We start from the raw sequence: 219,936 nt of genomic DNA, 5'->3' as shown, positions 1-219,936 counted from the left end.
CGGGTGAATGGGTCGGTGGGGTTCCTCCACGACGGCCGGGCCCGCAGCCTCGAGGAGGCGATCCTCTGGCACGGGGGGGAGGCCGCCGCCGCCCGGGAGCGCTTCAGGGCCCTGGCCCCGCAGCAGCGCCGCTGGCTGCTGGGCTGGCTGCAGCAGCTCTGAGCCTCAGAGGGCGAACAGAGCGTCGTAGCGGCCGTACTCCGGCTTGCGCAGTCCTTCGGTCGCCAGCATCCGCTGCAGCTGGATGATCTCGGCGCGTTGGGCCACGATCACGCCCCTGGCGAAGCGCCGGATGGTGGGATTGGTGCTCTTGGCCAGGGCGTCGTGGGCCATGATCAGCGCCCCGCCGTGGTGATGGAGCATCCCCTCCAGGAACCAGACGACGCGGTTGTCCGGGGTGGGTGGCTCGCCCATCATCCGCATCCCGTCGATCTGGGCCTGGCTCATGCGGGTGAGGCCACTGAGGCTGTTGGGATCGCCGCCTTTGGCCAGGGCCACCGGATACACGGGAGCCTGGGGATACCAGGCCTTGCGCCACAGCCCCATGGCCCGGATCTCGCTGGCCTGATCACGCCAGATCGTCTTGCCCAGGGCTCCCACCCCGGGCGACCCGATGCCGAAGACGAACTCGCTCATCCGCAGGGCACCGGTGTGGTGCTGCACCATCCCGTCGATGAAGCGCAGGTCGTAGGTGGAACCGGCGGGGCCCACGTCGTGGGCATGGCCGGCGTGGGCCGAGGCGGCTCCGGCCGGAGGGGCGCTGGTCGGCGCGGCGTGATGGTGCTGATGCTGGTGATGGTCGTGGTCCATGGCGCCCGGGGTGCTGCCGCCCGGCTCCTGCGCCAGGGCGGGATGGGTCAGCGCCAGGGCGCCGAGGATCCCGAGTGCGGCGGCGGGAAGGCGGCGGTGGGGCATGGGAACGCAGGGGGAGTCCCAACCGTATGGTCTCCCCCCGGCAGGAGAGTCAAGGTGCCGGCACGCCCCTTCTTCCGGGCCGGCGTCATGCCGCGGCCGCCGCGATGATCGCCCGGGTGGAGGCTTCCACCTCAGCGGCGACCGCTGCCAGGGAAGGATCGGCCGAGAGGCCCGCCAGCATCACCCCTGGGCGGAGCATGCCGATGCGGGTCAGGCCGGCTTCGGTGTACACCGAAATCCGGCAGGGCAGGGCCATGTTGAGCGCCATCGTGGTGGCGAGCACCGCAGCGGCCTGCTGGGGATTGCACACCTCGAAGATGCGGCATTCCTCAGGGAAGGCCAGGCCCTTGCTGCGCAGCGTCTGGCCCAGGTCATGCACGGCGAGCACACCGAAGCCGTGGTCCGGCACCGCCTGCTGCAGGGAGGCGCAGGCCTCCTCGAAGGATTTCGTGGAGTCGAGGATGAAGAACGGATCCATGGATGGGGCCTCGCGGGTTCAGGGCGTCCCGTACCAGCTCCGGTACCAGCCGGCCATCTGCTCGATCTCCTCGCTCTGGACCTTCACCATCGCCTGCTGCAGGGCCTGCAACTGGGGATGCTGGCTGCCGGTCTGGGCCATCGAGGCCATCATCACGCCCATGCGGTGGTGGGGAATCATCTGTTGGATGAAGGCGCGATCGAAGTCAGGGGCGTTCTTCAGCCAGGCGATATCGGTGCCCGTGCCCCCCATGCCCATCATTCCCATGCCTCCGCCATGGCCCATGCCCCCGCCATGGCCCATCGCTCCGCCCCATGCCGGCACGGAGCCGCCGAACCAGGCGCGGTACCAGGTCCGCATCTGGGCGTTCTCCTGGGTCTGGCTGGCCTTGATATTGACGGCCAGAGCCCTGATCTCCGGCCGCTTCGCCCGGCTCAGGGCCAGGTCCGCCATGGCGATGGCACCGTCATGGTGGGGAATCATCATCACGATGAAGTGCTGATCCATCGACGGACGGGCCCCCTGCCAGGGTCCGCCTGACGGAGGAGCGAGCGTGGCCGGGGGGGCGGAGAACGCCGGAGCCCCCAGGGCCAGGATCAACGCACCGAGTCCAGCGGCGGCGGCGCGGCGGGCCGCCGGCTGGGTGCGGCGGGATGGGGTGCGGGTAGGGTCCATCGGCGCGTTTCCATGTCTGGGTCCTGCCTTCAGCATGGGTAGGGAACGGGGCGCTGAAGCGACTCCGACCCAGGGCTTTACCGGCCAGCGGGCGGACGGCGCCGCCCCCGGCTCTCAGACGCGAAGGTTCGGGCAGATCACGTCGCTGTCCTTGGGCGGATGGCTCTGCCAGCCGGCCAGCAATCCCAGCAGTTCCGTCCTGAGCTGGCGCAGCTCCTGGATCTGGCCATCGATCCGTTCGATCTGGCGTTCCAGCTGCCTCTGGATGTCGCCGCAGGGCAGTTCACCGGCGTCGTGAACCGCCAGACAGCCCTGGATCTCCTCCAGGCTGAGCCCCAGGGTCTTGAGGCGGCGAATGAACTCCAGCCGCCGCAGGCTCTCCTCGGCGAACAGGCGGTAGCCGCCCTCGCTGCGGCCGATCGCCGGCAGCAGTCCCAGATCCTCGTAGTACCGCAGGGTCTTGACGGTCATGCCGCTGCGGCGGGCCAGCAGGCCGATCTTCATGCCGGTCTTCAAGCCGGCCTTCATGCCGATGGCCTGCATGGTTCCAACTCTCCATCCTGAGGGAGAGTCTAGGCGGGGCCGCCCCGCCCGGGGCCGCTCAGCCCTTGTCGTCGGCCAGTTTGGCGGCGGCATCGCTGACTTTCCTGGCCACCGCCTTGGCGCCCTCCTTGAGATCCTCGGCGACATTCATGGCCGAGGCCTGGACCTGTTTGGCCTTGCCCTTGATCTGGTGGCCGGTGTCGCCGGTCAGATCACCCAGTGCTGATTCAAGTCTGCCTTCGGCATCCTTGGCGGCGGCGTCGTTCTTGTTGGTCATGGTTCCTTTGGTGATGGGTCTCGATGCTGTGCAGATCGTCAGGGACAATCCCGAGGGATGGTGTCGATGTCTGTCCTCCTCGCACCCCTGGAAGCTGCCTCTCCAACCTAGGGATTCCTGCGGGTTCCGCGTGTCGAATGCTGCCCACCATCGCCTGCCGGAACGCCGGAAGAATCCAGCAGATGAGTGCTGGCAGGGAAGACCGGCTGGTCACGATCGATGATGCTCCTGATGCAGTCTGCAGCAATCATCTGCATCCTAACGGCTTCAATGCCTCAGCTAAATCTGCTAGTCATTCCTCCTGCCATGACGCTTACATTCCGTCTTTCTCAGCTGCTGCAGATCAGCAGCCTGATGGTGCACTACAGACGCGGTCGTCCTGTGAAAGAGTGATCTGAGCGGGACCTGAACCATGGCACAACTGTTGGTGCAACCCCTGGCAGAACCGTTGGTGCAAAAGGGGATGGTGGCCCTTCCCTGCTCGGATGGCGTGGCGTTCCGGGTCTGGGCACCACACGCCGCTCAGGTCTCCGTCGTCGGCACCTTCAACGACTGGGACGCCAGCGCCCATCCGATGCAATCAGAGCCGCGGGGTTACTGGTCTGCCTTCGTTGAGCGCGCCAGAATCGGCGACCCCTACAGCTACGAGATGTCCACCGATTGGGGCGTTCACCAGCAAGCCCCGCGCCGATCCGCTCAGCCAGTCGGGACCGTTCATGTCATCACGTCCAGGGAGGACGACCGCGGCCTCGTCCGCACGCTTCAGCGCTGACGTGGAGGCTGTTCCCGGCGACTGGGACAGACTCCCCTTCCACGCCGCGTGCAGCTTCGGCCCCTACAGCGCCCTGATCGATTCCCAGTGATCGGGGGCTCCCCGCTCCCGTGCCGGCCACGCCAGGCTGGTGGGGGAAAGGATCCCTGGCCCGAGGCCGTCACGTTGCAGTCCGAACGCCTCCTGGGGTCCGAAGATCCTCCGGTCTTCCGGATCGTCAACCCCGCCGGGCGCTCGGCGGTGCTGCTCACGGCCGACCACGGCGGCCGCGCCATTCCCCGGTGCCTGGGAGATCTGGGCCTGAGCGACCGGCAGCGCGCCAGCCACGGGGCCTGGGATCTGGGCGTGGACGGGCTGGGCCTGCTGCTGGCGGCGCGGCTCGACGCCTTTCTGATCCTGCACAACTATTCCCGGCTGGTGATCGACGCCAACCGGCCGCCCCGGGCGCCGGATTCGATCGTCAGCCATTGCGAGCAGAGTGCCATCGCCGCCAACCTGACCATCGACTCAGCCGGGCGTCAGCGACGGCTGGAGGAGCTCTTCCATCCCTACCACCGCCGCATCGCCGCCGAGCTGGAGGCGCGGCAGGCCCAGGCGCGAGCGAGCGTCCTGGTTACCCTGCACAGCTTCACGCCGGTGCTGGACGACGAGGTGCGTCCCTGGCACGTGGGGGTGCTGCATGGCCGTGATGCCCGACTGGCAAGCCGGGTGCGCCAGGGGCTCCAGCGCGAGCGGGGCCTGCGGGTGGGGGACAACCAGCCCTATGCCGTCAGCGACGCCAGCGACCACACCCTGGTGGTGCATGGGGAGGGACGCCGGATTCCCCATGTGGAGCTGGAGGTGCGCCAGGACCTGCTGGCCACCGAGGCCGGCCGGCGGGCCTGGGCGCAGCGACTGGCCGGGGTGCTGGAGGCCGCCCTGGCGGAGGGGTTACCGCCGCTTCCGGACGGTCCGGCCTCCGTAGGGTGACCCATGGACAGACCGCCTACCGCCCCGCCGCCGCCGACCCCGCCGACCCCGCCGACCCCGCCGATCGAGATCGCGGTGGGCTTCGACGTGGTGCTGCGCTTCCCAGCCCCGACGCCCCTGATCGTGACCCTGGGCGTGCACGAGAGCCGGGCCGCCGATCTTCGGGAGCCGGATCTGCTTCTGGTGGAGCCCCCGGTGACGCTGCATCCGTATGTGGACTCCTTCGGCAACCTCTGCCAGCGCCTGGTGGCACCGGCCGGCCCGCTGCGGCTGCATGGCCATGGGGTGGTGGCCGATTCCGGCCGTCCCGACCCGGTGCTGCCCGCTCTGGAGCAGCAGCCGGTGGAGGACCTGCCCGAAGACACCCTGCTGTTTCTGCTGGCCAGCCGCTTCTGCGAGTCCGACCTGCTCGCGCCCCTCGCCTGGTCCCGGTTCGAGGCGACCCCCGGCGGCTGGGGGCGGGTGCAGGCGATCTGCGACTTCGTCCACCAGCACGTGCGCTTCGACTACAACCGCTCCAGCCCGACGAAATCGGCCCTCCAGACCTTCGAGAGCCGTGAGGGGGTGTGCCGTGACTTCGCCCACCTGGCGATCGCCCTGTGCCGTTGCATGAACATCCCGGCGCGATACTGCACCGGTTACCTGAGCGATATCGAGGTGCCGCCGCCCCACACGGCCATGGACTTCCATGCCTGGTTCGAGGCCTACCTCGGCGACGGCTGGCACGTCTTCGACCCGCGCAACAACACCCCCCGCATCGGTCGGATCCTGATGGCCCGGGGCCGTGATGCGGCCGACGTCGCCCTCACCACCAGCTTCGGCCCGTCGGAGCTGGTGTCGTTCCAGGTGTGGACGGCATGACCTACTGCGTGGCGGTGCTGCTGGAGAGCGGCATGGTGTTCGCCTCCGATTCCCGCACCAATGCGGGGCTGGATGATTTCGCCAGTTTCTGCAAGATGACCGTCTTCGAGCGGCGCGGCGACCGGGTGCTCGTCCTGCTCAGTTCCGGCAGCCTGGCCGGGACCCAGGCGGTGATCGGTCTGCTGCGCCAGCAGGCCGAGGCCGGCGACGGCGAGACCTCGGTCTGGACGGCCCGGACGATGTTCGATGTGATGGTCCTGGTATCGGATGCGGTGCGGGCGATCGAGCAGCGCGACGGCCCCTATCTGAAGGCCTCCGGCTCCAGCTTCAATGCCTCTTTCCTGGTGGGCGGCCAGATCAGGGGTGAGGCGCCGCGGCTGTTCCGCATGTACGCGGAGGGCAACTTCATCGAGGCCGGCGAGGACACCCCCTTCCTGCAGACGGGTGAGGCGAAGTACGGCAAGCCGATCATCGACCGTGTCATCCATACCGACACGACGCTGGCGGAGGCCTCCAAGTGCGTGCTGGTCTCCTTCGACTCGACCATGCGCAGCAACCTGTCGGTGGGGATGCCCATCGACCTGCTCGTCTACGAGAAGGACCGCTTCGAGATCCTCCACCGTCGCCGCTTCAGTGACGGGGACGCCTACTTCAAGGACCTCAGCGCCGAGTGGAGCGTGGGGGTTCGCAAGGTGTTCCGGGAGCTGCCGGAACTGGTCTGGTAGGCGGCCCGGGCCCCGCGGCCGATCCCCCTCCGCTGGTGCTGATCCACGGGATGTGGGACACCCCCCGTCTGTTCGATCCCCTGCAGCGCCTGCTGGCGGGGCGTCGCGGCCCCCTGCTGATTCCCCATCTGCCCCACCGCTTCGGGCTCACGCCGATCGAGGAGCAGGCCGACCTGCTCGGCCTCCATATCGAAGCGGCCTTCGGAGCCCAGCAGCCCATCGATCTGCTGGGCTTTTCGATGGGCGGGGTGATCGCCCGGACCTGGATCCAGCTGCGGGGCGGCCACCGGCGCACGCGGCGGCTGATCAGCGTGGGCAGTCCCCAGCAGGGCACCCTCACCGCCGGTCCCTGGCCCAGCTGGCCGCTGGCCGGCATCGCCGACCTGAAGACGGGCAGCCCCCTGCTGGTGCGGCTCAACACCCAGCTGGCCACCCTGGAGCCCGTGGAGTGCTGCAGCTTCTACTGCCATCCGGACCTGATGGTGATGCCGGCCTGGCGCGCCGTGCTGCCGATCGGCCCGGGCCGCTGCCTGCCGGTGCGGTATCACCACCAGCTGATGACCCACCCGGCCGCCCTGGAACCGCTTATTCAGGAGCTGCTACGTCCCTAGCTTGGAAAGACAAGAGGGGTGCCGACCGTGGATCTGTTGGCCATCTCGCTGCTGGTGCGCTGGCTGCTCGGCTGGGCCCTGTGCCTGCGCATGCCCCGGCTTCCCGCCTCCAGGGTCCAGGGCCAGCCGACGGTGTCGGTGCTGATCCCGGCCCGCAACGAGGAACACACCCTGCCGAAACTGCTCGCCGCCCTGCGCCTCCAGAGCCTCACACCCCAGGAGGTGATCGTGATCGACGACCACTCCGATGACCGCACCGGGGCCATCGCCGCCGCCGCCGGCGTCACGGTGATGCGGCCGCCGCCGCTGGCCGAGGGCTGGTGCGGCAAGACCTGGGCCCTCCACCACGGCGTCCGCGCCAGCCGGGGGGAAACCCTGCTGTTCCTCGACGCCGACACCGAACCCCATCCCGAGTTCCTGCAGCGCCTCGTGGCGACCCAGCAGGAGCTGGGCGGCCTCGTTTCGGTGCAGCCCTTCCACCGCACCGAGAAGCCCTACGAGCTGCTCTCGGTGCTGTTCAACCTCGTGGGGCTGATGGCGGTGCCGATGGGCCGGGGCTGCGGGGTGGCCTTCGGGCCGGCCATGGCCACCAGCCGCAGCGATTACGACCGCATCGGCGGCCATGCGGCGGTCGCCGGCAAGGTGGTGGAGGACTGGTTCCTGGGCCACCTTTATGAGCAGGCGGGGCTGCCGGTGAGCGCCTACATCGGCCAGGGGCTGCTCGACTACCGCATGTATCCCGGAGGCTTCCAGGACATGGTGGTGGGCTTCGCCAAGAACTTCGCCACCGCCGCCGGGGAGGTGCGCTGGCTCTGGATGCTCGGCGTGATCCTGTGGATCTCCGGCCTGTTCTGGGCGGCCTGGTGCCTGCCCGCCTCCCTGCTGGGCTGGCGGATGGTGGGGGACACGGCCGTGCTGCCCAACCTGCTGCTCTACGTCGCTTTCGCCGTACAGCTGCTGGTGGTCACCCGCCGGATCGGTGACTTCGGCTGGATCTGCCTGATCTTTCCGATTCCCGTGCTCTTCTTTCTGGGGGTGTTCGTTCTGGCGATCCTGAATCTCGAGCGGGGCACGATCGAATGGAAGGGCAGGCGGTTTCCGACGCGCTAGCGGCCCTGGCCTGCGCCCTGGGCTGGCTGCTGTGGTCGCTGCTGGTCGGTTGGCTGGCCCACCGGCTGCCCCCGCAGGCGCTGGATCACGACAGCTGGCTGACGGGACGGCGCCCCTGGCCGGAGAGCCGCAGCGGCTTCGAGCAACGGCTCGCCATCCGCCGCTGGAAATCCCTGCTGCCCGATGCCGGCACCGCCTTCCCCGGGGGGGTGGCCAAGAACAGCCTGGTGGGCAGGGATCGCCCCACCCTGCAGCGCCTGCTGGCGGAAACCCGCCGGGCCGAGCTGGTGCATCTGGCGCTCTGGCCGTTCTGGATCGTCACGGCCCTGTGGCTGCCGCCGGCCGGGGTGCTGATCAACCTGCTGTTCGCGACCCTGTTCAACGTTCCCTGCCTCTGGCTGCAGCGCTACACCCACCTGCGGGTGGAGCGCGCCCTGCAGGCCGTGATCCGTCGCCCCGGCGAGGGCTGAGGGTTCGCTCAGGGCCCCACCATCCCGCTCTCCAGTTCGAGGTCCACGCCGATCCCGCCGTCCTCGGCATGGCGGGCCACCAGCAGCCGGTGGCGGCCGCCCTCCAGGACGAAGCCGTCGCGGGTCTCGTCGAACCAGGCGAGCCGGCGCAGCGGAATCCGGATCCGCTGCCGCTGGCTCCCGCCGGGCCCCAGGCTCACCCGAGCGAAGCCCACCAGGGTGCGCTGCGGCCGCTCCGCGGCCTCCCCGGGCGGCTCGACGTAGACCTGCACCACCTCGGCGGCCTCCACGGTGCCGGTGTTCGTCACCGTGACGGCCAGCTCCACCGCCGCCTCGACCCCCGCCGGGGTGGGGAACCACGCCACCGCCGGGTCGGTGTGGCGGAAGCGGCTGTAGGAGAGCCCGAAGCCGAAGGGAAAGGCCGCCGGCCGCCCGCTGCGGGCCAGCCGCCGGTAGCCGTGCCAGAGGTCGTAGGTGATCTGCCGGGCCCGGGGATCGAACGGCGGCAGGTGGCTGGCCTCGGTGGGCACCGAAAAGGGCATCCGCCCCGACGGGGAGATCCGTCCCAGCAGCACGTCGGCGAGGGCCGCGCCCCCCTGCTCGCCGGGGTACCAGAGCAGCAGCAGGCCCGGCACCCGCTGCCGCCACGCTTCGCACAGGATCGCCCCACCGCCCATCAGTACCACCACCGTGCGCGGATTGGCGGCGGCGACCGCCAGGATCAGGGCCTCCTGCGGCGGCGGCAGCTGCAGCACCGTGCGATCGCCGGAGGCGAAGGAGCCGCCGGCCCGGGCCGAACCGAAGCGCGTCACCCCGGCGACCATCGCCGCCGCCGCCGTCCATAGCGGCAGCAGCCGGCGGCGGCCGCAGAGGCGCAGCAGCCAGTCGGGGGGCGGCGCCTGGCACAGGATCGGCGCCAGATCGCCCGGGTGGATGTGTTCCCCCTCGTGGCGCCAGTCCAGGCCCACCACCAGCAGGGCCGCCTCACAGCGGGCCGCCAGGGCCGCCGCCCCGGCCGGATCGCTGCCGTCGTCGTGGTGCAGGCGCAGGTCCGGCGCTGCCGCCCGCAGTCCGGCCAGGGGCGTCACCACTGACCCCGGTGCCGGCCGGGTGTCGGAGGACCCCCGGTCCCCCAGGTTGGCGGTGTCCGCCAGCGGGCCGATCACCGCCAGAGAGCCGATGCCGTTCAGGGGCAGCACGTCGCCGACGTTCCTGAGCAGCACGATCGAGCCGGCGGCGGCGTCCCGCGCCAGCTGCCGGTGGGCGCGGCAGCCGCGCAGGGTCACCGGATAGGCGCCGGCGGGCACCGTGGCCTGGGCCAGCAGCATCCGCAGCACCGCAGCATCAATCAACGCCTCCGGCACCCGTCCCGCCGCCACCGCCGCCGGAAGCGTGGCCGCGAAGATCATCCGGAAGGGCATCTCCAGGTCCTGGCCGGCCTCGATGGCCGCCACGCCGTCGCGGAGGCCGAAGATGAAGTCGGTGAGCACGAAGCCGCGGAAACCCCAGCGTTCCTTGAGGATCTCCCGCAGCAGGTGGGGATGCTGGCCGCACCAGGCCCCGTTGACGCTGTTGTAGGCGCTCATCACCGCCAGGGCGCCGGCCTCCACGCCGTCGCGGAACTGGGGCAGGTAGAGCTCCTGCAGCACCCGCTCACTGGCCGTCACATCGACGCGGAAGCGGGCGCTGTCGATCGAGTTGAGGGCGAAATGCTTGAGGCAGGCGATGGCATGGCGCTGCACGCCGCGGGTCGCCGCGGCCCCCATGGCGCCCACGTGCACCGGGTCCTCTCCGTAGGTCTCCTGGGCCCGGCCCCAGCCCGGATGGCGCAGCAGATTCACGCAGATTCCGCCGAACAGGTTGGCCCCGAAGCTGCGCGCCTCCGCCCCCATGGCCTCGCCGATCCTCTCCTCCAGATCGACGTCCCAGCTGGCCCCGCGGCCGATGGGGGCCGGGAAGGTGGTGGCACCGCCCTCCAGCACCACCCCGCGGGGGCCATCGACGAAGTGCAGCCCGCCGATGCCCAGGCGCTCCACCACCCCGGCCGGCCAGGGGCGGCGGTGGGAGGCGTCGTGGAGGGCGATGGCCGCCAGGCCACCCCAGAACGGCGTGTCCCCATCGAGCATGGCCAGTTTCTCGGCCAGGCAGAGCCCCTGCAGCTGGGTCCGGGCCTGCGTCTCCAGGCGACTCCAGTCGTGGAAGGGGGGCACGGAATCAGCCTAGGGGCGGGGCTTGACTCTCCAGCCCAGGGGAGCCCATACGGTGAAGCCCAAGCTCCCGGCCCCGGTACGCCCGCGATGAGCATCACCACCCTGGGCTCGCCCTGCTGCGCCGCCGAACCGGCGGCCAGCTCCCCGACGGGGATGGAGAGGGAGCTGGCGCGGGAGCTCACCGTGCTGCGCCGCCGCCTGTCGGTGGCGGCCGTGCTCACCCTGCTGGTGATGGTGGCCACCCTGCCCCACATGTTGGGGATGCACCTGGATTGGCTGCCGGCCTGGTTCACCAGCCCCTGGACCCAGCTGCTGCTGAGTTCCCCGGTGCTGTTCTGGTGCGGGCGGGAGTTCTTCAGCGGTGCCTGGTCGTCCCTGCGCCGCCACAGCGCCGACATGAACACCCTGGTGGCCGCCGCCACCGGCATCGCCTGGCTGGCCTCCCTGGTGGCCACGGTGGCCCCGGAGGTGCTCACCGCCGAAGGTCTGCCGGCCGACGTCTACTACGAAACCGCCGCGGTGATCCTCACCCTGGTGCTGCTGGGCCGGCTGCTGGAGGCCAGGGCCCGCGGCCAGACCTCCGAGGCGATCCGGCGGCTGCTCCAGCTCCAGCCCCCCACGGCCCGGGTGCTGCGGGAGGGGATCGCCACGGAGGTCCCCGTGGCCACGGTGGCGGTGGGCGACCTGGTCCAGGTGCGGCCCGGGGAGAAGCTGCCCCTCGACGGGGTGGTGGTGGAGGGCAGCTCCTGGGTGGAGGAATCGATGCTCACCGGCGAGCCGACACCGGTGGCCAAGGGCCCCGGGGACGGGGTGATCGGCGCGGCGATGAACCGCAGCGGCAGCTTCACCTTCCGCGTCACCCGCGTCGGCGACGACACGACGCTGGCCCGCATCGTCGCGCTGGTGCGCCAGGCCCAGAGCTCCCGCACCCGGGTGCAGCGCCTGGCGGATCAGGTGGTGGGTTGGTTCGTGCCGGTGGTCATCGCCATCGCCATCGCCACCTTCGTGCTGTGGTTCCTGGTCAGCGGCAACCTGGTGCTGGCAACGCTGTTTCTCGTCAGCGTGCTGGTGATCGCCTGCCCCTGCGCCCTCGGTCTGGCCACCCCCACGGCGATCATGGTGGCCTCCGGCAAGGGGGCCGAGAACGGCCTGATCTTCCGCAGCGCCGAGGCGCTGGAAACGGCCGGTGGGTTGCGCACCATCGTGCTCGACAAGACCGGCACCCTCACCATGGGCCAGCCGGAGGTGACCGATTTCGAGCGGCTCCATGGCGGCCGGATGCCGGTCGGGACGCTCCTGGCCCTGGTGGCAGCCGTGGAGTCGCGCTCGGAGCATCCCCTGGCGGAGGCGATCGTGGCCTACGCCTCCAGCCGCTGCGGCCACGGTGACCTTCCCCCGCTCCAGAGCTTCGAGGCCATGACCGGGTCCGGTGTGCTGGCCAGCGTGGCCGGCCAGGAGGTGCGGGTGGGCAGCCCCCGCTGGCTGCGGAGTTCGGGCCTGGACACCACCACCCTGGATCCGGTGGTGGCGCGGCTGGAGCGGGCCGCCCGCAGCGTGGCCGCCGTGGCCGTGGAGGGGCGGATCGAGGCCTGCTTCGGCATCGCCGATCCGATCAAGCCCGAGGCCCATGCCGCCGTCGCCGCCCTGCGGCGGCTGGGGCTGGAGGTGGTGCTGCTCAGCGGCGATGCCCGCCGCACCAGCGAGGTGGTGGCGGCCGATGTGGGCATCGTGCGGGTGATCGCCGAGGTGCGCCCCGGCGACAAGGCGGCGGTGGTGCAGCAACTGCAGGAGCAGGGGCAGGGCCCGGTGGCGATGGTGGGGGACGGCATCAACGACGCCCCGGCCCTGGCCCGGGCCGATGTGGGCATCGCCATGGGCACGGGCACCGATGTGGCCATCGCCGCCAGTGACATCACCGTGCTCTCGGGCCATCTGGGTGGCGTGCCGGCGGCGATCGAGCTCAGCCGCCGCACCATGGCCACCATCCGCCAGAACCTGTTCTTCGCCTTCGCCTACAACGTGGCGGGGATCCCGATCGCCGCCGGGTTGCTGTTCCCGCTCACGGGCTGGCTGCTGAACCCGATGCTGGCGGGAGCCGCCATGGCCTTCAGTTCGGTGTCGGTGGTGAGCAATGCCCTGCGGCTGCGTCGCTTCCGGCCCCGCCTGCGTCCGTCGGGGGCCGGGACATGACGCCCCACGAGGTCGCGCCGCTGTGGCGCACGATCCCCCAGCCGCTGGCCCTGCAGGTGCTGGTGGCGGCGGCCGGGCTGGCCCTGATCGCGGCGGAGCTCTGGTGGTTCCTCGTCCCCCATGGCGCCGGCGTCGCAGCCGGCGAAGGGGAGCAGGGGATGCAGGAGATCACCATCACGGTGCAGGGCGGTTACGCCCCGGCCCGCGTCCGGGTGAAGGCGGGCCGGCCGGTGCGGCTGCTGTTTCACCGCACCGATCCCAGCGGCTGCGTGGCCCAGGTGATTTTCCCGGACTTCCAGCGCAGCCTCGACCTGCCCCTGGGGGCCACCACCAGCATTGAACTGCTTCCCGAGCGGCCGGGCTCCTACCCGTTCCACTGCGGCATGGCCATGGTGCGCGGCAGCCTGGAGGCGGAGTGATGGCGAGAGGCTGGGAAGAGGCTTTCGAGCTGGCTTGTGATCACCATCCAGCGTTGTGATCACCAACCTTGACAATTCTTCTGCTTGGTTGCTGCAGAACGCCAGATAAAAAGGGTTCGAAAGACCAATCCTGGTATCGTTGATTCCTGTGCTCGTGAACGTGTTCCAGGATTGATGAACAGATTTGTCACCGGATTCTTCAGCCAGGCCTCGCTGCTGTTGGTTGCCCTGGCCGTGGCGGCACCGGAGGCACGGGCCCAGGGCAATCCCTGGGGCGCCCCGAGCCAGCAGACGCCCGTGCAGACCACGCCCTGGGGCGGCGGCGGTGGATCCGGGGGCGCCGGTTACGGCCAGCCCGGCAACCGAACCCTGTCCTTTCCGGTGCAGGGGGTGATCTGCGACAGCTCCGTCAGCGTCTGCTTCAACGCCAGCGGGGCCGCCCTGGTCGAGACGGAGCAGGAATTCGGACGCCGGGCGCGCCGCACCCTGGAGAACAATCTGGTCAACAATCCGCTAGTCGACGTCACCTTCGCCGACGGCCGCTACTGCAACTTCAACCTGCGCGGCTGCTGGACGAACCGCCAGCGCACCAGCTTCGACCCACGGCTGAACCCCTGGGTGTTCGGCGCCGGTGCCGGATCCGGCATCCCGGGCGGCCAGGGCACGGTGATCGGCGGTGCCGGTTCCACCTGGGGGCCTGGCGGCGGTACGGCCACGGGCCAGCCCCCCTCCAACAGCTTCCAGGCGCCGTTCACCCGCACCCGCCAGAGCGGCACCTGCACCTGGACCAACGCCGGGATCTCCATCTACAACGGCACCTGCCGTTACGAGATCGTCCAGAACAACACCAACGGCTCCAAGACCCTGGCCTTCACCTTCGACAGGCTGCCGGCCTCGAACCAGCTGCGCACGCTCCGCTTCACCGCCCAGGGCAACGGTCCCTGGAGCATCCAGATGCCCAACGGCTCGGCGGCGGCTGTTCAGTCGAGGGTCAACGCCGACCAGTACCGCTCCGACATCCAGCTGGGCTGGGCCAGCGTCTTCAACCTGGGCTTCCGCAGCACGACGACGGCGACCACGGCCCAGCTCAACCAGGCCCTCCAGCCCGTGGATGCCAATGGCCAGGTGGTGCAGGGCAGCGACAGCGAAGCCCTGGGCCAGGCCCTGGGCGGGCTGCTGCAGCAGCTGTTCGGGGGTGGGCGTTGAGGGGGGGCGCTAAGGGGGCCTCGCTCAGCCCGCCACCGGCCCCAGACCCTCGCCGGCGTTGCTGAAGAAGCGGCGCAGGTTCACACCCGCCTCGTGGGCGGCGATGGTGACCTGCAGCTTCTGCTCGGCGTCGAGGCCATCCCAGAAGGCATGGAACAGGTCAAGGGAGGCCTTGGCCGTCCCGACCACCCCCACCAGGGCCATCGGCGCCGCCAGCCAGGGGAACACCAGCAGCACCACCGAGAGCACGGCCCCCACGGCCACGCCGGTGCGGGCCGACTCCAGGCTGGTGGCCAGCACCAGCCGCACCTGGGTCAGTCGGTCGATCTCGCCCCGCTTGCGCAGGGCCTCGGTGCGCAGGGCGCTCAGCAGGGCCTGGTAGGTCGCGTAGAGCAGCACGCCGCCGACGGTGGATTCCGAGACGAATTCACCGCCGCTGAAGGCGCCGCCGTTGCGGTTGAGATCCACCGAGGCCAGCCCCGCCAGGGGGGCGGCTTCCCAGCCGGCGCGGGGAATGCGGAAGGGATCGTGCTCGCGGGTCATGGCCATCGGGACGAATGGCTTCCAGCCTGCCGTCACAGGGGGGATGGGCGCAATGGCGGCTCACCCCGACAGCTGCGGCAGCTGGCCGGAGGTGGAGAACTGGTAGTTCCAGCTGCGGCTGGCATCGAAGGTCTGGTTGGTGAACAGGTCGGTATAGATGGCGTTCCAGTTGGAGATCCCCCCGTCGCCCATGCCGATCGCCAGCACGTTCACGTTGCTGGCGCCGGCCCTGGCGGCCACGGTGTCGAGGGTGTTGTTGAGGGAGGTCTGGGCCTGGCCCCAGATGTCGACGCCGGCGGCCGTCGGCACCCGGATCGGGGTGCCGCTGCTGGTGTAGCGCAGCCCCGAGCTGAGGATCGGATCGCCGTCGAGCCACGAGCTGGTGGGCAGGGGAACGTTGGTGCCGGTCCAGCCCTGGCCGAAGTCGGGCCGGTTGTCCCACCAGGGGCGCCGTTCGGGGCGGCCGTCGGTGATCATCGCCACCGACACGATCGTGTCGAGGGCGACGTTGGGCAGTTCCTTCACGAGCAGCCGGTCGAGGGCCACCAGGGCCCCGAGCATCTCGGTGCCGCTGTAGCGGTTGCCGTTGGTGCCGGGGGCGGTGTAGGCATCCAGGGAGTTGGGCGCCGGCAGACCGCGGGCGATCCAGTCGGGGCTGGTGGTGGCCCCGTAGGTGATGTCGGGGGTCTGGGTGAGCAGCACATCCCGGGCCAGCAGTTCGCCGAAGTTGGGATTGCTGCCGGTGAAGGTGACCTCGCTGTGGCTGACCAGATAGCCGAAATCGATGGTGTGGATCGTGATCGACCTGGCATTGGTGCTGCTGCCATCGGTGGGGTCGTCCACCAGTTCGTAGTTGAGGATGTCGGTGGCCAGGGTCTGGCTGCTGGTCAGATTGGTGTCATCGAGGAAGGGCTGGAAGGTGTTGCTGCCCTTGAGGGTGTAGCCGTAGCCGGCAGCGGCCAGGGCCGATTTCAAGGTCTCGAAGGCCAGACGGTTCTGGGCCTCGATCCGGGAGACGCCACTGGGGTCGCTGCCCTTCATCGAGGTGGAGCTGTCGAGCAGCAGGTAGAAGTCGACGTGCCTTGGTGCCGGCACCGGAGGGTTGGGCGAGATGGCCAGGTTGTCGTAATCGATGGTCACCGTGGCCGGGTTGCTGATCGCCCCCTGCAGGTCCCTGATCGTGTACTGGATCGGGGTGGGATCGCCGACGAACCCGCTGACTGGGGTGAAGCTGATCTCCTGGGTGGCGCTGTTGACGCTCCAGGTGCCTTCCCCGGCCACCAGCAGCGACTGGCCGGGCCCTGCACTGCCCACGATCGTGATCGAAGCGGGATCCAGGGGGGAATCGAGGTCGCTGTCGTTGTCGGTGACGTTGACCGACGCGGTGGTGCCGGCTGCGGGTCGGATCGGTCCGCCGAAGACGTCGTCGGTGGCCACCGGCGGATCGTTCACCGGCGTGACGGTGATCGAAAGGGTGGAGGCGTCGTTGGCCCCGGAGCCGTCGGTGACGGCGTAGGAGATCAGGGGGACAGGGCCGTTGTAGTTGGCGGCAGGCGTGAAGGAATAGGAGCCGTCGGCGGCGATGGTGAGGCTGCCGGCCCCGGCGATGGTGATGGGGCTGCCGAGGGGGAAGGGACCGCTCTGGCCGGCGATGGAGAAGGAAGCGATCGCGACCGGGCCATCGGGACTGGTGGTGCCGGCCAGGAGATTGCCCGTTGTGGTGCCGCTGTCCTCGGCGATGGAGAGAGTTTCGTTGGCGTCGCTGAAGTCGTCGTTGACCGGCGTGACGGTGATCGAAAGGGTGGAGGCGTCGTTGGCACCGGAACCGTCGGTGACGGCGTAGGTGACCAGCGGAACCGGGCCGTTGTAGTTGGCGGCCGGCGTGAAGGAATAGGAGCCGTTGGCGGCGATGGTGAGGCTGCCGACGCCGGCGATGGTGATGGGGCTGCCAAGGGTGAAGGGACCGCTCAGTCCGGCGACGGAGAAGGAAGCGATCGAAACCGGGCCATCGGGACTGGTGGTGCCGGCGAGGAGATTGCCGGTGGTGGTGCCGCTGTCCTCGGCGATGGAGAGGGTTTCGTTGACGTCGCTGAAGTCGTCGTTGACCGGCGTCACGGTGATGGCGACGGTGTCGGCGTCCGAGAGGGGTGTGGCGCCACTGTCGGTGGAGAGAACGGTGAGGGTATCGGCGCCGTTGAAGTTGGGGTTGGGCAGATAAGAGAGGGTGGCGAGAGCGGCATTGATCTGGGCCTGGCTGCCACTGAGGGTGAGGCTGCTGGTGCCATTGCCCCCATTGCTGATGGTGGCACCGTTGAGGGCGCCAATGGTCAGGATGCCGTTGGCAACCGTTAATCGCGTGCTGGCGAGATTGCCATCGACATCATTGACGGAAATGACATTCGCCCCGCTAAAGAAAAGGGAGGTCTCTTCATCGATGCTCTGGCCCGCCGGGACGGTGTTGACGGGCGGGTCGTTCGTCGGTGTGACCGTGATCGAAAGGGTGGAGGAATCGTTGAGGCCGGAACCGTCGGTGACGACGTAGGAGATCAGGGGAACCGGGCCGTTGTAGTTGCTGGCCGGCGTGAACGAATAGGAGCCGTTGGCGGCGATGGTGAGGCTGCCGACGCCAGCGATGGTGAAGGGGCTGCCGAGGGGGAAGGGACCGCTCTGGCCGGCGATGGAGAAGGAAGCGATCGAAACCGGGCCATCGGGACTGGAGGTGCCGGCGAGGAGATTGCCGGTGGTGGTGCCGCTGTCCTCGGCGATGGAGAGGGTTTCGTTGGCGTCGCTGAAATCGTCGTTGACCGGCGTGACGGTGATCGAAAGGGTGGAGGAGTCGTTGAGACCGGAGCCGTCGGTGACGACGTAGGAGATCAGGGGAACCGGGCCGTTGTAGTTGGCGGCTGGAGTGAAGGAATAGGAGCCGTTGGCGGCGATGGTGAGGCTGCCGACCCCGGCGATGGTGACGGGACTGCCGAGGGGGAAGGGCCCGCTCTGGCCGGCGATGGAAAAGGACGCGATCGAGACCGGGCCATCGGGACTGGTGGTGCCGGCGAGGAGATTGCCGGTGGTGGTGCCGCTGTCCTCGGCGATGGAGAGGGTTTCGCTGACGTCGCTGAAGTCGTCGTTGACCGGCGTGACGGTGATGGCGAGGGTGGAGGAATCGTTGGGCCCTGAGCCGTCGGTGACGACGTAGGAGATCAGGGGAACGGTGCCGTTGTAGTTGGCGGCCGGCGTGAACGAATAGGAGCCGTTGGCGGCGATGGTGAGGCTGCCGACCCCGGCGATGGTGACGGGACTGCCGAGGGGGAAGGGACCGCTCTGGCCGGCGATGGAGAAGGAAGCGATCGCGACCGGGCCATCGGGACTGGTGGTGCCGGAGAGGAGATTGCCCGTTGTGGTGCCGCTGTCCTCGGCGATGGAGAGAGTTTCGTTGGCGTCGCTGAAGTCGTTGTTGACCGGCGTGACGGTGATGGTGAGGGTGGAGGTGTCGTTGGCACCAGAGCCGTCGGTGACGGCGTAGGAGATCAGCGGAACCGGGCCGTTGTAGTTGGCGGCCGGCGTGAAGGCATAGGAGCCGTTGGCGGCGATGGTGAGGCTGCCGACGCCGGCGATGGTGACGGGACTGCCGAGGGGGAAGGGCCCGCTCTGGCCGGCGATGGAGAAGGAGGCGATCGAGACCGGACCATCGGGACTGGAGGTGCCGCTCAGGAGACTGCCGGTGGTGGTGCCGCTGCCCTCGGCGATGGAGCGGGTTTCGTTGGCGTCGGTGAAGTCGTCGTTGGCCGGCGTCACCGAGATCAGGAACGTCTGGATGGCACTGGTGTCGATGCCGCCGTTGGCGGTGCCGCCGCTGTCGCGAACGCGCACCGAAACGGTGGCCGTGCCGGTGGCATTGGCCGCCGGGGTGTAGGTGAGACGCCCGCTGGCGTCGATGGTGGGCTGGGCGCTGAACAGGGCGTTGTTGTTGTTGGTGACCAGAAAGCTGAGGGCCTGGCCGGCCTCGTCGGCACCACCGCCGCGGCTCAGGCCTGTCGCCCAGCCGGTCACGCTCTGGGCCCCGGCGTCCTCCAGCAGGGTCTGATCCGGCCCCCTGGTGAAGGCCGGCACGTCGTTGACGGGGGTGACGCTGGTGTTGAGGGAGGTGGGGTCGGAGTAGCGGCCGGTGGGACCGAGCAGGGGGGTGAGGTTGGTGGCGGCGCTGAAGGCCAGGGGGGTGTCGGCGACGCGGAGTCTGAGACCGCCCGGGGTGCCGTTGAAGTTGGGGCTGCTGGGGAGGAAGCGGAGCGAGGCGGAGGTGGGCAGCAGCAGGGCGGCGCTCTCGGAGGGGGAGGCGATGGTGACCCAGCCGGCTCCGGCGTTGAGGTTGTACTGCCAGACGCCCTGGGCGGCGGTGGCGGCGTTGCCGGTGATGGCGATGCCGCCGAGGGCGGAAGCGGCATTGGCGCCGCCGGTGACGCTGCGCTGGTCGTCGGCCGTATCCCTGAAGCCGAAACCGAGGGCGGCGATGGTGGCGCCGGGAGGGTTGGGGTTGTCCTCGGTGGTGGCGGCGAGGCTGGCGGCGCTGGCGGTGGGCCGGTCGTTGACGTTGGTGACGGTGGTGGCGATGGTGCGATTGACAGCACTCCACGCACCGGTGGCGGTGGTGCCGCCGGCGGTGGCCAGGTTGAAGGTGGTGGTGGGTGTGGTGCTGGTGGCGAGGGGAGCGCTGGCATCGGCGAGACGCACCAGCAGGCGGCCGGGGGTGCCGTGGAAGTTGGCGGCAGGCACAAACCGCACCCGGCTGGCGGCACTGAAGACGAGGGCGGCGGCGGTGGAGAGGCCGGCGCTGGGGAGGTTGATCCAGTCGGCGGGGACGGCGGGATTGGGCGTGGCGGAGGTGGAGATCTGCCAGACGCCCTGGGCGGCGGTGTAGCTCGTGGAGCCGACGACGGCAAGGAAGGAGAAGGGGGTGGCCGTGCTGCCGCCGCCGTTGGCGGTCTGGTTGTCGGTGGCGTCGGAATAGCCGAAGGCCAGGGAGCTGAGGGTGGCGCCGGCGATGGCGGCGGCGGCGACGTCTTCCGCGATGGCGGGGAGGACGACGTTGGTGGTGGCGACGGGCTGGTCGTTGAGGGGGGTCACCGTCAGGGCGACGCTCCTGACGGCCTGCCGGGCGCCGCCGCTGCCGGTGCTGCCCAGGTCATTGACGACCACGGTGAGCGTGGCGCTCCCGTGGAAGTTGGCGGTGGGGGTGTAGGTGAGCGAGGCCAGGGCCGCGTTGAGATTGGCCTCGGTGCCGGTCACGGTCAGGCTGGTGGTGCCGTAGTTGCCTCCTGTCACGGTCAGTCCCGTGCGGGTGACCAGGTTGATGGTTCCCCGGTTGACAGCGACGGTGAGCCGCTGGAGGGCGCCGAAGTCGTCGGGGTCGGAGAAGCTGATCAGGTTGGCGCCTGTGAAGGCGTTGGCGCCGCTGTCCTCCACCACGGTGCGGGTAACCGGCGCCGTCAGCACCGGGGCCTCGTTGGTGGAGGACACGTTGATGGTGAACGCGCCGGTGGCGGAGTTGTTTCCGATCACCCCCACGGCTTCGGCCCCGTTGTCGAAATCGAAGGCGGTGGCGGTGATCGTCACCACCCGATCCACGTTGGGGTTGGCCGGGGTGTAGCGGAGGGTGTTCAGGGCCGCCTGCACCTGGGTACGGGTGCCCCGCACCTGCACGCTGGCGGTGCCGTTGGTGGTGAGGGTGGCGCCGTTGGCGTTCTGGATCAGCAGGGTGCCGTAGGGGCTGCCGGCGTCGGTGGCACTGAGGGTCACCCGGATGTCATCGCTGGCCCCCTGGCTGGTGTCCCTCGTGTCCTGGATGGCGAAGCCGCTGCTGATGTTGAGGAAGGTGCCGCCGGCGATCACCGTGTTGGCGGGAACCGCCAGCACCGGCGCATCGTTGACCGGCGTGATGCGTACGCCGTTGTCGACGGACACCCGGTGGCCGGCGGGCACATTGGCGTGGCCGAAATCCGTGAGGCTGGTGCGCAGGAAAAGGCTGCCCAGGCCGCTGCCGGCGCCGTTGAAGTCGGGGGCCCCCTGGAAGCGCAGCAGATTGAGGGCGGTCTGCACCGCCGTCAGCGGGCCGGTGAGGGTGATCGTGTTGGTGCCGTCGCCTGTGGCGGCGCTCAGGCCGGCGATGGCGCCCAGCAGCAGCCGGCCTTCGGTGGCGGCATCGGCAAGGACCGTTCGCGCGGCATCGCGGAACAGCTGCACCTGCACGCTGACGTTGCGGCCGAAGCTGTCGGCGTCGGCCAGCACGAAGCCGCCCAGGCTGACGCTGGCGTCTTCGTTGACGCTGAACAGCGTGGGGTTGGTGATCGTGGGCAGATCGTTGAGGTTGGAGGCCGTCAGAGCGATGTCGCGGCTGATCCGGTTGTTGGCGGCGTCGATGGGCACCGGATTGCCGGCCCCATCGTTCTGGTTGACCGGGCCACCGTTGGCCCCCACCCCCAGCACGCCCGCGGCGCTGTAGAGGCGGTCGTCGACGCTGACGCGCAGCTTGAGGTTGCTGGCATCCAGGTCGGCGCCGAAGGCCACCGTGAGGCTGGCGAGCACCGCATTGATTTCGCTGCGGGTGCCCTGCACCACCAGGCTGTTGCTGCCCTTGCCGCTCAGGAAGGCCCGCGCTGAGCTGGGATTGGCTGAGGTGAAGGAGATCAGCCCGGAGGGCACCACCGCATTGGCCCCATCGAGCAGCTGGGCCTCGATCCGCAGCAGATCGGTTTCTCCGCTCCCGATCGTGTCCAGATCGCTGTCGGTGGCGCGCAGCAGCCCGCCGCTGGCCACGGCCACCGGGGTGGCGCCGCTGCCGAAGACGTCAAGGGAAGCCGGGGAACTCAGGCTGGGCAGGTCGTTGGCGGGCGTGACGGCGATGACAAAGGTGCCGGGAATTTCGTTGGTGGCACCGCTGATCGGGTTGTCGCCACCGCCGTCGCTCACCCGGAAGCTGAAGGCATCGCTGCTGGTCTCGGTCCCGTCGTGCAGGTAGGTGATCAGGTTGTTGTCGAGATCGGCCTGGGTGAACACGCTGTTCACACCCAGGGCACGGCCGTTGAGGAACAGCCGACCGTTGCTGGTGGGGGACGTGATCCGGTACTGGCGCTGGATCGGACTGTTGTCGGAATCGCCGTACGCCAGCCGGAGTGCCGTGCTGCTGCTGGCGCTTCCAGTGATCACACCGCGGGAACCTTCCGCCACGGTGAGGGGCGTGTTTTCGATCGCAGCCGGCGGGTCGTTCAGGGGCGCGATCGTCAGGGGCACCGTCACCGGGGTGCCGGGGGCGTCGAAGCGGTCGAGGGGGGTGAAGACGAAGCTGTCGGCCAGTTCCCCGGGCCCGTCGTTGCCGTTGTGGCGATAGCGCAGGCGGCCCGCCGACAGCTGGCTCTGGCTGATGCGGAGCGTGGCGCGATTGAGGCTGCCGCCGCTGCCATCGCCGATCACGGTCCAGGCGCCGCTGCCGGTGGCGTCGAACTCGAGCACGCCGTTGGCCGGCAGGGTGTCGATCCGCAGCCGTCGCTGGTCGGCTGTGTCGGCCTGGGAGAAGCTGCCCGGATCCCAGAGGGCATCGGCGCCGGGGTTGGGGTTGCCGGGAGCTCCGGCGAACACCTGCTGTCCCGAACCATCCACGTCGGCGATGGTGATGTCGCGGCGCTCCGCCGCCCCCAGCAGCGGTCCGGGGCTGGAACTGTTGAAGGTCAAGGTGCCCCCTTCCACCAGCAGGCTGGTGCTGCCACTGACGCTGGCGCTGGGGGCATCGTTGATCGGCGTGACCCGGATCGCGAAGCGGAAATCGCTGGCTCCGTTGCTGACGACGCTGCGGCCATCACTGATGTTGAAGCGGAAGCCGGAATCGAAGACTTCCCCTCCACCGTGCACGAAGGTGAGCCGCCCGTTGTTGATGTCGTCCTGGGTGAAGACGTCCAGGTTGTTGAGGACCACACCGTTGCGCTGCAGGCTGCCTCCCGCCGGCGCGGCGGTGAGCCGGTAGACCCGCTCGGCCGGGTTGCTGTCGCTGTCGCTGATGGCCAGATCCGTGGCCCGGATCGTCACCGTGGCAGCTTCGCTGGTGCGCAGCAGGTTGTTGGTGGCCAGGCTGGGGGCGGCATTGGCTGGCAGGGAGGTGGGCGCGTTGCCGCCACCGCTGCTGGGGGTGCCCAGGGAATTGAGGTAGGTGAGGCGGAAGCTGATCGGCGTCAGCGGATCCCCCGGCAGGGGCTGGGGCGTGCTGTTGGTGTGGATGCCGCCGTCGCGGGTCTGGGTGAAGCCGCCGGGAAGCAGGCCGATGGCGCCGTCCTCCACCGTGAACGTGAAGTCCGCCGTGGTGCCCGATGGGGTGCCGTTGACGAAGTTGAACCGCAGCCGACCGGTGTCGATGTCGTCCTGGCTGAAGCTGCCGCTGCTGAGCAGGCCCACCCAGGTGCCGCCACGGAACACCTGCAGCTGCCCCCGGGCCGGATCCGCTGCCGCCGTAAGGGTGTAGGTGAGGTTGGAGGACGGCGAATCCGCGTCGCTGACCCTCAGGGCGGCGGCCGTGATCGCCGTGCTGCCGGTGGGGGTGACGATCGGGTTGTTGGCGGTGAGGGTGGGGTCATCGTTGACCCGCTGCACCGCCAGGGTGATGACGGCGTTGCTGCTGAGCACCCCGCCGGTTCCCTGGCCGCCGCCGTCGTCGCTGACGCGGACGCCGAAGCTCTCGTTCGGGGGGAAGCCGCCATTGAGGTCGTTGCCGTCGTGGTCGTAGGTGAGGCCCGCCAGCGAAGGAAGGGTGAACGGTGCCGTGATCGGGGTGCCGTTGTAGCGGAGCGTGCCCCTTGAGGGCAACGACGTGATCACGACCGTGTGGGCCACGCCCGCGGCCTGGTCGGCATCACTGATGCTGAGGGTGACCGGCACCCCACGCTGGCCCTCGAAGACGGCAACCGAGCCACTCACGGCCGGTGCCTGGTTGACGGGGGTGAGGCTGATCGGAACGGTCGCCGAAGCGATCCGCCCACCGGCACCATCGTCGACGGAGACGGTGACGGCATCACTGTCGCTGCCGGCGATCACCCCGGGCAGCACCTGGGAGCCGTCATGGGTGTAGGTGAAACTTCCCCTGAAGCTGCTGGAGAAGCTGGAGCCCACCACCAGGGGATTGCCATTGAGCCTGATGGTTCCTTTGCCCGGCAGGGAGGTGATCCGGTAGATCACCTGCTCGGGCAGGTTGTCCACATCCGAGAGGGTGAAGTTCGCCAGCGTGAAGTTGGAAGTGCCGCCTTCCGCCACCACCAGGGGGCTGGTGACCAGGGTGGGGGCATCGTTGACCGGGGTGACCTGGATCGGCCCGGTGGTGAGGCTGATGGGGCCGTCGCCATTGGTGAGATCGGTGGCGGTCAGGGTGAGGCTGGGCGCCAGCGGAGTGTTGACGCTGTTGGCGTTGGCCGCCGGCGTGAACAGGAGGCTGGCGATCGCCGCATTGATGGCGGCCAGGCTGCCTTCCAGGGTGAGATCGGCGCTGCCGTTGCTGCCGCTGGTGATCAGGGCGGCGCTGGCCAGGGTGGCGGTGCCCCCCGTGGTGGTGATCCGCAGCCGCAGCGTGATGGGGCCCCCACCGTTGTCGCTGTCGGCCACGCTCAGGCCGGTGATGGCCAGGGGGGTGTCCTCGGCGGTGATGCGGGTGCCGACGAAGCTGTCGTTCAGCACCGGGGCGGCGGCGAACTCCGCGGCCAGCCAGCGGCCATCGATCAGGAGCTGGTGCTGGTCGTTGTCGGCCAGGATCGCCGCCCGCTGCGCCTCAACCAGGGGAGCACCGGTGACCAGGGCGGCGAACAGGGCGCCCTCATCCCCCCGGGCATCGAGGGGGCCGTTCAGCCACTGATCGATGGCGTGACCCACTTCCTCCAGCAGGACGCGCTGAATGGCCTCCACGGAGGTGGCCAGGGACAGCCAGTTGGCATTGATGTAGATCCTCTGCCGCCCATCAGGATCGCCGGGTGTGTAGGCACCGCTGGCGCCTGAGAGTTCCTCTCCGCTGCGCCGTTCGATCGCCAGCTGAAGGCCTGGCCCCCGCAACACCTGAGCGAGGGAAATCACCCGGGACTGGAACTGATCGGAATCGGTGCCGGCGGTGGCGAACGTGTCACTCAGCAGATCCTCATAGTCATCCCGCAGGGGTAGGTCTTCGAGGATTCTGTTGACATTCAGCAGGGCAGTCGCCCATCGCAGCTCCATGTCCTCCGTCAGGGCCAGATCGATCGTTTCCTCGGGGACGACCTGTCGGTGCAGGCTCTCGCTTCTGGGTGGACCGGCAAGGCTGGCTTGGCCCAAAAGTCCTGACAGGAGGTCAAGCCCGAGGAATTTCATGCCTGGATCTGGTCGATAGTTCGCGTGGTGCGGATCCTATGGCAACGACCTCTCTTGCCGATTCTGTGAACGTGACAGGGCCGCTCTCGAGATCGTCGCGCCCATCTAAAATCCACGTGTTAAGAACATTAAAGTTGCCCTAGAGGATCGTTATAGAGACCCAGGAATGGGCGTTTTTGGCCACGGCTGACGGTGCATATTGCTAGGAATTCCAAAACAAGAAAAAGTGTCCAAAATCTTGCTTCCGTTTCGACCTGCCCCTGATCGGCCGCTCTCGCCGCGCCCTGCATCCGCCCGTGCCGGGAGGGCCATCGCTGTTCGCCTCGCCCTGCTCCCGTCTTTTCTTTCGTTCTCGGAGCCGTGGTCGCGATCGGCCCGGCCCGGGCGGCGATCTGCCCCGATGGAACCGAGGCGGAGTTCTGCCTGCCTCCCGTCACCCCGCCGACACCGCCGACACCGCCGACACCGACGCCTTCACCGTCCACACCGGCGACGCCGGCCGCCGTCGTGCCGATCCGCCCCGTGCGGGTCGATGTCTACCGACTCGACGCCCGGTTGCTTCCCCTTGGCGCCGGGATGGGCTGGCGGAGCTTCAGCCGTGATCTGCTGGAGCCCCTGCCCCAGAAGGTGCGCGAGTCCTCTCCCCTCGCCGACCCGGAGCCGGAGGGGCCGTCCACCTCGGCCTTCCGCTTCAGTGTTCAGCCCGGGGGTTACTTCAGTGACCGAGACGGCTGGCGGCTTCGGGTGTTCGGCAATGGCTTCGGCGGTCCCCTGATCAGCGGTGTCGCTGGGGGTCCCTCCTCGGTGAGTGGGGCCCAGATGGGTCTGCGCCTCGACTACGCCATCGGCGATCTGTTGATCGGTGCCTTCGGCCGCTTCGGGTCACTCCAGGCACAGGGCGGCTCCGTCAATGATTTCGGGGTCCCTTTCAACGGCCAATCCGCCAATGGCAGCCTGGGTGGTGGCGGGGTGCTGGTGCAGTTCGCCAAGCCCGGTTGGTTCATCGGTGCGGCGCTGGGAGGCGATGCTCTGACGACCGATCAACCGTTCGGCATCAGCAGCTCCAACGCCATCGGTGCCCGCTACAGCAAGTCCTCGGTCGGCGGCAGCGCTTTCAATCTGGCCACCAGTTTCGGTGGCAGGATCCGGCTGTCCGATCGTCAGGTTCTCGAACCCAGCGCCCTCCTCACCCTGACCAGCCTCTCGCTGGGCGGTGCAACGGTCTTCGATGGGTTCACCAACCGCTTCTGGAGCGTGCCCGGCTCCAGCAGCACCGTCGGCACCGCCGACATCGGCATCACCTGGAGGGCTCCCCTGCACCAGGGCAGGAATCTGCTCACGCCCTCGGTGCGCCTCAGCTGGCTGGGGGCCGGCTTCCTCGGCCAGGCCCCGGCCAATGCGGTCACCGATGGCATCTCCCTGGCCACCACCCTGCCCGCCGGCTCCCTGACCCAGACCAGTGGACTGGGGCTGCAGGGAGGCCTGGCCTACACCCTGAGGGACAACACCACGTTCTACATCCGTGGCGGGGCGGGGTTCTATGGCGCCGGCACCGCCTGGGATGTCGGTGGCGGGGTGCAGTTCCGCTGGGGGGGAGCCCCACGGGCCACGGCAGCCAAGGCCAGTGGCGCCGATCCTTCCACCTCAAACCCCTGAGGGCTGGCCAGGTTCTGATCTGGAGCCGGTCAGGAAGGACGTTGGAGGGCCTTCAGGCCCCTTCCCCCATCAGTCCGAAGACGGAAGTCTCTTCCTTCTGCACGCTGCCGGCATCCCGGGAATCGATGCTGTCCTTCAGCAGGCCATCGACGATGCCGGCATCGAACGAGTAACGGCCTGGACCGACCAGAAGCAGGGCCAGGCTGCCGCCCAGGTACAGAACCACCAGCTCCAGCACGTAGATGTTGAAGCCGCTGGTGAGAATGTGGTGGTAGGCGGCCACGGCCATGGTGCCGGTGAGGGCCAGGGCCCCCAGGGGCGAGAGCAGGCCGAGGATCAGCAGCCAGCTGCCCAGGATTTCCGAGTAGCCCGCCACATGGGCAAGGAACAGGGGGAAAGGCAGGTGCAGGGGCACCACGTAGTTGGTCGCGAACGCCTGCGGATCGGCCAGCTTGTCCTGGCCGTGGTGGATCATCATCGCGCCGATCGCCAGCCTCAGGATCAGCAATCCGACGTTGGCAAGCCGCCCTTCCCGCAGGAGGTAGGACCTCAGGGCCTGGCGGACCGTTGCGGCAATCGCGGTGACGGAGGCAGGAGCGGGAGCGGGGGCGTCCACGCCCGTGGGCACGACAGCAGCGACCGTCGGCCGGTTGAGCGCCAGCATCCACAGGGCGATGAAGGCGGTGAAGAAGCCCGCGAAGATCTCGAGCAGGACAGTGGTGGTCATGGTCGGGGGAGAATTGTGAAGATTCTGGCGATTCAGGTAACGGAACGTGAAGCGTTCTCCGGACCCAGCCCCAGATCCAGGCACAGCTGACCCTCGGCCGCCCGCGATGACCGGCGACGGCCGCCGCCGCTCCTCCTGCCGGTGGGAGGAAGGCCCGAGCGGCGCGAGCCGTGCCGTTCCTGGATCGCGTCGGCGGCGGCGCCGAAGCCGCTCTGGCGCCGCAGGCCCCAGAGCCGTTCCCGGGCCTGGCGGGCGGCGGCGGCCACATCCACGATCGGGGCCGGATAGTCGGGGCCGATGCGGCAGCCGCTGGCGGCCTGGGTGGCCGGATCCATCCGCCACGGCTCGTGGCGCCAGATCGCTGGCACCCCGGCCAGCTCCGGCAGCCAGCGCCCCAGAAATGTCCCCTCCGGGTCGTGGTCGAGGCCCTGCTTGATCGGGTTGTAGATCCGGATCGTGTTGATGCCCGTGGTGCCGCTCTGCATCTGGCACTGGCTCCAATGGATGCCGGGCTCGTAGTCCACGAACTGGCGTGCCAGGTGCAGGCCGCTGTCGCGCCAGTCGATCCAGAGGTGATGGCTGGCGAACGACAGCAGCATCGCCCGCATGCGGAAGTTCATCCAGCCGCTGGCCCGCAGGGCGCGCATGCAGGCATCCACGAACGGCACCCCGGTGCGCCCCTCGCTCCAGGCCGCCAGCCGTTCGGGGTCGGAGATGCGCAGCCCCCGGGTGGCGGGGTGGAGCTCCAGGACCTCGATCGAGGGCTCGCTCTCCAGCTTCTGGATGAAGTGGCAGTGCCAGTGCAGCCGTGACAGGAAGGCGTCGAGGGCCCGGGGCCAGCCCGCGGCCGCCTCGGCAGGCAGGGTCGCCAGGGCCGCCCGCCGGGCCCGGGTGGTCTGGGTCACCTCCCCCATCGACAGGGTGCCCCAGGCCAGGTGGGGCGAGAGCCGCGAGCAGCCCTCGAAGGCGGTCAGGGGACTGGAGAGCCGCCGGTGGTAGCCGCGCCCCCGCTGGTGCAGGAAGCCGTCCAGCAGCTCCAGGCCGGCCCGCCGGCCACCCCGCTGCCGCTCCGGGCAGGGGTCCGACGCCAGGCCCAGGTCGGCGGCGGTGGGCAGGTCCCGGGGGGCGATTCCCTCCAGGGGGGGCAGGGCGACGGGAGCCTCCAGCAGCGGTTCGGCCATGCGCCGCTCCCAGTCCCGGGCCCAGCCGCGGCGATCCCGGCGTCCCCGGGTCACCCCGAAGCTGGCCACCTCCTGCCAGGGGATCCCCCGTTCGCGGGCCCAGGCGGCCACCCGCCGGTCCCGGGCGTAGGTCCAGAGGTTGCCGGTCTCCTGGTGGCTCCAGAGACCGGCGATGCCAAGGCGACGGTGGGCGGCCTCCAGCACGGTCACCACCTCGCCGACCCGCACCACCAGGGGCTGTCCCCGTTCGGCCAGCGCCTGCCCCAGCTCCTCCAGCGCCTCCCGGCAGAAGCTCCACTGGCGGCCCGAGCTGTCGGGTTGCCGCCACAGCTCCGGTTCGACCACGTAGAGGGGCAGCACCGGTCCCCGCCGGGCCGCTTCCACCAGGGGGCGGTGGTCGGCGAGGCGCAGATCGCGCTTGAACCAGACCACCTGAAGCGCCATCACCGCAGCCGAGGAATCCGCTTCAGCGCTTCGGCAGGTCGCTGGGTCGCAGCACCACGACCACCACGCCCACCACCACCATCACGATCAGCACCGCCGCCCCGGCCAGGGGCAGCACCGTTTCCGTCTCCATCCGCCCGCCCGCCGACTGTCCCCCCATCCTGGTGGGGCGAACGGGGCAGCGCGGGCAAAAAAAAGGACGGGTCAGCCAGACCCGCCCCCGAAGAACGTCTTAAGAAATGTAAACGCGGCGATGGTGCAACCGCGAGGGCCCCTCCGGATTCGCCCTCTGATGCGCTCGGAGGCCGTCCGCGGTCCCCGGAGACGCGCGCCATAGTCTTCATGTTCCGTTACATCAGCCATGACGGTCGGCGAGCTCTACCTCGAATCCCTGTCCACCGGCGTCATCACCCCCGCCGAGCTCTCCTGGCTCACCCACGGCCAGGACCGCTTCTCCCGTCTGGAGGAGGCCACCGCTCTGCGGCTCGGCCGCCTGCTCGACCAGGGGGACATCCAGCTGGGTTGCCGTCTGGCCCCCACGGGCGATCCCTCTTTCGCCCCCGCCTCACCGGCCCCGGCGCAGGCCGCTGGGGTGCTGGAGGAGTGGATCGAACCCCTGGGGCGTCGACGGCATCGTTGACGACAGTCACAACGCTTCACGATCGTTTACACTCCCTTCAAGTTTCGCAACGAACCCACCCATGTCTGACTCCACCACCCGCTTCGGCTTCGTCGCCTTCGCTGAAACCTGGAACGGCCGCCTGGCCATGCTCGGTTTCGTCATCGGTCTCGGCACCGAGATCCTGACCGGCCAGGGCATCCTTGCCCAGATCGGCCTCGGCTGATTTCGGCTCCTGCCTTCGCAGCATCGGCCCGGGTGGTTCTGCCATCCGGGCTTTGATGTCTGCGGCGTTCACCCCGCTCCCCCATGGCGCACGCTCTCGTCTTCGTACTGGCTCCCGAGGGAGGCCTTCCCAGCGATGGCGCGTCCTGGGAGGAGATCCTGGCGGCCCAGCGCCTGGGCGTCCGCAGCGGCATCGCCCTGCGCATGTTCCGCGTCCCCGCCGAGCAGCCCCCGAGCCTGGACGACCTGGTCAGCTCCGGCCAGGCCAACGTCAGTGGGGCCGACCCCTTCGAACCCCTGCGCACCAGCCCCTGCCCGGAGGAGCCATCCGCCGCTGTCTCCGCGGATCCGGGGCCGGCGCGGCGGCTGATCTGCGATGCGGTGGTGCCCCATCTCGAGCCACGGGCCCTCTGGCTCGGCGCCTACGAGCTCAGCGGCCCGGAACTGCAGCCGAGCGCCGGCCACCCGGCCGAACGCCTGGGGATCGAGACGGTCCGCTGCCTCGACCAGTTCTCCCTGCGCGAGGCCGACAACGAGACCTGCTGGTTCTATCCCACCGAGAACGGCCAGTATCTCTGCTGGGAGAACCAGCGCAGCCTCGAGCTGGCCCCCGGCTATCCGGCCGATTCCTGTCTGCAGGCGGGGCCGGTCTCCTACCAGCGCAGCGACCTGCAGCTCCTCTGGTCACTGATGGCCGACGACCAGGCCCTGACCTGTGTTGGGCTCACCTACCAGAAACGACGCATCGAATGGCCGGTCGCCGCCAGCGACCCGGAACCCTTCGCCACCTGGACCGCGTTCCGGGTCGATGCCATGGCCGATGACACCTACCGGGAAATGGCGAACATCACCGTTTTCCCGACCTGAGCGGCCGCCTCAGCCGGCCTGCTCGTACAGCTGCTCCAGCCGCTCGCGGCTGAGGTCGACGTAGAGAACTTCCTCACCGTGGGCGGGAGCTTCCGGGTGGCGCTGGCGCGGGGAGGGGGTAGAGGCGGCGCTGCGCAGGTTCTGGGTCATCAGGGCGAAGGCGCCGCCGGCGATCACCGCGAAGCTCACCCCGTAAACGATGGGGAACAGGACGTCCAGCATGGGTCGCTCGCTTTTGCCCAGGCTAATGTAACGATCTGTTAATCGTGGCTGCCGCGCCCCCGCAGTGCGCTATGGATTCAGCCACTCCTCCTTCCAGCTGTTGTCGGCCCGCCAGAGGCGGCGCCGGTGGGGGTGACCGCTCAGCTCCAGCAGCTCCACCCGTTGCAGCCCCACCCGCAGCAGCTCGAAGTGCTCCGGCCGCGGGACCTCCTCCCCCAGTTCCCGGGGGAACGGCCCTTCGCTCTGGAGGGGTTCCCCCGGCGCCGGCCAGCCCCACAGGGCCCGGCCCCGGGGGGTGAGGGCCTGCCAGTGGAACGTCAGGGCCCGTTGCTCCTCCTCGCCAGCCAGCGGCAGCCGCTGGCCCCGCAGCCGGAACTGGCTGCGCGCTCTGGGCAGCAGCCAGCAGAGTTCCACAGGGGCGGTGCCGGCGAGTTCGCCACTCTTGGCGCTGCGGCGGTCGGTGAGCAGATCGAGGCTGGCCGCTCCGGCCCAGCAGCGGAACACCAGGGTGCGCACCCGCGGGGTGCCGTCCGCCGCCACGCTGGCCAGCTGCAGCCAGCGGGCCTGGGGGGAGCGGCCCTGCCGCTCAAGGGCACCGCGCAGCAGCGGCCGCCAGGGGGGCAGGGGCTGCTCAGGGGGCGGCGTCGGGTGGGAGTCGGACATCGGCAGGACCTACGGCGTCGGTTTTTCCGCCACCACGGCGAAGAAGGGATCCCCCTGACCCCCCAGCCAGCCCATGGGACCCTCGGCCTTGGTCGGCTCGGCGATCAGCTGCGGCGCCGGCCAGCCCTGGGCCTGCAGCACCCGGCTGACGTAGGCCAGGTGATCCCGGTCGCTGCCGTCGGTCCAGATCTGGGGGGCCTTCTGAAAGAACATCCGGTTCGAGAAGGCCACGATCACCTGGCCGCCGGGGCGCACCACCCGCAGCAGTTCGGCCGCCACCGGCTCGGGCCGCTGCAGGTACTGCCAGCCCGCCACCATCAGGACCGCATCCACGCTGGCATCCGCCAGGGGCAGGCGCTGGTCCTGGTTGAGGTTCTGCAGCCAGTGCCGATCCAGTCGCGGGTTCGCCGCCAGTTCGGCCCCGTTGAGGCCATGGCCGATCACTTCTTCATAGGTGATGTCCTCCGGCAGGTGACTCACCCAGCTGCTCATCAGATCCAGCACCACCGCGCAGGGGGGGATCCGCTCCCGGTAGAGCGCCGTCAGCCGGCGGCGGAAGGCACCATCGAGGTGCTGCACGAAGCGGGGTTCGGCATAGAAGAGGGTGTCATCGGAGCTGTCCAGCTTGCGCCGCTCCGCCTCGTTCAGCACCAACACCGCCATGGCCACCGGGGATCCGTTCTGCTGCCATGGTGGCGAGCCACGGCTGCTTCCGTCATGACGCCCCCCGCCCCGGCGCCTCCCGTCCCGTCGTCCTTCCTGGTGCTGGCCGCCGATGACCCCGAGCGGCTGGCCGCCTTCTACGGCGCCCTGCTGGGGACGGACCCGCTGCAGGGATCCAGCCCCAGCCACTGGCGCCTGCTGGGGCCGGGAGATGGCCGTCTGGAGATCTACGCCCCCTCACGGCAGCGTCCCCGCCCCCGGGGCGAGGGCCGGCTGGCCCTGTGTTTCTCGCGCCCCGCGGGGGAGGCGCCCCCCCTGCAGGTGCTCCACGACTGGCTCGCCGTGGTGCTGGCCCTGGGGGCGGTGGCGGTGGAGCCGGCGCGACAGGAACCGTTCGGAGCCGAGGCCTGGCTGGCCGATCCGGAGGACAACCGTCTGCTGCTGCTGGTCAGCGGCGGCTGAACCGCAGCTGGCTGGCGTAGGGCCCGCGGCCATCGAGGCAGGCGGCGCCGCAGTGGGCGCCGAGGCTGATCGCCTGCCGCAGATCCCAGCCGGCGGCCAGGGCGGTGGTGACGCCGGCGGCGAAGCTGTCGCCGGCGCCGTAGGCATCCCGCACCGGCCCGGTCCGGCGGACGGCGGCATAGCGGCCGCCGGGAACCAGTGCCCCGCCCCGTTCGGCCTCGGTGCCGATGCGCAGCCGGGGCGGCGGGTCGAGATCCCCCGGCCGGTAGGCCTCGCCGGGATCGGCGGCGCTGCCGATCAGGGCGTCGAGGGTCACGCCCGCCTCCCGCAGGGCCGCCAGCCGGACCCTCGGGGTGGCGGCCAGCACCCGGGCCCGACGCGTCTTCCGCAGGCCGGCGGCATCGGTGGCGGTGACGAACACCCCGCTGCTCTGCTCCAGCCGCTGCCACGGCAGCCCATCGTCGGCGGTGGGCATCAGCCGCTCGCCGATCACCGTGATCGTGCGCTCGCCGCCGCCGTCGATGAAGGTGATCCCCCGCCGGGTCGGGGCTGCCCGCCAGGCGATGTGCAGCTCCAGCCCCAGCCCCTCGAGCTCTTCGGCGGCCCGGCGCCCGAGGGGGTCGTCGCCCAGGGCCGTGAAGAAGGGAACCCGCTCTCCGGTGAGACGGGCCATCTGCACGGCCACCACGGCGCCGCCGCCGGCGGGAAGCTCACAGAAGTCGTCGGCGTGGAGGATCTCTCCGGCCGCCGGCAGATGGTCCACGCCGACGAAGCTCACCATCTCCACGTGGCCCACCACCGCCAGGGACAGGGGGGGAAGCTCCGGCAGTTCCTCCAGAGGCAGGGGGACGAGGGGCTCCATTCAGCTGGAGGCGGAGGTGTAGAAGCGCAGGGCGAAGTTCCAGAACCAGCGGCTCGCCACCACCGAGCCGATCGCCACCGCGCCACCGGCCAGCAGCCAGGGGCCGGAGGCCCTCCCCAGGATCGCCTCGGCCGGCACGGTGGTGAGGAACGCCACCGGCACGATGAAGGTGAAGAAGGCCCGCAGGCCGGCCGGGAAGGCGCTCACCGGAAAGCGGCCCGCCACCAGCACGCTGCGCAGCACCTCGGTGGCGTTCCAGATCTTCACGAACCAGATGCTGCTGGCCGCCAGCACGAACCAGAGGCTGTACAGGATCATCAGGCTGGCCACCAGCATCAGGGCCGCCCCCAGCAGGGTGAGGGGCGCCGGGGTGGCGCCGGCCTTCCAGGCGGCGTAGCCGATCAGGCCGGCCCCCAGGGCGATGCCGGGCAGGCCCCAGGGGGAGAAGGTGCGGGCCGAGAGCCAGAACTGGCTGTCGATCGGCTTGAGCAGGACGAAATCGAGGCTGCCCGTGCGCACGTGGGCCACGATCGTGCTGAGGTTGGGCTGCAGCAGGGTGCTGGTGATCCCCTCCAGCAGGGTGTAGACCCCCAGCACCACCAGCGCCCCTTCCCAGCTCCAGCCCCCCAGGGACTGGCCGCGCCCGTAGAACAGCGACAGCACGAAGATGCTGCCCACCAGATTGCCGGCCGTGGCCACCAGCTCAATCAGGAAATTGGCCTGGTACTCCAGTTCGGCCGTCAGCGAGGCGATCCAGAACACCTTCAGGGTGGTGAGGTAACGGCCCATCACGCCCCCATGGCCGAATAGTGGCGCAGCCCCCGTCGCCACAGCAGCAGGTTGATCGGCAGCAGCAGGGCGGCCCAGGCGGCCATGGCCGCGAAGCTCTGGAGCACCGGCACGGTCTCCCCGGCCAGGATCCTGGCGGGCACATCGACCATGTAGGGGAAGGGGGTCCAGAAGGCGAAGGCCCGGACCCCCTCGGGATAGAGGGCCAGGGGGGCCACCAGGCCGGAGAGATAGAGATAGGGCAGATAGAGGAGGCGCTCCAGGGCGCTGGCTTTCTCGCTCCAGAAGCACACCATCGTCAGGGTGAACTGCATCAGGAAGCGCAGGGCGAAGGCGGCCAGGGTGGCCAGCACCGCCAGCAGCACCGACGGCAATGAGGGCCACCAGAAGGCGGCGGGATAGAGAAGGAAGAACAGCCCCACCAGCATCGCCACGAAGGGCAGCCGGGTGGCCTGCTCTGAAAGGTGGGCGGCCACGTAGCGCCACACCAGCGGCAGGGGCTGGAGCAGGTAGGGCGACAGGCGGCCGTTGAGGTTGTCCTCCTCGAAGGTGTACATCACCCAGACGATCGTGAACTGACGCACCACGAAGGCCGACAGGAAATAGCGGGCCAGCTGCAGGGAGCTCATCCCCAGGCCGCCGCCGGCATCGACGGCGCTCCACAGGCCCAGCATGATGAAGGGCAGCACCCCCGAGAGGGCCCAGAGCACGATCTCGGCCCGGTACTCGAGCATGTAGGCGTACTGGCTGGAGAGCAGCACGGCGGCGATGCGGCGGGCGTGGCCCAGCCGCTGGCGCAGGCCCCCCCTCATGCCAGGGCCCCCTGGTGGAACAGCCGGCCGATGATGTCCTCGATGGGCGGGTCGGACACCGACAGATCGACCACGGCCAGGTCGGCCAGCAGGCGTCCCACCTGCTCGGTGAGCCGCTCCCGCGGGATCAGCAGCCGCACCTCCCGGCCCTCGATGGCCTCCACCTCGCCGTAGCTGGCGAAGGCCTCGGCCCCCATGGGCGCATGCAGCTCCAGGCGCACCTCCCGGCAGGGCGCCAGCCGTTGGGTGAGCGTCTCGAGGCTGCCGTCGTAGAAGAGGCGGCCCTCGTGAATCAGCAGCACCCGCGGGCAGAGGGCAGTGATGTCGGCCATGTAGTGGCTGGTGAGCAGCACGGTGGCCCCGAAGCGGCGGTTGTAGTCGGCCAGGAAGCTGCGCACCCGGGCCTGGGCGTTCACATCCAGCCCCAGGGTCGGTTCATCGAGGAACAGCACCGCCGGACGGTGCAGCAGGGCCGCCAGCAGCTCCGCCTTCATCCGCTGGCCGAGGGAGAGCTTGCGCACCGGCCGGCGAAGTTCGTCCCCCAGTTCGAGCATCTCCGCCAGCTCGGCGATGCGGCGCCGGCTCTCCTCAGGGGGGATGCCGTAGACGGCGGCGTTGACCCGCAGGGAATCGAGCGGCGGCAGATCCCAGATCAGCTGCTGCTTCTGGCCCATCACCAGGGTGATCTGGCCGAGGAAATCCGCCTCCCGGCGCTGGGGCTGGCAGCCGGCCACCTCCACCGTGCCGCTGGTGGGGTGGATCAGCCCCGTGAGCATCTTGAGGGTGGTGGTCTTGCCGGCACCGTTGGCCCCCAGGAAGCCGACGAACTCGCCCGGCTCGATCGAGAAGCTCACGTCCTGCACCGCCGCGATCAGGCGCTCGCGGCGGTTCACGAAGTGACGCAGGGTGCCGGCCAGTCCGGGTTGCTTGTCGGCCACCCGGTAGGTCTTGCCGAGGCCCTGCGCGCGGACGATGGCCATGCGGTCGGGGGCGGGCAGGGCCCACCCTATCGAGAGCTCTGCCCCATCCGGAGCCTGTGCTCAGGCGGCCTCAGGACACCAGCCGGAGCTTCGCTGCAGCGGCTCCAGCCAGCTCGGACAGCGCTGGGTGAGATGGTCGCCGTGGCAGATCAGGGCCTGATGCCACTGGCAGCTCAGCAGGGGGATGCTGTCGGCATCAGCGTGGTGACGGAACCACTGACAGGTGAGGCAGACGTGCCGGCTGCGGCTGGGGAGCAGCTGTTCCGGCCCCAGATAGGGCCAAGCGTCGCAGGAGTCAGCGTGGTCTGGAGCGGGGTCTGGATCGAGGCCTGGAGAGGAGGGCATGGCTGCGGAAAGCGGTACACCTGTACTAGCAGGGATCACCCCTGGAGGCCAGCGCCACGACTCCGCGGCGCTGCCGCAGCACCGATGCAGCACCAGCGCAGCAGATGTCGGGCGCCGCCCGCACCGTTACGCTGCCGTCCCTATCCCGGCGGCGGCGCAGCGGGCCCGACCACCATCCGGGCCAGGGATCCCCATCACCGATGCCCGCCCCGGAACCCCGCCCGGGGGGCGACAATCGACCTTCGGGGCCGCTCCGTTCGCCATGCCTTCTCCATGCTGATCCGGCTCGGTTGCGAACTGACCCTCTCCTGCTGGGCGCCGACCCCGATGCTGGCCCTGGTCCATCCCCATGGCAGCCGCCTGGAGGACCGCCGCGGTCCCGAGCGGCTGCGGTTGAGTCCGGACCGGATCGCCGAGGTGCTCACGGATGCCGACGGCAACCGTGCCTGCCGCTTCCTGGCCTCCACGGGCAGCACCACCCTGGGATTCGAGGTGGTGGTGGCCGACCCCGGCCTTCCCGATCCAGTGGCGCCGGAGGTGGGGGAGTGCCCGGTGGAGGCGCTGCCGATCGTGACCTACCCCTACCTCAACCCCAGCCGCTACTGCGACACCGATCGCCTGGCCCAGGTCGCCTGGGGGCGCTTCGGCGGCGTCCGGCCCGGCTGGTCGCGGGTGCAGGCCATCTGCGACTGGGTGCACGAGCAGCTCCGCTTCGACTACGGCGCAGCCCGCAGCGACAAGACCGCCCACGACGCCCTGCGGGAAGGGCGTGGCGTCTGCCGCGACTTCGCCCACCTGGCCATCAGCCTCTGTCGCTGCCTCAACATCCCCGCCCGCTACTGCACCGGCTACCTGGGCTACACGGGCACCACGCCCCTGCCCGAGCCGATCGACTATTCGGCCTGGTTCGAGGCGTTTCTCGAGGATCGCTGGCATGTCTTCGACCCGCGCCACAATCGCCCCCGCATCGGCCGGGTGCTGATCGCCCGGGGCCGGGATGCGGCGGATGTGCCCTTCCTGCGCTCCTTCGGTGACCACCAGCTCACCGGCTTCCGCGTCATCACCGAGGAGCTGGCCACCCCCGGGTCCCCCTGCCTCTGACCACGGCGAAGTGTGGAGAATTCATGCGCTGGGCCAGCCTGCCGGGCCTGGGCGGCAGAATCCCCTGAGTTCAGGCACCATCGAGCCCGTCGAACGGTTCATGATCACAGACCCTGACGACCGTTGGCTGGGTCAGCTTCCTGACCCCCTGAGCCCATGGGGTCCCGACCATGGGACCGGGGTTTCGGGCCCGTCGTCAGCCTGACGTACGCAGCCGGGTTTTTTATTCCTGACTCACGCGGATCGACCAATGGGTTTACGGATCGATGAAGCCACGTTTCTGGAGCGAGCCCGGTCCCGATTCGGCGGCCGATACGATTATTCGCAGATCAACTACAAGAGCTTCCGCAGCCCAGTCAAGATTCGCTGTCTGGAGCATCCTGTCCGGGAGATTGTGATCACGCCGGAGCGGCATCTCCAGACCACCGGCGGTTGCAAGTACTGCCTGAGAACTTATCGCAACCAGACCCTCGAACGGGTCCTGAGGCTCGACTGCGAGCCCAGCGAGCGCCCCGCAACCCTGCCACCGCCACCCGTGGCAGTCCCCGAAAGTAAAGCTGTGTGAGGGATCCGGTCGGTTTCCCAAGGCCGGTTTTGGTCACGGTTATCTTTCCGGGTCATTCACCCTGAATCCCTCCATGGCCCTTCCTTTGCTCGCCGCCCGACCCTCGAGCCTCAATGCCAGGGTGCCGAGTTTCGCGATCGCCAGTGAGGAATCCCCCCGCCAGGCCGTCGCCACCCTGGAGACCCGCAAGGCCTCCGGAGACCGCCTCAGCCTCGACGTCCAGATTGAGCAGGCCTATCGCCAGATCTTCTTCCACGCCTTCAAGGTGGATCGTGAAACGGTGCTGGAATCCCAGTTGCGCAGCGGACAGATCACCATGAGGGATTTCATCCGTGGTCTATTGCTTTCCAGGCGATTCCGCGAGGGTTTCTATGATTGCAACAGCAACTATCGCCTGGCAGAACAACTGGTCGGCAGGGTTCTGGGGCGCCCGGTGTATGGGGAGCAGGAACGGATCCGCTACTCGATCCTGATCGCCCAGCACGGGCTCGTGGCCCTGGTGGACACCCTGCTCGACTCGGCTGAGTACCTCGAGGCGTTCGGTTACGACACCGTGCCCTACCAGCGTTCGCGTGTGCTGCCGGGCCGGTCCCAGGGAGAGCGCCCCTTCAACCAGCAGGCGCCCCGCTACGACGGCCGCTGGCGCGACGTGATCGCCAGCCGGGCTCCCCGTGGTTCCAGCCCCTGGTCCCCCGGCACGCCTCGTCCCGCCTGGCTCGGGGAGCAGCCCTCGCCCCTCGCCCGCCAGATCTGGCAGGGCCTGGTCACCGCCGGTGGCTTCGCCATCACCGGCCTGGTCCTGTGGACCGCGGCCGCCATGCTCAGCACCGGAGCGCCCTGAGCGCCGCCCCTCGGCGGGGATCGCCGGGAGGTCGTGATCCGCAGCACGGTGAGCTGGATCTGCCACCGAACTTGCTGTGCTGACGGACACGAAATCGTGCTTTTCTTGGTGTGAGGTGGTCGCAACGCCGTCGCCGCCACCGCCATGCATTAGGATTTGTAAAGATTTCTTGACCTTCCGGAGGTGCCTGTCATGTTCACGCTCGAAAAAGCGACCCAGATCTTTCCGGACACCCTTTCGGCCGACGTGGTGCCGGCCCTCACCGCCCGCTTCAGCCTCCTGAGCGCCGAGGACCAGCTGGCCCTGATCTGGTTCGCTTACCTCGAGATGGGCAAGACCATCACCATCGCCGCCCCCGGTGCGGCCCGCATGCAGTTCGCCGAGCCGGTGCTCAACCGGATCAAGGCGATGACCTTCGCCGACCAGAGCCAGGTGATGGTGGATCTGGCCAACCGCTCCGACACCGACATCTGCCGCACCTACGCGATCTGGTCGGTCAACATCAAGCTCGGCTTCTGGTATCGCCTGGGCGAGTGGATGGAGGAGGGCATCGTCGCCCCCATCCCCGAGGGCTACCAGCTCTCCGCCAACGCCGCTTCGGTGCTCTCCTCGCTGAAGGGCATCGATGCGGGGCAGCAGATCACCGTGCTGCGCAACTTCGTCGTCGACATGGGCTTCGACCCCAGCAAGGTGGACGGCAGCGAGCGCATCGCCGAGCCGATCGTGCTGCCGACGGCCCCTGAGCAGCGCACCAGGGTCTCGATCGCCGGCGTCGACAACGCCACGATCCTCTCCTACATGGATCTGCTCAATGCCAACGACTTCGACCAGCTGATCCAGCTGTTCCTGCCCGACGGCGCCCTGCAGCCTCCCTTCCAGCGGCCCATCGTCGGCACCGACGCCATCCTGCGCTTCTTCCGCGAGGACTGCCAGAACCTCAAGCTGCTGCCCGAAACCGGCGTGAGCGAGCCCTCCGATGGCGGTTTCACCCAGATCAAGGTGACCGGAAAGGTGCAGACCCCCTGGTTCGGAGCCGGTGTCGGCATGAACGTGGCCTGGCGTTTCCTGCTCGATCCCGACAACAAGATCTACTTCGTGGCGATCGATCTGCTGGCCTCCCCCGCCGAACTGCTCAAGTTCGCCCGCTGAGGAGTCCGTTCACCCTCCCCGCGCCTGCGGGTCCCTTGACCGGGGAGGCCTCGGCCTCTCCGGTCACAGTGGCTGGCGGAGACACGGGACTCCTGCTGGGAACGGGAATCTTCGGGGCCTGGCTGGCCACCCTGGTGCTGGCCCTGCTGGCTGAGCCTGCCGGCTGGACACCGGCGGCACTCGGGCTGGTGGTCGCCCTGCGCACGCTCCTGCAGACGGGCCTGTTCATCCTCGGCCACGATGCGATGCACCGCACCCTTGTGCCGGGTCGTCAGCGGCTCAACGACGGCCTGGGTCGGCTGGCCCTGCTCCTCTACGCCGGCCTTCCCTACGCCCGCTGCCGCCGCCACCACCTGCGCCATCACCGCTTCCCGGGCAGCCGCCTGGATCCGGACTTCCGTCGGGCCAGTGGTGACGGGGCCCTGCGCTGGTACGCCCGGTTCATGGGGAACTACCTCTCCCTGGGCCAGCTGGTCCTGCTTCTGGCCAGCTGGCTGGCCGTGGCGGGAGGCCTGATGCTGCTGGAGCCCCGGCAGGCGCTGGCCGTCCCCACCTTCTGGGTGCTGCCGCTGGTTCTCAGCTCGTTCCAGCTGTTTCTGTTCGGCACCTATCTTCCCCATCGCGGCGACGGATCCAGCCCCGCCGGCCGCCATGCGGTCAGAAGTCTGGGGTACCCCCACCTTCTCTCCCTGCTGGCTTGTTACCACTTCGGGTACCACCGGGAGCACCATGCCCACCCGGGGGTGCCCTGGTTCCGGCTGCCGCAGTTGCGGGGCCACGTTCCCCACCAGCACGGCCATGGTTACGGCCCCGCCGATGACTCGCGTCCGCTCAGGCCTGGGCGTTAACGTCCAAATTCAGCTGTTGAGACCCATGGTGAGTGCGGTATTGGAGTGGACGGATCAGGAGCAGCAGGTGGCACGCCGCGCCTTCGACAAGGCCCACTCCAGAGCCGCGATTGGCATCATCCGGGCCGTTCAGGCCCATGCGAGCCGCATGGACTCCGTGGAGGAATGCTGGAAACTGCATGACTTTCTCAGCATCCAGCGCCATGAAATCGAAGGACGTTTCGATTTCCGCCTCCCCGGCCTGCTGTTCGTCTTCGCCAGCCTGGTGAAGGATGGTCTGCTCCAGGTCGAGGAACTCGAAGGACTCGAGCGGGACAAGCTCAACAAGATCACGGCGATGTCGCGGATGTGAGGGGGACGCAGCAGATCTGCTGCACGGCTCCGCTGGGATCGCCTTTCACGCCTGCTGTTGGCCTCCGCAGACGCCGCCCGGGCGGTCTTCCCGACCCGCTACGCCTGGGGCCCCGGCCCGCGGGGGCTGTAGGGTAGGGAAGATTCCAAGATTTCTCTCCAGCGAGCTCATCACTTTCTAAAAGGGCTTTCGAAGGATCGGTTCATAGTTTTTTTCAGGTTCATGACCATTTACATCGGAAATCTTTCCTTCGACGCCGAAGTGGAAGACGTGAAGAACCTTTTTGCCCAGTACGGCGAACTGCGCCAGTGCACCCTTCCCCTCGATCGCGACACGGGTCGCAAGCGCGGTTTCGCGTTCGTCGAGATGACCAACGACGCCGACGAGACCAAGGCCATCGATGATCTTCAGGACGTCGAGTGGATGGGCCGCAGCATCCGTGTGAACAAGGCCGAACCCCGCACCGGCGGTGGCGGTGGCGGCGGTCGCTCCGGTGGCGGCGGCGGCGGCTACGGCGGCGGTGGCGGTGGGTACGGCGGCGGCGGTGGCCGCAGCCGCTACTGAGTCATTGCCGGATTTCCGGGCCCTGGCGGGTACCGGTTTCCTGATCAACCGCCCCTGGGTCTCCAGGGGCGTTTTTTTTGGTCGGTTCGTTTTCGTCCCGCCGGTGCCGCCGCGTGTGGGGAGTCCGGCACGGATCGAAAGACACTCTGCTGCTGTGGCCTGTTGGCGTGGCCGGGGAGCAGATTGGGCCCATGAGTGATCCCAGCCCTCGCGGCCGGTACCGGGTCCGACCCGCCGACCAGAACGAGACCACCGTGCCCAACGAGGTGACCGGTCCGACCTTCGACCACCGCGACGAGGCGGAGCGGTATGCCCACAGTCTGGTGCTCGCTCACCAGACCCCTGTGGTGGTGGAGAAGCTGGCGCCCGCCGGCTGCTGGCTTCAGCTCGGGATCATCGGCTGAGGCGGCGCCTCTAATCCCTCGATCTCGTCGGCGGCCTGCAGACGGATCAGGTAGGTCAGGCTGGAGCCCACGCCGGTGCCGCGGTAGCGGCCGCTTACCGGCGCCGCCAGATGGTGGTCGGGCGCGGCGGCCAGGACCAGGTGGCCATCGGCCACCGCCAGGCCCAGGCTGGGGTCGAATCCCCGCCAGCCGCCTCCGGGCAGATACACCTCCGCCCAGGCGTGCAGCTCGTGTTCGCTCACCTCGGGGGGATGGTGCATCGAGTAGCCGCTCACGAACCGCGCCGCCAGTCCCTGGCTGCGGCAGGCCACCACATAAAGCATGGCGGTGTCCCGGCAGGCCCCGGTGAGCGTGCGGAGGGTCTCGGCAGCATCCGTGGGCTCCCCCTCCAGCCGGCCGACATGGTGAAAGCCGTGGTGAATCTCATCGGCGAGGGCGCTGAGGAAGGCGGTGGCCGATCCGTCGACCCGGTCGGCGATGGCCTGGGCCCAGGCCCGCACCTCCGGATCGGCCCGATCCTGCAGACAGCCCGCCAGGGAGCGGGCCTCCGCCTCCGGGTAGCTCACTGGCAGGTGCTGGGCCTCCCGGTGGGTGACGATCCAGTCGTAGGGGTTGCTGCGCAGGGTTTCCACCAGCATGTCCACCGTGATCGTGAGCTGGTCCCGCTCCTGCTGGAACCAAGCCACCATCGCGTCGGTGCCATCGGGCTCCAGCACCCGGCTCAGCCCCGCCGGAGGCTCCTCCAGCCGCAGGTGGTGCTCGAGGATCCTCTGGCTGCCGTCCTGGCGGGGGGTGAGCCGCAGGGCCATCGGCTCGAGGAAGACGGGCCGGTCGTAGGTGTAGCTGAGGCGATGGTGGATGCGGAAGAACATCGCTCAGCCCATGGCCTCGCGCAGGACGTCCTGGAGGTCGTCATCGATGACGTAGGTGTGCAGCGGTGCCGTGTCCAGGTCTTCGACGAGGGGGAAGAAGCGGACGGAGAACCAGGCCTCGAAGAGTTCGAGGCTGCGGGGATGGGGCCAGCGGCTGCGGTCGCGGCACCAGAGGTCGAGCTCGGCGGCGAAGATCTGGCCGTAGCTGTCCAGCAGCCGGTCCTGGGCTTCCAGCTCGCTGTCGTAGGTGGGGATCAGATAGAGGCTGTGGTCCTCCCCCAGCCCTTCCATGTCCTCGCGGGTCCAGAACGGCCGGGTCCAGTCCACCATCGGCTGCCGGGGCGCCACCGCGATCGCGCAGCGGTTGAGAACGGCCATCGATGGAGTGTCTGTGGCTGGTTCAACGCTAGCGAGGCCGGGCCTGGGGGGCATGGGTGAAACCATGGATCCGCCCCGCCACAACAGCGACGACATCGCAGGCCGAGAGCCATGCTCGATCGCCACGGCCATTGCCGTCAGCCTCACGTTCATCGGCGCTGTCACCTGATCTCCATGGCCCAGGCCTCTGCCGCACTCGTCGGCCTCACCCTGTTCACGATCATGTTCGCCCTCGGCCTGGGGTTGCAGCTGGATGCGATCGCGCAGTTGCGCCACAGGCCCGCCCTGGTGATCCGGGTGCTGATCGGCTCATGTGTGCTGGTGCCCCTGGTGGCTTTGGTGCTGATGAAGCTGCCCCTGAGCTTCGCCCTCTCTCCAGCGGCCCGCTTCGGCATCGTCCTGATGGCGGCCTGCCCCAGCGCCCCGCTCACCTTGCGCAAGGCCGGCAAGACGGGCGGCGACCGCCAGCTGGCGGCACTGCTCCAGGCCTGCGCGGCCGTGGCCGCGATCGTTTCGATACCCCTGCTCGCTGATCTGTTCCGGGCCTCGTTCGGCATCGACGGCTGGGACATCGCCCCCCGGGACGTGGCCCTGCAGGTGGGCAAGGCCCAGGTGCTGCCGCTGCTGGCCGGCCTGCTGCTGCGGCGCTGGAAGCCCAATTGGGTGGCGTGGCTGGAGGGGCCGCTCGACAAGCTCGCCAACGGCCTGCTTCTGCTCCTGATCGTGCTCGTGCTGATCAAGGCCGGCCCTTTGCTGCTGCCGTTCGTGGCCTCCAACTGGCTGGCCCTGGGCTTCATGGCGGTGATGGTGGCCGCGGCCCTGGCCATCGGCTCCCTCACGGCTGGCCCGGAGCCTCGCGAGCGCATCACCGTGGCCCTGGTCACCTCGATGCGAAACCCGGGCCTGGCGTTGCTGTTCGCCACCACCCACGGCGCCGGGATGCCCGGCCTGAAGCTGGCCGTGCTGGCCTACCTGCTCGTCACCGTGCTTCTGTCGATTCCCTTCCTGCGCTGGCAGAAAGGTCTGCAGGGGGTGGCTTGAGCAGACGGTCCCTCACAGGTTCCCGGTCATCGGCGCTGTCGGATCTCCAGGCCCAACGCCTTTGATTACAACGATTTGCGCGTCAGCCCCGTCACCCAGATCCTTGCTGCCCACTCTGGAATCATCGCTGGCCATCGTGCAGCCGCCCCTTTCGTTCCTTTCCCCATGCCCCACCGCCGGATCAGCCTTCAGCCCTGCGGCCGCCACGATGGCGTGACCCGTTTCTGTCCCGCCCTTCTAGGTGGCGGAGTCCTGGCTGGCCTGACGGCCACGTTCCTGCTGGCCCCCCAGCCCGCTGCGGCTGCGAAGGCTGCTCCCACGGGGAAGGTGTTGTACACGCTCACTACCCAGTGCGCGCTCCAGGGGGCTGCTCCCGTGCCCTGCACGGTGGAAGCGGTGGACATGGGAGGGGCCACGCTCTACCGCCACCGCATCGGCACCGGGGTCGAAACGGTCCGCATCACCGCTGAACCAGTGACCATGGCGATCTGGGCGAACGACACCAAGCAATGGAGCCCGCTGCGCGGAGCTTCGGCCCGCTTCTCCACCAACACGGTCTGCTTCAACGGCAAGGACCTCTGCGTGGTCAACCCCAATTACCTCAACAGCGTCCGGGAGGATCGCACCAACACGCGCCTCCAGGGCCGTGATCTGGTGATGGTCCACTTCGGCTCCGACGGCCGGGTGGACGCCAGCTGTTACGACGACGCCTGCGCCCTGTTGCTGAAATGAAGAACCTGAGCGGACTCGCCCTGTTGGTGGCCGGTGTGATCGCCTCGCCGGTCGGGGCTGGCCTGGCCCTGGAGATCTCCTCCCCCCACGCCCCGGAGCTGATCGCCCGCGGCGGCGGTGGCGGGGCTCGGATGGGCGGTGGCGGCGGTGCCCGGATGGGCGGCGGTGGTGGCGGCGCCAGAGTCGGGGGTGGAGGCGGTGGTCTCGGCCGCGCCGGTGGTGGTGGTTCGCTGGGCCGCAGTGGCTTCCAGGGATCCGGCGGGGCCGGCGGTCTCAACCGGGGCGTCAACAGGCCCGCCGGGGGCTGGAGCAGCGGCGTTGCCGGTGGTGGCCTGGGGGGCCCCTCGTTGAATCGTCCTGCGGCGCGGCCCGGGGGGGTGGTCGGCACCCCTGGACTCAACAGGCCCGCCGGAGCCGGAACCATCAACCGCAACGCCAACCTCAACCGGAACGCCAACCTGAACCGGAACGTCAACGTCAACCGCAACCTCAACCGCAGCGTCAACGTCAACCGCAACTGGACCCGCGCCGCCAACGTCAACGCCTTCGGTGTCCGGCCCGGCTGGGCCCGTCCGGGCTGGGGCGTCGCCCGACCCTGGAACCATGGCTGGTACGGCGGCTGGGCCACCCCGTCATGGGGATGGTGGGGGGCCCGGGCCGCCACCTGGGGTGTGGCCACGCTGGCGACGGCTTCGATCATCAACAGTGCCGTTGACGCCGCGGTGGCCAGCAGCCAGACGGTGATCGTGGTGCCCAACACCGAGTACCAGCTGCTGTTCGGCACGGTCCAGCCGACCGGCACCTCGACGGTGGCCTTTGATGTCAGTGCCGACGGCAGCGTCTTTCAGCTCTCCGCCGACTGCCAGCAGGGTCTGCTGAACGGCCAGGAGCCGAGCAGTGCCCAGGAAGCGGAACTCCTCAATGCCGCCTGTCAGGTGGCCTTCGGGACCGCTTCCTGAGCCGGGGGCTCACCAGGGCAGGGGAGCCCGCTGGGCGCCGATGCTGCAGCCCATCTGCTGACCAAGCAGGGCCCCGAGCGGCACGGCCCAGGTGCGGCCGTCCTGGCGGGAGGCGGCGTAGCCCAGGCCACCGCCGATGATGCCGCCCACCAGTCGGCCGACGTTGCAGCGCTGGGCCGTCTGGGCCTGGATGTAGTCGGGAGCCACCGGCAGGTTGGCCCGGTAGCGGTCGACGTCGTAGTCGGCCCGGTAGCCGCCGCCGTAACCGTCGCCGTAGGACGAGGGGCTGGGCAGGGTCTGCACGGGGTAGGGAACACGGCGGCTGTCGACCTGGCGGGGTGCGCCGGACGGGCCCCAGGGACCGGCCAGGGCCTCCAGGGGGGCGGCGACCAGGGCCAGGACGCCGGTGGTGCCCAGCAGGCCCACGAGGCGGCGGGACCCCTGACGAAGGATGGTGTTCATGGTGTTCGCGTTGTGAGGAGCGACCCCTGAGGTGGGGCTGACATCAATCAAGCGAAGTCATGTGACCGATCCATGAACGGCTCCCGGCCGATGTCCGACAGGATGCGACTCCAGCAAACGGCGCGCCCTGCCCATGGCCTGCGTTGCCCTGTGCATCGCTTGCTGTCGGACCCCTGGTCGGATCGCGCCGCCGTTGCCAGCTTGAACGGGAGGGTGGGAGAACCCGATGAGCTGGAGCGAACTCGAGCGCCTTGTCGATGAGGCCGAGACGGATGCGGTGATCCGCTGCGGGCTGCGCCATTGCCGCTCCTCCCCGGAGCTGATCCTGGCCGCCCGCCGCCTGGGTTACCGCGTCACGCGGGTGGATCTGCAGCGGGCCTGGCAGCTGCACTGGCTGGCGAGGGAATCCCGTCCCGTTCCGGCAGGCCAGCGGCCGGCTCCAGGAGGCTGATCTCGGCGTGCACGCATTCAGCCGTGGGCCGGAGCCGGAAGCCCAGCTTCCGGCAGACGTGCTGCATGCCCCGGTTCTCGTGCAGGATCTCGGCGCAGATCCGCTCCAGTCCCTCCTGGCGCCCGATCTCCAGCAGCAGGCCCAGCAGGGCGGTGCCCAGCCCCTGCCGCTGCCAGGGATCGGCGATCAGCATGGCGAACTCGGCCGCGTTCTCGTCGTGGATCCGGCTGAGCCGCCCCACGCCCAGCACTTCGGCGGGGGCGCCGTTCTCCCCGGCCCGCTCCGCCACCAGGGCCATCTCCCGGTCGTAATCGGTGAAGCAGATCCGGGTGAGCCGCTCGTGGGCGATCCGGTGGCCCAGGGTCATCAGATGGAAGTACCGGAAGTAGACGCTCTGCTGCGAGAGGGTGCGGTGGAACGCCACCACCAGGGGTTCGTCCTCCGGCCGGATCGGCCGCAGGGTCACCGCTGAGCCGTCGGGCAGCCGCCAGTCGCGCACGTACGCGCTGGGGTAGGGACGGATCGCCGGCCTGGGGCTGAAGCAGGTGGCTCCGGAGGACGCCTGCAGCAGCACCCGGGCGTCGAGGGCCACCAGGGCGCCCTCCCCATCCCCCGGTGCCACCCGCAGCGGGTTGATGTCGAGTTCGAGGATGGCCGGGTGCTCCAGCACCAGCCGGCTGAGGCGCACCAGCAGCCGTTCGAGCGCTGCCAGATCCACCGGCGGCCGGCCCCGCACCCCCTGAAGCGCCGCGTAGATCCGGGTGCGCTCCATCAGCCGCCGGGCCAGGGTGGTGTTCAGCGGCGGCAGGGCCACGGCACTGTCGCGGAACACCTCCACCAGCAGGCCGCCGGTGCCGAACAGGATCACCGGCCCGAACTGGGGGTCGATGCTGCTGCCGACGATCAGTTCGTAGGTCCCTGTGAGTTCCAGCATCGGCTGGACGGTCACCCCGCCGAAGGCGCTCGCCCCGTGCAGGGCGACGATCGCGCTCTCCATGCTCCGGTAGGCCTGGGCCACCGCCTCGCCGTTGCCCAGGTTCAGCTGCACCCCGCCGACGTCTGTTTTGTGGGTGAGCTCGGCGGAGAGCAGCTTCACCACCACCGGGTAGCCCATGGCGTCGGCGGCGGCCGTGGCCGCCTCGGCGCTGAGGGCCATGTGGGTGGGGACCGTGGGAATGCCGTAGGCGGCCAGCACCTGCTTGGCTTCCCATTCGTTGAGCAGGGTGCGCCCCTCCGCGCGGACAGCGGCCAGCAGCTCCTCCACCCGCCCGCGGTCGGCGTGGGGCTCGTCGGCACCGGATGCCACCGCTGCCTCCGTTTCCGGCACCAGGGCCGGCGTCTCATAGAGGGCGCGCAGGTTGTCGCTGTAGCGCCACATGGCATCGAACAGCTGCACCGCCGCGTCCGGGTAGCGGTAGGTGGCGATGCCGGCGGCATTGAGCAGGCGCTCCCCCGCCTCCACGTCCCGGCCCCCCATCCAGCTGGCCAGCAGGGGCTTGGTGGTGCTCGCCGCCAGGGCCACCAGCCGTTCGGCCGTGCCGGTCGGGTCGGTCATGGCCTGGGGGGTGAGCACCACCAGCAGACCGTCGCTGTCGGGGTTCTCCAGGGCCAGGCGGATGGCCCGCTCGTAGCGCTCCGGATCGGCGTCCCCGAGGATGTCGATCGGGTTGGCCCGGCTCCAATGCTGCGGCAGCACGGCATCGAGGGCCGTCAGGGTCGCCTCCGGGAGCCTGGCCAGGGTGCCGCCGTGGCGCACCAGGGCGTCGGTGGCGAGCACGCCAGGGCCGCCGGCGTTGGTGAGGATCGTCAGCCGCGGGCCCATTGGCCGGCGTCTCTGCTTGGAAAGCACCTCGGCCAGGTCGAAGAGGTCGGCGATGCTGTCCACCCGCAGCACGCCGCAGCGCCGGAAGGCGGCATCGAGCACGGCGTCACTGCCAGTGAGGGCCCCGGTGTGGGAGGCCGCCGCCTGGGCCGCCTCGGCCGTGCGTCCCGCCTTGATCACCACGATCGGTTTGGTGAGGGCCACCTCCCGCGCCGCCGAGAGGAACGAACGGGGATCCCCGATCGACTCCATGTAGATGACGATGCTGTGGGTCTCCGGGTCGTCCCCCAGGTAGGTGATCAGATCCCCCCAGTCCACATCGAGCATTGAGCCCATCGAGACGAAGGCGCTGAAGCCCACGTTCTCCTGCAGGCTCCAGTCGAGGACGGCGGTGCAGATGGCCCCCGACTGGCTCAGGAAGCCCACGTGGCCGGGTCGGGCGAAGGTGCCGGCGAAGGTGGCGTTGAGGCCGGTGCGGGGATTCATCAGCCCCAGGCAGTTGGGCCCGACCAGCCGCATGCCGGAGCGGCGCAGGCCATCGCGGATGCGGGCCTCGAGGGCGATGCCGGCGGCGCCGATCTCCCGGAAGCCCGCCGAGAGCACGATCACCCCCTTCACCCCCGCCGCCGCGCAGGCCTCGATCAGCCCCGGCACCGTGGCGGCCGGGGTGGCGATCACCGCCAGATCCACGGGCTCGGGCAGCTCCGCCACCGTGGCGTAGGCCCGGATCCCCAGCACGCTGGCGCGCTTCGGATTGACGGGATAGACGGTGCCGCCGAAGGGATGGCTGATCAGGTTCCAGAGCACCCCCCGGCCGACGCTGCCCGGCCGGTCGGAGGCCCCGATCACCGCCACGCTGCGGGGGGAGAAGAGGGCCGCCAGCGGCTGGTGCTGGGAGCGCAGGATGTCGTAGGCCCGGTCGGAGGCGCCGTCGCCCCCACCGGAGGCGAGGGCACTCATCGGTAGACCAGGACCGGACAGGGGGACTGGACCAGCACCCGCTGGGTCTCGCTGCCGATCAGCATCCCCACCAGGCCGCGGCGGCCGTGGGAGGCCATCAGGATCAGATCGCAACCCAATCGGGTGGCGGCCTCGACGATGGCCTGGTGGGGCAGGTCGCTCATCACCTTCTCGCCATCGGCGCTGACGCCGGCCTGGCGGGCCACCGCCAGGGACTCCTCCAGGATGCGCTCCACGTCCTTGCGGCTGGCGCTCATCAGCGCCTCCATGGTGGTGGCATCGAGCATTTCGCCGAGCCCCACCACCTGCACCGGCACGCTGGCCTGGGCATGGAAGAAGGTGATGCGGGCCCCGAGGGCCGCGGCAAGGGCCACGGCATGGCGCACGGCCGCCATCGAGAGGTCGGAGCCGTCGCTGGGCACCAGAAGGTGGCTGTAGGGCATGGGAGCTGGGGGTCTCCCCTCTGTCTAGTCATGGCCCCTGATCCATGCAGGGGTCAGTGGAGTGGATCGCTGATCACCAGGACCGAGCAGCCCAGCCGCCGCAGCAGCCCGGTGGCCTGGTCGCTGGCGGGAATCGGCATCCCCTCCACCAGGCGCCGCAGGGAGCGCAGGATCACCAGATCGTGGCTCTCGCTGCTGCGCTCGATCGCGTCGGCCACGTTCGGGTCAGCCTGGAGGTCCACCGTCACCGGCACGGCCCCGCCGGCCCTGGCGGGGGACGGGACCCAGGCCTGGAGCCGGCGGGTCAGCCGCTCCCGCTCCGCCTGGGCCAGCCAGGGTTCGTGCACGTGCAGCAGGGTGATGGCGGCCCCCTCCCCGGGCGGGCTGGCGCGCAGCAGCCGCTCCGCCAGCTGGAACTGTTCCAGGGCGCCGGCGGAGAGGTCCTTCACCGGCACGAGCAGCCGGCGGAAGCCGGCCGGATCCTCCCGCAGCCGGGCCATCACCACCGGGCAGTGGGCCTGACGGCAGATGGCGGCCACCAGATCGCCGAACAGCCAGCTCCCCAGCCGGGCGCCCGGCGCCACCCCGACCAGCACCAGGTCGGCCCCCTGCTCGAGGGCCGTGCGGGCGATGCCGCCGGGGATGTCGTTGTCGACCCGCAGCAGCGAGCGGCTGGGCACCCCTGCCGCCGCGGTGCGGACATCGGCCCGCTCCAGCAGCTGGCGCCCCGCGGCCAGGGCCCGGTGCACGACGGGATGGGGCCCGCGGCCCGCCCCGGCCTGGCGGGGCGACACCACCGCCAGGGGCAGCACCGAGCCCTGGTGACCCGCCTCGCCGTCGATCAGGCGCCCGGCCAGGGCCAGCAGGAACTCCTCGCTGCGGGCGTCGCTGATCGGCACCAGCACCCGCAGGGCCCGCCGCACCAGGGCCAGCTGGCCGCTCTCCTGCAGGCTCAGGTCCCGGGAGCGGCGGCTGGCCATCCGGGTCATCGCCACCGTGGTCAGGATCGGGCCCAGGGTCGCGGTCACCACCATCAGGGCCAGGACGCTGTTGAGCATCCGCTCATCCAGCAGGCCCTGGCGGAAGCCCACGTAGGTGGCGGCCAGGGTCGCCGCCACCTGGGGCAGCGACAGCGACCAGAGGGTGAGCATCTGGGGGCCGTCGTAGCGATAGAGCAGCCCCGACCACCAGGAGGCCAGTCCCTTGCTGGCGATCAGGCACAGGATCAGGGCAACCGCGAAGGCGGAGCCCGTCATGGTGCTCAGGAACACCGGCACATCGAGCAGCAGGCCCAGATCGATGAAGAACAGGGGGATGAACAGGCTCGCCCCCACCACCACCACCTGCTCCTTGACGCGCCCGTCCGGCAGCACGCCGTTCACGGCCAGGCCGGCGAGGAAGGCGCCGACGATCTTCTCCACCCCGGCCAGCTCCGCCCCCACCGCCGCCAGGAACAGGGCCAGCAGCACCGCCACGAACAGGCGGCTGTCGCCGTCGACGCTGCGGCGGACCAGGCCCCGGCCCAGCCAGCGGATCAGCAGCAGCACGGCGGCGGCATAGACGGCCACCTTGAGCAGCAGCCCCACCACCCCCTCGGCGCTCAGCTGGCCCCGCCCCAGGCTGACGCAGAGGGCCAGCACCACGAGGGCGGCGATGTCGGTGAAGATCGTGCCGCCGATCGCCACCGTGACGCACTCCTCCCGCATGGCGCCGAAGCTGCGCACGATCGGATAGCCCAGGGGGGTGTGGGAGGCCAGGATCGAGCCGATCAGCACGGCGCTCACCGCCGGGTAGCCATAGGCGAACCCGAGCACGGTGCCGGCCAGCATCGGCAGGGTGAAGGTGAGCAGGCCGAAGCGGAAGGAACGGGCCCGGATCCGCTGGAACTCCCCCAGGTCGATCTCCAGCCCGGCGATGAACAGCAGGTAGATCACCCCCACGTCCGAGAGCAACCGCACCGTCTCATTGCTGGACACCAGCCAGGCCAGGCCGTGGGGACCGATCACCACTCCCGCCACCAGCAGCCCCACCAGGTCCGGCAGGCGCAGGGGCCGCACCAGCGGCGGCACCACCACGCTCAGCACCAGCAGCAGGGCGAAGATTGCCAGGGGATTGCCGGTCAGGAAGGTGCCCACGGAAATCGGGAGGGATGGCAGGGGTGTCCTCCAGGCCGTCCTAGGAACGCCGCCACCGGCGATCGCCCTCCCCGCGGCGTCTCGTAACGGGCCCGCATCCGGCCGCCTGGGCCAGCAGAATCGGCTGCATGACGAGTTCCGCCTGGCGCCAGCACTGGTATCCGGTGGCCTATCTGCGGGACCTGGACCGCACCGGGCCCACCGCCTTCACCCTCCTCGATGAGGACCTGGTGCTCTGGTGGGACCGCACCGGCCAGGCCTGGCGCGCCTTCGCCGATGTCTGCCCGCACCGCCTGGTGCCCCTGAGCCAGGGGCGGATCAATGCCGGCGGCGAGCTGGAGTGCCCCTACCACGGCTGGAGTTTCGCCGGAGACGGCCACTGCACCGCCATCCCCCAGGCCGAGCCGGGGGCGAGCCCCAGCGCCGTGCGATCCCGTTGCCGGGCCTACGCCACCGCTGAGGCCCAGGACCTGCTGTTCGTGTTCGCCGGGGAGGCGGCCGACGCCGCGGTGGTGCCCCTGCCGCTGGTGCCGGTGCTGGAGGAGCCGGGCTGGTTCGTCCAGGACACCTTCCGGGACCTGCCCATGGATGCCCTCACCCTGCTGGAGAACGTGCTCGATGTGAGCCACGTGCCCTTCACCCACCACCGCACGGTGGGCAAGCGGGAGAACGCCTCCCCGGTGGCAGCGGCGATCACCAGCTCCGGCCCTGAGGGGTTCACGGCCCTGTGGGAGGAGGGCCCCCGCCGGGGCAAGCTCGGCAGCCAGCACACCACCTACGCCGCCCCCGGCCTGATGTGGCACGACCTCACGGCGCCTGGCTTCGCCCGCATCCTCACGGTGGTCTACGCGACGCCGATCCGCCGCGGTGAGTGCCGCCTGTTCGCCCGCTTCCCCTTCCAGTTCAAGTCCCGGCTGCCTCCCCTGCTGCTGGGCCTGCGCCCCCGGTGGCTGCAGCACATCGCCAACCACACGGTGCTGGAGGACGACCAGGTGTTCCTGCACTGGCAGGAGCGGGTGCTGGAGCAGCGGGGCCGCAGCGGCGGCGCCGAGCGGGCGTTCTTCCTGGCCACCGGCGCCGACGTCTATGTGAAGGCCCTGCACGACTGGGTCAACGCCCACGACGGTGACCCCTTCCCCGGCCAGGCCCTGCCCCCCCGCCTCGATCGGGCGGCGCTGATGGACCGCTGGGAGAGCCATGGCCGCCACTGCGCCTCCTGCCGCGGCGCCCTGGAGGGACTGCGGCGCTGGCGGCCGCTGGTGCAGGCCATTCCCTGGCTGGCCCTGCTGGCCATCGCCTGGTGGCAGACGCCCCCGGTGCTGGTCGCGGCCCTGCTGCTGGCGGCGGCCGCGGTGCTGCTGGGCCGGCGCTTCGATCGCTGGGAGCGGCTGCTGCTGGCCGGGGATGGCGAACCGCCCCGCAACCGGCCCGACTGAGCCGGCCGGGCCCGAAGGTTCAGCCCTTCCAGCCGGCCAGGTGGGAGGCTGCCCTGGAGCGCACCAGGGAACGGGCGGCCGCCAGGGCCGGTGCCAGGTTGGCGGAGCTGAAGGGGGGCAGGGGGCGGCTGCGCAGCCAGGCTCCCCAGCGGAATTCGTGGAAGGGGATCAGGGGGGCCGGATCGATCATGCCCTCCTTCTTCAGCCTCCAGACCAGGGAGCGGTAGGGATCGTCCTGCAGGCCCTCCAGGCCCTGGGGCAGGGCCGTGGGGGCCAGGGGGCCATGGCCGCGGCCGTCGTAGAGGTACAGCCAGCCCCGGGCCTGCAGTTCGGCGAGCACCGCCTGGGGCGGCTCGGACGGCCGATCGAGCACCAGGTAGCCGTAGGCCATGGCGCCGGGATCCAGCTCGATCAGCCCCCGCAGGCGGTGGTGGCGGTCGACCATCCAGAGGGCGTCGCCGGCGCCGCGCACCAGCGGAACCGGTTTGCCGCGCAGGTAGCGCAGGCGCTGCTCGGCTGTCTCCTCGGAGAAGTCCTGCTGGCGGCTGCGCACCTCGGCCAGACCCACGCACATCTGGGTGGGCCGCAGGTCGCCGATGGCGACGCTGAGCAGGTCCGCCTTCGGACCCGGTGGTGGAAGGGGCTGGTATGGGGGCAGGTGCAGGCTCATGGGTGCCGGTGGCTGAGCCCCATCCTGACCGCTCCGAGCCGGTCCCCACCGCCGTGGTTCAGCCACGGGAATAGGGTCGAGCCAGCCACGGACGTTCATGACCACCGCCCCTGACCGAGCCATCGCTCCGGAGGGACCCCACGGCCCGATCGGGGTGCTGGTCTGTGGCCACGGCAGCCGCAACCGTCTGGCGGTGGCTGAATTCGCCTCCCTGGCCCACCAGCTCCAGCACCACCTCGCCCCGGTGCCCGTCGACCATGGCTACCTGGAGTTCGCCCGGCCGATCCTGCGCGACGGTCTGGATGCCCTGCGCCAGCGCGGGGTGCAGCACGTGCTGGCCGTGCCGGCGATGCTGTTCGCCGCCGGCCACGCCAAGAACGACATCCCCTCGGTGCTCAACACCTACGCCGCCGAGACCGGGCTGCGCATCGACTACGGCCGGGAGCTGGGGGTGGATCTCAAGATGATCCAGGCCGCGGCCGCCCGCATCCGCTCCGCCATCGACGGTGCCGACGCCGACGCCATCACGGCCGGTCGCAGCCCCGTGCCGCTGCACGACACCCTGCTGGCGGTGGTGGGGCGTGGCTCCTCCGACCCGGATGCCAACTCCAACGTGGCCAAGGTCACCCGGATGCTGGTGGAGGGCTTCGGCTTCGGCTGGGGGGAGACCCTCTATTCCGGGGTCACCTTTCCCCTGGTGGAGCCGGGCCTGCGCCAGGCCGTCAAGCTCGGCTACCGGCGCATCGTCGTCTTCCCGTACTTCCTGTTCTCCGGGGTGCTGGTGTGCCGGATCCGCCAGCACAGCGAGCGGGTGGCCGTCGACCATCCTGAACTTGAGATGGTCCAGGCCGGCTATCTGGGCGACCATCCCCTGGTGCTGGACACCTTCCGGGAGCGGGTCGCCGAGGTGCTCGGGGGCGATGTGGCGATGAACTGCTCGCTCTGCAAGTACCGGGCCCAGGTGCTCGGCTTCGAGCGGGAGGTGGGGGCGCCCCAGCACAGCCACCACCACCATGTCGAGGGGCTGGTGGAGAGCTGCACCCTCTGCGAGCGGGAATGCACCGGCGCCTGCCAGCCTGATGGCGTGCCCGTGCCGCTGGGCGGGACGGGGGCTGGCCATGGCCACGGCCATGAGCACCATCACCACCACCCCGTCTACCCCCATGCGGACCACCCGCTGGGTCCCCTGACCCTGCGGCGGCCGAGCGACTGAGCTGGCGGGGTGTGGGCGGGCTGGCCTCGCCGGTCTCATCTCTGATTGCGTCCAGAGAGACTGAGTTCTGATCAATTGTTCCGATGGTTCGGGACTTTCCCCCACCTCGGCGCCGTTTTCCCCCGATTCGCGGCACTTTTCCACAGTTCATGCCCTTCCGGCCGCCCCGGGACGTCAGGACTGGGGAAAGTCATGGATGGCTTGGAACAGCCTTGACAGGGTCCGCTGGTGGCGGTCCGCTGCTCCCGTGTTCTGCAACACCTCGGCCGCAGCCCAGCCGGGGCCGCGAGTCTCATCCCCCGACGCCGACGGGGCCCCCCGGGAGCCGGTTTTTGACGCCGGCCATCCCCTGTGGCGTACTTGGAACGAACTCAGCCCAATCCCACCAGCATGGCCATGGATCCTGAGCAGCCGGGGTGCGGCGGCGAAGAGGCGAGTGTGAGCCTGGAAGCCGAGGTGCCCGAGGTGCTCTACGCAGGCATGCGGGAGTTCATTGATGCCCATCCGCACTGGGACCAGTACAGCGTCATCACCTCCGCCCTGGCCGGTTTCCTGTTCCAGAACGGCTGCCAGGAGCCCGTGGTCTCCCAGCATTACCTTGACGGCCTGTTCCAGAAGCCCTGAGGCCTGAGCGGCCCAGGCAGATGGAGCTGGCGGGGCAGAGGGGACCGCCGAGGCAGAGGGACAAAAAAAAGCGGAGGTGCCAACCCCCGCTGATGGTTTTCTCCCTTGCCCGACCCTTTGGAGGTCGCCCCGTCATTGTGCGCATGGGTGGCCAGCAAGATTGTGGTGATCGACACCAGCTGCGCCCCGCTGTGACGGCTCCCTGACCGGACGGCACCGTTCAGTGGCGTCTCATGGCGGCGGCGGCGGCGGCACAGGCCCGCCAGGTGATCGCCATCTCGGTGAGGGTGGGGCTCTGCCACCCGGCGCTGGGCCAGCAGGCCCCATCGGTGACCAGCACGTTGGCGGCCCCCCAGCAACGGTTCCAGGGGTCGACGACCCCTTCCTCGGGGCGCTCGGCCATGCGGGCCCCGCCCAGTTCGTGGATGTAGTAGCCCGGTGGTGGCGGCTCCGGACGCACCGCCAGGCTGTTGCGGATCAGGGGTTCGAGCACCGGCAGCACGAACAGCTCCTCGATCGGCCGGATGCGCCCGCCCGCCGCGGCCACCACGTCCTGCATGCGCGCCTGCATGTGGGCCACCATCGCCGCCTCGTTGGTTCCCCAGCGGCAGTCGATGTGGGGGATGGGCAGGTCCCAGGCGTCGGTGCGGGAGCCATCCAGGCTGACCCGGTTCCCGGCCCGGGGCAGCACCTCCCCATGGCCGATCAGGAAGCCCACCGCCTCCCCGGGACGGCGCCGCAGCAGGGCGGGGGGATCGAAGCGCTGCAGGGCCGCCCAGATCCCGTAGCCGCGCAGAAAGGCTTCCGAACGCCCCTCGCCCAGGTTCACGGTATTGGGGATGAAGCAACTGCCGGCCCCGGAGAGCTCGGCCGGTTCGGGGGGGGCTTCGATCGCGGGGATCGAGAAGAAGCGGCTGGTGGAGATGTGGTCCATCAGGTAGCGGCCCAGGCTGCCCGAGGGGTCGCTGAGGCCGCCGCTGCGCATGGCGTCGCTCGAGTGCAGCAGCAGCCGCACCGTTTCGATCGTGGAGGCACAGAGCACCACCAGGGGGGCGGCGAGGCGCTCCCGCCGGCCGCTGGCCGCGTCCACCAGCACCACCGCTTCGGCCAGCCGCCCGGCTGCGTCCATCTCCAGATGGCTCACCACCGCGCCGCTGCGCAGCTGCACCCGGCCGGTGGCCAGGGCCCGGGCGAGGCTGCGGCCCTGGGCGCTGGAGGGGGGCCAGGGCGCCTCCGGGGTGGGCCTGTGCAGGCGGAAGCCGCGGGAGTGGATCAGGGGCAGCCCCAGCTCACGGCTGATCGCCGTCTGCAGGTGCTTCTCCCCCGGCGTGAACGGCAGGGGGGGCAGGTACTGCCCGTCCGGCAGCTGGGGCAGCCCGTCCCGCTGGCCATGCACCCCCAGCAGGGTCTCGAGCCGGTCGTAGAAGGGCGCCAGCTCGCTGCTGCCGATCGGCCAGGCCGGGCCATGGCCGTCCCGCCGGGCCGCCTGGAATTCCGCCTCCGACAGGCGCAGGGTGATGCCCCCCCAGGTGAGGCTCTTGCCGCCCACCTGGCGCCCCCGGGTCCACAGGAAGGGCGCGTCCGGGGGGGTGCTGTAGGGGTTCTGCCGCTCGTCGACGAACAGCTCGGGGTTGTGCTTCCAGAAGCCCGGGTGGTGCCGCTGCAGGCGCTGGCGGCCACTGCTGAGGTGGGCGAGGCGCCGCAGGCTGTTGAGCGGCTCGCTGCCCAGGGCCCGCCGGGCGGAGAGGTCCGGCCCCGCCTCCAGCACCAGCACCCGCAGCCCCGCCTCCGCCAGCACCATGGCGGCCACCGACCCATTCGCTCCAGCCCCCACCACCACGGCGTCCCAGGGGCGGTCGCTGCCGGCGGAGGCGGAAGGGGCCATGGACATCGGCGTGCGAACCGGTCCCGGCATCATGGTGGAGCGACCGCAGGCCGCCGCTGCAGGCCACAACGGCGTCGCAGGGCCTCCATCAGCCGGGCGACGGCATCGGGCTGACCCTGGAGGTGGAAGGCCTCCTGTTCAGCCACGCGATGGTTGTGGTAGCGGGTGGTGAGCAGGCCGGAGATTTCCTGCCGCACCACCGGCTGCACCGGCAACCGCCAGCCGATCGGTGTCACCGTGCCGGTGGGGCAGCTCTGCACCGCATGCACCGCCTCGTGGAGGAACGTCTGCCGGGCGATGCCCAGTTCGAAACTGATCGGGGCGATCCAGATCCTTCGCGACCCGGACTCGAACAGTCCATAGACGCCACGCACCGGTGGCGCGCTGATCTGAATCCTGAATCCGAACCGCTGCAGTTCCCGCACCAGGGGCTGCAGATCCGCCGGCAGTGCCCCCAGGGGTTTCGGAGCCAGGGGGTCCTGCGCCGCCGACGCTGGACGCGAAGCCAGCTGGATCGGGGGGACCGGGAGCATGGCGGATCGTTGCGTCCACCGCCATCAAACAACAACCCCCCAGCCGATGGCTGGAGGGTTGATGGGTGACAACCCTTGGGAGGTTGTGGATTTGGTGGCGGGGAGGAGATTTGAACTCCTGACCTTCGGGTTATGAGCCCGACGAGCTACCAGACTGCTCTACCCCGCGGTACACAAGTGGCCGGCGGATGTCCGCGTCCCACCCAAAAATTGTATCAGGCGATGCCCACGCCTCAGGGGCGTGCGCCGTCGAAGCGCAGCTCGCCGATCACCTCCAGGCGCAGGTGGTCGGCCGGTGTCAGGTAGCGCTGGCGCAGCTCCACCAGGGTGGTGGGGGTGAGCCACTCGAGCTGCTCCAGCAGGTGCAGGGCCACGGCCTGCTTGGCCCGCCGGGCCCCGTCGTCGACCTTGATGGCCACCCCCATGCCCTCGCCCACCCGGCTGAGGCACTGGATGCCTTCGGCGCCTCCCTTGCTCAGCACCTGGCCGTGGGCCAGGCGCATCAGCTCGGTGTCGAAGGCCCCCTCCCCGGCGATCAGATCGGGGTGGGCGAGCATCGCCCGGCTGAGCCGCTCCAGGTCGGCCTGCTCGCCGCCGCCGAGGTGGGCGAACAGCAGGGCCATCTGGGCCAGCTGCAGCTGCAGGGTGGGGGCGCCGCAGTCATCCCGCGCGCTGATCAGTTCGGCCCCCGGCAGCCCCAGCAGCTCCCCGACCCGCTTGAGCACCGCCTGCTGCAGGGGATGGTCGGCCTGGAGATAGCTCTCCAGGGGCCAGTGCATCTGGCGGCAGGCGGCCAGGAAGGCCGCGTGCTTGCCCGAGCAGTTGTGCTCCAGCGGACTGCTGGCTCCGGTTGGGGTTGGGCACTGGAGGTCCTCGGTGTCGAGCTCCGCACCCCAGAGCAGCTTGAACGCCTCCCGGGCATGCAGGGCGGTGCCGGCATGGGAGGCGCAGGCGATCGCCAGGCCCCGTTCCCCGGCCCCCATCCGATCGGCGGCGCCGCTGCCCACGAACACGGTGGCCTGGAATGGCTTGAGGGCCGAGCGCACGAAGCTCAGCTGCTGGGGGTCGCCGGCGCGCATCAGCACCCGGCCCCGCTGGTCGCAGACCACCGCATGCACCCGGTGCCGGGACTCGACGATGCCATTGCGCAGCAGGCGGACCTCCAGGGGGGGAATGCCGGGGCGGCCCGGGCCGGCGAAGCTGGAGGACAGGGTCATGGGTGTGGGGGAAGGTCCGTGGAGGCCGACCTCAGAGAGCCTGGCAGAGCCCCGACCCGAGCAGCATCAGGGTGATGGCGACGGCAACCGCCTGGCGCAGGCGGGTCAACACCGGCTGCACCTGGTGGCGGGCCACCAGCAGATCCTGCTGGCGCCAGGTGATGGGCTTCTCCCACACCTGACCGTCGTACCAGCCCGATTCCTCGTACTCCACCCGTTCCGAGACCAGCCGCTTCTGCACGTAGGTCCAGCCGAGCCATTGGCGCAGCAGCAGCACCATCGGCAGCAGCACGGCGGCGGTGGCCGCGGCGATCACCAGGCGGACGGGGTCGTGGCGCAGCGGAATGCTGCCGCCGGCCACCAGCAGCGCCGGTGGGAAGGAGAGCAGCCAGGCGAGTCCCAGGGCCCGCCACAGTTCCGCCGGGCCGTTGGCGGGCCAGTGGAAGAACCAGGAGCGGCTGAGCTGGTCGTACTCCTGCAGGGGACGCTGGGCCGGGGGCACCGGGCAGGGGGTGTCCTGGCTGGGCAGGCTCGGAACGCCGGCGGCCATCGCTGCGTCCCTCAGCCGCCGACCGGGCCGGTGCCACCCACCTCGACCGGGGCGCCGACGTAGCGCTCCTGCTCGCCATGGCCCCAGAAGGACTCGAGGTCGTAGTAGCTGCGTTCCTGGGGGGTGAGCACGTGCACGATCAGCTCGCCGTAATCCAGCAGCACCCAGCGGCCTTCGCTCTGGCCTTCGCGCCGCAGCGGCAGGCGGGCCGCATCGGTTTCGAGCCGGTCTTCCACCGAGCGGGCGATGGCCCGCACCTGCACGTCGCTGAGGCCGCTGCAGATCACGAACCAGTCCGCCAGGGAGGACACCTCATCGACCCGGATCAGACGGATGTCGACGGCCTTGCGGTCGTCACAGGCCTCGGCGGCGAGCAGGGCCAGGTCGCGGCTATCCATAGACGTTCTCGCTGGTGACCGACTGGCGGGAGCCCTGTTGCTGGGCCATCTCGGCCCGGGCCTTGCCGGCGCTCTTGCGCAGGGCCTCGAGGCGGTCTTCGTAGAAGGTGCGGCGACGCTTCTTGCGGGTCTGCTCCACCAGCTCCTTGAGGGCGCCCCCCAGGCTCTTGTAGGCGTTGGGCAGGCTGTAGCCGAAGCGGCAGGCCAGGTCGATGGCCCGCTCGTCGGCCAGGATCGCGTCCTGGAGACGCTTCTCCGAGTTGTTCTTGAGGTAGAGGCGGTAGCCGGCGAAGCCCGACAGCCCCAGGGCCATCACCAGCAGCAGGCCGTCCTGCACCCACAGCTCGCCGATGGCGCCCCCCAGGCCGATGGCCAGGGCGGCCATCTCCCAGCCGTCCCGCGGGATGGCGTCGTTCTGGACGCGGCCCACCTCGTGCCAGAAGAGCAGGTTGCGGTGGTCGAGGGCGAGGGCGTCCCATTTCTCGAGATCCACCTGGATCTCCACCTCGTCGCGGCCGATCTCCTCGATGGTGATCAGGGGAGGATCGACGGAGGCCGCCGCTTCCACGAACACCCAGCTCTGCATCTCAGGGGGCAGCAACCCCTTCAGGCGCTGGAGTTCGCTCATCGGCGGCGTCTCGGGCGAAGGTATCCCGTCAGATTAGCGATTGCCTGCGGTGCCAGCGGTGCGGGGGGCCGGTCGGGACGGCGACCGTGAGAGGCTGGGCGGGTTTGACCGACCACGCCCTATGCCCCGCCGCACGGATCTGAGGCGCATCCTGCTGCTGGGGTCGGGACCGATCGTGATCGGCCAGGCCTGCGAGTTCGACTATTCCGGCACCCAGGCGTGCAAGGCCCTGCGGGCCGAGGGCTACGAGGTGGTGCTGGTGAATTCCAACCCGGCCTCGATCATGACCGATCCGGACCTGGCGGATCGCACCTACATCGAGCCCCTGACCCCCGAGGTGGTGGCCCGGGTGATCGAGCTGGAGCGCCCGGACGCCCTGCTGCCGACCATGGGCGGCCAGACCGCCCTCAACCTGGCCGTCGCCCTGGCGGAGAACGGCACCCTGGCCGCCTACGGGGTCGAGCTGATCGGTGCCGACCTGGCGGCGATCCGCAAGGCGGAGGACCGGCTGCTGTTCAAGGAGGCGATGGCCCGGATCGGGGTGGCCGTCTGTCCGTCAGGGATCGCCAACGACCTCGAGGAAGCGATCCGCGTCGGCGAGGAGATCGGCACCTACCCGCGCATCATCCGGCCGGCCTTCACCCTGGGGGGATCGGGCGGCGGCATCGCCTACAACCCGGAGGAATTCCAGGCCTTCTGCAAGAGCGGTCTTGAGGCCAGCCCCGTCTCCCAGATCCTGATCGAGAAATCCCTGCTGGGCTGGAAGGAATTCGAGCTCGAGGTGATGCGCGACACCGCCGACAACGTGGTGATCGTCTGCTCGATCGAGAACCTCGATCCGATGGGGGTCCACACCGGCGATTCGATCACCGTCGCTCCCGCCCAGACCCTCACCGACCGGGAGTACCAGCGGCTGCGTGACCAGTCGATCGCCATCATCCGCGAGATCGGTGTCGACACCGGCGGCAGCAACATCCAGTTCGCCATCAACCCCGCCAACGGGGACGTGGTGGTGATCGAGATGAACCCCCGCGTCAGCCGCAGCTCGGCCCTGGCCAGCAAGGCCACCGGCTTCCCGATCGCCAAGATCGCCGCCCGGCTGGCGGTGGGCTACACCCTCGACGAGATCGTCAACGACATCACCGGCGCCACGCCGGCCTGTTTCGAGCCGACGATCGACTACGTCGTCACCAAGATCCCCCGCTTCGCCTTCGAGAAGTTCCGCGGCTCGCCGGCGGTGCTGACCACCTCGATGAAGTCGGTGGGCGAGGCCATGGCCATCGGCCGCAGCTTCGAGGAATCCTTCCAGAAGGCCCTGCGCTCCCTGGAGACGGGCCATGGGGGCTGGGGCTGCGACCGCCCCGACCACCCCCAGGATCCGGCCGAACTGGAGCGCCGCCTGCGTACCCCGTCCCCGGATCGGATCCACGACGTGCGCGCCGCCATGGTGGCCGGCCGCAGCGACGACGAGATCCACCGGCTCAGCGCCATCGACCCCTGGTTCCTGGCCAAGCTGCGCCGGATCCTGACGGTGGAAACCACGCTGCTGCGGGGCCGTTCCCTCGACGCCATCGGCGCCGCCGACCTCCTGGAGCTCAAGCAGACCGGCTTCTCCGACCGCCAGATCGCCTGGGCCACCGGCAGCGACGAGCTCTCGGTGCGCCGCCGTCGCCAGGCCCTGGGGGTCCGGGCCGTGTTCAAGACGGTCGACACCTGTGCCGCCGAATTCGCCTCCTCCACGCCGTACCACTACGCCACCTACGAGCGCCCCCTGGAGCGGCTCGAGGCCGACGGCTCCCTCACCCTGCTGGCCCCCGAGGACGAGGTGACCCCCGAGACCCGCCGCAAGGTGATGATCCTGGGGGGCGGCCCCAACCGCATCGGCCAGGGCATCGAGTTCGACTACTGCTGCTGCCACGCCTCCTTCGCCCTGCGGCAGGCCGGGTTCGCCACCGTGATGGTGAACAGCAACCCGGAGACGGTCTCCACCGACTACGACACCAGCGATCGTCTCTATTTCGAGCCCCTCACCCTGGAGGATGTGCTCAACGTCATCGAGGCGGAGAAACCCGAGGGGGTGATCGTCCAGTTCGGCGGCCAGACGCCCCTGAAGCTGGCGATCCCGCTGCTGCGCTGGCTGGAGAGCGAGGAGGGCCGCGCCACCGGCACCCGGCTCTGGGGCACCTCGCCCGAATCGATCGACCGGGCCGAGGACCGGGAGCAGTTCGAGGCGATCCTGCGCCAGCTGGACATCCGCCAGCCCCGCAACGGCCTGGCCCGCACCGACGGGGAGGCCCGGGCGGTGGCGGCGGCCGTCGGTTACCCCGTCGTCGTACGCCCCAGCTATGTGCTCGGCGGCCGGGCCATGGAGGTGGTCTTCGACGAGGAGGAACTCAACCGCTACATGGTGGAGGCTGTGCAGGTGGAGCCCGACCACCCCGTGCTGATCGACCAGTACCTGGAGAACGCCATCGAGGTGGATGTCGACGCCCTCTGCGACCGGGAGGGGACGGTGGTGATCGGCGGCCTGATGGAGCACATCGAGCCGGCCGGGATCCACTCCGGCGACTCCGCCTGCGCCCTGCCCTCGGTGTCCCTGGGGCCCCAGGCCCTGGCCACGATCCGCCGCTGGAGCACGGAGCTGGCCCTGGCGCTGGAGGTGCGCGGCCTGATCAACCTCCAGTTCGCCGTGCAGAACGATGGCGCTGGCAACGAGACCGTGTTCATCATCGAGGCCAACCCGCGGGCCTCCCGCACGGTGCCTTTCGTGGCCAAGGCCACCGGCGTGCCCCTGGCCAAGATCGCCAGCCAGCTGATGGCCGGTCGCACGCTCACGGAGCTGGGCCTGCTGGCCGAGCCGCGGCCGCCACGGCAGACCGTGAAGGAGGCGGTGCTGCCCTTCAAGCGCTTCCCCGGCGCCGACACCCTGCTGGGCCCGGAGATGCGCTCCACCGGCGAGGTGATGGGCATCGCCGCCAGCTTCGGCCTGGCCTACGCCAAGGCCGAACTCGCCGCCGGCGAACCCCTGCCCACCAGCGGCAGCGTGTTCCTTTCCACCCACGACCGCGACAAGCCCGCCCTGGTGCCGGTGGCCCGCGCCCTGCTGGCGGCGGGATTCACCCTCACCGCCACCAACGGCACCGCCGCGATGCTTCGCCAGGCCGGCCTGGAGGTGACGCCGGTGCTCAAGGTGCACGAGGGCCGGCCCAACATCGAGGATGCGATCCGATCGGGCCTGGTGCAGCTTGTGGTCAACACACCGGTGGGCCGCCAGGCCGCCCACGACGACCGCTACCTGCGCCTGGCCGCCCTCGACTACGCCGTGCCCACCGTCACCACCATGGCCGCGGCCCGGGCCGCCGTGGAGGCCATCGCCGCCCTGCAGCAGCAGCAGCAGGTGGAGGTGGCGGCCCTGCAGGACATCCACCCGCCCTGGGTAGGGTGAACGCCCGATCGCCCGTGACTCCGTGACCAGCACCCTGGCCGCCCATCCCGTCGCCCCCGGCTCCGACCTGCGCGAGGCCTTCCGCGCCGCCTACGAGAACCGTTACACCTGGGAGCCCGGCTTCGGCGGCTACAGCGGTCGCTGCGTCTGGGAGCAGGACGACCGGCGCCTCGCGGGCACCTTCCAGGTCGGCGCCGACCTCAAGGCGACGGTGGAGGGCATCGCCGACGAAGAGGTGCACAAGGCGGTCGCCTCCCAGCTGTGGGAGGTGGCGATCCACCGGGTGCGGCGCCCCTTCGAGCAGACCCACGGCGCCAACACCTTCACCGCCGGTGAGACCGATGCGGTGGGGACCGAGGTGATCATGGGCGGCAAGGCCGAGGGCGACCGCTACCGCATCAAGGACAACGTGGTGACGATGGTGCACCGCCACATCCACGGCACAGTGGTGACGATCTTCACCGAGAGCGTCACCGATACCGGCAGCGGCTACCTCAGCCACAGCTACACCAGCCGCTACAGCGACCCCGCCACCGGCGAGGCCCGCGGCGGGACCAGCCGCTTCACGGACACCTTCGTGCCCCTGGCCGGCGAGGGCCCCTGGGTGCTGAGCGAGCGGGTGGTGGAGACGGAGGCCCATGGCGAGACTCCGGCCGGCCGCCAGGTGTTCCGGTTCGAGGATCTGGCCCCCCTGGGCTGATCCCCGGCGGACTCAGGCCGGCTCCTCCAGGGTCGGGATGCCCTGCAGCCGCTCGTTCAGCTGCATGGCCATGGCCTGGCGGCCCACCGCCAGCACCTTGAGGGTGTCCTCGTGCATGCGCAGCTGGGCATCGGCCACCTGCATCCCCCGCACCATCTCCTTCACCTCGTCGGGCAGGCCGTTGAGGTCGTAACGCTTGCCTTCAAAGGTCAGCACGGGGGGCTGCTGGCTGGGGGTCTGCAAGGCTCTGGGCTCGGTGCGGAGCCAGCGTAGGTGGCAGGACCGCCCGTTCTCGCCAGGGGCGAAGCCAGCCCTCAGGCCTCCAGGCGGATGAACTGGCGTTCGCACAGCTCGCGGTAGCGGCCACCGCTGGCCATGAGTTCGTCGTGGCTGCCCTGCTGGACGATGCGGCCGCCGTCGAGCACCACGATCAGATCGGCCTCCTGCACGGTGGCGAGGCGGTGGGCGATCACCAACACGGTGCGGCCCGCCATGGCCTGCTGCAGGCCCTGCTGCACGGCCTCCTCGGCCTCCGCATCCAGGGCGCTGGTGGCCTCATCGAGGAGCATCACCGCCGGGTTGCCCAGCACGGCCCGGGCGATCGCCAGCCGCTGCAGCTGGCCGCCGGAGAAGTTGCTGCCCCGCTCCTCGATCCGGCTGTCGTAGCCGCCGGGCAGGCTTTCGATGAAGTCGGCCGCGTTGGCCAGCCGGGCGGCCTGGCGGATCTGATCGGCCGTGGCGGGTCGCCCGAAGGCGATCGCCTCGGCCACGCTGCCGGAGAAGACGCTGCTCTGCTGGGGCACCAGGGCCACGGCCCGGCGCAGGTCCCGGGCCCGCAGGTCGGCGAGGTTCTGGCCATCGAGCAGCACCCGGCCGCTCTGGGCGGTGTTGAAGCGCAGCAGCAGGGAGAACAGGGTGCTCTTGCCGGCGCCGGAGGGCCCCACCAGGGCCACCACCTGGCCGGGGCGGATGTGGAGGTCGAGCTGGCGCAGCACCGGGGTGCCGCTCTGGTAGCCGAAGCTCACCCCGTCCAGCACCAGCTCCCCGGACACGGTTCCCAGGGGCCTGGCCCCGGGGTGGTCGGGCGGTTCCACCGGCTCGTTCTCGATCGCCCGCAGCCGCCGCAGGGAGGCCTGGCCCTGCTGGAACTCGTTGAAGTTGGTGGTGAGGTGGGAGATCGGATCGATGAGCATCAGCAGGGCCGCCACGTAGCTGCTGAAGCCCTGGCTGTCGAGGCCGCCGGCCTTGATGCGCGCCGCCCCGATCAGCAGCACCGAGAGGATCCCGGCCGCTTCGATGAAGCCCACCACCGGATGCTGCAGCGCCAGCAGCTCGAGGGTGCGGTAGCGGGCGCGGCGGTGCAGGTCGATCTCGGTGTCGAAGCGCTCCTGCAGCCAGGGTTCGGCGGCGAAGGCCCGCACCAGGGGCAGGCCGCCGATCGCCTCACCCAGCAGGGCCGCCAGATCGCTCACCTGCTTCTGGCTGCGTTCGGCGGCGGTCATCACCCGGGCCCCGAAGGCGCTCACCATCAGTGCCACCAGCGGCGCCAGCAGCAGGGTGGCCAGGGCCAGGGGCCAGTCCAGCCAGATCATGTAGCCCAGCACCACCACCAGCTGCAGGGCGCTGGGGGTGGTGTCCTGGATCGTCTTGTAGATCACCTCACCGACCCGGTCGGCGTCCTCGGTGAGCCGGTAGGTGAGATCGCCGGCGGAGAGTTTCTCCAGGGCGCCGAAGTCGAGCCGCTGCAGGCGGGCGAACAGCTGGCGCCGCAGCTCCTGGCTGACCCGCAGGGCCGGGCCCGCCAGCAGGGTGTCCTGGCCGAACTGGGCGATCTTCTGCACCAGGAACACCGCCAGGGCCGCCGCCACGCTGCGCAGCACCTTGCTGAAGTCGCCGGCGCCGATGGCGGGGATCAGCTGGCCGGCGAGCCAGGCCAGCAGGGGCCAGCAACCCACGAACACCAGCATGCACAACCCCCCGAGCAGCAGGGGTCGCCGGTGGGGCTTCAGCAGCGGCCAGAGCCTGCGGAAGCCGGCCGGCGAGGGTGCAAGCATCGACGAACCCTATCAGCGCTCTCCGGGCGCCCCCCGACGGTGAAGCTGGATCAGTTCCTCAAATGGCAGGGCCTCGTCGGCACCGGCGGCGAGGCCAAGCAGCGCATCCAGCGGGGGGACGTGACCGTGAACGGCGCCATCGAGACCCGACGCGGTCGCCAGCTTGCCCCGGGGGATGCCGTGGCCATCGACGGCCGGGAGGTGCTGATGCTCTCCCCGCGGCGGGACCGTGGGAGGGACGGCGGGCTCACGCCTTAACCTGCCTCGAATGTCGCTGCCGGGAGACCACGTGCGCAAGGCCGTCATCGCAGGCAACTGGAAGATGCACATGACCTGCGCCGAGGCGCGGGCGTTTGCGGCCACCTTCCGGCCCCTGATCGCCGATCTGCCCGAGGACAGGGAGGTGGTGCTGGCCCCGCCGTTCACGGCCATCCCCACCCTCTGCCGTCACCTGGCCGGCGCCGGTGTCGCCATCGCCGGTCAGAACGTCCACTGGGAGGAGAGCGGCGCCTACACCGGCATGATCTCGGCGCCGATGCTGCTCGAGCATGGCGTCACCCACGCGATCGTGGGCCACAGCGAGCCCCGCAAGTACTTCAGCGAAACCGACGAGCAGATCAACCTGCGGGCCCGCACGGCCCAGAAGTCGGGGCTGATCCCGATCCTCTGCGTGGGCGAGAGCGACGACCAGCGCGAGGCCCGCGAGACCGAGCGGGTGATCCACCGCCAGGTGGAGCAGGGGCTGGAGGGCATCGATCCCCTGCGCCTGATCGTCGCCTATGAGCCCATCTGGGCGATCGGCACCGGCAAGACCTGCGCCGCCGAGGAGGCCAACCGCATCTGCGGCCTGATCCGCGGCTGGGTGGGCCATCCCGAGGTGGTCGTGCAGTACGGCGGTTCGGTCAACCCCGCCACCATCGACATGCTGATGGCCCAGAGCGACATCGACGGCGTGCTGGTGGGGGGCGCCTCCCTCGACCCGGTCAGCTTCGCCCGCATCGCCAACTACCAGGTGCCGGTGGCGGCCTGAGGCCCCGGCCTCCGCTGCGAACGCCGTGAGCCCCACCGGCCCCGTCGCCGCCCCGCCCGGGTTCCGCTGGGGGGACCGCACCCTCGTGATGGGGGTCCTCAACCTCACCCCCGATTCCTTCAGCGACGGTGGCCGTTACGAGGCCCCCGAGGCGGCCCTGCGCCAGGCCCGCCTGCTGCACCGTCAGGGGGCCGACCTGCTCGATCTGGGGGGGCAGAGCACCCGCCCCGGGGCCACCGAGATCGATGCCGAGGCCGAGATCGCCCGGGTGCTGCCCGTCCTGCGGCGGATCCTGGCCTCTCTGCCGCCCCCGGCGGCCGGCGGCCCCCTGCTGTCGATCGACACCTTCCGCGCCCCGGTGGCGGAGGCGGCCCTGGCGGCCGGGGCCCACTGGATCAACGACGTCAGTGCCGGCCGGCGCGATCCCGACCTGCTGGCGGTGGTGGCGGCCGCGGACTGCCCCTGCGTGCTGATGCACAGCCGCGGCGACAGCCGCACCATGGATGGCTTGGCCCGCTACGGCGACGTGGTCGCCGAGGTGCGGCAGGAGCTGCTGCAGGCCACCGATCGGGCCCTGGCGGCGGGGGTGCGTGCGGAGCGGATCCTCTGGGATCCGGGGCTGGGCTTCGCCAAGACCACCGCCCACAACCTCGCCCTGTTGCGGGGTCTGGCCCTGCTGCGGGCCGAGGGCTTCCCCCTGCTGGTGGGGCCGTCCCGCAAGCGCTTCATCGGTGAGGTGCTGGCCGAGCCCCGCCCCCGGGCCCGTCTCTGGGGCACGGCGGCGGTCTGCGGCCAGGCCATCGCCGCCGGTGCCGACGTGCTGCGCGTGCACGACGTCGGGCCGATCGTGCAGACGGCCCGCATGGCCGATGCCCTCTGGCGCGCCTGACCCGTCCGGCCGATCCGGCGCTCCGTCAGGCCGGCGGTTCCTCCTGCCGTCCCGTCAGCAGGGTCTGCACCATCAGCCGCAGGGTCGCCCGGTTGCCGCCGGCGGCCCGCCAGCTTTCCAGCCACTGCAGCAGGGGAGCGGGGGTGCCCCCGTCGTCGCCCTGCTGGCCGATGCCCAGCCGCTCGAGGAAGGCGCTGGCGTCATCCAGGCAGGAGCCCCCTTCGCCGAAGCCGTCCAGGAGCGGATCGAGGGCCGCCAGCAGGGTCTCCAGTTCGGCGGTGCTCAGCTCCGGCAGGGGCTCGATCATCGAAGCAGGCTGGGGCGGCGTTGCCGCTCATCGCCCCCAGCATGACGCCTGGACGGCGTTTCCCGGCCGGCCCCCGGCGGCCGCTCGCCGCCGGCGCCCCTAGGCTGCCCCCAGCACAGCGCCGCAGCTGCTCCCACCGTGCTGAAACTCTGCCTGCAGGTGCTTGTCTGCGTCACCATCGCCCTGCGCTGCATGGTGATCTTCGGCCACCTGCGCAAGCTCTGGATGGCGGACGGACTGGCCGGCGAATTCCGCCGTGAGCTGCGCCGGCGCGGCCTGCTGATGACCCCTCCCGCCCGTCCCACCGATTCGCGCGCCCTGCCCCACCGCACCGACCTCTGACACCGACCCCTGACGCCGCTGGCTGACGCCGATCAGTGACGCCTGGAGGGGGCGCCCGCCAGGTGATGCACGGCGTGGATCACGACGCCCCACAGCTCGGCGCCCCCTGCGTCGCTCCCCTCCGCGCCGCCCCCTTCGTCGCCGGTGAGCAGCAGGGGCGGACTGGTGCCGTCGCTGGCCACCAGCCACAGCGCACCGCCGCGCCGGGCCAGACGGCGCAGCAGGAAGGCGCCGGCATGCACCGCCACCACCACCATGCCGGGCCGGGGATCGACGCTGCGGTCGATCACCAGCAGGTCGCCGTCGACGATGCCGTCGCCCCGCATGGCATCGCCGCTGACGCGCATGAAGAAGGTGGACAGCGGGCGGGGGATCAGCTCCAGATTGAGGTCGATGCGGGCCTCCACGTAGTCGTCGGCGGGGCTGGGGAAACCGGCGCTGATGGCTTCCGTGGCCAGCAGGCAGAAGAGCGCCGCCGCCCCCTCCCGCAGGGGCAGCGGTGACTGGGGAGGCAGGGGAAGCATCGGGCCGGCAGAACAAGGGAGCTGGTACGGATGTTCTACTCCGGTTGGCCGTCGCCGCGGGATCATCGGCAGCGACCCTCTCCCGTCCGCCAGGCCATGCGTTCCAGTCCGGAGGCGCTGATCGCCCGCTTCGACCTGCAGCCCCACCCGGAGGGGGGCTGGTATCGGGAGCTGCACCGCTCACCCGCTCAGGTGTGCCGGGCCGAGGACGGGCGGCAGCGCGCCGGACTCACGGTGATCGCCTTCCTGCTGACGGAGGGCCAGCTCAGCCGCTGGCATCAGGTGGCGGGGGCGGATGAGGTCTGGCACCACGCCGGCGGCGACCCCCTCGACCTCTGGCGGCTGCCGCCCGGGGGCGGCACGGCCGAGCGGCTGCTGCTGGGCCCGCTCGCTGAGGCCGGGGATCCGGGTCCGGGTCCGCTGCAGATCGTGCCGGCGGGGTGGTGGCAGGCGGCCCGCAGCCGGGGGCGATGGAGCCTGCTGCACTGCTGCGTGGGACCGGGTTTCGCGTTCGAGGATTTCCGGCTGATGGCCGATCTGCCACCGGCCGAGCGGCCCGCCGGCGCCGATCCGACGCTCCTCTAGGTCATTCCGTCACCATGGGGAGCTGATGGATCGGATGAGGAATGGGCTGTCCGAGGTGCGGCAGTTGGGCTGTGCGAGCCGACCGCAGCCTGGCGGGTCGCATGGTCTGTGCCCGTTGCGGAGAGCCGCTGGGCATCGGCAGGGCGCGCCGGGTCGCGGACGGCACACGGCGCCGGGGGCAGGGGGGCCGCAGCGCCCTGGCCCTGCCGCGTCGCTGGCGCCTCTGGCTGCTGCTCGGGGGGCTGCTGGCGGTCTCGGCCGTGCTGGCGTCGCTGCCGGACCGCCCGACCCGGCCCCCGGAGCGACCGGGGGCCGAACCCATGCGGGGGGTGGTGCAGCTGCCGCCGGTGGATCAGGCCCGTTCCGGCGATGTCGCGATCCGCTGACAGGGGCGATCCCGACCGATCCCATCGGCGATCATGGGATGTAACGATTCTTGAAATAGCATGGCCAGGACCAACCCGCTCGCGAACCTGGCCAGCCTCAGCATGCGCCAGCTGCGCGAGCTCGCCAGGACCCTGGGGATCCATCGCTACAGCGCCCAGGACAGGGATTCGCTGGCCGGGGCCATCGCCGATCGCTCGGGCGACAGCCCCGAGGCGGCGGCCCCAGCAGACGCGCCCCGGCCGGTGGCCGCCATCGAGGCCGAGATGGCCCCGGCGCCGCGCCCCGCCGCCGAGACCCGCGTCGTCTTCCTGCCCCGCGATCCCCAGTGGGCCTACGTCTTCTGGGACATCTCCGAGGACGACCGCAGTGACGCCCTCCATGCCGGCGCCTCCCAGCTCTGCCTGCGCGTCGCCGATGTCACCGGCCTGGCCGGCGGTTCCGCCCACCCCCACACCCTCCAGGAGGTGGTGGTCGACAGCCATGCCACCGAGTGGTACCTGCCCGTTCCCCTCTCCGACCGCGACTACCGGGTCGAGCTCGGCTACCGCAAGGGTGGTGGCGGCGGCTGGATCTCCCTGGCCTTCTCCTCCGTTGCCCGGGTGCCGTCCCTGCATCCTTCCGAGCAGATCCTCGATCAGTTCGTCCCCTTCTCCCTCGACGCCTTCCCCTCCACCACCGCCAGCCTGCCCGCCCCCGCCGAAGCGGTGGATTCCGGCCTGCACGAGCGGCTGTACCAGAGCGCGACCAGCCAGTGGCGCCGTCTGGGCCGCGGATCCGAGGCCTTCCACGAGATCGATTCCGCCGCCGGCCTCGAGGGTGGCGGGGAATTCTCCGCCTCCGGCGCCGGCCCCTGGGCCTCCGGCCGCAGCGCCTCGGGCATCGGTGGGGTGGCCCCCCGCCAGCGCTCCTTCTGGCTGGTGGCCGATGCCGAGCTGATCGTCTACGGCGCCACCGATCCGGCCGCCCGCCTCAGCATCGGCGGTGAGGAGGTGCCCCTCTCGGCCGACGGCACCTTCCGGGTGCAGGTGCCCTTCCGCGACGGCCAGCAGCTCTACCCGATCGAGGCCCTGGCGGCCGATGGCGAGCAGACGCGCAGCATCACCATGGAGTTCCGCCGCTCCACCCCCGAAGCCAACGTCAACACCCGCGAGGCCGCCCTGGCCGAGTGGTTCTAGGCCCCCAGCCGCTCCTCCATACGGGCGATCAGATCGCCGGCCGTCAGCTCCGCCCCCACCTCGAGCACGTGCCGAAGCTCCCCTTCGTCGAGGGGCTCCTGGGCCCTGAGCTGGGTCTCCAGCACGGCCCCATCGGCGTCGGAGGGATCACCGCCCCGCAGCCGGCGCTCCTCGATGCGCCGGCGGGCCTGCCCAGGCGTGCTGCAGCAGGCCAGGATCAGGAACGGCACGCCGCAGCGTCGGGCCAGGTCCTCCATCCGCTGGCGCTGATCACGGCCGAGGAAGGTGGCATCCACCACCACCGCGTACCCGGCGGCCAGGATCCGGGCGGCCTGCTCCGGCAGCTGCCGTTCGTAGAGGTCGGCGCTCACCGCGCTCCGGTAGGGATCCCCCTGCAGGGGGGGCGCGTCCCCCTGGCCCCAGGCGCCGAAGCGGCGCTTGCGCTCCACGTCGGAGCTGAGCTGGATCCAGCCCTGGCGCCGGCAGAGCTGGCGGGCCCTGTGGCTCTTGCCGCTGCCGGAGACCCCATGGGTGATCACCAGGGCCGGGGCCGGGACCGTGGTGGCGCGACGGGCGCCCAGGAGGTAGCGCTCCAGGTCCTGCTGCAGCAGCTGCTCCGTGCCGGCGTCGAGGTCGGGCTGGCGCAGGCGCAGGGCGCAGACCTTGGCCCGCACCAGGGAGCGGTAGACCCGGTACCAGCGCCAGGTGAGCAGGCCGCCGTAGTCGCCGCAGCGCCCCAGCCAGCGGTTGAGCAGCACCGCCCCCAGGTCGGTCCGGTCGCGGTGCTCCAGATCCATCACCAGAAAGGCCAGGTCGCTGATCACGTCGATCCAGCGCAGCTCGGGGCTGAATTCCAGGCAGTCGAAGACCCGGATGCGCCCCTCCTCCAGCAGCAGGTTGCCGAGGTGCAGATCCCCATGGCACTCACGGATGCGCCCCTGGCTGCGGCGCAGGGCGAAGGTGGGCTGGAGCTCCGCGAAGCTGTCCTCCGTCCACTGCCGCAGGGCGGCCACCTCCGGCGCGACAGCAGTGCCGGTGGCCGCCAGCACCTCCAGATTGGCCACGGCCGGCGCCTTCACCAGCTCCGGTGAGCCGTAGGCCTCGTCGGGGCGGGCCACTGCAGCGGCGCTGTGGAAGGCCGCCAGGTCATCCGCCAGCCGTTCGAGCTGGTCGGCGGTGAGGCCCTGGCGATCCAGAACGGCGCCCAGCAGGGCGCTCTGGGGGAACTGGCGCATGCGGACGGCTTGCTCGAGGATCGGCCCGCTGCCGTGCAGGCTGGCCCGCTCGGGTGGGCCGTGGATCGGGCTGAGGCCGAGGTAGAGGTCCGGAGCCAGCCGGCGGTTGAGCCGAAGCTCCTCCTGGCAGAACCAGCGGCGCCGCTCCGGGGTCGAGAAATCGACGAAGCCCAGGTTCACCGGCTTCTTGATCTTGTAGGCGACAGCTCCGGTCAGCAGGATCCAGGAGATGTGGGTCTCCAGGCAGTCGACCCGTTCGACCGGATGGTCATAGGCGCCGGGATCGAGCAGGGCGGCGATCATCGGGTCCACGGCCGCTCCGGTGCTCCTTGCGGTTCAATACAACCATCCGCAGGGCGATGGCGGCCTCCACCGGCGTCCACACCAGGGCGGGCAGCAGCAACCCCGAGGCCAGGGGCGAGGCGGGCCCCACGATCAGGGCCAGAACCAGCGTCAGGGTCCAGCTCAGCAGCCAGAGGGGAAGGCCGGCGGTGAGGCGGTGCAGACGGCAGATCAGCCAGTGGGGGCTGCGCAGCAGCACCAGCAGCACGGCGTAGACGGCCACCCAGCCCCAGGAGCCGGCCGTCTGCCAGAAGGCGAGCGCCGAGCCGTAGAAGCAGACGCTGATCAGCGGCCAGACGAGAGCCACCCACGGTTGGGCGGCGATCCAGTCCGGTCGCCGGAGGCTTCGATACCAGACGTAGTCCCGCTCCGTGGGATTGACGACCAGGGTGATCACCAGAACGGTGATCAGGATCAGCAGCCAGGGCGGCACGGGACTCTGCAGACAGCCGCATTATTGGGCGCCGCCGGCCAACCTGCCATGGCGGGCCATCGGGGCAGACCGTGGCGGGGGGTGTCGGTTCGTCGCGGTGGCGGACCGGTCCGTCCGGCGTTCCTACGTTGGAGAGGTCCGACGAGCTTGCTGGAGGCCCCATGCACACCCACGACCTCGAGAACCACGACAACCTCTACGCCGACGAAGGCACGATGGTGATCGGCGAGACCAGGGCCGATGCCCAGAGCCATGCCTACTGGGCCGTGGGGGCCATCGCCCTGATGGTGGTCGGACTGGGTGTGGCCCTGGTCATTTCCTGACCACCCCGTGGGGTGAGAAAGCGCTCGCTGAAGCAGGACAGGGGGATGGGTGCACAGAGTCGGGCCCAGCCCCCCTGCTGGCCCTGACCCTCCCCCTGCCGCTGCCAGGCGGCGATGCGCAGCGGCGTGGCCGATCCCCAGCGGCAGATCAGCAGGTAGCGATGCCCCCAGGTCCGCGGCCAGGCCAAGGCGGTGTCCCCGGCCCAGGGCCAGCGGGCCGGATCGAGGGGCTCCAGATCGCGGTGGCGGCGCAGCAGGGCGGGCAGCAGCTGGCCCCCTGCGGCCCCGTCGTCCCGCCGGCAGAGCTCCAGACGCCTGGCCAGGGCGGAAGGCTGCCCCCGGCTCGGGACGACCAGGTGCAGTCCCCCCCAGCCGGGAAAGCCCAGGCAGGAAAGCAGGGCGCCTGGGGCGGGGCCGGAGTAGGGGTCGCTCGGCATGGGGGCGGAACGCTGACATCCGTTCGGTGCCACCGACCGTCACGCGGCATCGGATCAGCCGGGCGCACTGGCAGGATCAGGGCGAAGGACGCGACTCCCCTGCCGCCATGTTCGAGAACCGCGAACGGCCCGCCTGGGTCAACTGGCTGATCCTGGCGATCTTCCTGTTGTCGTCCTGGCAGCTGGCCGGGTTCTGGTTCCAGCAGCTGCACCACTGAGTCCCCGGCGCGGGACCTGCAGGCCGCGGTGCCTCCGCCTCAGGAGGGACGGCGCGGCCGGGCGGTGAGCCCCCGCACCAGACGGACGCCGCCGCCGACGAGCAGCAGCAGGGCCATCAGGGCCAGCAGGGCCACCACGATGACGCTGCCCAGCTGCAGGATGCCCATGCTCAGCCGGCTCAGCCCACTGATCAGGTTGGCGATGGCATTGCTCACCAGCAGCAGGGCATCCAGCCGTTCCGGCAGCTGCATCAGCCCGGCCAGGATCAGGCTTCCCGCCAGGATCAGCAGCAGGCCCGCCAGCACCTGGCGCCAGCGGGAGGAGGGACGGCGCCGGCGACGGCGCAGCTCCAGACCCTTCCCCGGTGTCGGTCCCCTCGGCGTCGGCAGATGGAGCGGGTAGGGGGTGTGGGGCATGGCCGGGATGTCAGGGCTCCAGCGGATAGCCGGCACCCCGCATCCACCGCTCGAATTCCATCAGCACCAGCTCGTTGGGACAATCGATCAGGGACAGGTCATTGACCGTGCAGTCGCCCTGGCCGCCGTGGTGGAGCGTGAGGTGGAAATGGGAACCGCTCAGGCCGCAGACCTCCGGATCGCTGCGGACCACCACATCCAGGGCGGCACCGAGCCGGGCCACCCGGCGGCGCAGTTCCGACCAGGTCATGCCCATTGCTTCATGACCATGGCTTCATACCCATCGCATCATGCCCATCGCATCATGCCCATCGGTGAGCCCGTTGCATGGCAGTGGAGGCGCTGGATGATTGACCCAGTGTGACCAGTGCCGGGCCGACGTCAACCGCTCGCCGCCCGGCGGAGGCTCAGGGCCGCGGGGTGGCCGGGGCCTCCACGGCCGCCGGCGCCGCCGGTATCGGTGCGGGAGGCACGGCGGGCGGGGGCAGCAGCAGCACCAGGGCCGCCGAGACCGCCAGGGCCGCCGCGCCACCCACCGGAGCCGAGAGGCGCCGGTGCAGGGGGATCCGCTCCATCAGCTCCCTGGGCCCGAGGGGCTCCGGATCGGGAATCGCCAGGGGCAGCTGGACGCGGGGATCAAGGCGCAGCAGATCCAGCACCCGCACCAGATCCGCCAGTTCCGCATCGTCGAGATGCATCTCCAGGGGAGGGGTGTCGGGCTGGCTGCTGCGGAGGAGGAGCCGGTGGCCGCCGTCGGGGTGGGGGCCGATGTCGACCGGTTCGCCGGCCACGCTGAACTCGCGGCGCACGCCGCTGATCAGGTGGCGGGCGTAGGGCAGCACCACCTGCATCAGGGCCTGGAGGTGCTCACGGCGGCCCTCCAGCAGCGGCCGGCCGACCCACTGCAGGGTCCAGCCGGTGATGATGCCCAGGGCCGCACCGCTCTGGCCGATGGAGACGTCGGGGAGACCCTCCACCTGAAGCCGGCAGCTGAGCTGATCGAAGACGAGGCTCTGCTTCATCACGGAACTCTGAACCATGGGGGGTCTGCTGCGGCCGCCGTCACGCCACCGCGTCCATCAGGCTGGCCTTGATGCGCTCGAAGCCCCCCTGGCCGGCGCAGAGACTGAGGCCCTGCACCAGCTGGAGCCTCTGGGCAGCTCCGTCGTTGGGATCGAGCAGTTTCTGGACGCCGCTGCGGCGGGGGTTCATGCGCTCCTGGATCAGTTCCCCCAGACGCCCCTGGAACAGGTCCCAGCGCTCCTTCGCCACCGACTCCGGCTCGCTGCTGGAGAGCAGGGAGCGCAGCATCGGGTAGAGGCGGTCAGCCATGACGCAGAGGATGCGGATCAGGGCATCGGTCTCGGCGACGGGCACCTCACCGCGCCGGCAGGAGCGCCGCAGGGGGTTGTGGCAGCGCCGCTTCCACAGCTCCACCCGGTTGGGGAAGAGCCCGGCGTAGCCCAGTTGCTCGCTCATCCACACCATCGCTTCGCCGCCGTTGAGGTCGAGCGCCTCCATGCAGAGCAGCATCAGATCGAGACGCTCCAGTCCCCTGCGGGGCAGGGGGCGGGAGGAGCGGTCCTGGGTCGCCGCTTCCGAAGTGTCCTTGGCCATGACTGCGATGATGCCAGCGGCGCCGTCCATCCGTCACGTCGCCGGTACCGGTCCCTTCACCAGCACGACCTGCAGCACGATGGCCAGCAGCCCTTCCTCGATCGATCTGCGCGACTGGGTCCGGGACATTCCCGACTTTCCGAAGCCGGGCATCCTCTTCCGTGACCTCACGCCCCTGATGCGGGATCCCGAGGGCTGGGGCGAGGCCATCCGCCTGCTGGGGCTGCTCTGTGAGCAGGTGCAGCCGGACCTGATCGTGGGCATCGAATCCCGCGGCTTCATCGTCGGCACGGCCCTGGCCACGGTCACGGGCGTGGGGTTCGTGCCGGTGCGCAAGCCGGGCAAGCTGCCCGGTGAGGTGATCGGCGTGGATTACAGCCTCGAGTACGGCACCGACCGGCTGGAGATCCACAGCGATGCCCTCGCCGGCGGCCAGCGGGTGCTGATCGTCGACGACCTGCTGGCCACCGGTGGCACCGCCGCAGCCTGCAGCGAGCTGGTGCAGGCCGCGGGGGGGCAACTCTGCGGCTTCGGCTTCCTGGCGGAGCTGGCGGCCCTCGAGGGCCGCAGCCGGCTGCCCCAGGAGCATCCGATCGAGTCCCTGATCATCTACAGCTGAGCCTCAGCTCTGCTGGTCCTGCCAGGCCAGGACGCTGTCGAACTGCTCGAGGCTGATCAGGCCGAACCGCCAGAGCACGGCCGGGAGCGGCGCCTGCTCCAGCTGGGACTGGCGGATGCCCAGCTGGAGGGCGTTCTCACTCAGGCCCAGCTGATGGCGCAGGAAGCGCACCATGGCCGGAGAGGGCAGGGGCTGGGGAGAGCTGCTGATCACCATCCCCCCATGCTGCAAGCGGCTGGAGCAGGCGACAAGGTCCCTGGGTCATGGCCCGCAGGGCGAGGGCCCGGCTGCCGTCGATGCGGGCCAGGCAGGCCAGGGCGAGGCCCCGCAGGGGCAGGAGCCAGCGGTGGCGGTTGGAGAAGATCCGCACCAGCAGGTCGGTGGCCAGCAGGGTGAGCAGCAGATCGGGCCAGCGGCGGCGCCCGTAGGCGGCTCCGATGCGGCGCGGCGACAGGGTGCCCCGGGCGGCCCGTTCCGCCAGCCGCTGCAGCACCGCCACATCGCGCCAGCAGAGATTCAATCCCTGGCCGCCCACCGGATGGCAGCGGTGGGCGCTCTCCCCCACCAGCACCGTGCGGCCGCGATGCAGGCGCCGGGCCAGCTGCAGGGCCACCGGAAAGGCGCGGGGAGGCGCCAGCAGGGCATCGGGCTGGAGACGGTCCGGCAGGGCCCCCGCCAGTCGGTCGAGGAAGGCCGGGGCCTCCAGGGCCTCCAGCTGGCGGCAGCGGGCCGCCGGTGCGCTCCAGACCAGCTGGAAGCGGCGCTCGCCCAGGGGCAGGACCGCGAAGGGGCCTTCCGGCCGCAGCAGTTCCCAGGCCTCGTCGTCGGCGCAGCCACGCATCTCCACCTGCACGGTGAGGCAGGCCTGGCGGTAGGGATGGCTCCACTGACCGATGCCCAGGGCCCGGCGGGTGGGGGAGTCGGGGCCGTCGGCGGCCACCAGCAGATCCGCGCTGTCCGCGTCGGCCGCGTGGCTGACGCTGGCGGCCGGCGCTTCGCCGCCGAGCTCCAGGCGGACGGCGGGGTGCTGGCCGAGGCGTCGCAGCAGCAGGGCCATCAGGGGCCGGTGGGATCCGATCCAGCCCACGGCGTCGGCCTGACCCAGGTCGGCCTGGCCCAGGTCGGCCGGCTCAAAGCGCACATCACGCTCCGCCGCCACGTCGCGCAGGTGCAGCCGGCGGAAGGGCACCAGGGTGGGCCGGAGGTCGCCCCAGAGCCCCAGGCGCTGCAGCAGCTCCCGGCTGGAGTGGGTGAAGGCGTAGGCCCGCTCACGGGCCTGCAGGGCCTCGGCGGTCAGGGGATCGTGCAGGCTGACCCGCCAGCCGACCTGGGCCAGGGCCAGGGCCGCCAGGGCGCCGGTGGGGCCGGCGCCCCGGATCCGTGCGTGGAGCGAAGCGGGCATGGCCATGAAAAAGCCGCAACAGAAAGTCTGCTGCGGCGATGGGGTCCGCCGTGAACGGCGGAACGGAGAAAGGCTGTCCCCCGAAGGGGAGCTGCCATCAGCCGATGCCGAGCAGGCCGCGGGTGAAGGCCTCGCCGCCCAGGGCGAACTCGGTGGCCAGCAGGGCAATGAAGCCGAGCATGGCCATGCGGCCGTTCAGCTTCTCGGCGCGCTCGTGGAAGCCCCAGCCGCTCTCGGCGCTCACCACTTCCATGCGGGGCTCGGTGGCGAAGGCGTTGAGGCGGCCGCCGTCTTCGGTGGTGACGGTGGCGCCGCGGATGGCGGAGCGATCGAGGGCGGTGGGAGCGGTGGGGGTGGCGGCGGTCATGGGAGAACTCCTTGAGAAGTGTTGCGAGAATTGTAACGCATTGTTTCGAATGCGTCCAGCGTCCTCACCCCAGGCGCCGCAGGCAGAGCTCCTCGAAGGCTGGCCGCAGCAGATAGGGGTACTCACCCACCCACTGCTTCAGCTGGGGGAGCCAGCCATCCGAGAGGGCGCCGATGCGGGAGAAGTCCTTGCGCTCACTGAGCACCAGGCAGCGGATCACCATGCCCCGCCGGATCTGATCGTGCTTCTTCTCCAGCGGGAAGCGGATCTGGCCCAGGTAGCCGTCCTCATCTTCCAGCTCCAGGCAGAGCCAGGTGCGGCGGTTCTCCACCAGCTCCAGGCGCCCCTGCTTGTTGGCCTGCTCCCGGCGGTTCTCCACCACCTCCCGCCGGAACTGGTCAGCCACCACCCCCTCGAAGATGGCGGCCGCCGGGTAGCGCCGCAGCACGGCGTTGCGGCGTCCCGCCTCCAGGATCGGCCCCCACAGCACATAGAGAAGGAACACGAAGCCCACCACCAGGAACACCGGGCCCGCCTGGCTGCGGAACAGCAGGGTCTGACTGACCAGCAGCGCGATCACCCCGCCGATCACCGAGATCAGCACCCGCTGCAGCAGCTTGCGCGGGTCGCCGCTGCAGGCGGTGAACTGGGGACCGGTGGCCACCGCCGGAATCAGACGGAGCAGTTCGCCGGGTTTGAGGGGGATCAGCATCGGTGGATGGCTCGGCTCACAGCAGCCTCTCGAGGCCGTAGACCAGGCCGCCCAGCCGGCGCACCTTGCGCACCGTTAGCAGCACGCCGGGCATGTAGGCGCTGCGGTCGATCGTGTCGTGGCGCAGGGTGTAGGTCTCGCCGGGCGATCCGAACATCACCTCCTGGTGGGCCACCAGCCCGGGCAGCCGCACCGAGTGGAGCCGCAGGCCGCTCTCCCTGAGCCCCCCCCGGCAGCCGGCCAGGCTCTCGTGCTCCTCCACCTGCAGGGGGTTGAAGCTCTTGCCCAGCTCCTCCATGAGCTCCGCGGTCTTGAGGCAGGTGCCGCTGGGGGCATCGGCCTTGCGGTTGTGGTGCAGCTCGGTGAGTTCGGCGTAGTCGTAGAAGCGTGCCGCCGCCGCCGCCGCCTGCTGCAGCAGCACCATGCCCACGCAGAAGTTGGGAATCACCGCCCCGCCCATGGAGGCCTTCTCGGCGAAGGCGGCCAGATCGGCCAGCTGGTCGGGGCGCAGGCCGGTGGTGCCGATCACCGGATGGACGCCGTAGGCGAAGGCGCCGCGGCAGTGCTCGTAGACGACGCTGGGGTGGGTGAAATCCACCAGCACCGCGCCGCCGCCCGGGCCGGACTGCCGCACCGCCTGGCCCGCCTGGCAGAGGCTGCCCTCGAAGTCGGCGCTGATCGCCACCTCCAGCTCCCCCAGCCCCAGGGCCAGGCCGACGTCCTCCCCTTCGCGGCCCGGGGTGGTGTCGATCGCCCCCACCAGGGTGCAATCGGGGGCCGCCACCACGGCCTTGATCACCTCGGCGCCCATCCGGCCCAGGGCCCCGGCCACCACCACCGGGATCGGCGCCGGCTCTGCTGGGGACGGGGAGGTCGCGGTCATGGGCGGTTAGCACTCCAGGCGAGCCTATGTGGCCCGGCCCACCGGCAGGGCTGCAGCCTGTAACGCTGCGCTGCAACCGATCGCGTCCCCGGCGGGAGCTCCGTAGGCTGCTTCACATTGCTCAACGCATCCGCCGCATGTTCACGCAGGTCCGTTCCGCCAGCCGCCGGGTCAGCCCTGCCCCCACCGATGGCGCCAACGACCGGGTGGTGATGAAGGCCGTCTACGTGGTGCTCGAACCCCAGTACCAGAACGCCCTCACCACCGCCGCCACCGGCCTCAACGACCAGAACGGTCCCCTGGCGGTGGAACTCAGCGGCTACCTGATCGAGGAGCTGCGCGACCCGGCCAACTACGCCGACTTCTGCGCCGACGTGGCAGCGGCCGACGTCTTCATCGCCTCGCTGATCTTCATCGAGGACCTGGCCCAGAAGGTGGTGGACGCCGTGGCCCCCCACCGCGACCGGCTCAAGGCGGTGGTGGTGTTCCCGTCGATGCCGGAGGTGATGCGCCTCAACAAGCTGGGCACCTTCTCGATGGCCCAGCTGGGCCAGAGCAAGAGCGCCATCGCCCAGTTCATGCGCAAGCGCAAGGAAGCCAATGGGGCTGGCTTCCAGGACGCCATGCTCAAGCTGCTGAACACCCTGCCGACGGTGCTCAAGTACCTGCCGGTGGAGAAGGCGCAGGACGCCCGTTCCTTCATGCTCAGCTTCCAGTACTGGCTGGGGGGAACGCCGGACAACCTGCGCAACTTCCTGCTGATGCTGGCCGACCGCTACGTCTTCGGGAAGGCGGAGCTGGGCCGGCCCCAGCTGACGGTTGCGGACCCGGTGGTGTTCCCGGACCTGGGCATCTGGCACCCGATGGCGCCGGGCATGTTCGAGGACCTCAAGGAGTACCTCAACTGGAGCGCCAGCCGCAGTGATCTGAGCGAGAAGGCCCGCCGGGGCCCGGTGATCGGCCTGGTGCTGCAGCGCAGCCATATCGTCACCGGCGATGAGGCCCACTACGTGGCCGTGATCCAGGAACTGGAGTACCGCGGCGCCACGGTGATCCCCGTGTTCTGCGGCGGTCTCGACTTCTCCCGGCCCGTCTCCTCCTTCTTCTACGACCCCCTCAACCCGGACCAGCCGCTGGTGGACGGGGTGGTGAGCCTCACCGGCTTCGCCCTGGTGGGCGGTCCGGCCCGCCAGGACCATCCCAAGGCGATCGAGACCCTCAAGCGCCTCAACCGGCCCTACATGGTGGCCCTGCCCCTGGTCTTCCAGACCACCCAGGAGTGGGAGGAGAGCGATCTTGGCCTGCACCCGGTGCAGGTGGCCCTGCAGATCGCCATCCCCGAGCTCGATGGCGCCATCGAACCGATCGTGCTCTCGGGGCGCGACGACGCCACCGGCAAGGCCCACACCCTCCAGGATCGTGTGGATGCGATCGCCGAGCGGGCCATCCGCTGGGCGTCACTGCGGATCAAGCCCCGCGCCGAGAAGAAGCTGGCGATCACCGTGTTCAGCTTCCCCCCCGATAAGGGCAACGTGGGCACCGCCGCCTACCTGGATGTCTTCGGCTCGATCTTCCGCGTGCTGGAGGAGATGAAGGCCAAGGGCTACACGGTGGACGCCATGCCCCGCACCCCCAAGGAACTGATGGAGGCGGTGCTCAGCGATCCGGAGGCCCTGCAGGGGGCCCCCGAGCTGGCGATCGCCCACCGCATGAGCGTCGAGGAATACGAGCGGCTCACCCCCTATTCCGAGCGTTTGGAGGAGAACTGGGGCAAGCCTCCCGGCTCCCTCAACTCCGACGGCACCAACCTGCTGATCTACGGCCGCCACTTCGGCAACGTGTTCGTGGGGGTGCAGCCCACCTTCGGCTACGAGGGCGATCCGATGCGCCTGCTCTATTCCCGCAGCGCCAGCCCCCACCACGGCTTCGCCGCCTACTACACCTATCTGGAGAAGGTGTGGGGCGCCGATGCGGTGCTGCACTTCGGCACCCATGGCTCCCTGGAGTTCATGCCGGGCAAGCAGATGGGCATGAGCGAAACCTGCTACCCCGATTCCCTGATCGGCGCCCTGCCCAACCTCTACTACTACGCCGCCAACAACCCGAGCGAGGCCACCATCGCCAAGCGGCGTGGGTACGCCTCCACGATCAGCTACCTCACCCCTCCGGCTGAGAACGCCGGCCTCTACAAGGGCCTCAAGGAGCTGGGCGAGCTGGTGGGGTCCTACCAGCAGCTGCGCGAGAGCTCCCGGGGGGTGCAGATCGTCAACGCGATCATCGAAACCGCCCGCCAGTGCAACCTCGACAAGGACGTGGAGCTGCCTGAGGGGGATGCCGACGCGGCGGCCCTCGACCTTGACGGGCGTGACGGGGTTGTGGGAGCCGTGTACCGCCAGCTGATGGAGATCGAGAGCCGGCTGCTGCCCTGTGGCCTGCACACCATCGGCAAGCCGCCCACCGCCGAGGAGGCGGTCGCCACCCTGGTGAGCATCGCTGCGCTGGAGCGGGAGGAGGAGGGCCTGCGTTCCCTGCCGGGGCTGCTGGCCGAGAGCCGGGGCCGCACCATCGCCGAGGTGTACCGGGGTAACGATGAAGGCGTGCTGGCGGATGTGGAGCTCAACCGGGTGATCACCGAGGCCTGCCGTTCGGCGGTGGGCGCCATGGTCCGGGAGGTCACCGGCGCCGATGGCCGCGTCACCCTGCGGCGCAATTTCGGTTGGTTCTTCGACCTGCTGGAGCGCTTCGGTTACCGCCTCCCCTCCCCCTGGCTGAGCGCCTGCCGCCAGGCGGGCTTCCCCGATGTGGATGTCACCGAGCTGGATCGCCAGTTCGCCTACCTGCGCTTCTGCCTGGAGCAGATCTGCGCCGACATGGAGATGGAGAGCCTGCTGCGGGCCCTCGATGGTGAGTACGTCCTGCCCGGGCCCGGCGGGGATCCGATCCGCAACCCCGGCGTGCTGCCCAGTGGCAAGAACATCCATGCCCTCGATCCCCAGGCCATCCCCACCCGGGCGGCCATCGCCGCCGCCAAGGTGGTGGTCGACCGGCTGATCGAGCGCCAGAAGGCCGAGCAGGGCACCTGGCCGGAAACGATCGCCTGCGTGCTCTGGGGCACCGACAACATCAAGACCTACGGCGAATCCCTGGCCCAGATCCTCTGGTTCATCGGCGTGCGTCCGATGGCCGATTCCCTCGGCCGGGTGAACAAGCTGGAGCTCATCTCCCTCGAGGAGCTGGGCCGGCCCCGCATCGACGTGGTGGTGAACTGCTCGGGCGTGTTCCGTGATCTGTTCATCAACCAGATGGCCCTGATCGACCAGGGCGTCAAGATGGCTGCCGAGGCCGACGAGCCCCTGGAGATGAACTTCGTGCGCAAGCACAGCCAGGAGCAGGCCGCCGCCCAGGGCATCTCCCTGCGGGACGCCGCCACCCGGGTGTTCTCCAATGCCAGCGGCAGCTACTCCTCCAACGTCAACCTGGCGGTCGAGAACAGCACCTGGGAGGAGGAGGGCGAGCTGCAGGAGATGTACCTCTCCCGCAAGACGTTCGCCTTCAACGCCGACAACCCCGGCGAGATGAACCAGAACCGCGAGGTGTTCGAATCGGCGATGAAGACCGCCGACGTTACCTTCCAGAACCTGGATTCGGCGGAGATTTCGCTCACCGATGTCAGCCACTACTTCGACTCCGACCCCACCAAGCTGATCGCCGGCCTGCGCGACGACGGCAAGGCCCCCACCAGCTACATCGCCGACACCACCACGGCCAACGCCCAGGTGCGCTCGTTGAGCGAAACCATCCGCCTCGATTCGCGCACCAAGCTGCTCAACCCGAAGTGGTACGAGGGCATGCTCGATTCCGGCTACGAGGGGGTGCGGGAGGTGGCCAAGCGGCTCAACTTCACCCTCGGCTGGAGCGCCACCAGCGGTGCGGTCGACAACTTTGTGTATGAGGAGGCCAACGAGACCTTCATCAACGACCCGGAGATGCGCAAGCGGCTGATGGAGCTCAACCCCCACAGCTTCCGCCGCATCGTCGGCACCCTGCTGGAGGTGAACGGCCGCGGCTACTGGGAAACCTCCGACGAGAACATCGCCCAGCTGCAGGAGATCTACCAGGAGATCGAGGACCGGATCGAAGGCGTCAGCGAGTAATCCCCGCTCCGCAAAGAAAAGGGGGGCCGAAGCCCCCCTGATCATCTGTTGTCAGCCCCGCAGGGCCAACTGCACGCAACCAGCCTCAACGGCCGATCTTGGCCACCTCGGCGCGGGCCCGTGCCAGGACGGCGCCAGTGAGGGGCACGTATTCGAGCTGCCGGGCGATGTTCTGGCCCTTGGGCGAGAGACCCCAGTTGAGGAACTGGCGCAGGGTGGCGGCCTTGTCGCCGTTACCGCGCTGGTAGGCGAGCACCCAGGTGAAGGAGGCGATCGGGAAGGCGTTGGCGCCGGCCGGGTTGCAGTCCTCACCGCCCATGCGCGCATCCAGCTTGATGCCGTTGAGAGCCGCCGCACCGGTGGCGTCGTTGGCCAGAACGAACTTGCCGGCCTTGTTCTGCAGGGCCGCCGGGGTGATCCGACCCTTCACGAAGGCCTGGTTGAGGTAACCGATCGAACCGGGGGTGTTCTGGATGACGCCGGCCACACCCTCATTGCCCTTGCCGCCAACGCCCACGGGCCACTTGACGGCCTTGGATGCTCCCACCTTCGACTTCCACTCGGGCGAGAAACAGGAGAGGGAATTGGTGAACACGGCAGTGGTGCCGGATCCGTCGGAGCGGTGGGCCACCGTGATGGGGCCCTTGCCGCATTTCAGCTGCTCCCAGGTGCGGATCTTGCCGAGGAAGATGTCAGCCAGCTGACGCTGGGTGAGCTTGAGATTCTTGCAGCTGGGGTTGTTGTAGGCCGGGGTGACGGTGCCGCCCATCATCGGGATCTGCAGGGCACCGCGCTGGGCGGTCACGCCCTTGGTGAATTCACCCTTGGAGGCATCCAGCATGTCATCGGTGGCGCCGAAATCGACGCTGCCGGCATGGAACTGGCGCACGCCGGCGCCGGAACCCACCGACTGGTAGTTCACCTGCCGCTTGGTTTCCCTGGCGAATTCGACCGCCCAGCGCTGATAGGCGGGAGCCGGAAAGCTGGCCCCGGCGCCGTTGATCGAATTGCTCTGGGCGATGACCGGAACCGCCAGGCCAGCCGTGACAGCGCCGGCTGCGGAGAGAATCAGGGCCTTCTTCGCGAAGGTCATCAGAATGGCCAATTTTGGGGCAAGTTATGAATAGCAACCCGCTCTGACCGTTTGTGTTATGGAGAGGTTAACGGGTGTTCAAGGATTGAATCTCCCCATGGCGGCTGGCCTGGAGCGGCGCCGGGGACGGCCAAGGTCCAGAATGAGAACCGTTATCAGTCCTATCTCCGGCTGAGCGGCTGTCCGTCCCGACCCCCATGGTCCAGATCCCCGTCACCGTGCTCACCGGTTTCCTCGGCGCCGGCAAGACCACGCTGCTCAACCGCATCCTTTCCGGCCAGCAGGGGACGCGCACCGCCGTGCTGGTGAATGAGTTCGGCGAGATCGGTATCGACAACGAGCTGGTGGTGGCCACCAGTGAAGCCATGGTCGAGCTCAGCAACGGCTGCATCTGCTGCTCGATCAACGGCGAGCTCAAGGCGGCGGTGCACCGGGTGCTGGACCGCCCTGACCCGGTCGACTACATCGTCGTGGAGACCACCGGTCTGGCCGATCCCCTGCCCGTGGCCATGACCTTCCTGGCCGGGGACTTCCGCGACCGCCTGCGCCTTGATTCGATCATCACCCTGATCGATGCCGAACACTTCGAGGCCACCGCCTGCGCCAGCCCGATCGCCCGGGCCCAGGTGGTCTACGGCGACATCCTGGTGCTCAACAAATGCGATCTGGTGGATGAGGAGCGACTGGCCGCCGTGGAGGCCAGCCTGCGGGAGATCAAGGCCGATGCCCGCCTGCTGCGCGCCGACCACTCCGGCGTGCCGCTGGCCATGCTGCTGAGCGTGGGCCTGTTCGAAACCGATCGGCTGGTGAGCCTGCAGGCTGAGGAGGAGGCTCGCGAGGAGGCCCCTGGGCACGACAATCACCATCACGTGCACGCCCACCACCACGCCCATACCCCCGAGCTGGAGGGCTTCCGATCGGTGTCCCTGGCGGTGGAGGCCCCGTTCGATCTGCGCCGGTTCCAGCACTTCCTCGACAACCAGCTTCCCGCCTCCGTCTTCCGGGCCAAGGGGGTGCTCTGGTTCCGGGAGAGCGAGCGCCGCCACCTGTTCCACCTCTGCGGCAAGCGCTTCACCATCGATGATTCCGACTGGCCCGACGGCGCCCCGCGCCACACGAGGGTGGTGGCGATCGGCAGGGACCTGGATACCAGCAGCCTGCGGGCCCAGCTGGAAGCCTGCGTGGTGGCGCCATGAGAGGGGTGGTTCTGGTCTCCGGACCGCCGGGCTGCGGCAAGACCAGCTGGATCCTGAGCCGCCTGCAGGAGCACCGGGGCCCCCGCGTCTATCGGCGTCTGGAAGGCGTCGATCCCGAGGGGCGCCCCCTGGCCCTGGATGGGGGCCTCGATCAGGCCTTTCTCCACGACCAGATCCCTGACCTGCGTGAGCTGGCTGACGGATCCCAGGACCCCGCACCGGAGGCGGAGGGCCTGCTGGCCCTGATCGAGCTGCCCCTCTTCGGGCCCGAGATTCCCGAGACGCTCGCCCTGGGCCTGCGGCCGGATCGCCACCTCCATTTCGGTCGTGACAGCGAGCTGCCGCGTCAGGACACCCTGGTGTTCGGGGCCCTGGACTCCTGGAGCCTGGATCTGGTGACGGAGGTCTGGGATCCCGCCAGCGTGAACAGCTTCTGGTTCGAGCTGGTCAATGGGGCCTACGGCGATGTCTACCGCGCCAAGGCCCTGGTGAACCTGCCCGATGGCCGGGGCTTCCTCTTCAACTGGATGGTGAGCTGCAGCGGCACCCAGTTTCTGCCGCTGCGGAGCGTCGCGCCGCCCCATGGACGGCCCATGCGCCTCTCAAGGCTGGTGGTGCAGGGCAAGGGCCTGGACACGGTCGGCCTCCAGAGCACGATCGCCGACTGCCTGCTCAGTGATGCCGTTCTGGAGCTGCAGCAGGCCCCCCGCCGCCCCCGGGGCGAGCCGCTTCCCGCCACCGGCTGACGCCTGCCATCCGATCCTGCCCTCCCTGTTCCCCATGGCCCACGCCGTTCTCTCCTGCCTGCACGCCAACCTGGCCGCCGTCGAGGCCGTGCTGGACGACATCGACCGGCTCGGCATCGCCACGATCACCTGCCTGGGGGATCTGGTGGGTTACGGCCCCCAGCCCAATGAAGTGGTCGAATTGGTGCGCTCCCGCGGCATCCCCACCTGCCAGGGCTGCTGGGACGAGGACATCATCGAGGGGCTCAATGCCTGTGACTGCAGCTATCCCTCCCAGCTGGCGGAGCGGCGGGGGCAGCTGGCCCACCTCTGGACCGCCGCCCAGCTGAGCCCGGAGAACCGGGACTTTCTGGCCTGCCTGCCCATGTCCCTGCGCCGTGACCGGCTGGTGTTCGTGCATGGCAGTCCCAACAGCCAGCACGAGTACCTGCTGCCGGATATGGAGGCCTTCGCTGCCCTGGAGCGGGTCGTCTCTGCCGGGGCCGACACGCTCTTCTGCGGCCACACCCACCGTCCCTACGTGCGCGAGTTCCGTGAGGGCTCGATCGAGCTGCGGCTGCGCCGGCCCGATGGCGAGCCCGGACCTGAAGCGGAGCGCCGGGTGGATCTCCCCGTTCGCCGCATTGTCAACGCCGGCTCGGTGGGAGAGCCGCGGCACGGGGGCACCGAGGCCACCTACGTCATCCACGACGAGGACTGCGACACGGTGGAGATCCGCCAGGTCCCCTACGACGTGGAACGCACCTGCCGGGCGATCCTGACGGCGGGCCTGCCGCCGCCGTTTGCCTGGCGCCTGCGCCACGGGTTCGAGTTCGCCGAGCGGGCCGACGATGCCAGCCACGTGTGTGAGCGTTGATGGCACGGTGGGCACTGTTGAGCGGCCTGGGCGGCGACCTGGACGTCTATGAGGCGGTGCTGGCCGACCTGCGGCGCCACCGGGTGGACACCCTCTTCCTGCTGGGGGATCTGATCGGCCCGGAGCGGGATTGCCGGCCCCTGCTGGAGCGCCTGCAGCATCCGCGCCGGGGGGAGCTGCGAGCGCACTGCATCTACGGCTGGTGGGAAGAGCAGCTGCTGGCGGAACGGGGCTACCGCGGCGAGCGTCGGGCCGAGGCCCTGCGACGGGAATCTGGAGAGGACGCCGTGCAGGCCCTGCTTCGGGCCGTGGATCCCGGCCTCATGGACTGGCTGGCCGCCCTGCGCTTCGGCTTCGTCGAACTCGACTGCGCCCTGCTGCATGGCAGCTCCGCCGACGTGGGGGACAGCCTCGGCAGCGCCACGGATCCCCTGTGCCTGCTCGATCGCCTCACCCGCATGGACGTGAACCGCCTGTTCACGGCCCGCAGCGGCGAACAGTTCAGCGTCGCCCCCTGCGGCGGGGGGATCACCGCACGGGTGCGGGATCTCGAGGGGGAACGGCAGCTGCGCCAGAGTGTGCCCAGTCGCCAGGTGATCGGCGTGGGCCGCGGGCTTCAGTACACCCTCTACGACCCGGGCACCGACCACCTCGACTTCCGCACGGCCCCTGACCCGGCCCGGGTGCGCCGCAGGGGGTTCGCATGACACCGGCGTTCGGCGGCGTGGTGGAAACACTGAGCCTCGATCTGAACGGCCGGCGGCTGCAGATCGTGACCGAGCGCAGCGGGCCGCAGGGTGCTCCCATCTGGCTGCTGCTGCCGGCCCTGAGCACCGTGTCGAGCCGCAGCGAGTGGCAGCCGCTGGTCACGGCCGTGCACGACCGGGTCCAGCTGGTGAGTTTCGACTGGCCGGGCTTCGGTGACAGTGACCGTCCGGCGCTCGCCTACGACGCCGCCCTGCTGCGCTCCAGCCTTGAAGCGGTCCTCACCGACCTGGAGGCCCGCCAGCTTGGCCCCCTCACCGTGGTGGCCGCCGGGCACAGCGCCCCCCTGGCCCTGGCCCTGGCGAGCGCGTGGTCCGGCCGCTGGAGCCGCTTCGTCGCGGTGGCGCCCACCTGGCGGGGGCCCCTGCCCACGATGACGGGCTGGTCGCCGGGGCGTTTCGGCTGGCTGCGGCGGCTGGTGGCCCTGCCGCTGATCGGCCCGGCGCTCTACCGGCTGAACACCAGCCGGGCCATGCTCCGGCTGATGCTGCGGCGGCACGTGTGGCTGGATCCGGGCCTGCTGACGCCGGATCGCCTGCGGCAGCAGCAGCGGCTGGCCCGGCGCCGCGGCTCCCGCTTCGCCAGTGCCGCCTTCGTCAGCGGCGGGCTCGATGCCGCAGGCGAGAGCGGCTGGTGGCTGGAGCAGGCCCGTTCTCTGCAGTGTCCGTTTCAGGTGGTGCTGGCGACGGCGGCCCCGCCCCGGTCCACCCGGGAGATGGAACTTCTGGCCCAGACCGCCGATGGGGTGACCCGCCTTCCCGGCCGGCTCGGCCTGCACCAGGAGTTCGGCACCCTGCTGGGGCGGCGGTTGCTGGAGGTGCAGGGACCGATGGGCTGATCGCAGCGCCGCAGATTCCGGCTGGACAGCATCAACAACAGCGGCCAGATGTTCCGTTTGTCGATGGTGCCCGTAGCCAATGTCACGTGTGAGTGTGTGAATGCTCCTGCCCCGGCCTCCGCCTCGGGCTATGGATAGGGACTGATTCCCGCCGTGCCTGTGAAAGAGCTCACCAGTGCCATCAACCAACACCTGGCCGCTGAGTTCCAGGCCGGGCACACCTATCTGGCCATGTCGATCTGGCTGCGGGAAAAGGACCTGGCTGGCTTCTCCGCCTACATGCACGAGAAGAGCCAGGAGGAGCGCGACCATGCGGCCCGCATGATCGCCTATCTGGTGGACAGCGACGAACAGGTGGAACTGCCCACGATCGAGGCTCCGGAACGCAGCTGGCCCTCGGTGCAGATGCTGTTCGATCAGGTCTACGACATGGAGAAGGGCGTCACCGCCTCGATCAACCGGCTCTATGCCATGGCCGAGAGCATGGGGGAACGCAGCGCCACGGCCATGCTGGACTGGTTCGTGGCCGAGCAGCTCCAGGAGGAGGCCGAAGCCCGCTTCGTGCGCAAGCGCCTGCGGCTGGCCGGCGACAACAGCGCCGCCCTGCTGCTGCTCGACCAGCAGTTCCTCGAGGGCACGGCCCTGACCCACGTCAAAGGGGGCCTCAGCGGCACCAGGGGTGCCTGACGGCCTATGGCGCCATCCCGTTACCGTATTGATGCGCTCCGACTGAATCGACGGGCGCCCCCAGGCCATGCCCGTCCCTGATCGCACGGGCGCCATCAGCTGTTGCCCGGTCGGCGCTGGCTCCTGCCATGGCCCCGGGCAGGCAGGGCGCCGCGGCGATGGGCAGGGGTTGCAGCTCGCCCTGCTGGGCATGCCGAACACGGGCAAGTCGACCCTCTTCAACCGGCTCACCGGCGGCCATGCGCAGATCGCCAACTGGCCGGGTCTGACGGTGGAACTGCTGCGGGGCCCCATGGCCGCTGACCACAACGGCACGACCTACGAGCTTGTCGACCTGCCGGGCATCCACGACCTGAGCGGCAGCAGCGAAGACGAGGCCGTGGTGCAGCGCTACATGCAGAACACCCCGCCCGATCTGGTGGTCGTGGTGCTCAACGCCAGCCAGATCAGCGGCCAGCTGCGCCTGCTCCTCCAGATGCGGCAGCTGGGACTGCCGGTGGTGGCCGCGCTCAACATGAGCGACGAGGCCCAGCGCTACGGCATGGCGATCGATCACCTGGGTCTGTCCCAGTCCCTCGGCCTGCCGGTGCTGCCGGTGAGCGCCAAGCGGAACCAGGGAATCGCCGCCCTGATCGACCAGTTGCACCGCTGGGGGGAGGGGCCGAGGCCGGCGGGCCCGGTCGGCGGACCCATGCCGCTGGAGCCCGCCGCCATGGACGCCTGGCAGCAGGAGCTGGTTGACTGCCACGTGACCCTGCCGGAGGGGTTGCCGCTGCAGCGCACCCGCCTGGCGGATCGGTGGCTGCTCCATCCAGTGCTGGGGGTGGTGCTGTTCCTGGCGATCGTGCTGGCGGTGTTCCAGCTGCTCTACGCCGTCAGCACGCCGCTCCAGGACCTGCTCGGCTTCGGGCTCGATTGGATTCGCCAGGCCTGGCTGGTGCCGGGCCTGCAGGGGTTGGGCTCACCGGACTGGCTGCAGAGCTTCCTGCTCGATGGCCTCTGGCTGGGGGTGAGCACGGTGGCCACCTTCCTGCCGCTGATCTTCCTCTTCTACGTGCTGATCGGCATCATCGAGGACTCGGGCTATCTGCCGCGGGCCGCCTTTCTGATGGACGGCTTCATGCGCTGGCTGGGGCTGGACGGGCGGGCGTTCGTGCTGCAGGTCATGGGGTTCGGCTGCAACGTGCCCTCGATCATGGGGACGCGGGTGATCCGGGACCGCAGCCTGCGCCTGCTGGCGATGCTGTGCATTCCCTTTGCCCTCTGCCAGGCCAGGCTGACGGTGTTCATCTTTCTGGCCGGCGTCTTCTTCCCGAGGCCCTGGTGGGCGCCTGGGCTGGTGCTGTTCGGTTTCTACGGGATGAGTTTTGCGGCGGCCGTGATCACGGGCCTGGTGTTCAAGCGCGCCTTCCCGGGTGATGGCGCCTTCGTGCTGGAGCTGCCCCCCTACCGGGCACCCAGCCTCGGCACGATCCTGCGCCGTGGCTGGACGTCGATGCTGAATTTCATGGTCACCACGCGGGTGTTCATCCTCGTGGGAGCCGCGGCGATCTGGCTGCTCACCCACCTTCCTCCGGGGGCCGGCGGGGGATCGGGACCGTCCCTGGCCTCTGGGATCGGCCATCTGTTCCAGCCGCTGCTGGGGCCGATCGGCATGAACCCGGAGCTCACCGTCTCGCTGTTCTTCGGCTTCATCGCCAAGGAGATCCTGCTGGGGGCAATGGCGGTGATCTATGGCACCACCGAAGCGGGTCTGGGTGGAGAGATTCACGGCGCCATCACGCCACTGCAGTCGCTCAGCTTCATGACGTTCGTGCTGCTCTACACCCCCTGCCTCGGAACGGTGGCGGCCCAGATCCAGGAATCCAGGAGCCGGACCTTCGCCCTGCTGTCCCTCTCCTGGTCGCTGCTCCTGGCCTGGCTGATGGCCCTGATCGTCTATCAGGGGGGCACCTTCATCCAGGCCCTCCGCTGAACCGCTCAGCGCGGCGGGAGGGGGGACACTTCCATGTCGGCGGCCTGTTCATCGCGCAGCATGAACTCGAGCAGACCACTGGACAGGTGAAGAATTCCGCCTGGCCTGCCCCTGCGCAGGACTTCCACCTCCACACCGGGACGCACCCCCATGGCCCGCAGCCGACGTTGGAGTTCCGGATGGGCGGGCAGGCAGGTGATGGTCACCCGGGATCCCACCGGCACCTGCTTCAGGGTCATCGGATGGGCGTGCATCTGTTCCCTGTCAAGCGTCAACCCTAGGGCGGCCCGCCCCATGGCTGGCCCTCATCAGCCTTGGCCATGGCTCTGCAACGCGCATGACCAGGGTTGGGCAGCAACGGCTTCGGCGAGCTGCTGCAGCGTCGGGTGCCGATGATGGGAGGCCGAATTGATCGTCCCGGCCTCGATCATGGCGACGACGCGGGCCAGCTCCTCCGGATTTCCCCGGGAGAAGTGGGGCTGGTCTCGCCTGTAATTCGCGAGGGCCACTTCGGCGTTGTAGTCCCGCTTGAGTCTTTCCAGCTCGCTGACCAGCTGCTGCTGGTCGTTGTTGTAGACGATGAAGTTCTCCGGTAATCGGCCGCCTTGTCCAGGCTCCGGTGTCTCAAAGAAGTGGGCGTGACACCAGTTGGCATAGGGCGTCAGGATGACGCCACCACAGGCCTGCACCTCACAGATCGGTAGTCCAAATGATTCAGTGTGTGCAATGAAATAGAGGCTGCAGCTCCTATAGATCTTCCGGATCTCTGCCATTGAGTAGCTGCCATGGAGCACCTTGAACGGGATGCCAGCTTCCAGGCAGGCCTGAATCTGTATGGCCCGCTCGGGCAGGTGATCGGGACGTTCGAAATCAATGAGAGCACAGAGCTCCCTGGGTTCAATGGCAAGGGAGGGATCGATCAGGTTGAGGCCGATGCGTGAATAGCTCTCGGCACCTGGCAAAACGGCATACTCGGAAACTTCGGTGATGCAGAGATGGTGGTCATAGCGATTGGCCCCCCAGTGCTTTCCTTTGGGGACGCGCCTGCTCGCCACGCAATCATGGATCCACGTCACCCAGTCGGCTCGGCTGCCCAGATAAATCAGATCATAGAGAATGATGGGCAAGCGGGGAAGATCATGGCGTAGCTGACGGTCATCAAAGAGGAGGTCATAGTAAGCACCGGGCATGTGACCCACGATCACGGCGAAGTCAACCGTCCGGAGGCGGCGAAGAAGCCGCTTGTAGTTGAGCCAGGCGACGCTTCCTTGTGCAATGAGGAATAACTTTCCCTTCCAGTTCGCCCCATGTCCCACGCCTCCGAGCGGCTTGCGGGGCAGCGACTCCAGGCCGTCATACAGGAGGATGGCCTCCACACCGATCTGCTTGAACATGCGCTCAAGGCCTTCCGCCAGGGGCCGGTAGAAACTGTTGGCGCGATTGGCCAGGATGGCGACTCTCACGTGAGTTTCTCGCTCGCTGCCGAAGGGAGGATTCCGAGACCCTCGGTTTCCATTCAAGCGACGTTCTCGATTCTGCGCATCGACCGTGATCCCGTTGATCTCACGAACCAGCCGCCTCCAGGTGCGCCACCCCCAGGCCGCATCCGGGGCAGGGGCGCATCGGGTAGGTGTTGAAGGGGAAGCGGGGGGGCTGGAAGGGCTCGATGCCCCGGCGCCGGTCGAAGCGCACCATGCCGACACGGCCGCTGTGCGCCACCACGAGCGCCGTGCGCCCCAGCCGGCGCTGGCTGCGGGCCCAGCTGCCGGTGTTGTAGTAGGTGATGTGGCACGGGCCCCGGTCGTCACCGGAGGGTTCCGGCAGGGCCAGCGGCGTGGCTTCGGGGATGTGGGTGTGGCCGTTGATCAGCCCGTCGAGGGGCTCCGGACCGTGCCGCTCCCGCTGCAGGTGCCGGACGATCCCGCGCTTGATCAGCCGGTCGTGGCCGGTGCGGCTCTTGAGGGCACTCTCGAGCACGAAGGCCAGGGAGAAACCACCGGAGGAGTTGAGGCCCCGACTCACCGGGATGGGCCATTCCCGGTGGCTGGCCAGCAGATCCACGGCGCTCTGCAGGATCGCCTCGGCGTTCCATCCGGCCGACAGCGCTCCGCCGGCCGGCCGGGTGAAGGGGGAGAGCAGGCCGTTGATGCCGGCGCTGTAGTGCTCCTGCAGGCGGGCCAGCCCTTCGGCGGCGTCGGCGTGGAAGCGGATCAGCCGGTCGTACTCGTCGCCGTGGCGGACCAGCAGCCGCTGACCCGCCGGGGTGCGGTAGACGGCCTGGCGCCGGATGGCGAAACCGGGCCGCTCCAGGCCGGCATGACGGCGCAGGTAGGCGTCGTGGTTGCCGGGGATGTAGACGATCGCCACCCCCGCACGCTGCAGGGCCTCGAACTGCTCGATCACCCGTCGATGGGAAGCCCGCAGCAGCCCTGTCTTCTTCAGGGCCTCACTGGCCGGTGGATCTCCGCTGCCCCCGGCAAGGAGGGCGTCGATCCGATCGGTGAGAAAGGACGCATCGACATTGGCGTTGAAGCGGATCGCCTGCAGATCGATGATGTCGCCGACCAGAAACAGGGTTCTCGGGCGGATGCACTCCAGGAAGGCCGCCAGGTGGCCGGCCTCGCATTGATTGGAGCCCAGATGCAGATCCGAGATGAACAGGGCGTCACAACTGAGCACGGACTTCTGGCGAGAGTTCTGGTGCCCGGTGGTTTGGGTGCTGGATACCAGCCCACAGCGCCATGGTGACATGCACACCGTGCCGATTCCGGCTGGACAGGGATGAAGAAACAGGATCGAATCGCCCCGTCTCCGCCTCACTGTCCAAGAGGAATAGCGTTGCTTTTCGTCCGTCGCGTGGCGCACCTCTTCAGGTGATCGATGGGCTGGTCGCGTGCCCTCCGAATCGTTCAGCCGGCCTGTTGCCAGAGGCGCAGCAGCTCCTCCCGCTGCTCCGGTGAGGGCGGCGGCAGGCGCTTCACGCCCCGGGCCGCCGGGCTGCCGCCGCCGCCATCGGCACCGCGGAACCCCAGGCGGGTGAGCACCCCCTGGCCCTCCGGCGAAAGCAGAAAAGCCACGAAGCGCTCCCCGTCCTCGGCCCGCCCGGCCGCCTCCCCCCGGAGCACGGCGGCTGCCAGCACCGTCTCGATGGTCGGGTCGGGGAACAGCAGCAGGTAGCCCCCCGGCCGCAGGCGGCCGGCCTCCCCCTGGCGTGCCAGGGCGGAGGCCTCGTAGACCAGCGCCAGGTCACCTTCGTTGGGGCCGCCGCTGATGAACTCCTGCAGCAGGATGTCGGTGGAACGGGCCGGTCGGTAGACGGCCCGGCGCAGGGCGGCGGCACAGTCGGGGCCGTTCTGGTCCTGGCACCAGAGCGCCAGGGTCAGCTGGCCGGAGTTGGAGCGCATCGGATCGGCGCTGCGCAGATCGAAACTGCCCCAGCTCTGGGGGGCGCCCAGGCCCCCCCACTGCCCCGCCGCCGCGGCCCGCCGCAGCAGTGGCCAGGAGAAGCGCCCATCCGGGAACAGCTTCTGGACCCGCTCCGGCCAGGCCACGGCCACCAGCAGGGTGCGGGCCACGGGCGCGGGGGCCTGCAGGAACGCCGGCGCTCCGCCTTCGGCCCGCAGCTCGGCGGCCAGCTGGCTGAGCAGATCCCGGTTGGCGGGAATCAGCACCCGCGGCCGCTCCGGGCCCTCCTCCCGGGCGCGGTTGACCATGTCCTGGGAGCCCTGCACCCTCCAGGCCAGGTCGATGCCCCCCTGGCGACGTTCGAACAGAGGTTCGAGTTCGGTCATGGCGCCGGCCAGCTCCGAACCCACCGCCACCATCAGGGGGCGCCGCAGGCCAGGAAGGGGGGCCGTCGCCAGGGCCAGGGACGCCCCGGCGATCAGCAGAGAAAGCAGGCGCCGGCGGGTCAGGGTCGCTGCCAAGGGGAGCGGTCCGGGTTCGCTGCAGTCTGCTCGCCGCCGCCCGGATCCACGACGGTTGCCAGCAGAATGGGACCGTCGTTCAGCGCCGCTCCATGGCACGGGCCCAGCGGTCGGCCGGCCTCAGCACAGCGCTCCTTGCCCTGCCGCTCCTCGCCCTGCCGATCAGCGGCTGCCAGCTCCTGGCCCCGCCGCCGCTGGAGCTGGAGATGCTGGTGGGCAGCGCCCTCAAGGGCTTCTGCCAGGAGGCGGCCAAGGCCATCGCCCAGGCCCCGCCCCGGCTGGCCGACCGCACCCCGGTGCTGCTGCGCTGCCGTGCCGCCGGCAGCGGCGATGTGGTCAGCGAAATGGAAAGCCACGCCCGGGGCGTGCTCCAGGGCGGCCAGGCGGCCGATGACCCGCGCATCCCCACCTTGCTGTCGGTGGATGGCGAGATCTATCTCGACCTGCTGCGGCACCGCCTGCAGCGCCTGGCCCCCACCCGGGAGCTGATCCCGGCGCCGGCCGATGCGCCGGCCCTGGCCTCCAGCCCGATGGTGTTCATGACCACGCCGGCCCTGGCGAAGGGTCTCGACCGTCCCGATCCCTTCATCGCCCTGGCCCGCAGCAGCGACCACCGCCAGCTGGATCCGGCCGGTCCCTCCCAGCCGATCCGCTTCGTCCACACCGCCCCGACCCGCTCCAACTCGGGCCTCCAGACCCTGGTGGCGATGGTGGCCGAGGTGGCCGGCAAGCGGCCCGAAGCCCTCACCCTCGCCGATGTGCAGGCCCACGGCGACCAGGTGGCGGCGATCCAGCGCCACGTGACCCGCTACGGCAGCTCCACCGACGAACTCGCCCGGGCCATGCAGCGCAACGGTCCCTTCTGGGCCTCGGTGGGGTCGGTCTACGAGTCGTCGGTGGTGGCGGTGAACGCCTCCCGCCAGGGCGACCAGGAGCCCCTCCAGGCGGTGTACCCGAGGGCCACCTACGCCAGCACGATGCGAGCGATCCTCCCGGAGGCCCCCTGGGTGTCGCCGCAGGAGAAGCAGGCGGCCCTGCTGCTCATCGAGCGCCTCCAGCGCGAGGACGTGCAGCGCCTGGCGGCCGACCAGGGTCTGCGGCCGGCCAACCCGGCGGTGCCCCCCAGCCGCGTCACGGCGGCCTACGGCGCCGACCCCCGGGCTGTGTACGACTCGCTGCGGGCCCCGAAACCGGTGGTGGTGGAGGCGATCATCACCCTCTGGCGCAACCAGGCCAAGAAGCCCTCCCGGGTGGCCCTTGTGGTGGACAGCTCCGGGTCGATGAAGGGGGAGAAGCTGCCGGCGGCCCAACGCTCCCTGCAGGCGTACCTGGCCCAGATCGGTCCGCGGGACACCGTGGGCCTGTTCGACTTCGACAACCGGCTGCGGCCGCCGGTGGTGGTGACCGGTGGCAGTACGGGTGGTGAGCCGGCGGGGCGCTTCATCGCCTCCCTGGACGCGGAGGGCGGCACCGTCCTCTACGACGCCATCCGCCAGGGTCGCGACTGGCTGCGCTCCACCCGGCGCCCCGGCGAGATCCTGGCGGTGGTGGTGCTCACCGATGGCCAGGACAACGGCTCGCGGCTTTCCCTCGAGGGGCTGGGCGGTGAGCTGAAGCGCAGCGGCTTCGCCAGCGACGAGCGCATCGGTGTGTTCACGATGGGCTACGGCAACCAGGGGGATTTCGACGCCGACGTGCTGCGCCGCATCGCCGAAAGCAATGGCGGCGACTTCACCACCGGCACGGCGGACAGCATCCGGCGCCGCATGGAAGATCTGCAGATGGCGTTCTGATGGCGGTGGCGTCCGGCTGGTCCAACCCCCTCGACCATCCCCTGGCGGTCGCGGCCGGCGGCCTGGGCCTGGTGCTGCTGGTGCGCGCCGGCGGGGTGGGCCTTCCTGTGGCCCTTGCGGCGGCGGTCGGGCTGAGCGTTGCCTGCGCGGCCCTGCTCTCCCGTCTGGGGGCGGCCGGACGGCGCAGCCGCAGCCAGCGGCTCCATGACCAGCGCCTCGATGCGGGACTGGAGGAGGCCCTGGAGCGGGCCGGTGGCCTGGCGGTGACGGCGCTGGCGTTGCGGGAGGAGGCCGTGGCCCGCTTCACGGATCCAGGGCATCTGGAGGCCCTCGGCAGCGTCCAGCTCTGCTGTGAGCGGCTGCAGCAGCTGCCGGAGCGGCTGCGGGAACGGCGGCCGCTGCTGGAATCCGGCGGCGGGCAGCGCCTCGATCCGGAGGACCTGGCGCGCCGCCTAGCGCGGGAGGAGAAGGCCCTGCAGCGGGAGGCGGAGGGGCCCCTGCGCCACGAGCGCCGGCGGCTGATCGACCAGCTGCGCCGCAACCTGCATGCGGCGCGCCAGGGGATGGATGAACGGGAGGCCCGGCTGCTGGCCCTGGGCACCCGGCTGGAGGCCATCGACGGCGGCCTGCAGCAGCTGCGCCGCCAGATCGATCACCAGTGGCCCAGCACCGAGGCCAGCGACGCCGCCATGGCGACGGCGATCGAGCCGCTCGATGAGGCGATCGATCAGATCGAGCGCTCCCTCGACGCCGGCACCGCCTGATCCGCCAGCAGCGGCCCGCCGGCGAGCCGGCGGATCGCCACCACCCCGGGGCGGGGGGCCCGGCCGGGGACGCCGGAGGGCCAGTTGGAGCCCAGGGGCACCCAGCGCAGCTGCTCGAAGGGGCGACCGGAGCGGTCCACCAGCCGGTGGGCCTGGGCCTCACGGGCCTCCGGAGAAGGGCGGGTGCCGTTGTCCTCGCCCGGGTGCTGCACCGCCAGGAACAGGGTGGATTCGCCGTCGTCGAAGCAGGGCCCGGTGAGCTCGCACTCCATCGGTCCGGTGGCGAAGCAGAAGGCCTCCCCGGCATGGGGGCCACGGCTGGGCAGCACCCAGCAGCTGTTGTTGCCGAACAGATCGAGATCGGCTGATCTGGTTGAGCGGTCGGTCACCATCCAGATGGTCCCCTGCCGGTCGATGGCGAGGTTGTCGGGATTGGCGAAGCCCATCCCCCCCTGCCACGGGGCCCCGCCGGTGGACACCATCCGCCAGCGGAAGGATCCGCCCCGGGCCGCACCGTCGTCGGCCAGGCCCATGATCCAGCCGTAGGGCCAGGTGGCCTGACCTTTGGGCCCGTGGAAGATGGCCGGGTCGGCCCGGCCGTCGTCGCTGCCGCCGCCGGCGGTGAAGGCGATCAGCAGGTCGCCGCTGAGCGGATCGATCACCGTGTCCTCGGGCCGGGCCGCGGGGGTGGCGCCGATGGCACAGGCGGCCAGGTGGGCATCGATCAGGATCGCCCCCATCCGCTCCTCCCCCTCACCGGGGTAGAGGTCGGCCAGGGTGGCGAACCGGCGCCGGTAGGCCGCCACGGCCGCGTCGCTGGCGAAGGCTTCGGCCCCGGGCCTGCGGCGGTCGCTGTGGGGCAGCAGCACCGCCTGCTCCACCCTGAAGCGGGCGAAATGGCCTGGGCCCAGCGGCGCCACCGGGGTGCTGGGCTCCAGGGGCAGCCAGCGCCCCCGGCCCCCGCCGCCCTTGGCGCTGGGCGGATCGAAGCGGGCCACCTCGAGCCGGCCGGCGCTGAACAGCTCCGAGTTGGCCGGGTTGGCCGGATCGCGGATCAGCGCATCGCTGACGAAGCGGTACAGGTGGCCGCCGTGGCGGTCGCAGCCGGAATACACGATCAGGGGCTGGCCGGCGAGGGCCTTCACGGCCACCGCCTCGTGGCGGAAACGGCCCAGCCAGCTGTGCTTCACGGCGGGGCGTTCGGGCAGGCGCGGGTCGAGTTCCACCATCCAGCCGTACTTGTTGCCCGCCAGGCCGAAAGGGTTGCCGAGGCCGTCGAGGCGCTGGCCGTCATAGGCGAAGGGGCGGGCGGCGGGGGAGACGGAGGAGCCGTCGGCGTGGACGGCCTCGGGCACCTGGCTCTGCATGTTCTCCTCGGCGCTGAGCACCGTGCCCCAGGGGGTTTCGCCGCCGGCGCAGTTGGCGAAGCTGCCGATGATCGCGTCCCCCAGCCCGTCGTCATAGCCGAGCCGCTGGCGGCGCCGGAACACGGCCGCCGCCGGCCCCGAGCTGCGCAGGCGCCGGGCGGGGTCGCGCCAGCCGCTGAGGCCGGTGATGCGGCGATCGAAGCGGCCGGGCCGGCGCCGCCAGGGGCCGTCCGGCTGCCGCTCCAGTTCGATCACGCCCACCCCCAGGTCGGCCATGGCGGCTTCCGCCAGCTGGCGGATGGTCGCCAGCAGCGGGTCGTCCGCCGCCAGGCTGGCGGCATCCACCCGGCCGCCCCGGGGCGCCAGGGCTTCGATCACGGCGTCGAACGGCACCTCGCCGCCCACCGCCTCGGCGTAGCCCTGCCGCCAGGCCCGGGCGCTGATGTACTCGAAGTTCACCGTCAGCAGGGCCCGGTCCGGGGCCAGCGACAGGAAGGAGAGGTGGTCGTTGTTATAGCCGAAGCGGCCGTCGGCCAGCGGATCCCCCCACACCGCCAGCAGATCGGCCCGGAAGCCGTCCGGCAGCACCAGCCGGTCCTCCACTTCGATGCGGGCGTAACGGCGGCGCTGCTCCGCCGCGTCGAGCCCGTCGCTGGGCACCGGCAGGGGGGTGGGCACCGTCGGGAAGGGGGAAGCCGGCGTAGGGGCGGCCCCGGCCTTCGGGCCGGCCGCCCTCCCGGGGGCTGCCGGGGGCAGGACGACGCCGGCGAAGGAGCAGGCGCCGATCCCGAGCAGGGTGAGCAGGTCGCGTCGGTTCATCGCTGCGGTGGGCAGGGTTGGCTGCGGCGCGGGGCCAGCAGGGCCAGGTGGTTGTCCTGCAGGGCGCTGAAGTTGTCGTCCGAGGCCAGCAGCAGGGTGGGGCGGCCATCGGCCCGGACAGGCCCCGGGGTCAGGGCCTCCCAGTTGTCGGGCGGGAGACCGGCCGCGATCAGATCCCACTGCTGGATCGGCTCCAGCGCCGCCTCGGGATCGGCCCCTTCCCCAGGCAGCGGGTAGTGGGCCAGGAGCACCTGCCAGCGGGCGGGGGCCTGGAAGCGCCGCAGCAGGGCCAGCAGGCCCGGTGAGGGGCCGGAGGCGTCGACCACCAGCAGATCGGTGACTCCCCAGCCCTTGCCGGCGGGGATGGCCAGCCGGGCCAGGGGGCGGGCCTGCGGCCCGGTGGGTTCCAGCGACCAGCCCAGCAGCCGCACCTGGGCGGGGGGGTCCTGCTGCAGAGGGGATTCCGCGGCCATCAGCAGCACGTGGGTCCGCCCGGGGCGGCGCCACAGGGCCAGGGACTCGGGACCCTGGTTGGCTTCGAGGCCGCGCCCCGGGGCCGGCTGCCAGTCGGCGGGCAGGGGGTAGGCGCGCCGCAGCTGGCCGCTGCTCCGCTCGAACGCCAGCAGCTGGGCCGGCCGGGCGGCGCTGCGGCGCCCCTCGCTGGCCATCCAGAGCTGTTCGCCGAGCACCACCAGCCCTTCGGCGTCGATCTCCGCCGGCAGCGGGGCCTGGGGCGATCCCTTCAGCTCCAGCTGGAACAGGGGCCGCAGCGGCACCCGGCCCAGCTGCTTCACGCCGCTCCAGGCGTCCACGCGGCCCCGGGGGGCATCGCTGAGCAGCAGCAGGACATCGCTCTCCCTCCGGTAGCTGGCGGCGGAGTAGCCGCCCAGGGGCGCTCCGTCCGCCCCGCGCCGCGGCAGGCGGGCCCCCGCCACCAGCTCCCAGCCCGCCTCGGCCGGGCAGGGCAGCAGGGGGGGCGGCGGGGGAGCTGGCGGGGAGCTGGCGATCAGGGGCACGACCATGGCTGGAATTCTCCCGTCGCCGGAGCGGCGGCGGCGGCATCCCGGGACACCCGGTGGCGGGACGGGTAGGGTCAAAGGATCGAAGGGGGATGGGTGATGCGATCCCCAGCGGGAGCCCAGCCGCCGCCCGGCGGCCTGACGGAAGACACGGGCCGGCGCCTGGCGGTGCTGATTGACGCCGACAACGCCCGGGCGGCGGTGATCGAGGCGGTGCTGGAGGAGGTGGCCCGCTTCGGTGAGGCGATCGTGCGGCGCATCTACGGCGATTTCACCTCCAGCCAGAGCGCTTCCTGGAAGGCGCTGCTGAACAAGTTCTCGATCAAGCCGATGCAGCAGTTCGCCTACACCGTGGGCAAGAACGCCACCGACAGCACGATGATCATCGATGCGATGGATCTGCTCTACACCCGGCGTTTCGACGGCTTCTGCCTGGTCACCAGCGACAGCGATTTCACCGGCCTGGCGGTGCGCCTGCGGGAGGAGGGCCTGCTGGTGTATGGCTTCGGCGAGGAGAAGACTCCGGCGGCCTTCCGCAACGCCTGCCACAAGTTCCTGTTCACCGAGGTGCTGCGCACCGCCTCCCGCCAGGGGGACGCCGGCGCCGAGGTCGGCGAGGCCCGCCGGCCCCAGGAGGACGCCCCGCCAGCCGGCGCCCATCCGGTCATCCCGGCCGATTTCCTTATGGAGGCCCTGGATCGCTCGGTGGACGAATCGGGCTGGACCCAGCTGGGCACCTTCGGCAGCTACCTGCAGAAGATCCAGCCCGATTTCGACACCCGCCTCTACGGCTTCCGCAAGCTCTCCGACCTGGTGCGTGGCTGCCCCTCCCTGTTCGTGATGGAGGAGCGGGAGGCCCCGAGCGGCAACCGCAGGATCGTCTACGTGCGGGCCCGCGAGGACGACTGAGGTCGGATCGTGCTCGACACCCTGCACCAGCCGATCACCAGCATCGCCCGCAGGGCGGTGGCCTGCCTGGACGGCCGGCAGACCGTGGCGGAGGCGCTCGCCAGCCTGCGGGGGCGAGAGATCGCCGAGCGGATCGTCTACTTCTACGTGCTGGATGCCGAGCAGCGCCTGATCGGCGTGCTGCCCCTGCGGCGCCTGCTGTCCGCCGCCGAGGACACCCCCGTGACGGCCCTGATGGTGCGCCATCCGGTGACCATCCCGGAGCACGCCACGATCCTGGAGGCCCACGAGGCCTTCGCCGATCACCGCTTCCTGGCCCTGCCGGTGGTGGACGACCGCCAGCGGGTCGTGGGGGTGGTGGACGTGACGATGTTCAGCGAGGAGGACTTCCTGCCCGACCAGCCGGCCCAGGCGGCGGCCCTGTTCGAGGCCCTCGGCTTCCGCGTCTCCCAGGTGCGGGGCGCTTCGCCGCTGCGGGCCTTCCGGTTCCGCTTCCCCTGGCTGCTGGCCACCATCGCCAGCGGTCTGGCCTGCGCCGTGCTGGTGAGCGTGTTCCGGCAGACCCTGGCCAGCAGCATCGCCCTGGCCTTCTTCCTCACCCTGGTGCTGGCCCTCGGGGAGAGCGTCAGCATCCAGAGCATGACGGTGTCGATCCAGGCGCTGCAGCTCTCGCCACCCACCTGGCGCTGGTACCGGGCCAGCCTGCGGCGGGAGCTGGCCACGGCCCTGCTGCTGGGGGTCTGCTGCGCGGCCCTGGTGGCCCTGGTGCTGGTGCTGTGGCTCGGGGCGGGGCCGGCGGCCCTGATCGTGGCGATCGCGATCGTGCTCAGCGTGGCGGCCGCCTGCTTCTACGGCCTGACCATCCCGGCCCTCTTCCATGCCCTGCGGATCGATCCCAAGATCGCCTCCGGCCCGCTGGCCCTGGCGGTGGCCGACATCACCTCCATCGCCCTCTACTTCGGCCTGGCCAGCAGACTGCTCTGAGACCGATGCGGCCCTGACCCAGCCATGACCCTGCAGCGCCTGGCGGCCTTCAGTGACGGGGACCGGGGCGGCAACCCGGCTGGCGTGGTGATCGCTGAGTGGCTGCCCGCGGACAGCGAGATGCAGCGGATCGCGGCCGAGGTGGGCTACTCGGAAACGGTCTTCGCCGCCCCGCAGGGGGACGGCTGGCGGGTGCGCTACTTCTCCCCGACCGTTGAGGTGCCCTTCTGCGGCCACGCCACCGTCGCCCTCGGGGCCGCCTTGGCCGAGCGCTGCGGCGATGGGGTGTTTCCGCTCATCCTGAACCAGGCCGCGATCACGGTGGAGGGCCGGCGCCAGGGGGAGCGCTGGAGCGCCGCCCTGCAGTCACCCCCCACCCACCAGCGCCCCGTGGCGCCCGATCTCCTTGCGGCCGCCCTCAAACTGCTCGGCTTCGCACCCGGCGACCTGGATCCGGCCCTGCCCGCCGCCATCGTCCACGGCGGTGCCGACCACCTGCTGCTGGCCCTGCGTCGCCGCGAGGACCTGGCCGCCATGCGCTACGCCATGGAGGACGGGGCCCGGCTGATGGCGGAGGCGGGGCTGCTGACGCTCCTGCTGGTGTGGGCCGAAGGCCCCCGGATGTTCCACAGCCGCAATGCGGCCGCCGGCTGCGGCGTCTATGAGGATCCGGCCACGGGCTCGGCCACCGCGGCCCTGGCCGGTTATCTGCAGAGCCTGGGCTGGCCCCACGGCGGCAGCATCCAGGTGCTGCAGGGGGAGGACATGGGCTGCCGCTCCCTGCTGGGCGCCGGAATCCCGGCAGAGCCGGGGGGCTCGATCCGGGTGGCGGGCCAGGTGCGCCGCCTGGAGGCCTGAGTTCAGGACGCCTTTTCCAGGCGCTTCACGATCCAGCCCATCAGCACCAGGGAACCCAGCAGCGCCACCAGCAGGGCGATCGTCATGGAAACGGGTGCATGTCCGTCGCATTATGGCCACAGGCACCCCAGCCCTGGCCCGAGCCGTGCACAGCAGTCCCGAGCTGGTCTTCGTCTACGGCACGCTCAAGCGCGGCCACGGCAACCACCACTGGCTGCTGGATGCGCCCTTCCTCGGGGAGGCGGTGCTGCCGGATGTGGTGCTCCACGACCTGGGCCCCTTTCCGATGGCCGTGCCCGGCGAGGGGGTTGTGCGCGGTGAGGTGTACGGGGTGGATGCCGCCGGTCTGGCCCGGCTGGACCGGCTGGAGGGCTACCCCCGCCTCTACGACCGCCGGCCCCTGCCCTTGGCCGACGGCCGCCACGCCTGGGTCTATCTGGGGCGGCCCCACCAGGTGCGCCACGTGTCCGCCATCGCCGATGGCTGCTGGCTGGGTCCGGCGCCGGGAGCGGCCGTGCGCCGCAGCCAGATGGGCCTGGCCGTGGTGCTGGCCCTGGGCGGGGCCGCCCTGCTGGCGGCCGCCCTTCCTCCCGCCGCCCTGGCCTTCGACACCCTCTCCACCTGCAACGCCTGGCGCGGCAGCCATGGCAGCGCTCGGGTGCTGCTGGGCAACAGCCTCGGCGCTGCCCTCTACCTCACCAAGAAGCAACGGCTGCAGGAGAGCCCGGCTGATGCGCCCGTGGCGCTTTACAGCGACAGCGACCTGCAGCGGGTCTGCGGGCGTTAGCCGCCGGCCACCAGCCAGCGGCCCCCCGTGCCCAGGGCCACCACCAGCCCGCCCAGGGCCAGGGACGGGCCGCTCCAGACGGCCAGCGGTAGCAGGCGCCGCAGCATCAGCAGGGATCCACCCACCCCCACCAGCACCGTCAGGCTCTGGCAGAAGGCGATCACGTGGGCATCGGCGCTCCAGCTCGGCAGCCGGGCGGCCAGGGCCGGCCAGAGGGTCTCGGCGCTCACCGGCAGCAGCAGCCCCCCCTCCGCCATCCCCATGGGCAGGTGCTGGGCCAGCAGCAGGGCCCAGAGCAGGGGCAGCAGGGCGTAGAGCAGCAGCCAGCTGGGGCTGGCGGGTCGCAGCCCCGCCACCAGGGGCCGCAGCAGCAGCCACAGCCCCGCCGGTAGGGCCAGCGCCAGGGCGGCGAAGGCCAGGCGCGCCAGCAGGGGTCCCTGCTCGAGGGCGTCCGGAGCCAGGGGCAGCCAGCCCAGCAGCCGCTCGGCGTGCCGCAGGCAGACGCCGCCGGCCAGCACCAGGATCAGGCCCGCCTCCCCGGCCGGGGGTGCCATGTCGCGCTGCAGGTCTGCGGCGGGGGGCCGCAGACGCAGCTGCACCGATCGGTGCGGGCAGGCCTGGGCGCAGGTGAGGCAGAGCACGCAGTTGCGGTTGTCGCTCAGGTGGGCCGGATGGGTGCCCAGGGGGCAGCCGGCGGTGGCCAGGCCCTCCCCTTCCGCCGGCCCCCCCTTGAAGCAGGCGTAGCTGCTGCAGCTGCCGCTGCAGGTGCCCGCCTCCGCCCGCAGCTCGCTGATCGCCAGCTTGGCGAACAGGCCGTTCATGCCCCCCACGGGGCAGAGGTGACGGCACCAGAAGCGATTCTCGAAGCGCAGCGAGCCGACCACGGCCCCGGCGGTGATCAGCAGGAGCAGGGCGCTGCTCTGCCGGGCGCTGTTGCGAAGATCACCCAGCTCCTCCCACAGCAGGATCGCCGCGAAGCCGGCCGCCAGCAGGGGCGCCGCCCATCGGTCCGTGTCGCCCCGGGGCCAGCGGGCCGGCTGCCAGCCCAGCCGCGTCGCCAGCCGCTGGACGATCTCCCCCCAGACCATGAACGGGCAGAAGGAGCACCACAGGCGGCCCACCAGGGGGTAGCCCAGCAGGATCAGGGGCCACCACCAGGCCCAGAAGAGGTTGAGGTCGCCGTTGTGGGCGCGGTCCTGGGGCCCCCACCAGAGCCAGAGGTTCACCAGCACGAACACCCAGCTCACCACCCCGTAGAGAAGGGCGTTCCAGAGCAGGGGCGAGCGCATCACGTCCCGCAGCTGCGGCTTCCAGCGCCAGAGATCGAAGCGGGCCCGCTGGGGCCGCCGCAGGGTCCAGAACACGTCCTCCGGCAGCTCCTCCGGGTTGGCACCGCTGCACTGGCGCAGGGCCCGCTCGATCAGCTCCAGCAGCTCCCGCACATTGCCGGGGAAGTCGTAGGTCTGGAGGCGCTTCACCAGCCCCTCCCCCACGGCCGGCGGCCGGCTCCAGCCGAGGCTGAGGGCCTTCTGGCGCACCCCGTAACGCAGCCATTCGCCCAGGTCCTGACGTCGCACCCGCAGCGGCGGCACCCGGATGTGGCAGCAGATCGTGTCGAAATCGGGTTCGCTCGTCTCGGCGGTGAGGAACACCCGGCCGGCGAAGACGTGCTCGGTATGGGCGGTGTCCGGCGAGCGCCAGCGGCCGCTGCGGGCCAGTTCCAGCAGGGCGGGCCGCAGGGCGGGGTCGGCCCGGTCAATCTGGTCGAGCAGCAGCCCGCCGGTACCGAGGCAGTCGATCAGGGCCACGCCGCCGGTGGGGGCCCCGAACAGCTCGGCGCCGTCGGGGCGGAGCTGGGCGCAGTTGATCCGCACCAGCAGCTGCTTGCGGGCCGAGGAGCCGAAGTGGATCAGGGAGGCGAGGTTGTCCTTCTCCAGGCCGGGCTCGCCGCTGATCAGCACCGCCCGGCCGCTGGTGTCGGCGGAGGCGGCGCGGATGGCGTCCCGCAGCTTCTGGGCATAGCGGCTGCTGCCGACCACCCCGCGGCGGGTCCGGCCCAGCAGGTAAGGGGCCAGCCGCAGCAGGCAGGCCCTCGGGTCGGGGGTGGCCTCCGGCGGGCTGGACGTCATCGCTGACCTCGTGCTGACTTGATTCTCGTCGGAGAAGATGGGCTGGCCTGCGCGCCGCCTCCGCTCCCCTCGTCAGCCTGATGGTTTCTGCATGAACGTGTCGGGTTCGGCTGAGTTTCTGTGGCGGGGTCACCGGCTGCTGCTGCTGGGCCAGCGGGCCGTCTGGGATCCCCAGCAGGGGCTGCTGTTGGTGGCGGATCTGCACCTGGGCAAGGCGGAGAGCTTCCAGAGCCAGGGCATCCCGCTCCCCAGCGACGGCGACGGGGCCACCCTCAACACCCTGCTGGCGGTGGCCCATGGCCTCGGGCCCGCCCAGGTGCTGGTGCTGGGGGATCTGATCCACAGCCGGCTGGGCCTGACCGCTGACCTGCGCCAGAAGCTGCGGGCCCTGCCGGAGCTTCTGGGCTGTCCGCTGCGGCTGGTCGGTGGCAACCACGAGCGGGGCTGCTGGCTCGAGGGGCTGGAGCAGGAGCCGTCCCTGGCCCTCGGCCCCCTGTGGCTGAGCCACGCCCCCGAGCCCCGCCCCGGACACCTCAACCTCTGCGGCCACCGCCACCCCGTGGCCCTGGTGGGCGGGGGCGCCGACCGGCTGCGCCTGCCCTGCTTCGCCTACGACCCAGCGGCCGAGCAGCTGGTCCTGCCCGCCTTCGGTGCTCTCACCGGCGGCCACCCCTGCCCGGACGGCGAAAGGCTCTGGCTGCTGGCCGACGGGGCCGTGGTCCCGTGGACCGGGACGTCCCGCCGCTCCGGCGTCAGCCCTCGGCGGCCAGGGCCCGCACCACATCGCCACGGGTGAGCACCCCCACCAGGGCCTCCTGGTCGTCGAGCACGAACAGCCGCTGGGTGCCCCGGTCGTGCAGCAGGCGGGCAGCCGCCGGAAGGCTGGTGGTGGCGGGGCAGCTGTGGGGTTTGGAGCCCATCACATCGCCCACGGTGCTGCCCAGCACCTGGTGCACCTGCTTGTCCCAGTCGAGCGGGTTGCGCAGATAAATCACGGCATCGAGCAGCATCACGTAGGGCCCGGCATCGAAGCCGCTCTCGCGCACCATCAGGTCCTGCTCGCTGAGTTCCCCCACCAGGGCTCCGAGCTCATCGAGCACCGGCAGGCCGCTGACGTGGTGGTCGCTCATCAGCTGCACGGCCTCCTGCAGGGGGGTGGTGGTGGTGACACTCAGCACGGGGCTGGTCATCACCTCGGCCACGCTGCGCTCGACGACCATGCGGATCTCCTCGGTGATGGCATTCTGCTGGTGAACGGGACCCCTCCCCTGCGACGCCTCGCCGATCTGCTGACGCTTGCCCGGGCCGTGCTGGGGTTGCCCCTGCTGCTGGCCCTGGCCGGCGGACGGCCCGCCCTGGCCTGGGTGCTGCTGCTGCTGGGCGGCCTGAGCGACTGGGCCGACGGCGCCCTGGCCCGCCGGGCCGGCGGTGGGTCGGTGTGGGGGGCACGGCTCGATCCGCTCACCGACAAGATCCTGATCAGCGCCCCGCTGCTCTGGCTGGCCCATACCGGCGGCCTGCCGCTGTGGGCGGTGTGGCTGCTGCTGGCCCGGGAGCTGCTGATCTCCGGCTGGCGGGCCGGCCAGGGCAGCGGCGGTCCCGCCTCGCTGGGGGGCAAGGCCAAGACGATCCTGCAGTTCCTCTCCCTGCTGCTGCTGCTCTGGCCGCCGGCCTGGGGCCTGGGTCAGGGGGCCGGGCTGGTGGCCGCCCTGCAGGCCGCAGGCTGGTGGCTGTTCTGGCCGTCGCTGCTGCTGGCGCTCAGCTCGGCCCTGGGGTACCTGCGGGCGGGTCAGCGGGTCTGAAAGCCCGTGGGGATGGGCTTTCCACTCCGCTGATCAGGACCAAAAAACTAGAACTTCACCTTGACGCCGCCTCCGTAGGTGAATTGAGAGCCTGTCGAGAAGACTTCATAGCCAACACTGACGTACAGGTTTGTATGGCTGGAAACCTGGATATCCACCGCACCGTCGATCAAAAGTGTATTCGTGCCACGATTCTCACCCTGGGTCACGAAGCTGCCCGCGGCAGGAGCCGAGGGAAGAGAAGAACTCAAGGACCGGTTACCGGCATCATTGGCAAGGGCATCCACCTGATAGGCCAGAGCCAGTTTCGGAGTTAGGGCAGCAGTTCTCGCCTTGTTCAGTGCAATCGGACTTGAGGCAAGTTCGAAGCCGATGGTGCCGACGAGGCTATCGGCACGATTTCCTTCGATGCTGAGGTTAAGTGGCTCTCCACCACTCTCGGTAAGGCCGCTCTGTCCATAACTTGCCCAGGCAACACCCACGAAGGGCTTGAGAAAGACCTGGCTTCTGGAGGAGGGCTTCGAAAGATTAACCAGGTAATCTGCATTCAATGCCACAGTGTAACCGTCTCCGGCTAGCGAGCCTTGGACGGGGGTACCATTCCCAATGAAGGCAACATTTCGGCTTCCGGTGGTGTTGTAGTTGGCGTAACCAATGAGGCCACGTACACTCCAATGTCTTGATGGTTTGTACAACCCGTAGATGGAAGCACTGTTGACATTCGATGACACCATCGCGTTGGTCAGGGACATATTGTTGAGCGCAGAGGTTCCATAGCCGTAGGCGGCTCCAATCGTCCACTGCTCAGACGGCTTGAACTCGATTCCGTAGAAGCTGGAGAAAATGCCGGAATCATATCCAGACAGTCCTCCGCTTCCCTGAACGCTGCTTGTCGCATTGGCTGCCTGGACAAAGACGCAGAGCGGTTGATGGCGGCGGTTTGCCGTCTGGCCCTTCTCTGGGTTGACGACCCAGCCCGTTGTCGAGCATTGGCCAGCCTGATTCATGAGAAGTTCTCTCTGCCGCTTCAATGTTTCGATGCCCACGCTCTGGAAGGCTGCGTAGGGCTCGGGCGAGAGAGAATCGATCGCTGCCGTGAGCTGCCCAAAGGAGGGCAGAGACAGCAGTTGGGATGTCGCAAGGAGGAAGTCTGGCGAGATCCCGGAAGCGACGGCCTGACCTGACGTGAAACCGGTGAGGCCGATGGGGATACCGAGACTGTTGGCATTGTTGGTCGTGGCAAGAGCCAGTCTCTGGAAGACGCGGTCAACGGCTCCAGCGGTGGCCAACTGGTTGACACCATTCCGGCCGAGGAACTGCATGGCAGAACCAGTGGGACCAATACCGTTCCTTGGTCTCCACTGGACATCGATGGTCCTGGGATTTCCATCCGCCCCCTGAACCAGGGTCGTGCCTGCACTGAGCAGTGCGCTGTTGACGCCACTCTGATTCAACGTCAGAGCGTTCAGATTGGTGAAATCGATGCTGTTGGATGCATCCACCAGCACGTAGGAAAAAATAGGCCATGGCACACCCCCGCCAGAGGCGACCAGCTGGACATTGCCCGCGAGGTTCGTCACATTGTTCATGACGTTGATGCGGTCGTTGAGTGGGCCCTGAATCTCCGCTTCAAAGGTACCGCCATTGAGATTCAGGTTGGCGACCGTGATGGCTCCGATTGAATTTCCAGGTGCAATCTTTCCTCCGCTTTCGATCGTTGTTGTCGGCAAGAAACCTGTTCCGCCAACCTTGCCTCCGGATTGCACAGTCAAGCCAGAGGACGATGCCAGTGACCCGTTGACAAAGACGGTCGAGTTGCTGCCAACAACTGTAGCTCCGGTGAATGTGCTGATTCCGGTGAGGTTGGTGCTTCCGGCAAGCCCGGAATTGATGAATGCCAGGGCTCCGGGACCTGAGAAAACCCCACTGAAGGTGGAGTTATTTCCGTTAAGATCAATGCTGCCGCCTGCGCTGCCGACCACGTAGCTGGTGGCAAAGCTGCCAGGCCCATCAACGATCAGCGTGCCTCCGGCGAATGTTGTGCTGTAGGGACTGCTGGCGATGGCAGGGCTGCCTGGCACGATCCCTTCCGGTAGAAGCGTCAAGAACCAGGAGTTGATGGAGAGGGGATCGCCCCCTGCCAAGTCCGTGAAGATCAACGTCCATAGGCCCGATCCATTCTGGCCCAGAAATGCAGAAAAGGACTCCGATGGCCTGAATGATCCGGTCTCCAGAGTTGATCCAGAAACCGTGGATGCGGCGCTGTCTGCAAAGGTCCATGTCGCTGTACCGCCCGGTGTCTGGCCACCCAAAGCTCCTCCCGGAACCAGAGTTCTGACAATTCCTGCTGGGCTCAGGAGTTGAAGTTGAATTTCGTCGTTAAAGGAAAAACCGATACCCTGGCAGACCCCAGATGCACTGATCGGGTCATCACACTTTGTCAGGTTGATGGTCGTGGAAATGCCACCGACATTGCCACCGAAACCGAAGAAATCGAGAGACGTGCTTGCCGATCCGCCATCCACTTGCAGGACGGGTGAGAAGACTGCGGATCGCGTTATCGACTGAGCGGATGCCGGTTGATGGATCAGGCCCGTGGCGGCAACGAGACCAATCAGATACAAGCCAACCGGGTTCCTCTCCGTCATCATTTCGGCATCGAAAGAAGCCTGGGAATCTACCGGTCAGGTCTCCACGCCTGGATGCAGGCTGGCCTCTGTCTGCATATGAACATCAGGCTGCTGTCCGGTCACATCCTTGGCGACGGCATGGCGGCTTCCGGCGCCATGGAGCCAGAAAGGTGTTGAACCGCGTCGATGGAGAGTTCATCGTTGCGGTGTCACGGGCCCTGGACTTTGAAGTCGCTTGCCTGTCCATGGGCGGCCCCTCACCCCAGCAGGGCCTCGTCTCCGCTGAAATCGGGCGTGGTGGGCATCCGCAGGGCGTAGTCGTTGGTGTAGCTGTCGGCCAGGGTGGCCTCCAGGTCGAAGGCCGGCTCCCAGGCCAGCTCGCGCCGCACCCGGTGGGTGTCGGTGAGGAAGTGGGCCAGGCGCAGGGGAAAGGCCTTGCGGGCCTTCTTGTCGAGGCCAGCGGGATCGAAGCTGCGGATCTCCACCGTCTGCGGATCGGTGCCGCAGGCGCGGGCGGCGGCGGACACCAGGCCCCGGAAGCTGATGCCCTGGGAGCCGGTGCAGTTGTAGATGCGGTTGGTGGCGGCCTCCACCTCGATGCAGCGGGCCATGGCGGCCGCCAGGTCGGCCACATGGCCCAGCTGGGTGATGGTGCTGCCGTCACCGGGCAGGGGCACCGGCCGGCCGTGCACGATGCGATCGAAGAACCAGCTCTCCACCGGGTTGTAGTTGCCGGGACCGACGATGTAGGTGGGCCGGAAGCTGGTGAAGGGGATGCCCTCCTGGCGCAGCCAGGCTTCGGTGTCGAGCTTGCCGGCGTGACGGCTCTGGGGATCGGTGGGGGAGTCCTCGTCGAGGGGCCATAGCTCGCTGTCGGCGTAGACGCCGGCCGAGCTCACGTACACCAGACGGTGGGAGGGGGGACCGGTGCGCTCGATCACCTGGCGGGTGTCCTCCAGGGTGCGGCCGGAGCTGTCGACGATCACATCGAAGGGGCGGTCCTGGAGGGCCGCCAGGCCTTCGGCGCTGCTGCGGTCGCCCTGAAGATGCTCCACCCCCGCCGGCACCGGCTGGCGGCCACGGGTGAAGAGGCTGAGCTCATGGCCCGCGCCCAGCAGCCGGTTGACCAGGGGGCGCCCCACGAAACGGGTGCCGCCCATCACCAGGATCCTCATCGCCATGCCGCGTCAGTGAGCGCCATTCAAGCGGCCGGTCCGGATCAGGGGCCGCAGGGGAGGGGCTGGCCCAGGCGCTCGAACGGCAGCGGCAGCAGTTCCAGCAGCACCGTTCCGGGCGGCCCGGCGCTGCCGTCGGCCACCGGCAGCGGCACCGGCCGGTAGGTGCGGCCGTCGAAGCGCAGCTCCTTGAGCCCGTCGGGGGCGCCGTGCAGGCTGGCGGGCATGGTGAGATCCAGCCAGCCGCGGTGGCGGTTGCTGATCACCGTCAGGGGCGACTGGAACAGGCCGTTCTCCGCCACCAGCTCCAGGCTGCCGTCGTTGTCCCGGAAGATGAGCAGGCTGCAGCCGCCGCTGGAGCAGGAATAGGAGCCCACCACCACCGCCACGGTCTCCAGACGGCCGTCGCCGTCCAGATCGACCCGGTTGTGCAGATAGCGCAGGGGCCCCACGTCGGCGCAGACCGGCCGGGTGGCCGTGGCACGGGCCTGCTCCCACTCGGTCTGGTCGGGATCGCCGGCCGCCGCGGGGGGGGACGCCACCGGGCCGGCGAACAGGCGTGCCCGCAGGGCCGCCTCCAGCCGGGGATCGGGGCGGTTGATCGGCGGAATCACCGAACCCGGCGGTGCCAGCGGGGGCGGTCTGTCGCGGGGATCGGGGCCATCGGGCCCCAGCAGGGAGCGCGGCGGTGGGGCCGGCGGCGCCAGCGGAGGGGGCGCCAGGGGCTGGGCCGGCGCCGGGCCAGCGCCGGCGAAGAGCAGCAGCAGGCCGAACAGCCGCAGGGGCCCTGTCCTCTCAGCCTGCATCGGCCCCGTCGAGGCTTTCGAGATGCCGTTCGATGCGATCGGCCAGCGCCAGGCAGCGGTCCATCTCCTCCCAGAGCAGTTCCCGGCGCCGCGCATCCACGGCGTAGGAGCGGTGATGGAGATCACGGCCCTGGTAGCGGAGCGCATCCCTGAGGCGGCGCCAGTCGTCCGGGGCGATGTCGGGGGCGGCGAGGTCGGGAGGGGAGGGGGCCATCAGGTCCGCATCATCCGGGCAGCGTCATGGCACAGGATGGAGCCGACAGCTGCATTGTCCCCCTTTCCATGCAAGTCATTCCCGCCATCGATCTGCTCGACGGGCATTGCGTGCGACTGCATCAGGGCGACTACGGCCGCGTCACCCGCTTCAGCGACGATCCGGTGGCCCAGGCCCGCGAGTGGCAGCGCCAGGGGGCCACGCGCCTGCACCTGGTCGATCTCGACGGGGCCAGGAGCGGCGAACCCCGCAACGACGGCGCCGTCCAGGCCATCGCCGCGGCCCTGGAGATCCCGGTGCAGCTGGGGGGAGGGGTGCGGACGGCGGAGCGGGCCGAACAGCTGCTGGGCTGGGGTGTGGACCGGGTGATTCTGGGCACGGTCGCCGTGGAGAACCCGGCCCTCGTGCACGACCTGGCGGCCCGCCATCCGGGCCGCATCGTGGTGGGGATCGATGCCAACGAGGGCAAGGTGGCCACCCGTGGCTGGATCGAGCAGAGCACGGTGGAGGCCACGGCCCTGGCCGCCAGCCTGGATGGCACCGGCGTGGCGGCGATCATCAGCACCGACATCGCCACCGATGGCACCCTGGAGGGCCCCAACCTGGCGGCCCTGCGGGCCATGGCCCAGGCCACCTCCCTGCCGGTGATCGCCTCGGGCGGTGTGGGCAGCCTCACCGACCTGCTCAGCCTGCTGAGTCTGGAGCCCCTCGGTGTGGACGGGGTGATCGTGGGGCGGGCGCTGTACGACGGACGGGTGGAGCTGGCCGAGGCGCTGCAGGCCCTCGGTGATGGTCGGTTGCAGGATCCGTTGCAGTTGCCGATCGCCTGAAGCCGGCCGGCCCGCGAAGCGAGGTCCATACCGGTGATGAGGCAATTGCCCTATAACAGAGCCAATGTGTTCTGCGGCAACGTTTGCCTTCTCCGACGACCACCGCATCCTCCGCGGCCTCCGGCCGCCGTGGCGAGGCCGGTGATCGCCATGCGGTGGCCACGGCCCCGTCCCATGTGGAGGACGTCTACCAGCGCTGCCGGGAGCTGGGCATGCGGCTGAGCCGTCAGCGGCGCATGGTGCTGGATCTTCTCTGGGACGAAAAGAGCCATCTCTCCGCCCGCGACATCTTCGAGAAGCTCAACAACCAGGGCCGCCACATCGGCCACACGTCCGTCTACCAGAATCTCGAGGCGCTGCAATCGGCCGGCGTGATCGAATGCATCGAGCGGGCCAGTGGTCGGCTGTATGGCTATCGCGCCGATCCCCACAGCCATCTGACCTGCACCCAGTCCGGCGCCATCCACGACCTCGACGTTCTCCTCCCCGACCATCTCCTCCAGCAGATCGAGGACCAGACGGGCTTTGCGATCGAGTCGTACACCCTGCATCTCTCCGGCCGCCCCCGCCCCTCCTGAAGCCCCGGCACTGGAGAAAGCCCAGCGCCTTGGTTAAGGTCGGGCCAACCTTTCTCTCGCAACGTGGGACGACGTCCGGCACAGCCCCTTCCCCAGCTGCTGCTGTTCGCCGATCCCCTGGAGCGGGCGGGCCTCACCAGCTGGCTGGAGGCTGCTGACACCAGCGCCGATCCCGATGGCTGGGGTGGCTGCCGGGTGGTGGTCGACAGTGGGGAGCTCCAGGGGGCACCCCAGCTCGTCCTCTGGTGCCTCGGCAGCCTGCCCGAACCCCAGGCCCTCGACGCCGAGAGCCGCCGGCTGCTGGAGCGCTGGTATCCGGCGCCGCTGCTGCTGCTTCTGCCCTCCAAGCACCCCTACGGCAGCGATGTCCTGCTGCAGCTGCCGGCCCAGGGCCTGATCGAGCAGGCCGATGCCGAAACCCTGCGGCAGGCGGTCACCACACTGCTGGCGGGCGGCCGGGTGCTGGCCATCGCAGCGACGCGACGGGGGGGCGACGAGCCGGGCCCCTCCGTGCCGATGGGCCTGGGTCAGTGGCTGCTGCTGAGCGGCCTGCAGCAGATCGATGCCGAACTGCGCCTCTGCCTGCGTCTGCTGGATCCGCCGCCGGTCGACCTGCTGCCGCTGCTGCTGCTGCAGGGCCGGGTGCGGGAGCTGCGGCTGGCCCGGCGGCTGCTCCTCTGGCTCTGGGGGCCCGTCAGCCTGGCCTGGAGCCAGCCCCTCGATGGGCCCGATGGGGCGCCCGACGCCCCGGCCCCTGGCCCTGGTGTGGCGATCACCATGCGGCAACGCACCGCCGAAGGCCTCTGGGAGGCCCTGCGGGGCCGGCTCACGGCGGCGGCCGCCGCTGGCCCCAGCAACAACAGCGGCCAACTGCTGGCCCTCGACGGCCTCCACGCCTCCCGCCGCAGCGACCTGCTGCTGGGGCTGCTGGAGCAGTTCCACCGGCTGCGCCAGCGCCTGCTGCAGGACGATCCCCGCGGCGAGCAGCTGGAGCGGCTCTGGAGGGAACTCCAGCCCGAGCTGCGTCAGCAGGCCCTGCGCCACATGGCGGGGTCCTACGTGCAGCTGCCCATGGAGGGCCGGCTGTGCCCGGTGGCCGAGACGCTGCTGCACCGCAGCAGCCTCGACGCCGACGACCTCGAGCTGCCCGATCCCGCCGCCATGCTCAGCCCGCTGCTGCAGGCCCGTCCCCTGCTGGTGGACGGCCGCCTGGTGGCGCCGGATGAGCCCCAGGCGGTCCTGTATCTGGAGCTGCTGCTCAGCAACTGGCTGGTGCGCAGTGCCGAGCTGATCAGCGCCGAAGTGCTGGCGGCCTGCGCCGAGTGGCCCGAACTGCGCCGCTACCTGCTGCGCCCCGAGCTGCTCGCCACCCGCAACCTGGAACGGCTGCGCAACCAGCTCAACGCCCAGCAGCGCTGGACCAGCTGGTTCGAGCGGCCGATCCATCTCTACGAGAGCCGGCGTCCCCTGTACCGATTGGGCGACGGCGCGATCGACTGCGTGGACCTCACCGAGCCCCGCGATGCCGAGCTGCGCCAGCTGGGCTGGGTGCAGCAGGCGGTCACCCTGGCCCTGGAGGCCCGCGATGCCCTGGGCCCCCAGCTGCGCAGCCTGCTGAAGCGCCTCGGCGATCTGCTGGTGGTGCTGCTGACCCAGGTGCTCGGCCGGGCCATCGGCCTGGTGGGCCGCGGCATCGTCCAGGGGATGGGCCGCAGCCTCAACCGCTGAGGCGGCCGGGTACCACGGCACAATGAGCCCACCCGCCCGTGTCCCCTTGCCCCGTTCGCTGTCCCGGCCCCTCGCCGGCCTCTGGGCCCTGCTGCTGACCGTGGTGCTGGGGCTGTTCTGGGCCCCGGGTCAGGCGGCGGCCAGCCTTGAGAACGACCGCTACGACGGCAACATCTTCGCCCTCTACGCCGGCAACGGCTCCCTGGTGCCGCCCCGCAGCAGCCTGGCCCAGTCCCTCGACGAGCACCGGGTGGCGGTGCTCGTCTACTACCTCGACGACAGCAGCGTCAGCAAGCAGTTCTCGCCGGTGGTGTCGGAGCTGCAACGGGTCTGGGGCAACGCCGTCGATCTGATCCCCCTGGTCACCGATCCACTCCAGAACCGGCCCGATGGCGGCGTGGCCGATCCCGCCCACTACTGGGACGGCCTGATTCCCCAGGTGGTGGTGATCGATGGCTCCGGCCGCGTTGTCTTCGATCGCCATGGCCAGGTGAGCGTCGATGCCATCAATACGGCCGTGAGCGAAGCCACCGGCATCCCGATGGCGCCTGGTTCGGGTAACAGCGCCACCTTGAGCTTCAACGAACTCAACAGCGAAGTGGTGGCGTCCCGCTGATGCCGGCCACCCGCACCGAAACCGACAGCCTCGGCCCGGTGGAGGTGCCGGCCGAGCACTACTGGGGTGCCCAGACCCAGCGCTCCCTGCGCAACTTCCCCTTCGGCGCGCGGATGCCGCTCGCCGTGGTGCAGGCCTTCGGCCAGCTCAAGGCCGCCTGCGCCGAGGTGAACGCCGCCCGGGGCGTGCTTCCCGACCACCTGGCGGTCCTGATCGTGGCCGCCGCCGAGGAGGTGAGCCGGGGCCAGCTCGACGCTGAGTTCCCGCTGCGGGTCTGGCAGACCGGCTCAGGCACCCAGACCAACATGAACGTCAACGAGGTGATCGCCAACCGGGCCATCGCCGCCACCGGCGGCGTGCTGGGCAGCAAGGTGCCGGTGCACCCGAACGACCACGTCAACCTCAGCCAGTCGAGCAACGACACCTTCCCCGCCGCCATGCACATGGCGGTGGCGATCGAACTGCATCAGCGGCTGATCCCCAGCCTGGAGGCGCTGATCGGCGCCCTGCGCCACAAGGCCGAGACCTACGCGGGCCTGATCAAGATCGGTCGCACCCACCTGCAGGATGCGGTGCCCCTGAGCCTGGGCCAGGAGTTCGGTGGTTACGCCTCCCAGCTGGAGCTGGGCCTGGCGGGCCTGCGGGCCACCCTGCCCCAGGTGCTGCAGCTGGCCATCGGCGGTACGGCCGTGGGCACCGGGCTCAATGCCCCGGCAGGGTTCGGCGAGGCGGTGGCCAGCCGGCTGGCCGAGCGCATCGGCCTGCCCTTCACCAGCGCCCCCGACAAGTTCCAGGCCCTTGCGGGCCAGGAGGGCCTGGCGGCGGCCCACGGGGCGCTGACCGTGCTGGCGGGCAGCCTGATGAAGATCGCCAACGACATCCGCTGGCTGGCGAGCGGGCCCCGCTGCGGCCTTGGCGAACTGGTGCTGCCGGAGAACGAACCAGGCTCCAGCATCATGCCCGGCAAGGTGAATCCCACCCAGTGCGAGAGCCTCACCATGGTGGCCGTGCAGGTGATGGGCAACAACACCGCCGTCCAGATGGCGGCCAGCCAGGGAAATTTCGAGCTGAATGTGTTCAAGCCCCTGATCGCCCACAACCTGCTGGAGAGCATCGACCTGCTGGCGGGGAGCTGCGGCACGTTCCGGGAGTTCTGCATCGAGGGCCTGCGGGCTGATGTGGCCCACATCGAAGCCCAGCGGGACCGCAGCCTGATGCTGGTGACGGCCCTGACGCCGGCGATCGGCTACGACCGGGCCTGCGCCATCGCCCGCCATGCCCACGAGCACCGGCTCAGCCTGCGGGAAGCGGCCCTGGTGCTGGGGGAGATCAGCGGGGAGGAGTTCGACCGCCTCGTCAGGCCCGAGCAGATGGTCTGAGGCTGATGCTCTGGGAGCGTCCCGGTTGATTTTCCGAGGATCGTCCGTAAGATCTGCCAAATACCCCTGGTGTGGTCCTTGAGTTGTGTCCCTGAGGACGTTCTTCGGCTTCAGGATCCACTCAAGGATGGCCTTCTTCCGGGAGGCCCGCCTCTGAGTTCCCCGGTCTTCCTCCCGGGCGACGAAGAAGGGGAACCCTACGACTGAGATGTCCCAGAGCCCCCGTTCCGATCCCCTCCCCCGTCTGCCCGCGACGTTCTCTTCCGCGCAAGGTGGGTCATGCTCCGCAGGATCAGCGCCCGACGCAGCCGCCCTGAATCCGTACAGCTGGGGAACTCCGGGATGGCTGGGTTCACCATGATCGAGCTGATGATCGTGGTGGCCATCGTGGGCCTCCTCAGCGCCGTCGCCCTGCCCCAGTACCGCCGCACCGTGGCCATGGCCGAGGCCTCCAGCAGCATCCTGGAAGCGGTGGCCTTCGCCGAACAGTGCGCCGTGGCCCACAAGTCCGGGCTGCATACGGTGGTGGCCCAGCCAGGGGGCGGGCCCACCCGGAACTGCAACGGAACCGCGATTCGGCTGCTCAACAGTCGGCGCTGGACAGGGGATGCCGCAGGAACGTTGTGCTTCGGGGTCCCTGCCGCAGCCGGCGATCGTCGGGCCATCCTGCGGATCAGCATGGATGGATCCACCATCACCTGCAGCTTCTCAAGCTGAAGGGCTCCAGCTCCGAAGGCTCCCGTTGACGTCGGTGGCCATGCGCCGACTAGAGCAGGTTGGCGGCCAGCTCGGCCAGCTCGGAGCGTTCCCCCCGCATCAGGGTGATGTGGCCGGAGAGCAGCTGGCCCTTGAAACGCTCCACCAGCCAGGTGAGTCCGTTGCTCTCCGCATCCACGTAGGGATTGTCGATCTGGTAGGGATCACCGGTGAGCACGATCTTGGTGCCTTCCCCCACCCGGGTCACGATTGTCTTCACCTCATGGGGGGTGAGGTTCTGGGCCTCGTCCACCACCATGAACTGGCGGGGAATCGAGCGGCCGCGGATGTAGCTGATCGCCTCCACTTCCAGCAGGCCCATGCCCTTGAGGTCGCTCCAGTTGCTGCGGGGCGGGCGGTGTCCCCCCCGGACGGGCTGGCCTTCGTCGCCACCGAGCAGGAAGTCGAGGTTGTCGACGATCGGTTGCATCCAGGGGGCCATCTTCTCCTCGAGATCCCCGGGCAGGAAGCCCATCTCCTTGCCCAGGGAGATCACCGGGCGGGTCACCAGCAGGCGCTCATAGAGGTGCTCGTCGGCCACCTGATGCAGACCCGCCGCCAGGGCGAGCAGGGTCTTGCCGGTGCCGGCCTTGCCCACCAGGGTGACCAGGGCCACCGCCGGATCGAGCAGCAGATCGAGGGCGAAGGACTGCTCCCGGTTACGGGGCTGGATGCGACCCATCTTGGCCTTTGCTGACTTCTGCAGCGGCTGCAGGGTGCCGGTGCGGCCGTTGTAGCGGGTGAGCAGGGTGTGGGCCGGCTGGGCCAGGTCCACCAGGGTCACCCCCTCGTTCGCCTGCAGCGGCGAGACGGCAACCGGCTGGTCCGGGAAGGCATCCGCCGGCAGGCCGTCGCCGGTCTTCACCCGGTCCATCTGATCGGCGTCGACCCAGCGCTCGCAGAACCCCGGGTAGAGGTCCGCCATGTCCACCTTGTCGGTGGTGTAGTCCTGGGCGATCAGGCCCACCGCATCGGCCTTGATGCGCAGGTTGGTGTCCTTGGTGACGAGCACCACCGGCGGCTGGCTGCCCACCACCTCCTGCAGGCGCTGCTCCAGGGCCACGGCCAGGATGTTGTTGTCGCCGTTGCCCGCCTTCAGCTCGGGGGGCAGCTGGCGCAGGGTCTCGCTGCGGCAGAACACCACCTTCAGGGTGCCGCCGCTGACAGCGTCGATGGGCACGCCTTCGGCCAGGTTGCCCTTCTCGCGCAGCTGGTCGAGCAGCCGTGACACCTGGCGGGCGTTGCGGCCCTTCTCGGAGGGGTCCCGCTTGAAACGGTCGATTTCCTCGACCACCTCGATCGGGATCACCACCTGGTTGTCCTCGAACCGGTTCAGGGCCTGGGGGTCATGCAGCAACACGTTGGTGTCGAGCACGAAGGTCTTGCGCATGCCTGTGACCTGCCGGTTCCATGGGGCCGAAGCTAGGTCCGCGGGCGCATCTACGCTCCGGCCGGACATTCCCTGACGTATCGGCTTGCCGTTCCCCGTTTCCTGCCTGCTGGTTCTGCTGCTGCTCCTCGGCCTGGGGCTGGTGGTGCTTGAACTGCGCCATCGCCTCCGGCCCGCCTCCCCCCTGCAGCTGCTGCCGGGATCCTTCCAGGTGCGACGCCGGGCCCAGGGCCTGGAGATCACCGGCGAGATCCGGATCCGCAACCCCCACCCCCGCATGGAGGTGATGGTGCCCGAGATCACGGTGGTGCCCACCCTGCTGGGCCGCAGTGACGTCAGCCAGGTGCGCCACGAGCTGCACATCACGCCGCTGCACCCCGACGAGGAGGCCCGTCCTGATGGCTACTGGGCCGCCTACATCGTCAAGGGCCGCAAGACCACCGCCGCCCACATCCGCCTCAACTTCACCGCGCCCGGCGGCCTGGATCTGGAGAGCGTGCTCGACACCCTCTGGATGGACATCCACTGGGTGAACTACGGGCCCTTCGGCCGGCTGCAGCGGCGCCAGGGGATTCTGCTGCCGCTGCAGAAGCCGGAACCGGGCGACCCATCCGCCCCGGGCTGGCGCGAAGGGGAGCGCTGCCGGGTGCTGCCGGTTCGCACCCACCTGCTCGGGGTGCTCGACGATCCGCTGGAGGTCCTGCAGCGCTACACCTCAGGCCTGCTGCAGCCGGGTGATGTGCTCACCATCGGCGAGACGCCCCTGGCGGTGATCCAGGGCCGCTACCACCACCCCTCGACGGTGGAGCCCTCCTTCCTGGCCCGCCTTCTGTGCCGGGTGTTCCACCCCACCAGCTCCCTGGCCACGGCCTGCGGCCTCCAGACCCTGATCGACGTGTCCGGCCCGGCCCGGGTGCTCGGTGCCTGGGTGGTGGGCACCGCCCTGAAGCTGGTGGGTAGCAAGGGCTGGTTCTATCGGCTGGCGGGCGAGCAGGCGCGCCTGATCGACGACATCACCGGCACCACGCCCCCCTACGACCAGACGATCGTGCTCGGCCCGGACCAGCCGGCGGCCTGGTGCGAGCGGATGGCGGCGGCCCTCGGGGTGGCGGTGGCGGTGGTGGACGTCAACGACCTAGGGCGGGTGAAGGTGCTGGCCGCCAGCGGCGGCACCGATGAAGCCCTGCTGATGCGGGCCCTGCGCCCCAATCCCGCCGGCAACGCCAACGAGCGCACACCTCTGGTGCTGGTGCGTCCCACGTAGAATTCTGAAACGACGTCGCCAGCACCCGCCGCGTCGGTTCCGATTCGCCCACGCCCCTTCTCCACCGTCGTCTGCCGTGCCAGTGCCTGCCGTGCCAGTGCCTGCCCAGGGCAGAACCTCCCCCACCTGGACGGTGGAACCGCTGCAGGGTTGGCACCTGCCACTTCTCGATGACCCCGCCTTCCTGCCGCTGCAGCCGCTGCTGCAACGTTCCCTGCTGCTCGCCCTGCCGGAGCAGCTGCTGACGGCGGTGACCAGTCGCCGCCCGGTGGCGGCCCAGGTGCTGGTGGCCCTGCAGCGCCAGGGGCTCACCCGCCAGCAGGCCCTGGGCCTGATCGTCTGCCGTCGCCTCAACCGCAGCGGCACCTGCTGGCAGGTGCAGCACCTGCGCCTGGCCCTGGCCGCCACGGAGGGGGCGCCCCTGGCTGGGGATCTGCTGCGCCAGGCCATCGGCCGGGTCAAGGGCGCCGCCAGCTGGATCGCCACCGCCTCCAGCCTCGACACCCCCCGGCTGGCCACCCTGCGGGAGCAGGGCTTCCAGCCCCAGCGCACCGATCGCCTCTGGCGCTGGCAGCTCCCGGCCGATCGGCCTGCCCCCGCCGCTCCGGCCGATCTGCAGCTCCGCCCGCTCAACAGCCGCACCGCCCCGCTGCTGTGGCATCTGGAGCAGGCCACCTGCCCGGCCCACCTGCGCCAGCTGCAGGACCGCCGCATCGAGGACCTGCTCGACCAGAGCCGCAGCCATGGCTGGATGCTGGTTGATGCGATCCGCAACGAGGCCGTGGCCGGCGTGCGCTGGCTCGATGAGCATCCCGGCGGCGGCCAGGCGGTGGAGCTGAGCGTCCACCCCGGCTGGGGCCATCTGCTTGGCAACGCGGCCGAGTCGTTGCTGCACCGCATCGGTCAGGGGGGCGGCAGCCTCTGGCTGCGTTGCGAAGTGAGCGACGGTGAGCGCCAGCGCTGGCTCCAGGCCCTCGGGGCCGAGGCCCATGGCGAGGAGGTGCTGATGGCCCGCAGCGTCTGGCGTCGTCAGGAGGGCCAGCCGGCCAAGCGGGCGGCGCGACGCATCGAGGCGGTGCTGGAGCAGCTGCAGCCGCGGCGGCGTCCCATGCCCACCCCCACCGGCCCCCTCGGCAGCCTGCCCACCGCCCCCCTGCTCCTGCGCTGAATGGCGCCGCCCAGCCCGCGTTCGGTGCTGGCCCTCGATGTGGGTCGCCGACGCATCGGGCTGGCGGGCTGTGATCCCCTGGGCGTCACGGTGACGCCCCTGCCGGCCCTGGCCCGGGGGGAGTTCCAGGCCGACCTGGGCCGGCTGCTGGAGCTGGTGCGCCGGCGGCGGGTGGCGGCCCTGGTGGTGGGCCTTCCCCTCGATGCCGGCCAGAGGCCCACCCCCCAGGGGGTCCACTGCCGCCGCTACGGCCTGCGGCTGGCCAGGGCCCTGGCGGCCCTCGGCCAGCCCCTGCCCCTGGCCTGGGTGGATGAGCACGCCAGCAGCTGGGCGGCCGGCGAGCGCTTCGGCCTGCACGGCGACCGCAGCGGCAGGCTCGACAGCGCCGCGGCGGTGCTCCTGCTGGAGCAGTGGCTGCGGGAGGGGCCCGAACCGCTCGATCCCGCTGCGTTCACGGCCGCGTTCACGGCCGATCCGGTCGCCCCGGCGGCCATCGCCGTGGGCAGTCGGGCCGACGCTGATTCATTCTGAGAGGACCCGCTTCCACTTGATGGCCTCCGACCCCCCTGCGATGACGGGCTCCGGCGATGTGCCCACCGTGCAGGTGCGGGACGGCAGCGGCCGCCAGCTGCTCTGCTTCCTGGAGCAGCTGATCCCCCTGGACGGCCACGACTACGCCCTGCTGACCCCGGTGGACACCCCGGTGTGCCTGTTCCGGCTGCGGGAGGACGACGACCCCGAGCTGGTGGAGACCCTCGATGCCACCGAGCCGATCCTGTCGGTGGCGGATGTCGTGCTCCAGGAGCACGACCTCACCCTGGTGCGTTCCGCCGTCACCCTCACCGTCAGCGGTGAGCTGGAGGAGCCCGATCCCGACGATCTCGAGGACGAGGAGGGCGATGATGACAGCGAGACCTACGAGCTGCTCGTGAGCTTCATGGCCGGCGATGAGGAGTACGGCCTCTACATCCCCCTGGATCCCTTCTTCGTGGTGGCCCGCATGGACGGCGCCGACGCGGTGATGGTGGAGGGCGAGGAGTTCGAGCGGGTCCAGCCCCGTATCGAGGCCGAGCTCGACGAACGGGAGAGCGACGACTGATGCTGCGCGATCTGCTCACGCCCGACTGGCTGCCGGGAACGTCCCTGGCGCACCTGCCCCTGCAGGAGCTGGTTGATCGTGGCATTCGCGCCCTCGTCCTTGACGTCGACCGCACCCTGCTGCCCCGCCGCCAGGCCACCATGCCCCTGCAGGCTGAAGTGTGGCTGCGCCACGCCCGCGAGCGCATGCCCCTGCACCTGCTCAGCAACAACCCCTCCCGCCGCCGCATCGGGGCGGTGGCCGACACCATGGGCCTCCCCTACACCACCTCGGCGGGGAAGCCGCGGCGGGCGGCCCTGCGCAAGGTGCTGCAGGACCTCGCCCTGCCCCCGGCCGCTGTGGCCCTGGTGGGCGACCGGCTGTTCACCGATGTGCTGGTGGGCAACCGCATGGGCCTGTTCACGGTGCTGGTGAAGCCGATCGATCCCGACGGTGAACCCTGCCGCCAGGACCGGCTGCAGAACCTGGAGCTGCGCATGGCCCGCTGGGTGGGCTCGGTCCCGGGCTGATGGGGACCTCCGGCACACCCGCCGCCGGCGGCCTGCGGCGTGTGATCAAGGTGGGCACCAGCCTGCTGCGGGGCACCCCCGAGCGGCCCACGGCGGCGGTGATCGCCGATCTGGCCGCCAGCTTCGGCCGCCAGCAGCGCCGGGGGGATCGGCTCGCCCTGGTCACCAGTGGCGCCGTGGGCCTGGGCTGCGAGGCGCTCCGCTTCAGCCGGCGCCCCACCGAGGTGGTGGCCCTGCAGGCGGCCGCCGCCGTCGGCCAGGGCCGGTTGATGGGGCTGTACCAGGAGGCCTTCGCCGTGCGGGGGATGGCGGTGGCCCAGGTGCTGCTCACCCGCAGCGATCTGGCTTCCCGGCGCCGCTACCAGAACGCCTGCCGCACCCTGGAGCAGCTGCTGGAGTGGGGGGTGCTGCCGGTGGTGAACGAGAACGACACCCTGGCCACCGATGAACTGCGCTTCGGTGACAACGACACCCTTTCGGCTCTGGTGGCGGTGGCGATCGGCGCCGATGAACTGGTGCTGCTCACCGATGTCGACCGCCTCTATTCCGGCAATCCCCGCACCGATGCCGATGCCAGCCCGATCGAGGAGGTGCGCGACCTGGCCGAGCTGGAGCGCCTCAGCCACGTGGCCGAGGGGGGCGGGCAGTGGGGCACGGGCGGCATGACCACCAAGCTGGCGGCGGCCCGGATCGCCACCTCCAGCGGCATCCGGGTGCGCCTGGCCGATGGCCGCGATCCGGCGGTGCTCGATGCCCTGTTCGCCGGCGAGAAGGTGGGCACCGTGTTCCAGCCCAGCGCCACCCCCCTGGCCGACCGCAAGAGCTGGCTGGCCCATGCCCTGCTGGTGAAGGGCAGCGTGCGGGTGGACGCGGGCGCCGAGCGGGCCCTGCTGCAGCAGGGGGCCTCCCTGCTGGCGGTGGGCATCCGTGAGGTGGAGGGCCACTTCTCCCGGCGTGACGCGGTGCGGGTGCTGGCCAGCGACGGCCGCGAACTGGGGCGGGGCCTGAGCACCCTGAGCAGCGAGGAGCTGCGCCGGATCATGGGGCTCAGCAGCGAGGAGGTGCGCCGCCGGCTGGGGCCGGTGGGGGATGCGGTGGTGCACCGCGACCAGCTGGTGCTCACCTGCCTGCCGGCCTGAACGCTTCGGCCACGATCGTGGCGGCTGCGGCCAGCACCCCATCCTGTGTCTGGGCGGCCGGATCGCTCTGGGTATGGAAGATGGCCAGCACGATCGGCCCCCGCTCCGGCGGCCAGAGCACGGCCACGTCGTTGGCGGTGCCGTAGGCGCCGCAGGTGCCGGTCTTGTCGCCCACCCGCCAGCCCGGCGGCACCCCGGCCCGCACGCGCCGATCGCCGGTGGTGTTGCCGATCAGCCAGTCCTGCAGTCGACGGCGCTGGGGCGGGCGCAGGGCGCTGCCGAGCACCAGGGCCTGGAGGCTGGTGCCCATGCCGCTGGGGGTGTCGGTGTCACGGGGATCGCCGGGGATGGCGGAGTTGAGGGCGGTTTCCCAGCGATCGAGCCGGAAGGTGCGGTTGCCGGTGGAGCGGGCGAAGGCGGTCAGGCCGGCGGGGCCGTCCAGGCGCGCCATCAGCTGATTGGCGGCGGTGTTGTCGCTGTACTGGACGGTGGCGGCGGCCATCTCCGCCACCGTCAGGCCGCCTTCGAGGTGCTGCTCGGCGATCGGCGAGTGGGTCACCAGATCCTCTCGGCCGAAGCGGATCCGCTGCTCCAGGAAGCCCGGCTGCCGCTGGCTCCTGTGGAGCACGGCTCCCGCCAGGATCGCCTTGAAGGTGCTGCAGAGGGGAAAGCGTTCGTCTGCCCGATGGCCGATCCGGGCACCGCTGGCGGTGTCGATGGCGAACACCCCCAGTCGTCCACCGGAGCGGGCCTCCAGTGCGGCCAGCGCGACCTCCGCTGCGGCTTCCGGCTTGACGGGCCCCGGGGCAGCGGGCGCGGCAGCGGCGGGCGCGACGGCGATGTCTGGCAGCAGCGCCACCAGGGCTGCCGCCAGGCCTGCAGCCAGGGACTGGGTGCTGCGGGGGGCCATCGGGTCCATCATCCCTGCGTCCGATCCAGCATGGCCTCCAGTTTCTCCAGCAGCTCGGCCGCCTCCCGCTCACCGGAGAGGCCGTCCACCACGATCGGCGGCCGGCGTTCGCTCCAGAGGATCACCCGGGGGTCGGGGCCGCCCAGCAGCAGCGCCCCGGTGACCAGCCGCAGCGGCAGCTGGCGGCTGGGCTGGCCCGGGCGGCGGAGGCGGAGCTGGTCGCCCGTCAGGGAGAGCTCCTGGGGGCGCCACTGGCGGTAGCTGCCGACGCCGGCGGCACCGAGGGCGGCGACCACCAGCAGGGCCTGGATCACGGTCCACTCCGGCAGGGCCAGCGACAGCAGGCCCGGCAGGGAGAGATCCAGCACCAGGGTGGTGGGTTCGCTCAGGCCCAGGCGCGGCCCGAACATCCAGACCAGAAAGCCGCCGTACTTCACCATCACGGTGTTGAGCACGGCGACGAACAACAGGTAGCTGCCCTGCTCGGCGAAGGAGCGCCACCACTGGGCCGCGCCCACGCCGCGGCGGCGGCGGACCAGGCGTGTGGCGGAAGCTCCCGTTTCCACCATCCAGACATCGTCCGGCTGCGGCCCTTCCGGCCGGGACCCGGCGAGCTTGCGGGCCTCAAGGGCGCCGGCCAGGCGCAGGGGCACCGCCAGATCGGCGGCCAGGGCGTGGGCCTGCTGCCAGGCGCCGGAGAAGCTGGCGGCCCGGGCCAGCAGGTGCTCCCCGGCGGGATCGGCCACGGCAAGAACCAGATCCCAGCCAAGGGGCCGCTCCCCCAGCGGCGGCAGCTGGACGCTGGCCTGGCGGATCAGCACGGCCGTGATGGCGGCCCGCTCCACCTCCAGCCGTTCGCTGCCCCCGGGCGTGTCCACGAACAGGTGGAGGCGGTCACCCCAGCTCTGCAGCTGCACCCGCCGCAGCACCGGCGCGCCGTAGCCCAGCCGGGCCATCAGCCACTCCATCGGCAGCAGGAACAGCAGCAGGCCGAGCACGTAGCCGGCGGCCCCCTGGAGGCTGACCAGCAGGCAGAGGCCGGAGAACAGCAGGAAGGCCAGCAGGCTGACGAGCGGGTTGGCGGGGACCTCGTCCTCGATCAGTTCCCGCCAGATCATGCGCTCCAGGGCCAGGGCCAGCCCCTGCACGGAGCGGCGCAGCAGCACCAGTGGGGTGAGCAGCAGCCCCAGTCCGTTGCGCCGGGCGCCGCGAACCGTGGCGCTGAACGCGATCAATCCGCCAGCAGGGGCAGGCCGGCCGGTGGGACCGCCAGCAGCAGGCGGCGCTCACCGTCCACCTGCTGCTTGAAGCGGCGCCACTGGGGCGAGGCGATCACCTGCTGGCTGATCGCCTCGGCGAGGCGCTGGCCGGCCAGCACATCACTGGGGTAGTGCATGGCGCAGTAGGCACGCACGTAGCCCCCCTGGAGGCCCACCGGCAGCAGCCGCTCCCGGCGCTCCGGCAGCAGGTCGGCCAGCAGCAGGCTCGCGGTGGCAAACCAGGTGGCATGGCCGCTGGGGAACGACCAGGAGCTCTCCAGGGGCAGACAGGGCTTCAGATCGGGGTGGCTCAGGAAGGGGCGTGGCCGGGCCACCGCATCCTTGAGCTGATCCTTGAGCCCATCGGCCCGCTCGAGGAAGGCCGGCAGGCCCGCGTGGAGAAGGGGGGAGGTGCGGGCCAGGTCGGCGCCCACGGCGGCATCGAAGACGCTGAGATTGCGGTTCAAGAAGCGCCAGCTGTGCACGATCCCCGCCGGCGTGCGGCTGCGCTGGTTCCAGCGCAGGATGGCCAGATCGTCGAGCTCCAGGCGGCTGCCGGGGGCCGGTGGCTCACCGAGCACGGCGCGGTAGGCGGCCGGTTGGAGCGCCAGGCCCGCCGCCGGATCCGCCGGCTGGGCCAGCGCCGGCCCGCCCGGCGCCGGTCCTGCCAGCGCCCGGGAACCCGGCAGCAGGGCGGTCTGCAGCAGCAGCAGGCTGGTCAGCCATGGTCCCGGGCGCAGGGTGTGCATGGCTCCGGTGCCGGCGGCGGGGTGGCAGCACCGTAGGGGTGCTCCGCAACTCAGAACCGTTCGTCGCCGATGGCGGGCAGCACCAGCTCGCGCACGAAGGACGCCGGCGAGAGCTGCAGCAGGGCCGAGACGATCCGGACCACGTCGTGGAGCGGAATCTGCCGGCCCTCACCGCGCCCGGCGGCCGCCTCGGGCGTCACCTCCAGGCCGTCGTCGGTGTTCAGGTAGCCCAGCTGCAGGCAGGTCACCGCCAGTTGCTGGTCCCGGAAGCTCTCCCGCAGGGCATCGGCGATGCCGCTGAGCGCGAACTTGGAGGCGCCGAAGGTCACCTCCGGCTGCCCGCTCTGGCGCAGGCCGGAGGTGGAGCCCGTGAGGATCAGCTGGGGCCTGGTGGAGTCGAGCAGGCGCGGAATCAGCCGCCGCAGCAGCATCAGGGTGCCGGTGATGTTGATGGCCACCATGGTGGCGATGCTGTCGTCGGGATCCTCCAGGAAGCTGTAGGCCTCGCTGAAGGCGTTCGCTTCCCAGACGCCGAGGTTGTAGATCAGCACATCCAGCTGGGCAGGGGCCTGCTGCTCGATCCACCGGGCCGCCGCCAGCGGCTCCGCCAGATCCGCCTCGATCCAGCCGAGATCGACGCCCGCCGGCAGCCTCAGGCCATCGGGCCGTCGCCGCGAGACGCCGATCACCGTGTCGCCGGCGCTGCCCAGACCTTCGACAAAGGCACGGCCAAGCCCGCGGCTGGCCCCGACCACCATCAGTTTCATGGATCCTTTCCGGCAGGGTTTGTCGATGTGCGGGCCATGCTGGATCCAGTACCGGAAGCTGGGTAACCCCCCGTCTGCCCATGACGTGGTCCCCTCGCTCCCCGTTGGCTCTGCTCCGGTGGGGAATCGCCCTGGGCGTGCTGTTGCTGGCCGATGGACCGCCTGCGGAGGCCGTCCATCCCCAGGGCCAGCCACCGGAGCCACGGCAGCAGCAGTGGCTGGCCCAGCCGCTGGGCGAGCGCTATCCCCAGACCCCTGCGCAGGTGTGGGAGTGGATCGACGAGGCCAACGCCCTGGAGGCCAAGGGGGCGAACGGGAAAGCGGCGGCGCTGTGGGAGAAGGTGCTGGCCTGGCGCCAGAAGGCGCTGGGGCCCGACCATCCCGATACGGCCACCAGCCTGAGCAACCTCGGGCTGCTCTATGTCAGGGAGCGCGCCTTCGCCAGGGCCGAGCCCCTGCTGGCCCGGGCCCTGGCGATCCGAATCCGGATCCTGGGGCCAGATGACCCCCTCACTGCCCTCAGCCTCAACAACCTCGCCTGGCTGTCGTTCAACCAAGGCCGCTACGCCAACGCCGAAACCCTCTACCGGCGCGCCCTGGCGATCGCCGAGAAGGCGCTGGGGCCAGAGCACCCAGGACTCGCCCTGGGCCTGACGAACCTCGGGCTTCTGTACAACGCGCAGGGCGCCTACGCCAAGGCCGATGCCGTCTATCGGCGCGCCCTCGCCATCAGGGAGAAGGCGCTCGGACCCGATCACCCCGACACCGCCACCAGCCTCAACAACCTGGCGGCGCTGTACATCAACCAGGGCCGCTATGCCGAGGCGGAGCCCCTGCTGCGCCGCACCCTGGCCATTAAGCAGAAGGCACTGGGTGACAATCACCCCGACACCGCCACCGGCCTCAACAACCTGGCGGCGCTCCAGGAGAACCAGGGTGCCTTCGCCAGGGCCGAACCCCTCTATCAACAGGCCCTGGCGATCAACGAAAAGGCGCTGGGCCCGGAGCATCCCGCAACGGCCACCAGCCTGAACAACCTGGGCCTGCTCTACCGGAACCAGGGGGCCTATGCGCGGGCGGAGCCCCTGCTGCGCCGTGCCCTGGCGATCCGGGAGAAGGCGCTCGGCGCCGGCCACGCCGATACCGCCGCCAGCCTCAACAACCTCGCCATGCTGTACAGCGATCAGGGCGCCTACGCCCGCGCCGAGCCGCTGCTGCGCCGCGCCCTGGCCATCCAGGAGAAGACGCTGGGACCCGCCCACCCCGTCACCGCCACGGGCCTCAACAACCTGGCGGTGCTCCTCGACCACCAGGGTGCCGCCGAACGGGCCGAGCCGCTGCACCGGCGCGCCCTGGCGATCCGGGAGAAGGCCCTGGGGCCAAACCATCCCGACACCGCCGGCAGCCTCAACAACCTGGCGGATCTCCACCGCCTCCATGGCGCCCATGCCAAGGCGGAACCCCTCTTCCTGCGTGCCCTGGCGATCTACGAGACAGCGCTGGGGCCCGATCACCCCACCACCGCCCTCAGCGTCAACAATCTGGCCAAGGGATACCTGAGTCAGGGGGCCGAGGCCCGGGCCGAACCCCTGCTGCGCCGCGGCATCGGCAGCCAGTCCCTGTTCCTGCAGCGGGAGGCCCCCCTGCTGCCCCAGGCCCGGCGACAGGAGCAGATCAAGGCCCTCGGCAACGTCTGGGAGATCCCCTATTCCCTTGGGGTGAGCTCGCCGGCGGGCGCCTCCCTGGCCCTGTTCACCCGCCTGAACCGCCACGGTCTGCTGCAGGACATCGAACGGCGCCAGGCCCAGCTCGGGCGCGGCTCGCCGGCCCAGCAGAGTCTGGTGAGCCAGCTCACGGCGATCACGGCCCGCCTGGCCGATGTCAACCTCAGCGAAGCGCAGCGACGCACGCTGCAGCAGGAGCGGGATCGGCTGGAGCAGGAGCTCTACCGCCAGTTGCCGGCCCTGACCCCGCGGCTGGTGGACGCCGCCCAGGTGGCCGCCGCCCTGCCCGCCGATGGGGTGCTGATCGAATTCCAGCGCTTCCGCCCCTACGACGCCCGTCAACCGGAGGCCAGGAGCTGGGGGGAGGCGCGCTATCTGGCGATGCTGCTGTTCCCCGATGGGTCGACCCGCGCGGTGGACCTCGGCCCGGCGGCGGCCATCGATCCCCTGATCCAGCGGGCCCTGGCCGAGAGCCTGGCCCGCAACCGCCCCGCCGGACCGTTCTGGGCCCAGGTGAGCCAGCAGGTGCTGGGGCCCCTGCTGCCGCAGGTTCAGGGGCGGCGGCGGTGGTTCGTCTCCCCCGATGGCGAGCTGAGCCGCATCCCGTTCACGGTGCTGCCGGCGGCCACCCTGGGCCAGCAGGTGGAGCTGCGGATCCTCACCAGCGGCCGCGACCTGCTCCGCCTGGGCAGCCCCGGGCCCGGAGGCCAGCGCGCCCTGGTGCTCGCTGCCCCCGATTTCGGTGGCCCAGGCCAGTGGCAACCCCTCCCTGCCACGGCCGCCGAGGGGCGCTGGATCGCCGAACGTCTCGGCGCTGCCCTGTATCAGGGATCCGCCGCCACCACCACCGTGCTGCAGGAGGCCCGCGGCCCCAGGGTGCTGCACATCGCCAGCCACGGGTTCTTCACCACGGGCAGCGACGATCCGCTGCTGAACAGCGGCATCGTGCTGGCGGGCGCCAACCGCAGCCTCCCGGCAGGCGACGACGGCTACCTCACCGCCAAGGAGGTGGCCCAGCTGCAGCTCGATGGCACCGAGCTGGTGGTGCTCTCCGCCTGTGACACCGCCTCCGGAACCCTGCAGACCGGCGAAGGGGTCTACGGCCTGCAGCGGGCCCTCACCGTGGCCGGCGCCCGCTCCACCCTGCTGTCGCTGTGGAAGGTGGACGATGACGCCACGGCGGCGTTCATGCAGCGCTACGTCGCCCTGCTCAAGCGGGGAATGGGTCGCATGGAGGCGCTGACGGCGGTGCAGCAGGAGTTCCGCAGCAATCCGCCGGAGCCGGACTGGGCTGACCACAAATTCTGGGCCGCCTGGCAGCTCACGGGTGATGGGGGCCCGATCCCCGGTTTATGAGCCAGGCGCTGCACACCAGGCAGACTGAAAGCCGGCCGTGTGTCGGTGTTGCCAACCCATGCGAAATCACCGGGGGTCTGCGGCACTGGGGGCTCTGTTGTTCGCAGCTTCGCTGCCCCTACCGATGGCTCCGGTGTCCGCTGCCCCAGAAGACAACGCCGCTGCCCTGGACAGCGTGGTGGGGGGCATCGCCGCCCAGCTCCGCCGGAGCTGGATCGCGGATCCAGGCACCGCCTCACTGCCCTGGCCGTCCATCGAGGTGCTTCCAGCCGGCCAAACGCCAGGTCAGGTCTGCCCGGGGGACAGCGTGAAGGACCCGGCGGCAGGGGCCGTCCAGAGCCCGGCTCTCTACTGCGCTGCCAGCGGCAGGGTGCTGCTGGATCGCAGCCGGCTGGCGAAGGAGTCCAACCGACATGGCGACTGGGGCGTGGCCTACTGGCTCGGGGTCGGCCTTGGCCAGGCCATCCTTGGCCAGCGGGCTGCCAGGCTCCAGCCACCCGCCACCGCCAACCTCCAGGCCAACTGCCTGGCGGGGGTGCTGATCGGTGGCACCAGCCTGCAACCCAGGCCCCAGGACCCCCCCAGGCCCGACCAACTCGTTGCCCCGGCCAACGGCGCCTATGGCACCGCTGCGGCCGAGCAGATGGGAACCCGCAGCCAGCGCTCCTATGCCCTGCTCACCGGCCTTGGCATGACGGAGCTGGCTGGTTGCTCCGATGGGGCGATGGCCCAGCTCGCCAGGGACCAGGTGCCCGATCCAGCGCTGCTGGGCGCCCTGGCCACGGGGACAGACCGGGCCGCGTTCAACACGATGGCGGTGATGAACCGGCGCTGCAGGAGGCTGCCCAACTCCCCCTGCCCGAGGCGTGTGCCCCCCTTCACCGGCCAGAAGTGAGGCACCACGAGAGCCCGTGAGCAGCGAACCCCCGATCAAGACCCATGGAGACAGTGAGTCGCTGCCCCCGAAAGGAATGCCGGGCGCCCGAGCCAGGGCGGGATCGTTGCGCCTGCCGGCCTGGATGCGCTCGCCGTCGCTGCACGAATGGGTCAGGACGCTGGGCATCATCATCGCCGCCTCCTGGGGGATCTACACCTTCGTGTGGAAGGAGATCTATGTGCCCTCCCAGGCGCCGGCCAGCATTAGTCTGGAGATCAGCCTGACGCCGATCGCCGCCGACGGACCGAGTACAGGATCGTCGCCCTCGCTGCAAAGGGAACTGAAGGTCAGTGCCACCAACGCCAGCAATCGCCGGCTCTACCTGCTCAACAGTTTCTGGGAATTGTTCCCCATTCGTCGCCAGGGATGGAATCGAGCGACGTTTCCTGAACGCGCCAAGGGCCCCTTCGATGCCATGCCTGTGGAAAGGGGCGCCGTGCTCCAGCCCTACCCAACGGAAGCGGCAGGAAAACTTTTCGTGGACGATCACATCAATCCAGGCGAAACCATCCATCGCTCCGTGATTGTCTCCCTGCCCGCGGGAGCGTATGCGGCCCAGGTGGATGTGCTGGTTCCCGTTCTGACGCGGGAGCCCCCCAGGGGGAATGGCCTGCTGGGCGGCAGGGTGCTGGAGTGGGGGTATGACAGGAGTGAGGTGATCATTCCCATGCTCTGTGTGGTCGGCGATCCGAACGATTGTCTGCGTCTGGATGATCCGGAGAAGCAGGATCTCCAGATGGATCGCAAGCTGAAGGCCTTTGATCCGAACTACGTGCTGAACGAGCAGAGTGTGCAGGTGGGGCTGTCGGGTGGCTCCTAGGGCAGACGACGGGCGCCACCCATCGGCCCACGCTTGCCATCAGGCCCCAGCAGCCAGAAGCGAATCGCATCGCCGTCCACCTCGAACTCCTCCACGACCTTCAGCCCAGCGATGCCTGGATCCGAGGGGAACAGCACGCGCCAGGTCCGGCGGGAGCCCTCGCAGGTTCCCTCCCAGGCGCCGGCGGCGGTGCCTCCCCGTTCCGAAACGATCCACACCACGTGATGGCGGCCGTCGGCCAGCTTGGTGACCACGGCCCGCCCCGGCTTGCTGGGTGCTACGTAGTCCCAGGTGCCGAGCGCCGCCTCACAGGGCGATGCTGCTGGGGCTGCCCAGGATGGGGTTGCACCCAGGGCCAGGGCCAGCGCCATCGGGAGCAGTTGGCATCGCATGGGCTGCTCCAGAGAAGGCTGGGGGCCAGGCCGACTGTAGGGACGGTTTCCTGCGGAGTCGGTCGTCAGCGCGGCCGCCCGCCACGCACGGCATCACGCCGCCGCCTCGGGCTAGAAGGGAGCAACGGCGGAGCCCAAGGGGTGGATCTCGAGCGCTTTCAGAGGTTGTTCACGGCCCCGCTGCTGCCCCTGGGCCGCCAGAGCTTCTCCCTGCTCTGGATCGTGGAGGTGCTGCTGCTGCTGCTGGCCGTGAGCCTGGCGGCGCGGGGCTTGAAGCGGCTGCTGGCCGGACGCGTGCTGCGCTGGTTCTCCCTGCCGGAGGGGCGTCGCGAGGCGGTGGCCACCCTCCTTTCCATGGGGCTGGCCGCCCTGGGCTATGTGGTGGTGGCCCAGGGGATGGGGCTCGACATCGGTGCCCTCGCCGTGATCTTCGGGGCCCTCGGGGTGGGCATCGGCTTCGGGCTGCAGGAGCTCACCCGCAACCTCACCAGTGGCCTCACCCTGCTGATGGAGGGGAAGCTGAAGGTGGGCGACCAGATCGAGTTCGGCGACACCAGCGGCTTCATCCGGGAGATCTCGATCCGCTCCACCGTGATCCGCACCTTCCAGGGTGCCGAGATCGTGGTGCCCAATTCGGCCATCACCAATGCGCCGGTGAAGAACCTCAGCTACCTGAGCTCCGATGGCCGGGTGGATGTGGAAGTGACGGTGGCCCACGGCAGCGACCCCCTGGCCGTGACCGAGGTGCTGCTGGATGCCGCCCTCGCCGAGCCCTCGGTGCTGGTTGATCCGCCGCCGAAGGTGCTGCTGCATGGCCTCCAGGGCCAGGGGATGGCGTTCGAGCTCTGGGCCTGGACCTCGGCGATCCACGCCAGCCTCAGCCTGCGCAGTTCGCTCAACTACGCGATCGAGCAGGGGCTGCGGGAGCGCCGCATCGAGCTGGCCGGGTCCCGCCAGCAGATCCAGCTGCTGTCCTCCCGGCGCAAGGTGGAAGAGGAGCAAGCGGGCCCGGACTGGAGCCCCCTGCGGGCCTCCCTGCCCGACCATGCCTGCTACAGCGGCATGGATGATCGGCGCCTGCGGGAACTGGTGGGCAGTGGCGCCCGCCGATCCCTGCCCGCCGGCACGGTGCTGGTGCGCCAGGGTGATGAGGGCCGCTCCTTCCACCTGGTGCTGAGTGGCGCGGTGGATGCGATCCATGAAACGGACCGGGTGAGCCGCAAGCTGTTCACCTTCACCGCCGGGGAATTCTTCGGTGAACTGCCGCTGCTGCTTCAGGTGCCCTACCCCACCACCATGGTGACCGCTGAGGACACGACGCTGTTCGTCGTTCCCAGCGGCAGCTTCCGCGCCCTGCTGGCGTCGCGTCCCGAATTCGCCGACACCGTCGCCCGGGAGGTGGCGCGCCGCAGCGACGTGCTGCGCAGCTACGAGGACTGCCTGCGCCAGCGCGGCCTGCTCGAGGACGCCGACATGGGCCACCCCCTGCAGTGGTTCCGCGAGCGGCTGAAACGGGTGCTGGCCGGACGCCCCGCCATGGCCTCGGTGGAGACGGAGGCCGGCTGAGCGCCGAACCGCCGGATCACGGCTGCGACTGGATGGGATCGGGGCGCCAGGTTTTGTTGAACCAGGGCTCCAGCGGACCATAGAGGCGCAAAATCGTGAACCAGCCCTTGCCGGGAATCGTCTGGACCCAGTTGTTTTCGAATCCAACCGGGGCCTTCGGGCCAAACCAGACATCAACAGAACCGTCGGCATTGGCTTTGAGGCCCTTGTCCTGGCTGCTGACACTCGGTGCCTTCTGGTCGGTCTGCAGCATCGATCGCGTCTGGGTGTCATAGACGATCACGGACCAGAAATCGGCGACGGGGACGTTGGCAGGCAGGCGTAGCCGATAGGTTTTGCTGCCATCAAGGCGTTCACCCTTGGCGTCCAATGCGGCCCACGGGTACTGGGAGCCTTTGCCGACATTCTTGACTTCCATGGCCGGTGTGACACCGGTGGCGAAGTAGTAGTAGAAAATGGCACCATCCAGGTTGGCCACACCCGGGGACACTTCGAACCTGTAGCCGCCGAAGAACGGCAGCCGCCAGGGGCTGTCCGGGTAGAAGAAGGCGTCCGGCTCGCGAATCTTGAGGGCCAGGGTCCGTGCCGTCACCGCACCGATGTTGGCGGCGTCACTGAGGATCTTCTTCCAGCGTTCGTCGGGGTTGAAGGGTTTCCCTTTGACGATGCCCACCGAGGCGAAGAGACCAAGTGTGGTCGGGTCGGCGCCGGTGGGTGGTTCCTCCTGAATCACCTGGTTGAGAAGTGCCCAGAAGGAATAATCGCCAGGGGCCACGAAGTTGGCCGGCACCCCGGAGGCGTTGGCGAACCTGATCGCCGGTGGGTTGGCCGCAGCGGAGAGCTGGTAGATCTTCAGGTTGGCCTTGACCGAATCCACCCCGGGTTTGGGGGAACCATCCACTAGAAAGGAGCGGAAGAACAACCAGTTGCCGTAGGTCTTTGGCCGGACGACTTGATACCCCTGCGGGATGGCGCCCTGGTAGCCGGGGGGAAGGAACAGGTACTTGCCGCCCGCGCCCTTGTCGGCCCCAGTGATGCCGACATCGACCACCCAGCGATACCAGAAATCATTGACGGCACCGAGCACCTTGGGGGGGACTTCGACCACCAGGGGTCCCTTCTTGGTGTCGAGCCAGATGAAGCTGTACACGGTGTTGTCGTTGGCCGTGAGCTCCACCGTGCGGGGATCCACCAGGTTCTCCCAGATCACATTGGTGCTGTTCTCGGGGCCGAACTTGCGCAGCGATTCCCGCATGCCGGCCTGATTGACGATCGGGATCGCCAGCAGGTAGGCCTGCAAGGCCCGGGAGCGATCCAGGTTGTCGTAGATCTTCTCGATGGTGTCGGGTTTCGGGAACCCATCGATCAGGTCCAACGGGCCGATGGATGTCTCGAGGCGATCCGGTGTGGCCACCCCAGGCGCAATCGGTGTTGTCGTCCTGAAGGTCTGGGCTGAGGCGGAGGCGGCCCATGAGGCCACCAGGGCCGCCATGGCCAGGGCCAGGGCCGTGCGTCGTTGGTGGGACGACCTCATCGCGACGGCTCCTGGCGTTGGGGAGGGCAAGGGAGGAAGGCTATGTCAGTGGCTTCTAGGCATGGATGGGGCGCAACAGGCCGTAGGAGGAAGGTTGGGATTGGCGTTGGATGCCATCCGACCGTCAGAGTTCAACGAGCAATTGAACGGACTCCAGCTGCTCCGGAGAATCCGGCCTGGCGGCGAACAGCTCCTGCCAGGCTGGGTTCTTGTTTTCCCAGGCCGTTCTGGCGCCGTAGGCCGCCATGTCGTCGTATTCGATGTGGAGAATCAGCGAGGTCGTGTCCGGACCCGGCACCGCATTGCGCAACAGACGGACCGCTCTGGGCATCACCGGACTCTCGAATTCCGGGCCGCCCGCCTGCTGCAATTTGGCCATGACATCCCCGAAGCGGCCGGGACGGATCTTGTAGGTGAAGACGGCAATCACGGACATCTTGATAACGCGGGTGAGCGCCACGGAACGCTAGGGCCCACTCTTCGCTATGGAACCCCCTAGAGGGCCGCCATGATCGCTGCATCCAGCCCCGTGGTCGGCCGGCCAAGGAGTTGGCTGAGCTGCTTGCCGTCATCAAACAGGGCTCCCTGGGAGGCGCCCGTATCGGAATCGGCCAGCAGACCTGCCAGGGGCTCCGGCAGGCCGGCGCCGATCAGGGCGTTGCGGTAGTCCGCTTCGGGAAGGTTGACGTAGGGGATCGGCTTGCCGATCTGGCGTGAGATCGCAGCGGCGAAGTCGCTCAGGGTGTAGGAGGTGTCGCCGGCGAGTTCGAGCACCTGGCCGGCCGGATCGTTGCTGGTGAGGATGGTGGCGGCGGCTTCGGCGTAATCGGCACGGGCCGCGGAAGCGATGCGCCCCTCACCGGCGCAGCCAACCACCGCCCCCAGCGACAGGGCGGAGGCAACACCTGCCGTGTAGTTCTCGGTGTACCAGCCGTTGCGCAGCAGCACGAACGGCAGGCCGGATTCAAGAATGGCCGCTTCGGTTTCCCTGTGCTCCTGAGCCAGGGCGAGGACCGAGGTATCGGCGTGCAGGACGCTGGTGTAGGCCAGCAGTTTGACTCCCGAACGCTTGGCCGCGTCGATGACGGCCTGATGCTGGCATGTGCGCTGGCCGATCTCGCTGGAGGAGATCAGCAGGAGCCTTTCCGCGCCTTGAAAGGCGGCCTCCAGGCTGGCGGGCTGGTTGTAATCCGCTTGGCGAACCTGCACGCCCAGGGCGGCGATGTCGCTGGCTTTGTCGATGTTGCGTACGGCGGCGACGATGCTGTCAGCGGGGACCCTCCTGAGCAGGACATCGATGACCAGGCGGCCCAGTTGGCCGGTGGCTCCGGTGATGACGAATTGGGTCATTGCCGTTCGATGGCGTGGCTTGATGGAACGGAGGCAACCTACGCCTTACAATTTCGTTTCGTAAGTACTTACAAAAAGGTAAGCCTCATGAATGCGGGCTCCAGGCTTGGCGAGACCCTGCGGCGCGGGGAGGTTCTGGCGCCCGAGTGTCCGTCGCGGGAGATCCTCAAGCACGTGACCAGCCGTTGGGGGGTGCTGGCGCTGGTGGCCCTGATGGAGCGAACCCACCGCTTCAGCGAGCTGCGCCGCAGGATCGGGGGCGTCAGCGAGAAGATGCTGGCCCAGACCCTGCAGCAGCTGGAACAGGACGGCTTCATCCGGCGCGTGTCCTATCCGCTGGTGCCACCGCATGTGGAGTATTCGCTCACCCCCCTGGGGGTGGGCATCGGCCGTCAGGTCGAGGCGATGACCGACTGGATCGAGATCAACCTGCCGGAGATCCTCAAGGCCCAGCAAAGGCAGCCGTCATCTAGGCCGAACGCTGATCAAACGCCACCGGCAGCGACTTGAGCCCGCGCAGTTCCAGGTTGTCCTGATACTCCAGCGGCACGCCGGTGAGGCGCAGTTCTGGGCAGCGACGCAGCAGTGCGCTGAAGGCGATGGTGGCTTCCATCCGGGCCAGGGCCGCCCCCAGGCAGTAGTGGGGACCATGGCCGAAGGCGAGGTGGACGTCAAACCGGCGTCGCACGTCGAGCCGGTCGGGATCCGGGAACCGGGCCGGGTCGCGATTGGCGGCGGCGAACATCAGGTACACCAGCTGGCCCTTGCGGATCGAGTGGCCGCCGATCGTCAGATCCTCGCCGGCCTCCCGATACATGAACTGCACCGTGCCGTCGTAGCGGAGGAACTCCTCGACGGCGTTCGGAATCAGCGACGCGTCGTCGCGCAGCAGCTGGAGTTGCTCTGGGTGGCGCAGCAGGGCCAGCAGGCCGTTGCCGATCAGGTGGGTGGTGGTCTCGTGGCCGGCCGCCAGGAACAGATTGGCGTTGGCGATCAGCTCCGTTTCGCTGAGCCGATCGCCGTCAATCTCGGCATGCACCAGCAGGCTCAACAGATCGCCGCTGGGAGTTGCCCGCCGCTTTTCGAATTCCGCGCCAAAGAATGCGGTCAGCTCGTGGGTGCTCTGCAACGCCCGCTGGTACTGCTCGGGGGTCACGGCTGACGGGTCGGTGCCGAAGATGGCGGAGAAGTCGTCAGACCAGCGCTTCAGCTGGTCCAGGTCGCCCGTTTCCAGGCCGAGCAGGCGGGCGATGACCCGGGCCGGCAATGGGAAGGCGAAGTCGGCGATCACATCGAAGCGCCCCTGCTCCGGCAGCCGGTCCAGCAGCTCATCGACCAGCGTCTCGACGGCCGGCCGCAGGTGGTCCACGGCCCGTGGCGTGAACACCTTGGCCACCAGGCCGCGAAGCCGATGGTGCCGTTCCGGGTCCGTGATGTTCATCTGGGCGCCGATGACCTCGAAGAGGCGCTGCAGCTCGGGGCACCCGGCCCGCTCACCCATTCCGCCGGCGCGATCGGAGCGCAGCCGTGGGTCCTGGGTGGCTGCCACCACGTCGTCGTAGCGGGTCAGCACCCAGGCTCCGAACGGTTCATGCCAGTGGACGGGGTCGGTACGCCGCAACGCGGCGTAGGTCGGGTAGGGATCGACCAGCATCGCAGGACTGAACAGGGCTGCGGTCATGGTTGAGGACACACACGGATGACGGTATCGAGATCTCCCCGATGTTGCCTGGTCAGCCTGGAATCACGCCGAGCTGCTGAAGCATCCCGTAGGTATCCACGATGATCCAGTCTTCCTCAATCTTGCCGTCGGCAAGTCGGTAGATCGCCTGACCGGACACGCAGACGCGCCTGTTGGTTGGTGGAATTCCGTTGAATACTCCTTGCTGGGTTCCTTCGGCAGACCAGCGCAGCGAGACTCGGTCTGCTTCTGCGAACAGATCGTGGACCTGCATGTGAAGGTCGGGAAAAGCTGCGACGAGCGCTCCGATATAGGCCTTGGCGGCCTCGGGTCCATTCGCCAGATGGGGAGCCGATGGATCGTGCATGGTGAAGTTGGCCGAGCAAAGCTCATCGATCACTGCAAAATTGCGCCCATTCCATCCTTCTGCGATCAGTCGTCGGACGATGTTCTTGTTTCCCTCTGACATGTGGCTGTACTCCATGAGGTAAGTGGACAGGCGGTTCTCCGCTTGGCGGATGAACTGTCAACCGCTCAGACGCTTGTCAGTTCGATCTGCATGATGGGTACCACCGGACAATGTCTAGAGTATCCAGATTCTTCGTGAAAATCATGCGGTCTTCACCTTCCCCGTGATAGCCCTCAGCAACGGGCACGCCGTGGACCTCGAAATCGGATTCAAGGGGCGAGAATCCCAAGCGACCACGGAAGGCAATGGAGTTGCGATTGGCCGGAGCGGTCACGCCATGCACTGTGCGACAGCCAAGCGAGGCGGCCGTGGTAATGAGATGCTCATAGCGGAGTCTTTTCAACCCTTCTCCACGTCGTGCCGGATGGACACCGAGACAATGGACATAGGCCTGGTCGGGATAGGTCTGCGAAATGAACCCGATGAGTAACGCGACGATCTGACCATCAACGACGGCGGTGAACCTGGTGGACCGGAAGTTAACGAAGAAGAGTTTGAGCAGCATGTCGGCCATCGGCCGACCACCCCACCATGCATCAACGACCGAAATGATCGGTTGATTCTCGCCGGGCTCTACATGGCGGATGACAACCCCTTTCGTTGCTTCACCCTGAGCTCCAATGGCTGTTTAGCTTGCACGCTCCTGCACCTTTGGGAGCAAATGAAGCATGTAATCTCGCTTTCCGACTGGGAGGCCTAGATTGCGCAGTATTGCATAGGTCGTTACCAAATGAAAGTAGAAGTTGGGTAGCAGGAAGTCTTCCAGGTAGTCCCGCCCAGTAAGGTCTGCGTAAAGGTCGGCGCCGAAGTCCAGATGCTTTCGGGCCGGGAGGTCACTCTCGGCAGAAAGATGGCTGGCCAATAGTGTTCGCGTGTCTGCAATATGTTGTTCGGCCAAGGCCAGTGTCCCGACACGCGGATTGAGGTCATCGCTTTCCTTCCCGGTTACCCATAGGACAAAGTTTCTCGGCTGATTGCAGGTAAACACAATCTGCGTTCCCAGGGGAAGCATGTCGGGGGCTAGACGGTGACTGAGATAGTCTGCCTCCACTTCGTTCCGACGCTCAGCGCCCAGTTTGAGCAGATGCGCTAACGTGGCAAGTCGGGAATCAAAGGTGTGGGCGGCTTTGGACGTCTCGGCAACGGGCATCTTCAGCTCCTAGGGACGAATCGACGCGGATTCAAGTTCAATCTAACGCCAGGACCAGAGGCGGTAGCAAGTGTGGACGCCTGCACAGGCGATCGATCATCGCAAGTCAAGGCGCATCACATGGCGGCGGCTACCGGCACGTCGAACCTCTTTGAACCCAAGTTCTTCGAACATGGGCACGAAGCCCATAAAGCGATAGCTGGGCGACTCCGGATCGACCGGATAGGCCTCCAAAATGTCCGCACCCCGAAGACGGGAGTGTTGGATTGCTGCGCGAATGAGTTCCTTGCCGTAGCCCACGCCACGAAGCTCTCGTTTCAGGAACATGCATACCAGAGACCATACGTTTGCTCCATCGTCGTCGAGACCTCCCAGTGGGCGGTAGGAGTCACGGGGGGCAACGGAACACCATGCAACGGGTTCGGTTCCTCGGTATCCGAGAAGACCAACTGGATGCCCGCCCACAATGCGGTCCTTCATGGCCTCCTTCTTGGCGGCACCATTCCCGCGACTTTCACTGGGCATGGCACGCCATACCATGCACCAACAGTTTTTCGGTCCACCCCTGCTCGCAAAGAGTGTCTCGAAGTCATCCCATCGCTCCGGTGTGACTTCTTCAAAGCTGCATTCCATGGCTGGTCAGCTTGAGCGAGGGGTCAGGAGTCACTTCGCGCCATTCGGTCCCCGCCTGAAGAACAATCGAGCGAGTAGAAAGGTTCCGATGAAACAGTTCGCCACCAGCACAAGGTAGAAGAGGAGGAGGACAAGGAACCAGACAGGGTGGTCTGAGAAGTGGATCGTGCTACTGGCGGGACCAAAGTTTCTACTCGGGCTGCTGATCTGCCCCGTCGTAACGAAGCGGTAGAGGCCAAAGACAAGTCCTGCACAAGCTGCTGTGAACACGGGGACAAGAACAATCCTGCCGATCCACATCGCCCATTTCTTGTACGTAGGCATTGGGGCAGGCCTTGAGTGTTCTATCGGATTCATGGCACCTGATGATTCTACGATGTCTCGATGGTGCTGGTGCAAGCAGAGGCCAGGGGAGCTCGCGTTTCGTGGTGTTTACCTTTTTGCGGTTCTTGGCGGTGGCCCAACATCGACAGCCCTTGTGTGGCCTAACAAACAGTCAGGTCACATGGGAGGACTCACAGAGCGTTTTGAGTTTTTCAAGCGCCTTCGGCCATGCTTGGCATATGTACTCCTCCCACTCTGCGGTGACATCTTGGTCGACAACCATGCTTGTACCTTCTTTCGTGGATAAGAACGTGTAGTTCTCAAATGCAGGTGCCCAGGCTCGAATTGCTTCGCTTGTGGTGTCTTCAACCCCGTTTGTAATGAAGCCGAGGTGTCGGATTGAGATGAATTTATTGGGCCGACTCTCAGCGATCTCGGAAACCATTCCGTCGCCATTCGGTGCCAAGAATAAAATCCTTGCTCCTGATTCCCACGTGCCCTGAAAGTGCGAGCCTTCAGCGAATGCTGATGCCCACTGCTTGTAGCTTTCAGGATTGGTTACGTGTCGCCAAACCACGCTTGCCGGTGACTTGATCGTCACGTTGAACTGGATAGGCTTCGTTGAAGGCATCTGACTCTCCGAGTAGCGTTTGTGTGTGTGGCCTGGCCTGTTGTTAGCTGGTTTCCATCAACGCATCCTTGCGCCTCACCCATTCCGTGAACCACCAGCCAACAACCCGTAGAGATGGCTGAAAGTCCCAGGGCCAAACCTGCTCAATCTTTTTTGCAGCAGGATCGAAGCCGTGGTTCACGGACCCGTGAACCCTCAAGTCTCCAACAACATCCTCGACAGATTCGGCAGACCCGCCCCCTGGTGGTAGCGGTCCCGTTGCAGGTCGGTGCAGTGCTCCAGCAGGATCCGCTTCACCCGGTCGGGATAGCCGATGAATTCGGTGCGCACCGAGAGGAACGAGGCCAGAAGGCCGGAGATGTGGGGCGCCGCCATGCTGGTGCCCGAAAGCGCCACGTAGAGCTCATCGAGGCTCTTGCCCTTGTCGCGGCTGGGGGTGCGTTTGGGGTCGCTGCTGCTGCGGCAGGACAGGATCTTTTCTCCCGGGCCCACCACGTCGGGCTTGAGGCGGCCATCGGCGGTGGGACCCCGTGAGGAGAAGTAGGAGGTGCCGTAGCGGTGCGGCAGGGTCGGGTGCACCGAGCCCACGGCGATCGCCTCGTCAAGGTTGGCCGGATCGCCGATCGACAGATCGAATGAGCGGGTGGCGCTGAAGCCGTCCACCACGATGTCGCCGCTGCCTTCGTTGCCCGCCGCCAGCACCACCAGCACCCCCTGGCGCACCAGCCGCAGCAGGGAGGCGCACAGCGGTGAATCGCCGCAGCCGAAGCTGGCCGGATCGAACGGCCCCCCCAGGCTCAGGTTCACCCCCTGGATCGCCAGGCGCCGTCCCTCCTGGTTCTGCTTCCAGATGTGGTCGATCGCCTTGATGATCCAGGCGTCATAGCCGCCGCCGTTATCGGCCAGCACCTTGTAGCTGACGATCCGGGCCCGGGGGGCCATCGCCAGCAGGTCGGGGCCGCCCTCGCCGCCCACCGACAGCAGCCCGCCGGCGATGATCCCCGCCACATGGGTGCCGTGGCCGTTGGCATCGTTGCCGCTGCCTTTCTGCACCGGCCCCCGCGCGGTGCAGTCCCATTCGGCGGCGATCGTGCCGTCCGGGGCGAAGGTCGCGTTGTGGAAGTGGGGGTGCTGCCGGTCGATGCCGGTGTCCAGCACGGCCCAGGTGATGCCCTGGCCACAGGCGTTGTAGCCCAGCTGGGCGGTGCGGGCCTGCACCGTGTGGATCGAATCGTGCATCAACGCCTTCTTGCGGCTGTTGCTGAACATCCGGTACACCGCCGGCGAGGTGGCGCCGTACTGGCGGCTCATCGCCCCCGCCAGCGTCTCCACTTCGGCGCGGGTCAGGTTCACCGCCACGTAGCGATCCAGCTGGTCCTCCAGGAACACCGTCTCGGCGGTGATCGGACCCTGCAGCACATGCGCCTGGATCCACTCCAGCACCGACTCCCGCGCCTTCAGCAGCGAATCGCCCCCCTCCGGCCCTGCCGCGGAGCGATCCGCCAGTTCGATCAGCACCGGCACCCGGGCCGTGGCCTCCACATCCAGCGCATCGGCCAGGCTGCGGGCCACCGTCATCGGACTCACGGGCTGGAAGCGGGAGCGGTCCAGCGCCGTCATCACCGTCTCCTGGGTCGACTGACGCGACAGGTAGCGGCTGGCGGAATGGGCCTTGCTGGGCGGCCACACCACCCCCATCACCCGTTCATCGACGATCTTCGGCTTGCCGGCGGCGCTGTACTCGTCGGCCAGGCTCTGGTCGAGGCAGACGATGTCGCCGTCCTGGGCGATGTTCACCCAGCGCCTCACACCGGCCGGAATCGGCAGCTTCTTGCCGTGCCATTTCTGCAGCACGTCGGTCACCTGGGGCTGCCCCAGCGGTGAGCCGATCGTCACGTACAGATCCACCTCCAGGGCGGCGCCCAGCTCCATCAGCGCCTGATAGGTCACCATGCTCCCCTGGCTGTGGCCCACCACCACGAAGGGCCCCCCGCCGGTGCTGATCCGGTCCTTCACCGTCTGCACCATCCGTTCCCGCTTCGTCTTGTTGAACAGGAAATCGTTCACATCGGCCATGAACGCCTTGGTGAACATCGCCGTCACCGGGCTCCACAGCCCCTTCGCTTCCACCGAGAGCGTCGCCGGCCCCCCCATCGGCGCCCCCCGCTGGGCCGCCGTCTGGGCGGCCGCGTCCAGCTGCGCCGTCAGCGCGTCCACGAACGCCTGCGACGCTTCCGGCGAATCGCTGTCCTGGATCGAGGCGGCCAGCAGCCCCTCCGCCTCCGGCTGCAGCGTCGCCCGGTCGTCACCGATCGCCCGGGTGGAGAAGCCCGCCGTCTCCGGGTAGCGCTCCCGGTCGACCCAGTAGGCCATGCGGGTGCGCTCCCCCTGGTCGGCGCCGAACAGGGCCCGGTCCCACTCCGAGCGCAGCACCCCTTCAGGGGGCATGTTGGAGATCCCGTGGCAGTAGATCACCGTGCGGGCCTGCCCGCGCGTGGTCGGGGCGCTGGCGCTGCCGGCGGCGGCGGCTTTCTTCGGGGCGGTCATGGGGGCGCACAAGAAGGGGACCATCCCCCCCGCCCTAGCCAGTCCCGCCGCCGCCGGACCATGGCCCGCCGCCGGTGTCATCGTTCTTGAGGCCGCCCCCGCCCATGACCCTGCTCCTGTCCGTTCTGGCCCTGGTCCTGCTGCTGGATCTGCTGGTGCTGGTGGTGCTGCTGCCCTCGCTGCTGATCCGCCTGCTGCTGGTGCCCCTCTGTCCGGAGGTGGTCTGGTGCGGTCCGGGCCGGCAGAAGACGCTGGCCCTCACCATTGACGATGGCCCCAGCCCCGGATCGGAGGCCCTGCTGGCCCTGCTGCGGGAGCTTGAGGTGCCGGCCACCTTCTTCCTGATCGGCTCCCACCTGGAGCGCGACCCCCGTTTCCCCCGCCGGGCCCTGCAGCAGGGCCATGATCTCGGCAACCACCTCTGGTGCGACGAGTCCTCCGCCGCCTTTCCACCCGCGGTGTTCCAGCAGCTGCTGAGCGACACCGAACGGGTGATCGCCCGGGCCGCTGCCCCCGCCAGACTGCGCTGGCGCTGGTTTCGTCCCGGGCGGGGCTGGTTTCACCGGGCCATGCTCGACGCCCTCGCGGCCCGGCGCTACCGCCTGGTGCTGGGTTCGATCTTTCCCTGGGACACTCTGCGGCCGCCCCTGTGGTTCGTTCGGCTGTTCGTGCGCCTCAATGCCCACCCCGGCGGGATCCTGGTGCTGCACGACACCCCGGACCTGAGCGGCCGCACCCTGGAGAGCCTGCGCTGCCTCATCCCCGACCTGCGCCGCCGCGGCTACCGCTTCGTGCCCCTCGACGAGCTGCTCGATCCGGCCGCCTGATCCGGCGCCCGGCGGTGGGTGTGGGGCCTACGATCCGGGCCGTCCGCCCCCTGGGGAATGCGCTTCAGCAGCCTGCTCACCCGGATCGGCGCCGTGCAGGACGGCAGCCCGCGGCACCTGGCAGGGGATCCGGAGATCACGGGCGCCGAAGCGCTGGATCGCGCCGGCCCCGGCCAGCTGGCCTTCCTTGAACCCGGCAACGCCCTGGCGGCCGCCCTCTCCGCCAGCGGTGCCGCCGCCCTGCTGCTGCCCCTCGACGAAGAAATCCAGCAGCTGGCCACTGATCGTGGCCTGGCCTGGGTGGCCCTCAAGGATCCGCGCCTTGGCTTCGCCCAGGCCCTCGGGGCCCTGCATCCCCCCACCCCGAAGCCCCCGGGGATCCACCCCAGTGCCGTCATCGACCCCAGCGCGACCGTGGCCGCCGATGTCCACGTGGGTGCCCATGGGGTGATCGGCGCCGGCAGCGTCGTGGCCGCCGGCTGCGTGCTCCATCCCGGCGTCGTTCTCTATGAGTACGTGCAGCTCGCTGAGGGCTGCGAGATCCACGCCAACGCCGTGCTCCATCCCGGCAGCCGTCTCGGGGCGGGGTGCGTGGTCCAGTCCCAGGCGGTGATCGGTGCCGAAGGCTTCGGTTTCGTTCCCACCGCCACTGGGTGGGTGAAGATGCCCCAGACTGGCCGGGTGGTGCTTGAGGACGGCGTCGAGGTGGGCTGCGGCTCCACCATCGATCGCCCCTCCGTCGGCGAGACCCGCATCGGTGCCGGCACCAAGATCGACAACCTCGTCCATGTCGGCCATGGCGTCGTCACGGGGAAAGGTTGTGCCCTGGCCGCCCAGGTGGGCATCGCCGGCGGCGCCGTGCTCGGCAACGGCGTGATCCTCGCCGGCCAGGTGGGTGTGGCCAACCGGGCCGTGATCGGCGACCGGGCCATCGCCTCCTCCAAGTCCGGCATCCACGGTGAGATCGCCGCCGGCGAGGTGGTCAGCGGCTACCCCGCCATCCCCAACCGGCTCTGGCTGCGCTGCTCCGCCGTCTTCAACAAGCTGCCCGAGATGGCCCGCACCCTGCGGCAGCTGCAGAAGTAGCCTCGCCTGCTGAGCGGCCCCCCTCGCGATGACCAGTTACAGGATCACCCTGCTCGCGGGGGACGGCATCGGTCCGGAGATCACCGCGGTGGCCCGCACCCTGCTGGAGGCGGTGAGCGACCGTCACGGCTTCAGCTTGGCGTTTGATCCGCAGCCCGTCGGTGGTGCCGCCATCGACGCCACCGGCGTGCCCCTGCCGGAGAGCACCCTGGCCGCCTGCCGGGCCTCCGATGCGGTGCTGCTGGCCGCCATCGGCGCCCCCCGCTTCGACGCCCTGCCCCGGGAGCAGCGTCCCGAGAGCGGTCTGCTGGCCCTGCGCTCCGGCCTGGGGCTGTTCGCCAACCTGCGGCCCGTGAAGATCATCCCGGCCCTGGCCGGCGCCAGCAGCCTGCGCCCCGAGGTGATCGAAGGGGTGGACCTGCTGGTGGTGCGCGAACTCATCGGCGGCATCTACTTCGGCACCCCCAAGGGACGCATCGAGGTCGACGGCGGCGTGCGCGCCTTCAATACCATGGTCTACAGCGACCACGAGGTGGATCGGATCGCCCGGGTGGGCTTCCGCCTGGCGGCGGCCCGCCGCGGCCGCCTCTGCTCGGTCGACAAGGCCAACGTGCTCGATGTCAGCCAGCTGTGGCGCGACCGGGTCGAGGCGATCCACGCCGAGTTCCCGGAGGTCGAGCTGAGCCACATGTACGTCGACAACGCCGCCATGCAGCTGGTGCGCGAGCCGCGCCAGTTCGACGTGCTCCTCACCAGCAACCTCTTCGGCGACATCCTCTCGGATGAGGCCGCCATGCTCACCGGCTCGATCGGCATGCTCCCCTCGGCCTCCCTCGGCTCCGAAGGCCCGGGCCTGTTCGAGCCGGTGCACGGCTCCGCCCCCGACATCGCCGGCCAGGACAAGGCCAATCCCATTGCCATGGTGCTGTCAGCCGCCATGCTGCTGCGGGTGGGCCTGCAGCAGGAGGCCGCCGCCGCCGATCTCGAGACCGCCGTCGACCGGGTGCTGGCCGCCGGCTACCGCACCGGCGACCTGCTGATGACGGACGGCTGCACCCGCGTGGGCTGCCAGGCCATGGGCGAGCAGTTGCTGGCGGCCCTGCCCGGCTGATCGCCCCCTTCCGATGACGGCCGCGGGGGGGCCGGACCGGCGACCTGCCAAACTCACAGCCTCTCAACCCCCCTGCGTCGATGTCGAAGCGTCACCCGGTCGTGGCTGTCACCGGTTCCTCAGGAGCGGGAACCAGCACCGTCAAACGGGCCTTCGAGCACATCTTCTCCCGCGAGGGCATCATCCCGGCGGTGGTGGAAGGCGACAGCTTCCACCGCTTCGAGCGAGGCCCGATGAAGCAGGCGATGGCCGAGGCCCAGGCCCGCGGCGAGAACTTCTCCCACTTCGGCCCCGAGGCCAACATCTTCGACAAGCTCGAGGAGCTGTTCCGCACCTACGGCGAGACCGGCGGCGGCGAGCGCCGCTACTACCTCCACTCGGTGGAGGAGGCGGCCGAGCACAACGCCCGCCTCGGCACCAGCCTGGAGCCCGGCCAGTTCACCCCCTGGGAGCCCATCCCCTCCGACACCCAGCTGCTTTTCTATGAAGGCCTGCACGGCGGCGTCGAGGGCGACGGCTACGACGTGGCCTCGCTGGTGGATCTGCTGATCGGCGTGGTGCCGATCGCCAACCTGGAGTGGATCCAGAAGATCTCCCGCGACAACGCCGAGCGGGGCTATTCGGCCGAAGCGATCGTGGACACGATCCTGCGCCGCATGCCCGACTACATCAACCACATCTGCCCCCAGTTCAGCCGCACCGACATCAACTTCCAGCGGGTGCCGACGGTGGACACCTCCAACCCGTTCATCTGCCGCAACATCCCGACCCCGGATGAGAGCTTCGTCATCATCCACTTCCGCAAGGGGGCCCGTGAGAAATGGGGCATCGACTTCTCCTACCTGCTGCGCATGATCAACGGCTCCTTCATGTCCAGCCCCACCAGCATCGTGGTGAACGGCGGCAAGATGGGCTTCGCCATGGAGATCATCCTCACCCCGATCATCCACAAGATGATTGAGGAGAAGAAGCAACTGAGCTGAAGATCGATCTCTCGATCTTCCTTTCGGCCCTAAGCTCCCCCGAAAGGAATCGGTGAATCCCATCACCGCCCAGCCCCCCACCATCCACCCGTCCGGGAGCCCTTCATCCAGAGGCCCCGGATCCGGAAGCCCCTCCTTCCAGATCCGGGGCGGCGAGTCCTCGGCCTCACCGTCGGCTGGCGCCCTGCGCCTCGATCGCATCAACAGCGCCGAACTGCTGCGCTGCTCGCGCCGGGTCTACTTCCGTTTCCTCGAGGCCTGCCCCACCGCCCCCGAACCGCTGGGGGTGGTGCTGCTCGGCGCCGGCCCCCAGGGGCGGGTGGTGTTCGAGCTGCCCATCCTCCTGCCGGACGAGCAGTTCGTGCCGATGGAGCTGCTGCGCCCCCGCTCGGCCCGGGGCCGCAGCGCCCGCGGGGGATCCAGCCGACCGCTGCCATGACCACCGACGCCCTGCTCGCCCCCACCGCCGCCCTGCCGTTGCTGGCCCCCCTGGTGGCCCTGGTGGGTGCCTGCATCGGCAGTTTCCTCAACGTGGTGGTCTGGCGGCTGCCGCGGGAGGAGTCGCTGGTGTTCCCCGGCAGCCACTGCCCCCGCTGTGGCGCCTCCCTGGCCTGGTTCGAGAACGTGCCGCTGCTCAGCTGGCTGCTGCTGCGCGGCCGCTGCCGCCACTGCCAGGCGCCCATCGCCGTCCGCTACCCGCTGGTGGAGCTGCTCACCGCCGGCCTCTGGGTGGCGATGCTCTTCGCCCGCCCCGCGGCGATGGGCCCCGACCCAAGCCCCTGGCTGCTGCTGGCGGCCGGCTGGTTGCTGGCCAGCTGGCTGCTGCCCCTGGCCCTGATCGATCTCGACAGCCTCTGGCTGCCGGAGCCGCTCTGCCGCTGGGGCGTGCTGCTCGGCCTGGCGGCCACCGCCGGCATCGGCTTCCCGCAGGGGGCCGAAGTGGGCCGGGCGCTGCTGTTCTCCCACCTGCTGGCGGTGGCCGCCGGTCTGCTGGGCTTCGAGGCCCTCAGCGCCCTGGCCGAGAAGGCGATGGGCCGGCCGGCCCTGGGCCTGGGAGACGCCAAGCTGGCGGCCCTGATGGGCGCCTGGCTCGGACCCCTGGGCCTGGGTCTGGCCGTGAGCCTGTCGGTGCTCGGCGGTGCCCTCATCGGTGGCATCGCCCGCCTCAGCGGCCGTCTCGGCCGCCAGCAGCCCTTCCCCTTCGGCCCCTTCCTCGCCGCCGCCGCCCTGGCGGTCTGGATCGGCGGCCATGGCCCCTGGCTGCGCCTGTGGGGCCTGGGTCTTTAATGGCCCCAAGTCTCCGTTCCCCGTCGCCGCCGTCGCCCCATGTCCCTGTTCGACTGGTTCGCCGATCGCCGCAAGAACGCCCCTGCCGTTCGGGCCAGCAAGGGCCCTGAGGCCGACGAGGGGGATGGCCTCTGGAGCAAATGCGCCGAATGCGGCCTAGTGGTCTACCGCAAGGATCTGATCGCCAACGCCAGTGTCTGCAAGGGCTGCGGCCACCACCACCGCATCGACAGCGCCGAGCGCATCCGCCTGATTGCCGATGAGGGCAGCTTTGAGCCCATCGATGCCGATCTGGCCCCCACCGACCCCCTCGCCTTCAAGGACCGCCGCAGCTACGCCGACCGGCTGCGGGACAGCCAGCGGGCCACGGGCCTGCGGGATGCGGTGGTCACCGGCCTCTGCCGCCTGGAGGGCATGCCCCTGGCCCTGGGGGTGATGGATTTCCGCTTCATGGGCGGCTCCATGGGCTCGGTGGTGGGCGAGAAGCTCACCCGCCTGGTGGAGCTGGCCACCGCCCGCCGCTACCCGCTGCTGATCGTCTGCGCCTCCGGCGGCGCCCGCATGCAGGAGGGGATGCTGAGCCTGGTGCAGATGGCCAAGGTGTCCGGCGCCCTGCAGCGCCACCGCAGCGCCGAACTGCTCTACCTGCCCCTGCTCACCCATCCCACCACCGGTGGGGTCACCGCCAGCTTCGCCATGCTCGGCGACCTGATCCTGGCCGAGCCCAAGGCGATGATCGCCTTCGCCGGCCGCCGGGTGATCGAGCAGACCCTGGGCGAGAAGCTGCCCGAGGGCTTCCAGACCGCCGAGTACCTCCAGGACCACGGCTTCGTCGACACGATCGTGCCCCGCCCTGAGCTGCGCGGCACCCTGGCCACCCTGCTGCGGCTGCACGGCAGCCTGCGGCCGGCCGTGTCCTTGGTGCCGTGAGCGGTGTCATGAGAGGTGGCCGCGCCCCGTTCGCCGCCGCTCTGCTGGTGGTGCTGCTGGTGCTGGGCTGCTGGCTGGCGGCTCCCGCCGCCGCCATGGCCGGCCCGGTCGACTGGCAGGAGGTGGAGGCCGGCCCTGAGGGCCGCCAGTGGTGGGACTCCGGCAGCCTCCGCTTCGATCGCGAGGGCCGTCTCTCGGTGCTGAGCCGCTTCCAGCCCGCCGCCGCCGCCGATGCGCCCGAGGACGCCCGCCCCCCCGTCGGCCAGCTGTATGTGATGCAGCTCGACTGCGACGAGGAGCTCTACCGCGACACCGCCGTCAACGGCCTGCCCCGCTGGGGAGCCACCTGGCAGGCCGCCGCCGGCGACAACCTCACGATCCGGGTGCTGCATGCCGCCTGCGACGCCGCCCGCCGGAACCAGGAGAACGATGCGACGGCCTGAGGCGCCCCTGCGGGTCGCCGTCGCCGGCCTCGGCTTCGGCGAGAAGGTGATCCTGCCGGCCCTGCGGGACGCCCCGGCCACCGAGCCGGTGGCACTCTGGCACCCCCGGCCGGAGCGGGCCGCCGCCGCGGGCCAGGCGGCGGAGCTGCCCGCCTTCGACGACTTCGCCGCCCTCCTTGCCGATGCCTCCGTGGAGGCGGTGGTGATCGCCACGCCGCCGGAGCCCCGTTTCGCCCTGGCCCGCGCCGCCCTGGAGGCGGGCAAGCACCTGTTCCTGGAGAAGCCTGTGGCCCTCAACACCGGCCAGGTGGAGGAGCTGCAGCGCCTCGCCATGGCGCGGGGCCTGGTGGTGGCGGTCGACTTTGAATACCGGGCCGTGCCCCATGTGCAGCAACTGGCCGCCCTGCTCGAGGCGGGGGTGCTGGGGGATCCCTGGCTGGTCAAGTTCGACTGGCTGATGTCCAGCCGCGCCGATCCGAGCCGCCCCTGGAGCTGGTACTCCCAGGCGGCCGCCGGGGGCGGTGTGCTCGGCGCCCTCGGCACCCACGCCTTCGACACCCTCCACTGGCTGATCGGCCCCAGCCGCGGTCTCACCGCCCGGCTCAGCACCGCCATCGCCGAGCGCCCCATCCCGGGCTCCGGCGCCATGGGGGTGGTGGATGCCGAGGACAGCGCCCTGATCCAGCTCGACCTCGAGGACCGGCGCGGCCGCCCCGTGCCCGCCCAGCTCGCCCTCTCCTCGGTGGCACGGGCGGGACGGGGCTACTGGATCGAGCTCTACGGCAGCGAGGCCACCCTGGTGCTGGGCTCCAGCAACCAGGCCGACTACGTCCACGGCATGCAGCTGTGGATGGCCCGCCCCGGCGAGGCCCTCCGGCCCGTGGCGGCCGATCCGGCGCTGGCCTACGGCCGCACCTGGGAGGACGGCCGGATCGCGCCGGTGCGGCGGCTGCTCGGCTGGTGGTCCCAGGCGGTGCGGGAGCGGCGACCGATGCTGCCGGGCCTGTCGGAGGCGGTGGCCAGCCAGCGGTGCTGCGACTGGGCCCGCCAGGGAGCAGGAACCCTGGAGGGCATCCCCTAGACTCCCCGGCAGACCCGGCGGGACGACCCCGCCAGCCGTCCTTCGACCACGGTTCTCCGCAACCGTACCCACCCAAAAACCGCGAGATTTCCCATGGCGCTCGTACCGCTTCGCCTGCTGCTGGATCACGCCGCAGAAAACGGCTACGGCATTCCTGCCTTCAACGTCAACAACCTGGAGCAGGTGCAGTCGATCATGGAGGCTGCCTACGAGACCGACAGCCCGGTGATCCTGCAGGCCTCCCGCGGCGCCCGTCAGTACGCCGGCGAAAGCTTCCTGCGCCACCTGATCCTGGCCGCGGTCGAGACCTATCCCGACATCCCGGTGGTGATGCACCAGGACCACGGCAACAGCCCCGCCACCTGCTACGGCGCCGCCGCCAACGGCTTCACCTCCGTGATGATGGACGGCTCCCTCGAGGCCGACGCCAAGACTCCCGCCAGCTACGACTACAACGTGGCCGTCACCAAGGAAGTGGTGGATGTGGCCCACGCCATCGGCGTGAGCGTGGAAGGCGAACTGGGTTGCCTGGGTTCCCTGGAGACCGGCAAGGGTGAGGCCGAGGACGGCCATGGTTTCGAGGGCTCCCTCGACCACTCCCAGCTGCTCACCGACCCCGCCGAGGCCGCCGACTTCGTTGCCAAGACCAAGGTCGACGCCCTGGCCATCGCCATCGGCACCAGCCACGGCGCCTACAAGTTCACCCGCAAGCCCACCGGTGAGGTGCTCGCCATCTCCCGGATCGCCGAGATCCACAAGGCCATCCCCAACACCCACCTGGTGATGCACGGCTCCAGCTCCGTTCCCCAGGAATGGCTGGACATGATCAACAAGTACGGCGGCGCCATCCCCGAGACCTACGGCGTCCCCGTCGAGGAGATCCAGGAAGGCATCCGCAACGGCGTGCGCAAGATCAACATCGACACCGACAACCGCCTCGCCTTCACCGCCGCCGTCCGGGAAGCCGCCGCCAAGGATCCCGCCAACTTCGATCCCCGCCACTTCAACAAGCCCGCCCGGGCCTACATGAAGAAGGTCTGCCTGGATCGTTACCAGCAGTTCTGGTGTGCCGGCAACGCCAGCAAGATCAAGCAGCGCGACATCAACTACTACGCCACCCTCTACGCCAAGGGTGCCCTCGATCCCAAGACCGCTGTCGCCGCCTGATCGGCGTCTCACCAGCGATCCAGCATCGATCCATCGGGGGCCTGAGGGCCCCCTTTTTCATGGCTGTTCAGGGCCTTCAGGGCAGCGGCAGGGGCAGCGGCGTGCCGTCGGGGAGCGGCGGTTTGGCGGTCGCCGCCTCCTCCTTGGCGGTGGGGGCCGCGTCCACCAGCCGCTCCAGGGCGCGGCGCAGGCTGCGCTCCATCACGAAGCGGCGGCCGTCGGTGACCACCACCCGCACCAGGGTGGGCAGGTCGTTGCTCTTCGACTGCAGGTAGATCGGCTCCACGTACAGCAGGCCCTCGCCCACCGGCAGCACCAGCAGGTTGCCGCGGAACAGCCGCGAGCCGAGCCGGTTCCAGAGGCCGAACTGGAAGCTGATCGTCGGGTCCTGGTCGATCAGGGCCGTGATCTGCTGGGGGCCGAGCAGCAGCCGCTGCTGGGGGAAGCGCACCAGCATCAGCTCCCCGTAGTGGGGTGGATCGTTGCGGGCCGCCAGCCAGCCCACCAGGTTGGAGCGCTTCAGCGGCGTGAAGGGCAGCAGCAGCACGAACTCCGAGCGCTGCTCGCCGGGCAGCTGCAGGGTGAGGTGGTACGGCGACACCGGCACGGTGCTTTCGCCGTAGATCTCGTTGGGCACCGCCCAGACGTCGTCGCCGTTGTAGAAGGTGCGCACGTCGGTGACGTGGTAGCGCAGCAGCCGCTCCGCCTGGATGTCGAACTGGCTCTTGGGCACCCGGATGTGGGCGAGCAGGGCCCGGGGCATGGCCGAGAGCGGCCGGAACAGTTCCGGGAAGGCACGCACCCAGGTGCGCAGCACCGGATCCCTGGCGTCATTCACGTAGAACCAGAGCCGGCCGTCGTGGGCATCCACCACCGCCTTCACCGGGTTGCGGAAGTAGCGCAGGCCCTGGGGATTGGGATCGCTGTAGGGGTAGGAGCGGCTGGTGGTGAAGCCGTCCAGCAGCCAGTACTGGTACTGCTCCGGTCGGTAGCCCTCACTGCCGGCCACCCGGGCGGTGACCAGGTAAGGCTGGCTTTCGAAGCGCAGGAAAGGCGCCAGGGCCGTCAGGCGCTGGTTCACCTGGCGCCGCAGCAGCAGCAGGGAGCGGTCGGTGAAGGAGCCGGTGAACAGCAGCCGCGGTTCCCGCAGGTAGATCGCCGCCCCCAGCCGGTTGAGGGGAGGGGCGAGGGAAATCCCCCGGGTGCCGGTGTAGTGGGTGTAGACGTTCAGTTCCCCCTCGGGATAGGAGAACTCCTTCACCTTGGTGGGGGCGATGGCGTAGGGGGAGGGCCCGGAGGCGAAGTAGAGGCTCGGGCTGCCCACCGGCAGCGCCGCCCGGGCCTCCTTGTCGGTGATGCCCAGTTCGGGGATCCCCTGTACCCGGCCGCTGCTGCCCAGGTCCTTGACGAAGAACAGGGGCAGGCCGTCGGAGCCGAAGGCATTCACCGGCGAGACGGTGAAGCCGTGGCCGTTGGTGAACACCAGATGGCGGTTCAGCCAGGTGCGCGAGCCGGGTGGCAGGGCGCTGCTGTCCAGCTCCCGGGCCGAGATCAGCACCTGCTGGGAGCCGTCGCGGGCCGACTTGCCCTGCAGCGGATAGCGATCCACCGCCGCCGACGGGAAGGTGTAGTAGAGCCGCAGCTGCTGCAGCTCGCGGTTGGCGGCCAGCAGGGGCTGGCTGTCCCAGAGGCGGATGTTGTCGAGGGTGCCGGGGGCCCTGGCCAGATCCGCCTTCGTCAGGCCCTGGTTGGGTTCCAGCCGGATGGTTCGCACATTCTCGAGGCCGAAGGCGCGGCGGGTGGCCCGGATGCTGCGTTCCAGATAGGGGGCCTCCACCGCCAGCTCCCGCGGCTGCACCCAGAAGCGCTGGGCCAGGGGCGTGATCACCCATTCACTGATCGGCACCAGCACGGCCGAGCCCGCCAGGGGCAGCAGGGCGCCACGGCGCACCCAGCCCCGGGGCAGGGGCACCAGCAGGGCGCAGGCCGTGAGCAGCAGCAGCAGCGCGAACAGCAGCCGCAGGGGCAGGCGCACGTGCAGATCCACGTAGCCCGCCCCCGAGGCCACGCCGCTGCCCTGCACCATCAGATCGAAGGGAGCCAGGGCATTGCTGAGGGCCATGACGACGGCCAGGGCCGCCACCTGGGGCTGCAGCACCCGCTGCTGGGCCTTGCTGAGCCCGTCGAAACGCAGATCGCTCAGGCTGCGGCCCTTGCCGATGGTCAGCAGCAGGCAGGCCGCCAGCCCCACCAGGCCCTGGGCCAGCAGCACGCTCAGCAGCAGCCGCAGGGCCGGCAGGCGCAGCACCGTGAACGACAGGTCCAGACCGGTGAGGGGATCCCCTTCGCCGAAGGGGGTGGCCAGCAGGGCCGGCAGCCACAGGCTCCAGCCCCGGGCCACCGCCGTGGCCGAGCCCGCCAGGGCGGCCGCCAGGGTGATCCGCAGGGTGGTGAGGGGCCAGAGCAGCAGCGGCAGCAGCAGGCCCCCCGCCAGGCCCGCCACCAGCAGGGGCGGCAGATCGCGCAGCACGGAGAAGCCGGTGATCACGTCGCCGTTGAAGGGGTTGGCGATCAGTCCCCGGGCCTGCACCAGCAGGTAGCTGAGGCCGCCGGCCAGCAGCAGCACCAGGCCGATCAGCACCGCCACCAGGGCGCCGTTGCCCAGCCGCAGCAGGGGCGCCCCCGGCCGGGGCGCCTCGGGCCCCTGCTCCCTGAGCCGCCAGCAGCGCTGCAGCTGGGCCAGCTGAAGGGCCGAACCGAGGCCGAAGACCGCCGCGAAGGCGGCGATCTGCAGCATCCAGCGGCGCAGCAGGATCTGCTGGAAGTCGAACTGGCTGAACCAGAGCCATTCGATGGCCAGCCGGGCCCCCGCCCAGAGGGCCAGCAGCAGAGCGAAGGCGATGGCCAGGCCGATGGCGAGGTGGGGCCTCCGGTGGGACGGCAGAGGGGTGGGAACGGGCACAAACGGAGCGTAGGCAGAACCCTGCGGGCGACAAGTGCCGGCCTCGATGACATACCCGATGCCGAAGGTCGGCTTTGCCGCCAGGGACCGGACACCACTGTTAGCGTGTCACCCAGTGACCGGGATTCCCTTGACCGCCACCCTTTCCCGCTCCACCTTCACGGGCCTGCGCTGCAAGGAATGCGGTCATCCCTACGAGGCCGGCGCCCGCCACGTCTGTGAGGACGTCTGCTTCGGCCCCCTTGAGGTGGTCTACGACTACGACGCCATCCGCAGCCGCGTCAGCCGCGCCACCATTGAGGCCGGCCCCACCTCGATCTGGCGCTACCGGGAATTCCTGCCCGTCGAGGGTGACCCCATCGACGTGGGCACCGGCTTCACCCCCCTGCTCAAGGCGGACCGCCTCGCCCGCCGTCTCGGCCTCTCCTCCCTCTACATCAAGAACGACGGCGTCAACATGCCGACGCTGTCCTTCAAGGACCGCGTTGTCTCGGTGGCCCTCACCCGGGCCCGGGAACTGGGCTTCACCACCGTCAGCTGTGCCTCCACCGGCAACCTGGCCAACTCCACCGCCGCCATCGCCGCCCACGCCGGCCTGGAGTGCTGCGTGTTCATCCCCAGTGATCTGGAGCTGGGCAAGGTGCTGGGCACCCTCGTCTACAACCCCACCCTGATGGCGGTGAAGGGCAACTACGACCAGGTCAACCGGCTCTGCTCCGAGGTGGCCAACACCTACGGCTGGGGCTTCGTCAACATCAACCTGCGCCCCTATTACTCGGAAGGCTCCAAGACCCTCGGCTACGAGGTGATCGAGCAGCTCGGCTGGCAGCTTCCCGACCACATCGTGGCTCCCCTGGCCTCCGGCTCCCTGTTCACCAAGATCCGCAAGGGCTTCGACGAATTCATCAAGGTGGGGCTCGTCGACGAGAAGCCGGTGCGCTTCAGCGGTGCCCAGGCGGAGGGCTGCTCCCCCATCGCCCAGGCCTTCGCCGCCGGCCGTGACTTCATCACCCCGGTGAAGCCGAACACGATCGCCAAGTCGATCGCCATCGGCAACCCGGCCGATGGCCCCTACGCCATCGACATCGCCAACCGCACCGGCGGCACGATCGCGGCGGTCACCGATGAGGAGATCATCGACGGCATCAAGCTGCTGGCCGAGATGGAGGGGGTGTTCACCGAAACCGCCGGGGGCACCACCATCGCCGTGCTCAAGAAGCTGGTGGAGCAGGGCAAGATCGACCCCTCGGAAACCACCGTCGCCTACATCACCGGCAACGGCCTCAAGACCACCGAAGCGATCGCCTCCTCCATCGGCGCCCCTTACACGATCGAGCCCCAGCTGGCCAGCTTCCACGAAGCCTGGGAGCGCTCCCAGGCTTCCCACGGCGGTGCCGCCCCCCGGGCCTGATCACCGCCCGATCGGGCCGCCCCGTTTCTCTCTCACTGCCCCACCGACCCATTCCATGGCCATCCAGGTTCTGATCCCCACCCCCCTGCAGAAGTTCACCAACGACGAGGCCAGCGTCAGCCTTGAGGCCACCAGCATCGACGGCCTGCTCCAGGCCCTCGAAGGCCGCTACCCCGGCATCCAGGCGCGCCTCTGCGACGAGAGCGGCAAGCTGCGCCGCTTCCTCAACCTCTACGTCAACAGCGAGGACATCCGCTTTCTCGACAACCAGGCCACCGTCCTCAGCGACGGTGACGAGGTGAGCATCGTGCCGGCCGTCGCCGGCGGCTGAACGCACCCCCTGCCGGGAGAGCGCCCCCCTGCCGGGAGAGCGGCAACGATGGAAAGAAATCCATAAGATCTGTCAACGATTGCAACCTGATCCCATGGGGCAGATCCAAGCGTCCAGGCCCCCCAGCCCCGCCGCCATCGCCGGGGGCCACGACTGGCACGCTGAAACCCTGCTGTTCGACTACCGCCAGGCCGCCAACCCGATCCGTTCCGGTCTCACCGAGCCGATTCCTGAGGGCCGCTGGGGCCCCGATCTGCACGCCACGGGTCCGACGGCGGTTCTTCCCCTCGATCTCAGCGCCCGTCTGGGCTGCCCCTCCCCCGCCACAAGCCCGGCCCTGAGCGCCAACTTCGTGCGGATCCTCCCTGGCGAATCGATCGGGGTGGCCGCCAACGCCACCAGCTCGCTTTTCTACGTGTACCGGGGCTCTGGCCGCTGCCATTGCCCCTCCGGTGCCGGGGATGAACCCCTCGATCTGGGCTGGGGCCGCGGGGATCTTTTCGTGCTGCCGGCCGGGCTGGAGCCTCGGATGGAGGCTTCCGAAGAGAGCGTTCTCTACTGGATCCACGACGGGCCCCTGCTCACCTTCCTCGGGGTGCGGGCCGAATCACCCCGTTTCGCCCCCAGCCACTACCCGGCCGCCTGGCTCGATGAGGAGCTGTCGGCGCTGGCGGCGGATCCCAGCAGCGCCCGCAGCAACCGCCTCAGCCTCCTGATGGCCAACCGTGCCCTGCCGGCGAGCCGCACCGTGACCCACACCCTCTGGGCCATGTACGGACTGGTGCCGGCCGGCGCGGTCCAGCCCCCCCATCGGCACCAGTCCGTCGCCCTCGACCTGGTGATCGACTGCCAGCCGGGCTGCGCCACCCTCTCCGGTCCCGACCTCAACCCCGACGGCACGATCCGCAACCCTCTGCGGATGGAATGGGAGCCGGGCGCCGCCTTCGTGACCCCGCCGGGCCACTGGCACTCCCATGTCAATGAGAGCGGCCATCCAGCCCGGCTGCTGCCGATTCAGGACGCCGGGTTACACACCTACCTGCGCAGCCTGGACATCCGCTTTGCCTCCGGCCTGGGCGGCGAGGGCTGAACCGCCCTTGGCCTCATGGGCCTCGACCAGGGCGCGGAAGCTGTCCCCGTCGATGGTTTCCAGCTCGATCAGCTGGTTGACCAGCTCATCGATCAGCTCGCGCCGTGGGGTGAGCACCGCGACGGCCTTTTCCAGGGCCTCGAAGGCCAGCTGGCGCACCTGTTCGTCGATGCGGTTGCCGGTGCGCACCGACGTGTGGGGGCTGGAGCGGATCCAGTCGCGGCCGAGGAAGACCTCTTCCCCCTCCTCCTCCAGGGCCAGGGGGCCGAGGCTGGAGAAGCCGTAGCGCAGCACCATGTCGCGGCAGATGCGGCGCACCAGCTGCAGATCGCTGCTGGCCCCCTGGGTCACCTCGCTGGGGCCGAACACCACCATTTCGGCGGCGCGGCCGCCGAGGGCCACCACCAGCCGGGCCCGCAGGTAGGCCTTGCTGATCAGTCCGGAATCGATGATGTCCTCATCGGGCATGGTGCGGGCGAAGCCACCCACCCCGCCGGCCCTGGGCAGCAGCGTCACCTTGTCGAGCCTGTCGGCGTGGGGCAGCAGCGTGGTCAGCAGGGCGTGGCCGATCTCGTGGTAGGCGATCAGCCGCTTCTTGGCGCTGTCCTGCAGTGGGGCGGCGGTCAGTCCCATGGTGATGCGCTCGAGGGCATCGCCGATGGACTGGTCATCCACCTGGCTCTTCTGGCGACGGGCCGTGAGGATGGCCGCTTCGTTGAGCAGGTTGGCCAGATCGGCGCCGGAGAAACCGGGGGTGCGGCGGGCCCAGTCGGCCAGGGACACCTCCTCGGCCAGGGGCCTGGTGCGGGCATGGACTGAAAGGATCTCCTCCCGGCCGGACCGGTCCGGCAGGTCGACGCTGATGCGGCGATCGAAGCGGCCTGGCCGCAGCAGGGCCGTGTCGAGCACGTCGAGACGGTTGGTGGCGGCCAGCAGGATCACGCCCGAGTTGTCCTCGAAGCCATCCATCTCGGTGAGCAGCTGGTTGAGGGTCTGCTCCCGTTCGTCGTTGCCTCCGCCGATTCCGGCCCCCCGCTGGCGCCCCACCGCATCGATCTCGTCAATGAAGATGATGCACGGCGCCTTGGCCTTGGCCTGGCGGAACAGATCCCGCACCCGGCTGGCGCCCACGCCCACGAACATCTCGACGAACTCGGTGGCAGCCATCGAGAAGAAGGGCACGCCGGCTTCACCGGCGATCGCCCTGGCCAGCAGCGTCTTGCCGGTGCCGGGGGGGCCCACCAGCAGCACCCCCTTGGGAATCCGGGCGCCGATGGAGGTGAACCGTTCGGGGGTTTTGAGGAAGGTCACCACCTCCTGGAGCTCCTCCTTGGCCTCGGCGATGCCGGCCACGTCTTCGAAGCGCACCGTGATGGCCCCTTCCTCCTGCAGGCGGGGCTGGCTGCGGCCGAAGCCCATCGCCTTGTTGGCCACCTGGGCGGAGCGGCGCACCAGCAGCACCAGGCCGGCGATCAGCAGGGCCACCAGCAGGCCGTTGGTGACCAGACCGGCCATGGCGTCGTCGCGCCGCTCGTCCCGCACGGTCAGCGGCACCCGGGCCTGCTCGGCGGTGCGCAGCAGCTGCTGGTTGTCACTGAAGACCGCCACCTGGCGGCTGCGGCCGTCCTGGAAGGTGGCGGTCACCACGCGCTGGGCAGGAGCGAGCTCCAGGCTCTTGATCTTTCCTGCTTCGATGTCCCGCAGCAGCTGGCTGTAGGAGGGCGCCCCGGCCCCCTGGCCCCCCAAGCTGAAGCCGGGACGCACCGGCGGGGCCGGCTTGGCTGGCGCAGGGCTGGCCGGGGCTGCCGGGGTGGAGGACGCTCCGGCCTCGGTGCCTTGCGCCACAACGGTCCCGGGGGCGGCCAGGGCGGCGGAGATCTTGGCCGGCTCCGGAGGAGAACTGCTGCTCACAGGCCTGGCGTCCTTTTCAGGAGTTGCTTATCGGAAGTCGACTGTAGCGATTTGACGAAAGGCGAGTCGGCGAAGCAGGATCATCGTTTGGCAGTGAGTTGGCGGGATGGCCGTTCCCAAGAAGAAAACCTCCAAGGGCAAGCGCAACCAGCGCCACGCCCACTGGAAGGCGAAGGCCGGTGTGGCAGCCCAGAAGGCGATGTCGCTCGGCAAGGCTGTTCTGAGCGGCCGCGCCCAGGGCTTTGTCTATCCGATCGCCGAAGAGGCCGAAGCGGGCGAAGAGAGCTGAATCCCGAGGGGGTGGCCATGCCTGCGTCCGTCCAGGACCACCCCACCCTGCAACGGAATCCCTGAGCCGGCGGGTCCCAGCAGTGGGTCCTGGTAGAGCGCTGGTGGCAGGGAGTGGAGCGTGGCCCGCACCATGGCGTCGAGCTGACGGCCGTTGAGCCATCCGCCACCGGCCCGTCGCTGACGGGCCTCCGCCTGGAACCGCCAGCGGCGGGGCAGGCTCCAACGCTCCGGACGCAGCAGCCACAGGCCGTCACAGGCCTTCCAGAGCTGGTCGTAGGCCGCCAGGTGGTCGTCCCAGCGGGGCAGCCAGCGGCGTTCAGATTCGTTCAGCTCCTCCAGCCCCGCTCCGCAGCCCATCCTCTCGCCCAGGGCCTGGGCGCCGAGGGCCCGGCAGCCCATCAGCCAGCCCTCGATCACCAGCGCCTCGGCGGGCTCCTCCCGCCAGCCATTCCGGTCGCCGTCCCCGCCGGCCAGGGTCTTGTCGAACCGGGGCAGCCGCAGCGTCCCCCCGGCCCGCCAGGTGGCCAGCGCCTCCAGCAGCAGGGGCAGGTCGTGGCTGCCGGGCGGCACCCGGCCCACCCCGAAGGGATTGCCCGCCAGCCGCGCGCGGCGTTCGGCGGCCGGCAGGTAGAGGTCGTCGATCGAGGCCACCGTCAGCCGCAGGCCCCCGAGGGTGGCGAGGCGCTCCAGGGCACGGCCCAGGCTCGTCTTGCCGGCGCCCACCGGCCCGTTCAGGGCCAGCACGGGCCGCCGCGTTGCGGCTCCGTCCCGCAGCCCGCGCTCCAGCCGGCGCAGCATCGGCAGGGCCAGGAGCCGCAGCAGGCTGGGGTGCACCGGGCCCAGATCCCCTGCCCCGGCCAGCCGCCCGTCCCAGGCATCCGGAGCTGGCTCCGAGGGCATGGAGAGCTCTGGTGGCACCACCGGTTCAGGTCCCCACCTTGAAGGCCTCGAGCACGATGGCGTAGGTGGCGCCGATGCGCAGGTTGTCGATGATCACCCAGGCCAGGGAAGGTTCGGCACGCACCAAGCGTGTCCGCAGCCGCACCAGCGTCTCGAAGGTCAGCAGCAGACCGAGCACCACCGCCGGGCGGCCCCCCGGGGTGGTGAAGAGCAGCAGGCTGGTGAGGTTCTGACCGGCGAAGAAGCCCAGCAGCAGCGCCAGGGCGGCCAGGCTGCCGGCCCGCCAGCTGCGCCGCGCCACGCCGACCGCGCGGTTCCCCAGCCGGCTCACCAGCCCCTGGAAACGGGTGCGCTGCACGGGGAGGCGGGTCATGGCGTGTCCAGCAGGCGCTCCAGCCACGACAGCGTCACCTGGCCCTCGGGGCAAGGTGGCCCCCGGCGCACCACGACCGTGGCCCCGGACTCCTCCAGGCTCTCGACTACGGCCCTGGCGGCGCTGAAGCGGGCCTCCGGCTCCTCCCGCGTCGCCGCGCTCAGGCAGACCAGACAGGGCAGCCCGGCGCCGGTGGCCGCCGCCAGCCCGGCCGGGGAGTCCTCGAGCACCAGGACGCCAGCCACCTCTCTGCCCACCGCTTCGCTCCCCGTCCCGGCCAGCTGTCCCAGCGCCAGCCGGTAGGCCTCCGGATCGGGCTTCTTGCGGGCCACTTCGTCACCGCAGACCCAGAAGTCGAAGGCCCGGGCCAGGGCCGGCGGGGCCCCCTCCAGCAGGGCCTGCACCGCGCTGCGGCCGCTGGTGGTGACGATCCCCTGCCGCAGGCCCGCCGCCGCCGCATCCGCCACCAGCCGGGCCACCCCGGGCCTCAGGGCGAGGCGGCCCTGCTGCACCAGCTCGGCATAAATCGCCTGCTTGCGGCGCTGCAGTTCCTCCACCCTCCCCCGCTCCGGCGTGCTGCCCTCCACCTGCTCCAGGAAGGCGGTGATCCGCTCGTGGCCGCCGCCCACCGCCAGCAGCCGCCCATAGGTGGGCCGGTCCCAGCGCCAGGGCAGCCCGGCGGCCTCGAAACTGCGGTTGAAGGCCACCCGGTGGCCCTCGAACTCCGTCTCGGCCAGGGTGCCGTCCACGTCCCAGAGCAGGGCCGACAGGGCCGGGGCCATCGGACGCCGCGCTTGTGTAGGGAGTCAGGCTAAGGGGTGCGCCCTGCGGCCCCGGCTTCCACAATGCGGAGGCCCCGCCTGCCCCTCGTTGCTCTCTGCCGTCGACGAGCGACGCTGGCTTTTGCCCTCCCCCCTCGGCGGCGACGGCCCCGCCGAGGCGGCCGGGGCTCTGGAAACCGACCTCCCCTGTGAGCTGCTGGCCATGCTGCGGCGTCGCGGCCTGGTGACGGCCGAGTCGGTGCGCCAGCTGCTGGATCCGGAGGCGGCCCCCGATCCGGAGGCCCACTTCCCGGCTCTGGCGCTGGCGGTCGAGCGGCTGGTGCGCTGCTGCCAGGGGGCGGAGGCGGTGGCGATCTGCGGCGACTACGACGCCGACGGCATGACCAGCACCGCCCTGCTGGTGGGGGTCCTGCAGCGGCTCGGCGCCCGCCCGCGGGCCGCCATCCCCAGCCGCATGGACGACGGCTACGGCCTCAACGCCGCCATGGTCGAGCGGCTGGCGGCCGACGGGGTGCGGCTGCTGATCACGGTCGACAACGGCGTGGCCGCCATCGAAGCCCTGGAGCGCGCCGCCGCCCTGGAGGTGGAGGTGATTCTCACCGACCACCACACCCTGCCCCCCCAGCTGCCGCCGCACCTGGCCCTGCTGCACCCGGCCGTCACCCCGGAGGGCTCCCCCTACCGGGGTCTGGCGGGGGTGGGGCTGGCCCACGTCCTGGCCACCGCCCTCTGCCGGCGGCTGCGCCACCGCCATGGGCTGGAGATCGCCCTCAATCTGTTCTGCATCGGCACCATCGCCGACATGGCCCCCCTGGAGGGGGTCAACCGCCGCTGGCTGCTCGATGGCCTGCCCCTGCTCGGCCGCAGCCCCCTGCCCGGCCTGCAGGCCCTGCAGCAGCTGGCGGGCCTGGAGAAGCACCGGGTCGATGCCGAGGCGGTGGGCTTCCAGCTGGCCCCGCGCATCAATGCCGTCGGCCGGCTGGGGGACCCCCAGCTGGTGGTGGACCTGCTGACGACGGAGGATCCTGAGGAGGCCCTGGAACTGGCCCGCTCCTGCGAAGCCCTCAACCGCCAGCGGCGGGAACTCTGCAGTGCGATCGAGGCGGAGGCCCTGGCCCTGCTGGAGGCCGATGGTCCCCGCCGGCCCGCCTTCCTGCTGCTGGCCCAGGGCCACTGGCACCACGGCGTCATCGGCATCGTCGCCTCCCGGCTGGTGGAGCGCTTCGGCCGTCCCGTGGCCCTGCTGGCCGGCGAAGGGGGAGGCCGGCTGCGGGCGTCGGTGCGGGCCCCGAAGGGCTTCGCCGTCGATGGGGCCCTGACGGCCTGCGCCGAACTGCTGGAGCGCCACGGCGGCCACCCCGCCGCCGGTGGCTTCACGGTGCGGGCCGAGAACGTCACGGCGCTGCAGGAACGGCTCGACGCCCTGGCCAGCGGCTGGCTGGAGTCGGCGGGCGATGGCCGCACGGTGGAGCCTGAGGCCCTGCTGCGGCTGGAGCGCATCGACCGGGATTTCTGGCGCCAGCTCCAGCGGCTCGCCCCCTTCGGCATCGGCCATCCCACCCCCCTGTTCTGGAGCAGCCGCTGCCAGGTGGTGGAGCAGAAGCTGCTGCGCGGCGGCCACCTGCAGCTGCAGCTGGCCCAGGGGGAGACGCGGCTGCGGGCGATCGGCTGGCGCTGGCAGGGTCCCGACCAGTGGGCGGGGCCGGTGGATGTGGCCTACCGCCTACGCCGTGATGACTGGCAGGGGGTGGAGCGGTTCCAGCTGGAGCTGGAGGCGATCCGCTCCAGCGGCGGTGACACCGTGGTGCTGCAGCGCCGCGACCGCACTTACTGGTGCCGCCGCCAGGGGGACAGCCTGGTGATCCGCAACGCCGCCGGCGAGGAGCTGCGCTCCGCCATCCCATCCGACGGCACAGGCCCCGCCGCCCTGGGGGATCCGCCCCACCCCTACGTTCAGGGGCTGATGCGGGAGGCGGCCATGGCCCTGGGGATGGTCGAAGGATGAGCCGCTCCCCGCTGGGCCCGGTGCGTTCCCTGGTGCTGCTGGCGCTGCTGGGGGCCGTGGTGGGGCTCGCCTGCTGGCCGCTCAACCGCATCGACCTGCTCCAGGATCGCCTGCTCTCCACCCTGCCGGCCTTCAGCGGCGGCGGCTGGAGCGCCAGTGGCTGGCTGCTGGCCCTGGCCCCGATCCCCCTGGTGCCGCTGCTGCTCTGGTTCCAGCGGGGACCCTGGCGCCGCGGGGCCGGCTCGGGCATTCCCCAGGTGATGCTCTGCCTGGAGGATCCCCACCGGGGCGCCCAGCTGCTCTCCGCCGCCCCGACCGGGGAACGGCTGGGCCTCTGGACCATCGCCAGCCTGGCCCTGCTGCCCCTGGGCCGCGAGGGCCCGGTGGTGGAGGTGGGTGCGGCCGTGGGTCAGGCCCTGCTGCGCCGCTGGCCCGGCCTGCTGCACCGGGCCAGCCGGGGCCACCTGCTGGCCGGAGCGGCGGGGGCCGGGCTGGCCGGTGGCTTCAACACCCCCCTGATGGGGATGGTTTTCGTGGTCGAGGAGCTCACCGGCAGCTTCCAGCAGCGGCTGGTGTGGCCGGCACTGGTGCTGACCAGCGCGGCGGCCCTGGTCAGCGGCCTCGGCGGCCAGCCGATGTTCGCCCTCGGGATCAACGCCAGCCCGGTGGCGGAGACCGAGCAGCTGCTCTGGGCGATTCCGATCGGCCTCGGCGGCGGGGCCCTCGGCGGCCTGTTCGCCTGGCTGCTGGTGCGCGCCACGGGCCTGATCACCCCGCTCGCCCGCCGCCAGCCCCTGCGCCTCGGCCTGGCAGCCGGGCTGGCCTTGGCCCTGCTGACCCTGGTCACCGGTGGCGCCAGCGGCGGCGATGGCGAGACCCTGATGCGTCTGATGCTGGATCAGGACGCGGACACCACCATCGACGCCGGCTGGGTCGTTCTCCTGGTCTCGCGGCTGATCGGACCGGTGCTGGCGCTCTCCACGGGGATTCCCGGAGGGCTGATCGATCCGGCCTTCGCCGTGGGGGGGGTGTTCGGCTCAGGGGTGGTGCGGGCCCTGGCGGGGGATCCCCACCTCGGCCTGGCCCTGGGCATGGCGGCGGGTCTGGCGGGAGCCACCCAGCTGCCGGTGATGACGATCGCCTTCGCCATCCGCATGGCGGGCGACCAGCAGCTCATGCCCGGCCTGGTGGCCGCCGCTGTGATCGCGGCCTACACGGGCCAGGCGATCCAGCGCAGACCCGTGTACCACGCCCTGGCCGACCTGCTGGTGCCGGAGCGATCAGAGGGCGCCGCGGCGGTAGTAGAGGATGAAGATCACGGCCGGACCGGCCAGGGTGATCAGGGCCAGGGCGCCGAAGTTGGAGATGAGATGGAAATCGATACCCATGGTGCGGCTGCCGGCAAGGGGGACAATCGGCCAGGAGTGTAGGTCGCCCGGCGGCCGCTTCACGGCCCCGCCCCTGTGGCCGTGATCGGTTGTCATGGCTGGCGCCGGGCCTGGGCTGGGAAGACGGCGTCGGGTGTGAGTGAATGGAACGACCCCGTGGCGTCCCCGTGCCCCGACCCGAGCACTGGCAGTGCATCAGCGGCTGCGGTTCCTGCTGCCGCCTTGACCCGGCCCTGCGGGGCGACGCGATCGAGGCCCTCGATCCCGACCAGCAGGAGCTGTATTTCTCGATGGTGGGGGAGGACGGCTGGTGCCGCCATTTCGACACCGGCTCACGCCGCTGCCGCATCTATGCGGAGCGGCCCGATTTCTGCCGGGTGGATCAGCTCGTCGCGCTGTTCGGCCAGCCCGGTGACGATCCCGATGCCCTGGCCATCGCCTCCTGCCGGCAGCAGATCCGCGCTGAGCTGGGCGGCCGCCACCCGGTGATGCGCCGTTTCCTGCGGACGATCCGCCAGCCCTCATGAGCAGCACCCCCGAAACCCCAGCCCCCTCCAGCTGGATCACGGTGTTCCTGAGCACCGCCACCACCGTCTTCCTGGCCGAACTCGGTGACAAGACCCAGCTGGCCGCCCTGCTGCTGTCGGCCCAGTCGGGCCGACCGGTCGTCGTGTTCGTGGGCGCCTCGCTCGCCCTGATCTGCTCCAGCCTGGTGGGGGTGCTGCTGGGGCGCTGGCTCTCCACCGTCATGCCCCCCCACCAGCTGGAGCGGGCGGCGGGGATCCTGATGGTTGCCCTGGGGCTGTGGCTGGGCCGCCAGGCGGTGCTGCACCTGGCGCCGCTCCACCTCCTCAACTCCTGAGTCCGTCGCCCGCCGCACCATGCCGTTCGCCCTGCTCGCCTCCACCTTCGCCACCGTCTTCCTGGCGGAGCTCGGCGACAAGACCCAGCTGGCCATCGTCAGCATCAGCGGCACCTCCAACCGGCCCGGGGCGGTGTTCGCCGGCAGCGCCTTCGCCCTGGTGCTGGCCAGCCTGGTGGGGGCGGCGGCAGGGGGCTCTCTCTCGAGCGTGATCCCCACCGATGGACTGCAGCTGGCGGCCTCCGCCGGCTTCCTGATCATCGGCACCCGCCTGATCCTGCGCTCCGGCGCGGACGGCGGCGAGGCCCCCGCCGCGACCACCGAGGCCGCTGGCGAGGATGGCGAGACCCCCGCTCCTTAGAGTCCCCGGGTGACGTTCGCCGTGACGGCGGGCGCTGCCGGGCCATCCCCCGTCCAAGGAGGCCGACGACCCCCCTGGCGCTCCGGACCACCCTGGTCACCGCGCTGCTCCGGCAGTGCCATCCTCCGCGTATGTCCCATCCGATGAAGTTCACGGTCGCCGATCTGCTCGACCACCTCTCCACGACCGATGCGGTGGCCCTGGCCAAGCTGGAGAAGTCGCTGGGCCTGACCACCAAGACCTGCAAGCAGCAGCTGCGCATCGGTCTGGATGCCCTGCTGCGGCTGGGGCTGGTGGAGGAGGACGGGGAAGGGCTCCGCGCCCGCGAGACCCCCGAGCTGATCCCGGCCCGGCTGCGCTGCTCGAGCAAGGGCTTCTGCTTTGCCCTGCGGGAGGACGGCGGTGAGGACATCTACATCCGTGACCACCAGCTCAACCATGCCTGGAACGGCGATCGGGTCCTGGTGAAGATCACCCGCGAGGGCGGCCGCCGCCGCTCGCCGGAGGGGGGTGTGCAGTGCATCCTCGAGCGCCAGACCCCCAGCCTGCTGGCCCAGGTCGAGCGGCAGGACGGCCAGCTGGTCGCCGTCCCCCTCGACGACCGGCTGCTCACCGCCGTCGCCCTGCCCGAGGAGGACGCGCTCCATCTCGACCCCGCCGAGGAGGCGGTGGTGGAGGTGAAGATCGATCGCTTCCCCGTGGCCCAGTTCGGTCCGGCCGGCCATGTCGCCCGCAGCCTGCCGGTGCACGGCGGTGAAGCGGCCGACACCGACCTGCTGCTGGCCAAGCACCGCCTGCAGGAGCGTCCGGCCTCCCCCCGCGCCACCCTCAAGCAGCCCGTCGCCAAGGGCCGCGCCGACCTGACGGCCCTGCCCACCCTGATCCTGGAGGCCTGGGAGGGCGGCGAGGCCCCCGTGCTGCCCGCCATCTCCCTGGAGGAGCGTGAGGGCGGCTGGCGGCTGTGGGTGCACAGTCCTGCCGTGGCCGAACGCATCGGCATGGGCAATAGCCTCGACACCTGGCTGCGGGACCAGGGCGAGGCGATCTGCCTGGGACGGCGCTGGCTGCCCCTGCTGCCCTCCGCCCTCGCCAAGGCCTGCGGCTTCCGCCCGGGCGACAGCCAGGCGGCGGTCTCGGTCGCCCTGGAGCTGGACGCCGAGGGGGGCCTCGAGCACTTCCGCTTCAGCCTGAGCCAGATCACGCCCGATGCCCGGGTGGACCGGGCCGCGATGCAGGCCCTGGCCGAGCGCAAGCCCAAGGCCCGCACCGTGCCCGCCGCCCTCAAGGCCCTCAAGGACCACCTGCCCCTGCTGGAGCAGCTCGTCCAGCTGAGCGGCCTGCTGCGCCAGCGGCGTCTCGGGGCCGGCTCGATCGATCTCGACCTGCCGATGCCCGCCATCGACAGCCTCGGCGACCTGCGGGTCCCCGCCCCGGATGCGGCCCTGCAGGGCTGGCTGGTGGAGCTGCCGGCCGAGGATCCGGTGGCGATCCTGCGGGAGGCGGTGCTGGTGGCCCACCGGGCCCTGGGCCGTCACCTGCTGGCCCTGGAGCTGCCCGCCCTGTTCGCCCTCAACCCGGCGGCGGAGGCCACCGACACCAATGACGTCGCCAAGGCGGCCCTGGCCCTCGACATCCCGATGGAGCTCAGTGCCGACGGCAACGCCAGCGCCGCCGAGCTCGCCGCCGTCTTCGCCGCCACCGATCGCGGCCGGCCCCTGCAGCAGCAGCTGCGTGACGCCCTGCGGCCGGTGCAGCTGGCGGCCGAAGCCGGTCCCCATGCGGTGGCAGGCGAGGAGACCGCCGTGGCGCCCTGGTGCTGCCCGGCCCTCCACTACGCCGACATCTGGAACCAGCAGCTCCTGGTCAGCCTGCTGGTGGATGGCAAGGACCGCCCCAGCGTGCGCCACAAGGTCAGCACCGACCTGGCCAGCGACGCCTGCCACGGCAGCACCGACTGGCCCCTGCTGACCCCCGGCCAGCTGGCCCCCTACCAGCAGGGCCTGGAGCACGGTCTGGCCCAGCGCCTCAACGGCCGCTGCCGCTTCCTGCAGGAGCTGCAGGCCGATGTGCTGGCCCTGGCCCAGGCCCGCCACACCGAGCCCCTGGTCGGCCAGACCCTGCCCGGGGTGATCAGCGGCGTGCAGAGCTACGGCTTCTTTGTTGAGGTTCCCCCCTCCCAGGTGGAGGGACTGGTGCACGTCAGCTCCCTCAAGGACGACTGGTACGAGTACCGCTCGCGCCAGAACCGCCTGGTGGGGCGCAAGTTCCGTCGTACCTACATGGTCGGCGACGGCGTCGATGTCGAGATCCAGAAGGTGGACGCCCTGCGCCACCAGATCGACCTGGCGGTGCTCCAGCCCGAGGATTTCGAACGGGTGGAGGAGGGTGCCGTCGATGGCACCCCGGATGACGATGCCGATGACGCCCCCGGCGCCGCGGACGAGGGCTGAGCCGCTGATGGCGCCCTCCTCCCTTCCCGTCGTCCTGGCGGTGTCCGGCGCCTCCGCCCAGCCCCTGGCCGAGCGGGCGCTGCAGCTGCTGCTCGAGGAGGACCTGCCGGTCGAGATGGTCACCAGCCGGGGGGCGATCGGGGTCTGGCAGGCGGAGATGGGCCTGCGGGTGCCATCGGAGCCCGATGCCCAGGAACGCTTCTGGCGTGAACGCACCGGCTGCAGCTCCGGCCGGCTGCACTGCCATCGCTGGAACGACCAGGCCGCCGCCATCGCCAGCGGCAGTTATCTCACCCGCGGCATGGTCATCCTGCCGGCCAGCATGGGCACCGTCGGCCGGATCGCCTCCGGCGTGGCCCTGGATCTGATCGAACGGGCGGCGGATGTGCACCTCAAGGAGGGACGGCCCCTGGTGATCGCACCGCGGGAGCTGCCCTGGAACCTGGTCCACCTGCGCAACCTCACCCGCCTGGCCGAAGCCGGGGCCCGCATCGCCCCCCCGGTTCCGGCCTGGTATCACCAGCCCACCACGATCGGTGAGATGGTGGACTTCCTGGTGATCCGCGTCTTCGACACCCTCGGCCTCCAGCTCGGCTCCCTGCAGCGCTGGCAGGGGCCCGTGGGCCGGTCCGCCCCGGACGAAGTCTCCACCCCCTGACGCTCCGGACCGTGCTGCAACGCCTGCTGCTGCTGCCCCTGCTCTCGCCGCTGCTGGTGACCCTGCTGGTGGCGGCCCTCAACCCCAGCCCCCCCCTGGCCCTGCGGCTGCTGACCTGGCAGACCCCGTCGCTGCCGATCGGCCTGTGGATGGCGGCGGCCGCCGGCGGCGGGGCGGCCCTCAGTGCCGGCGCCACCGCCCTCGCCCTGCGCCAGGGGGGGCGGGCGCCGTTGCGGCGCACGGTCCGTCGCCCGGATCGGCTGGAGGACGACACCTGGAGTGCCCCCTGGGGTGGCCGGTCCGAGGGTCGCGCCAGTGCCACCGCTCCAGCCCCCGCCGCTCCATCGCCCGCTGCCGCCGGCCCCAGCCGCGCCCCCGGCGAGCCGGCGCCGACGGTCTCGGTGCCCTACCGGGTGCTGCACCGCCCGGAGGCCGCCGAATCGGGCCCGTTCCGACCCGAGCCGGCGGTGGCCTCCCGCCCGCCGGCCCCGGCCCCGGCCAGCGCCGATGACTGGGGCCACGACGACGGCGAGGAATGGTGACGCCGGTCGCCGCGACCACCTGCGGCTCCGGGACGCTGCCTAAAGTTCCCGCACCTCCGCGCCCAGGGACCGCACCGGTGACCGAGACCCCCAGCAACACCCCCGACCCTGTCGCCATCTCGCCGGAGGCGAAGACCGCCGCCCCGAAGGCCAAGCCACCCGCCCCTGAGGACAAGCCGTTCGAGGTCTTTGTGCCCGAGCTGCTGGTGCCGGCCCTGGTCAAGGAAATCGAGGCCTACGGCGGCCCGGCCCCTGAGCTGGTGTTCGAGCAGGGCACCATGCCCGTGGTCGGGGCCGACTGCTGGATGGTCCGGGGGCGGCTGCCGGGCGAGCGCCGCTTCTGGCTCTGCTTCACCCGGCCCGACATCAGCTCCGCCAAGACCATCGCCCTCAGCGAGGGGGCCGGCAGCCCCAGCCTGCTGGAGTCGTTCCTGATCGACGAAAAGAAGATGACCCTGTCGCTGCTGGTGTCGCGGGTGGTGCAGCGGCTCAACGGCCAGAAGTGGCTGGGCCCCAACTGAGGCACCTCCCCGTCGGCCGGCTTCACATCCGCGGCTTCACATCCGGACCGATGGCGGGGATCGATGCCTACGATGGCGGCCGAGCTCTCTGAACGCCCGCGCGATGGTGCCTCCCGCCACCCAAGCCCCCACCGCCCCCCGGGTGGGCACCCCGGATGCCCCGGCCATCAAGGACCCGGTGAAGGACACGATCCTCACCCCGCGCTTCTACACCACGGATTTCGACGCCATGGCGGCGATGGATCTGCGGCCCAACGAAGTGGAGCTGGAGGCCATCTGCGAGGAGTTCCGCAAGGACTACAACCGCCACCACTTCGTCCGCGACGACCAGTTCGAAGGCGCCGCCGACAAGCTGGACCCCGAGACCCGTCGGGTGTTCGTCGAGTTTCTCGAGCAGAGCTGCACCTCGGAGTTCTCGGGCTTCCTGCTCTACAAGGAACTCAGCCGCCGCATCAAGGAGCGCAACCCGCTGCTGGCGGAATGCTTCGCCCACATGGCCCGCGATGAGGCCCGCCATGCCGGTTTCCTCAACAAGGCCATGGCCGATTTCGGCCTCCAGCTCGACCTGGGCTTCCTGACGGCCACCAAGGCCTACACCCACTTCCAGCCCAAGTTCATCTTCTACGCCACCTACCTCTCCGAGAAGATCGGCTACTGGCGCTACATCGCCATCTACCGCCACCTGGAGCAGCACCCGGAAAGCAAGATCTTCCCGATCTTCAACTTCTTCGAAAACTGGTGCCAGGACGAGAACCGCCACGGCGACTTCTTCGACGCCCTGATGAAGGCCCAGCCCGACACCGTGCGCGGCTTCACCGCCCGCCTCTGGTGCCGCTTCTTCCTGCTGGCCGTGTTCGCCACCATGTACGTGCGCGACGTCGCCCGCAAGGAGTTCTATGAGGCCCTCGGGCTTGATGCCCGCACCTACGACAAGTACGTGATCGCCAAGACCAACGAAACCTCCGCCCGGGTGTTCCCCGTGGTGCTCAACGTCGAGCACCCCGAGTTCTACGAGCGGCTGGAGAAGCTGGTGCAGAACAACGCCGCCCTTGATCGGGCCGACCGTTTCGGCGCCCCGGCGCCGGTGCGTGCCCTGCGCAAACTGCCCCACTGGTTCGGCAACGGTGTCCAGATGGCACGCCTGTTCCTGATGGCGCCGATCCGCAGCGAGCGCTTCCAGCCCGCCGTGCGCTGAGCCGACCCGCCAGAATCGGCCCAGTTCTCCCTTCGCCGCTTGGTCGTCTCCCCTCCCACCGGCGCACCGGCCGGCACTGCGCTCACCCTGTCCCCGGCGGCCCTCGGGGACCCGGCCTGGCGTTCCGTCCTGGAGCCGCTCCTGGCCTCTGGGCGCTCGGCCGGGGCCGACCTGGTGGAGGTGTTCCTGGAGCGCTCCGACCACCTCGGCCTGCTGGCCGAGCAGGATTCGATCACCAGCGTCAGCCCGGCCTTCGGCGCCGGGGCAGGGCTGCGGGTGTTCCTGGGGGATCGGGACGGTTTCGTCTCCACCAATGACTTGAGCGCCGCCGGCCTGCGGGCCGCCCTTGAGCAGGCCCTGGGCATGCTGGGCCTCGTGCTCCCCGCCCACACCGGCGGGGGCTTTGACGGCCTGCCCGAGCTGCGCGATTTCGCCGCCACCAAGGACGGCTGGCTGCTGTCCTGTCCGTCCCTGGCGGAGGCCACCAGCCGTCTGCTCGAGGGCACCGACCGGCTCCAGGCCCATGGCCAGCACCTGCAGGTGCGTCGGGGCAGCTATGCCCGTGACTGGCAGGAGGTGCTGGTGGCCGCCAGCGATGGCACCTTCGCCCGGGACGTGCGTCTGCACCAGTCGGTGGGCCTCAATGTGCTGGCGGCCGACGGCGACCACCGGGCCAGCCTGGGCCGCCGCTACGGCACCTCCGACAGCCCCGACGACCTGCGTCGCTGGGACGTGGAGGCCGCCGCGGTGGAGGTCTGCAGCAGCGCCGGCACCATGCTTTACGCCGATTACGTCGAGGCCGGCCAGTTCCCCGTCGTGCTGGCCAACCGCTTCGGTGGTGTGATCTTCCATGAGGCCTGCGGCCACCTGCTGGAGACCACCCAGGTGGAGCGGGCCACCACCCCCTTCGCCGACATGGTCGGCCAGCCCATCGCCCACCCCTCCCTCACCGCCATCGACGAGGGCCTCACCGCCGGAGCCTTCGGGTCCCTGGCCATGGACGACGAGGGCATGGAGCCCCAGCGCACCGTGCTGATCGAGAACGGCATCCTGCAGCGCTTCCTCAGCGACCGGGCCGGGGAGCGCCGCACCGGCCACCCGCGCACCGGCAGCGGCCGGCGCCAGAGCCACGCCTTCGCCGCCGCCAGCCGCATGCGCAACACCTACATCGCCGCCGGCCCCCACTGCCCGGAGGATCTGATCGCCTCCGTCGACAAGGGGCTCTACTGCAAGTCGATGGGGGGCGGCAGCGTCGGCCCCACCGGCCAGTTCAACTTCGCCGTCGAGGAGGGTTACCTGATCGAGAACGGAACCCTCACCAAGCCGGTGAAGGGGGCCACCCTGATCGGCGACGCCAAGGAGGTGATGCCCCGCATCTCCATGTGCGCCAACGACCTGGAGCTGGCCGCCGGCTTCTGCGGCTCGGTCAGCGGCAGCATCTTCGTCACCGTGGGCCAGCCCCACATCAAGGTCGACACCATCACCGTGGGGGGACGCTGATCATGGGAATCACCGAATCAGCGGCCGCCAGCCTCGATGCCGAGGTGCTGCGCCAGCGGCTCGACCAGCTGGCCCAGCGTGAGGGCGTCCGTCGCTGGGATCTGGGCGCCTCCTGCAGCACCGATACCTCTGTGCAGGTCGACCGGGGCGAAGCCAAGCAGATGAAGGGCGCCCAGCGCAGCGCCATCACCCTGAGGGTCTGGAACGACGACGGCCTGGTGGGCATCACCAGCACCTCCGACCTCTCCGACGCCGGCCTGGCCCGGGCCCTGGCCGGGGCCCGTGACGCCAGCGCCTACGGCAACGTCGATGAGGTCCCCGACTTCTCCCCTCTGGCCACCGCGCCGCTGCCGGTCCTGGAGCAGCCGCTTCGCCCGGCCGTCAGCATCCTCAGCCTGCTGGACACCCTCAAGGAGGCCGAGCGCGACCTGCTCGGACGCCATCCCGCCATCGGCACGGTCCCCTACAACGGCCTGGCCCAGCGCAGCAGCGACCGGCTCTACATCAACAGTGCCGGCGCCTGCCGCCAGCAGCGCCTCACCACCGCCTCCCTCTACCTCTATGCCCGGGCCGAGGAGGCGGGCCGCAAGCCCCGCAGCAGCGGCGCCGTGCGTCTGGCCTACGGCGCTTCCGACCTCGATGTGGCCGGCTGCGTTCAGGAGGCGGCGGAGCGCACCATCGCCCACCTCGATTACGCCCCCATCGCCACCGGCCGCTACACCTGCGTCTTCACTCCCGAGGCCTTCCTCGACCTGATCGGCGCCTTCAGCAGCCTGTTCAATGCCCGCGCCGTGATCGATGGCGTCAGCCTCAGCCGGCGCGAGTCCCTGGGCGAGCAGCTGGCCGTTCCCTTCTTCTCCCTGCACGACAACGGCCTGAATCCGGCCAACGTGGGTGCGGCCGCCTTCGACGGAGAAGGCACCCCCACCGGTCGCCTGTCCCTGGTGGAGGGCGGGGTGCTTAGGCACTTCCTCCATTCGGAGGCCACGGCCCGGGCCTTCGGGGTCGCCCCCACGGGCCATGCCGGCCTGGGGGCCAAGGTGTCGGTGGGCCCCGACTGGTTCGAGATCGGCCCCACCCCCGGCAGCGATGGCGGTGCCCGGGGCCTCGACCGCTTCGCCTCCGGTGCCGGCGATGGGGATGGGCTGGTGGTGATCGATTCCCTCTCGGCCCTCCATGCCGGCGTCAAGGCCAGCCAGGGCTCCTTCTCCCTCCCCTTCGACGGCTGGCTGGTGGAGGGCGGCACCGCGCGCTCCATCGAGGCCGCCACCGTGGCCGGTGACATCCGCACCCTGCTCAAGGCCATCGTCGGTTTCGAGGGTCAGGCCAAGGTGACCCCCGACGGTCTCTGCCCCCACGTGTGGGTGGAGGGTCTCTCGATCACCGGCGACGCTTGAGGATCCTGTTCTGGGGCACCCCGGCCTACGCCGTGGTCAGTCTCGAGGCCCTGCGGCAGGCCGGCCACAGCATCGTTGCTGTGGTGAGCCAGCCGGACCGGCGCCGGGGCCGGGGCAAGGCTTTGGTGGCCTCCCCTGTGAAGCAGCGCGCCCTGGAGCTGGCTCTGCCGGTGTTCACCCCCGAGCGGATCCGCCGCGATCTTGGCTGCCAGCAGGAGCTGGCCGCCCTGGGGGCGGACCTGTCGGTGGTGGTGGCCTTCGGCCAGATCCTGCCGCCGGCGGTGCTCTCCCAGCCCCCCCTGGGCTGCTGGAACGGCCACGGTTCCCTGCTGCCCCGCTGGCGAGGGGCCGCGCCGATCCAGTGGGCCCTGCTGGAGGGGGATGGCGAAACCGGCGTGGGCATCATGGCGATGGAGGAAGGACTCGACACCGGCCCGGTGCTGCTGGAGCGGCGCCTGTCCATTCCCCTGCTCCAGAACGCCGGCCAGCTTTCGGAACGGCTGGCGTGCCTCACCGGGGAGCTGCTGGTGGAGGCCCTGCCGCTGATCGAGGCGGCGGGTGCGGGGCCTGAGCCGGAGCGGCTTGCCCGCCTCGGGGTGCGTCCCCAGGCCGGAGAAGGGGTCAGTCACGCCCGCCAGCTCACCAAGGAGGACACCCTGGTGGACTGGAGCGGCTCCGCCCTGGCCATCCATCGCCGGGTGATGGGGCTGTATCCCTATGCCTCCTGCCCCTGGGGGGCCGAGCGGCTGAAGCTGCTGGCCACCGAACCCCTCGTTGTTCGTCTGAGGGACCAGCTCACCCCCGCGGCCGCCGCCCTGGCCGACCGCTGGGGCAGCCCCAGCCAGGACGGGACATCAGTGGATGGCTCGTCAGTGGCTGGCCCCGGCACCGTGCTCTCGGTGGTGGAGGGGGAGGGGCTGGTGGTGGCCACCGGTGGCTGCCCTGTGCTGCTGCGCCAGGCCCAGCTGCCGGGACGGCGTCCGAGCGAGGGACAGGCCCTGATCCAGCAGCTGGGGCTGGTGGTCGGTGATCGGATCGGTGTAAATACCCCCTGATCCGCTCTTTCGGCAAGGGGTCTTGACGTTTTGTTCCCTTAGCAGCGTCTCAGTGTTGGACTGCCGACGCAGGCAGTAGACCGAAGTCAGTGAATGGGTGGGGATGTCATGGCCAGTGAGCTTTCCTTCGTCAACAGCACCGGATCCGGCTGCCGGATCTTCCGGGACACGCTGGGCTGCTACGTGGCCAGCCATGAGCGGATCCCGGGCCAGCGGGTGATGAGCCCCACCCTGGCCGGTGCCTATGCGGCCTGCCAGGGGTGGGAGCAGAGGGGCCGGGGGGAGGAGACGTCCGGCGCAGGATGAGCCTGCCGCGGAGGGCGGCCCCAGCCTCCGGTTCAGCTGCCGGAGGCGAGCTCCTCCGGCTGGCGCCGGTGCAGTTCGTGGAGACCTTCCAGCTGGTTGTGGACCGCCACCAGCTGATCACGGATGTGGCGGCTGTTGTCGATGCGCTCCAGCGCGAGAAGCATGCCCTCGATCTGGGCCTTGCAGTCGATCAGCACGCGGCACTGGGTGGATCCGGGTTCGTAGGGCATGTCGGAAGGAGGCAGATCCTCACTTCACCCTAGGGAGGCGGTGGAGGCTGTCACAACCACTGCCATTCCCCCGCTGGGCCCTGGCTCAGCGGGAACCGGTGCGGCGCCGGCCGCGCTCGTGACCCTGTCCCTGCCCGTGGCGGGGGCCCTGGCTGCGGCGTCCCCGGCCACCACTGAGATCCAGGGGCGGCGCGGACAGCACGGTGGGCTCGAAGCCCGCCACCTCCTGGCGGGGCAGGGGGGAGCCGACCAGGCGTTCGATGGCCCGCAGCAGCTCATGCTCTTCGGCCGCCACCAGGGAAATGGCATGGCCGTTCTGGCCCGCCCGGCCGGTGCGGCCGATGCGGTGCACATAGTCCTCGGCCACGTTGGGCAGGTCGAGGTTGACCACATGGGGCAGCTGGTGGATGTCGATGCCGCGGGCGGCGATGTCGGTGGCCACCAGCACCCGCACCTCGCCGCTCTTGAACTCCGCCAGGGCCCGGGTGCGGGCCCCCTGGCTCTTGTTGCCGTGGATCGCCGCCGCCCCGAGGCCCTCCTTCTCGAGACGCTCCGCCAGCCGGTTGGCGCCGTGCTTGGTGCGGGAGAACACCAGCACCTGACGCCAGTCGTTGCTGCGGATCAGATGGCTGAGCAGATCCCCCTTGCGATCCATGTCGCAGGGATGGATCACCTGCTCCACCAGGGGCGCGGCCTGGTTCTCGGGGGTGGCCTGGAGCTGCACGGGGTTGTGCAGCAGGCCGGTGGCCAGCCGCCGGATCTCGGTGGAGAAGGTGGCCGAGAAGAGCAGGTTCTGGCGCTTCGCCGGCAGCAGGGAGAGGATCCGGCGGATGTCGCGGATGAAGCCCATGTCGAGCATCCGGTCGGCCTCATCCAGCACCAGGATCTCGACCCGGTCGAGCCGCAGGGCGTTCTGCTGGTGCAGGTCCATCAGCCGGCCGGGGGTGGCCACCAGCACGTCGGCTCCGCGGCGCAGCCGCTGCATCTGGGGGTTGGCGCTCACGCCGCCGAAGACGACGTCGGAGCGCAGATCCAGGTAGCGGCCGTAGGCGGTGACGCTGTCCGCCACCTGGGCCGCCAGCTCGCGGGTGGGCGTCAGCACCAGGGCCCGCACCACACCCGAGCGGGCATGGGGACCGTGGCGCAGCCGTTCCAGCATCGGCAGGGTGAAGCCCGCCGTCTTGCCGGTACCCGTCTGGGCGGCCGCCATCACGTCGTGGCCCGCGAGCACGGCGGGGATGCACTGCAGCTGGATCGGCGAGGGGCTGCTGTAGCCCTTGGCGGCCACGGCCTTGAGGATCGGCTCCGAGAGGCCCAGCACGGCAAAATCCGTCGCCAGTCCGGCCACCGGTGGGTTGAGCCCGGTGGCGGTGTGGCTGGGGGTGAGGGGATCGGCGGCCATGGAAGCAGCGAGCGGGGCGGCCCCAGGGGCAGCGACCGGCGCGGGGGTGGGGGAGGAGCCGTTGCCGCTGCGTCGGCTCCGGCTGGCCTGGGCCTGGGGCCTGGAATTAGGGGCGGTGATCGGGCGCGAACACGGAGTGGGCATCAGCCTAGGACCGGCCGGCGGCGCCATCGCCTCAGCGGGGCGTGCGGTGGCTGCAGCGCTCGCAGGGGCCCTCCGGCAGCACGGCGCAGCGCAGCAGGGGGCTGCGGGCGTTGAAGCGGCAGTGGGGGTCACCGATCACCCAGCGCCCGTCCCACCAGAGGGCATCCGCGGGCTGTCGCTGGGGCTTCACCTGCAGGGCCACCGTCGCCAGCTCGTAGCGGCCCTGCCGCAGCCGATAGCGGTGGCGGCGCTGCAGCACCAGGAAGCTGCCCTCGCCGACGGTCAGCCAGCGGCCGGGATGGGGGACGTCGCCGAGGTCGTCGATCTCGATCGTGGTGATCAGCCGGTCCGAGTCGATCTGGCGCAGCTCGATCCGCATCGTTCCGCGGGCCTCAGGCGTCGCCGCTGCCCTGCTCGGGCAGGGTCGAGGGCTCCGAGCGCAGGGAGAAACCCCAGGCGAACAGGCCCGCCACCACCAGCAACAGGGCCCATTCCGGCACCTCCACGGCCGGCAGCACCAGGCGCAGCAGCAGCTTCAGCCCCACCAGTCCCACGGCCAGGTAGCCCGCGGTTTCCAGGTGGGGAAAGATCTCCAGCCAGCGCAGGAACAGCTCGGCCGTGAGCCGCAGGGCGAGGATGCCGATCACCCCGCCGGCCATCACCAGCGGCAACCGGTCGGTCACCGCCACCGCCGCGGAGACGCTGTCGAGGGAGAAGGCCAGATCGGTGAGGGCCAGGGTGGCCACGATCGAGCCCAGGGTGGCGCCGTGGTGGTGATGGCCCGGGTTGTGATGGGAGCCGTGGGTGAGGTCGGCTGCCGTCGGGCCCTGGCCCGCACCGTCGCCGTCGTCCGCGCCATCGTCCTTGCCCAGCAGATGCCGGCCGCAGAGCCAGAGCAGGTAGGCGGAGGCCAGCAGCTGCAGGGGCCAGAAGGCGAGCACCTGGCTGGCCAGGGCGATCAGGGCCAGCCGGAAGACCAGGGCCAGCACCAGGCCGAGGTTCAGGGCCATGCGTTGCCGCGCCGGATCGTGCAGCCGCCGGGAGATGGCGGCCAGGGCGATGGCGTTGTCGGCGGAGAGCACCGCCTCCAGCCCCACCAGCAGGACCAGCAGCAACAGCACCTCACCCCACTGGTCCGCTTCCTGCAGCAGGGGCTGCAGCAGGGGCGTGAGGCTCTCCACCGATTCCACTTCCATTCCTGCGGTTCGCTCGGCCGTGGAGGCTGCAAAGAAGCACTCTAGAAAGGGCGTCGGTCCCTCCCGCCCCCATGCACGTTCAGGTCCGACTGCTCCACTGCGACGGCGGCCGCCGCGTCGTGCTGGTCTCGGCCCGGGATGGGGAGCGCTTCCTGGGCAGCGCCCTGGGGGAAGCGGGGGACGCGGAGGAGGCCGAAGACCGTGCCAGGGCCAGGCTCCTGGCCCGCCTCCAGGATCCCGGGCCGGCCGCCGCAGCTCCGGAGCGGGCGCCTTCTCTGCCGGAGCGGGTCTCCGCCTCCCCGACCCCTGCCCCGGTGAAGGACTGTCCGGCTCCCCTTCCGACCCGAACGGTGGCCGCCTCCGAGCCTGGGCTGCCCGCGCCGCCCCAAGCGCCGCCCCCAGCTGCGCCGCCCCCAGTGCCGCCATCGCCCGCCGCGGCTTCTGCGCCACCGGAGCCTGCACCCCTTCCGGCCACACCCGCGCCCCCAGCGCCCCCGAGTCCCGTCGAGGACCCCGAGGACTGGAGTGCCGAACTCACCCACCTGGATCTGCAGCTGCGCCGCCTCGGCTGGGACCGGGAGCGGGAGGCGGCCTATCTGCAGCGCTGCTTCGGTCACCCCAGCCGCGATCGCATCACCGTCTACGCCGATCTGATCGCCTATCTGCAGGCGATCGAGACCCTCGAGCCCGGCTGCGATCCCGCCACGGCGTCGGTGCCGCTGCGTCGGGCCGACCTGCTCGAGCAGTGCAACCTGCTCCTGCAGCAGCTGGGCTGGGACGGCAGCATGGGCCGCAGCTTCCTCGAGAAGCACCTGGGTGTCAGCAGCCGCCAGCAGCTGAAGGACGCCGACCTGCTGCGCTTCAACATGCTGCTGGAGGAGGAAACCCTGCTGGCCGCCGACGGCGGGCCTGCAGCTCCGGGTCTGGAGGGCTGATCCCGGTCAGGGGAGCGGGCCGCTGCCCTGGGGCTCCCTCGCCACACTCAATTCGTGGAAATAGGCCATATCGGCGGGAAGTGCTCGCGGCGCGGTGGATCGGGCCTCCAGGCGCCGCCGCAGGCCCCTGGCCCGCAGGTGATTCCAGCGGGCCAGGAGCTCCCGGAGCAGGGACGCCTCGCGGCCCCGCCGCTGGCTGCCGGCCGCGAAGGCCAGGGCGTACACCAGGGCCAGGAGCAGCACCCGGAGGGTCCGCTGGACGATCGCCCAGAGCTCGGGCCTCCAGGGGGAATGGATGACGTCCCGCGAGCTTCTCAGGGACTCCCGCAGCCGTTCGTTCAGGGTCCGCTTCAGGTCAGGCAGGGACTGGGGACTGTCGCCCAGCCGCAGCCCGGGGCCCTGCAGGACCGCGATCCTCTGCTGCAGATCCTCCACCGACGTGGCGGCTCCGATGGCGCGCTGGAACTCCCCGGCGCGTTCGGTTGCCACCGCCATGGCGCTGCTCTGGCTGCGGGCCACCAGGCCGTAGCCCTGGACGGCGGAGACGGCCTGAAGGGGAATCAGCAGCAGGAATCCGATCACCGCTCCGGTCGCCCAGCGGGCCAGCGCCCGGCGACGGGCCTGGAGACGGAGGTGGTCGGGCTCGAGATAGGCAAGCAGATGGACCAGCCCCAGCCCCACCAGGGCCAGGGGGGCGCCATCCAACAGGGCACTGATCAGGTTCGCGAGCCAGGCCGGTTGCCCGACCGCCATGGGGGGAATCGCGTTCAGCAGCGTCACGACGTAGGTGACGAAAAGGGCCAGGGAGATCAGGGACAGGACATCGGTGACGGTCTGGCGGTGCGGGTGCTGATCCGGATCGTTCAGTGACATCGGGAGGGGTAGGACCCTGTGCAGGCCAATGGCCGACATTGTGGCGGTGGTCGAGGCCTCTGTGGTGAAATCCTGCTGTGGATCTCTGGTCAGTCTCTGGCCCTGGGTATCGCAGATCTCCGAGAGATGCTGCTGAGCGAATGCCGACATCTTCTTGGGGGCGGTGTTAGATTCCCGTCGAACATCCATTGGCTTGATGTCTGCAGAGTACCGCCTGAAAAAGAAGGAAGCATGCCTTCTTCTCGCCTGAATGATTCTCACCTGCATGAAATCAGCAGACCCAGGTCAGCCAGGTTGATGACGTCAGTTCGCCAGCGAACCTCTCCCGCCAGCGAGCCGCCTCTGCTTCGGACCCGGGCCATGGGGGGCCGCCAGGCGCTGATCTGGGGCCTCGGGGTCGCTCTGGCGCTGGCCCTCGGCCACGAACGGCCCGCCCGGGCCAATGGGGCCCAGGCGGAGGGCTTCAACCTGGGGTGTGCCGCCGGCTTCGGTCTGGTGAACATCACCGCCAGCAACGTCGCCTCCAGCCTCGGCACCAGCACCGGTTCCCCCAACCAGCTCAACGGCGGCGCGACGGTCTCGGTCCCGGCGAGCTGCAGCGTCACCCCGCCGTCCCCAGCCCAGCCGGGCAACGGCCATGCGCTGGTGGGCGGTAATGCACGAATCAATGCCGGATCGATCGCCGCCACCCGGATCTTCCGATCCCAGTCCGCCACCGTCACCAACGGCCCCGGCACCACGGTGGTCAGCAATGCCTGGACCGTTCAGGCCGAGGCGGATGCCCTGGCCGTGGCCAGCTACATCGGCGGCATCAACGCCTCGAACTGCACGGTGGCGCTGAGCTCCTGCCGCTACAACGATGCGGTCAACCTGTCCGGCAGTCTCACCCTCACTGGATCGCTGCCCACCACGGGGGGGATCAACTACTACAACGTCACGACCGTCGGCAGAAACGTCGATCTCAATTTCGTCGGCTCGGGCCGTGAGTACTTCGTCTTCAACATGCCCACCAGCCTCACCACCAACCAGGACTGGACGCTGCAGGGGAATGTGGATCCCTCGAAGATCATCTTCAACTTCGCCCGTCCCGGCTCCAACCTCGCCCTGACGGGCTCCGATGTCTTCGGCACCTTCCTGCTCACCGGCGGTGGCACGGCGACCCTGAATCGCTCCGGCAATGGAAATCCTTCGAGCATCACCGGCTCCCTGATCGTCATCAACAACCGATCCGCCCTCAGGTTCGGATCGACGACCGGCGCCAATCGTGTCAACGCCGTGATCAATGGCAGGCCCTTCAACCCCACCGCGCTGCGCAGCGTTCCCGTGCCGGGCCCCCTGCCGCTGCTTGGCGGCGCCGTGGCGTTCGGCTGGAGCCGGCGGCTGCGGCGTCGGTTGCGGCAGGCGAACCCGTTTCATCTGGCGACAATGGCCGGGACGGCTGCGCCGATGGCCGCTGGCTGCGTGCGACGCTGAATCCCCTGTATTGCCTTGGGAGATCCACGGGTGACCATCAGGATCGGCATCAACGGGTTCGGACGCATCGGCCGCCTCGTCTTCCGCATCGCCTGCGGGCGCGATGACATCGAGGTGGTGGGCATCAACGACCTGATTGATGTCGATTACATCGCCTACATGCTCCGCTACGACTCCACCCATGGCCGCTTCGTCGGTGAGGTGGCCATCGACGATGGCGCCCTGGTGGTGAACGGACGCCGCATCCGCATCAGTTCGGAGCGCGATCCCGCAGCCCTGCGCTGGGGCGATGTCGGTGCCGATGTGGTGCTGGAGTCCACCGGCCTGTTCCTGAGTGACGAGCGGGCCCGTGCCCACATCACGGCGGGGGCGTCCAAGGTGGTGATGTCGGCCCCCTCCAAGGACGACACGCCGATGTTCGTGATGGGGGTGAACCACACCACCTATGCGGGCCAGGACATCGTCTCCAACGCCTCCTGCACCACCAACTGTCTGGCGCCGATGGCCAAGGTGCTGCATGACAGCTTCGGCATCCGCGATGGCCTGATGACCACCGTCCACGCCACCACCGCCACCCAGAAGACGGTCGACGGGCCGTCGGTCAAGGACTGGCGCGGCGGCCGTGGGGCCGGCCAGAACATCATCCCCTCCTCCACCGGCGCGGCCAAGGCGGTGGGCAAGGTGATCCCGGCCCTCAGCGGCAAGCTCACCGGCATGGCCTTCCGGGTGCCCACCCCCAACGTGTCGGTGGTGGACCTGACGGTGAACCTGGAGCGGGGAGCCAGCTATGACGCCATCAAGGCCGCCATGCGGGAGGCCGCCGCCGGTCCGATGGCCGGGATCCTCGGCTACACGGAGGACGCCGTCGTCTCGACCGATTTCCTCGGCGAAACCTGCACCTCGATCTTCGATGCCTCCGCCGGCATCGCCCTCACCGACACGTTCGTGAAGGTGGTGGCCTGGTACGACAACGAGTGGGGTTACTCCAGCAAGTGCCTCGATCTGATCGCCCACATCTCCGGCTGATCGCTCCGGCCCCGCCGCCAGCTCCCTAGCCCGTGGCGCGAATGCGGCAATGGGTGCGGATCAGGCTGGCGCCCAGCTCCAGCTGGCGCTGGTTGGCGTAGGCCTCGCGCTCCAGGGCCTTCTCCCAGTCGGAGGCCCCGGCATAGAGGGGATCGTCGAGGTGGAGCTTCAGTTCCGGCGGCACCTCCTGGCTCAGCCCCAGGGTCCTGGGGACGGAGCGGAGGCCGCCCGCCGCACAGCTCTGGGCCACGTGGATCGCCTCGTGGTTGAGCACCTGGGCGAAATCCACGGTGCCCTTGTCCACCACCGCGGGCTTGATCCTCAGGGTGCGGCTGGCGTGGTCCCATTCCCCGGCGGCCCCCGTCTTTTTCGGTGCCGACAGATGCACCTGCACACCGGCCTCCTCCAGGACGCCGAGCAGTTCGGCGATGGCCTGGCGCTTCTCGCCGTGGTCCGGTGGGGAGTCGATCAGGGCCTGCAGCTCATCCACCGAGAGCTCGGGTTCGCCGGCCCGGCGGCGGTAGAGGAAGCGGATGCCACCGCCGGCCAGGGGTTCGGCGGTGGGAATCCATTGGCGGTCGGCCTCCTTGAGGTTCTCGAGCAGGCCCCCCTCGACCAGCGCCATCGGCCGCAGCTGCGGATCGGGGGCGGGATCGAAGCGCTCCAGCAGCCGGGTGGTGACTTCGGGGGCCTGCTGGGGCAGGCTGCCCACCTGCTCCAGCAGGCCCGAGAAGGCGGCCCCCCCCAGCACCAGCGCGGTCACCCCGACGGCCAGGCCCCAGGCACGGCCATGGCGGGGTTTGGGCTCGAGCAGGTCCCCACAGCGCCCGCAGCGGGGAAGGCCCGTGAAGGCTTGCTGCAGCCGCAGGGGACGACCGCGGCAGGTGGGACAACGGAAGCGGGCCATCGCTCGTCAGACCGGCCTCCAGCATGACGGCAAAGAGGCCGGGATGTCGCGGCGGCGTGCGGTGGTTGCGAGGATCGCCACCGGTTCGATCCCCCCGTTGCGATGCCCCTCCACGCCCTCGTGCGCCAGCTGCAGGCCGCGCCGCTCACCGCCGAGGTGAGGGCACGCTGCGGGCGGCCCGAGCGCCTGCGGCTGAGCGGGGCGGGCCGGGCGGCCCGGGCCTTGGTGGCCAGCGCCCTGGCGGGCTGCGGCGAGGCCCCCCTGCTGGTGATCGTGCCGACCCTGGAGGAGGCGGGCCGCTGGGCCTCCCTGCTGGAGCTGATGGGCTGGCCCCTGTGCCAGCTCTATCCCACCAGCGAGGGTTCCCCCTACGAGCCCTTCGACCCCACCAGCGAGATCACCTGGGGCCAGCTGCAGGTGCTGGCCGAGCTGGTGGGCGACGGGGACGGGGCTTCGGGTGCCGGCGCCGGCCGCTTCGCCGTGGTGGCCACCGAGCGGGCCCTGCAGCCCCACCTGCCGCCGCCGCCGCAGCTGGCGGCCCGCTGCCTCACCCTGCGCCGGGGCGACCGGCTGGATCTGGAGCAGCTGGCCCACACCCTGGCCGGACTGGGCTACGAGAAGGTGCCCACGATCGAGCAGGAGGGCACCTGGAGCCGCCGCGGCGACATCGTCGATGTGTTTCCGGTCAGCGCCGAGCTGCCGGTGCGGCTGGAGCTCTTCGGTGAAGACCTCGAAAAGCTGCGGGAGTTCGACCCTGCCACCCAGCGTTCCCTCGATGTGATCGAGCGGGTGCGCTTCACTCCCACCAGCTACGCGCCGCTGGTCGCCGAGGCCCTGCGGGAGCGGATGCCGGACGGGCTGGAGCGGCTGCTGGAGCCCGCCGCCCTCGACCAGCTGCTGGAGGGCGGCACGCCGGAGGGAATGCGGCGGCTGATGGGCCTGGCCTGGGAGAGACCGGCCTCCCTGCTCGATTACCTGCCTGCCGGCACGCTGGTGGCGGTCGATGAACGGCGCCAGTGCCTGGCCCACGGCCAGCAGTGGTTTGACCATGCCGCCGAGCACCACGGCGAGGTGGTGAAGGCCGCCGAAGCTGAGCCGCCCCTGCCCGGCCTGCTGCACCGGCCGATCGCAGCGGCCCTGGCGGAGGCGGAGGCCTTCACCGGCTTCGATCTGGCGGAGCTGCACGAAAGCGACCGCCACCCGAACGATCTCGACCTTTCCAGCCGGCCAGTGCCGGCCCACCCCAACCAGTTCGGGCGCCTGGCGGAGCAGATCAAGGGACACCTGCGGGACAAGGCCCGGCCCTGGATCGTCTCCGCCCAGCCGTCGCGGGCCGTGGCGTTGCTGGAGGAGCACGACTGCGTCACCCGCTTCGTGCCCAACGCCCGCGACTTCCCGGCCATCGAACGGCTGGTGGAGCAGGCCACCCCGGTGGCGCTCAAGCTGCGCGGCACGGCTGAGCTGGAGGGGTTCCAGCTGCCGGCCTGGAAGCTGGTGCTGTTCACCGACCGGGAAATCTTCGGCCAGCACAGCCTGGCTAGCGGCGGCTACGTGCGCCGGCGCCGCAAGGCGGCCAGCCGCACGGTGGATCCCAACAAGATGCTCCCCGGCGACTTCGTGGTGCACCGCAACCACGGCATCGGCCGCTTCCTGAAGCTGGAGAAGCTGGCCATCGGCGGCGAGGCCCGCGACTACCTGGTGGTGCAGTACGCCGACGGCCTGCTGCGGGTGGCCGCCGACCAGCTGGGCAGCCTCGGCCGCTACCGAGCCAGCAGCGACAGCCCGCCGGAGCTCAACCGCATGGGCGGCACGGCCTGGACCAAGGCCAAGGAGCGGGCCCGCAAGGCGGTGGCCAAGGTGGCGATGGATCTGGTGAAGCTCTACGCCGAGCGCCACCAGGCGCCGGGCTTCGCCTTCCCCCCCGACGGCCCCTGGCAGGGCGAACTGGAGGATTCCTTCCCCTACGACCCCACCCCCGACCAGCTCAAGGCGATCGTCGAGGTGAAGCGCGACATGGAGCGGGACCAGCCGATGGACCGGCTGGTGTGCGGCGATGTGGGCTTCGGCAAGACGGAAGTGGCGATCCGGGCCATCTTCAAGGCGGTCACCGCCGGCAAGCAGTGCGCCCTGCTGGCCCCCACCACCGTGCTGGCCCAGCAGCACTGGCGCACCCTGAGCGAGCGCTTCGCCCCCTATCCGCTCAAGGTGGCCCTGCTCAACCGCTTCCGCACCGCCGCCGAGCGCAAGACGATCCTGGACGATCTGGCCAAGGGCAACACCGACGTGGTGGTGGGCACCCACCAGCTGCTGGGCAAGGGCACGGCCTTCCGCCAGCTGGGTCTGCTGGTGGTGGATGAGGAGCAGCGCTTCGGTGTGAACCAGAAGGAGAAGATCAAGGCGCTGCGCAAGGACGTGGACGTGCTGACCCTGTCCGCCACGCCGATCCCGCGCACCCTCTACATGAGCCTCTCGGGGGTGCGGGAGATGAGCCTGATCACCACGCCGCCGCCGCTGCGGCGACCGATCAAGACCCACCTGGCCAGCCTCGATGAGGAGGCGGTGCGCAGCGCCATCCGCCAGGAACTCGACCGCGGCGGCCAGGTGTTCTACGTGGTGCCGCGGGTGGAGGGCATCGAGGAGGTGGCGGGTCAGCTGCGGGCGATGCTGCCGGGGCTGCGGCTGCAGGTGGCCCACGGCCAGATGCCGGAGGGGGAGCTGGAGAGCGCCATGGTGGCCTTCAACGCCGGCGAGGCCGACGTGATGCTCTGCACCACGATCATCGAGAGCGGCCTGGATATCCCCAGGGTGAACACGATCCTGGTGGAGGACGCCCACAAGTTCGGCCTGGCCCAGCTGTACCAGCTGCGGGGCCGGGTGGGCCGCAGCGGCATCCAGGCCCACGCCTGGCTCTTCTATCCCGGCGATGCCTCCCTCAGTGAGGCGGCCCGCCAGCGGCTGCGGGCGATCCAGGAGTTCGCCCAGCTGGGCTCCGGCTACCAGCTGGCCATGCGCGACATGGAGATCCGCGGCGTGGGCAACCTGCTGGGGGTGGAGCAGAGCGGCCAGATGGAGGCGATCGGTTTCGACCTCTACATGGAGATGCTGCAGGACTGCCTGGCCGAGATCCAGGGCCAGGACATCCCGGCGGTGGACGAGACCCAGATCGACCTGCCGGTGACGGCCTTCATCCCGGCCGACTGGATCACCGAGGCCGACGAGAAGATGGCCGCCTACCGGGCCGCCGCCGAATGTGGCGGCAAGGCGGCCCTGGTGGAGCTGGCCGCCGGCTGGGCCGACCGCTACGGCCCGATTCCGGCGCCGGTGCAGAGCCTGCTGCAGCTGATGGAACTGAAACTGCTGGCCCGCCGCTGCGGCTTCTCGCGCATCAAGCCGGAGAAGCCCAACATCGCCCTGGAAACGCCGATGGAGGAACCCGCCTTCCGCCGCCTGCGCCAGGCCCTGCCCCAGCACCTGCACGGCCGGCTGGTCTACCAGGGCGGCACCGGCAGCACCGCCAAGGTGCTGGCCCGGGGCCTGGGGGCCCTGTCCCCCGCCCAGCAGGTGGAGCAGCTGATGGCGTGGCTCTCCGCCATGGCCGGCCAGATCCCCGAGGCCGACGGGCTCACCCCGGAGCAACGGGCCGAGGAGCAGGCGGCGACGAACGCGGCGGTGCTGGTGGTTTGAGCGACCCCGTCGCCACCGCGGCCGACATCGCCGTCATCATCCCGCTGTTCAACGGGGCGGCCTGGATCCGCCAGACGCTGGCGTCGGTGCTGGCCCAGACCCTGCCCGCCCGGGAGATCATCGTCGTCGACGACGGCTCCAGCGACGATTCGATCGCCATCGTCCGCTCCTTTCCCGAGGTGGCCCTGCACCGCCATCCCGGCAAGGGCACCCACCAGACCCGGCAGTTCGGCTTTGAGCGCAGCACGGCGGCCCTGGTCACCTTTCTGGACCAGGACGACCTCTGGCATCCCCGCCACCTCGAGCTGCTCAGCACGCTGCTGCGCGACGATCCGGCGGCCTGCGCGGCGGTGTCCCGCACCCTCACCTACGAAGACGAGCGGGAGCTGCACTTTCCGACACCCTTTCTGGGCCCGGAACGCTTCGACCCCTGGGACAGCTTTCCCTTCCACCGGATCGACACCCCCTCTTTCGTGCTGATCCGGCGCAGCGTCCTCGAGGCCATCGGCGGCTGGCCGGCCCGGAACGCCTGGAGCAGTGATGTGCAGGCCTGGTTCCAGCTGGCCTCCCTCGCCCCGATGGTGCGGAATGCCAGTGCCACCGCCGCCTATCGCGTGCAGCACCGGGAGGCCACCAGCACCCGCTGGCGCCTGGAGCGGGCCCACGAGTACTTCCTCAACATCCGCACAAGCTGCGAGGCCCTCGCCCGCGAGCGGGGCCTCAGCCATCCGGCGGAAGCGGAGCGGCGCCTGCGGCAGTGCCGCATCCTTGAGCCCATGGCGGAGGTGATCGAAGCACTGGAACGGGCTGATCCGGTGCTGATGCGCTCCGCCCTGACGCAGCTCGAAGCCGAGCTGACCCGATCGGAAAGCCCTGGATCGGCCACCCTTGCCGATCTCGTCATCGGCACCCTGAGCTGGTACATGCGCCCGACCCTCACCTCCGGCGACGCCTGGCAGTGGCGCCCTTGGTGCGGACGCTCCACAGGGGCCAGCCCCACACCATCCGGCATCTGGGACGGCTGGTGCCCTTCCACCCGGAGAGTGCCTACCCGACGGCCGTCCTGACCGGCTATCTGCTGGCCGAACCCTGGCAGCCACGTGCCTGGTGGCAGCTGCTCCGCCACCGGGGGGTTCCGATCGCCCTCAGCGGGATGGGCCGCCTGATGCGTTTCCTGAGGCGTTCCCCTGCAGGGTCGCCATGGCTTCGGCGGGGGTGCAGAACACGAACCTAGAGCGCTCCGGGTGGGACGTCAGAGCCTGCAGGCAGCGCTCGATTCTCGGCAGCGAATCAGGCTCGACGGGCGCGTTGGAGTGGATGGCGAAGGCCAGATAGGGCCGGCGTTGCTGGGTGATCGCCCGGTCGAGCATCCGGCTGAAATCGTTGGGAGGTCTCCAGTCCCGCCACATGGAAAGGGGGGTGTCCTGCCGCCGGTGCTGCAAACCGTTGTGGCGCAGGCGCCTGAATCTCTGCCCCAGGCTTCTCGGGCCCCAGCCGTAGCGGAGGTGGGAGGAGGTGAGGGGCAGAAGCGTGATGTCACGCTCGCCGGCTCTGGCCCTGCGGCGAAAGTCGCTGCGGGATGGGGCATAGGGCTCGCGGGGCACCCGGTAGTAGTCCGGCAGGTCGCCCGAATGGGGCGGTTTGCGCGAGTCCAGGGCATTCGGGGGCAGGCCGGGCTCGATGGTCAGATCGAAGCGGAACCCCAGGGCTTCGGCCCGGTTGATGGCCTCCGTTCCCGACCAGTAATTGCCGAAGCGCAGCGAACGGCAGGGTGTCCCGAAACTGGCGCGGTAGCCCTCAACGGCGGTGTCCAGACATTCGGCCACCCAGTCGTCATGGCCGTGGTCATCCAGCCAGTCGCCGGAGTTCTCACACCAGCGATAGGTGTGGACATGGGCGCCCAGCTCATCGCCGGCCTCGATGGCCTCCTGGAACAACTTCGGGTAGTGCTCCACGGCCCAAGAGGCACGGCCATGGGCCAGGGCCACCTGGGGATCCATCCGGATGAACCAGTTGACATGCACGGCGTCGCCGGTGAGCTGTTGCAGGGCCGATCGCCATTCCCGGATGTAGGCATGGGTGAGCTCGTAGCCCTTCCATGGCTCGGGGTCCTGACGCGAGACGAAGAACGCATCCGGTTCCACATCGATGCAGATCAGGACGGGAATCTTCGAGGTCACCACCGATCGGAGGGGAGCAGGGACGTCAGTTACTGGTGCTGCCCTGGCTGAGATTAGGCCGAACCCAATCGCCTGGCCGGGGTGCGTGGTGGCCTTCGTGTTGACGGCGGGGGATCCTTGAATTCAGGGGCAGTAACGGCACCATTGGTGCCCCGGGCACCCATCCCCGCCGATGATCGATCTCGCCAGCTACCGGCCCAGGGGCGACAAGCGCAACACCGCTTTCTTCGAGGACTATCTGCCCCGCGTCTACGTCCGGCGGGCCGCGTCGGGGCTGGAGCAGGTGGTGGGGCCGATGGCGGCCGTCGTGATCCAGGTGGACCACGGCAACGGCCTGCCCTACCTCGCGGAACTCACCCTCACCACCCCCTATCGCTACCAGGAGTGCTGGATCAACGCCACCCACCGCATTTACCTGCTCAAGGGGGGTGAGGCCTTGCCGCGGCTGATCGTGCTGGAGCCGCTGTTTGACGACTTCGAGGATGAGGTCACGCGCTGGAATGCGATGTATCCCCTCTCGATCGACAAGCCCAACGCCCGCTACATCGGTGAGATCTTCCAGGTGTCCTCCTGCCACGATCTGCGCGCCATCCTCGAACCCCAGAACATCCGCTTCGCCTATCCGGGGGAGACCGTCAACCCCTTCTATGCCTCGAAGCATCTCTGCTTCACCTTCCTCTCCGACTACACCTACAACCGGGTCGGCTATGTGGACCGGCCCCTCGATGGCCTGGCGGCCCTGGATCTGGGCGATCGGGTGCTGCTCGATGACGAGGCCCTCGAGCCCCTCACCGAAGCCGCCCGCCGCCACCGGGAACACGGGCTGGAGGGCAAGATCCTGGGCATCGACCACCTGGCCACGCGGGTGCTGGCCGGCGAGCGGGAGGATGCCATCCTCGAGTATCTGACGATGGTTCCCTACTACTACTGGGGTTCCTACGACATCGCCGAGATGAATTCCTCCACCAACGTCACCCGCCATCCGACGCTGGCGGACGACAAACTCTCCCCCGCCCGCGTCTTCACCGCCAACAACACCCCCTCCTATCTCAACTCCCTGGCCAACCTGCCCATGCCCACCGAGGACTTCGTCCGAAATTTCGGCCGGCGCATGCATCACATCGCCTATGAGGTTGTCGATGGCGACAGCAACGGGGAAAAGAACGTGGACGTGGTGGTGCGCACCCTGCGCGAGCTGGGCATCCCCTTCCTCGCCGACATGGTGGGGGAATGCGGCGACCAGCCCAACCTGCGCCAGATCTTCTCGCGCAGCTCGGCCTATTCCCTGCTGATCACCGAGTACGTGGAGCGCTGCCTCGGCTACGACGGCTTCTTCACCCGCGAGAACGTGGCGGCCCTCACCGAGGCCGCCGGCCACGCCGAGCGCTACGAGCACGGCCATGTCTTCGACTGAGGCGCCCAGCCGATGAGAATGTCCGTTAAGCTGGCGTCATCTTTCGTTACGCGCCGACATGGGTGAGCTGATCGAGGTCGCGGGCGCCACCCAGAATCCCCTGATGCTGCCGGCCTTCCTGGGGGTGCTCGGCCTCGGCTTCTTCGCCCTGCTCCAGTCGTCCGCCGGCAACAACGACGACGACGACTCCTCCCCCGGCGGTGGCCTGATGCAGCCCGTGGCCTGAGTCCGGCGGCTCAGCTTCCGCTCTTCAGCCGCTGCTGCTGGCCTGCTCCTGCTTCCAGGCAGCCGGCATCAGCACCAGGAACAGCAGCCACCAGGCGGCGATCACCACCGACACCCCGGCGGTGAGCCACCACAGGTGCAGAATCATCCAGCTGCCCGTCACGATGGCCAGGCCGGTGAGCAGGATGCTCCACGGCTGACACCACCACGGCTTGAGGTCCCAGACCGAGCCGGGCGGGGTGCCCGGCTCGTGCTCCAGCGGCTCAGGGTTTGGCAAGGGCCGCCGGCAGGTTGGCGCTGCCGGGCTCGAAGGCCTTCTGCAGAGCGGCCCCGGCCTGCAGCTGCTTGCGCAGGGTGGACTCGGCCACCCGATACTGGCTGTCGCGGTTGGTGCCGATGTCCTCCAACCTGAGGCGCTGGACCTCCTGCTCGGTCATCTTCACCGGCACGTCCGGGTTGATGCCGTGCTTATGGATGTCCCGGTTGCGGGGCGTCAGGTACTTGGCGATGGTCACCGTCATGCCCGAGCCATCCGAGAGCCCGCGGACGGACTGCACCAGACCCTTGCCGAAGGTCTTCTGACCCACCAGCACGGCGCGGTTGTTGTCCTGCAGGGCGCCGGAGAGGATCTCGCTGGCGCTCGCCGAACCCTCGTTCACCAGCACCACCATCGGCTTGGTGGTGAGGGCCTGGCCGGTGGCCCGCTTGACGTCCTGGATGCCGTCGCGGGTCTTGGTGGAGACGATGATCCCTTCGTTGATCCACTGGCGGGCGATCTCGACGCTCGCCACCAGCAGCCCGCCGGGGTTGCTGCGCAGGTCGAGCACATAGCCCTGAACCCCCTGGGACTCCAGGTCCCGCACCGCCGCCCGCATGTCCTTGGTGGCGGTGGCACTGAACTGCTTGAGGCGGATGTACCCGATCCGGGTGCCATCGGGTGCCGTGTTCACCTGGTGGGTGACGGCATGGATCTCGATCAGCTCCCGGGTCAGGGGGGTGTCGAGGTTCTGGCCCTTGCGGCGCAGCACCAGGTTCACGGTGGTGCCCGCCTTGCCCCGGATCAGCTTCACCGCGTCCTCGGTGCTCATCCCCTTGGTGCTCTTGCCGTCGATCGAGACGATCACGTCCTTGGGCTGCACCCCGGCCCTGGAGGCCGGCGAACCCTCGATCGGCGAGATGACGACCAGCTCCTTGGTCTCCTTGTCGACGCTCAGCTGGATGCCCACCCCGGAGAGCTCCCCGGAGGTGTCGATCTGCATCTCCTTGAACTCCCGCGGGTCCAGGAAGCGGGTGTAGGGATCGTCGAGGGTGCCGAGCATGCCGCGGATGCCCTCGTAGGCATCCTTGGGGGTGCTGTAGCTCTTGGAGAGCACGCTGCGGCGCAGCTTGCGCCATTGCTCAGGTGTGTACTTGCCCGTGGTGTCCAGGTAGTCGCGGAAGACGATCTGCCACGCCTGGTCCATCACCTCCTTGGGGCTGTCGCTGATCGACACGGTTCCGGTGGGGGTCAGCACCATCTCCCGGGCCATCACCGCCGTGGCGGCGCAGGCTCCGAGACCAACCAGCACCACGACGGTGGCGCGAGCTCTGCCCATGGTGGGGATCCTCAAGGAGTCTGAAACGTGGTTCCAACGTAGCGCCGATGCCTGGGGTGGGCTCCCCGTTCAGGGGTCGACCCAGCGACCGTCCTCCTTGATCAGGGCGATCAGCGCCTCCACCCCTTCGGCCTCGGGAACCCGGCGGATCTCCTCCCGCCCCCGGTAGAGGGAAATCGTGCCGGGGGTCTTGCCGACGTAGCCGTAGTCAGCGTCGGCCATCTCGCCCGGGCCGTTGACGATGCAGCCCATCACGGCGATGTCCAGCCCGGTGAGGTGGGCGGTGGCGTTGCGCACCGTGTGCAGCACCTCCTCCAGGTTGAACAGGGTGCGGCCGCAGCTGGGGCAGGCCACGTACTCCACCATCGTCTTGCGCAGCCCCATGGCCTGCAGAATCGAGTAACAGACAGGGATCTCCTTCTCCGGCGCCTCGGTCAGCGACACCCGGATCGTGTCGCCGAGGCCCTCGGCCAGCAGGGTGGCGATGCCGGCGGTGCTCTTGATCCGGCCGTAGTCGCCGTCGCCCGCCTCGGTGACCCCCAGGTGCAGGGGGTAGTGGAAGCCCTCGGCGTCCATGCGGAAGGCCATCATCCGGTAGGCCGCCAGCATCACCGGGGCCCGTGAGGCCTTCATCGACACGACGATGTTGTGGAAGTCGAGGCGGTCGCAGATGTGGATGAACTCCATGGCGCTCTCCACCATCCCCAGGGGGGTGTCGCCGTAGGTGAACAGCATCCGCTCCGCCAGGGAGCCGTGGTTGACGCCGATGCGCAGGGCCTTGTCCTGCTCCTTCAGCAGGCTCACCAGCGGTTCGAGGGTGGTCTGGATGCGTTCGCCGATGGCGGCCACCTCTTCGGCCGTGAACTCCGTGCGGTTGGGATCGGGCTTGTCGAACACGTACAGGCCCGGATTGATCCGCACCTTGTCGACGTGCTGGGCTACCTCCAGGGCGATCTTCATGCCGTTGTGGTGCACGTCCGCCACCAGCGGCACCGGCTGGTAGCTGTCTTCCAGCCGCTGGCGGATCTCCTTCACCGCCTTGGCATGGGCGAGGCTCGGCACCGTCAGCCGCACGATCTCGCAGCCCGCCTCGTGCAGGCGGCGGATGCCGGCGGTGGCCCCCTCGATGTCGAGGGTGTCCTCGTTGATCATCGACTGCACCACCACGGGGTGCTCGCTGCCCACCCACACGTCGCCCACCTGCACGCTGCGCGTGCGCCGACGGCGGATCACCGTGTCGAAGCGGGGGTCACTGGCCCAGTCGGCCGGCAGGGGGGAGGTCCCCGGAGCGGTGGTGGTGGATGTGGCCAGGGTGCCGGTCATCTTGGGTGGGCCGGTGGTGGCCAAAGCCTGTCACAAAGAGGGTGTCGACGGTTGGTCCTGGTCCAGGCGCCGCCGCACCTCCTGCAGGTCCTGCCAGGTGAGCCACTTGGGCGAGCCCTGCTCCCGCGAGGGATTGCGCAGCAGGTAGGAGGGATGGAACACGGGCATCACCGAGCGGCCCTGCCAGGGATGCCAGCGGCCCCGCAGCCGGGAGATCCCCCCCTTGATCCCCAGCACCCCCTCCAGGGCGGTGGCGCCGGCCAGCAGCACCACGGAGGGATTGACGGCGGCGATCTGGGCGGCCAGCCAGGGGGCGCAGGCGGCGATCTCCTGGGGCGTGGGCCGGCGGTTGTCCGGTGGACGGCACTTCACCACGTTGCAGACGTAGGCATCGCGCTCGCTGTCCAGCCCCACGCTGGCGAGCATCTGGTCGAGCAGCTGGCCGGCCCGGCCCACGAACGGCCGGCCGCTGGCGTCCTCCTGGGCGCCGGGCCCCTCGCCGATCACCATCAGCCGGGCGGCCGGATCGCCGCGGCTCACCACCACCCGCTGGCGGCCCTCCGCCAGGCCGCAGCGGCGGCACTCGCGGCACTCCCGCTCCAGGGCCGCAAGGTCGGGCGTCTCCGCAGTGGCAGGCTCCGCGGTGGCGGGGGCCTCACCCAGAAGGGATGCTTGCAGGGGAGATGGTTGCAGGGGATTGCCGGCCATCGCCCCATTCTTCGGCATGGCGCAGGGCGTAGGGCAAGATGGCGGGATTGCCGAATCGCGCCCTCCAGAAGGCGCGCGCTGCCATGCCGGCCCCGTTGCCGCTCTCCGCCCGGGCGCAGGCGTTGCAGCCATCGCTCACCCTCGCCATCACCGCCAAGGCGCGCGAGCTGCGCGCCGAGGGTAAGGACATCTGCAGCCTCAGCGCCGGGGAGCCCGACTTCGACACCCCCGCCTTCATCCGCCAGGCGGCCGCCGAGGCCCTCGAGGCCGGCCACACCCGCTACGGGCCCGTGGCGGGCGAGCCTGAGCTGCGCCAGGCGATCGCCACCAAGCTGAGCCAGGAGAACGGCGTTCCCACCCGTCCCGACCAGGTGCTGGTGACCAATGGGGGCAAGCAGGCCCTCTACAACCTCTTCCAGGTTCTGCTCGACCCCGGTGACGAGGTGCTGCTGCCGGCCCCGTACTGGTTGAGCTACCCGGAGATGGCCCACCTGGCCGGGGCCAGCGTCTGCTGCCTCACCACCGATGCCAGCGGTGGCTTCCGTTTCAGCCCCGAGCAGCTCGAGGCGGCGATCACCCCGGCCAGCCGGCTGCTGGTGCTCAACAGCCCCTCCAATCCCACCGGCATGGTGCTCAGCCGCTCCGAGCTGGAGGGGATCGCCGCCGTGCTGCGCCGCCACCCGGCCGTGGCGGTGGTCTGCGACGAGATCTACGAGCTGCTGCTCTCCCCCGGCCATGTGCACCACAGCCTGGCGGCGGTGGCGCCCGACCTCGCCGAGCGGATCTTCATCGTCAATGGCTTCGCCAAGGGCTGGGCGATGACCGGCTGGCGCATCGGCTGGCTGGCGGGCGCCCGCCATGTGGTGGCCGCCGCCAGCGCCCTGCAGAGCCAGAGCACCAGCAATGTCTGCAGCTTTGCCCAGTTCGGTGCCCTGGCGGCTGTCAGCGGCTCGCGTGACTGCGTCCAGGAGATGGCGGCCGAATTCAGCCGTCGGCGCTCCCGCCTCAGCGACTGCCTGATGGCGATCAGCGGCCTCGAGTTGCTGCCCCCCGAGGGGGCCTTCTACGCCTTCCCCGACGTCAGCGCCTGGGGCCTGGATTCGATGACCCTCTGCGGGCGGCTGCTGGACGAGGTGGGGCTGGCGGTGGTGCCCGGTGCCGCCTTCGGCGATGACCGCTGCATCCGTCTGTCCTGCGCGGCGTCCCCGGCCACGATCGACGATGGCCTGGAGCGGCTGCGCCGCTTCGGCGCCAGCCTCTGAGCGCCCCGCCTGTGCAGGTGCCCAAGAAGCTGGTGGTGCTCGGCGACAGCGGGGTCTACGGCTGGGGCGATCCGGAGCAGGGCGGCTGGTGCGAGCGGCTGCGGCGTCACTGGATGGAGCTGCCCCAGGGGCCGGTGCTCTATGGCCTGGGGGTGCGAGGGGATGGGCTGGAGCGGCTGGCGGCCCGTGCCGAGGCGGAGGTGAGCCACCGGGGTGAACTGCGCCGCCAGTTGCCCCAGGGGATCCTGCTGTCGATCGGCCTCAACGACACGGCCCGGGTGGGCCGGCCCGACGGCCGCCACCAGCTGGCCCCCGACGCCTTCCTGTTCGGCCTGAAGCAGCTGCTCCCCCGGCTGGCGTCGATCGCCCCGCTGTTCGTGCTGGGCCTCACCCCGGTGGATGAGGTCGTGATGCCCTTCGCCGAGATGCTCTGGTATGACCTGGCCACGGTGCGCCATTACGAGGGCCTGCTGGAGGAGGCCTGCATGGAGGCCGACGTGCCCTTCCTGCCCCTGCTCGATGGCCTGCTGGCCGACCCCCACTGGCTGCAGTGGCTGGGCAGCGACGGCCTGCACCTCAACAGCGACGGCCACGGCCAGCTCTACCGGCGCCTGCGTTCCTGGAGGGCTTTGCTGGACTGGGCCGGGCTCGATCCCCACAGCAGCGTGACGGCTGGCTTCTGAACCGCCGGCCCGGCCGTCAGTTATCCCGGGGCGAACCCAGCCGCCATTCTTCCCCGGGCCGCTGCCGCTGGCATCACCCGATCGGATGAGAGCCGCTCCCCCCGTGGGATGAACCGCCGCCCGTGGCCGACGGCGACCCTGAAGGAACGGCCCCTCGCTGAGCCCACCGCCATGGATCGCCCCCCGCCCCCTTCGCCCCCGCCGCCGGCAGCGCTGGTGCAGAGCACCCGCCGGGTGCCGGCCCCGGATCTGTGTCCGGGCTGCCGTGAGGTCCCGGAGGCCATCGTCGATCGCCGCAGCCGCAACCGTCGCCGGCTCAAGGCGTTCGCCGAGGCCACCGATCCGGTCGTCCGGCTGCGCTGGCGCAACCTGCTGGTGGAGGACAACCTGCCGCTCGTGTACAGCATCGCCGGGCGCCAGGGCGCCGACGCGGGGATGGCCTTCGAGGACCTCGCCCAGGTGGGCAGCCTCGGCCTGATCCGGGCGGTGGAGGCCTTCGATCCCGACCGCAACGTCAGCCTCAGCAGCTTTGCGGTGCCGTACATCCAGGGTGCCATGCGCCGCGAACGGCGGGATCGGCAGCCCCTGGTGCGTCCGCCCCGGCCCCTGTGGGATCTGCATCAGCAGGTGCTGGGCCTGCAGGAGGCCCGCCGCCGCCAGGGGCTCGATCCCCTGCCGCCCGCCGCCCTCGCCGACCGGCTGGCCTGTGATCCGGCCCGGCTCGAGGAGGCCCTGGCGATCCGCCGGGCCGCCCGGGTGCGCAGCCTGGATGCCCCCCTTGGCCCGGGTGGTGGCGAGTCCGAAGCGGCCAGCTGCCTGCTGGATCTGCTGGCCGCCCCCGCCTCCCCCTGCGGCGATGAGGCGGCGGCGGGCGAGAGCGAAGCCCGCGGCGCAGAGCGTCAGTGGCTGCGCCAGCAGCTGGCCGATCTCGATCCCCGGGAGCGGGAGCTGCTGGTGGGCCGCCTCGATGGCGGCTGCACCTGGGTGGAGCTGGGCCGGCAGCTGGGCATGCCGGCCCGCCAGGCCCAGCGCCGCCACGACGCCGCCCTCGATCGCCTCAGGCGCGCCGCCCTCTCATGGCGCCAGCAGGCCCTCAGCCCAGAGTCGGCGACAGCCACGGCACCAGCGCCATCGCCAGCAGGGCCGCCAGCAGGGTCTGGAGCCCGTTGACCACCTCATTGCTCAGCCAGCGCCAGTGACGCTGCAGGCTGGCGCCCACCACGCTCTCGGCCAGGGTGGCCACCAGCCCGACACCGCCCACCAGGGCCGCCAGCGGCCAGCCGCGGATCACCCCCAGGGCCCCCATGGCCAGGGTCATCAGGACGCTGCCCAGCAGGCTGGCGGCGGTGCCCTCCAGGCTGATGGCCCCCTCGGTGCCGGGGGGTACCGGCCGCAGGCTGGTGATCAGCACGGTGTGCCGGCCCCAGCGCTTGCCGATCTCGCTGCCGAAGGTGTCGGCGAGCTTGGCGGCGAAGCTGGCGGCGAATCCGGCCAGGAGCAGGGGCTGCATGGCCGCCGGTGCCCGGCAGGTCAGCAGGGCCAGCACCGTCCCCACCAGGGCGGAGCCCCAGACGTTCTCCGGCCCCCGGCGCCCCTCCCGCCCCTCGGCCAGCCCCAGCTCCCGCTTGCGCCGGAACCCCAGCTTCGTCACCGCGCTGCCCAGGGCGAGATACACCACCACCGCGAGCCAGCCGCGCCAGCCCAGGCTTCCCCACAGCAGGGTGCCGAGCACCCCGGCATGCACCCAGCCCGCCGGGGTGAGCAGGGGCAGGCGCTGGGCCAGGCCGATCAGCAGCCCGTTGATCGCCAGGGCCGCCAGCCAGTGGAGGAGGTCCTGGGGCGGCAGCGGCAGCATGGCGGGGGCCCGGTTGTGTTGCACAGATCTAAGCCAGGCGCTGCGGGGCGCCGGCTTCGGCGGATAATCGCTGCATCCGGCGGTGCTCCGAATGGTCTTCAAACGACCCAAGTTCTTCCTCGATCTGGGTGGCGGCGAAGGCAATCAGCCCCCGGCCGTGGTGGCCCCCCCCAAGGCCGAAGCCAAGCCAGCGGCCAAAGCCGCCCCCCAGCCTGCCGAAGCCAAGCCTGCGGCGTCTGCAGCCCCGGCGGCGGCTGAGGGCACCCCTCAGCCCGTTTCGGGTCTGACCACCGCCGAGGCGATCGCGGCCGAACTGGCCGCCGCCGAGGCGCTGCGGCCGGCACCCTCGTTGGCCACCTTCGCCCCCGACTGCGTCACCGCCGGGGGCGCCACCCCGATGAAGCGCCGCACCCCCGGGGCGAACCTGGGCGTGTTCAAGGAGATGGCGGCCGGCATGATGCGCTCCTGAGCGCTCGCCAGTCGGCCAGCAGGGCCAGGCCGGCCACCGCGGCAGTCGCCGTGCGCAGGATGGTTGGCCCCAGGCTCACCGGCTGCCAGCCGGAGGCTTCGGCCCGTTCCTCCTCCTGGGGGCTCCAGCCCCCTTCCGGACCGATCGCCAGCCGGAGGCCGGCCGCTGGTTCCGTGTCGCTCGCGCCCTCGCCCGCCCCGTCCAGCAGTTCCCGCAGCCTTTGGCTGCAGAGGGGCAGCCCCTCCCGCCGGGTGGTGGCCAGCAGGCTGATCCCGGGCGAGGGCCGGCTCAGCCACTCCCGGGCCGGCTGGGGAGATGCCAGCACCGGATGCCACAGCCGTTCGCACTGCTCGGTGGCCTCCCGCACGATCCCCTGCCAGCGCTCGAGGGGACAGCGCTCACCAGGGGCGCCACGCTCGGCCAGCAGGGGCTGAAGCCGGTCGGCCCCCAGTTCGGTGGCCATGCGCCAGACCAGATCCGCCTCCCGCCGCGGCACGGCCATGGCGAGCTCCAGGGGCGGTCCTGGCTGGGCTTCCCGAAGCAGCGGCGCCTCGGGGGCCTGCTCCAGCCGCAGGCCCCTCTCGGGGTCGAGCACCGCCGTCCAGAGTCCGCCGACACCGTCGACCAGCGCCAGCCGGTCGCCGGGGCGGTAGCGCAGCACCCGTTCCAGGTAGTGGCGTTCCGGAGGCTCCAGGGCCAGCTTGGCCAGCTCCGGGCCCCCGGCCGCCAGGGCGGCGATCCGCTCCGGGGTGATCAGCAGCCGGCGCAGCTCCCGCCCCATCAGTCTCCGGTGAACGGGCTCTCGGGCTCCTCGTCAATCGGCCAGTCCTCGTTGAGGCCGCCGATCACCAGTTCGGTGATCTCGAGAACGTCGTTGTCCAGCTGGCGCAGGGCGTTGATCAGCACATCGAGGGCCAGGGCATCGCTGGTGCCCAGGTCGACCCAGCAGCGGGCCCAGTCGTCCTGGTACTCCATCGGCCCCATGTTGTGCATCAGGGCGGGGAGACAGCGTTCGGCGGATTCGGTGTCGTAGGGGAGCCAGCCCAGGTCCACACCCCCCTCGTGGGTCTGCAGGTTCTCGGCATTGAAGCCGCCCAGCTTGCCGAGGAAGAACCAGCTGTCGAAGGCCGTTTCGACGTAGCCCCGCTCGGACCCGCCGGGCTGGTCGGCGAAGCGCAGCCAGATCCAGCAGTTGAACGGATCCACCTCGCGAAATCGGACATCCATGGAGAAGGGGAGACGGCGCGCGTGTCCCCCCATCCAACACGTTCCCGGGCGCCGGCGCCGCAGCGCCGGACGGCATGCTGGTGGGATGCTCGACGTCATCGGTCTGCGCTATCACCCGGCCACGGCGGCCGCGCCGGTGCTGCGTGACGTGTCGCTGCAGCTGGCGGTGGGAGCCCCGGCCCTGGTGGCCGGCCGCAGCGGCAGCGGCAAGACCACCCTGCTGGAGGTGCTCTGCGGCCTGGCCGAAGCCGATGCCGGCCGCATCCTCTGGCAGGGGGAGGCCCTCAACAGCCGCCAGCGCCGCTGGCTGTGCGGCCTGGTGTTCCAGTTCCCGGAACGCCATTTCCTCGGCCTGACGGTTGGCCAGGAGCTGAAGCTGGGCCAGCGGCGGCTCACCGCCGAGAAGGCTGAGGCGGTGCTGGAGCAGGTGGGTCTCGGCCACCTCTCCCTGCAGCAGGCTCCCGAGCGGCTCAGCGGCGGTCAGCAGCGGCGCCTGGCGCTGGCGGTGCAGCTGGTGCGGGATGCCCGGGTGCTGCTGCTCGATGAACCCACCGCCGGCCTCGACTGGACCGTGCGGGAGGAGGTGCTGCAGCTGCTGGCCGACCTGGCCCGGGAGCGGGCCCTGCTGGTGGTGACCCACGAACCCGAGCTGTTCCGGGGTGTGATCGACCACGGCTGGCGGCTGGAGGCCGGCGCCCTGGGGCCCCTGGAGGCGCCCCGATCCGCCTCCTTACGATGACCTGCTGATGGTGGGGGATCGGTTCATGGGAGGCCAGTTCATGGGGGCTCAGTTCATGGGGGACAGCCTGCTGAGGGCCACCGGCGCCGGCGGCGGCATCCGCATGGTCGCGGTCACCACCACCGCGGCCAGCCGCGTGGCCCGGGAACGCCACGGGCTCTCCTTTCTCACCACCGCCCTGCTGGGCCGTGCCATGACGGCGGCCCTGCTGCTGGCCAGCTCGATGAAGGTGGCCCATGGGCGTGTGAACCTGCGCATCCAGTCCGACGGACCCCTGCGGGGCCTGATGGTGGATGCGGGCCGGGACGGCAGCGTGCGGGGTTACGTGGGCCGCCCCGACCTGGAGCTCGATCTGCTCCCCGACGCGGACGGCGGCCACCGCTTCGACTTCCGCCGCGCCACCGGCACCGGCTACCTGCACGTGGTGCGGGACCGGGGCCAGGGCGAACCCTTCAGCAGCACCGTGGAGCTGGTGAGCGGCGGGATCGGTGAGGACGTGGCCTCCTACCTGTTGCATTCCGAGCAGACCCCCTCGGCCCTGTTCGTGGGGGAGACGATCGACAGTTCCGGGGTGCGCTGCGCCGGTGGGGTGCTGGTGCAGGTGCTGCCGAAGGCGGCGCGGGAGCCGGCCCTGGTGGCCCTGCTGGAGGAGCGTTGCCGGGAGATCACCGGTTTCAGCGAGCGGCTCGCCGCCAATGCCCACCAGCTTCATGCCCTGTTCGAGGACATCTTTCCGGATCTCGATCCCCAGCCCCTGGAGGCGGCTCCGATCGAGCAGCCGGTGCGCTTCCACTGCCCCTGCAGCCGCCACCGCAGCGTCAGCGCCCTGCGGCTTCTGGGCCGCGATGAACTGAGCGCCATGCTCAGCGAGGACGGCCAGGCGGAACTGACCTGCCATTTCTGCAGTGAGGTCTACCGGGTGGGGGCCGAGGAACTGCAGGAGCTGATCAACGAGCTGGCCGCTGTGGCGTGAAGACCTGGCCTGAGCAGGGCTCAGGCGATTAGGAGGGCTCCGAGCAGCAGCAGCAGGATGGCGGGAATGCTCTGCAGCTGGAGGGTGGAGACCGGCAGGGCCGAGCTCAGGGAGGGCCCCAGCCCACCGGCCAGCAGGCCTCCGAGGACCAGACCCACGCAGAGGAGGGCGAAGGACCAGCCCACCGCCGCCAGAAAGCGTCCGTTGCGCCGCTGCAGGTTGAGCAGGGTGACGCCCGTGGCCAGGGCCGTGAGCAGCTCAGGGGCGGCGCCGGGCATCAGCACCAGCAGCACCAGCAGCACCCCGTCGGCCGCCAGGGGAAGCCAGAGATCGCGGCCGCTGGCCAGCTGCAGACGGGGCAGGGAGAAGCTCGGGCGCGGCAGTCGCGAGGGGGGAAGCTGGGGCAGGCTCGGCAGGGCCGAAAGGGCGGGCCGGCTCGGGGGTGGTGAGGCCTGCTCCCGCTGGGAGGCGGAACGGGCGGCGCTGCTGACCCGCCCCTGCTGACGCTCCTTGAGCCGATCCATCAGCACGGCGTCGTAGGCGGCCTCGATGCGGGAGCGCACCATCGGATCTTCGCCGGCCTCCTGGAGCCGAGCCAGCTTGGCCTCCTGGACCGTGTCGAAGGAGGCATCCGGGGCGACACCCAGCCGCTCGTACGGATCGGAGGCGTCAGGGCCCGGATGGGGCAGGTCGGATCCTTGGTTCATACCAACGAGCGTATCGAGCCAAGGCTAAAAAAGCGGTTCACTGCGGTGATATCCGGCTTCCTGTTGCAGACGGCGACGGCAGGCCTCGGCCTCCTCGATGGCCAGGGACCGGCGCCGCTTGAGCAGGGGCATCTGGGGGGGCAGGTGGCTGCCTTCCCGCATCTCCACGGCCCCCTGGGAGGGCTGGAAGCTGACGTAATCACTGCCCCCGTCGCTGCGGGGACGCACAAGCCAGAGCGGGAATGGCGTCACGGATCGAGGCATCGCAGTGACCGTCCGTTGCGGCGTGACGATTTGTTGCTTCATTCTGCCCCCTCCGCCGGGGTTGCGCGAGGGAGGGGTTTCCCCCGCACCGACCCCAACGGCGCCCCGGGTTCAGAGGGCGATCGGCTCCACCCCGCTCACCACCGGCGCCACCCCGTGCAGCTCCAGCTCGGGATGGTCCTCCTGCAGCTGGTGCAGATTCCAGTCGTTGCGGAACAGCAGAACCGGCCGGTCCCAGGCGTCGCGGACCGTCTTGCAGTTGAACAGGCGGCCGACCCGTTCCAGGGCCGGCCAGCCGCCGCTCACCCAGCGGGCGACGCTGAATTCCAGCGGTTCGAGCCGGCTGGTGACGCCGTACTCGTTCTCCAGCCGGTACTGCACCACCTCCAGCTGCAGCTGGCCCACCGCCGCCAGGATCGGGTCCCGTTTGCTGGGATCCGTGTCATAGAGCACCTGGACGGCCCCCTCCTCCCGCAGCTCGTTGACCCCCTTGCGGAAACTCTTGAAGGCCGAGGGGTTGGGATTGCGCAGCCAGGCGAAGATCTCCGGGCTGAAGCAGGGAATCCCCTCGTATTCCACCCGCGAACCGGTGTAGAGGGTGTCGCCGATGGCGAACATGCCGGGGTTGTTGAGGCCGATCACATCACCGGGGTAGGCGTCCTCCACCACCTCCCGGTCCTGGCCGAACAGCTTCTGGGGGCGGGACAGGCGGATGGTGCGGCCGCTGCGGGCGTGGCGCACGTTCATGTCCTTCTCGAAGCGGCCGCTGCACACCCGCACAAAGGCGACGCGGTCGCGATGGCGGGGGTCCATGTTGGCCTGGAGCTTGAACACGAAGCCGCTGAACTCCGGTCGCAGCGGATCCACCGGTCCCTGGTCGCTCTCCCGGGCCACCGGCGGCTGGGCCAGCTCCAGGAAGGCATCCAGGAAGGGGCGCACCCCGAAATTGGTCATCGCCGAGCCGAAGAACACCGGGCTCAGCTCACCGGCGTGCACCCGCTCCAGATCCAGCGCCGCCCCGGCCCCCTCCACCAGCTCCAGTTCCTCCTGGGCCAGCTCCAGCAGCTCCGCCTCCACGAGCCCGGCCCGATCGGGATCGCCGGGGGCCAGGCGCCGCTCCAGGCTCTGGCGGCCCCGCTCGGCCCGCTCGAACAGCAGCAGATCCTGGGAGCGCCGGTCGATGACGCCGCGGAAGCGGTCGCCGCTGCCGATCGGCCAGTTCACCGGCCAGCAGGCCAGCCCCAGCTCCTGTTCGATCTCGTCGATCAGCTCCAGGGGTTCGCGCCCCGGCCGGTCCATCTTGTTGATGAAGGTGAAGATGGGGATCCGCCGCATCCGGCAGACCTCGAACAGCTTGCGGGTCTGGGGCTCCAGACCCTTGGCCGCGTCCACCAGCATCACGGCGTTGTCGGCGGCGGCCAGGGTCCGGTACGTGTCCTCCGAGAAGTCCTGGTGGCCGGGGGTGTCGAGCAGGTTGATCGTGCTGCCGGCGTAGTCGAACTGGAGCACGGTGGAGGTGATCGAGATGCCGCGCTGCTTCTCCAGCTCCATCCAGTCGGAGGTCACCTTGCGCTGCTCCCCCTTGGCCTTCACCGCCCCGGCCTGCTGGATGGCCCCGCCGTAGAGCAGCAGCTTCTCGGTGAGGGTCGTCTTGCCCGCATCGGGGTGGGAAATGATCGCGAAATTGCGGCGCCGGCTCACCGCCGCCGCCAGTGCCGCGGCGTCGGTGTCCGGAACGGGGACGGAGGGGGGTCGGCTGGTCATGGGGCCAGCCTGCCAGGCAGGCCGTGGCCCTGGATCTCCAGATACCGGTCGTCCACCTCCCGCACCTGAAGCCCCCCCAGCCCGGCGGCCTCCAGCTGCTCGATCACCTCGGCGGCGGTGAAGGCCGCCCGCAGGGAATGGGCATAGTCCCGCCGCAGCACCTCCGGCGCGGCGCCGGCGTGGCGGGCCACCAGGGCCTCGAGGTCGGCGGCGTTCGCCGGCCGGCGCAGATCCCTCACGTAGAGGCTGGTGTCCGGACCCGAGAGCTGCTTCACGGCTCCCCAGAACACGCCCGGATCATGGAGATGGTGCAGCAGGCTGTTGCTGACCACGGCGCTGCAGGGGCCCGCCAGCTGGGGGCTGGGCAGCACCAGCCGCTGGAAGCGCACCTGGCGGTGGGCGGCCGGCTGCGCCAGCCGCCGCCGCTCGGCGATGGCCAGCATGGCGGCCGATCCGTCGATGCCCAGCACCCGGGCCTCTGGCCAGCGCCGCGCCACAAGGAAGGTGATGTTGCCCGGTCCGCAGCCCAGATCCACGACGTTCAGGCCCTCCCCGTCGCCGCTCCCCCGCAGGGCGGGGAGGGCCGCGATCCGCTCCAGCACGGCAAGGTCACCGCTGGAGAAATCCGCCGCCGCGTAGGCCTCGGCCTGCAGCGGCTCGTCCATCAGCTCCGGTTCGCAGATCCGCTCCATGGCTCCAGCATCGCGTTCGGGCGCCAAAGGCACCGTGGCTGGTGGGGTCGGGGCGTTGCAGACCCTACCGGTGGCGTTATGGTGCGCAACACGATCCGGCCGTACCCACCGTGACCATCTCCGCCGCCCGTCCAGCCACCCCCGACACGGCGGCGACCACTGCCGGGGCAACGTCTGCCGGGGCAGCGTCTGCCGGGGCGACCTCTGCCGGCAGCGACGCGATCCCAGCGCCGGCGGCGGATTTCCCGGTCACCGCTCCGGCGGCCTATCCGGTCTTCTATCGCACCTACAGCCGCAAGACCGCGAGCGGTGGTCGGGAGAGCTGGCACGAGGTGGCTGAGCGCAACCTGGAGGGCCTGCGGGTCCTGGGCTCCCTCGACGCCTCCGAGGTGGAGCTGATCCGGCGCATGCAGCGCCACCAGATGGCCCTCCCCTCCGGCCGCTGGCTGTGGATCGGCGGCACCGAATGGATCGAGCAATCCGAGAACTTCTCCGGCGCCTACAACTGCACCTCCACCAACCTGGTGGACTGGGAAGCCTTCGCCCTGATGATGGATCTGGCGATGATGGGCTGCGGCACCGGCGCCATCATCGAGCCCCATCTGATCAGCCGGCTGCCAAAGATCCGCAACACCCTCGTCATCGATGGCGTCACCGACATCGGCCTCACCCCGATCGGCTCCCGCCAGCAGCAGACCAGCCACGTGATCGATGGCCATCACGTCAGCGTCAGGGTCGGCGACACCCGGGCCGGCTGGGTGGAGAGCTACCGGCTGCTGCTCAACCTCTGCAGCGACGAGCGCTTTGACGGTCCTGTTCATGTCTCGGTCGACCTCTCGGACGTGCGGCCGGTGGGGGAAACCCTCAAGGGCTTCGGAGGCATGGCCAATCCGGTCAAGCTGAAGGATCTCTACGGCCGCGTCGCCCAGATCCTCAACAAGGCCAGGGGCCGCCAGCTCACCTCGGTGGAGTGCTGCCTGCTGATCGATGAGGCGGCGGTCACGATCGTGGCCGGCAACATCCGCCGCAGCGCCGGCATGCGCCAGTTCTGTGCCGATGACGATTCCGCCCTCGGTGCCAAGGAAAACCTGTGGCAGCAGGACGACCAGGGCAACTGGCGCATCGACCCCGAGCGGGACGCCCTGCGCATGGCCAACCACACGCGCGTGTTTCACGTGCGTCCCAGCCGCGAGGTGGTGCTGGAAGCGGTCACCAAGCAGTTCCAGTCGGGCGAGGGGGCCATCCAGTTCGCCCCCGAGGCCATCGCCCGCTCCAACGCCGACCTGCTGACCACCCCGGAGCTGCGCACCGAGTTCATCGGCATCTACTGCGACCAGGGGCGGGAGGAAGCCGGCCGCTGGCTGCAGCTGCACCACCCCGAGATCGGCGCCGACGAGCTTGAACACCGACTCTGTCGCTACGGCCTCAACCCCTGCGGTGAAATTCTCGGTGCCGATTTCCACTGCAACCTGGCGGAAATCCATCTCAACCGGATCGACCCCGCCGACCACCAGGCCCAGGAGGATGCCTTCAAGGCCGGCGGTCTGGCGGTGGCCTGCCTGCTGAACCACCGCTTCGAGGTCGAGCGCTATCGCCGCAGCCGGGCCTGGGACCCGATCGTGGGGGTCAGCTTCACGGGCCTGTTCGACTTCTTCGTCCACGCCTTCGGCACCCCCTGGCTGCAGTGGTGGGAGGCGGGCCGTCCCGACAGCGAGGAGGGCCGGGCGTTCCGCCAGCAGGAGGCGGCCTACCTGTCCCGCTGGAAGGACTGGGTGCACGAGGCGGTATGGGACTACTGCGACCGCCATGGCATGCGCCGTCCCAATCGCTGCACCACCGTCCAGCCGGCCGGCACCAAGAGCCTGCTCACCGGCGCCAGCCCCGGCTGGCATCCCCCCAAGGCCCAACGCTTCATCCGCCGCATCACCTTCCGCAAGAACGATCCGGTGGCCCTGGCCTGCATGGAGTACGGCTACGCGATCGTTCCCTCCCAGTCCGACAAGGACGAGCAGGGGCGGCTGCTGAATGATCCCTTCGATCCGCGCTGCACCGAATGGCTGGTGGAGATCCCCACCGAGGTGAGCTGGGCCAACCTGCCCGGGGCCGACCGGGTGGAAATCAACAACTTCTCCGCCCTGGCCCAGTTCGATTTCTACATGCAGGTGCAGCGCTACTACACCACCCACAACACCTCGGCGACGGTGGAATTCCGTGAGCATGAGATCGAGCCCCTGGCCGCCGCGATCCACCACGCCATCGAGAACGGGGAGGGTTACATCTCGGCCGCACTCCTGGCCCGCTTCGATGCCAACGCCACCTTCCCGCGGCTGCCCTTCGAGCCGATCGATCAGGCCACCTACACCCGGATGGTGGGCGAGGTCGAACAGCGGCGTGTGTGCGGCGATTTCTTCCTGGCCCTGCAGAAGTACGACGGCGGCGAGCTGATCGAAGCCGGCCCGGCCGGCTGCGATTCCGACAAGTGTCTGCTGCCGCTGGCCAAGCCTGAGGCCTGAGCCCTCGCCGGCGGCCCTGCGGCCGCCGGCTCATTCGCTGAGCTGGCTTGGGTGGGTGGCCCCTACTCCGTCGCCGCCAGGGTGCTGATTTCCCGATGGCCGAGGGGGTCGCCGGGATCAATCACGACGAGGCGATCGCGACCACTGTTCTTGGCCATCAGCAGGGCCTTGTCGGCGCGGCGGAAGGTGGCGTCGTAGTTCTCGTCGGCCTTGTGCTCGGTCAGGCCCATGCTGGCGGTGAGCTTCAGCTCCATGTCGTCGATGGACACGCGCATGCTGCGGATGTTGGCCAGCATCCGCTTGGCCACCCCTTCGGCCGTGGCCAGATCGGCATCGATCAGCAGGGCCAGGAACTCTTCCCCACCCCAGCGGGCGATGATGTCGTAGTGGCGGAGGCTGCCGGAAAGCGCCTTGACGAAATCCACCAGCATCAGATCGCCGGTGGCATGCCCATAGTCGTCGTTGATCAGTTTGAAGTGGTCAACATCGAGGATGATCATCGAATAGGTGGAGCCATGCCTGCTGGCCCGCTGATCCTCCTCCAGGCAGCGCTCCGCCATGAAGCGACGATTGGAGATCCCTGTCAGGGGATCGTGGGTGGAAGCCTCGAACAGGGTGAGATTCACCTCTTTCAGTGAGGCCTGATAGAGGTCAGAGATGCGCACCACCCGCTTGATCTGGCGCAGCTGCTTCTCGTAGCGATTCGTGAGGCTGCGGTTGCTCTCCAGAACGTGGGATTGGTAGAGATCGGAGATATCGGCAACCCGCTCAAGGCGGTCTACCTGCTCTTCGATGCGGTGCCACAATCTGGCCAGCAGGTTCCGGACCGGATCATTGTCGTAACGCTGATCTGCCAGGACGGCCATGACTTCCTGTTCCAGCTGATCGTCAGATTTGGGGCCGGAAGTCTCTGGCATGTCAGGCGTTGATGGAAAGGATCAGAAAAGGAAAGGTGTAGTCTTCCTTGAATTCGGAGCCCAGCTCGGCGGAGCGAGGGTTTCGGTCATCAAACATCCACTGCACCAGCACTTCCTTGCCCTCATCAAACGCCGTCTGCAGCAGATCAAAGATGTCGATCATGAAGCGGATGCTGCTGGTGTTCAGATAGTTGAGATGCAGCTCGAGAGTCAGTGAGTGGTTGGCGGTGGTGAGATAGGACTCAATCCACTGGATCAGCTGGTCGTAGAGCTCAAAGGAATTCTCAGGATAGGACTCACCGCTCATCACCACGACACCCGCCTTCCAGTCCGCACGGATCGAAGGGCTGGACTGGGAGCCCGGTACGGACAGGTTCAGTTCTTCGCTGCTGGTCATGGGATCAGATGATGGCCCGAAGGCTGAAGAAAGCGCGACCGGGCTCAAGGGGGTCAAGGGAGGCCTCCATGGGTTGGCTTGAGCGCCTGGCAATCTCAATGAGACCCAGGCCGGCGCCCTGGCCCGGGGTCTGGGAGTGGGGCTGGCGCAACTGCTGTTTGTAGAGCGCCTTCAGCTGGGGCTTGTCACAGGCGGCGAGTTCGTGGATCCGCTTCAGCAGGGCCTTTCCATCCTCCATCTCAACGAGGTTACCTGCACAGACGGCGTAATGGCCAGCCTCGGCGGCCGCGATCACGACCGTGGCGGAGGACTCGGCATCGCTGAAGCCATGGCTGGTGGCGTAATTCCTGATATTCTGACTCATTTCGATATACACACTGAACACATCCATGACTTCCAGTTCAGGCGCGTGATTGGATTCGATGTGTTCCTTGAGTGCGGATCCAATCTCGCCGATCAGCGTGGTGGAGATGGGGCCATTGAAGCAGATGAGAATCCGATAGTCACTGAAGAACTCCCTCAGAGACATCAGACTGGTGGTGGTGATCGTCATCGCTTCAACTCCGAGAGGCGCTCTTGCGCGGCGATGGCGCGCCAGGAGAATCGTTCGCTGAGCATGGTCGCATAGGACATCAGTCGGTCCTCTAGGAGAAACGGAAGGAAAGGATCGTGATGTCATCCCGCTGGGGATGACTGCCGCGGAACTGTTCAAGGGCATCGGCCAGGGCCTGACGCTGCTGCTCCAGCGGCTGGCGGGCCAGTCCGATCAGCCATTCCTTGAATTGCTGGGTGCCGAGGGAAAAGCCGTTGTCACCGCCTGACTGGTCCAGCAGGCCGTCGGTGGTGAGGTAGTAGGTGCAGTCGGCTGCAACGGAATGTCGTGGTCCGTGTAGGAGCCGACCCGTTGGTCGCAGATGGCCCGATGGTCTCCCCTGAGCATGTGCATGGTTTGCCCATCACTCCAATAGAGACTGATCTTTGCACCAGAGAATCTAAGTGTCCTGGCTTCGAAGTCAAGGCGAACCAGCCCGATGTCCATGCTGGTGGCGATGGACTTGCTCATCCTGGCGCCATGCAGCAGGGTGCGCATCGCGGTGTCGGTGCAGCTCAGGATGGCCGCCGGTGAGGTGATGCCCACCTCCATGATCGAACGATCGATGCCTGCCCTGGCAAGCATCGTCATCATTGCCCCGGAAACGCCGTGGCCGGCGCAGTCGGCCACACCGGCCAGGCAGTGCCCGCCTTCCGAGTGGAAGATGTAGTAGTCGCCACCAACCGTGTCGCGCGGCAGCCAGAGGATGAAATAGTCGTTGCCGAAGGTTTCCTGCAGCTGGCGGTCCGGCAGGATCGAGCGCTGCAGCAGGCCCGCATAGTTGATGGAGGACTCGATCTGGCGGTTCGCCTCCAGCAGTTGCCGGTTGCTGGCCTCACCGGCGATCAGGGCCTGCCGCATCTTGGTGAGCACCACGTTGAAGGCCTGCGCCAGCCGGGAGATCTCGTCGTTGCTCCGGATCGTCAGCAGACTGCTCATGTCGTCGCTCTCGATCGCACTGGCTTCCCTGACCAGTCGGGCGATGGGCAGGATGATGCGCCTGGCGATGATCTGATACGAGATGATCGCCAGGATGACCAGCAGCAGGGTCAGAATCAGGGAGACGTAGATCTCTGCTGACCGGCCACCAGGAACCTTCAGCACCTGGATGGCGGCGATCACCAGGTACAGGAGAACAAGCCCATTGACAATCGCGATCAGCGTGAAGACCTGCTGAATCGATGCCACCGGTTGTCGTGCCGGATGCTGTCCTCCTCGTGATTTCCGGGGCCCGAAGCGCAGCCCGAAGCGCTGCCTCGGCCTGCCGCCATCGGGCCGCTGGACAGGGACGTTCATGGGCTGAGGGTTCTTCGGACCCAAGCTGGCCTGCAGGGTGTCGGGCAATCCGGAGCATGCTGCTGCGGCCATTCTGAGCCGAACATCCCTGTCGCGCCGCCTTCATCACGACCCCGCCCCGCGTGGGGCCCGGCCCACCCCGCTGCCATGGCGATTTCACCACGTCCGGCCATGGCCCCGGGCATCAACAGTCGGTCACAATGGGTCACCGTCTTTCTCCCTTCATGCCCCCTCGCCTGCGCATCGCCACCGGCCTGCTGGCGATGCTGCCGGTGGCTGCGGTGGCGGACCGGCTCCACTGGGGGGATGGGATCGTCTTCGTCACCTCGATCCTCTCGATCATTCCGCTGGCGATCCTGCTCAGCACCGCCACCGAGGAGCTCTCCCTCACCCTCGGGCCTTCGCTCGGGGCCCTGCTCAATGCCCTGTTCGGCAATGCCACCGAACTGATCATCGCCCTGGCGGCCCTGCGGGCGGGCCTGGTGGACATCGTCAAGGCGAGCATCACGGGCACGGTCATGGCCAATCTGCTGCTGGCCCTCGGCCTGTCGATGCTGGTCGGTGGGATCGGCCGCAGCGAGCAGCGTTTCCAGCCGGTGGTGGCCAGGGTGAACGGCTCGGCCATGACCCTGGCCGTCCTGGCGATCCTGATCCCGAGCCTGCGGGGCATGGTGGGTGACGGCGCCGGTGGCCTCGATGCGGGCGCCGCTGAATCCTTCTCCCTTTTCGTGGCCTGGGTGCTGCTGGCGGTCTACGCCCTCACCCTGCTGTTTTCCCTGAAAACCCACCGCACCCTCTACGCCGTGGCCGAGGCTGACCTGGGCGTGGAGGGAGAGGAGGCCCACGGCGAGGGCGGCGGCACCAAGCCGCCCCTGCTCCCCTGGGTCGCCGTGCTGCTGGCGGCGACCGTCGGCCTGGCCTACGCCTCCGAGCTGTTCGTCGGGGTGGTGGAGACCGTCACCGAGTCCCTTGGCCTCTCGGCCCTG

219 protein-coding genes, 1 tRNA gene and 3 pseudogenes (2 of these 223 only partly in view) are annotated in these 219,936 nt (G+C 69.9%); 118 read left to right on the top strand and 105 right to left on the bottom strand.

Features of this window, described 5'->3' with window-relative positions; all coding sequences use genetic code 11:
* Window positions 1-162, top strand: the 3' portion of a protein-coding gene (locus H6G99_RS03000) for a di-heme oxidoredictase family protein (protein ID WP_190609725.1). It extends 1,116 nt beyond the left edge of the window; only the last 162 of its 1,278 coding nucleotides appear in the window; its start codon lies off the left edge, out of view; its stop codon occupies window positions 160-162.
* A gap of 3 nt (window positions 163-165) precedes the next feature.
* Here the strand turns inward: H6G99_RS03000 and H6G99_RS02995 are convergent, their stop codons facing one another.
* The 5 genes from H6G99_RS02995 to H6G99_RS02975 form a co-directional block, all read right to left on the bottom strand.
* On the bottom strand, window positions 166-915 hold the full coding sequence (locus H6G99_RS02995; RefSeq protein ID WP_190609723.1) for a DUF305 domain-containing protein: 750 nt from the start codon (window positions 913-915) through the stop codon (window positions 166-168).
* Window positions 916-1,000: 85 nt separating this feature from the next.
* On the bottom strand, window positions 1,001-1,393 hold the full coding sequence (locus H6G99_RS02990) for a DUF302 domain-containing protein (RefSeq protein WP_190609722.1): 393 nt from the start codon (window positions 1,391-1,393) through the stop codon (window positions 1,001-1,003).
* Between the two features lie 18 nt (window positions 1,394-1,411).
* Window positions 1,412-2,068, bottom strand: coding sequence for a DUF305 domain-containing protein (locus H6G99_RS02985; protein WP_190609720.1), 657 nt, complete (start codon window positions 2,066-2,068; stop codon window positions 1,412-1,414).
* 114 nt (window positions 2,069-2,182) lie between these two features.
* Window positions 2,183-2,596 carry a heavy metal-responsive transcriptional regulator gene (locus tag H6G99_RS02980; RefSeq protein WP_353617150.1) on the bottom strand — a complete coding sequence of 138 codons (414 nt, stop codon included), beginning with the start codon at window positions 2,594-2,596 and terminating at the stop codon, window positions 2,183-2,185.
* A 73-nt stretch (window positions 2,597-2,669) separates the two neighbouring features.
* On the bottom strand, window positions 2,670-2,888 hold the full coding sequence (locus H6G99_RS02975) for a CsbD family protein (protein WP_094584167.1): 219 nt from the start codon (window positions 2,886-2,888) through the stop codon (window positions 2,670-2,672).
* A 137-nt stretch (window positions 2,889-3,025) separates the two neighbouring features.
* Here H6G99_RS02975 and H6G99_RS02970 point away from each other — a divergent pair, with 137 nt between their 5' ends.
* The 8 genes from H6G99_RS02970 (at window position 3,026) to H6G99_RS02935 (ending at window position 8,406) form a co-directional block, all read left to right on the top strand.
* Complete coding sequence (locus tag H6G99_RS02970; RefSeq protein WP_190609717.1) at window positions 3,026-3,286, top strand: hypothetical protein; 261 nt, start codon at window positions 3,026-3,028, stop codon at window positions 3,284-3,286.
* 14 nt (window positions 3,287-3,300) lie between these two features.
* A complete protein-coding gene (locus H6G99_RS02965; RefSeq protein ID WP_502707660.1) occupies window positions 3,301-3,660 on the top strand; it encodes a hypothetical protein in 360 nt (119 codons plus the stop codon).
* A gap of 165 nt (window positions 3,661-3,825) precedes the next feature.
* On the top strand, window positions 3,826-4,629 hold the full coding sequence (locus H6G99_RS02960; RefSeq protein ID WP_190609716.1) for an N-formylglutamate amidohydrolase: 804 nt from the start codon (window positions 3,826-3,828) through the stop codon (window positions 4,627-4,629).
* Window positions 4,630-4,632: 3 nt separating this feature from the next.
* On the top strand, window positions 4,633-5,490 hold the full coding sequence (locus H6G99_RS02955) for a transglutaminase-like domain-containing protein (RefSeq protein ID WP_199296904.1): 858 nt from the start codon (window positions 4,633-4,635) through the stop codon (window positions 5,488-5,490).
* Complete coding sequence (locus H6G99_RS02950) at window positions 5,487-6,215, top strand: proteasome-type protease (protein ID WP_190609714.1); 729 nt, start codon at window positions 5,487-5,489, stop codon at window positions 6,213-6,215. Before H6G99_RS02955 ends, H6G99_RS02950 begins: the two co-directional genes overlap by 4 nt.
* 50 nt (window positions 6,216-6,265) lie before the next feature.
* On the top strand, window positions 6,266-6,826 hold the full coding sequence (locus H6G99_RS02945) for an esterase/lipase family protein (protein WP_502707659.1): 561 nt from the start codon (window positions 6,266-6,268) through the stop codon (window positions 6,824-6,826).
* Between the two features lie 27 nt (window positions 6,827-6,853).
* Window positions 6,854-7,936, top strand: a complete 1,083-nt coding sequence (locus tag H6G99_RS02940) for a glycosyltransferase family 2 protein (protein ID WP_190609713.1) — start codon at window positions 6,854-6,856, stop codon at window positions 7,934-7,936.
* Window positions 7,906-8,406, top strand: coding sequence for a glycosyl-4,4'-diaponeurosporenoate acyltransferase CrtO family protein (locus H6G99_RS02935; RefSeq protein WP_190609712.1), 501 nt, complete (start codon window positions 7,906-7,908; stop codon window positions 8,404-8,406). The genes H6G99_RS02940 and H6G99_RS02935 overlap by 31 nt, the downstream gene beginning before the upstream one ends.
* 8 nt (window positions 8,407-8,414) lie before the next feature.
* On the opposite strand, the gene H6G99_RS02930 is transcribed toward H6G99_RS02935, so the two are convergent.
* On the bottom strand, window positions 8,415-10,616 hold the full coding sequence (locus H6G99_RS02930; protein ID WP_190609710.1) for a beta-glucosidase family protein: 2,202 nt from the start codon (window positions 10,614-10,616) through the stop codon (window positions 8,415-8,417).
* 87 nt (window positions 10,617-10,703) lie between these two features.
* On the opposite strand from H6G99_RS02930, the gene H6G99_RS02925 reads away from it, so the two are divergent.
* From H6G99_RS02925 to H6G99_RS02915, 3 genes are all read left to right on the top strand, one after another.
* On the top strand, window positions 10,704-12,806 hold the full coding sequence (locus H6G99_RS02925) for a copper-translocating P-type ATPase (protein ID WP_190609709.1): 2,103 nt from the start codon (window positions 10,704-10,706) through the stop codon (window positions 12,804-12,806).
* Window positions 12,803-13,225: a cupredoxin domain-containing protein gene (locus H6G99_RS02920; protein WP_190609707.1), complete on the top strand. Its 423-nt coding sequence runs from the start codon at window positions 12,803-12,805 to the stop codon at window positions 13,223-13,225. The genes H6G99_RS02925 and H6G99_RS02920 overlap by 4 nt, the downstream gene beginning before the upstream one ends.
* 174 nt (window positions 13,226-13,399) lie before the next feature.
* The gene (locus H6G99_RS02915; RefSeq protein WP_190609706.1) at window positions 13,400-14,431 is read left to right on the top strand and encodes a YcgJ family protein; all 1,032 of its coding nucleotides are present in this window, start codon (window positions 13,400-13,402) and stop codon (window positions 14,429-14,431) included.
* A 24-nt stretch (window positions 14,432-14,455) separates the two neighbouring features.
* On the opposite strand, the gene H6G99_RS02910 is transcribed toward H6G99_RS02915, so the two are convergent.
* Window positions 14,456-14,974: a hypothetical protein gene (locus tag H6G99_RS02910; protein ID WP_190609704.1), complete on the bottom strand. Its 519-nt coding sequence runs from the start codon at window positions 14,972-14,974 to the stop codon at window positions 14,456-14,458.
* Between the two features lie 60 nt (window positions 14,975-15,034).
* Window positions 15,035-25,207 (bottom strand): cadherin-like domain-containing protein, encoded by a 10,173-nt coding sequence (locus H6G99_RS02905; protein WP_190609702.1) that lies wholly within the window; start codon window positions 25,205-25,207, stop codon window positions 15,035-15,037.
* 492 nt (window positions 25,208-25,699) lie between these two features.
* On the opposite strand from H6G99_RS02905, the gene H6G99_RS02900 reads away from it, so the two are divergent.
* Window positions 25,700-26,995: a hypothetical protein gene (locus H6G99_RS02900; RefSeq protein WP_190609700.1), complete on the top strand. Its 1,296-nt coding sequence runs from the start codon at window positions 25,700-25,702 to the stop codon at window positions 26,993-26,995.
* A gap of 52 nt (window positions 26,996-27,047) precedes the next feature.
* Here H6G99_RS02900 and H6G99_RS02895 read toward each other — a convergent pair whose 3' ends face one another.
* Together H6G99_RS02895 and H6G99_RS02890 are read right to left on the bottom strand one after the other, a co-directional pair.
* The gene (locus H6G99_RS02895; RefSeq protein WP_190609699.1) at window positions 27,048-27,722 is read right to left on the bottom strand and encodes a DoxX family protein; all 675 of its coding nucleotides are present in this window, start codon (window positions 27,720-27,722) and stop codon (window positions 27,048-27,050) included.
* A 32-nt stretch (window positions 27,723-27,754) separates the two neighbouring features.
* Entirely contained in the window at window positions 27,755-29,347 is a 1,593-nt protein-coding gene (locus tag H6G99_RS02890) for an FAD-binding domain-containing protein (RefSeq protein ID WP_190609698.1), read from the bottom strand.
* Between the two features lie 361 nt (window positions 29,348-29,708).
* Here H6G99_RS02890 and H6G99_RS02885 point away from each other — a divergent pair, with 361 nt between their 5' ends.
* The 3 genes and pseudogenes from H6G99_RS02885 to H6G99_RS02875 all read left to right on the top strand — a co-directional run bounded on the left by H6G99_RS02885 (window position 29,709) and on the right by H6G99_RS02875 (window position 31,058).
* Window positions 29,709-29,987 (top strand): PM-15 family protein, encoded by a 279-nt coding sequence (locus H6G99_RS02885; protein WP_094584180.1) that lies wholly within the window; start codon window positions 29,709-29,711, stop codon window positions 29,985-29,987.
* A 49-nt stretch (window positions 29,988-30,036) separates the two neighbouring features.
* Window positions 30,037-30,192, top strand: a pseudogene (locus H6G99_RS02880) (CAB/ELIP/HLIP family chlorophyll-binding protein); the annotation flags it as partial.
* An 83-nt stretch (window positions 30,193-30,275) separates the two neighbouring features.
* On the top strand, window positions 30,276-31,058 hold the full coding sequence (locus H6G99_RS02875) for a hypothetical protein (protein ID WP_190609696.1): 783 nt from the start codon (window positions 30,276-30,278) through the stop codon (window positions 31,056-31,058).
* A 9-nt stretch (window positions 31,059-31,067) separates the two neighbouring features.
* Here the strand turns inward: H6G99_RS02875 and H6G99_RS02870 are convergent, their stop codons facing one another.
* The 3 genes from H6G99_RS02870 to H6G99_RS02860 form a co-directional block, all read right to left on the bottom strand.
* Complete coding sequence (locus H6G99_RS02870; RefSeq protein ID WP_094584182.1) at window positions 31,068-31,280, bottom strand: hypothetical protein; 213 nt, start codon at window positions 31,278-31,280, stop codon at window positions 31,068-31,070.
* 69 nt (window positions 31,281-31,349) lie between these two features.
* The gene (locus tag H6G99_RS02865; RefSeq protein ID WP_094584183.1) at window positions 31,350-31,943 is read right to left on the bottom strand and encodes a pyridoxamine 5'-phosphate oxidase family protein; all 594 of its coding nucleotides are present in this window, start codon (window positions 31,941-31,943) and stop codon (window positions 31,350-31,352) included.
* 9 nt (window positions 31,944-31,952) lie between these two features.
* Window positions 31,953-32,606: a methyltransferase domain-containing protein gene (locus H6G99_RS02860; RefSeq protein WP_190609695.1), complete on the bottom strand. Its 654-nt coding sequence runs from the start codon at window positions 32,604-32,606 to the stop codon at window positions 31,953-31,955.
* Between the two features lie 54 nt (window positions 32,607-32,660).
* Here H6G99_RS02860 and H6G99_RS02855 point away from each other — a divergent pair, with 54 nt between their 5' ends.
* On the top strand, window positions 32,661-33,068 hold the full coding sequence (locus H6G99_RS02855) for a VOC family protein (protein WP_190609693.1): 408 nt from the start codon (window positions 32,661-32,663) through the stop codon (window positions 33,066-33,068).
* On the opposite strand, the gene H6G99_RS02850 is transcribed toward H6G99_RS02855, so the two are convergent.
* Genes H6G99_RS02850 through H6G99_RS02830 form a run of 5 tightly spaced genes read right to left on the bottom strand, consistent with a single transcriptional unit; the run spans window position 33,055 to window position 36,856 of the window.
* Window positions 33,055-33,930, bottom strand: a complete 876-nt coding sequence (locus H6G99_RS02850) for a PfkB family carbohydrate kinase (RefSeq protein WP_190609692.1) — start codon at window positions 33,928-33,930, stop codon at window positions 33,055-33,057. The genes H6G99_RS02855 and H6G99_RS02850 overlap by 14 nt on opposite strands.
* Window positions 33,931-34,719 (bottom strand): ABC transporter permease, encoded by a 789-nt coding sequence (locus tag H6G99_RS02845; protein WP_190609690.1) that lies wholly within the window; start codon window positions 34,717-34,719, stop codon window positions 33,931-33,933.
* Window positions 34,719-35,531, bottom strand: a complete 813-nt coding sequence (locus H6G99_RS02840) for an ABC transporter permease (RefSeq protein WP_190609689.1) — start codon at window positions 35,529-35,531, stop codon at window positions 34,719-34,721. The genes H6G99_RS02845 and H6G99_RS02840 overlap by 1 nt, the downstream gene beginning before the upstream one ends.
* Window positions 35,528-36,511, bottom strand: coding sequence for an ABC transporter ATP-binding protein (locus H6G99_RS02835; protein WP_190609688.1), 984 nt, complete (start codon window positions 36,509-36,511; stop codon window positions 35,528-35,530). Before H6G99_RS02835 ends, H6G99_RS02840 begins: the two co-directional genes overlap by 4 nt.
* A 60-nt stretch (window positions 36,512-36,571) precedes the next feature.
* Window positions 36,572-36,856, bottom strand: a complete 285-nt coding sequence (locus H6G99_RS02830; RefSeq protein ID WP_190609686.1) for a galactose oxidase — start codon at window positions 36,854-36,856, stop codon at window positions 36,572-36,574.
* 273 nt (window positions 36,857-37,129) lie between these two features.
* On the opposite strand from H6G99_RS02830, the gene H6G99_RS02825 reads away from it, so the two are divergent.
* From H6G99_RS02825 to H6G99_RS02795, 8 genes are all read left to right on the top strand, one after another.
* On the top strand, window positions 37,130-37,957 hold the full coding sequence (locus H6G99_RS02825) for a transglutaminase-like domain-containing protein (RefSeq protein WP_190609685.1): 828 nt from the start codon (window positions 37,130-37,132) through the stop codon (window positions 37,955-37,957).
* A 250-nt stretch (window positions 37,958-38,207) separates the two neighbouring features.
* Window positions 38,208-38,522 carry a DUF723 domain-containing protein gene (locus tag H6G99_RS16670; RefSeq protein WP_286190931.1) on the top strand — a complete coding sequence of 105 codons (315 nt, stop codon included), beginning with the start codon at window positions 38,208-38,210 and terminating at the stop codon, window positions 38,520-38,522.
* 73 nt (window positions 38,523-38,595) lie between these two features.
* A complete protein-coding gene (locus H6G99_RS02820) occupies window positions 38,596-39,363 on the top strand; it encodes a phycobilisome rod-core linker polypeptide (RefSeq protein ID WP_094586982.1) in 768 nt (255 codons plus the stop codon).
* Window positions 39,364-39,555: 192 nt separating this feature from the next.
* On the top strand, window positions 39,556-40,512 hold the full coding sequence (locus H6G99_RS02815; protein WP_094586980.1) for an orange carotenoid-binding protein: 957 nt from the start codon (window positions 39,556-39,558) through the stop codon (window positions 40,510-40,512).
* A 68-nt stretch (window positions 40,513-40,580) separates the two neighbouring features.
* A complete protein-coding gene (locus H6G99_RS02810; protein WP_190609684.1) occupies window positions 40,581-41,360 on the top strand; it encodes a fatty acid desaturase in 780 nt (259 codons plus the stop codon).
* Window positions 41,329-41,712, top strand: a complete 384-nt coding sequence (gene frp, locus H6G99_RS02805) for a fluorescence recovery protein (RefSeq protein ID WP_233134036.1) — start codon at window positions 41,329-41,331, stop codon at window positions 41,710-41,712. Before H6G99_RS02810 ends, frp begins: the two co-directional genes overlap by 32 nt.
* A gap of 222 nt (window positions 41,713-41,934) precedes the next feature.
* Window positions 41,935-42,276, top strand: coding sequence for an RNA-binding regulator (gene rbp / locus H6G99_RS02800; protein ID WP_094586978.1), 342 nt, complete (start codon window positions 41,935-41,937; stop codon window positions 42,274-42,276).
* Window positions 42,277-42,467: 191 nt separating this feature from the next.
* Window positions 42,468-42,680, top strand: coding sequence for a hypothetical protein (locus H6G99_RS02795; RefSeq protein WP_094586976.1), 213 nt, complete (start codon window positions 42,468-42,470; stop codon window positions 42,678-42,680).
* On the opposite strand, the gene H6G99_RS02790 is transcribed toward H6G99_RS02795, so the two are convergent.
* Both H6G99_RS02790 and H6G99_RS02785 read right to left on the bottom strand, forming a co-directional pair.
* Window positions 42,659-43,552, bottom strand: coding sequence for a transglutaminase family protein (locus H6G99_RS02790; protein WP_094586974.1), 894 nt, complete (start codon window positions 43,550-43,552; stop codon window positions 42,659-42,661). The genes H6G99_RS02795 and H6G99_RS02790 overlap by 22 nt on opposite strands.
* A gap of 3 nt (window positions 43,553-43,555) precedes the next feature.
* Window positions 43,556-43,930 carry a hypothetical protein gene (locus H6G99_RS02785; RefSeq protein WP_094586972.1) on the bottom strand — a complete coding sequence of 125 codons (375 nt, stop codon included), beginning with the start codon at window positions 43,928-43,930 and terminating at the stop codon, window positions 43,556-43,558.
* Window positions 43,931-44,104: 174 nt separating this feature from the next.
* Here H6G99_RS02785 and H6G99_RS02780 point away from each other — a divergent pair, with 174 nt between their 5' ends.
* The 3 genes from H6G99_RS02780 to H6G99_RS02770 all read left to right on the top strand — a co-directional run bounded on the left by H6G99_RS02780 (window position 44,105) and on the right by H6G99_RS02770 (window position 46,662).
* Window positions 44,105-44,971 (top strand): bile acid:sodium symporter, encoded by an 867-nt coding sequence (locus tag H6G99_RS02780; protein ID WP_094586970.1) that lies wholly within the window; start codon window positions 44,105-44,107, stop codon window positions 44,969-44,971.
* Between the two features lie 330 nt (window positions 44,972-45,301).
* Complete coding sequence (locus tag H6G99_RS02775; protein WP_233134035.1) at window positions 45,302-45,703, top strand: hypothetical protein; 402 nt, start codon at window positions 45,302-45,304, stop codon at window positions 45,701-45,703.
* Window positions 45,700-46,662, top strand: a complete 963-nt coding sequence (locus H6G99_RS02770) for a hypothetical protein (RefSeq protein WP_190609895.1) — start codon at window positions 45,700-45,702, stop codon at window positions 46,660-46,662. The genes H6G99_RS02775 and H6G99_RS02770 overlap by 4 nt, the downstream gene beginning before the upstream one ends.
* 9 nt (window positions 46,663-46,671) lie before the next feature.
* On the opposite strand, the gene H6G99_RS02765 is transcribed toward H6G99_RS02770, so the two are convergent.
* The 4 genes from H6G99_RS02765 to H6G99_RS02745 form a co-directional block, all read right to left on the bottom strand.
* Complete coding sequence (locus H6G99_RS02765; RefSeq protein ID WP_143594171.1) at window positions 46,672-47,124, bottom strand: hypothetical protein; 453 nt, start codon at window positions 47,122-47,124, stop codon at window positions 46,672-46,674.
* Between the two features lie 353 nt (window positions 47,125-47,477).
* Window positions 47,478-50,357: a bifunctional acetate--CoA ligase family protein/GNAT family N-acetyltransferase gene (locus H6G99_RS02755; protein ID WP_190609681.1), complete on the bottom strand. Its 2,880-nt coding sequence runs from the start codon at window positions 50,355-50,357 to the stop codon at window positions 47,478-47,480.
* Window positions 50,354-50,800: a universal stress protein gene (locus tag H6G99_RS02750; RefSeq protein WP_190609679.1), complete on the bottom strand. Its 447-nt coding sequence runs from the start codon at window positions 50,798-50,800 to the stop codon at window positions 50,354-50,356. The genes H6G99_RS02755 and H6G99_RS02750 overlap by 4 nt, the downstream gene beginning before the upstream one ends.
* Window positions 50,801-50,853: 53 nt before the next feature.
* A complete protein-coding gene (locus H6G99_RS02745; RefSeq protein WP_190609678.1) occupies window positions 50,854-52,935 on the bottom strand; it encodes a cation:proton antiporter domain-containing protein in 2,082 nt (693 codons plus the stop codon).
* Between the two features lie 128 nt (window positions 52,936-53,063).
* Here H6G99_RS02745 and H6G99_RS02740 point away from each other — a divergent pair, with 128 nt between their 5' ends.
* Complete coding sequence (locus tag H6G99_RS02740) at window positions 53,064-54,371, top strand: aromatic ring-hydroxylating dioxygenase subunit alpha (RefSeq protein ID WP_190609676.1); 1,308 nt, start codon at window positions 53,064-53,066, stop codon at window positions 54,369-54,371.
* Between the two features lie 19 nt (window positions 54,372-54,390).
* Here the strand turns inward: H6G99_RS02740 and H6G99_RS02735 are convergent, their stop codons facing one another.
* On the bottom strand, window positions 54,391-55,041 hold the full coding sequence (locus tag H6G99_RS02735; RefSeq protein WP_190609675.1) for a ParB-like protein: 651 nt from the start codon (window positions 55,039-55,041) through the stop codon (window positions 54,391-54,393).
* A gap of 97 nt (window positions 55,042-55,138) precedes the next feature.
* Between H6G99_RS02735 and H6G99_RS02730 the strand changes: the two genes are divergently transcribed.
* Both H6G99_RS02730 and H6G99_RS02725 read left to right on the top strand, forming a co-directional pair.
* On the top strand, window positions 55,139-56,254 hold the full coding sequence (locus tag H6G99_RS02730) for a sirohydrochlorin chelatase (protein ID WP_190609673.1): 1,116 nt from the start codon (window positions 55,139-55,141) through the stop codon (window positions 56,252-56,254).
* Between the two features lie 390 nt (window positions 56,255-56,644).
* On the top strand, window positions 56,645-56,878 hold the full coding sequence (locus H6G99_RS02725) for a DUF2811 domain-containing protein (RefSeq protein WP_094586952.1): 234 nt from the start codon (window positions 56,645-56,647) through the stop codon (window positions 56,876-56,878).
* A gap of 220 nt (window positions 56,879-57,098) precedes the next feature.
* On the opposite strand, the gene H6G99_RS02720 is transcribed toward H6G99_RS02725, so the two are convergent.
* The 7 genes from H6G99_RS02720 to H6G99_RS02690 all read right to left on the bottom strand — a co-directional run bounded on the left by H6G99_RS02720 (window position 57,099) and on the right by H6G99_RS02690 (window position 62,089).
* Entirely contained in the window at window positions 57,099-58,769 is a 1,671-nt protein-coding gene (locus H6G99_RS02720; RefSeq protein WP_190609672.1) for a GMC oxidoreductase, read from the bottom strand.
* A 23-nt stretch (window positions 58,770-58,792) separates the two neighbouring features.
* Window positions 58,793-59,296 carry a hypothetical protein gene (locus H6G99_RS02715; protein WP_190609670.1) on the bottom strand — a complete coding sequence of 168 codons (504 nt, stop codon included), beginning with the start codon at window positions 59,294-59,296 and terminating at the stop codon, window positions 58,793-58,795.
* A gap of 92 nt (window positions 59,297-59,388) precedes the next feature.
* Window positions 59,389-59,465, bottom strand: a tRNA-Met gene (locus H6G99_RS02710).
* A 64-nt stretch (window positions 59,466-59,529) separates the two neighbouring features.
* Entirely contained in the window at window positions 59,530-60,513 is a 984-nt protein-coding gene (locus tag H6G99_RS02705) for an asparaginase (protein ID WP_190609669.1), read from the bottom strand.
* A 31-nt stretch (window positions 60,514-60,544) separates the two neighbouring features.
* Window positions 60,545-61,063 (bottom strand): CGLD27 family protein, encoded by a 519-nt coding sequence (locus H6G99_RS02700; RefSeq protein ID WP_190609667.1) that lies wholly within the window; start codon window positions 61,061-61,063, stop codon window positions 60,545-60,547.
* A gap of 11 nt (window positions 61,064-61,074) precedes the next feature.
* Window positions 61,075-61,461 carry a ribosome silencing factor gene (gene rsfS / locus H6G99_RS02695; protein ID WP_190609666.1) on the bottom strand — a complete coding sequence of 129 codons (387 nt, stop codon included), beginning with the start codon at window positions 61,459-61,461 and terminating at the stop codon, window positions 61,075-61,077.
* Window positions 61,454-62,089, bottom strand: a complete 636-nt coding sequence (locus tag H6G99_RS02690) for a DUF3318 domain-containing protein (protein WP_094586940.1) — start codon at window positions 62,087-62,089, stop codon at window positions 61,454-61,456. The genes rsfS and H6G99_RS02690 overlap by 8 nt, the downstream gene beginning before the upstream one ends.
* Window positions 62,090-62,210: 121 nt before the next feature.
* On the opposite strand from H6G99_RS02690, the gene carB reads away from it, so the two are divergent.
* A complete protein-coding gene (carB, locus tag H6G99_RS02685; protein WP_190609664.1) occupies window positions 62,211-65,534 on the top strand; it encodes a carbamoyl-phosphate synthase large subunit in 3,324 nt (1,107 codons plus the stop codon).
* A gap of 22 nt (window positions 65,535-65,556) precedes the next feature.
* On the top strand, window positions 65,557-66,234 hold the full coding sequence (locus tag H6G99_RS02680; protein WP_190609662.1) for a DUF3386 domain-containing protein: 678 nt from the start codon (window positions 65,557-65,559) through the stop codon (window positions 66,232-66,234).
* A gap of 12 nt (window positions 66,235-66,246) precedes the next feature.
* On the opposite strand, the gene H6G99_RS02675 is transcribed toward H6G99_RS02680, so the two are convergent.
* Together H6G99_RS02675 and H6G99_RS02670 are read right to left on the bottom strand one after the other, a co-directional pair.
* Entirely contained in the window at window positions 66,247-66,477 is a 231-nt protein-coding gene (locus H6G99_RS02675) for a DUF6447 family protein (protein WP_094586934.1), read from the bottom strand.
* Between the two features lie 71 nt (window positions 66,478-66,548).
* Window positions 66,549-68,288, bottom strand: a complete 1,740-nt coding sequence (locus H6G99_RS02670) for an ABC transporter ATP-binding protein (RefSeq protein ID WP_190609661.1) — start codon at window positions 68,286-68,288, stop codon at window positions 66,549-66,551.
* A gap of 39 nt (window positions 68,289-68,327) precedes the next feature.
* Here H6G99_RS02670 and H6G99_RS02665 point away from each other — a divergent pair, with 39 nt between their 5' ends.
* From H6G99_RS02665 to folP, 3 genes are read left to right on the top strand one after another with little or no spacing between them, the layout of a single operon-like run.
* Entirely contained in the window at window positions 68,328-68,546 is a 219-nt protein-coding gene (locus tag H6G99_RS02665; protein WP_190609660.1) for an RNA-binding S4 domain-containing protein, read from the top strand.
* Window positions 68,547-68,556: 10 nt separating this feature from the next.
* Window positions 68,557-69,318 carry a triose-phosphate isomerase gene (gene tpiA, locus H6G99_RS02660; RefSeq protein ID WP_094586928.1) on the top strand — a complete coding sequence of 254 codons (762 nt, stop codon included), beginning with the start codon at window positions 68,557-68,559 and terminating at the stop codon, window positions 69,316-69,318.
* Between the two features lie 25 nt (window positions 69,319-69,343).
* Entirely contained in the window at window positions 69,344-70,207 is an 864-nt protein-coding gene (gene folP / locus H6G99_RS02655; RefSeq protein WP_190609659.1) for a dihydropteroate synthase, read from the top strand.
* 25 nt (window positions 70,208-70,232) lie between these two features.
* Here folP and H6G99_RS02650 read toward each other — a convergent pair whose 3' ends face one another.
* On the bottom strand, window positions 70,233-70,514 hold the full coding sequence (locus tag H6G99_RS02650; protein WP_094586924.1) for a hypothetical protein: 282 nt from the start codon (window positions 70,512-70,514) through the stop codon (window positions 70,233-70,235).
* Between the two features lie 138 nt (window positions 70,515-70,652).
* Between H6G99_RS02650 and H6G99_RS02645 the strand changes: the two genes are divergently transcribed.
* Window positions 70,653-70,856, top strand: coding sequence for a hypothetical protein (locus H6G99_RS02645; protein WP_190609657.1), 204 nt, complete (start codon window positions 70,653-70,655; stop codon window positions 70,854-70,856).
* A 32-nt stretch (window positions 70,857-70,888) separates the two neighbouring features.
* On the opposite strand, the gene H6G99_RS02640 is transcribed toward H6G99_RS02645, so the two are convergent.
* Complete coding sequence (locus H6G99_RS02640) at window positions 70,889-71,380, bottom strand: LexA family protein (protein ID WP_190609656.1); 492 nt, start codon at window positions 71,378-71,380, stop codon at window positions 70,889-70,891.
* A gap of 96 nt (window positions 71,381-71,476) precedes the next feature.
* On the opposite strand from H6G99_RS02640, the gene H6G99_RS02635 reads away from it, so the two are divergent.
* The 3 genes from H6G99_RS02635 to H6G99_RS02625 all read left to right on the top strand — a co-directional run bounded on the left by H6G99_RS02635 (window position 71,477) and on the right by H6G99_RS02625 (window position 73,527).
* Window positions 71,477-71,965 carry a cupin domain-containing protein gene (locus tag H6G99_RS02635; RefSeq protein ID WP_094586918.1) on the top strand — a complete coding sequence of 163 codons (489 nt, stop codon included), beginning with the start codon at window positions 71,477-71,479 and terminating at the stop codon, window positions 71,963-71,965.
* A gap of 71 nt (window positions 71,966-72,036) precedes the next feature.
* Window positions 72,037-72,351 carry a hypothetical protein gene (locus H6G99_RS02630; RefSeq protein WP_190609655.1) on the top strand — a complete coding sequence of 105 codons (315 nt, stop codon included), beginning with the start codon at window positions 72,037-72,039 and terminating at the stop codon, window positions 72,349-72,351.
* 60 nt (window positions 72,352-72,411) lie between these two features.
* Window positions 72,412-73,527, top strand: a complete 1,116-nt coding sequence (locus tag H6G99_RS02625; RefSeq protein ID WP_190609654.1) for a DUF4912 domain-containing protein — start codon at window positions 72,412-72,414, stop codon at window positions 73,525-73,527.
* On the opposite strand, the gene H6G99_RS02620 is transcribed toward H6G99_RS02625, so the two are convergent.
* Entirely contained in the window at window positions 73,524-75,065 is a 1,542-nt protein-coding gene (locus H6G99_RS02620; protein WP_190609652.1) for a bifunctional aminoglycoside phosphotransferase/ATP-binding protein, read from the bottom strand. The genes H6G99_RS02625 and H6G99_RS02620 overlap by 4 nt on opposite strands.
* Window positions 75,031-75,537 carry a TspO/MBR family protein gene (locus H6G99_RS02615; RefSeq protein WP_190609650.1) on the bottom strand — a complete coding sequence of 169 codons (507 nt, stop codon included), beginning with the start codon at window positions 75,535-75,537 and terminating at the stop codon, window positions 75,031-75,033. The genes H6G99_RS02620 and H6G99_RS02615 overlap by 35 nt, the downstream gene beginning before the upstream one ends.
* A gap of 161 nt (window positions 75,538-75,698) precedes the next feature.
* Here H6G99_RS02615 and H6G99_RS02610 point away from each other — a divergent pair, with 161 nt between their 5' ends.
* Complete coding sequence (locus tag H6G99_RS02610; protein ID WP_190609649.1) at window positions 75,699-75,860, top strand: hypothetical protein; 162 nt, start codon at window positions 75,699-75,701, stop codon at window positions 75,858-75,860.
* Here the strand turns inward: H6G99_RS02610 and H6G99_RS02605 are convergent.
* The 5 genes from H6G99_RS02605 to H6G99_RS02585 all read right to left on the bottom strand — a co-directional run bounded on the left by H6G99_RS02605 (window position 75,794) and on the right by H6G99_RS02585 (window position 78,549).
* Window positions 75,794-76,297: a hypothetical protein gene (locus H6G99_RS02605; protein WP_190609648.1), complete on the bottom strand. Its 504-nt coding sequence runs from the start codon at window positions 76,295-76,297 to the stop codon at window positions 75,794-75,796. The genes H6G99_RS02610 and H6G99_RS02605 overlap by 67 nt on opposite strands.
* Before the next feature lie 257 nt (window positions 76,298-76,554).
* The gene (locus H6G99_RS02600) at window positions 76,555-76,932 is read right to left on the bottom strand and encodes a hypothetical protein (protein ID WP_233134046.1); all 378 of its coding nucleotides are present in this window, start codon (window positions 76,930-76,932) and stop codon (window positions 76,555-76,557) included.
* Between the two features lie 10 nt (window positions 76,933-76,942).
* Window positions 76,943-77,188: a hypothetical protein gene (locus tag H6G99_RS02595; protein WP_015108440.1), complete on the bottom strand. Its 246-nt coding sequence runs from the start codon at window positions 77,186-77,188 to the stop codon at window positions 76,943-76,945.
* Between the two features lie 151 nt (window positions 77,189-77,339).
* Entirely contained in the window at window positions 77,340-77,972 is a 633-nt protein-coding gene (locus H6G99_RS02590) for a DUF4335 domain-containing protein (RefSeq protein ID WP_190609646.1), read from the bottom strand.
* A 22-nt stretch (window positions 77,973-77,994) separates the two neighbouring features.
* Entirely contained in the window at window positions 77,995-78,549 is a 555-nt protein-coding gene (locus tag H6G99_RS02585) for a DUF3038 domain-containing protein (RefSeq protein ID WP_190609645.1), read from the bottom strand.
* Window positions 78,550-78,628: 79 nt separating this feature from the next.
* Between H6G99_RS02585 and H6G99_RS02580 the strand changes: the two genes are divergently transcribed.
* Window positions 78,629-79,168 carry an adenine phosphoribosyltransferase gene (locus H6G99_RS02580; RefSeq protein ID WP_190609643.1) on the top strand — a complete coding sequence of 180 codons (540 nt, stop codon included), beginning with the start codon at window positions 78,629-78,631 and terminating at the stop codon, window positions 79,166-79,168.
* Window positions 79,169-79,171: 3 nt separating this feature from the next.
* Here the strand turns inward: H6G99_RS02580 and H6G99_RS02575 are convergent, their stop codons facing one another.
* The 5 genes from H6G99_RS02575 to dapB form a co-directional block, all read right to left on the bottom strand.
* Entirely contained in the window at window positions 79,172-79,384 is a 213-nt protein-coding gene (locus H6G99_RS02575; protein ID WP_094587206.1) for a DUF2949 domain-containing protein, read from the bottom strand.
* Window positions 79,305-80,570, bottom strand: coding sequence for an FAD-dependent monooxygenase (locus H6G99_RS02570; RefSeq protein ID WP_094587204.1), 1,266 nt, complete (start codon window positions 80,568-80,570; stop codon window positions 79,305-79,307). Before H6G99_RS02570 ends, H6G99_RS02575 begins: the two co-directional genes overlap by 80 nt.
* A 97-nt stretch (window positions 80,571-80,667) precedes the next feature.
* Window positions 80,668-80,937 (bottom strand): CAB/ELIP/HLIP family chlorophyll-binding protein, encoded by a 270-nt coding sequence (locus H6G99_RS02565; protein ID WP_094587186.1) that lies wholly within the window; start codon window positions 80,935-80,937, stop codon window positions 80,668-80,670.
* Between the two features lie 64 nt (window positions 80,938-81,001).
* Entirely contained in the window at window positions 81,002-81,649 is a 648-nt protein-coding gene (locus H6G99_RS02560; protein ID WP_094587184.1) for a DUF8619 family protein, read from the bottom strand.
* Window positions 81,650-81,665: 16 nt separating this feature from the next.
* A complete protein-coding gene (gene dapB / locus H6G99_RS02555; protein ID WP_190609642.1) occupies window positions 81,666-82,532 on the bottom strand; it encodes a 4-hydroxy-tetrahydrodipicolinate reductase in 867 nt (288 codons plus the stop codon).
* 137 nt (window positions 82,533-82,669) lie between these two features.
* Here dapB and H6G99_RS02550 point away from each other — a divergent pair, with 137 nt between their 5' ends.
* Window positions 82,670-86,686 carry a magnesium chelatase subunit H gene (locus H6G99_RS02550; protein ID WP_094587180.1) on the top strand — a complete coding sequence of 1,339 codons (4,017 nt, stop codon included), beginning with the start codon at window positions 82,670-82,672 and terminating at the stop codon, window positions 86,684-86,686.
* Window positions 86,687-86,771: 85 nt separating this feature from the next.
* Here H6G99_RS02550 and pstS read toward each other — a convergent pair whose 3' ends face one another.
* Window positions 86,772-87,779 (bottom strand): phosphate ABC transporter substrate-binding protein PstS, encoded by a 1,008-nt coding sequence (gene pstS / locus H6G99_RS02545; protein ID WP_190609640.1) that lies wholly within the window; start codon window positions 87,777-87,779, stop codon window positions 86,772-86,774.
* A gap of 197 nt (window positions 87,780-87,976) precedes the next feature.
* Between pstS and H6G99_RS02540 the strand changes: the two genes are divergently transcribed.
* From H6G99_RS02540 to feoB, 7 genes are all read left to right on the top strand, one after another.
* The gene (locus tag H6G99_RS02540; RefSeq protein WP_094587178.1) at window positions 87,977-88,975 is read left to right on the top strand and encodes a CobW family GTP-binding protein; all 999 of its coding nucleotides are present in this window, start codon (window positions 87,977-87,979) and stop codon (window positions 88,973-88,975) included.
* The gene (locus H6G99_RS02535; protein ID WP_190609639.1) at window positions 88,972-89,721 is read left to right on the top strand and encodes a CobW family GTP-binding protein; all 750 of its coding nucleotides are present in this window, start codon (window positions 88,972-88,974) and stop codon (window positions 89,719-89,721) included. Before H6G99_RS02540 ends, H6G99_RS02535 begins: the two co-directional genes overlap by 4 nt.
* 34 nt (window positions 89,722-89,755) lie before the next feature.
* On the top strand, window positions 89,756-90,577 hold the full coding sequence (locus H6G99_RS02530; RefSeq protein WP_190609877.1) for a metallophosphoesterase family protein: 822 nt from the start codon (window positions 89,756-89,758) through the stop codon (window positions 90,575-90,577).
* Window positions 90,577-91,284 carry a phosphoesterase gene (locus tag H6G99_RS02525; RefSeq protein ID WP_190609637.1) on the top strand — a complete coding sequence of 236 codons (708 nt, stop codon included), beginning with the start codon at window positions 90,577-90,579 and terminating at the stop codon, window positions 91,282-91,284. Before H6G99_RS02530 ends, H6G99_RS02525 begins: the two co-directional genes overlap by 1 nt.
* Entirely contained in the window at window positions 91,281-92,180 is a 900-nt protein-coding gene (locus tag H6G99_RS02520; RefSeq protein ID WP_190609636.1) for an alpha/beta fold hydrolase, read from the top strand. Before H6G99_RS02525 ends, H6G99_RS02520 begins: the two co-directional genes overlap by 4 nt.
* A 159-nt stretch (window positions 92,181-92,339) precedes the next feature.
* The gene (locus tag H6G99_RS02515; protein WP_094587170.1) at window positions 92,340-92,867 is read left to right on the top strand and encodes a ferritin; all 528 of its coding nucleotides are present in this window, start codon (window positions 92,340-92,342) and stop codon (window positions 92,865-92,867) included.
* 67 nt (window positions 92,868-92,934) lie between these two features.
* Window positions 92,935-94,842, top strand: coding sequence for a ferrous iron transport protein B (feoB, locus tag H6G99_RS02510; RefSeq protein ID WP_190609634.1), 1,908 nt, complete (start codon window positions 92,935-92,937; stop codon window positions 94,840-94,842).
* Between the two features lie 5 nt (window positions 94,843-94,847).
* Here feoB and H6G99_RS02505 read toward each other — a convergent pair whose 3' ends face one another.
* The 4 genes from H6G99_RS02505 to H6G99_RS02490 form a co-directional block, all read right to left on the bottom strand.
* Window positions 94,848-95,081 carry a FeoA family protein gene (locus H6G99_RS02505; protein ID WP_094587198.1) on the bottom strand — a complete coding sequence of 78 codons (234 nt, stop codon included), beginning with the start codon at window positions 95,079-95,081 and terminating at the stop codon, window positions 94,848-94,850.
* Window positions 95,082-95,150: 69 nt separating this feature from the next.
* Window positions 95,151-96,305, bottom strand: coding sequence for a glycosyltransferase family protein (locus H6G99_RS02500; RefSeq protein ID WP_190609632.1), 1,155 nt, complete (start codon window positions 96,303-96,305; stop codon window positions 95,151-95,153).
* Between the two features lie 100 nt (window positions 96,306-96,405).
* Complete coding sequence (locus H6G99_RS02495; protein ID WP_158219580.1) at window positions 96,406-97,521, bottom strand: UDP-2,3-diacylglucosamine diphosphatase; 1,116 nt, start codon at window positions 97,519-97,521, stop codon at window positions 96,406-96,408.
* 230 nt (window positions 97,522-97,751) lie between these two features.
* Window positions 97,752-98,768 carry a substrate-binding domain-containing protein gene (locus tag H6G99_RS02490; protein WP_190609631.1) on the bottom strand — a complete coding sequence of 339 codons (1,017 nt, stop codon included), beginning with the start codon at window positions 98,766-98,768 and terminating at the stop codon, window positions 97,752-97,754.
* Window positions 98,769-98,860: 92 nt separating this feature from the next.
* Here H6G99_RS02490 and H6G99_RS02485 point away from each other — a divergent pair, with 92 nt between their 5' ends.
* Together H6G99_RS02485 and H6G99_RS02480 are read left to right on the top strand one after the other, a co-directional pair.
* Entirely contained in the window at window positions 98,861-100,561 is a 1,701-nt protein-coding gene (locus tag H6G99_RS02485; RefSeq protein ID WP_190609630.1) for a VWA domain-containing protein, read from the top strand.
* Window positions 100,561-101,325 (top strand): coiled-coil domain-containing protein, encoded by a 765-nt coding sequence (locus H6G99_RS02480; protein WP_190609628.1) that lies wholly within the window; start codon window positions 100,561-100,563, stop codon window positions 101,323-101,325. Before H6G99_RS02485 ends, H6G99_RS02480 begins: the two co-directional genes overlap by 1 nt.
* On the opposite strand, the gene H6G99_RS02475 is transcribed toward H6G99_RS02480, so the two are convergent.
* Window positions 101,289-103,511: a PhoX family protein gene (locus tag H6G99_RS02475; protein ID WP_190609627.1), complete on the bottom strand. Its 2,223-nt coding sequence runs from the start codon at window positions 103,509-103,511 to the stop codon at window positions 101,289-101,291. The two genes, H6G99_RS02480 and H6G99_RS02475, sit on opposite strands and share 37 nt — an antisense overlap.
* Entirely contained in the window at window positions 103,508-104,533 is a 1,026-nt protein-coding gene (locus H6G99_RS02470) for an esterase-like activity of phytase family protein (protein WP_190609626.1), read from the bottom strand. The genes H6G99_RS02475 and H6G99_RS02470 overlap by 4 nt, the downstream gene beginning before the upstream one ends.
* Window positions 104,534-104,629: 96 nt before the next feature.
* Between H6G99_RS02470 and H6G99_RS02465 the strand changes: the two genes are divergently transcribed.
* From H6G99_RS02465 to H6G99_RS02450, 4 genes are all read left to right on the top strand, one after another.
* Window positions 104,630-105,439 carry an NYN domain-containing protein gene (locus H6G99_RS02465; RefSeq protein ID WP_190609624.1) on the top strand — a complete coding sequence of 270 codons (810 nt, stop codon included), beginning with the start codon at window positions 104,630-104,632 and terminating at the stop codon, window positions 105,437-105,439.
* Window positions 105,440-105,448: 9 nt separating this feature from the next.
* Window positions 105,449-106,423 carry a magnesium transporter gene (locus tag H6G99_RS02460; protein ID WP_199296903.1) on the top strand — a complete coding sequence of 325 codons (975 nt, stop codon included), beginning with the start codon at window positions 105,449-105,451 and terminating at the stop codon, window positions 106,421-106,423.
* A 24-nt stretch (window positions 106,424-106,447) separates the two neighbouring features.
* Window positions 106,448-107,281 (top strand): PhzF family phenazine biosynthesis protein, encoded by an 834-nt coding sequence (locus H6G99_RS02455; protein ID WP_190609623.1) that lies wholly within the window; start codon window positions 106,448-106,450, stop codon window positions 107,279-107,281.
* A gap of 145 nt (window positions 107,282-107,426) precedes the next feature.
* Window positions 107,427-108,068, top strand: a complete 642-nt coding sequence (locus tag H6G99_RS02450) for a gamma-glutamylcyclotransferase family protein (RefSeq protein WP_353617147.1) — start codon at window positions 107,427-107,429, stop codon at window positions 108,066-108,068.
* Here the strand turns inward: H6G99_RS02450 and H6G99_RS02445 are convergent.
* Window positions 108,065-110,197, bottom strand: coding sequence for a 4Fe-4S binding protein (locus H6G99_RS02445; RefSeq protein WP_190609620.1), 2,133 nt, complete (start codon window positions 110,195-110,197; stop codon window positions 108,065-108,067). The two genes, H6G99_RS02450 and H6G99_RS02445, sit on opposite strands and share 4 nt — an antisense overlap.
* Window positions 110,198-110,288: 91 nt before the next feature.
* On the opposite strand from H6G99_RS02445, the gene pdeM reads away from it, so the two are divergent.
* Window positions 110,289-110,993, top strand: a complete 705-nt coding sequence (gene pdeM / locus H6G99_RS02440) for a ligase-associated DNA damage response endonuclease PdeM (protein ID WP_190609619.1) — start codon at window positions 110,289-110,291, stop codon at window positions 110,991-110,993.
* Here the strand turns inward: pdeM and H6G99_RS02435 are convergent.
* Window positions 110,950-111,417, bottom strand: coding sequence for a CBS domain-containing protein (locus tag H6G99_RS02435; RefSeq protein WP_190609618.1), 468 nt, complete (start codon window positions 111,415-111,417; stop codon window positions 110,950-110,952). The two genes, pdeM and H6G99_RS02435, sit on opposite strands and share 44 nt — an antisense overlap.
* A 30-nt stretch (window positions 111,418-111,447) precedes the next feature.
* Between H6G99_RS02435 and H6G99_RS02430 the strand changes: the two genes are divergently transcribed.
* A complete protein-coding gene (locus H6G99_RS02430; protein WP_094586233.1) occupies window positions 111,448-111,999 on the top strand; it encodes a CDP-alcohol phosphatidyltransferase family protein in 552 nt (183 codons plus the stop codon).
* Between the two features lie 47 nt (window positions 112,000-112,046).
* On the opposite strand, the gene H6G99_RS02425 is transcribed toward H6G99_RS02430, so the two are convergent.
* From H6G99_RS02425 to H6G99_RS02410, 4 genes are all read right to left on the bottom strand, one after another.
* A complete protein-coding gene (locus H6G99_RS02425) occupies window positions 112,047-114,647 on the bottom strand; it encodes an autotransporter family protein (protein ID WP_190609617.1) in 2,601 nt (866 codons plus the stop codon).
* Between the two features lie 239 nt (window positions 114,648-114,886).
* Complete coding sequence (locus tag H6G99_RS02420) at window positions 114,887-115,804, bottom strand: NAD-dependent epimerase/dehydratase family protein (protein WP_190609616.1); 918 nt, start codon at window positions 115,802-115,804, stop codon at window positions 114,887-114,889.
* Window positions 115,805-115,848: 44 nt separating this feature from the next.
* Window positions 115,849-116,610: a COG3650 family protein gene (locus H6G99_RS02415; RefSeq protein WP_190609615.1), complete on the bottom strand. Its 762-nt coding sequence runs from the start codon at window positions 116,608-116,610 to the stop codon at window positions 115,849-115,851.
* A complete protein-coding gene (locus H6G99_RS02410; RefSeq protein WP_190609614.1) occupies window positions 116,600-116,824 on the bottom strand; it encodes a hypothetical protein in 225 nt (74 codons plus the stop codon). Before H6G99_RS02410 ends, H6G99_RS02415 begins: the two co-directional genes overlap by 11 nt.
* Before the next feature lie 68 nt (window positions 116,825-116,892).
* Between H6G99_RS02410 and hisA the strand changes: the two genes are divergently transcribed.
* The 6 genes from hisA (at window position 116,893) to H6G99_RS02380 (ending at window position 122,672) form a co-directional block, all read left to right on the top strand.
* Complete coding sequence (hisA, locus tag H6G99_RS02405) at window positions 116,893-117,654, top strand: 1-(5-phosphoribosyl)-5-[(5-phosphoribosylamino)methylideneamino]imidazole-4-carboxamide isomerase (protein ID WP_190609613.1); 762 nt, start codon at window positions 116,893-116,895, stop codon at window positions 117,652-117,654.
* A 212-nt stretch (window positions 117,655-117,866) separates the two neighbouring features.
* Complete coding sequence (locus H6G99_RS02400) at window positions 117,867-118,232, top strand: Fur family transcriptional regulator (protein ID WP_199296954.1); 366 nt, start codon at window positions 117,867-117,869, stop codon at window positions 118,230-118,232.
* 63 nt (window positions 118,233-118,295) lie between these two features.
* A complete protein-coding gene (locus tag H6G99_RS02395) occupies window positions 118,296-119,960 on the top strand; it encodes a DUF3685 domain-containing protein (protein WP_190609612.1) in 1,665 nt (554 codons plus the stop codon).
* 22 nt (window positions 119,961-119,982) lie between these two features.
* Window positions 119,983-120,576 (top strand): thylakoid membrane photosystem I accumulation factor, encoded by a 594-nt coding sequence (locus H6G99_RS02390; RefSeq protein ID WP_190609611.1) that lies wholly within the window; start codon window positions 119,983-119,985, stop codon window positions 120,574-120,576.
* Window positions 120,573-121,955 carry a class II fumarate hydratase gene (fumC, locus tag H6G99_RS02385; protein ID WP_199296952.1) on the top strand — a complete coding sequence of 461 codons (1,383 nt, stop codon included), beginning with the start codon at window positions 120,573-120,575 and terminating at the stop codon, window positions 121,953-121,955. Before H6G99_RS02390 ends, fumC begins: the two co-directional genes overlap by 4 nt.
* Before the next feature lie 342 nt (window positions 121,956-122,297).
* On the top strand, window positions 122,298-122,672 hold the full coding sequence (locus H6G99_RS02380; protein WP_190609609.1) for a type IV pilin protein: 375 nt from the start codon (window positions 122,298-122,300) through the stop codon (window positions 122,670-122,672).
* A 49-nt stretch (window positions 122,673-122,721) separates the two neighbouring features.
* Here the strand turns inward: H6G99_RS02380 and H6G99_RS02375 are convergent, their stop codons facing one another.
* Window positions 122,722-124,101, bottom strand: a complete 1,380-nt coding sequence (locus H6G99_RS02375; RefSeq protein WP_190609608.1) for a PhoH family protein — start codon at window positions 124,099-124,101, stop codon at window positions 122,722-122,724.
* 85 nt (window positions 124,102-124,186) lie between these two features.
* Here H6G99_RS02375 and H6G99_RS02370 point away from each other — a divergent pair, with 85 nt between their 5' ends.
* From H6G99_RS02370 to proB, 6 genes are all read left to right on the top strand, one after another.
* On the top strand, window positions 124,187-125,365 hold the full coding sequence (locus H6G99_RS02370; RefSeq protein ID WP_190609607.1) for a F420-0:Gamma-glutamyl ligase: 1,179 nt from the start codon (window positions 124,187-124,189) through the stop codon (window positions 125,363-125,365).
* Between the two features lie 91 nt (window positions 125,366-125,456).
* Entirely contained in the window at window positions 125,457-126,533 is a 1,077-nt protein-coding gene (locus tag H6G99_RS02365) for a hypothetical protein (RefSeq protein WP_353617146.1), read from the top strand.
* A complete protein-coding gene (ruvX, locus tag H6G99_RS02360) occupies window positions 126,534-127,064 on the top strand; it encodes a Holliday junction resolvase RuvX (RefSeq protein ID WP_190609606.1) in 531 nt (176 codons plus the stop codon).
* Between the two features lie 19 nt (window positions 127,065-127,083).
* The gene (locus H6G99_RS02355; RefSeq protein ID WP_094586220.1) at window positions 127,084-127,632 is read left to right on the top strand and encodes a DUF3727 domain-containing protein; all 549 of its coding nucleotides are present in this window, start codon (window positions 127,084-127,086) and stop codon (window positions 127,630-127,632) included.
* Window positions 127,632-128,141: a YqeG family HAD IIIA-type phosphatase gene (locus H6G99_RS02350; protein WP_094586219.1), complete on the top strand. Its 510-nt coding sequence runs from the start codon at window positions 127,632-127,634 to the stop codon at window positions 128,139-128,141. Before H6G99_RS02355 ends, H6G99_RS02350 begins: the two co-directional genes overlap by 1 nt.
* Complete coding sequence (proB, locus tag H6G99_RS02345; RefSeq protein ID WP_094586218.1) at window positions 128,141-129,280, top strand: glutamate 5-kinase; 1,140 nt, start codon at window positions 128,141-128,143, stop codon at window positions 129,278-129,280. Before H6G99_RS02350 ends, proB begins: the two co-directional genes overlap by 1 nt.
* Here the strand turns inward: proB and bla are convergent.
* From bla to H6G99_RS02325, 4 genes are read right to left on the bottom strand one after another with little or no spacing between them, the layout of a single operon-like run.
* A complete protein-coding gene (gene bla / locus H6G99_RS02340) occupies window positions 129,261-130,190 on the bottom strand; it encodes a class A beta-lactamase (protein WP_199296902.1) in 930 nt (309 codons plus the stop codon). The two genes, proB and bla, sit on opposite strands and share 20 nt — an antisense overlap.
* Before the next feature lie 8 nt (window positions 130,191-130,198).
* On the bottom strand, window positions 130,199-131,425 hold the full coding sequence (locus tag H6G99_RS02335) for a hypothetical protein (RefSeq protein WP_190609604.1): 1,227 nt from the start codon (window positions 131,423-131,425) through the stop codon (window positions 130,199-130,201).
* Complete coding sequence (locus H6G99_RS02330) at window positions 131,422-132,198, bottom strand: phosphatase PAP2 family protein (protein ID WP_190609603.1); 777 nt, start codon at window positions 132,196-132,198, stop codon at window positions 131,422-131,424. The genes H6G99_RS02335 and H6G99_RS02330 overlap by 4 nt, the downstream gene beginning before the upstream one ends.
* Window positions 132,199-132,248: 50 nt before the next feature.
* Entirely contained in the window at window positions 132,249-132,965 is a 717-nt protein-coding gene (locus H6G99_RS02325) for an SDR family oxidoreductase (RefSeq protein WP_190609602.1), read from the bottom strand.
* 104 nt (window positions 132,966-133,069) lie between these two features.
* On the opposite strand from H6G99_RS02325, the gene H6G99_RS02320 reads away from it, so the two are divergent.
* From H6G99_RS02320 to H6G99_RS02310, 3 genes are all read left to right on the top strand, one after another.
* Complete coding sequence (locus H6G99_RS02320) at window positions 133,070-136,045, top strand: CHAT domain-containing tetratricopeptide repeat protein (RefSeq protein WP_199296901.1); 2,976 nt, start codon at window positions 133,070-133,072, stop codon at window positions 136,043-136,045.
* 133 nt (window positions 136,046-136,178) lie between these two features.
* Window positions 136,179-136,940, top strand: coding sequence for a hypothetical protein (locus H6G99_RS02315; RefSeq protein WP_190609600.1), 762 nt, complete (start codon window positions 136,179-136,181; stop codon window positions 136,938-136,940).
* A 16-nt stretch (window positions 136,941-136,956) separates the two neighbouring features.
* Window positions 136,957-137,802 (top strand): hypothetical protein, encoded by an 846-nt coding sequence (locus H6G99_RS02310; RefSeq protein WP_190609598.1) that lies wholly within the window; start codon window positions 136,957-136,959, stop codon window positions 137,800-137,802.
* On the opposite strand, the gene H6G99_RS02305 is transcribed toward H6G99_RS02310, so the two are convergent.
* A complete protein-coding gene (locus tag H6G99_RS02305; protein ID WP_190609597.1) occupies window positions 137,799-138,194 on the bottom strand; it encodes a hypothetical protein in 396 nt (131 codons plus the stop codon). The two genes, H6G99_RS02310 and H6G99_RS02305, sit on opposite strands and share 4 nt — an antisense overlap.
* Before the next feature lie 141 nt (window positions 138,195-138,335).
* Here H6G99_RS02305 and H6G99_RS02300 point away from each other — a divergent pair, with 141 nt between their 5' ends.
* Window positions 138,336-139,760 carry a mechanosensitive ion channel domain-containing protein gene (locus H6G99_RS02300; protein WP_190609596.1) on the top strand — a complete coding sequence of 475 codons (1,425 nt, stop codon included), beginning with the start codon at window positions 138,336-138,338 and terminating at the stop codon, window positions 139,758-139,760.
* Window positions 139,761-139,776: 16 nt separating this feature from the next.
* On the opposite strand, the gene H6G99_RS02295 is transcribed toward H6G99_RS02300, so the two are convergent.
* From H6G99_RS02295 to H6G99_RS02285, 3 genes are all read right to left on the bottom strand, one after another.
* Window positions 139,777-141,060, bottom strand: coding sequence for a DUF1254 domain-containing protein (locus H6G99_RS02295; RefSeq protein ID WP_199296900.1), 1,284 nt, complete (start codon window positions 141,058-141,060; stop codon window positions 139,777-139,779).
* Window positions 141,061-141,418: 358 nt separating this feature from the next.
* Window positions 141,419-141,754 carry a hypothetical protein gene (locus H6G99_RS02290; RefSeq protein WP_199296899.1) on the bottom strand — a complete coding sequence of 112 codons (336 nt, stop codon included), beginning with the start codon at window positions 141,752-141,754 and terminating at the stop codon, window positions 141,419-141,421.
* Window positions 141,755-141,789: 35 nt separating this feature from the next.
* Complete coding sequence (locus H6G99_RS02285) at window positions 141,790-142,584, bottom strand: SDR family oxidoreductase (RefSeq protein WP_286190962.1); 795 nt, start codon at window positions 142,582-142,584, stop codon at window positions 141,790-141,792.
* On the opposite strand from H6G99_RS02285, the gene H6G99_RS16275 reads away from it, so the two are divergent.
* A complete protein-coding gene (locus H6G99_RS16275) occupies window positions 142,489-143,154 on the top strand; it encodes a winged helix-turn-helix transcriptional regulator (RefSeq protein WP_286190929.1) in 666 nt (221 codons plus the stop codon). The genes H6G99_RS02285 and H6G99_RS16275 overlap by 96 nt on opposite strands.
* On the opposite strand, the gene H6G99_RS02275 is transcribed toward H6G99_RS16275, so the two are convergent.
* The 7 genes from H6G99_RS02275 to H6G99_RS02245 all read right to left on the bottom strand — a co-directional run bounded on the left by H6G99_RS02275 (window position 143,114) and on the right by H6G99_RS02245 (window position 150,079).
* On the bottom strand, window positions 143,114-144,325 hold the full coding sequence (locus H6G99_RS02275) for a cytochrome P450 (RefSeq protein ID WP_190609592.1): 1,212 nt from the start codon (window positions 144,323-144,325) through the stop codon (window positions 143,114-143,116). The two genes, H6G99_RS16275 and H6G99_RS02275, sit on opposite strands and share 41 nt — an antisense overlap.
* A 52-nt stretch (window positions 144,326-144,377) precedes the next feature.
* Window positions 144,378-144,809, bottom strand: a complete 432-nt coding sequence (locus H6G99_RS02270; RefSeq protein WP_190609591.1) for an ester cyclase — start codon at window positions 144,807-144,809, stop codon at window positions 144,378-144,380.
* A gap of 61 nt (window positions 144,810-144,870) precedes the next feature.
* Window positions 144,871-145,308, bottom strand: coding sequence for a GNAT family N-acetyltransferase (locus H6G99_RS02265; RefSeq protein ID WP_190609589.1), 438 nt, complete (start codon window positions 145,306-145,308; stop codon window positions 144,871-144,873).
* A gap of 114 nt (window positions 145,309-145,422) precedes the next feature.
* Window positions 145,423-145,944, bottom strand: a complete 522-nt coding sequence (locus H6G99_RS02260) for a DUF1993 family protein (protein ID WP_190609588.1) — start codon at window positions 145,942-145,944, stop codon at window positions 145,423-145,425.
* Between the two features lie 96 nt (window positions 145,945-146,040).
* Entirely contained in the window at window positions 146,041-146,424 is a 384-nt protein-coding gene (locus H6G99_RS02255; protein ID WP_198960134.1) for a GNAT family N-acetyltransferase, read from the bottom strand.
* A gap of 649 nt (window positions 146,425-147,073) precedes the next feature.
* Window positions 147,074-147,532 (bottom strand): SRPBCC family protein, encoded by a 459-nt coding sequence (locus H6G99_RS02250; protein ID WP_190609587.1) that lies wholly within the window; start codon window positions 147,530-147,532, stop codon window positions 147,074-147,076.
* A 195-nt stretch (window positions 147,533-147,727) separates the two neighbouring features.
* Window positions 147,728-150,079, bottom strand: a complete 2,352-nt coding sequence (locus H6G99_RS02245; protein ID WP_190609584.1) for a S8 family peptidase — start codon at window positions 150,077-150,079, stop codon at window positions 147,728-147,730.
* A 104-nt stretch (window positions 150,080-150,183) separates the two neighbouring features.
* Between H6G99_RS02245 and H6G99_RS02240 the strand changes: the two genes are divergently transcribed.
* The 10 genes from H6G99_RS02240 to fba all read left to right on the top strand — a co-directional run bounded on the left by H6G99_RS02240 (window position 150,184) and on the right by fba (window position 158,994).
* Complete coding sequence (locus H6G99_RS02240) at window positions 150,184-150,906, top strand: polysaccharide deacetylase family protein (RefSeq protein ID WP_190609583.1); 723 nt, start codon at window positions 150,184-150,186, stop codon at window positions 150,904-150,906.
* Window positions 150,907-150,963: 57 nt separating this feature from the next.
* Entirely contained in the window at window positions 150,964-151,992 is a 1,029-nt protein-coding gene (gene lpxD / locus H6G99_RS02235) for a UDP-3-O-(3-hydroxymyristoyl)glucosamine N-acyltransferase (RefSeq protein WP_190609582.1), read from the top strand.
* Between the two features lie 28 nt (window positions 151,993-152,020).
* Window positions 152,021-153,103: a 3-isopropylmalate dehydrogenase gene (gene leuB, locus H6G99_RS02230; RefSeq protein ID WP_190609580.1), complete on the top strand. Its 1,083-nt coding sequence runs from the start codon at window positions 152,021-152,023 to the stop codon at window positions 153,101-153,103.
* An 80-nt stretch (window positions 153,104-153,183) separates the two neighbouring features.
* A complete protein-coding gene (locus H6G99_RS02225; protein WP_094586194.1) occupies window positions 153,184-154,086 on the top strand; it encodes a phosphoribulokinase in 903 nt (300 codons plus the stop codon).
* A gap of 52 nt (window positions 154,087-154,138) precedes the next feature.
* The gene (locus H6G99_RS16270) at window positions 154,139-154,525 is read left to right on the top strand and encodes a hypothetical protein (protein ID WP_233133996.1); all 387 of its coding nucleotides are present in this window, start codon (window positions 154,139-154,141) and stop codon (window positions 154,523-154,525) included.
* A complete protein-coding gene (locus tag H6G99_RS02215) occupies window positions 154,522-155,373 on the top strand; it encodes a prepilin peptidase (RefSeq protein WP_094586193.1) in 852 nt (283 codons plus the stop codon). The genes H6G99_RS16270 and H6G99_RS02215 overlap by 4 nt, the downstream gene beginning before the upstream one ends.
* 39 nt (window positions 155,374-155,412) lie before the next feature.
* On the top strand, window positions 155,413-156,303 hold the full coding sequence (gene accD / locus H6G99_RS02210) for an acetyl-CoA carboxylase, carboxyltransferase subunit beta (RefSeq protein WP_094586192.1): 891 nt from the start codon (window positions 155,413-155,415) through the stop codon (window positions 156,301-156,303).
* Window positions 156,304-156,311: 8 nt separating this feature from the next.
* Window positions 156,312-156,746 carry a hypothetical protein gene (locus H6G99_RS02205; RefSeq protein WP_190609579.1) on the top strand — a complete coding sequence of 145 codons (435 nt, stop codon included), beginning with the start codon at window positions 156,312-156,314 and terminating at the stop codon, window positions 156,744-156,746.
* The gene (locus H6G99_RS02200) at window positions 156,733-157,827 is read left to right on the top strand and encodes a Gfo/Idh/MocA family protein (RefSeq protein ID WP_190609578.1); all 1,095 of its coding nucleotides are present in this window, start codon (window positions 156,733-156,735) and stop codon (window positions 157,825-157,827) included. The genes H6G99_RS02205 and H6G99_RS02200 overlap by 14 nt, the downstream gene beginning before the upstream one ends.
* A gap of 93 nt (window positions 157,828-157,920) precedes the next feature.
* A complete protein-coding gene (fba, locus tag H6G99_RS02195; RefSeq protein ID WP_094586189.1) occupies window positions 157,921-158,994 on the top strand; it encodes a class II fructose-bisphosphate aldolase in 1,074 nt (357 codons plus the stop codon).
* 76 nt (window positions 158,995-159,070) lie between these two features.
* Here the strand turns inward: fba and H6G99_RS02190 are convergent, their stop codons facing one another.
* The gene (locus tag H6G99_RS02190; RefSeq protein ID WP_094586188.1) at window positions 159,071-161,956 is read right to left on the bottom strand and encodes a UPF0182 family protein; all 2,886 of its coding nucleotides are present in this window, start codon (window positions 161,954-161,956) and stop codon (window positions 159,071-159,073) included.
* 130 nt (window positions 161,957-162,086) lie between these two features.
* Between H6G99_RS02190 and thrC the strand changes: the two genes are divergently transcribed.
* The 3 genes from thrC to H6G99_RS02175 all read left to right on the top strand — a co-directional run bounded on the left by thrC (window position 162,087) and on the right by H6G99_RS02175 (window position 164,788).
* On the top strand, window positions 162,087-163,367 hold the full coding sequence (gene thrC, locus H6G99_RS02185; RefSeq protein WP_094586187.1) for a threonine synthase: 1,281 nt from the start codon (window positions 162,087-162,089) through the stop codon (window positions 163,365-163,367).
* Between the two features lie 55 nt (window positions 163,368-163,422).
* A complete protein-coding gene (locus H6G99_RS02180; RefSeq protein WP_094586186.1) occupies window positions 163,423-163,698 on the top strand; it encodes a MoaD/ThiS family protein in 276 nt (91 codons plus the stop codon).
* Between the two features lie 94 nt (window positions 163,699-163,792).
* Window positions 163,793-164,788 (top strand): cupin domain-containing protein, encoded by a 996-nt coding sequence (locus H6G99_RS02175; RefSeq protein WP_094586185.1) that lies wholly within the window; start codon window positions 163,793-163,795, stop codon window positions 164,786-164,788.
* On the opposite strand, the gene ftsH is transcribed toward H6G99_RS02175, so the two are convergent.
* The gene (gene ftsH / locus H6G99_RS02170; RefSeq protein WP_353617156.1) at window positions 164,726-166,552 is read right to left on the bottom strand and encodes an ATP-dependent zinc metalloprotease FtsH; all 1,827 of its coding nucleotides are present in this window, start codon (window positions 166,550-166,552) and stop codon (window positions 164,726-164,728) included. The two genes, H6G99_RS02175 and ftsH, sit on opposite strands and share 63 nt — an antisense overlap.
* Window positions 166,553-166,805: 253 nt before the next feature.
* Here ftsH and rpmF point away from each other — a divergent pair, with 253 nt between their 5' ends.
* Window positions 166,806-166,988, top strand: a complete 183-nt coding sequence (rpmF, locus tag H6G99_RS02165) for a 50S ribosomal protein L32 (protein WP_190609576.1) — start codon at window positions 166,806-166,808, stop codon at window positions 166,986-166,988.
* On the opposite strand, the gene H6G99_RS02160 is transcribed toward rpmF, so the two are convergent.
* The 3 genes from H6G99_RS02160 to H6G99_RS02150 are packed head-to-tail and all read right to left on the bottom strand — an operon-like array spanning window position 166,946 to window position 169,045.
* Window positions 166,946-167,890: a phosphoribulokinase gene (locus H6G99_RS02160; RefSeq protein WP_190609574.1), complete on the bottom strand. Its 945-nt coding sequence runs from the start codon at window positions 167,888-167,890 to the stop codon at window positions 166,946-166,948. The two genes, rpmF and H6G99_RS02160, sit on opposite strands and share 43 nt — an antisense overlap.
* 25 nt (window positions 167,891-167,915) lie before the next feature.
* A complete protein-coding gene (locus H6G99_RS02155) occupies window positions 167,916-168,263 on the bottom strand; it encodes a DUF565 domain-containing protein (protein WP_094586181.1) in 348 nt (115 codons plus the stop codon).
* Window positions 168,260-169,045 carry an HAD-IA family hydrolase gene (locus H6G99_RS02150; protein ID WP_190609573.1) on the bottom strand — a complete coding sequence of 262 codons (786 nt, stop codon included), beginning with the start codon at window positions 169,043-169,045 and terminating at the stop codon, window positions 168,260-168,262. The genes H6G99_RS02155 and H6G99_RS02150 overlap by 4 nt, the downstream gene beginning before the upstream one ends.
* Before the next feature lie 88 nt (window positions 169,046-169,133).
* Between H6G99_RS02150 and recJ the strand changes: the two genes are divergently transcribed.
* Window positions 169,134-171,050, top strand: coding sequence for a single-stranded-DNA-specific exonuclease RecJ (gene recJ / locus H6G99_RS02145; RefSeq protein ID WP_190609572.1), 1,917 nt, complete (start codon window positions 169,134-169,136; stop codon window positions 171,048-171,050).
* Window positions 171,047-172,258: pseudogene (locus H6G99_RS02140) on the top strand (chloride channel protein); the annotation flags it as partial. The gene recJ and the pseudogene H6G99_RS02140, both read left to right, overlap by 4 nt.
* A 72-nt stretch (window positions 172,259-172,330) precedes the next feature.
* Here the strand turns inward: H6G99_RS02140 and psb30 are convergent.
* Window positions 172,331-172,438, bottom strand: a complete 108-nt coding sequence (psb30, locus tag H6G99_RS02135; RefSeq protein WP_071881620.1) for a photosystem II reaction center protein Ycf12/Psb30 — start codon at window positions 172,436-172,438, stop codon at window positions 172,331-172,333.
* Between the two features lie 143 nt (window positions 172,439-172,581).
* On the opposite strand from psb30, the gene H6G99_RS02130 reads away from it, so the two are divergent.
* The 12 genes from H6G99_RS02130 to H6G99_RS02075 all read left to right on the top strand — a co-directional run bounded on the left by H6G99_RS02130 (window position 172,582) and on the right by H6G99_RS02075 (window position 183,285).
* Complete coding sequence (locus tag H6G99_RS02130; RefSeq protein ID WP_190609571.1) at window positions 172,582-172,965, top strand: YkgJ family cysteine cluster protein; 384 nt, start codon at window positions 172,582-172,584, stop codon at window positions 172,963-172,965.
* Window positions 172,962-173,300, top strand: a complete 339-nt coding sequence (locus H6G99_RS02125; RefSeq protein WP_190609570.1) for a TMEM165/GDT1 family protein — start codon at window positions 172,962-172,964, stop codon at window positions 173,298-173,300. The genes H6G99_RS02130 and H6G99_RS02125 overlap by 4 nt, the downstream gene beginning before the upstream one ends.
* Window positions 173,301-173,319: 19 nt before the next feature.
* Window positions 173,320-173,661: a TMEM165/GDT1 family protein gene (locus H6G99_RS02120; RefSeq protein ID WP_094586176.1), complete on the top strand. Its 342-nt coding sequence runs from the start codon at window positions 173,320-173,322 to the stop codon at window positions 173,659-173,661.
* Window positions 173,662-173,804: 143 nt separating this feature from the next.
* Window positions 173,805-176,111, top strand: a complete 2,307-nt coding sequence (locus H6G99_RS02115; RefSeq protein WP_190609569.1) for an RNB domain-containing ribonuclease — start codon at window positions 173,805-173,807, stop codon at window positions 176,109-176,111.
* Between the two features lie 7 nt (window positions 176,112-176,118).
* A complete protein-coding gene (locus H6G99_RS02110) occupies window positions 176,119-176,769 on the top strand; it encodes a flavin prenyltransferase UbiX (protein ID WP_094586238.1) in 651 nt (216 codons plus the stop codon).
* An 11-nt stretch (window positions 176,770-176,780) separates the two neighbouring features.
* Window positions 176,781-177,311: a hypothetical protein gene (locus H6G99_RS02105; RefSeq protein WP_190609568.1), complete on the top strand. Its 531-nt coding sequence runs from the start codon at window positions 176,781-176,783 to the stop codon at window positions 177,309-177,311.
* 77 nt (window positions 177,312-177,388) lie between these two features.
* Window positions 177,389-177,832, top strand: a complete 444-nt coding sequence (locus H6G99_RS02100; RefSeq protein ID WP_190609567.1) for a DUF2996 domain-containing protein — start codon at window positions 177,389-177,391, stop codon at window positions 177,830-177,832.
* 103 nt (window positions 177,833-177,935) lie between these two features.
* Window positions 177,936-179,027: a magnesium-protoporphyrin IX monomethyl ester (oxidative) cyclase gene (gene acsF, locus H6G99_RS02095; protein ID WP_190609566.1), complete on the top strand. Its 1,092-nt coding sequence runs from the start codon at window positions 177,936-177,938 to the stop codon at window positions 179,025-179,027.
* Window positions 179,028-179,114: 87 nt separating this feature from the next.
* Window positions 179,115-180,527: a TldD/PmbA family protein gene (locus H6G99_RS02090; RefSeq protein WP_190609869.1), complete on the top strand. Its 1,413-nt coding sequence runs from the start codon at window positions 179,115-179,117 to the stop codon at window positions 180,525-180,527.
* 2 nt (window positions 180,528-180,529) lie between these two features.
* Window positions 180,530-181,924 carry a TldD/PmbA family protein gene (locus tag H6G99_RS02085; RefSeq protein WP_190609564.1) on the top strand — a complete coding sequence of 465 codons (1,395 nt, stop codon included), beginning with the start codon at window positions 180,530-180,532 and terminating at the stop codon, window positions 181,922-181,924.
* A complete protein-coding gene (fmt, locus tag H6G99_RS02080) occupies window positions 181,921-182,979 on the top strand; it encodes a methionyl-tRNA formyltransferase (protein WP_190609563.1) in 1,059 nt (352 codons plus the stop codon). The genes H6G99_RS02085 and fmt overlap by 4 nt, the downstream gene beginning before the upstream one ends.
* 108 nt (window positions 182,980-183,087) lie before the next feature.
* Window positions 183,088-183,285, top strand: a complete 198-nt coding sequence (locus H6G99_RS02075; protein ID WP_094584704.1) for a hypothetical protein — start codon at window positions 183,088-183,090, stop codon at window positions 183,283-183,285.
* A gap of 32 nt (window positions 183,286-183,317) precedes the next feature.
* Here H6G99_RS02075 and H6G99_RS02070 read toward each other — a convergent pair whose 3' ends face one another.
* The 4 genes from H6G99_RS02070 to H6G99_RS02055 form a co-directional block, all read right to left on the bottom strand.
* Window positions 183,318-183,515, bottom strand: a complete 198-nt coding sequence (locus H6G99_RS02070) for a hypothetical protein (protein WP_015108343.1) — start codon at window positions 183,513-183,515, stop codon at window positions 183,318-183,320.
* Window positions 183,516-183,600: 85 nt separating this feature from the next.
* Window positions 183,601-184,917 (bottom strand): DEAD/DEAH box helicase, encoded by a 1,317-nt coding sequence (locus tag H6G99_RS02065; RefSeq protein WP_286190961.1) that lies wholly within the window; start codon window positions 184,915-184,917, stop codon window positions 183,601-183,603.
* 175 nt (window positions 184,918-185,092) lie between these two features.
* Complete coding sequence (locus tag H6G99_RS02060) at window positions 185,093-185,440, bottom strand: DUF6464 family protein (RefSeq protein ID WP_094584703.1); 348 nt, start codon at window positions 185,438-185,440, stop codon at window positions 185,093-185,095.
* Window positions 185,441-185,453: 13 nt separating this feature from the next.
* Window positions 185,454-186,257 (bottom strand): TerC family protein, encoded by an 804-nt coding sequence (locus H6G99_RS02055; protein ID WP_190609562.1) that lies wholly within the window; start codon window positions 186,255-186,257, stop codon window positions 185,454-185,456.
* 71 nt (window positions 186,258-186,328) lie between these two features.
* Here H6G99_RS02055 and H6G99_RS02050 point away from each other — a divergent pair, with 71 nt between their 5' ends.
* The gene (locus H6G99_RS02050) at window positions 186,329-187,192 is read left to right on the top strand and encodes a hypothetical protein (protein WP_190609561.1); all 864 of its coding nucleotides are present in this window, start codon (window positions 186,329-186,331) and stop codon (window positions 187,190-187,192) included.
* Between the two features lie 6 nt (window positions 187,193-187,198).
* Here H6G99_RS02050 and H6G99_RS02045 read toward each other — a convergent pair whose 3' ends face one another.
* Window positions 187,199-188,065 carry a hypothetical protein gene (locus H6G99_RS02045; protein WP_190609560.1) on the bottom strand — a complete coding sequence of 289 codons (867 nt, stop codon included), beginning with the start codon at window positions 188,063-188,065 and terminating at the stop codon, window positions 187,199-187,201.
* Window positions 188,066-188,425: 360 nt separating this feature from the next.
* On the opposite strand from H6G99_RS02045, the gene H6G99_RS02040 reads away from it, so the two are divergent.
* Together H6G99_RS02040 and gap are read left to right on the top strand one after the other, a co-directional pair.
* Complete coding sequence (locus H6G99_RS02040) at window positions 188,426-189,538, top strand: hypothetical protein (RefSeq protein WP_190609559.1); 1,113 nt, start codon at window positions 188,426-188,428, stop codon at window positions 189,536-189,538.
* A 30-nt stretch (window positions 189,539-189,568) separates the two neighbouring features.
* Window positions 189,569-190,564 (top strand): type I glyceraldehyde-3-phosphate dehydrogenase, encoded by a 996-nt coding sequence (gene gap / locus H6G99_RS02035; RefSeq protein WP_094584698.1) that lies wholly within the window; start codon window positions 189,569-189,571, stop codon window positions 190,562-190,564.
* Window positions 190,565-190,589: 25 nt separating this feature from the next.
* Here the strand turns inward: gap and H6G99_RS02030 are convergent, their stop codons facing one another.
* Window positions 190,590-191,471: a hypothetical protein gene (locus H6G99_RS02030; protein ID WP_094584697.1), complete on the bottom strand. Its 882-nt coding sequence runs from the start codon at window positions 191,469-191,471 to the stop codon at window positions 190,590-190,592.
* Window positions 191,472-191,573: 102 nt separating this feature from the next.
* Here H6G99_RS02030 and mfd point away from each other — a divergent pair, with 102 nt between their 5' ends.
* Window positions 191,574-195,155 (top strand): transcription-repair coupling factor, encoded by a 3,582-nt coding sequence (gene mfd, locus H6G99_RS02025; RefSeq protein ID WP_094584696.1) that lies wholly within the window; start codon window positions 191,574-191,576, stop codon window positions 195,153-195,155.
* Window positions 195,152-196,222, top strand: coding sequence for a glycosyltransferase family 2 protein (locus H6G99_RS02020; RefSeq protein ID WP_190609558.1), 1,071 nt, complete (start codon window positions 195,152-195,154; stop codon window positions 196,220-196,222). The genes mfd and H6G99_RS02020 overlap by 4 nt, the downstream gene beginning before the upstream one ends.
* Window positions 196,223-196,300: 78 nt before the next feature.
* On the opposite strand, the gene H6G99_RS02015 is transcribed toward H6G99_RS02020, so the two are convergent.
* The gene (locus tag H6G99_RS02015; RefSeq protein ID WP_190609557.1) at window positions 196,301-197,335 is read right to left on the bottom strand and encodes a polysaccharide deacetylase family protein; all 1,035 of its coding nucleotides are present in this window, start codon (window positions 197,333-197,335) and stop codon (window positions 196,301-196,303) included.
* A 172-nt stretch (window positions 197,336-197,507) separates the two neighbouring features.
* Between H6G99_RS02015 and H6G99_RS02010 the strand changes: the two genes are divergently transcribed.
* Window positions 197,508-198,749 carry a hypothetical protein gene (locus tag H6G99_RS02010; RefSeq protein ID WP_190609556.1) on the top strand — a complete coding sequence of 414 codons (1,242 nt, stop codon included), beginning with the start codon at window positions 197,508-197,510 and terminating at the stop codon, window positions 198,747-198,749.
* A 58-nt stretch (window positions 198,750-198,807) separates the two neighbouring features.
* Window positions 198,808-198,975 (top strand): hypothetical protein, encoded by a 168-nt coding sequence (locus H6G99_RS02005; protein WP_190609555.1) that lies wholly within the window; start codon window positions 198,808-198,810, stop codon window positions 198,973-198,975.
* A gap of 24 nt (window positions 198,976-198,999) precedes the next feature.
* Here H6G99_RS02005 and H6G99_RS02000 read toward each other — a convergent pair whose 3' ends face one another.
* The 4 genes from H6G99_RS02000 to H6G99_RS01985 all read right to left on the bottom strand — a co-directional run bounded on the left by H6G99_RS02000 (window position 199,000) and on the right by H6G99_RS01985 (window position 202,600).
* Complete coding sequence (locus H6G99_RS02000; RefSeq protein ID WP_190609554.1) at window positions 199,000-199,251, bottom strand: DUF6737 family protein; 252 nt, start codon at window positions 199,249-199,251, stop codon at window positions 199,000-199,002.
* A complete protein-coding gene (locus H6G99_RS01995; protein WP_190609553.1) occupies window positions 199,238-200,569 on the bottom strand; it encodes a S41 family peptidase in 1,332 nt (443 codons plus the stop codon). The genes H6G99_RS02000 and H6G99_RS01995 overlap by 14 nt, the downstream gene beginning before the upstream one ends.
* Before the next feature lie 69 nt (window positions 200,570-200,638).
* Window positions 200,639-201,892 carry a (E)-4-hydroxy-3-methylbut-2-enyl-diphosphate synthase gene (gene ispG, locus H6G99_RS01990; RefSeq protein WP_286190928.1) on the bottom strand — a complete coding sequence of 418 codons (1,254 nt, stop codon included), beginning with the start codon at window positions 201,890-201,892 and terminating at the stop codon, window positions 200,639-200,641.
* A 30-nt stretch (window positions 201,893-201,922) separates the two neighbouring features.
* Complete coding sequence (locus H6G99_RS01985) at window positions 201,923-202,600, bottom strand: uracil-DNA glycosylase (RefSeq protein WP_286190927.1); 678 nt, start codon at window positions 202,598-202,600, stop codon at window positions 201,923-201,925.
* An 83-nt stretch (window positions 202,601-202,683) separates the two neighbouring features.
* Between H6G99_RS01985 and H6G99_RS01980 the strand changes: the two genes are divergently transcribed.
* The 3 genes from H6G99_RS01980 to H6G99_RS01970 all read left to right on the top strand — a co-directional run bounded on the left by H6G99_RS01980 (window position 202,684) and on the right by H6G99_RS01970 (window position 205,715).
* On the top strand, window positions 202,684-203,862 hold the full coding sequence (locus H6G99_RS01980) for a pyridoxal phosphate-dependent aminotransferase (RefSeq protein WP_190609551.1): 1,179 nt from the start codon (window positions 202,684-202,686) through the stop codon (window positions 203,860-203,862).
* Between the two features lie 11 nt (window positions 203,863-203,873).
* Entirely contained in the window at window positions 203,874-204,545 is a 672-nt protein-coding gene (locus tag H6G99_RS01975; protein ID WP_190609550.1) for a GDSL-type esterase/lipase family protein, read from the top strand.
* Window positions 204,546-204,653: 108 nt separating this feature from the next.
* Window positions 204,654-205,715: a sigma-70 family RNA polymerase sigma factor gene (locus tag H6G99_RS01970; protein WP_190609549.1), complete on the top strand. Its 1,062-nt coding sequence runs from the start codon at window positions 204,654-204,656 to the stop codon at window positions 205,713-205,715.
* On the opposite strand, the gene H6G99_RS01965 is transcribed toward H6G99_RS01970, so the two are convergent.
* Window positions 205,639-206,400, bottom strand: coding sequence for a TIGR00297 family protein (locus tag H6G99_RS01965; RefSeq protein WP_190609547.1), 762 nt, complete (start codon window positions 206,398-206,400; stop codon window positions 205,639-205,641). The genes H6G99_RS01970 and H6G99_RS01965 overlap by 77 nt on opposite strands.
* A gap of 91 nt (window positions 206,401-206,491) precedes the next feature.
* On the opposite strand from H6G99_RS01965, the gene H6G99_RS01960 reads away from it, so the two are divergent.
* Window positions 206,492-206,869: a hypothetical protein gene (locus tag H6G99_RS01960; RefSeq protein WP_094584685.1), complete on the top strand. Its 378-nt coding sequence runs from the start codon at window positions 206,492-206,494 to the stop codon at window positions 206,867-206,869.
* Here H6G99_RS01960 and H6G99_RS01955 read toward each other — a convergent pair.
* A complete protein-coding gene (locus H6G99_RS01955; protein ID WP_190609545.1) occupies window positions 206,835-207,650 on the bottom strand; it encodes a 16S rRNA (uracil(1498)-N(3))-methyltransferase in 816 nt (271 codons plus the stop codon). The genes H6G99_RS01960 and H6G99_RS01955 overlap by 35 nt on opposite strands.
* Window positions 207,650-208,096, bottom strand: a complete 447-nt coding sequence (locus H6G99_RS01950) for a DUF3531 family protein (RefSeq protein WP_190609543.1) — start codon at window positions 208,094-208,096, stop codon at window positions 207,650-207,652. The genes H6G99_RS01955 and H6G99_RS01950 overlap by 1 nt, the downstream gene beginning before the upstream one ends.
* 85 nt (window positions 208,097-208,181) lie before the next feature.
* On the opposite strand from H6G99_RS01950, the gene H6G99_RS01945 reads away from it, so the two are divergent.
* Both H6G99_RS01945 and hslO read left to right on the top strand, forming a co-directional pair.
* Window positions 208,182-208,835, top strand: coding sequence for an ABC transporter ATP-binding protein (locus tag H6G99_RS01945; protein WP_094584682.1), 654 nt, complete (start codon window positions 208,182-208,184; stop codon window positions 208,833-208,835).
* A 55-nt stretch (window positions 208,836-208,890) separates the two neighbouring features.
* Window positions 208,891-209,808 carry an Hsp33 family molecular chaperone HslO gene (hslO, locus tag H6G99_RS01940; protein WP_190609866.1) on the top strand — a complete coding sequence of 306 codons (918 nt, stop codon included), beginning with the start codon at window positions 208,891-208,893 and terminating at the stop codon, window positions 209,806-209,808.
* Between the two features lie 20 nt (window positions 209,809-209,828).
* Here hslO and H6G99_RS01935 read toward each other — a convergent pair whose 3' ends face one another.
* The 4 genes from H6G99_RS01935 to H6G99_RS01920 form a co-directional block, all read right to left on the bottom strand.
* On the bottom strand, window positions 209,829-210,515 hold the full coding sequence (locus H6G99_RS01935) for a CPP1-like family protein (protein WP_094584681.1): 687 nt from the start codon (window positions 210,513-210,515) through the stop codon (window positions 209,829-209,831).
* Window positions 210,516-210,539: 24 nt separating this feature from the next.
* Window positions 210,540-210,779, bottom strand: coding sequence for a hypothetical protein (locus H6G99_RS01930; RefSeq protein ID WP_094584680.1), 240 nt, complete (start codon window positions 210,777-210,779; stop codon window positions 210,540-210,542).
* Between the two features lie 111 nt (window positions 210,780-210,890).
* Entirely contained in the window at window positions 210,891-212,543 is a 1,653-nt protein-coding gene (locus tag H6G99_RS01925; RefSeq protein WP_190609541.1) for a peptide chain release factor 3, read from the bottom strand.
* Window positions 212,540-213,235 carry a class I SAM-dependent methyltransferase gene (locus H6G99_RS01920; protein WP_190609539.1) on the bottom strand — a complete coding sequence of 232 codons (696 nt, stop codon included), beginning with the start codon at window positions 213,233-213,235 and terminating at the stop codon, window positions 212,540-212,542. Before H6G99_RS01920 ends, H6G99_RS01925 begins: the two co-directional genes overlap by 4 nt.
* Before the next feature lie 221 nt (window positions 213,236-213,456).
* On the opposite strand from H6G99_RS01920, the gene nrdJ reads away from it, so the two are divergent.
* On the top strand, window positions 213,457-215,748 hold the full coding sequence (gene nrdJ, locus H6G99_RS01915; protein ID WP_190609864.1) for a ribonucleoside-triphosphate reductase, adenosylcobalamin-dependent: 2,292 nt from the start codon (window positions 213,457-213,459) through the stop codon (window positions 215,746-215,748).
* Window positions 215,749-215,810: 62 nt separating this feature from the next.
* On the opposite strand, the gene siaD is transcribed toward nrdJ, so the two are convergent.
* From siaD to H6G99_RS01895, 4 genes and pseudogenes are all read right to left on the bottom strand, one after another.
* The gene (gene siaD / locus H6G99_RS01910) at window positions 215,811-216,665 is read right to left on the bottom strand and encodes a biofilm regulation diguanylate cyclase SiaD (protein ID WP_286145687.1); all 855 of its coding nucleotides are present in this window, start codon (window positions 216,663-216,665) and stop codon (window positions 215,811-215,813) included.
* A 1-nt stretch (window position 216,666) separates the two neighbouring features.
* Window positions 216,667-217,062 carry a biofilm regulation phosphoprotein SiaC gene (gene siaC / locus H6G99_RS01905; protein ID WP_198960068.1) on the bottom strand — a complete coding sequence of 132 codons (396 nt, stop codon included), beginning with the start codon at window positions 217,060-217,062 and terminating at the stop codon, window positions 216,667-216,669.
* A gap of 4 nt (window positions 217,063-217,066) precedes the next feature.
* Window positions 217,067-217,615 carry a biofilm regulation protein kinase SiaB gene (gene siaB / locus H6G99_RS01900; RefSeq protein WP_094584675.1) on the bottom strand — a complete coding sequence of 183 codons (549 nt, stop codon included), beginning with the start codon at window positions 217,613-217,615 and terminating at the stop codon, window positions 217,067-217,069.
* A gap of 91 nt (window positions 217,616-217,706) precedes the next feature.
* Window positions 217,707-218,950: pseudogene (locus tag H6G99_RS01895) on the bottom strand (SpoIIE family protein phosphatase).
* Between the two features lie 224 nt (window positions 218,951-219,174).
* On the opposite strand from H6G99_RS01895, the gene cax reads away from it, so the two are divergent.
* Window positions 219,175-219,936: the 5' portion of a calcium/proton exchanger gene (cax, locus tag H6G99_RS01890; RefSeq protein ID WP_094584673.1), read on the top strand. It continues 351 nt past the right edge of the window; 762 of the gene's 1,113 nt are visible here — the first part of the coding sequence; its start codon is at window positions 219,175-219,177; its stop codon lies beyond the right edge, outside the window.

The organism is Synechococcus sp. FACHB-909, assembly GCF_014698945.1.
In the GTDB taxonomy this organism is placed as follows: Bacteria; Cyanobacteriota; Cyanobacteriia; order PCC-6307; family Cyanobiaceae; genus Cyanobium.
The sequence above is the reverse complement of the archived record's forward strand: the minus strand, read 5'-3'. Positions and strand labels throughout refer to the sequence as shown.

What these genes read in the sequence shown, in the direction of transcription:
- H6G99_RS02995 (WP_190609723.1), bottom strand. Translation starts at nt 915, where the DNA reads ATGCCCCACCGCCGCCTTCCCGCCGCCGCACTCGGGATCCTCGGCGCC.
- H6G99_RS02990 (WP_190609722.1), bottom strand. Translation starts at nt 1,393, where the DNA reads ATGGATCCGTTCTTCATCCTCGACTCCACGAAATCCTTCGAGGAGGCC.
- H6G99_RS02985 (WP_190609720.1), bottom strand. Translation starts at nt 2,068, where the DNA reads ATGGACCCTACCCGCACCCCATCCCGCCGCACCCAGCCGGCGGCCCGC.
- H6G99_RS02980 (WP_353617150.1), bottom strand. Translation starts at nt 2,596, where the DNA reads ATGAAGGCCGGCTTGAAGACCGGCATGAAGATCGGCCTGCTGGCCCGC.
- H6G99_RS02975 (WP_094584167.1), bottom strand. Translation starts at nt 2,888, where the DNA reads ATGACCAACAAGAACGACGCCGCCGCCAAGGATGCCGAAGGCAGACTT.
- H6G99_RS02970 (WP_190609717.1), top strand. Translation starts at nt 3,026, where the DNA reads ATGCTGCCCACCATCGCCTGCCGGAACGCCGGAAGAATCCAGCAGATG.
- H6G99_RS02965 (WP_502707660.1), top strand. Translation starts at nt 3,301, where the DNA reads ATGGCACAACTGTTGGTGCAACCCCTGGCAGAACCGTTGGTGCAAAAG.
- H6G99_RS02955 (WP_199296904.1), top strand. Translation starts at nt 4,633, where the DNA reads ATGGACAGACCGCCTACCGCCCCGCCGCCGCCGACCCCGCCGACCCCG.
- H6G99_RS02950 (WP_190609714.1), top strand. Translation starts at nt 5,487, where the DNA reads ATGACCTACTGCGTGGCGGTGCTGCTGGAGAGCGGCATGGTGTTCGCC.
- H6G99_RS02945 (WP_502707659.1), top strand. Translation starts at nt 6,266, where the DNA reads ATGTGGGACACCCCCCGTCTGTTCGATCCCCTGCAGCGCCTGCTGGCG.
- H6G99_RS02935 (WP_190609712.1), top strand. Translation starts at nt 7,906, where the DNA reads ATGGAAGGGCAGGCGGTTTCCGACGCGCTAGCGGCCCTGGCCTGCGCC.
- H6G99_RS02925 (WP_190609709.1), top strand. Translation starts at nt 10,704, where the DNA reads ATGAGCATCACCACCCTGGGCTCGCCCTGCTGCGCCGCCGAACCGGCG.
- H6G99_RS02920 (WP_190609707.1), top strand. Translation starts at nt 12,803, where the DNA reads ATGACGCCCCACGAGGTCGCGCCGCTGTGGCGCACGATCCCCCAGCCG.
- H6G99_RS02915 (WP_190609706.1), top strand. Translation starts at nt 13,400, where the DNA reads ATGAACAGATTTGTCACCGGATTCTTCAGCCAGGCCTCGCTGCTGTTG.
- H6G99_RS02910 (WP_190609704.1), bottom strand. Translation starts at nt 14,974, where the DNA reads ATGACCCGCGAGCACGATCCCTTCCGCATTCCCCGCGCCGGCTGGGAA.
- H6G99_RS02905 (WP_190609702.1), bottom strand. Translation starts at nt 25,207, where the DNA reads ATGGAGCTGCGATGGGCGACTGCCCTGCTGAATGTCAACAGAATCCTC.
- H6G99_RS02895 (WP_190609699.1), bottom strand. Translation starts at nt 27,722, where the DNA reads ATGACCACCACTGTCCTGCTCGAGATCTTCGCGGGCTTCTTCACCGCC.
- H6G99_RS02890 (WP_190609698.1), bottom strand. Translation starts at nt 29,347, where the DNA reads ATGGCGCTTCAGGTGGTCTGGTTCAAGCGCGATCTGCGCCTCGCCGAC.
- H6G99_RS02885 (WP_094584180.1), top strand. Translation starts at nt 29,709, where the DNA reads ATGACGGTCGGCGAGCTCTACCTCGAATCCCTGTCCACCGGCGTCATC.
- H6G99_RS02875 (WP_190609696.1), top strand. Translation starts at nt 30,276, where the DNA reads ATGGCGCACGCTCTCGTCTTCGTACTGGCTCCCGAGGGAGGCCTTCCC.
- H6G99_RS02870 (WP_094584182.1), bottom strand. Translation starts at nt 31,280, where the DNA reads ATGCTGGACGTCCTGTTCCCCATCGTTTACGGGGTGAGCTTCGCGGTG.
- H6G99_RS02865 (WP_094584183.1), bottom strand. Translation starts at nt 31,943, where the DNA reads ATGTCCGACTCCCACCCGACGCCGCCCCCTGAGCAGCCCCTGCCCCCC.
- H6G99_RS02860 (WP_190609695.1), bottom strand. Translation starts at nt 32,606, where the DNA reads ATGGCGGTGTTGGTGCTGAACGAGGCGGAGCGGCGCAAGCTGGACAGC.
- H6G99_RS02855 (WP_190609693.1), top strand. Translation starts at nt 32,661, where the DNA reads ATGACGCCCCCCGCCCCGGCGCCTCCCGTCCCGTCGTCCTTCCTGGTG.
- H6G99_RS02850 (WP_190609692.1), bottom strand. Translation starts at nt 33,930, where the DNA reads ATGGAGCCCCTCGTCCCCCTGCCTCTGGAGGAACTGCCGGAGCTTCCC.
- H6G99_RS02845 (WP_190609690.1), bottom strand. Translation starts at nt 34,719, where the DNA reads ATGGGCCGTTACCTCACCACCCTGAAGGTGTTCTGGATCGCCTCGCTG.
- H6G99_RS02840 (WP_190609689.1), bottom strand. Translation starts at nt 35,531, where the DNA reads ATGAGGGGGGGCCTGCGCCAGCGGCTGGGCCACGCCCGCCGCATCGCC.
- H6G99_RS02835 (WP_190609688.1), bottom strand. Translation starts at nt 36,511, where the DNA reads ATGGCCATCGTCCGCGCGCAGGGCCTCGGCAAGACCTACCGGGTGGCC.
- H6G99_RS02830 (WP_190609686.1), bottom strand. Translation starts at nt 36,856, where the DNA reads ATGCCCTCCTCTCCAGGCCTCGATCCAGACCCCGCTCCAGACCACGCT.
- H6G99_RS02825 (WP_190609685.1), top strand. Translation starts at nt 37,130, where the DNA reads ATGCTGATCCGGCTCGGTTGCGAACTGACCCTCTCCTGCTGGGCGCCG.
- H6G99_RS16670 (WP_286190931.1), top strand. Translation starts at nt 38,208, where the DNA reads ATGGGTTTACGGATCGATGAAGCCACGTTTCTGGAGCGAGCCCGGTCC.
- H6G99_RS02820 (WP_094586982.1), top strand. Translation starts at nt 38,596, where the DNA reads ATGGCCCTTCCTTTGCTCGCCGCCCGACCCTCGAGCCTCAATGCCAGG.
- H6G99_RS02815 (WP_094586980.1), top strand. Translation starts at nt 39,556, where the DNA reads ATGTTCACGCTCGAAAAAGCGACCCAGATCTTTCCGGACACCCTTTCG.
- frp (WP_233134036.1), top strand. Translation starts at nt 41,329, where the DNA reads ATGACTCGCGTCCGCTCAGGCCTGGGCGTTAACGTCCAAATTCAGCTG.
- rbp (WP_094586978.1), top strand. Translation starts at nt 41,935, where the DNA reads ATGACCATTTACATCGGAAATCTTTCCTTCGACGCCGAAGTGGAAGAC.
- H6G99_RS02795 (WP_094586976.1), top strand. Translation starts at nt 42,468, where the DNA reads ATGAGTGATCCCAGCCCTCGCGGCCGGTACCGGGTCCGACCCGCCGAC.
- H6G99_RS02790 (WP_094586974.1), bottom strand. Translation starts at nt 43,552, where the DNA reads ATGTTCTTCCGCATCCACCATCGCCTCAGCTACACCTACGACCGGCCC.
- H6G99_RS02785 (WP_094586972.1), bottom strand. Translation starts at nt 43,930, where the DNA reads ATGGCCGTTCTCAACCGCTGCGCGATCGCGGTGGCGCCCCGGCAGCCG.
- H6G99_RS02780 (WP_094586970.1), top strand. Translation starts at nt 44,105, where the DNA reads ATGGCCCAGGCCTCTGCCGCACTCGTCGGCCTCACCCTGTTCACGATC.
- H6G99_RS02770 (WP_190609895.1), top strand. Translation starts at nt 45,700, where the DNA reads ATGAAGAACCTGAGCGGACTCGCCCTGTTGGTGGCCGGTGTGATCGCC.
- H6G99_RS02765 (WP_143594171.1), bottom strand. Translation starts at nt 47,124, where the DNA reads ATGAACACCATCCTTCGTCAGGGGTCCCGCCGCCTCGTGGGCCTGCTG.
- H6G99_RS02755 (WP_190609681.1), bottom strand. Translation starts at nt 50,357, where the DNA reads ATGAGTGCCCTCGCCTCCGGTGGGGGCGACGGCGCCTCCGACCGGGCC.
- H6G99_RS02750 (WP_190609679.1), bottom strand. Translation starts at nt 50,800, where the DNA reads ATGCCCTACAGCCACCTTCTGGTGCCCAGCGACGGCTCCGACCTCTCG.
- H6G99_RS02740 (WP_190609676.1), top strand. Translation starts at nt 53,064, where the DNA reads ATGACGAGTTCCGCCTGGCGCCAGCACTGGTATCCGGTGGCCTATCTG.
- H6G99_RS02735 (WP_190609675.1), bottom strand. Translation starts at nt 55,041, where the DNA reads ATGAGCCTGCACCTGCCCCCATACCAGCCCCTTCCACCACCGGGTCCG.
- H6G99_RS02730 (WP_190609673.1), top strand. Translation starts at nt 55,139, where the DNA reads ATGACCACCGCCCCTGACCGAGCCATCGCTCCGGAGGGACCCCACGGC.
- H6G99_RS02725 (WP_094586952.1), top strand. Translation starts at nt 56,645, where the DNA reads ATGGCCATGGATCCTGAGCAGCCGGGGTGCGGCGGCGAAGAGGCGAGT.
- H6G99_RS02720 (WP_190609672.1), bottom strand. Translation starts at nt 58,769, where the DNA reads ATGTCCATGGCCCCTTCCGCCTCCGCCGGCAGCGACCGCCCCTGGGAC.
- H6G99_RS02715 (WP_190609670.1), bottom strand. Translation starts at nt 59,296, where the DNA reads ATGCTCCCGGTCCCCCCGATCCAGCTGGCTTCGCGTCCAGCGTCGGCG.
- H6G99_RS02705 (WP_190609669.1), bottom strand. Translation starts at nt 60,513, where the DNA reads ATGACCCTGTCCTCCAGCTTCGCCGGCCCGGGCCGCCCCGGCATTCCC.
- H6G99_RS02700 (WP_190609667.1), bottom strand. Translation starts at nt 61,063, where the DNA reads ATGGCCGCCGGCGTTCCGAGCCTGCCCAGCCAGGACACCCCCTGCCCG.
- rsfS (WP_190609666.1), bottom strand. Translation starts at nt 61,461, where the DNA reads ATGGATAGCCGCGACCTGGCCCTGCTCGCCGCCGAGGCCTGTGACGAC.
- H6G99_RS02690 (WP_094586940.1), bottom strand. Translation starts at nt 62,089, where the DNA reads ATGAGCGAACTCCAGCGCCTGAAGGGGTTGCTGCCCCCTGAGATGCAG.
- carB (WP_190609664.1), top strand. Translation starts at nt 62,211, where the DNA reads ATGCCCCGCCGCACGGATCTGAGGCGCATCCTGCTGCTGGGGTCGGGA.
- H6G99_RS02670 (WP_190609661.1), bottom strand. Translation starts at nt 68,288, where the DNA reads ATGCTTGCACCCTCGCCGGCCGGCTTCCGCAGGCTCTGGCCGCTGCTG.
- tpiA (WP_094586928.1), top strand. Translation starts at nt 68,557, where the DNA reads ATGTCGCTGCCGGGAGACCACGTGCGCAAGGCCGTCATCGCAGGCAAC.
- H6G99_RS02650 (WP_094586924.1), bottom strand. Translation starts at nt 70,514, where the DNA reads ATGATCGAGCCCCTGCCGGAGCTGAGCACCGCCGAACTGGAGACCCTG.
- H6G99_RS02640 (WP_190609656.1), bottom strand. Translation starts at nt 71,380, where the DNA reads ATGCTTCCCCTGCCTCCCCAGTCACCGCTGCCCCTGCGGGAGGGGGCG.
- H6G99_RS02635 (WP_094586918.1), top strand. Translation starts at nt 71,477, where the DNA reads ATGCGTTCCAGTCCGGAGGCGCTGATCGCCCGCTTCGACCTGCAGCCC.
- H6G99_RS02625 (WP_190609654.1), top strand. Translation starts at nt 72,412, where the DNA reads ATGGCCAGGACCAACCCGCTCGCGAACCTGGCCAGCCTCAGCATGCGC.
- H6G99_RS02620 (WP_190609652.1), bottom strand. Translation starts at nt 75,065, where the DNA reads ATGATCGCCGCCCTGCTCGATCCCGGCGCCTATGACCATCCGGTCGAA.
- H6G99_RS02610 (WP_190609649.1), top strand. Translation starts at nt 75,699, where the DNA reads ATGCACACCCACGACCTCGAGAACCACGACAACCTCTACGCCGACGAA.
- H6G99_RS02605 (WP_190609648.1), bottom strand. Translation starts at nt 76,297, where the DNA reads ATGCCGAGCGACCCCTACTCCGGCCCCGCCCCAGGCGCCCTGCTTTCC.
- H6G99_RS02600 (WP_233134046.1), bottom strand. Translation starts at nt 76,932, where the DNA reads ATGCCCCACACCCCCTACCCGCTCCATCTGCCGACGCCGAGGGGACCG.
- H6G99_RS02595 (WP_015108440.1), bottom strand. Translation starts at nt 77,188, where the DNA reads ATGGGCATGACCTGGTCGGAACTGCGCCGCCGGGTGGCCCGGCTCGGT.
- H6G99_RS02590 (WP_190609646.1), bottom strand. Translation starts at nt 77,972, where the DNA reads ATGGTTCAGAGTTCCGTGATGAAGCAGAGCCTCGTCTTCGATCAGCTC.
- H6G99_RS02585 (WP_190609645.1), bottom strand. Translation starts at nt 78,549, where the DNA reads ATGGCCAAGGACACTTCGGAAGCGGCGACCCAGGACCGCTCCTCCCGC.
- H6G99_RS02580 (WP_190609643.1), top strand. Translation starts at nt 78,629, where the DNA reads ATGGCCAGCAGCCCTTCCTCGATCGATCTGCGCGACTGGGTCCGGGAC.
- H6G99_RS02575 (WP_094587206.1), bottom strand. Translation starts at nt 79,384, where the DNA reads ATGGTGATCAGCAGCTCTCCCCAGCCCCTGCCCTCTCCGGCCATGGTG.
- H6G99_RS02570 (WP_094587204.1), bottom strand. Translation starts at nt 80,570, where the DNA reads ATGCCCGCTTCGCTCCACGCACGGATCCGGGGCGCCGGCCCCACCGGC.
- H6G99_RS02565 (WP_094587186.1), bottom strand. Translation starts at nt 80,937, where the DNA reads ATGACCGCCGCCACCCCCACCGCTCCCACCGCCCTCGATCGCTCCGCC.
- H6G99_RS02560 (WP_094587184.1), bottom strand. Translation starts at nt 81,649, where the DNA reads ATGCTGATCCCCCTCAAACCCGGCGAACTGCTCCGTCTGATTCCGGCG.
- dapB (WP_190609642.1), bottom strand. Translation starts at nt 82,532, where the DNA reads ATGACCGCGACCTCCCCGTCCCCAGCAGAGCCGGCGCCGATCCCGGTG.
- H6G99_RS02550 (WP_094587180.1), top strand. Translation starts at nt 82,670, where the DNA reads ATGTTCACGCAGGTCCGTTCCGCCAGCCGCCGGGTCAGCCCTGCCCCC.
- pstS (WP_190609640.1), bottom strand. Translation starts at nt 87,779, where the DNA reads ATGACCTTCGCGAAGAAGGCCCTGATTCTCTCCGCAGCCGGCGCTGTC.
- H6G99_RS02540 (WP_094587178.1), top strand. Translation starts at nt 87,977, where the DNA reads ATGGTCCAGATCCCCGTCACCGTGCTCACCGGTTTCCTCGGCGCCGGC.
- H6G99_RS02535 (WP_190609639.1), top strand. Translation starts at nt 88,972, where the DNA reads ATGAGAGGGGTGGTTCTGGTCTCCGGACCGCCGGGCTGCGGCAAGACC.
- H6G99_RS02530 (WP_190609877.1), top strand. Translation starts at nt 89,756, where the DNA reads ATGGCCCACGCCGTTCTCTCCTGCCTGCACGCCAACCTGGCCGCCGTC.
- H6G99_RS02525 (WP_190609637.1), top strand. Translation starts at nt 90,577, where the DNA reads ATGGCACGGTGGGCACTGTTGAGCGGCCTGGGCGGCGACCTGGACGTC.
- H6G99_RS02520 (WP_190609636.1), top strand. Translation starts at nt 91,281, where the DNA reads ATGACACCGGCGTTCGGCGGCGTGGTGGAAACACTGAGCCTCGATCTG.
- feoB (WP_190609634.1), top strand. Translation starts at nt 92,935, where the DNA reads ATGCCCGTCCCTGATCGCACGGGCGCCATCAGCTGTTGCCCGGTCGGC.
- H6G99_RS02505 (WP_094587198.1), bottom strand. Translation starts at nt 95,081, where the DNA reads ATGACCCTGAAGCAGGTGCCGGTGGGATCCCGGGTGACCATCACCTGC.
- H6G99_RS02485 (WP_190609630.1), top strand. Translation starts at nt 98,861, where the DNA reads ATGGCACGGGCCCAGCGGTCGGCCGGCCTCAGCACAGCGCTCCTTGCC.
- H6G99_RS02480 (WP_190609628.1), top strand. Translation starts at nt 100,561, where the DNA reads ATGGCGGTGGCGTCCGGCTGGTCCAACCCCCTCGACCATCCCCTGGCG.
- H6G99_RS02475 (WP_190609627.1), bottom strand. Translation starts at nt 103,511, where the DNA reads ATGAACCGACGCGACCTGCTCACCCTGCTCGGGATCGGCGCCTGCTCC.
- H6G99_RS02470 (WP_190609626.1), bottom strand. Translation starts at nt 104,533, where the DNA reads ATGGTCGTGCCCCTGATCGCCAGCTCCCCGCCAGCTCCCCCGCCGCCC.
- H6G99_RS02465 (WP_190609624.1), top strand. Translation starts at nt 104,630, where the DNA reads ATGCGATCCCCAGCGGGAGCCCAGCCGCCGCCCGGCGGCCTGACGGAA.
- H6G99_RS02455 (WP_190609623.1), top strand. Translation starts at nt 106,448, where the DNA reads ATGACCCTGCAGCGCCTGGCGGCCTTCAGTGACGGGGACCGGGGCGGC.
- H6G99_RS02445 (WP_190609620.1), bottom strand. Translation starts at nt 110,197, where the DNA reads ATGACGTCCAGCCCGCCGGAGGCCACCCCCGACCCGAGGGCCTGCCTG.
- pdeM (WP_190609619.1), top strand. Translation starts at nt 110,289, where the DNA reads ATGAACGTGTCGGGTTCGGCTGAGTTTCTGTGGCGGGGTCACCGGCTG.
- H6G99_RS02435 (WP_190609618.1), bottom strand. Translation starts at nt 111,417, where the DNA reads ATGGTCGTCGAGCGCAGCGTGGCCGAGGTGATGACCAGCCCCGTGCTG.
- H6G99_RS02425 (WP_190609617.1), bottom strand. Translation starts at nt 114,647, where the DNA reads ATGACGGAGAGGAACCCGGTTGGCTTGTATCTGATTGGTCTCGTTGCC.
- H6G99_RS02420 (WP_190609616.1), bottom strand. Translation starts at nt 115,804, where the DNA reads ATGAGGATCCTGGTGATGGGCGGCACCCGTTTCGTGGGGCGCCCCCTG.
- H6G99_RS02415 (WP_190609615.1), bottom strand. Translation starts at nt 116,610, where the DNA reads ATGCAGGCTGAGAGGACAGGGCCCCTGCGGCTGTTCGGCCTGCTGCTG.
- H6G99_RS02410 (WP_190609614.1), bottom strand. Translation starts at nt 116,824, where the DNA reads ATGGCCCCCTCCCCTCCCGACCTCGCCGCCCCCGACATCGCCCCGGAC.
- hisA (WP_190609613.1), top strand. Translation starts at nt 116,893, where the DNA reads ATGCAAGTCATTCCCGCCATCGATCTGCTCGACGGGCATTGCGTGCGA.
- H6G99_RS02400 (WP_199296954.1), top strand. Translation starts at nt 117,867, where the DNA reads ATGCGGCTGAGCCGTCAGCGGCGCATGGTGCTGGATCTTCTCTGGGAC.
- H6G99_RS02390 (WP_190609611.1), top strand. Translation starts at nt 119,983, where the DNA reads ATGAGCCCACCCGCCCGTGTCCCCTTGCCCCGTTCGCTGTCCCGGCCC.
- H6G99_RS02380 (WP_190609609.1), top strand. Translation starts at nt 122,298, where the DNA reads ATGGCTGGGTTCACCATGATCGAGCTGATGATCGTGGTGGCCATCGTG.
- H6G99_RS02375 (WP_190609608.1), bottom strand. Translation starts at nt 124,101, where the DNA reads ATGCGCAAGACCTTCGTGCTCGACACCAACGTGTTGCTGCATGACCCC.
- ruvX (WP_190609606.1), top strand. Translation starts at nt 126,534, where the DNA reads ATGGCGCCGCCCAGCCCGCGTTCGGTGCTGGCCCTCGATGTGGGTCGC.
- H6G99_RS02355 (WP_094586220.1), top strand. Translation starts at nt 127,084, where the DNA reads ATGGCCTCCGACCCCCCTGCGATGACGGGCTCCGGCGATGTGCCCACC.
- H6G99_RS02350 (WP_094586219.1), top strand. Translation starts at nt 127,632, where the DNA reads ATGCTGCGCGATCTGCTCACGCCCGACTGGCTGCCGGGAACGTCCCTG.
- proB (WP_094586218.1), top strand. Translation starts at nt 128,141, where the DNA reads ATGGGGACCTCCGGCACACCCGCCGCCGGCGGCCTGCGGCGTGTGATC.
- bla (WP_199296902.1), bottom strand. Translation starts at nt 130,190, where the DNA reads ATGGCCCCCCGCAGCACCCAGTCCCTGGCTGCAGGCCTGGCGGCAGCC.
- H6G99_RS02330 (WP_190609603.1), bottom strand. Translation starts at nt 132,198, where the DNA reads ATGCACACCCTGCGCCCGGGACCATGGCTGACCAGCCTGCTGCTGCTG.
- H6G99_RS02325 (WP_190609602.1), bottom strand. Translation starts at nt 132,965, where the DNA reads ATGAAACTGATGGTGGTCGGGGCCAGCCGCGGGCTTGGCCGTGCCTTT.
- H6G99_RS02305 (WP_190609597.1), bottom strand. Translation starts at nt 138,194, where the DNA reads ATGCGATGCCAACTGCTCCCGATGGCGCTGGCCCTGGCCCTGGGTGCA.
- H6G99_RS02275 (WP_190609592.1), bottom strand. Translation starts at nt 144,325, where the DNA reads ATGACCGCAGCCCTGTTCAGTCCTGCGATGCTGGTCGATCCCTACCCG.
- H6G99_RS02270 (WP_190609591.1), bottom strand. Translation starts at nt 144,809, where the DNA reads ATGGAGTACAGCCACATGTCAGAGGGAAACAAGAACATCGTCCGACGA.
- H6G99_RS02265 (WP_190609589.1), bottom strand. Translation starts at nt 145,308, where the DNA reads ATGGCCGACATGCTGCTCAAACTCTTCTTCGTTAACTTCCGGTCCACC.
- H6G99_RS02260 (WP_190609588.1), bottom strand. Translation starts at nt 145,944, where the DNA reads ATGCCCGTTGCCGAGACGTCCAAAGCCGCCCACACCTTTGATTCCCGA.
- H6G99_RS02255 (WP_198960134.1), bottom strand. Translation starts at nt 146,424, where the DNA reads ATGAAGGACCGCATTGTGGGCGGGCATCCAGTTGGTCTTCTCGGATAC.
- H6G99_RS02250 (WP_190609587.1), bottom strand. Translation starts at nt 147,532, where the DNA reads ATGCCTTCAACGAAGCCTATCCAGTTCAACGTGACGATCAAGTCACCG.
- H6G99_RS02245 (WP_190609584.1), bottom strand. Translation starts at nt 150,079, where the DNA reads ATGACCGCCCCGAAGAAAGCCGCCGCCGCCGGCAGCGCCAGCGCCCCG.
- H6G99_RS02240 (WP_190609583.1), top strand. Translation starts at nt 150,184, where the DNA reads ATGACCCTGCTCCTGTCCGTTCTGGCCCTGGTCCTGCTGCTGGATCTG.
- lpxD (WP_190609582.1), top strand. Translation starts at nt 150,964, where the DNA reads ATGCGCTTCAGCAGCCTGCTCACCCGGATCGGCGCCGTGCAGGACGGC.
- leuB (WP_190609580.1), top strand. Translation starts at nt 152,021, where the DNA reads ATGACCAGTTACAGGATCACCCTGCTCGCGGGGGACGGCATCGGTCCG.
- H6G99_RS02225 (WP_094586194.1), top strand. Translation starts at nt 153,184, where the DNA reads ATGTCGAAGCGTCACCCGGTCGTGGCTGTCACCGGTTCCTCAGGAGCG.
- H6G99_RS02215 (WP_094586193.1), top strand. Translation starts at nt 154,522, where the DNA reads ATGACCACCGACGCCCTGCTCGCCCCCACCGCCGCCCTGCCGTTGCTG.
- accD (WP_094586192.1), top strand. Translation starts at nt 155,413, where the DNA reads ATGTCCCTGTTCGACTGGTTCGCCGATCGCCGCAAGAACGCCCCTGCC.
- H6G99_RS02205 (WP_190609579.1), top strand. Translation starts at nt 156,312, where the DNA reads ATGAGAGGTGGCCGCGCCCCGTTCGCCGCCGCTCTGCTGGTGGTGCTG.
- H6G99_RS02200 (WP_190609578.1), top strand. Translation starts at nt 156,733, where the DNA reads ATGCGACGGCCTGAGGCGCCCCTGCGGGTCGCCGTCGCCGGCCTCGGC.
- fba (WP_094586189.1), top strand. Translation starts at nt 157,921, where the DNA reads ATGGCGCTCGTACCGCTTCGCCTGCTGCTGGATCACGCCGCAGAAAAC.
- H6G99_RS02180 (WP_094586186.1), top strand. Translation starts at nt 163,423, where the DNA reads ATGGCCATCCAGGTTCTGATCCCCACCCCCCTGCAGAAGTTCACCAAC.
- H6G99_RS02175 (WP_094586185.1), top strand. Translation starts at nt 163,793, where the DNA reads ATGGGGCAGATCCAAGCGTCCAGGCCCCCCAGCCCCGCCGCCATCGCC.
- rpmF (WP_190609576.1), top strand. Translation starts at nt 166,806, where the DNA reads ATGGCCGTTCCCAAGAAGAAAACCTCCAAGGGCAAGCGCAACCAGCGC.
- H6G99_RS02160 (WP_190609574.1), bottom strand. Translation starts at nt 167,890, where the DNA reads ATGCCCTCGGAGCCAGCTCCGGATGCCTGGGACGGGCGGCTGGCCGGG.
- H6G99_RS02155 (WP_094586181.1), bottom strand. Translation starts at nt 168,263, where the DNA reads ATGACCCGCCTCCCCGTGCAGCGCACCCGTTTCCAGGGGCTGGTGAGC.
- H6G99_RS02150 (WP_190609573.1), bottom strand. Translation starts at nt 169,045, where the DNA reads ATGGCCCCGGCCCTGTCGGCCCTGCTCTGGGACGTGGACGGCACCCTG.
- psb30 (WP_071881620.1), bottom strand. Translation starts at nt 172,438, where the DNA reads ATGGGTATCGATTTCCATCTCATCTCCAACTTCGGCGCCCTGGCCCTG.
- H6G99_RS02130 (WP_190609571.1), top strand. Translation starts at nt 172,582, where the DNA reads ATGGAACGACCCCGTGGCGTCCCCGTGCCCCGACCCGAGCACTGGCAG.
- H6G99_RS02125 (WP_190609570.1), top strand. Translation starts at nt 172,962, where the DNA reads ATGAGCAGCACCCCCGAAACCCCAGCCCCCTCCAGCTGGATCACGGTG.
- H6G99_RS02120 (WP_094586176.1), top strand. Translation starts at nt 173,320, where the DNA reads ATGCCGTTCGCCCTGCTCGCCTCCACCTTCGCCACCGTCTTCCTGGCG.
- H6G99_RS02115 (WP_190609569.1), top strand. Translation starts at nt 173,805, where the DNA reads ATGAAGTTCACGGTCGCCGATCTGCTCGACCACCTCTCCACGACCGAT.
- H6G99_RS02110 (WP_094586238.1), top strand. Translation starts at nt 176,119, where the DNA reads ATGGCGCCCTCCTCCCTTCCCGTCGTCCTGGCGGTGTCCGGCGCCTCC.
- acsF (WP_190609566.1), top strand. Translation starts at nt 177,936, where the DNA reads ATGGTGCCTCCCGCCACCCAAGCCCCCACCGCCCCCCGGGTGGGCACC.
- H6G99_RS02085 (WP_190609564.1), top strand. Translation starts at nt 180,530, where the DNA reads ATGGGAATCACCGAATCAGCGGCCGCCAGCCTCGATGCCGAGGTGCTG.
- H6G99_RS02075 (WP_094584704.1), top strand. Translation starts at nt 183,088, where the DNA reads ATGGCCAGTGAGCTTTCCTTCGTCAACAGCACCGGATCCGGCTGCCGG.
- H6G99_RS02070 (WP_015108343.1), bottom strand. Translation starts at nt 183,515, where the DNA reads ATGCCCTACGAACCCGGATCCACCCAGTGCCGCGTGCTGATCGACTGC.
- H6G99_RS02065 (WP_286190961.1), bottom strand. Translation starts at nt 184,917, where the DNA reads ATGGCCGCCGATCCCCTCACCCCCAGCCACACCGCCACCGGGCTCAAC.
- H6G99_RS02060 (WP_094584703.1), bottom strand. Translation starts at nt 185,440, where the DNA reads ATGCGGATCGAGCTGCGCCAGATCGACTCGGACCGGCTGATCACCACG.
- H6G99_RS02055 (WP_190609562.1), bottom strand. Translation starts at nt 186,257, where the DNA reads ATGGAAGTGGAATCGGTGGAGAGCCTCACGCCCCTGCTGCAGCCCCTG.
- H6G99_RS02050 (WP_190609561.1), top strand. Translation starts at nt 186,329, where the DNA reads ATGCACGTTCAGGTCCGACTGCTCCACTGCGACGGCGGCCGCCGCGTC.
- H6G99_RS02045 (WP_190609560.1), bottom strand. Translation starts at nt 188,065, where the DNA reads ATGTCACTGAACGATCCGGATCAGCACCCGCACCGCCAGACCGTCACC.
- H6G99_RS02040 (WP_190609559.1), top strand. Translation starts at nt 188,426, where the DNA reads ATGGGGGGCCGCCAGGCGCTGATCTGGGGCCTCGGGGTCGCTCTGGCG.
- H6G99_RS02030 (WP_094584697.1), bottom strand. Translation starts at nt 191,471, where the DNA reads ATGGCCCGCTTCCGTTGTCCCACCTGCCGCGGTCGTCCCCTGCGGCTG.
- mfd (WP_094584696.1), top strand. Translation starts at nt 191,574, where the DNA reads ATGCCCCTCCACGCCCTCGTGCGCCAGCTGCAGGCCGCGCCGCTCACC.
- H6G99_RS02010 (WP_190609556.1), top strand. Translation starts at nt 197,508, where the DNA reads ATGATCGATCTCGCCAGCTACCGGCCCAGGGGCGACAAGCGCAACACC.
- H6G99_RS02005 (WP_190609555.1), top strand. Translation starts at nt 198,808, where the DNA reads ATGGGTGAGCTGATCGAGGTCGCGGGCGCCACCCAGAATCCCCTGATG.
- H6G99_RS01995 (WP_190609553.1), bottom strand. Translation starts at nt 200,569, where the DNA reads ATGGGCAGAGCTCGCGCCACCGTCGTGGTGCTGGTTGGTCTCGGAGCC.
- ispG (WP_286190928.1), bottom strand. Translation starts at nt 201,892, where the DNA reads ATGACCGGCACCCTGGCCACATCCACCACCACCGCTCCGGGGACCTCC.
- H6G99_RS01985 (WP_286190927.1), bottom strand. Translation starts at nt 202,600, where the DNA reads ATGGCCGGCAATCCCCTGCAACCATCTCCCCTGCAAGCATCCCTTCTG.
- H6G99_RS01980 (WP_190609551.1), top strand. Translation starts at nt 202,684, where the DNA reads ATGCCGGCCCCGTTGCCGCTCTCCGCCCGGGCGCAGGCGTTGCAGCCA.
- H6G99_RS01970 (WP_190609549.1), top strand. Translation starts at nt 204,654, where the DNA reads ATGAACCGCCGCCCGTGGCCGACGGCGACCCTGAAGGAACGGCCCCTC.
- H6G99_RS01965 (WP_190609547.1), bottom strand. Translation starts at nt 206,400, where the DNA reads ATGCTGCCGCTGCCGCCCCAGGACCTCCTCCACTGGCTGGCGGCCCTG.
- H6G99_RS01960 (WP_094584685.1), top strand. Translation starts at nt 206,492, where the DNA reads ATGGTCTTCAAACGACCCAAGTTCTTCCTCGATCTGGGTGGCGGCGAA.
- H6G99_RS01955 (WP_190609545.1), bottom strand. Translation starts at nt 207,650, where the DNA reads ATGGGGCGGGAGCTGCGCCGGCTGCTGATCACCCCGGAGCGGATCGCC.
- H6G99_RS01950 (WP_190609543.1), bottom strand. Translation starts at nt 208,096, where the DNA reads ATGGATGTCCGATTTCGCGAGGTGGATCCGTTCAACTGCTGGATCTGG.
- H6G99_RS01945 (WP_094584682.1), top strand. Translation starts at nt 208,182, where the DNA reads ATGCTCGACGTCATCGGTCTGCGCTATCACCCGGCCACGGCGGCCGCG.
- hslO (WP_190609866.1), top strand. Translation starts at nt 208,891, where the DNA reads ATGGGGGACAGCCTGCTGAGGGCCACCGGCGCCGGCGGCGGCATCCGC.
- H6G99_RS01935 (WP_094584681.1), bottom strand. Translation starts at nt 210,515, where the DNA reads ATGAACCAAGGATCCGACCTGCCCCATCCGGGCCCTGACGCCTCCGAT.
- H6G99_RS01930 (WP_094584680.1), bottom strand. Translation starts at nt 210,779, where the DNA reads ATGCCTCGATCCGTGACGCCATTCCCGCTCTGGCTTGTGCGTCCCCGC.
- H6G99_RS01925 (WP_190609541.1), bottom strand. Translation starts at nt 212,543, where the DNA reads ATGACCAGCCGACCCCCCTCCGTCCCCGTTCCGGACACCGACGCCGCG.
- H6G99_RS01920 (WP_190609539.1), bottom strand. Translation starts at nt 213,235, where the DNA reads ATGGAGCGGATCTGCGAACCGGAGCTGATGGACGAGCCGCTGCAGGCC.
- siaD (WP_286145687.1), bottom strand. Translation starts at nt 216,665, where the DNA reads ATGCCAGAGACTTCCGGCCCCAAATCTGACGATCAGCTGGAACAGGAA.
- siaC (WP_198960068.1), bottom strand. Translation starts at nt 217,062, where the DNA reads ATGACCAGCAGCGAAGAACTGAACCTGTCCGTACCGGGCTCCCAGTCC.
- siaB (WP_094584675.1), bottom strand. Translation starts at nt 217,615, where the DNA reads ATGACGATCACCACCACCAGTCTGATGTCTCTGAGGGAGTTCTTCAGT.